At 36.6% G+C, this 230686-nt stretch carries 245 protein-coding genes, 1 tRNA gene, 9 pseudogenes, 2 riboswitches and 4 other annotated features (2 of these 261 running past the window's edge); of the genes and pseudogenes, 202 read left to right on the forward strand and 53 right to left on the reverse strand.

What is annotated here, in order from left to right; translation table 11 throughout:
• Window positions 1-39 carry the end of a DUF421 domain-containing protein gene (locus MHH45_RS21735; RefSeq protein ID WP_016116452.1) on the forward strand. It extends 618 nt beyond the left edge of the window, so 39 of the gene's 657 nt are visible here — the last part of the coding sequence; its start codon lies off the left edge, out of view; it ends in the stop codon at window positions 37-39.
• Window positions 40-126: 87 nt separating this feature from the next.
• On the opposite strand, the gene spoVB is transcribed toward MHH45_RS21735, so the two are convergent.
• Window positions 127-1686 (reverse strand): stage V sporulation protein B, encoded by a 1560-nt coding sequence (gene spoVB / locus MHH45_RS21740; protein WP_016116451.1) that lies wholly within the window; start codon window positions 1684-1686, stop codon window positions 127-129.
• Between the two features lie 218 nt (window positions 1687-1904).
• On the opposite strand from spoVB, the gene MHH45_RS21745 reads away from it, so the two are divergent.
• The 11 genes from MHH45_RS21745 to MHH45_RS21795 all read left to right on the forward strand — a co-directional run bounded on the left by MHH45_RS21745 (window position 1905) and on the right by MHH45_RS21795 (window position 16739).
• Window positions 1905-2189 (forward strand): post-transcriptional regulator, encoded by a 285-nt coding sequence (locus MHH45_RS21745; RefSeq protein WP_016116450.1) that lies wholly within the window; start codon window positions 1905-1907, stop codon window positions 2187-2189.
• Window positions 2190-2535: 346 nt separating this feature from the next.
• Window positions 2536-4800 (forward strand): protein translocase subunit SecDF, encoded by a 2265-nt coding sequence (gene secDF / locus MHH45_RS21750; RefSeq protein ID WP_088094360.1) that lies wholly within the window; start codon window positions 2536-2538, stop codon window positions 4798-4800.
• Between the two features lie 206 nt (window positions 4801-5006).
• A complete protein-coding gene (locus MHH45_RS21755) occupies window positions 5007-5900 on the forward strand; it encodes a cation diffusion facilitator family transporter (protein WP_088094359.1) in 894 nt (297 codons plus the stop codon).
• A 119-nt stretch (window positions 5901-6019) separates the two neighbouring features.
• Entirely contained in the window at window positions 6020-8359 is a 2340-nt protein-coding gene (gene recJ / locus MHH45_RS21760) for a single-stranded-DNA-specific exonuclease RecJ (protein ID WP_088094358.1), read from the forward strand.
• Between the two features lie 47 nt (window positions 8360-8406).
• Window positions 8407-8919, forward strand: a complete 513-nt coding sequence (locus tag MHH45_RS21765; RefSeq protein ID WP_016116446.1) for an adenine phosphoribosyltransferase — start codon at window positions 8407-8409, stop codon at window positions 8917-8919.
• A gap of 213 nt (window positions 8920-9132) precedes the next feature.
• Window positions 9133-11319, forward strand: coding sequence for a GTP diphosphokinase (relA, locus tag MHH45_RS21770; RefSeq protein ID WP_016116445.1), 2187 nt, complete (start codon window positions 9133-9135; stop codon window positions 11317-11319).
• Window positions 11320-11336: 17 nt separating this feature from the next.
• Complete coding sequence (dtd, locus tag MHH45_RS21775) at window positions 11337-11777, forward strand: D-aminoacyl-tRNA deacylase (RefSeq protein WP_088094357.1); 441 nt, start codon at window positions 11337-11339, stop codon at window positions 11775-11777.
• Window positions 11778-11968: 191 nt separating this feature from the next.
• Window positions 11969-12145: a hypothetical protein gene (locus MHH45_RS21780; RefSeq protein ID WP_003200475.1), complete on the forward strand. Its 177-nt coding sequence runs from the start codon at window positions 11969-11971 to the stop codon at window positions 12143-12145.
• Window positions 12146-12199: 54 nt separating this feature from the next.
• Window positions 12200-12431: a binding site (T-box leader), on the forward strand.
• Between the two features lie 69 nt (window positions 12432-12500).
• The gene (hisS, locus tag MHH45_RS21785) at window positions 12501-13772 is read left to right on the forward strand and encodes a histidine--tRNA ligase (RefSeq protein ID WP_088094356.1); all 1272 of its coding nucleotides are present in this window, start codon (window positions 12501-12503) and stop codon (window positions 13770-13772) included.
• Between the two features lie 12 nt (window positions 13773-13784).
• Complete coding sequence (aspS, locus tag MHH45_RS21790; protein ID WP_088094355.1) at window positions 13785-15560, forward strand: aspartate--tRNA ligase; 1776 nt, start codon at window positions 13785-13787, stop codon at window positions 15558-15560.
• Window positions 15561-15971: 411 nt separating this feature from the next.
• Window positions 15972-16739, forward strand: coding sequence for a tRNA threonylcarbamoyladenosine dehydratase (locus MHH45_RS21795; RefSeq protein ID WP_088094353.1), 768 nt, complete (start codon window positions 15972-15974; stop codon window positions 16737-16739).
• A gap of 398 nt (window positions 16740-17137) precedes the next feature.
• Here MHH45_RS21795 and MHH45_RS21800 read toward each other — a convergent pair whose 3' ends face one another.
• Window positions 17138-17788, reverse strand: coding sequence for an RsfA family transcriptional regulator (locus MHH45_RS21800; RefSeq protein WP_088094352.1), 651 nt, complete (start codon window positions 17786-17788; stop codon window positions 17138-17140).
• A gap of 49 nt (window positions 17789-17837) precedes the next feature.
• Window positions 17838-19112, reverse strand: a complete 1275-nt coding sequence (locus MHH45_RS21805; RefSeq protein ID WP_088094351.1) for a replication-associated recombination protein A — start codon at window positions 19110-19112, stop codon at window positions 17838-17840.
• A gap of 300 nt (window positions 19113-19412) precedes the next feature.
• Here MHH45_RS21805 and cymR point away from each other — a divergent pair, with 300 nt between their 5' ends.
• The 7 genes from cymR to MHH45_RS21840 all read left to right on the forward strand — a co-directional run bounded on the left by cymR (window position 19413) and on the right by MHH45_RS21840 (window position 25832).
• On the forward strand, window positions 19413-19829 hold the full coding sequence (gene cymR / locus MHH45_RS21810; RefSeq protein WP_000704116.1) for a cysteine metabolism transcriptional regulator CymR: 417 nt from the start codon (window positions 19413-19415) through the stop codon (window positions 19827-19829).
• Between the two features lie 35 nt (window positions 19830-19864).
• Window positions 19865-21010: a cysteine desulfurase family protein gene (locus tag MHH45_RS21815; protein ID WP_088094350.1), complete on the forward strand. Its 1146-nt coding sequence runs from the start codon at window positions 19865-19867 to the stop codon at window positions 21008-21010.
• 16 nt (window positions 21011-21026) lie between these two features.
• Window positions 21027-22142 (forward strand): tRNA 2-thiouridine(34) synthase MnmA, encoded by a 1116-nt coding sequence (gene mnmA / locus MHH45_RS21820; protein WP_016116437.1) that lies wholly within the window; start codon window positions 21027-21029, stop codon window positions 22140-22142.
• Between the two features lie 113 nt (window positions 22143-22255).
• Window positions 22256-22915, forward strand: coding sequence for a tetratricopeptide repeat protein (locus MHH45_RS21825; RefSeq protein ID WP_016116436.1), 660 nt, complete (start codon window positions 22256-22258; stop codon window positions 22913-22915).
• Window positions 22916-23017: 102 nt separating this feature from the next.
• Window positions 23018-25354 carry an SF1B family DNA helicase RecD2 gene (gene recD2, locus MHH45_RS21830; protein WP_016116435.1) on the forward strand — a complete coding sequence of 779 codons (2337 nt, stop codon included), beginning with the start codon at window positions 23018-23020 and terminating at the stop codon, window positions 25352-25354.
• 141 nt (window positions 25355-25495) lie between these two features.
• On the forward strand, window positions 25496-25684 hold the full coding sequence (locus tag MHH45_RS21835; protein WP_000490499.1) for a hypothetical protein: 189 nt from the start codon (window positions 25496-25498) through the stop codon (window positions 25682-25684).
• 19 nt (window positions 25685-25703) lie between these two features.
• Complete coding sequence (locus tag MHH45_RS21840) at window positions 25704-25832, forward strand: YrzQ family protein (RefSeq protein WP_088094349.1); 129 nt, start codon at window positions 25704-25706, stop codon at window positions 25830-25832.
• A 46-nt stretch (window positions 25833-25878) separates the two neighbouring features.
• Here the strand turns inward: MHH45_RS21840 and MHH45_RS21845 are convergent, their stop codons facing one another.
• Complete coding sequence (locus tag MHH45_RS21845) at window positions 25879-26091, reverse strand: hypothetical protein (RefSeq protein ID WP_016116433.1); 213 nt, start codon at window positions 26089-26091, stop codon at window positions 25879-25881.
• A 165-nt stretch (window positions 26092-26256) separates the two neighbouring features.
• Between MHH45_RS21845 and MHH45_RS21850 the strand changes: the two genes are divergently transcribed.
• The 11 genes from MHH45_RS21850 (at window position 26257) to greA (ending at window position 37147) form a co-directional block, all read left to right on the forward strand.
• Window positions 26257-27333, forward strand: a complete 1077-nt coding sequence (locus MHH45_RS21850; protein ID WP_170927957.1) for an AI-2E family transporter — start codon at window positions 26257-26259, stop codon at window positions 27331-27333.
• 45 nt (window positions 27334-27378) lie between these two features.
• Window positions 27379-27596, forward strand: a binding site (T-box leader).
• A 53-nt stretch (window positions 27597-27649) separates the two neighbouring features.
• Entirely contained in the window at window positions 27650-30292 is a 2643-nt protein-coding gene (gene alaS / locus MHH45_RS21855) for an alanine--tRNA ligase (protein WP_016132063.1), read from the forward strand.
• A gap of 78 nt (window positions 30293-30370) precedes the next feature.
• Entirely contained in the window at window positions 30371-30637 is a 267-nt protein-coding gene (locus MHH45_RS21860; protein WP_000348590.1) for an IreB family regulatory phosphoprotein, read from the forward strand.
• Between the two features lie 3 nt (window positions 30638-30640).
• Window positions 30641-31054: a Holliday junction resolvase RuvX gene (gene ruvX, locus MHH45_RS21865; RefSeq protein WP_016116430.1), complete on the forward strand. Its 414-nt coding sequence runs from the start codon at window positions 30641-30643 to the stop codon at window positions 31052-31054.
• A gap of 12 nt (window positions 31055-31066) precedes the next feature.
• Window positions 31067-31348, forward strand: coding sequence for a DUF1292 domain-containing protein (locus tag MHH45_RS21870; RefSeq protein ID WP_016116429.1), 282 nt, complete (start codon window positions 31067-31069; stop codon window positions 31346-31348).
• 222 nt (window positions 31349-31570) lie between these two features.
• The gene (gene mltG, locus MHH45_RS21875; protein ID WP_016116428.1) at window positions 31571-32641 is read left to right on the forward strand and encodes an endolytic transglycosylase MltG; all 1071 of its coding nucleotides are present in this window, start codon (window positions 31571-31573) and stop codon (window positions 32639-32641) included.
• A 215-nt stretch (window positions 32642-32856) separates the two neighbouring features.
• Window positions 32857-33498: an O-methyltransferase gene (locus tag MHH45_RS21880; protein WP_016116427.1), complete on the forward strand. Its 642-nt coding sequence runs from the start codon at window positions 32857-32859 to the stop codon at window positions 33496-33498.
• Between the two features lie 7 nt (window positions 33499-33505).
• Window positions 33506-34435 (forward strand): peptidase U32 family protein, encoded by a 930-nt coding sequence (locus tag MHH45_RS21885; protein WP_088094348.1) that lies wholly within the window; start codon window positions 33506-33508, stop codon window positions 34433-34435.
• A gap of 18 nt (window positions 34436-34453) precedes the next feature.
• Entirely contained in the window at window positions 34454-35734 is a 1281-nt protein-coding gene (locus MHH45_RS21890; protein ID WP_016116425.1) for a peptidase U32 family protein, read from the forward strand.
• A 17-nt stretch (window positions 35735-35751) separates the two neighbouring features.
• On the forward strand, window positions 35752-36390 hold the full coding sequence (udk, locus tag MHH45_RS21895; protein ID WP_003200515.1) for a uridine kinase: 639 nt from the start codon (window positions 35752-35754) through the stop codon (window positions 36388-36390).
• A 280-nt stretch (window positions 36391-36670) separates the two neighbouring features.
• Window positions 36671-37147: a transcription elongation factor GreA gene (greA, locus tag MHH45_RS21900; RefSeq protein ID WP_016116423.1), complete on the forward strand. Its 477-nt coding sequence runs from the start codon at window positions 36671-36673 to the stop codon at window positions 37145-37147.
• A 58-nt stretch (window positions 37148-37205) separates the two neighbouring features.
• Here the strand turns inward: greA and MHH45_RS21905 are convergent.
• A protein-coding gene (locus tag MHH45_RS21905; protein ID WP_340862339.1) for an IS3 family transposase occupies window positions 37206-38539 on the reverse strand; the annotation gives its coding sequence in 2 pieces (ribosomal slippage) (window positions 37206-38152 and window positions 38152-38539; 1335 coding nt in all).
• Window positions 38540-38848: 309 nt separating this feature from the next.
• Here MHH45_RS21905 and MHH45_RS21910 point away from each other — a divergent pair.
• Together MHH45_RS21910 and MHH45_RS21915 are read left to right on the forward strand one after the other, a co-directional pair.
• Window positions 38849-40603, forward strand: coding sequence for a peptidoglycan D,D-transpeptidase FtsI family protein (locus MHH45_RS21910; RefSeq protein WP_088093675.1), 1755 nt, complete (start codon window positions 38849-38851; stop codon window positions 40601-40603).
• Window positions 40604-40719: 116 nt separating this feature from the next.
• Window positions 40720-41346, forward strand: a complete 627-nt coding sequence (locus MHH45_RS21915) for a YrrS family protein (protein WP_016116421.1) — start codon at window positions 40720-40722, stop codon at window positions 41344-41346.
• 38 nt (window positions 41347-41384) lie between these two features.
• Here MHH45_RS21915 and MHH45_RS21920 read toward each other — a convergent pair whose 3' ends face one another.
• Window positions 41385-41600 (reverse strand): YrzA family protein, encoded by a 216-nt coding sequence (locus tag MHH45_RS21920; protein WP_000010988.1) that lies wholly within the window; start codon window positions 41598-41600, stop codon window positions 41385-41387.
• Window positions 41601-41736: 136 nt separating this feature from the next.
• Here MHH45_RS21920 and MHH45_RS21925 point away from each other — a divergent pair, with 136 nt between their 5' ends.
• The 7 genes from MHH45_RS21925 to MHH45_RS21955 all read left to right on the forward strand — a co-directional run bounded on the left by MHH45_RS21925 (window position 41737) and on the right by MHH45_RS21955 (window position 49445).
• Window positions 41737-42375, forward strand: a complete 639-nt coding sequence (locus tag MHH45_RS21925; RefSeq protein ID WP_016116420.1) for a class I SAM-dependent methyltransferase — start codon at window positions 41737-41739, stop codon at window positions 42373-42375.
• 14 nt (window positions 42376-42389) lie between these two features.
• Window positions 42390-43085: a 5'-methylthioadenosine/S-adenosylhomocysteine nucleosidase gene (mtnN, locus tag MHH45_RS21930; RefSeq protein ID WP_016116419.1), complete on the forward strand. Its 696-nt coding sequence runs from the start codon at window positions 42390-42392 to the stop codon at window positions 43083-43085.
• 82 nt (window positions 43086-43167) lie between these two features.
• Window positions 43168-44091 carry an O-acetylserine dependent cystathionine beta-synthase gene (locus MHH45_RS21935; RefSeq protein WP_016116418.1) on the forward strand — a complete coding sequence of 308 codons (924 nt, stop codon included), beginning with the start codon at window positions 43168-43170 and terminating at the stop codon, window positions 44089-44091.
• Between the two features lie 2 nt (window positions 44092-44093).
• On the forward strand, window positions 44094-45227 hold the full coding sequence (locus MHH45_RS21940; RefSeq protein WP_016116417.1) for a bifunctional cystathionine gamma-lyase/homocysteine desulfhydrase: 1134 nt from the start codon (window positions 44094-44096) through the stop codon (window positions 45225-45227).
• 256 nt (window positions 45228-45483) lie between these two features.
• On the forward strand, window positions 45484-48087 hold the full coding sequence (gene adhE, locus MHH45_RS21945; RefSeq protein WP_016116416.1) for a bifunctional acetaldehyde-CoA/alcohol dehydrogenase: 2604 nt from the start codon (window positions 45484-45486) through the stop codon (window positions 48085-48087).
• Between the two features lie 126 nt (window positions 48088-48213).
• Window positions 48214-48441, forward strand: a complete 228-nt coding sequence (locus MHH45_RS21950; protein ID WP_016116415.1) for a YrhC family protein — start codon at window positions 48214-48216, stop codon at window positions 48439-48441.
• Window positions 48442-48938: 497 nt separating this feature from the next.
• A complete protein-coding gene (locus tag MHH45_RS21955; RefSeq protein WP_016116414.1) occupies window positions 48939-49445 on the forward strand; it encodes a GNAT family N-acetyltransferase in 507 nt (168 codons plus the stop codon).
• Window positions 49446-49456: 11 nt separating this feature from the next.
• Here MHH45_RS21955 and MHH45_RS21960 read toward each other — a convergent pair whose 3' ends face one another.
• The gene (locus MHH45_RS21960; protein ID WP_052331349.1) at window positions 49457-49810 is read right to left on the reverse strand and encodes a CPBP family intramembrane glutamic endopeptidase; all 354 of its coding nucleotides are present in this window, start codon (window positions 49808-49810) and stop codon (window positions 49457-49459) included.
• A 149-nt stretch (window positions 49811-49959) separates the two neighbouring features.
• Here MHH45_RS21960 and MHH45_RS21965 point away from each other — a divergent pair, with 149 nt between their 5' ends.
• On the forward strand, window positions 49960-50418 hold the full coding sequence (locus MHH45_RS21965; RefSeq protein WP_016116412.1) for a GNAT family N-acetyltransferase: 459 nt from the start codon (window positions 49960-49962) through the stop codon (window positions 50416-50418).
• Window positions 50419-50840: 422 nt separating this feature from the next.
• Window positions 50841-51218, forward strand: a complete 378-nt coding sequence (locus MHH45_RS21970; RefSeq protein ID WP_016116410.1) for a MaoC/PaaZ C-terminal domain-containing protein — start codon at window positions 50841-50843, stop codon at window positions 51216-51218.
• A gap of 50 nt (window positions 51219-51268) precedes the next feature.
• On the opposite strand, the gene MHH45_RS21975 is transcribed toward MHH45_RS21970, so the two are convergent.
• Entirely contained in the window at window positions 51269-51814 is a 546-nt protein-coding gene (locus MHH45_RS21975; RefSeq protein ID WP_003200551.1) for a helix-turn-helix domain-containing protein, read from the reverse strand.
• Window positions 51815-51972: 158 nt separating this feature from the next.
• Between MHH45_RS21975 and MHH45_RS21980 the strand changes: the two genes are divergently transcribed.
• Window positions 51973-52377 carry a DoxX family protein gene (locus MHH45_RS21980; protein ID WP_003200553.1) on the forward strand — a complete coding sequence of 135 codons (405 nt, stop codon included), beginning with the start codon at window positions 51973-51975 and terminating at the stop codon, window positions 52375-52377.
• Between the two features lie 21 nt (window positions 52378-52398).
• On the forward strand, window positions 52399-53256 hold the full coding sequence (locus tag MHH45_RS21985) for a VOC family protein (RefSeq protein WP_088093674.1): 858 nt from the start codon (window positions 52399-52401) through the stop codon (window positions 53254-53256).
• Between the two features lie 18 nt (window positions 53257-53274).
• Here the strand turns inward: MHH45_RS21985 and MHH45_RS21990 are convergent, their stop codons facing one another.
• Window positions 53275-53586, reverse strand: a complete 312-nt coding sequence (locus MHH45_RS21990; protein WP_016116408.1) for a 4a-hydroxytetrahydrobiopterin dehydratase — start codon at window positions 53584-53586, stop codon at window positions 53275-53277.
• The gene (locus MHH45_RS21995; RefSeq protein WP_016116407.1) at window positions 53567-55324 is read right to left on the reverse strand and encodes an aromatic amino acid hydroxylase; all 1758 of its coding nucleotides are present in this window, start codon (window positions 55322-55324) and stop codon (window positions 53567-53569) included. Before MHH45_RS21995 ends, MHH45_RS21990 begins: the two co-directional genes overlap by 20 nt.
• A gap of 161 nt (window positions 55325-55485) precedes the next feature.
• Window positions 55486-55713: a binding site (T-box leader), on the reverse strand.
• A 52-nt stretch (window positions 55714-55765) separates the two neighbouring features.
• Window positions 55766-55993 (reverse strand) — a binding site (T-box leader).
• Between the two features lie 131 nt (window positions 55994-56124).
• On the opposite strand from MHH45_RS21995, the gene MHH45_RS22000 reads away from it, so the two are divergent.
• A complete protein-coding gene (locus MHH45_RS22000; protein ID WP_088093673.1) occupies window positions 56125-57363 on the forward strand; it encodes a TolB family protein in 1239 nt (412 codons plus the stop codon).
• A 41-nt stretch (window positions 57364-57404) separates the two neighbouring features.
• Here the strand turns inward: MHH45_RS22000 and MHH45_RS22005 are convergent, their stop codons facing one another.
• A complete protein-coding gene (locus MHH45_RS22005) occupies window positions 57405-57527 on the reverse strand; it encodes a DUF4023 domain-containing protein (RefSeq protein ID WP_003200562.1) in 123 nt (40 codons plus the stop codon).
• 162 nt (window positions 57528-57689) lie between these two features.
• On the opposite strand from MHH45_RS22005, the pseudogene MHH45_RS22010 reads away from it, so the two are divergent.
• From MHH45_RS22010 to MHH45_RS22020, 3 genes and pseudogenes are all read left to right on the forward strand, one after another.
• Window positions 57690-57920 (forward strand): annotated as a pseudogene (locus MHH45_RS22010) (histidine phosphatase family protein); the annotation flags it as partial.
• Window positions 57917-58469 (forward strand): annotated as a pseudogene (locus tag MHH45_RS22015) (delta-aminolevulinic acid dehydratase). The pseudogenes MHH45_RS22010 and MHH45_RS22015, both read left to right, overlap by 4 nt.
• 259 nt (window positions 58470-58728) lie before the next feature.
• Window positions 58729-59229: a DoxX family protein gene (locus MHH45_RS22020; RefSeq protein ID WP_016116403.1), complete on the forward strand. Its 501-nt coding sequence runs from the start codon at window positions 58729-58731 to the stop codon at window positions 59227-59229.
• 41 nt (window positions 59230-59270) lie between these two features.
• Here the strand turns inward: MHH45_RS22020 and MHH45_RS22025 are convergent, their stop codons facing one another.
• Both MHH45_RS22025 and MHH45_RS22030 read right to left on the reverse strand, forming a co-directional pair.
• On the reverse strand, window positions 59271-60143 hold the full coding sequence (locus tag MHH45_RS22025) for an alpha/beta fold hydrolase (RefSeq protein ID WP_414848128.1): 873 nt from the start codon (window positions 60141-60143) through the stop codon (window positions 59271-59273).
• Between the two features lie 24 nt (window positions 60144-60167).
• Window positions 60168-60413: pseudogene (locus tag MHH45_RS22030) on the reverse strand (GNAT family N-acetyltransferase); the annotation flags it as partial.
• A gap of 94 nt (window positions 60414-60507) precedes the next feature.
• Here MHH45_RS22030 and MHH45_RS22035 point away from each other — a divergent pair.
• Window positions 60508-61944: an IS4 family transposase gene (locus MHH45_RS22035; RefSeq protein WP_088093672.1), complete on the forward strand. Its 1437-nt coding sequence runs from the start codon at window positions 60508-60510 to the stop codon at window positions 61942-61944.
• A 127-nt stretch (window positions 61945-62071) separates the two neighbouring features.
• Here the strand turns inward: MHH45_RS22035 and MHH45_RS22040 are convergent.
• A pseudogene (locus MHH45_RS22040) lies at window positions 62072-62680 on the reverse strand (GNAT family N-acetyltransferase); the annotation flags it as partial.
• Window positions 62681-62973: 293 nt separating this feature from the next.
• Here MHH45_RS22040 and MHH45_RS22045 point away from each other — a divergent pair.
• Together MHH45_RS22045 and MHH45_RS22050 are read left to right on the forward strand one after the other, a co-directional pair.
• Complete coding sequence (locus MHH45_RS22045) at window positions 62974-64359, forward strand: alkaline phosphatase (protein WP_016132053.1); 1386 nt, start codon at window positions 62974-62976, stop codon at window positions 64357-64359.
• A gap of 56 nt (window positions 64360-64415) precedes the next feature.
• Window positions 64416-64895: a hypothetical protein gene (locus tag MHH45_RS22050; protein ID WP_016116399.1), complete on the forward strand. Its 480-nt coding sequence runs from the start codon at window positions 64416-64418 to the stop codon at window positions 64893-64895.
• Between the two features lie 27 nt (window positions 64896-64922).
• Here the strand turns inward: MHH45_RS22050 and MHH45_RS22055 are convergent, their stop codons facing one another.
• Window positions 64923-65573 (reverse strand): GTP pyrophosphokinase, encoded by a 651-nt coding sequence (locus MHH45_RS22055; RefSeq protein ID WP_016116396.1) that lies wholly within the window; start codon window positions 65571-65573, stop codon window positions 64923-64925.
• 358 nt (window positions 65574-65931) lie between these two features.
• On the opposite strand from MHH45_RS22055, the gene rpmG (MHH45_RS22060) reads away from it, so the two are divergent.
• The 3 genes from rpmG (MHH45_RS22060) (at window position 65932) to MHH45_RS22070 (ending at window position 68008) form a co-directional block, all read left to right on the forward strand.
• Window positions 65932-66081, forward strand: coding sequence for a 50S ribosomal protein L33 (gene rpmG / locus MHH45_RS22060; protein WP_001265619.1), 150 nt, complete (start codon window positions 65932-65934; stop codon window positions 66079-66081).
• A gap of 121 nt (window positions 66082-66202) precedes the next feature.
• Window positions 66203-66916, forward strand: coding sequence for an RNA polymerase sporulation sigma factor SigK (gene sigK, locus MHH45_RS22065; RefSeq protein WP_016116395.1), 714 nt, complete (start codon window positions 66203-66205; stop codon window positions 66914-66916).
• Window positions 66917-67210: 294 nt separating this feature from the next.
• Window positions 67211-68008, forward strand: coding sequence for a phosphatidylserine decarboxylase (locus tag MHH45_RS22070; protein ID WP_016116394.1), 798 nt, complete (start codon window positions 67211-67213; stop codon window positions 68006-68008).
• A gap of 148 nt (window positions 68009-68156) precedes the next feature.
• On the opposite strand, the gene MHH45_RS22075 is transcribed toward MHH45_RS22070, so the two are convergent.
• Window positions 68157-68312: a sporulation histidine kinase inhibitor Sda gene (locus MHH45_RS22075; RefSeq protein WP_000850094.1), complete on the reverse strand. Its 156-nt coding sequence runs from the start codon at window positions 68310-68312 to the stop codon at window positions 68157-68159.
• Between the two features lie 243 nt (window positions 68313-68555).
• Here MHH45_RS22075 and MHH45_RS22080 point away from each other — a divergent pair, with 243 nt between their 5' ends.
• The 8 genes from MHH45_RS22080 (at window position 68556) to MHH45_RS22115 (ending at window position 73725) form a co-directional block, all read left to right on the forward strand.
• Entirely contained in the window at window positions 68556-69068 is a 513-nt protein-coding gene (locus MHH45_RS22080) for a YqeG family HAD IIIA-type phosphatase (RefSeq protein WP_016116393.1), read from the forward strand.
• A gap of 3 nt (window positions 69069-69071) precedes the next feature.
• Window positions 69072-70178, forward strand: coding sequence for a ribosome biogenesis GTPase YqeH (yqeH, locus tag MHH45_RS22085; protein WP_003200588.1), 1107 nt, complete (start codon window positions 69072-69074; stop codon window positions 70176-70178).
• A 15-nt stretch (window positions 70179-70193) separates the two neighbouring features.
• Window positions 70194-71027: a shikimate dehydrogenase gene (aroE, locus tag MHH45_RS22090; RefSeq protein WP_016116392.1), complete on the forward strand. Its 834-nt coding sequence runs from the start codon at window positions 70194-70196 to the stop codon at window positions 71025-71027.
• Window positions 71028-71031: 4 nt separating this feature from the next.
• Entirely contained in the window at window positions 71032-71322 is a 291-nt protein-coding gene (gene yhbY / locus MHH45_RS22095) for a ribosome assembly RNA-binding protein YhbY (protein WP_003200592.1), read from the forward strand.
• A 175-nt stretch (window positions 71323-71497) separates the two neighbouring features.
• Window positions 71498-72067, forward strand: a complete 570-nt coding sequence (locus MHH45_RS22100) for a nicotinate-nucleotide adenylyltransferase (RefSeq protein WP_016116391.1) — start codon at window positions 71498-71500, stop codon at window positions 72065-72067.
• Window positions 72057-72626, forward strand: a complete 570-nt coding sequence (gene yqeK, locus MHH45_RS22105; protein ID WP_016116390.1) for a bis(5'-nucleosyl)-tetraphosphatase (symmetrical) YqeK — start codon at window positions 72057-72059, stop codon at window positions 72624-72626. Before MHH45_RS22100 ends, yqeK begins: the two co-directional genes overlap by 11 nt.
• Complete coding sequence (gene rsfS, locus MHH45_RS22110; RefSeq protein ID WP_016116389.1) at window positions 72623-72979, forward strand: ribosome silencing factor; 357 nt, start codon at window positions 72623-72625, stop codon at window positions 72977-72979. Before yqeK ends, rsfS begins: the two co-directional genes overlap by 4 nt.
• The gene (locus tag MHH45_RS22115; protein ID WP_016132052.1) at window positions 72976-73725 is read left to right on the forward strand and encodes a class I SAM-dependent DNA methyltransferase; all 750 of its coding nucleotides are present in this window, start codon (window positions 72976-72978) and stop codon (window positions 73723-73725) included. The genes rsfS and MHH45_RS22115 overlap by 4 nt, the downstream gene beginning before the upstream one ends.
• Before the next feature lie 172 nt (window positions 73726-73897).
• Here the strand turns inward: MHH45_RS22115 and comER are convergent, their stop codons facing one another.
• Complete coding sequence (gene comER / locus MHH45_RS22120; RefSeq protein ID WP_016116387.1) at window positions 73898-74725, reverse strand: late competence protein ComER; 828 nt, start codon at window positions 74723-74725, stop codon at window positions 73898-73900.
• Window positions 74726-74807: 82 nt separating this feature from the next.
• Here comER and MHH45_RS22125 point away from each other — a divergent pair, with 82 nt between their 5' ends.
• The 3 genes from MHH45_RS22125 (at window position 74808) to MHH45_RS22135 (ending at window position 78528) form a co-directional block, all read left to right on the forward strand.
• A complete protein-coding gene (locus MHH45_RS22125) occupies window positions 74808-75407 on the forward strand; it encodes a helix-hairpin-helix domain-containing protein (RefSeq protein WP_016116386.1) in 600 nt (199 codons plus the stop codon).
• Between the two features lie 64 nt (window positions 75408-75471).
• Entirely contained in the window at window positions 75472-76029 is a 558-nt protein-coding gene (locus MHH45_RS22130) for a ComE operon protein 2 (protein ID WP_016116385.1), read from the forward strand.
• A 174-nt stretch (window positions 76030-76203) separates the two neighbouring features.
• Window positions 76204-78528, forward strand: a complete 2325-nt coding sequence (locus tag MHH45_RS22135; protein WP_016116384.1) for a DNA internalization-related competence protein ComEC/Rec2 — start codon at window positions 76204-76206, stop codon at window positions 78526-78528.
• A gap of 33 nt (window positions 78529-78561) precedes the next feature.
• On the opposite strand, the gene MHH45_RS22140 is transcribed toward MHH45_RS22135, so the two are convergent.
• Window positions 78562-78696: a YqzM family protein gene (locus MHH45_RS22140; protein WP_001001652.1), complete on the reverse strand. Its 135-nt coding sequence runs from the start codon at window positions 78694-78696 to the stop codon at window positions 78562-78564.
• Between the two features lie 510 nt (window positions 78697-79206).
• On the opposite strand from MHH45_RS22140, the gene holA reads away from it, so the two are divergent.
• Window positions 79207-80220 carry a DNA polymerase III subunit delta gene (holA, locus tag MHH45_RS22145; protein ID WP_016116383.1) on the forward strand — a complete coding sequence of 338 codons (1014 nt, stop codon included), beginning with the start codon at window positions 79207-79209 and terminating at the stop codon, window positions 80218-80220.
• Window positions 80221-80422: 202 nt separating this feature from the next.
• Here the strand turns inward: holA and rpsT are convergent, their stop codons facing one another.
• On the reverse strand, window positions 80423-80680 hold the full coding sequence (rpsT, locus tag MHH45_RS22150) for a 30S ribosomal protein S20 (RefSeq protein WP_001274011.1): 258 nt from the start codon (window positions 80678-80680) through the stop codon (window positions 80423-80425).
• A gap of 181 nt (window positions 80681-80861) precedes the next feature.
• On the opposite strand from rpsT, the gene gpr reads away from it, so the two are divergent.
• From gpr to MHH45_RS22315, 33 genes and pseudogenes are all read left to right on the forward strand, one after another.
• Window positions 80862-81965 carry a GPR endopeptidase gene (gene gpr / locus MHH45_RS22155; protein WP_016116382.1) on the forward strand — a complete coding sequence of 368 codons (1104 nt, stop codon included), beginning with the start codon at window positions 80862-80864 and terminating at the stop codon, window positions 81963-81965.
• A 19-nt stretch (window positions 81966-81984) separates the two neighbouring features.
• Window positions 81985-82338 carry a DUF3679 domain-containing protein gene (locus MHH45_RS22160; RefSeq protein WP_016116381.1) on the forward strand — a complete coding sequence of 118 codons (354 nt, stop codon included), beginning with the start codon at window positions 81985-81987 and terminating at the stop codon, window positions 82336-82338.
• 200 nt (window positions 82339-82538) lie between these two features.
• A complete protein-coding gene (gene lepA, locus MHH45_RS22165) occupies window positions 82539-84362 on the forward strand; it encodes an elongation factor 4 (RefSeq protein WP_016116380.1) in 1824 nt (607 codons plus the stop codon).
• A gap of 138 nt (window positions 84363-84500) precedes the next feature.
• Window positions 84501-84875: pseudogene (locus MHH45_RS22170) on the forward strand (winged helix-turn-helix transcriptional regulator).
• 54 nt (window positions 84876-84929) lie between these two features.
• Window positions 84930-86066 (forward strand): radical SAM family heme chaperone HemW, encoded by a 1137-nt coding sequence (gene hemW / locus MHH45_RS22175; protein ID WP_016133260.1) that lies wholly within the window; start codon window positions 84930-84932, stop codon window positions 86064-86066.
• 133 nt (window positions 86067-86199) lie between these two features.
• Window positions 86200-87231 (forward strand): heat-inducible transcriptional repressor HrcA, encoded by a 1032-nt coding sequence (gene hrcA, locus MHH45_RS22180; RefSeq protein WP_016116376.1) that lies wholly within the window; start codon window positions 86200-86202, stop codon window positions 87229-87231.
• 110 nt (window positions 87232-87341) lie between these two features.
• Window positions 87342-87911 (forward strand): nucleotide exchange factor GrpE, encoded by a 570-nt coding sequence (gene grpE / locus MHH45_RS22185; RefSeq protein ID WP_016116375.1) that lies wholly within the window; start codon window positions 87342-87344, stop codon window positions 87909-87911.
• 26 nt (window positions 87912-87937) lie between these two features.
• Window positions 87938-89773: a chaperone protein DnaK gene (gene dnaK, locus MHH45_RS22190; RefSeq protein WP_016116374.1), complete on the forward strand. Its 1836-nt coding sequence runs from the start codon at window positions 87938-87940 to the stop codon at window positions 89771-89773.
• 224 nt (window positions 89774-89997) lie between these two features.
• Complete coding sequence (dnaJ, locus tag MHH45_RS22195) at window positions 89998-91110, forward strand: chaperone protein DnaJ (protein WP_016116373.1); 1113 nt, start codon at window positions 89998-90000, stop codon at window positions 91108-91110.
• A 28-nt stretch (window positions 91111-91138) separates the two neighbouring features.
• Window positions 91139-92077: a 50S ribosomal protein L11 methyltransferase gene (gene prmA, locus MHH45_RS22200; protein ID WP_016132050.1), complete on the forward strand. Its 939-nt coding sequence runs from the start codon at window positions 91139-91141 to the stop codon at window positions 92075-92077.
• A 146-nt stretch (window positions 92078-92223) separates the two neighbouring features.
• Window positions 92224-92973: a 16S rRNA (uracil(1498)-N(3))-methyltransferase gene (locus MHH45_RS22205; protein ID WP_088093671.1), complete on the forward strand. Its 750-nt coding sequence runs from the start codon at window positions 92224-92226 to the stop codon at window positions 92971-92973.
• 6 nt (window positions 92974-92979) lie between these two features.
• Window positions 92980-94332 carry a tRNA (N(6)-L-threonylcarbamoyladenosine(37)-C(2))-methylthiotransferase MtaB gene (gene mtaB, locus MHH45_RS22210; protein WP_003200635.1) on the forward strand — a complete coding sequence of 451 codons (1353 nt, stop codon included), beginning with the start codon at window positions 92980-92982 and terminating at the stop codon, window positions 94330-94332.
• 144 nt (window positions 94333-94476) lie between these two features.
• A complete protein-coding gene (deoC, locus tag MHH45_RS22215; protein WP_016116369.1) occupies window positions 94477-95142 on the forward strand; it encodes a deoxyribose-phosphate aldolase in 666 nt (221 codons plus the stop codon).
• Window positions 95143-95461: 319 nt separating this feature from the next.
• Window positions 95462-95635, forward strand: a complete 174-nt coding sequence (gene rpsU / locus MHH45_RS22220) for a 30S ribosomal protein S21 (protein ID WP_000048061.1) — start codon at window positions 95462-95464, stop codon at window positions 95633-95635.
• 15 nt (window positions 95636-95650) lie between these two features.
• Window positions 95651-96094, forward strand: coding sequence for a GatB/YqeY domain-containing protein (locus MHH45_RS22225; protein ID WP_016116368.1), 444 nt, complete (start codon window positions 95651-95653; stop codon window positions 96092-96094).
• 107 nt (window positions 96095-96201) lie between these two features.
• Window positions 96202-96498: a sporulation protein YqfC gene (gene yqfC / locus MHH45_RS22230; protein ID WP_003200641.1), complete on the forward strand. Its 297-nt coding sequence runs from the start codon at window positions 96202-96204 to the stop codon at window positions 96496-96498.
• 133 nt (window positions 96499-96631) lie between these two features.
• Complete coding sequence (yqfD, locus tag MHH45_RS22235) at window positions 96632-97831, forward strand: sporulation protein YqfD (protein ID WP_016116367.1); 1200 nt, start codon at window positions 96632-96634, stop codon at window positions 97829-97831.
• A gap of 3 nt (window positions 97832-97834) precedes the next feature.
• Window positions 97835-98794 carry a PhoH family protein gene (locus MHH45_RS22240; RefSeq protein WP_003208528.1) on the forward strand — a complete coding sequence of 320 codons (960 nt, stop codon included), beginning with the start codon at window positions 97835-97837 and terminating at the stop codon, window positions 98792-98794.
• 244 nt (window positions 98795-99038) lie between these two features.
• Window positions 99039-101183 (forward strand): HD family phosphohydrolase, encoded by a 2145-nt coding sequence (locus MHH45_RS22245; RefSeq protein ID WP_088093677.1) that lies wholly within the window; start codon window positions 99039-99041, stop codon window positions 101181-101183.
• Complete coding sequence (ybeY, locus tag MHH45_RS22250; RefSeq protein ID WP_016116365.1) at window positions 101180-101650, forward strand: rRNA maturation RNase YbeY; 471 nt, start codon at window positions 101180-101182, stop codon at window positions 101648-101650. The genes MHH45_RS22245 and ybeY overlap by 4 nt, the downstream gene beginning before the upstream one ends.
• On the forward strand, window positions 101647-102000 hold the full coding sequence (locus MHH45_RS22255; protein WP_016116364.1) for a diacylglycerol kinase family protein: 354 nt from the start codon (window positions 101647-101649) through the stop codon (window positions 101998-102000). Before ybeY ends, MHH45_RS22255 begins: the two co-directional genes overlap by 4 nt.
• A gap of 103 nt (window positions 102001-102103) precedes the next feature.
• Complete coding sequence (locus MHH45_RS22260) at window positions 102104-102502, forward strand: cytidine deaminase (RefSeq protein WP_003200655.1); 399 nt, start codon at window positions 102104-102106, stop codon at window positions 102500-102502.
• Window positions 102495-103400, forward strand: a complete 906-nt coding sequence (gene era / locus MHH45_RS22265; RefSeq protein ID WP_016116363.1) for a GTPase Era — start codon at window positions 102495-102497, stop codon at window positions 103398-103400. The genes MHH45_RS22260 and era overlap by 8 nt, the downstream gene beginning before the upstream one ends.
• A 109-nt stretch (window positions 103401-103509) precedes the next feature.
• Window positions 103510-103653: a YqzL family protein gene (locus tag MHH45_RS22270; RefSeq protein ID WP_000883924.1), complete on the forward strand. Its 144-nt coding sequence runs from the start codon at window positions 103510-103512 to the stop codon at window positions 103651-103653.
• Window positions 103654-103686: 33 nt separating this feature from the next.
• Entirely contained in the window at window positions 103687-104433 is a 747-nt protein-coding gene (recO, locus tag MHH45_RS22275; protein ID WP_016116361.1) for a DNA repair protein RecO, read from the forward strand.
• A gap of 107 nt (window positions 104434-104540) precedes the next feature.
• Window positions 104541-105173 carry a helix-turn-helix transcriptional regulator gene (locus tag MHH45_RS22280; protein WP_026008574.1) on the forward strand — a complete coding sequence of 211 codons (633 nt, stop codon included), beginning with the start codon at window positions 104541-104543 and terminating at the stop codon, window positions 105171-105173.
• A 29-nt stretch (window positions 105174-105202) separates the two neighbouring features.
• The gene (locus tag MHH45_RS22285; RefSeq protein WP_016116360.1) at window positions 105203-106015 is read left to right on the forward strand and encodes a pyruvate, water dikinase regulatory protein; all 813 of its coding nucleotides are present in this window, start codon (window positions 105203-105205) and stop codon (window positions 106013-106015) included.
• A 390-nt stretch (window positions 106016-106405) separates the two neighbouring features.
• Entirely contained in the window at window positions 106406-106864 is a 459-nt protein-coding gene (locus MHH45_RS22290; RefSeq protein WP_088093670.1) for a YaiI/YqxD family protein, read from the forward strand.
• Between the two features lie 38 nt (window positions 106865-106902).
• Window positions 106903-108699 (forward strand): DNA primase, encoded by a 1797-nt coding sequence (gene dnaG / locus MHH45_RS22295; RefSeq protein ID WP_088093669.1) that lies wholly within the window; start codon window positions 106903-106905, stop codon window positions 108697-108699.
• 59 nt (window positions 108700-108758) lie between these two features.
• Window positions 108759-109880 (forward strand): RNA polymerase sigma factor RpoD, encoded by a 1122-nt coding sequence (gene rpoD, locus MHH45_RS22300; RefSeq protein ID WP_003200669.1) that lies wholly within the window; start codon window positions 108759-108761, stop codon window positions 109878-109880.
• Between the two features lie 385 nt (window positions 109881-110265).
• Window positions 110266-110622 carry a cytochrome c550 gene (cccA, locus tag MHH45_RS22305; protein WP_003200671.1) on the forward strand — a complete coding sequence of 119 codons (357 nt, stop codon included), beginning with the start codon at window positions 110266-110268 and terminating at the stop codon, window positions 110620-110622.
• A gap of 212 nt (window positions 110623-110834) precedes the next feature.
• On the forward strand, window positions 110835-111542 hold the full coding sequence (locus MHH45_RS22310; protein ID WP_016116357.1) for a tRNA (adenine(22)-N(1))-methyltransferase: 708 nt from the start codon (window positions 110835-110837) through the stop codon (window positions 111540-111542).
• A complete protein-coding gene (locus tag MHH45_RS22315; protein ID WP_088093668.1) occupies window positions 111539-112660 on the forward strand; it encodes a Nif3-like dinuclear metal center hexameric protein in 1122 nt (373 codons plus the stop codon). Before MHH45_RS22310 ends, MHH45_RS22315 begins: the two co-directional genes overlap by 4 nt.
• A 231-nt stretch (window positions 112661-112891) precedes the next feature.
• Here MHH45_RS22315 and MHH45_RS22320 read toward each other — a convergent pair whose 3' ends face one another.
• Window positions 112892-113842: a 4-hydroxy-3-methylbut-2-enyl diphosphate reductase gene (locus MHH45_RS22320; RefSeq protein ID WP_016116355.1), complete on the reverse strand. Its 951-nt coding sequence runs from the start codon at window positions 113840-113842 to the stop codon at window positions 112892-112894.
• Window positions 113843-113932: 90 nt separating this feature from the next.
• Entirely contained in the window at window positions 113933-114574 is a 642-nt protein-coding gene (gene vrrA, locus MHH45_RS22325; protein WP_088093667.1) for a VrrA/YqfQ family protein, read from the reverse strand.
• Between the two features lie 181 nt (window positions 114575-114755).
• Between vrrA and MHH45_RS22330 the strand changes: the two genes are divergently transcribed.
• Window positions 114756-116066 carry a DEAD/DEAH box helicase gene (locus MHH45_RS22330; RefSeq protein ID WP_016116353.1) on the forward strand — a complete coding sequence of 437 codons (1311 nt, stop codon included), beginning with the start codon at window positions 114756-114758 and terminating at the stop codon, window positions 116064-116066.
• A gap of 280 nt (window positions 116067-116346) precedes the next feature.
• Window positions 116347-117243: a deoxyribonuclease IV gene (locus MHH45_RS22335; RefSeq protein ID WP_016116352.1), complete on the forward strand. Its 897-nt coding sequence runs from the start codon at window positions 116347-116349 to the stop codon at window positions 117241-117243.
• Between the two features lie 20 nt (window positions 117244-117263).
• Here MHH45_RS22335 and MHH45_RS22340 read toward each other — a convergent pair whose 3' ends face one another.
• Window positions 117264-117518: a DUF2624 domain-containing protein gene (locus MHH45_RS22340; RefSeq protein WP_003200331.1), complete on the reverse strand. Its 255-nt coding sequence runs from the start codon at window positions 117516-117518 to the stop codon at window positions 117264-117266.
• A 151-nt stretch (window positions 117519-117669) separates the two neighbouring features.
• Here MHH45_RS22340 and MHH45_RS22345 point away from each other — a divergent pair, with 151 nt between their 5' ends.
• The 4 genes from MHH45_RS22345 to MHH45_RS22360 all read left to right on the forward strand — a co-directional run bounded on the left by MHH45_RS22345 (window position 117670) and on the right by MHH45_RS22360 (window position 120836).
• Complete coding sequence (locus MHH45_RS22345) at window positions 117670-118548, forward strand: YitT family protein (protein WP_016116351.1); 879 nt, start codon at window positions 117670-117672, stop codon at window positions 118546-118548.
• Between the two features lie 257 nt (window positions 118549-118805).
• Complete coding sequence (locus MHH45_RS22350) at window positions 118806-119576, forward strand: metal ABC transporter ATP-binding protein (protein ID WP_003200336.1); 771 nt, start codon at window positions 118806-118808, stop codon at window positions 119574-119576.
• Window positions 119576-120409, forward strand: a complete 834-nt coding sequence (locus tag MHH45_RS22355) for a metal ABC transporter permease (RefSeq protein ID WP_016116350.1) — start codon at window positions 119576-119578, stop codon at window positions 120407-120409. Before MHH45_RS22350 ends, MHH45_RS22355 begins: the two co-directional genes overlap by 1 nt.
• Before the next feature lie 13 nt (window positions 120410-120422).
• Window positions 120423-120836, forward strand: coding sequence for a Fur family transcriptional regulator (locus MHH45_RS22360; protein ID WP_016116349.1), 414 nt, complete (start codon window positions 120423-120425; stop codon window positions 120834-120836).
• Between the two features lie 81 nt (window positions 120837-120917).
• Here the strand turns inward: MHH45_RS22360 and ispG are convergent, their stop codons facing one another.
• The 3 genes from ispG to MHH45_RS22375 all read right to left on the reverse strand — a co-directional run bounded on the left by ispG (window position 120918) and on the right by MHH45_RS22375 (window position 123084).
• Entirely contained in the window at window positions 120918-122015 is a 1098-nt protein-coding gene (ispG, locus tag MHH45_RS22365; protein WP_170927917.1) for a flavodoxin-dependent (E)-4-hydroxy-3-methylbut-2-enyl-diphosphate synthase, read from the reverse strand.
• Between the two features lie 165 nt (window positions 122016-122180).
• Window positions 122181-122528, reverse strand: a complete 348-nt coding sequence (locus tag MHH45_RS22370; RefSeq protein ID WP_016116347.1) for a hypothetical protein — start codon at window positions 122526-122528, stop codon at window positions 122181-122183.
• A 64-nt stretch (window positions 122529-122592) separates the two neighbouring features.
• Window positions 122593-123084, reverse strand: a complete 492-nt coding sequence (locus MHH45_RS22375) for a DUF1189 family protein (protein WP_016116346.1) — start codon at window positions 123082-123084, stop codon at window positions 122593-122595.
• Between the two features lie 652 nt (window positions 123085-123736).
• Between MHH45_RS22375 and MHH45_RS22380 the strand changes: the two genes are divergently transcribed.
• The 14 genes from MHH45_RS22380 to glcK all read left to right on the forward strand — a co-directional run bounded on the left by MHH45_RS22380 (window position 123737) and on the right by glcK (window position 138148).
• Window positions 123737-123810, forward strand: a tRNA-Ile gene (locus MHH45_RS22380).
• Window positions 123811-124034: 224 nt separating this feature from the next.
• Window positions 124035-124646, forward strand: a complete 612-nt coding sequence (gene sodA / locus MHH45_RS22385; RefSeq protein ID WP_016116345.1) for a superoxide dismutase [Mn] — start codon at window positions 124035-124037, stop codon at window positions 124644-124646.
• 137 nt (window positions 124647-124783) lie between these two features.
• Window positions 124784-126061: an MFS transporter gene (locus MHH45_RS22390; protein ID WP_016132035.1), complete on the forward strand. Its 1278-nt coding sequence runs from the start codon at window positions 124784-124786 to the stop codon at window positions 126059-126061.
• Window positions 126062-126170: 109 nt separating this feature from the next.
• Entirely contained in the window at window positions 126171-128282 is a 2112-nt protein-coding gene (locus MHH45_RS22395; RefSeq protein ID WP_016116343.1) for a peptidoglycan D,D-transpeptidase FtsI family protein, read from the forward strand.
• A 317-nt stretch (window positions 128283-128599) separates the two neighbouring features.
• Window positions 128600-129517 (forward strand): PstS family phosphate ABC transporter substrate-binding protein, encoded by a 918-nt coding sequence (locus MHH45_RS22400; protein WP_016116342.1) that lies wholly within the window; start codon window positions 128600-128602, stop codon window positions 129515-129517.
• 27 nt (window positions 129518-129544) lie between these two features.
• Window positions 129545-130495: a phosphate ABC transporter permease subunit PstC gene (gene pstC / locus MHH45_RS22405; protein ID WP_016116341.1), complete on the forward strand. Its 951-nt coding sequence runs from the start codon at window positions 129545-129547 to the stop codon at window positions 130493-130495.
• Between the two features lies 1 nt (window position 130496).
• Complete coding sequence (pstA, locus tag MHH45_RS22410) at window positions 130497-131363, forward strand: phosphate ABC transporter permease PstA (RefSeq protein WP_016116340.1); 867 nt, start codon at window positions 130497-130499, stop codon at window positions 131361-131363.
• Between the two features lie 21 nt (window positions 131364-131384).
• Window positions 131385-132200, forward strand: a complete 816-nt coding sequence (gene pstB / locus MHH45_RS22415; protein ID WP_016116339.1) for a phosphate ABC transporter ATP-binding protein — start codon at window positions 131385-131387, stop codon at window positions 132198-132200.
• Window positions 132201-132524: 324 nt separating this feature from the next.
• Window positions 132525-133181: a phosphate signaling complex protein PhoU gene (gene phoU / locus MHH45_RS22420; protein ID WP_016116338.1), complete on the forward strand. Its 657-nt coding sequence runs from the start codon at window positions 132525-132527 to the stop codon at window positions 133179-133181.
• Window positions 133182-133524: 343 nt separating this feature from the next.
• The gene (locus MHH45_RS22425; protein ID WP_016116337.1) at window positions 133525-135879 is read left to right on the forward strand and encodes a sugar phosphate nucleotidyltransferase; all 2355 of its coding nucleotides are present in this window, start codon (window positions 133525-133527) and stop codon (window positions 135877-135879) included.
• A gap of 70 nt (window positions 135880-135949) precedes the next feature.
• The gene (gene rpmG, locus MHH45_RS22430; RefSeq protein ID WP_001265618.1) at window positions 135950-136099 is read left to right on the forward strand and encodes a 50S ribosomal protein L33; all 150 of its coding nucleotides are present in this window, start codon (window positions 135950-135952) and stop codon (window positions 136097-136099) included.
• 167 nt (window positions 136100-136266) lie between these two features.
• Window positions 136267-136845 (forward strand): 5-formyltetrahydrofolate cyclo-ligase, encoded by a 579-nt coding sequence (locus MHH45_RS22435; protein WP_016116336.1) that lies wholly within the window; start codon window positions 136267-136269, stop codon window positions 136843-136845.
• A gap of 101 nt (window positions 136846-136946) precedes the next feature.
• The gene (locus MHH45_RS22440) at window positions 136947-137147 is read left to right on the forward strand and encodes a YqgQ family protein (RefSeq protein WP_016116335.1); all 201 of its coding nucleotides are present in this window, start codon (window positions 136947-136949) and stop codon (window positions 137145-137147) included.
• Window positions 137148-137167: 20 nt separating this feature from the next.
• Window positions 137168-138148 carry a glucokinase gene (gene glcK / locus MHH45_RS22445; protein ID WP_016116334.1) on the forward strand — a complete coding sequence of 327 codons (981 nt, stop codon included), beginning with the start codon at window positions 137168-137170 and terminating at the stop codon, window positions 138146-138148.
• Between the two features lie 136 nt (window positions 138149-138284).
• On the opposite strand, the gene MHH45_RS22450 is transcribed toward glcK, so the two are convergent.
• Window positions 138285-138458, reverse strand: a complete 174-nt coding sequence (locus MHH45_RS22450; RefSeq protein ID WP_016116333.1) for a DUF2759 domain-containing protein — start codon at window positions 138456-138458, stop codon at window positions 138285-138287.
• A 169-nt stretch (window positions 138459-138627) separates the two neighbouring features.
• On the opposite strand from MHH45_RS22450, the gene MHH45_RS22455 reads away from it, so the two are divergent.
• Together MHH45_RS22455 and MHH45_RS22460 are read left to right on the forward strand one after the other, a co-directional pair.
• Complete coding sequence (locus MHH45_RS22455) at window positions 138628-139257, forward strand: MBL fold metallo-hydrolase (RefSeq protein WP_016116332.1); 630 nt, start codon at window positions 138628-138630, stop codon at window positions 139255-139257.
• An 8-nt stretch (window positions 139258-139265) separates the two neighbouring features.
• Complete coding sequence (locus MHH45_RS22460; protein ID WP_088093666.1) at window positions 139266-140381, forward strand: class I SAM-dependent methyltransferase; 1116 nt, start codon at window positions 139266-139268, stop codon at window positions 140379-140381.
• A gap of 148 nt (window positions 140382-140529) precedes the next feature.
• On the opposite strand, the gene MHH45_RS22465 is transcribed toward MHH45_RS22460, so the two are convergent.
• The 3 genes from MHH45_RS22465 to MHH45_RS22475 form a co-directional block, all read right to left on the reverse strand.
• Window positions 140530-140820, reverse strand: coding sequence for an ArsR/SmtB family transcription factor (locus MHH45_RS22465; RefSeq protein WP_000894376.1), 291 nt, complete (start codon window positions 140818-140820; stop codon window positions 140530-140532).
• Window positions 140821-141366: 546 nt separating this feature from the next.
• Window positions 141367-142530: a cystathionine beta-lyase gene (gene metC, locus MHH45_RS22470; RefSeq protein WP_016133256.1), complete on the reverse strand. Its 1164-nt coding sequence runs from the start codon at window positions 142528-142530 to the stop codon at window positions 141367-141369.
• A complete protein-coding gene (locus MHH45_RS22475; protein ID WP_016116329.1) occupies window positions 142527-143639 on the reverse strand; it encodes a methionine biosynthesis PLP-dependent protein in 1113 nt (370 codons plus the stop codon). Before MHH45_RS22475 ends, metC begins: the two co-directional genes overlap by 4 nt.
• 70 nt (window positions 143640-143709) lie before the next feature.
• Window positions 143710-143822, reverse strand: a riboswitch (SAM riboswitch).
• A 202-nt stretch (window positions 143823-144024) separates the two neighbouring features.
• A riboswitch (SAM riboswitch) is annotated at window positions 144025-144135 on the forward strand.
• 70 nt (window positions 144136-144205) lie between these two features.
• On the opposite strand from MHH45_RS22475, the gene MHH45_RS22480 reads away from it, so the two are divergent.
• From MHH45_RS22480 to MHH45_RS22505, 6 genes are all read left to right on the forward strand, one after another.
• A complete protein-coding gene (locus MHH45_RS22480; protein ID WP_016116328.1) occupies window positions 144206-146038 on the forward strand; it encodes a bifunctional homocysteine S-methyltransferase/methylenetetrahydrofolate reductase in 1833 nt (610 codons plus the stop codon).
• The gene (gene metH, locus MHH45_RS22485) at window positions 146038-149436 is read left to right on the forward strand and encodes a methionine synthase (protein WP_088093665.1); all 3399 of its coding nucleotides are present in this window, start codon (window positions 146038-146040) and stop codon (window positions 149434-149436) included. The genes MHH45_RS22480 and metH overlap by 1 nt, the downstream gene beginning before the upstream one ends.
• Before the next feature lie 18 nt (window positions 149437-149454).
• A complete protein-coding gene (locus MHH45_RS22490; protein ID WP_016116326.1) occupies window positions 149455-150513 on the forward strand; it encodes an undecaprenyldiphospho-muramoylpentapeptide beta-N-acetylglucosaminyltransferase in 1059 nt (352 codons plus the stop codon).
• 80 nt (window positions 150514-150593) lie between these two features.
• Window positions 150594-150866, forward strand: a complete 273-nt coding sequence (locus tag MHH45_RS22495; RefSeq protein WP_033671461.1) for a DUF3966 domain-containing protein — start codon at window positions 150594-150596, stop codon at window positions 150864-150866.
• Between the two features lie 140 nt (window positions 150867-151006).
• Window positions 151007-151564 (forward strand): hypothetical protein, encoded by a 558-nt coding sequence (locus MHH45_RS22500; protein WP_016116324.1) that lies wholly within the window; start codon window positions 151007-151009, stop codon window positions 151562-151564.
• Between the two features lie 13 nt (window positions 151565-151577).
• Window positions 151578-152069 (forward strand): hypothetical protein, encoded by a 492-nt coding sequence (locus MHH45_RS22505; RefSeq protein ID WP_016116323.1) that lies wholly within the window; start codon window positions 151578-151580, stop codon window positions 152067-152069.
• Window positions 152070-152107: 38 nt separating this feature from the next.
• Here MHH45_RS22505 and MHH45_RS22510 read toward each other — a convergent pair whose 3' ends face one another.
• Window positions 152108-152419 (reverse strand): hypothetical protein, encoded by a 312-nt coding sequence (locus tag MHH45_RS22510; RefSeq protein WP_003200402.1) that lies wholly within the window; start codon window positions 152417-152419, stop codon window positions 152108-152110.
• Window positions 152420-152654: 235 nt separating this feature from the next.
• Here MHH45_RS22510 and MHH45_RS22515 point away from each other — a divergent pair, with 235 nt between their 5' ends.
• The 3 genes from MHH45_RS22515 (at window position 152655) to MHH45_RS22525 (ending at window position 154496) form a co-directional block, all read left to right on the forward strand.
• Window positions 152655-152870, forward strand: a complete 216-nt coding sequence (locus MHH45_RS22515) for a DUF3912 family protein (protein ID WP_016116321.1) — start codon at window positions 152655-152657, stop codon at window positions 152868-152870.
• 278 nt (window positions 152871-153148) lie between these two features.
• Window positions 153149-153973 carry a DUF4037 domain-containing protein gene (locus MHH45_RS22520; protein WP_088093663.1) on the forward strand — a complete coding sequence of 275 codons (825 nt, stop codon included), beginning with the start codon at window positions 153149-153151 and terminating at the stop codon, window positions 153971-153973.
• Window positions 153974-154001: 28 nt separating this feature from the next.
• The gene (locus tag MHH45_RS22525) at window positions 154002-154496 is read left to right on the forward strand and encodes a hypothetical protein (protein WP_088093662.1); all 495 of its coding nucleotides are present in this window, start codon (window positions 154002-154004) and stop codon (window positions 154494-154496) included.
• A 59-nt stretch (window positions 154497-154555) separates the two neighbouring features.
• On the opposite strand, the gene MHH45_RS22530 is transcribed toward MHH45_RS22525, so the two are convergent.
• The 3 genes from MHH45_RS22530 to MHH45_RS22540 form a co-directional block, all read right to left on the reverse strand.
• Window positions 154556-155971, reverse strand: coding sequence for an L-cystine transporter (locus MHH45_RS22530; RefSeq protein ID WP_275857152.1), 1416 nt, complete (start codon window positions 155969-155971; stop codon window positions 154556-154558).
• Window positions 155972-156058: 87 nt separating this feature from the next.
• Window positions 156059-156301 carry a DUF2626 domain-containing protein gene (locus MHH45_RS22535; RefSeq protein ID WP_006096019.1) on the reverse strand — a complete coding sequence of 81 codons (243 nt, stop codon included), beginning with the start codon at window positions 156299-156301 and terminating at the stop codon, window positions 156059-156061.
• A gap of 139 nt (window positions 156302-156440) precedes the next feature.
• Complete coding sequence (locus MHH45_RS22540; RefSeq protein ID WP_016116317.1) at window positions 156441-157136, reverse strand: helix-turn-helix transcriptional regulator; 696 nt, start codon at window positions 157134-157136, stop codon at window positions 156441-156443.
• Window positions 157137-157341: 205 nt separating this feature from the next.
• Here MHH45_RS22540 and comGA point away from each other — a divergent pair, with 205 nt between their 5' ends.
• The 9 genes and pseudogenes from comGA to MHH45_RS22585 all read left to right on the forward strand — a co-directional run bounded on the left by comGA (window position 157342) and on the right by MHH45_RS22585 (window position 162174).
• Window positions 157342-158385, forward strand: coding sequence for a competence type IV pilus ATPase ComGA (gene comGA, locus MHH45_RS22545; protein ID WP_016116316.1), 1044 nt, complete (start codon window positions 157342-157344; stop codon window positions 158383-158385).
• Entirely contained in the window at window positions 158372-159412 is a 1041-nt protein-coding gene (gene comGB / locus MHH45_RS22550; RefSeq protein ID WP_033671459.1) for a competence type IV pilus assembly protein ComGB, read from the forward strand. Before comGA ends, comGB begins: the two co-directional genes overlap by 14 nt.
• 12 nt (window positions 159413-159424) lie before the next feature.
• Window positions 159425-159727: a competence type IV pilus major pilin ComGC gene (comGC, locus tag MHH45_RS22555; protein WP_003200417.1), complete on the forward strand. Its 303-nt coding sequence runs from the start codon at window positions 159425-159427 to the stop codon at window positions 159725-159727.
• Window positions 159724-160167 (forward strand): annotated as a pseudogene (gene comGD / locus MHH45_RS22560) (competence type IV pilus minor pilin ComGD); the annotation flags it as partial. The gene comGC and the pseudogene comGD, both read left to right, overlap by 4 nt.
• A complete protein-coding gene (gene comGE / locus MHH45_RS22565) occupies window positions 160148-160465 on the forward strand; it encodes a competence type IV pilus minor pilin ComGE (RefSeq protein ID WP_229161846.1) in 318 nt (105 codons plus the stop codon). The pseudogene comGD and the gene comGE, both read left to right, overlap by 20 nt.
• Complete coding sequence (comGF, locus tag MHH45_RS22570; protein WP_016116313.1) at window positions 160362-160913, forward strand: competence type IV pilus minor pilin ComGF; 552 nt, start codon at window positions 160362-160364, stop codon at window positions 160911-160913. The genes comGE and comGF overlap by 104 nt, the downstream gene beginning before the upstream one ends.
• Window positions 160910-161284 carry a competence type IV pilus minor pilin ComGG gene (gene comGG, locus MHH45_RS22575; RefSeq protein ID WP_016116312.1) on the forward strand — a complete coding sequence of 125 codons (375 nt, stop codon included), beginning with the start codon at window positions 160910-160912 and terminating at the stop codon, window positions 161282-161284. Before comGF ends, comGG begins: the two co-directional genes overlap by 4 nt.
• A gap of 156 nt (window positions 161285-161440) precedes the next feature.
• Window positions 161441-161938, forward strand: coding sequence for a shikimate kinase (locus MHH45_RS22580; protein WP_003200427.1), 498 nt, complete (start codon window positions 161441-161443; stop codon window positions 161936-161938).
• Between the two features lie 35 nt (window positions 161939-161973).
• A complete protein-coding gene (locus MHH45_RS22585; RefSeq protein WP_016116311.1) occupies window positions 161974-162174 on the forward strand; it encodes a YqzE family protein in 201 nt (66 codons plus the stop codon).
• Between the two features lie 164 nt (window positions 162175-162338).
• On the opposite strand, the gene MHH45_RS22590 is transcribed toward MHH45_RS22585, so the two are convergent.
• Window positions 162339-162971 carry a VC0807 family protein gene (locus MHH45_RS22590; RefSeq protein WP_016116310.1) on the reverse strand — a complete coding sequence of 211 codons (633 nt, stop codon included), beginning with the start codon at window positions 162969-162971 and terminating at the stop codon, window positions 162339-162341.
• Between the two features lie 197 nt (window positions 162972-163168).
• On the opposite strand from MHH45_RS22590, the gene MHH45_RS22595 reads away from it, so the two are divergent.
• From MHH45_RS22595 to MHH45_RS22615, 4 genes are all read left to right on the forward strand, one after another.
• On the forward strand, window positions 163169-163711 hold the full coding sequence (locus tag MHH45_RS22595; protein ID WP_016116309.1) for a peroxiredoxin: 543 nt from the start codon (window positions 163169-163171) through the stop codon (window positions 163709-163711).
• Window positions 163712-163739: 28 nt separating this feature from the next.
• Complete coding sequence (locus MHH45_RS22600) at window positions 163740-164192, forward strand: TlpA disulfide reductase family protein (protein ID WP_016116308.1); 453 nt, start codon at window positions 163740-163742, stop codon at window positions 164190-164192.
• 243 nt (window positions 164193-164435) lie between these two features.
• Window positions 164436-164663 carry a hypothetical protein gene (locus MHH45_RS22610; RefSeq protein WP_016116307.1) on the forward strand — a complete coding sequence of 76 codons (228 nt, stop codon included), beginning with the start codon at window positions 164436-164438 and terminating at the stop codon, window positions 164661-164663.
• 92 nt (window positions 164664-164755) lie between these two features.
• Window positions 164756-164902 carry a hypothetical protein gene (locus MHH45_RS22615; RefSeq protein ID WP_016116306.1) on the forward strand — a complete coding sequence of 49 codons (147 nt, stop codon included), beginning with the start codon at window positions 164756-164758 and terminating at the stop codon, window positions 164900-164902.
• A 32-nt stretch (window positions 164903-164934) separates the two neighbouring features.
• Here the strand turns inward: MHH45_RS22615 and MHH45_RS22620 are convergent, their stop codons facing one another.
• Entirely contained in the window at window positions 164935-165729 is a 795-nt protein-coding gene (locus tag MHH45_RS22620; RefSeq protein WP_016116305.1) for a YqhG family protein, read from the reverse strand.
• Complete coding sequence (locus MHH45_RS22625; protein WP_016116304.1) at window positions 165716-167398, reverse strand: DEAD/DEAH box helicase; 1683 nt, start codon at window positions 167396-167398, stop codon at window positions 165716-165718. Before MHH45_RS22625 ends, MHH45_RS22620 begins: the two co-directional genes overlap by 14 nt.
• Before the next feature lie 350 nt (window positions 167399-167748).
• Here MHH45_RS22625 and gcvT point away from each other — a divergent pair, with 350 nt between their 5' ends.
• The 10 genes and pseudogenes from gcvT (at window position 167749) to MHH45_RS22675 (ending at window position 175652) form a co-directional block, all read left to right on the forward strand.
• Entirely contained in the window at window positions 167749-168849 is a 1101-nt protein-coding gene (gcvT, locus tag MHH45_RS22630; RefSeq protein ID WP_016116303.1) for a glycine cleavage system aminomethyltransferase GcvT, read from the forward strand.
• A 20-nt stretch (window positions 168850-168869) separates the two neighbouring features.
• Window positions 168870-170213: an aminomethyl-transferring glycine dehydrogenase subunit 1 gene (gene gcvPA, locus MHH45_RS22635; protein WP_016116302.1), complete on the forward strand. Its 1344-nt coding sequence runs from the start codon at window positions 168870-168872 to the stop codon at window positions 170211-170213.
• Window positions 170210-171685 (forward strand): aminomethyl-transferring glycine dehydrogenase subunit 2, encoded by a 1476-nt coding sequence (gene gcvPB, locus MHH45_RS22640; RefSeq protein WP_016116301.1) that lies wholly within the window; start codon window positions 170210-170212, stop codon window positions 171683-171685. The genes gcvPA and gcvPB overlap by 4 nt, the downstream gene beginning before the upstream one ends.
• Window positions 171686-171951: 266 nt before the next feature.
• On the forward strand, window positions 171952-172176 hold the full coding sequence (locus tag MHH45_RS22645; RefSeq protein WP_033671500.1) for a DUF3929 family protein: 225 nt from the start codon (window positions 171952-171954) through the stop codon (window positions 172174-172176).
• A 98-nt stretch (window positions 172177-172274) separates the two neighbouring features.
• On the forward strand, window positions 172275-172466 hold the full coding sequence (locus MHH45_RS22650; RefSeq protein WP_016116299.1) for a hypothetical protein: 192 nt from the start codon (window positions 172275-172277) through the stop codon (window positions 172464-172466).
• 116 nt (window positions 172467-172582) lie between these two features.
• Window positions 172583-172957, forward strand: coding sequence for a GntR family transcriptional regulator (locus MHH45_RS22655; protein ID WP_016116298.1), 375 nt, complete (start codon window positions 172583-172585; stop codon window positions 172955-172957).
• A gap of 5 nt (window positions 172958-172962) precedes the next feature.
• Window positions 172963-173839 (forward strand): annotated as a pseudogene (locus MHH45_RS22660) (ABC transporter ATP-binding protein).
• Window positions 173840-173916: 77 nt separating this feature from the next.
• The gene (locus tag MHH45_RS22665; RefSeq protein WP_016116295.1) at window positions 173917-174549 is read left to right on the forward strand and encodes an ABC-2 transporter permease; all 633 of its coding nucleotides are present in this window, start codon (window positions 173917-173919) and stop codon (window positions 174547-174549) included.
• Window positions 174550-174584: 35 nt separating this feature from the next.
• Window positions 174585-175178 (forward strand): ABC-2 transporter permease, encoded by a 594-nt coding sequence (locus tag MHH45_RS22670; protein WP_016116294.1) that lies wholly within the window; start codon window positions 174585-174587, stop codon window positions 175176-175178.
• A 264-nt stretch (window positions 175179-175442) separates the two neighbouring features.
• Entirely contained in the window at window positions 175443-175652 is a 210-nt protein-coding gene (locus MHH45_RS22675; RefSeq protein WP_016116293.1) for a hypothetical protein, read from the forward strand.
• Window positions 175653-175667: 15 nt separating this feature from the next.
• Here the strand turns inward: MHH45_RS22675 and MHH45_RS22680 are convergent, their stop codons facing one another.
• The 5 genes from MHH45_RS22680 to MHH45_RS22700 form a co-directional block, all read right to left on the reverse strand.
• Window positions 175668-175925, reverse strand: a complete 258-nt coding sequence (locus MHH45_RS22680) for a DUF3975 family protein (protein WP_003200291.1) — start codon at window positions 175923-175925, stop codon at window positions 175668-175670.
• Between the two features lie 15 nt (window positions 175926-175940).
• Complete coding sequence (locus tag MHH45_RS22685) at window positions 175941-176255, reverse strand: DMT family transporter (RefSeq protein ID WP_016116292.1); 315 nt, start codon at window positions 176253-176255, stop codon at window positions 175941-175943.
• 1 nt (window position 176256) lies between these two features.
• Window positions 176257-176589, reverse strand: coding sequence for a DMT family transporter (locus MHH45_RS22690; protein ID WP_016116291.1), 333 nt, complete (start codon window positions 176587-176589; stop codon window positions 176257-176259).
• A gap of 70 nt (window positions 176590-176659) precedes the next feature.
• The gene (locus MHH45_RS22695; protein WP_088093661.1) at window positions 176660-177235 is read right to left on the reverse strand and encodes a TetR/AcrR family transcriptional regulator; all 576 of its coding nucleotides are present in this window, start codon (window positions 177233-177235) and stop codon (window positions 176660-176662) included.
• Window positions 177236-177339: 104 nt separating this feature from the next.
• Window positions 177340-178317, reverse strand: coding sequence for a LacI family DNA-binding transcriptional regulator (locus MHH45_RS22700; protein WP_016116289.1), 978 nt, complete (start codon window positions 178315-178317; stop codon window positions 177340-177342).
• A 283-nt stretch (window positions 178318-178600) separates the two neighbouring features.
• Here MHH45_RS22700 and MHH45_RS22705 point away from each other — a divergent pair, with 283 nt between their 5' ends.
• Window positions 178601-179188 (forward strand): hypothetical protein, encoded by a 588-nt coding sequence (locus tag MHH45_RS22705; RefSeq protein WP_016133251.1) that lies wholly within the window; start codon window positions 178601-178603, stop codon window positions 179186-179188.
• Between the two features lie 29 nt (window positions 179189-179217).
• Here the strand turns inward: MHH45_RS22705 and MHH45_RS22710 are convergent, their stop codons facing one another.
• Complete coding sequence (locus MHH45_RS22710) at window positions 179218-179601, reverse strand: rhodanese-like domain-containing protein (RefSeq protein ID WP_016116287.1); 384 nt, start codon at window positions 179599-179601, stop codon at window positions 179218-179220.
• A gap of 170 nt (window positions 179602-179771) precedes the next feature.
• Here MHH45_RS22710 and MHH45_RS22715 point away from each other — a divergent pair, with 170 nt between their 5' ends.
• The gene (locus tag MHH45_RS22715) at window positions 179772-180608 is read left to right on the forward strand and encodes a lipoate--protein ligase family protein (RefSeq protein WP_016116286.1); all 837 of its coding nucleotides are present in this window, start codon (window positions 179772-179774) and stop codon (window positions 180606-180608) included.
• 31 nt (window positions 180609-180639) lie between these two features.
• Here the strand turns inward: MHH45_RS22715 and MHH45_RS22720 are convergent, their stop codons facing one another.
• The 4 genes from MHH45_RS22720 to MHH45_RS22735 form a co-directional block, all read right to left on the reverse strand.
• Window positions 180640-181485, reverse strand: a complete 846-nt coding sequence (locus MHH45_RS22720; RefSeq protein ID WP_016116285.1) for a hypothetical protein — start codon at window positions 181483-181485, stop codon at window positions 180640-180642.
• Window positions 181486-181685: 200 nt separating this feature from the next.
• Entirely contained in the window at window positions 181686-182345 is a 660-nt protein-coding gene (locus MHH45_RS22725) for a hypothetical protein (protein ID WP_016116284.1), read from the reverse strand.
• A 20-nt stretch (window positions 182346-182365) separates the two neighbouring features.
• Window positions 182366-183037, reverse strand: coding sequence for a DUF1129 family protein (locus MHH45_RS22730; RefSeq protein WP_016116283.1), 672 nt, complete (start codon window positions 183035-183037; stop codon window positions 182366-182368).
• A 5-nt stretch (window positions 183038-183042) separates the two neighbouring features.
• A complete protein-coding gene (locus MHH45_RS22735) occupies window positions 183043-183360 on the reverse strand; it encodes a PadR family transcriptional regulator (protein ID WP_016116282.1) in 318 nt (105 codons plus the stop codon).
• Window positions 183361-183514: 154 nt separating this feature from the next.
• Here MHH45_RS22735 and MHH45_RS22740 point away from each other — a divergent pair.
• The 3 genes and pseudogenes from MHH45_RS22740 to MHH45_RS22750 all read left to right on the forward strand — a co-directional run bounded on the left by MHH45_RS22740 (window position 183515) and on the right by MHH45_RS22750 (window position 185348).
• A pseudogene (locus MHH45_RS22740) lies at window positions 183515-184013 on the forward strand (spore photoproduct lyase family protein).
• A gap of 145 nt (window positions 184014-184158) precedes the next feature.
• Window positions 184159-184587: a transcriptional regulator MntR gene (mntR, locus tag MHH45_RS22745; protein WP_016116280.1), complete on the forward strand. Its 429-nt coding sequence runs from the start codon at window positions 184159-184161 to the stop codon at window positions 184585-184587.
• 104 nt (window positions 184588-184691) lie between these two features.
• Window positions 184692-185348 (forward strand): HAD family hydrolase, encoded by a 657-nt coding sequence (locus MHH45_RS22750; RefSeq protein ID WP_016132002.1) that lies wholly within the window; start codon window positions 184692-184694, stop codon window positions 185346-185348.
• Window positions 185349-185365: 17 nt separating this feature from the next.
• On the opposite strand, the gene MHH45_RS22755 is transcribed toward MHH45_RS22750, so the two are convergent.
• Entirely contained in the window at window positions 185366-185767 is a 402-nt protein-coding gene (locus tag MHH45_RS22755) for an SA1362 family protein (RefSeq protein WP_016116278.1), read from the reverse strand.
• Between the two features lie 83 nt (window positions 185768-185850).
• Window positions 185851-186771: a DUF1385 domain-containing protein gene (locus MHH45_RS22760; protein WP_016132001.1), complete on the reverse strand. Its 921-nt coding sequence runs from the start codon at window positions 186769-186771 to the stop codon at window positions 185851-185853.
• 243 nt (window positions 186772-187014) lie between these two features.
• On the opposite strand from MHH45_RS22760, the gene MHH45_RS22765 reads away from it, so the two are divergent.
• The 4 genes from MHH45_RS22765 to efp all read left to right on the forward strand — a co-directional run bounded on the left by MHH45_RS22765 (window position 187015) and on the right by efp (window position 189640).
• Entirely contained in the window at window positions 187015-187479 is a 465-nt protein-coding gene (locus MHH45_RS22765; protein ID WP_016116276.1) for a YqhR family membrane protein, read from the forward strand.
• Between the two features lie 75 nt (window positions 187480-187554).
• Window positions 187555-187995, forward strand: a complete 441-nt coding sequence (gene aroQ, locus MHH45_RS22770; RefSeq protein ID WP_016116275.1) for a type II 3-dehydroquinate dehydratase — start codon at window positions 187555-187557, stop codon at window positions 187993-187995.
• Between the two features lie 4 nt (window positions 187996-187999).
• Window positions 188000-189061, forward strand: coding sequence for a Xaa-Pro dipeptidase (gene pepQ, locus MHH45_RS22775; protein ID WP_016116274.1), 1062 nt, complete (start codon window positions 188000-188002; stop codon window positions 189059-189061).
• Between the two features lie 21 nt (window positions 189062-189082).
• On the forward strand, window positions 189083-189640 hold the full coding sequence (gene efp / locus MHH45_RS22780; RefSeq protein ID WP_016116273.1) for an elongation factor P: 558 nt from the start codon (window positions 189083-189085) through the stop codon (window positions 189638-189640).
• 34 nt (window positions 189641-189674) lie between these two features.
• Here efp and MHH45_RS22785 read toward each other — a convergent pair whose 3' ends face one another.
• Both MHH45_RS22785 and MHH45_RS22790 read right to left on the reverse strand, forming a co-directional pair.
• The gene (locus MHH45_RS22785) at window positions 189675-189995 is read right to left on the reverse strand and encodes a hypothetical protein (protein WP_016116272.1); all 321 of its coding nucleotides are present in this window, start codon (window positions 189993-189995) and stop codon (window positions 189675-189677) included.
• Window positions 189976-190554: a GNAT family N-acetyltransferase gene (locus MHH45_RS22790; protein WP_016116271.1), complete on the reverse strand. Its 579-nt coding sequence runs from the start codon at window positions 190552-190554 to the stop codon at window positions 189976-189978. Before MHH45_RS22790 ends, MHH45_RS22785 begins: the two co-directional genes overlap by 20 nt.
• A 196-nt stretch (window positions 190555-190750) precedes the next feature.
• On the opposite strand from MHH45_RS22790, the gene MHH45_RS22795 reads away from it, so the two are divergent.
• The 9 genes and pseudogenes from MHH45_RS22795 to MHH45_RS22835 all read left to right on the forward strand — a co-directional run bounded on the left by MHH45_RS22795 (window position 190751) and on the right by MHH45_RS22835 (window position 196268).
• A complete protein-coding gene (locus MHH45_RS22795) occupies window positions 190751-191032 on the forward strand; it encodes a YqhV family protein (RefSeq protein ID WP_003200251.1) in 282 nt (93 codons plus the stop codon).
• Between the two features lie 27 nt (window positions 191033-191059).
• On the forward strand, window positions 191060-191986 hold the full coding sequence (gene spoIIIAA, locus MHH45_RS22800) for a stage III sporulation protein AA (protein ID WP_016116270.1): 927 nt from the start codon (window positions 191060-191062) through the stop codon (window positions 191984-191986).
• Entirely contained in the window at window positions 191980-192495 is a 516-nt protein-coding gene (gene spoIIIAB / locus MHH45_RS22805) for a stage III sporulation protein SpoIIIAB (protein WP_016131997.1), read from the forward strand. The genes spoIIIAA and spoIIIAB overlap by 7 nt, the downstream gene beginning before the upstream one ends.
• A 14-nt stretch (window positions 192496-192509) precedes the next feature.
• Window positions 192510-192713, forward strand: coding sequence for a stage III sporulation protein AC (spoIIIAC, locus tag MHH45_RS22810; protein WP_000020914.1), 204 nt, complete (start codon window positions 192510-192512; stop codon window positions 192711-192713).
• Between the two features lie 20 nt (window positions 192714-192733).
• Window positions 192734-193120 (forward strand): stage III sporulation protein AD, encoded by a 387-nt coding sequence (gene spoIIIAD, locus MHH45_RS22815; protein WP_077293892.1) that lies wholly within the window; start codon window positions 192734-192736, stop codon window positions 193118-193120.
• Between the two features lie 10 nt (window positions 193121-193130).
• A complete protein-coding gene (spoIIIAE, locus tag MHH45_RS22820) occupies window positions 193131-194303 on the forward strand; it encodes a stage III sporulation protein AE (protein WP_016131996.1) in 1173 nt (390 codons plus the stop codon).
• 12 nt (window positions 194304-194315) lie between these two features.
• A pseudogene (gene spoIIIAF / locus MHH45_RS22825) lies at window positions 194316-194947 on the forward strand (stage III sporulation protein AF).
• The gene (gene spoIIIAG, locus MHH45_RS22830) at window positions 194937-195602 is read left to right on the forward strand and encodes a stage III sporulation protein AG (protein WP_016116265.1); all 666 of its coding nucleotides are present in this window, start codon (window positions 194937-194939) and stop codon (window positions 195600-195602) included. Before spoIIIAF ends, spoIIIAG begins: the two are co-directional and overlap by 11 nt.
• 12 nt (window positions 195603-195614) lie before the next feature.
• Window positions 195615-196268, forward strand: coding sequence for a SpoIIIAH-like family protein (locus MHH45_RS22835; protein ID WP_016116264.1), 654 nt, complete (start codon window positions 195615-195617; stop codon window positions 196266-196268).
• A gap of 70 nt (window positions 196269-196338) precedes the next feature.
• Here MHH45_RS22835 and MHH45_RS22840 read toward each other — a convergent pair whose 3' ends face one another.
• Complete coding sequence (locus MHH45_RS22840; RefSeq protein ID WP_016116263.1) at window positions 196339-196536, reverse strand: hypothetical protein; 198 nt, start codon at window positions 196534-196536, stop codon at window positions 196339-196341.
• Window positions 196537-197021: 485 nt separating this feature from the next.
• Here MHH45_RS22840 and accB point away from each other — a divergent pair, with 485 nt between their 5' ends.
• The 14 genes from accB to spo0A all read left to right on the forward strand — a co-directional run bounded on the left by accB (window position 197022) and on the right by spo0A (window position 211599).
• A complete protein-coding gene (gene accB, locus MHH45_RS22845; protein ID WP_016116262.1) occupies window positions 197022-197510 on the forward strand; it encodes an acetyl-CoA carboxylase biotin carboxyl carrier protein in 489 nt (162 codons plus the stop codon).
• Between the two features lie 16 nt (window positions 197511-197526).
• A complete protein-coding gene (accC, locus tag MHH45_RS22850) occupies window positions 197527-198879 on the forward strand; it encodes an acetyl-CoA carboxylase biotin carboxylase subunit (protein WP_088093660.1) in 1353 nt (450 codons plus the stop codon).
• 23 nt (window positions 198880-198902) lie between these two features.
• Window positions 198903-199295, forward strand: a complete 393-nt coding sequence (locus MHH45_RS22855; RefSeq protein ID WP_003208459.1) for an Asp23/Gls24 family envelope stress response protein — start codon at window positions 198903-198905, stop codon at window positions 199293-199295.
• A 346-nt stretch (window positions 199296-199641) separates the two neighbouring features.
• Complete coding sequence (nusB, locus tag MHH45_RS22860) at window positions 199642-200034, forward strand: N utilization substance protein NusB (RefSeq protein ID WP_016116260.1); 393 nt, start codon at window positions 199642-199644, stop codon at window positions 200032-200034.
• A 22-nt stretch (window positions 200035-200056) separates the two neighbouring features.
• Complete coding sequence (gene folD, locus MHH45_RS22865) at window positions 200057-200917, forward strand: bifunctional methylenetetrahydrofolate dehydrogenase/methenyltetrahydrofolate cyclohydrolase FolD (RefSeq protein ID WP_016116259.1); 861 nt, start codon at window positions 200057-200059, stop codon at window positions 200915-200917.
• Between the two features lie 26 nt (window positions 200918-200943).
• Complete coding sequence (gene xseA, locus MHH45_RS22870) at window positions 200944-202302, forward strand: exodeoxyribonuclease VII large subunit (RefSeq protein WP_016116258.1); 1359 nt, start codon at window positions 200944-200946, stop codon at window positions 202300-202302.
• Window positions 202292-202522 carry an exodeoxyribonuclease VII small subunit gene (gene xseB / locus MHH45_RS22875; RefSeq protein ID WP_016116257.1) on the forward strand — a complete coding sequence of 77 codons (231 nt, stop codon included), beginning with the start codon at window positions 202292-202294 and terminating at the stop codon, window positions 202520-202522. Before xseA ends, xseB begins: the two co-directional genes overlap by 11 nt.
• Window positions 202522-203415: a polyprenyl synthetase family protein gene (locus tag MHH45_RS22880; protein ID WP_003200224.1), complete on the forward strand. Its 894-nt coding sequence runs from the start codon at window positions 202522-202524 to the stop codon at window positions 203413-203415. Before xseB ends, MHH45_RS22880 begins: the two co-directional genes overlap by 1 nt.
• A 343-nt stretch (window positions 203416-203758) precedes the next feature.
• The gene (dxs, locus tag MHH45_RS22885; protein WP_006095948.1) at window positions 203759-205651 is read left to right on the forward strand and encodes a 1-deoxy-D-xylulose-5-phosphate synthase; all 1893 of its coding nucleotides are present in this window, start codon (window positions 203759-203761) and stop codon (window positions 205649-205651) included.
• Window positions 205652-205654: 3 nt separating this feature from the next.
• Window positions 205655-206494, forward strand: coding sequence for a TlyA family RNA methyltransferase (locus MHH45_RS22890; protein WP_016116256.1), 840 nt, complete (start codon window positions 205655-205657; stop codon window positions 206492-206494).
• A 142-nt stretch (window positions 206495-206636) separates the two neighbouring features.
• A complete protein-coding gene (gene argR, locus MHH45_RS22895; protein WP_016116255.1) occupies window positions 206637-207086 on the forward strand; it encodes an arginine repressor ArgR in 450 nt (149 codons plus the stop codon).
• A gap of 272 nt (window positions 207087-207358) precedes the next feature.
• On the forward strand, window positions 207359-209098 hold the full coding sequence (gene recN, locus MHH45_RS22900) for a DNA repair protein RecN (protein ID WP_016116254.1): 1740 nt from the start codon (window positions 207359-207361) through the stop codon (window positions 209096-209098).
• A gap of 118 nt (window positions 209099-209216) precedes the next feature.
• On the forward strand, window positions 209217-210518 hold the full coding sequence (gene spoIVB / locus MHH45_RS22905; protein WP_016116253.1) for a SpoIVB peptidase: 1302 nt from the start codon (window positions 209217-209219) through the stop codon (window positions 210516-210518).
• Between the two features lie 286 nt (window positions 210519-210804).
• Entirely contained in the window at window positions 210805-211599 is a 795-nt protein-coding gene (spo0A, locus tag MHH45_RS22910) for a sporulation transcription factor Spo0A (protein WP_016116252.1), read from the forward strand.
• A 315-nt stretch (window positions 211600-211914) separates the two neighbouring features.
• On the opposite strand, the gene MHH45_RS22915 is transcribed toward spo0A, so the two are convergent.
• Window positions 211915-212061, reverse strand: coding sequence for a YycC family protein (locus MHH45_RS22915; RefSeq protein ID WP_003200201.1), 147 nt, complete (start codon window positions 212059-212061; stop codon window positions 211915-211917).
• A gap of 50 nt (window positions 212062-212111) precedes the next feature.
• Between MHH45_RS22915 and MHH45_RS22920 the strand changes: the two genes are divergently transcribed.
• Complete coding sequence (locus MHH45_RS22920; protein WP_016116251.1) at window positions 212112-212840, forward strand: glycerophosphodiester phosphodiesterase; 729 nt, start codon at window positions 212112-212114, stop codon at window positions 212838-212840.
• A gap of 36 nt (window positions 212841-212876) precedes the next feature.
• Here MHH45_RS22920 and MHH45_RS22925 read toward each other — a convergent pair whose 3' ends face one another.
• Complete coding sequence (locus tag MHH45_RS22925; RefSeq protein WP_003200204.1) at window positions 212877-213110, reverse strand: DUF2627 domain-containing protein; 234 nt, start codon at window positions 213108-213110, stop codon at window positions 212877-212879.
• A 138-nt stretch (window positions 213111-213248) separates the two neighbouring features.
• Between MHH45_RS22925 and MHH45_RS22930 the strand changes: the two genes are divergently transcribed.
• From MHH45_RS22930 to MHH45_RS23010, 17 genes are all read left to right on the forward strand, one after another.
• Complete coding sequence (locus MHH45_RS22930; protein WP_077293889.1) at window positions 213249-215321, forward strand: sigma-54 interaction domain-containing protein; 2073 nt, start codon at window positions 213249-213251, stop codon at window positions 215319-215321.
• A 195-nt stretch (window positions 215322-215516) separates the two neighbouring features.
• Window positions 215517-216416: a phosphate butyryltransferase gene (gene yqiS / locus MHH45_RS22935; RefSeq protein ID WP_016116249.1), complete on the forward strand. Its 900-nt coding sequence runs from the start codon at window positions 215517-215519 to the stop codon at window positions 216414-216416.
• A 34-nt stretch (window positions 216417-216450) separates the two neighbouring features.
• On the forward strand, window positions 216451-217551 hold the full coding sequence (locus MHH45_RS22940) for a leucine dehydrogenase (protein ID WP_016116248.1): 1101 nt from the start codon (window positions 216451-216453) through the stop codon (window positions 217549-217551).
• Between the two features lie 87 nt (window positions 217552-217638).
• Window positions 217639-218742 carry a butyrate kinase gene (gene buk / locus MHH45_RS22945; RefSeq protein ID WP_016116247.1) on the forward strand — a complete coding sequence of 368 codons (1104 nt, stop codon included), beginning with the start codon at window positions 217639-217641 and terminating at the stop codon, window positions 218740-218742.
• A gap of 4 nt (window positions 218743-218746) precedes the next feature.
• Window positions 218747-220168: a dihydrolipoyl dehydrogenase gene (gene lpdA / locus MHH45_RS22950; protein ID WP_016116246.1), complete on the forward strand. Its 1422-nt coding sequence runs from the start codon at window positions 218747-218749 to the stop codon at window positions 220166-220168.
• A 26-nt stretch (window positions 220169-220194) separates the two neighbouring features.
• Window positions 220195-221196: a 3-methyl-2-oxobutanoate dehydrogenase subunit alpha gene (gene bfmBAA, locus MHH45_RS22955; protein ID WP_016116245.1), complete on the forward strand. Its 1002-nt coding sequence runs from the start codon at window positions 220195-220197 to the stop codon at window positions 221194-221196.
• Between the two features lie 13 nt (window positions 221197-221209).
• Complete coding sequence (gene bfmBAB / locus MHH45_RS22960) at window positions 221210-222193, forward strand: 3-methyl-2-oxobutanoate dehydrogenase subunit beta (protein WP_003200187.1); 984 nt, start codon at window positions 221210-221212, stop codon at window positions 222191-222193.
• A gap of 15 nt (window positions 222194-222208) precedes the next feature.
• A complete protein-coding gene (locus MHH45_RS22965; RefSeq protein WP_088093659.1) occupies window positions 222209-223525 on the forward strand; it encodes a dihydrolipoamide acetyltransferase family protein in 1317 nt (438 codons plus the stop codon).
• A gap of 345 nt (window positions 223526-223870) precedes the next feature.
• On the forward strand, window positions 223871-225049 hold the full coding sequence (locus MHH45_RS22970) for an FtsW/RodA/SpoVE family cell cycle protein (protein ID WP_016116242.1): 1179 nt from the start codon (window positions 223871-223873) through the stop codon (window positions 225047-225049).
• A gap of 117 nt (window positions 225050-225166) precedes the next feature.
• On the forward strand, window positions 225167-225871 hold the full coding sequence (locus MHH45_RS22975; RefSeq protein ID WP_088093658.1) for a DUF421 domain-containing protein: 705 nt from the start codon (window positions 225167-225169) through the stop codon (window positions 225869-225871).
• Between the two features lie 79 nt (window positions 225872-225950).
• Window positions 225951-226424, forward strand: a complete 474-nt coding sequence (locus MHH45_RS22980) for an NUDIX hydrolase (protein ID WP_016131986.1) — start codon at window positions 225951-225953, stop codon at window positions 226422-226424.
• A 121-nt stretch (window positions 226425-226545) separates the two neighbouring features.
• Window positions 226546-226953 carry a YjdF family protein gene (locus tag MHH45_RS22985; protein WP_016116239.1) on the forward strand — a complete coding sequence of 136 codons (408 nt, stop codon included), beginning with the start codon at window positions 226546-226548 and terminating at the stop codon, window positions 226951-226953.
• A gap of 154 nt (window positions 226954-227107) precedes the next feature.
• On the forward strand, window positions 227108-227521 hold the full coding sequence (locus MHH45_RS22990) for a BrxA/BrxB family bacilliredoxin (protein WP_170927916.1): 414 nt from the start codon (window positions 227108-227110) through the stop codon (window positions 227519-227521).
• A gap of 460 nt (window positions 227522-227981) precedes the next feature.
• Entirely contained in the window at window positions 227982-228767 is a 786-nt protein-coding gene (locus tag MHH45_RS22995; RefSeq protein WP_016116237.1) for a transporter substrate-binding domain-containing protein, read from the forward strand.
• Window positions 228768-228804: 37 nt separating this feature from the next.
• A complete protein-coding gene (locus tag MHH45_RS23000; protein ID WP_016116236.1) occupies window positions 228805-229464 on the forward strand; it encodes an amino acid ABC transporter permease in 660 nt (219 codons plus the stop codon).
• A complete protein-coding gene (locus MHH45_RS23005) occupies window positions 229457-230179 on the forward strand; it encodes an amino acid ABC transporter ATP-binding protein (RefSeq protein WP_016116235.1) in 723 nt (240 codons plus the stop codon). The genes MHH45_RS23000 and MHH45_RS23005 overlap by 8 nt, the downstream gene beginning before the upstream one ends.
• Before the next feature lie 100 nt (window positions 230180-230279).
• Window positions 230280-230686, forward strand: partial view of an aromatic acid exporter family protein gene (locus MHH45_RS23010; RefSeq protein WP_016116233.1) — the 5' portion only. It continues 562 nt past the right edge of the window; 407 of the gene's 969 nt are visible here — the first part of the coding sequence; it begins with the start codon at window positions 230280-230282; its stop codon lies beyond the right edge, outside the window.

Below are 230686 nucleotides of genomic sequence, written 5' to 3' on the forward strand. Positions count from 1 at the left end.
CAAAATGGACAGTTTTTTGTCGATGTGAAAGAGAAGTAAAGGCTTGCCAGACTAGAGGCAAGCCTATTTACCCAGCTATTTGCGGATAGTGGGGATGGAGAACCCTCTACTGAGTAAAGTTTCACTTTATTTTGAAATCAAAAGTTTACGAACAATAGGAATACGTCGTAATTCTTCTTTACGAATCAGTTTGAAAATAAGAAGAAGCAGAATATAAAGGATAGTGGTTAGTGTAATTTCCCATAATGTTTGTATGCCAAGTGAATGTGAAAAAACAATATATTTATGAAGATAGAATCCGAAAGCTCCTGCAATGGCAATCGTAATTCCCCCGAAAATATAATCTCTCATGTGAATTGTAAATGTAATTTTCTTTAAGACGGTAGCGTAGTGAAGGAATGTTACCGTCACAATGTTAGCGGCAATTGCAAGTGCGACCCCCATCATTTGAAATTCTGGACGTGAAGCGAGTAAGAAAATAACGAGCAGTTTTACAATGGCTCCGATAAACGTGTTCATCATCGCGGCGCGTGCTAAGTTTAAAGCTTGCAAAACAGATGTAAGGGGGCTTTGAAAATAGTGAAATAAAAAGCATGGTGCAAGTAATTGAATGAATGCAGTTGCGCTATCTGAACCGTACATGAGAGTTAAAACAGGTGAAGCAAATACATAAAGAATAACGACTGACCACCCTCCAGTAATTAAAGAAATACGGAGCGCTTGTTGCAGACGGTGTTCTACTAATCGATGTTGTTTTTTTGCCATTGCTTCACTAATGGATGGTACGAGTGCTGTAGAAAGCGCATATGTAATAAAGGCTGGCAATGATAAGAGAGGAAATGCATAGCCGTTTAATATGCCGTATTGCTGTGTAGCAACTGAAGCCGCAACACCAGCTAGCGCTAAGCTTTGCATAACGATAATTGGTTCGAAAAAATAAGAGACCGATCCAATTAAGCGACTTCCTGTAGTTGGAAGTGCAATTTCCATAAGTGAATGAAAAGTATGTTTACTTTCTTTGACAGTGTTTAGAAAACCAGTTCGTATAGAAAGATGTTTTTCACGCTGAAATAAAGTGAGTAAGAATAATAAAGAAGCAACTTCCCCAAGAACAGCTGATAACATTGCACCTGCAGCGGCGTATTCAACACCGTAAGGTAAAAATAACCGAATACATACGGCAATAATGGTAATACGGACAACCTGTTCTAACACTTGTGCATATGCGCTTGGTTTCATATTTTGTTTTCCTTGGAAATAGCCGCGCAAAACAGAGGAAACCGCAATAACAGGAACGACAGGTAAAATTGCCATTAGTGGATAGTACGTTCTTTTATCCGTTAATAAAGTTTCAGCTAAGATGGGCGTTAGAAGCATGATGCCGATTGTTAAGATAATACTAATAACGGATGTAACAGCTAATGATACTGTTAATATTCTCTTTACTTTTTGTTTGTCATTTACTGCTTCCGCCTCTGCAACGAATTTTGCAATGGCAACAGGAAGTCCGATTTGTGTTAATGTAATTGCTAAAATAAAGGTGGGGACAGCCATCATGTAAAGACCGACGCCTTCTTCTCCTAAAATACGCGCCATTACAATTCGGTTTATGAACCCGAGAATTTTTGTAATAAAACCAGCTAGCATTAAAATAAATGCACCTCGTAAAAAGCTTTGTCTCGTCATGATCTTCTCCTACCTTCTCAAAATCAATGGAATGATTTACAATAATTTATATGCACGTATGAGACAAGAATGACAAGCATTTAAGAGGATGCGCTGATAAAGTAAGACTTTCATGGGAAAGAGCAGAGCGATGAAACCCTTAAAGACAGTTATTGCTGTCCATTAGAGCGGGATGAAAAGCGACTTTTCGTGCTGAAATCAAAAGGAGATGTGATGGTATGATTGAAAAAGAAGATTTGGTAGAAGCTTACCGCGGACAGTTACAAGTCGTTTTAGAGAGCAAAGTAGAAGAATTCCAAATGTTTGGCTATGATCGAGTAACTGTTAATGATATTTGGAAATGTTTAAAAAGTAAAAAGTGGAAAAAAGTAGATAGTGAAGTTAGATTGTATGGGCTTGTGAATGATGTGCTAACATTAACAGCAAATGAGTACATGACATATTTAACAGTAGAAGCGTATCAAGCGCCACTTTGGTCATTTGAAAAATATGAAAATAAATAACCGACTGTAATTGGTTTGTTCTTCCTTTTGCAGTATAATGATAGGTATTGATAAATAGGAATGTATATGTCAGAGATTTTAAGTAAAGGAGGTAGGAAGCAGAAGTCATAAAAATTTGTAGTAAGATATAGGTTGCAGCCCAGCGTCTAAAATGTAGAACTGAGGTTTTGCCTATATGGCTAGTATGAAAGTTGAAAATTCACAGAAAGGAAGCCTACTAAGTAGACAAATGCAGAAGTGTAAAGGAATGCCTGTGAATAAACAGAAATGGTTGTTACAGGAAATTGTCTAGCGTAAATGAATGATATGATTTGTTTATGGTTTTAGTAGCAGAAAGAAGGTACATATGGCAAAGCGCGGTACTAGAATCGTCGCCTTTTTTCTCATCGTTTTATTAATCGGTGGAATTATTGGCGCGACAGGAAAAAACATAACAAAAGGAATTAGTCTTGGACTAGACCTTCGTGGTGGCTTTGAAATCTTGTATGAAGTAAAGCCAGCGAAAAAGGGAGATAAAATCGATCATGATGCACTTGTAAGTACAGTGGGTGCCCTTAATAATCGTGTCAATGTTCTTGGTGTAAGTGAACCGAACATTCAAATCGAAGGAAAAGATCGAATTCGTGTTCAGCTTGCTGGCGTGAAAGATCAGCAAAAAGCACGTGAAATTTTATCTACACAAGCAAAATTAACATTCCGTGATGTGAATGATAACCTTCTCATGGACGGAACGGATTTAAAGGGCGGCGGAGCGAAGCAAACGTTTGATGAACAAGGTCGACCAAGTGTAGGGCTTACATTGAAAAGCGCTGATAAATTCCGCGAAGTGACTGAAAAAATATCTAAAATGCCTCCACCAACAAACTTAATGGTGATTTGGCTTGATTTTGAAGAAGGTAAAGATTCGTATAAAGCAGAAGCTGCAAAACCAAATCCGAAATTCTTATCAGCAGCAACAGTAAACCAAGTGTTTAATCAAGCTGAAGTTTCAATCGTAGGTGGAAACTTTACAGTTGAAAGTGCAAAACAACTTTCATCTTTATTAAATGCGGGTGCACTTCCTGTTGATTTAAAAGAAATGTATTCAACATCTGTTGGAGCAAAATTTGGTCAACAAGCATTGCAAGAAACGATTTTTGCTAGTGCAATCGGGATTGCTCTTATCTTCTTATTCATGCTTGTATTCTATCGTTTACCAGGGCTTGTAGCGGTCATTATGTTAGGTTTATACATTTTCGTTACATTGCTCGTCTTTAACTGGATGCATGCAGTTCTTACCTTACCAGGCATTGCGGCATTGGTGCTCGGGGTTGGTATAGCGGTTGACGCGAATATCATTACATACGAACGACTGAAGGAAGAATTACGAATTGGTAAGTCAATGATGTCAGCATATCGTGCTGGTAACCATCGTTCGTTAGCAACAATTTTAGATGCGAACATTACAACACTTGCTGCAGCTGGTGTATTATTTGTATGTGGTACAAGCTCTGTACAAGGGTTCGCAACAAGTTTAATTGTAAGTATTTTAGTTGGTTTCATTACGAACGTATTCGGTACTCGTTTCCTACTTGGATTGCTTGTGAAAAGCCGTTACTTCGATAAGAAAATCTCTTATTTTGGTGTGAAACAGAAAGAAATTATTCCGTTGTCAAAAGGGGTAGAACATGCACCAACGAAATTTGATCGCATTAACTTTGTAAATATTGGTCACAAATTCTTCTTATTCTCAATTGTCGTTGTGATTGCTGGAGCAATTATACTACCAATTTTCAAAATGAACCTTGGTATTGACTTTGCAAGTGGTACACGTATGGACTTGCAATCAAAACAAGTGATTAGTGTGTCTCAAGTACAAAAAGACTTGCATGAACTGAAGATTGATGTGAAAAAAGAAGATATTGTACCAACAGGCGATGACAATAAAGGATTTGCTGTTCGTACAATTGGTGTTTTATCGAAAGATGAAATTGCAAAAGCAAAAACATTCTTCCACGATAAATATGGTACAGAGCCGAATATAAGTACGGTTTCTCCAACAATCGGGAAAGAAATCGCGCGAAGCGCATTTATTGCAGTTATAATTGCCTCAGCGGTTATCATTTTATATGTGAGTATTCGTTTCCGTTTCACATATGCGGTATCTGCTGTAATTGCATTGTTACATGATGCTTTTGTTATGATTACTGTGTTCAGTATCTTTAGGTTGGAAGTAGATTTAACGTTTATCGCTGCGGTATTAACAATCATTGGTTATTCCATCAATGACTCGATTGTTACATTTGACCGAAACCGTGAGTTATACAAACAGAAAAAACGAATTCGCGACGTGAAAGATTTAGAAGAAATCGTAAACTCAAGTATTCGTCAAACAATTGGTCGTTCCATTAATACAGTTTTAACGGTACTTCTTCCTGTTATTGCACTGCTGATCTTCGGTAGTGAATCACTGCGAAACTTCTCACTTGCATTAATGATTGGACTAGTTGTAGGTACGTACTCTTCTGTTTTCGTAGCTTCTCAAATCTGGCTAATGCTTGAAAATCGCCGATTGAAAAAAGGAAAAGGCAAGAAAAAAGTAGAAACTGAAGTATCTGAACCACAAGTATAAAGGTTAGAACAGAACATATAAAAAGATGATGCCTCTTTACATTAGAGGCATCTCTTTTTTCGTTTGCGGATACACTAAAGTGACACTTCCTTTAGCGGTTTTTGCGAAAGGTTAGTGGAACCAATCGGGGTGTTAGGGACAGTGACACTTCCTTTATTTTTTGTAACAATAAAAAAGGTAGTTTGAGAAAAGAAGGGATTTCAGTTATGGAAAAAGATGAGCGTTTTAAACAGGCCGAGTTTGGTGCCATTGTTGGAATCGTTGGTAATATTGTCTTAGCGATTGTAAAAGCAGTAATTGGTTATATTGGGAATAGTAAGGCGCTTTTAGCGGACGCGGTTCATTCAGCGTCTGATGTAGTTGGCTCGCTGGCTGTATTTTTCGGTTTACGTGCGGCAAAGCAACCACCTGATGAAGATCATCCTTACGGTCATGGAAAAGCGGAATCGATTTCAGCTATTATTGTTGCGGTTTTATTATTTATTGTAGGGATTGAGATTGCTATCTCTTCTGTAAAGGCTTTCTCGCAGGAACTGGAACCACCAAAGGGAATTACAATTTTTGCGGTTATCCTTTCTATCGTGGTGAAAGAAGGAATGTTTCAGTATAAGTATCGATTAGGGAAACGAGTTAACAGTGATGCAATTATTGCAAATGCATATGAGCACCGTTCGGATGTGTTTTCCTCAATTGCAGCTTTAATCGGGATTTGTGCAGCTATCATTGGGAATAAAATAGGTTTAGATTGGCTTGTATATGCTGATCCTGTTGCAGGATTATTTGTCTCTCTTCTTGTCGTGAAGATGGCGTGGAGTATTGGCGGAGAGGCAATCCATACAACACTTGATCATGTTCTTCACGAAGAAGATGTTATTCCACTCAGAGAAGCAGTCCTTCAAGTGGAAGGTGTGAAAAAAATTGGTTCTCTGTATGCAAGAGAGCACGGTCATTATGTCATTGTTGATATTAAAGTGTCTGTAGATCCCTATATCACAGTGGAAGAGGGGCATCGCATCGGGAAACATGTAAAAGAGGTATTGATGAAACAAGATAATGTACAAAATGTTTTTGTGCATATTAATCCGTATTCTCCTGATTGATACGAAACAAGTAAATATTTATCTGTTTATGGAGATATTCAATCGTAGCTAATAGAGCTTGTATTATATTGTCACCCCTTAATCTGTCTTGTATAATGGACAGGTTAAGGGGTGATTCCGTGTTACAACCGAAGACGCGTTGGAAAGAAAAGTCATTTAATGAGGAGCTGGTGAATGAATTAGCAAGTAAAATGCAATTATCACCGCTTGTTACTTCGTTATTCCTCAGTAGAGGTTTAGATACAGAAGATAAGATTATGGATTTTTTAAATACAGGACAGCAAGAGTTTCACGATCCATTTTTACTTGAAGGAATGGATCGTACAGTAGAACGTGTAGGGAAAGCTATTCAAAATGGAGAGCAAATTTTAATATTTGGCGATTATGATGCAGATGGTGTAAGTAGTACGACTGTGTTATTCCTTGCTCTTCAAGAACTAGGTGCGGATGTTGAGTTCTATATTCCAAACCGATTTACTGAAGGGTATGGACCGAATGAAGAGGCATTTCGCTGGGCACACCGTGCAGGATTTTCTCTTATCATTACTGTTGATACAGGTATCGCAGCAGTCCATGAGGCTAAGATCGCAAAAGAGCTTGGTATAGATCTTATTATTACAGATCATCATGAGCCGCCGCCAGAACTGCCAGAAGCACTTGCGATTATTCATCCGAAGCTAAAGGGTGGTGTGTACCCGTTTCATTATTTAGCGGGCGTTGGTGTTGCGTTTAAAGTAGCGCATGCACTACTTGGGCGTGTACCGGAGCATTTATTAGAAATTGCAGTGATTGGTACGGTAGCCGATTTAGTATCACTTCATGGTGAAAATAGATTGCTTGTGCAGCGTGGATTGAAACAAATGCGAATGACAAAAAATATTGGTTTAAAAGCATTATTCAAAGTAGCAAATGTTTCACAAAGTGAGATTACGGAAGAGAGCATTGGTTTCTCAATTGCACCGCGTATTAATGCAATTGGTCGTTTAGAAGATGCGGCTCCGGCAGTTCACCTCCTTTTATCAGAAGATCCAGAAGAAGCGAAAGAGCTTGCTGAAGAAATTGATGAACTGAACAAGCTTCGAAAAGATATTGTAAAGCAAATTACAGAAGAGGCGATTGCAGAGGTAGAAAACAATTATCCGCCAGAGGACAATAAAGTGTTAGTGCTCGCGAAAGAAGGATGGAATCCAGGAGTAATAGGGATTGTTTCTTCTAAATTAGTAGAACGCTTTTATCGTCCGACAATCGTGTTATGTATTGATCCTGAAAAGCAAACAGCGAAAGGGTCTGCTCGTAGTATTGCAGGATTTGATTTATTTGCAAACTTATCAGATTGTAGGGAATTGTTACCTCACTTTGGTGGTCATCCAATGGCAGCGGGAATGACGCTTCATATGAATGATGTGGATGAACTGCGCCGCCGCTTAAATGAACAAGCAGATGCGATTTTAACGTCTGAAGATTTTACTCCGATTACAACAGTTGATGCGATTTGCAAAGTGGAGGATGTGACGCTTTCGGCAATTGAAGAAATGCAAAAGCTAGCACCGTTTGGTGTTGGAAATCCGAAGCCGCGTATTGCAATTAGAGATGCGGAGTTAGAAAGTATTCGTGCCATTGGATCTGATGGTTCTCATTTGAAAATGGCACTTCGCGGGGGACAGGCGACGTTAGACACGATTGGATTTGGTTTTGGAGCCTATGCGAAAGAAATTTCTCCAGTTGCTCACGTTTCTGTCGTTGGTGAGGCATCTATTAATGAATGGAACAATTTCAAAAAACCACAACTTATGATTCAAGATATTGCGGTAGATGCGTGGCAACTATTTGATTGGCGTAGCATGCGTAATGTGGAATCGAATTTAGCGGAACTTTCGCGAGAAAAAATAACAATGGTGTATTTTTCTGAAGAGGTATTAAATAAATTTTCTTTAGAAGAATATAAAGAACAACTTATGCATGCTTCAGAAGTGACTGAGCTAGATAGTCGTTACATTGTTTTGCTAGATTTACCAAAGTCAACAGATGAATTGCGTGGTTTATTTAAGGCAGGCTTCCCAGCGCGAATTTATACGCTGTTTTATCAGGAGAATAATCATTTATTTAGTACAGTTCCAACAAGAGAACACTTTAAATGGTACTATTCCTTTTTACACCAAAAAGCACCGTTTTCTTTAAGACAACATGGGGAACAACTATGTCGTCATAAAGGTTGGTCAAAAGATACAGTAAATTTCATGACACAGGTGTTTTTTGAGTTAGAATTTGTTACAATAAAAGACGGTGTCATTTTTATGGCAGATGAAATGAAAAAGCGTGATTTAATTGAATCGAACACATATCGTGAGAAAATGAACCACCTTCAATTAGAAAAAGAGTTGGTTTATAGCACATATCAACAACTATATACATGGTTTGAAGCGATTCGTAATCATAAAGAAGTAGAACAGTTAGGGTAAAGGCCTTGTATTTACAGACCTTTTATATCTGAGGAGGATTCAGAAATATGGATTTCAAGCAACATATCGCAATTGTACCGGATTATCCAAAAGAAGGAATCGTATTTAAAGACATCACACCTTTAATGAACGATGGGAAAGCATACAAAGCAGCAACAGATGAAATCGTTGCTTATGCGGAAAAAAGAGACATCGACCTTGTAGTAGGGCCAGAAGCACGTGGCTTTATTATCGGTTGCCCAGTTTCTTACGCGCTAGAAGTAGGGTTTGCACCAGTTCGTAAATTAGGGAAATTACCTCGTGAAGTAATTACAGTTGACTACGGTAAAGAGTATGGAAAAGATGTTTTAACAATCCATAAAGATGCAATTAAACCAGGTCAACGCGTATTAATTACAGATGACCTATTAGCTACAGGTGGAACAATCGAAGCGACAATTAAGCTAGTTGAAGAGCTTGGCGGAATTGTAGCAGGGATTGCATTCTTAGTAGAACTTACTTACTTAGATGGCCGTAAAATGTTAGACGGTTATGATGTATTAGTGTTAGAAAAATACTAATTATTATATAGATAAAACTACGGCGATAGAAAAAAGTACCCGTGAATCTCTTGGAGAGGAGCGGGTACTTTTGTATAATTGTACAAAAAAGTATGGTGAAATATCAGTAAAATCTTTTCCTTTTCACAATTCACAATCATTAGGTTATAATGATAGAATAAAATTTATTCTAATGAGTAAGTGAAAAGTCAATTTTCAATAAAAGGTGATTCGATGGCAAATGAGCAAGTACTAACAGCTGAACAGGTACTCGAGAAGGCAAGTCAATATTTAGCGGACGATGATATTGAGCTGGTGGCACGTGCCTATGAATATGCACGTAATGCACATAGCGAACAGTATAGAAAGTCGGGCGAACCATATATTATTCACCCGATTCAAGTTGCAGGTATTTTAGTCGATTTACACATGGATCCATCTACAGTGTCGGCAGGTTTTTTGCATGATGTAGTAGAAGATACCGAGGTTACACTAGAAGATATTGAACGGGAATTTAATAAAGAAATTGCCATGCTTGTTGATGGTGTTACAAAGCTTGGGAAAATTAAATACAAATCTCATGAACAACAGCAAGCAGAGAACCATCGCAAAATGTTTATTGCGATGGCCCAAGATATTCGTGTTATTTTAATCAAATTAGCTGACCGTCTTCATAACATGCGTACGCTTAAGCATTTGCCTCAAGAAAAGCAGCGTCGCATCGCAAATGAAACGTTAGAAATTTTTGCACCTTTAGCCCATAGACTCGGAATTAATACAATTAAATGGGAGCTAGAGGATACATCGCTTCGCTATTTGAATCCGCAGCAATACTATCGCATTGTTAACTTAATGAAGCGGAAACGTGCAGAGCGTGAAGAATATTTAGATGAAGTCATGACGGGTATTCGTGACAAACTGAAAGAAGTAGCGATTCAACCTGATATTTCAGGTCGTCCAAAGCATATTTATAGTATTTATCGTAAAATGGCACTTCAAAATAAACAATTTAATGAAATTTATGATTTGCTAGCTGTGCGCGTTGTTGTAAATAGTATTAAAGATTGCTATGCAGTGTTAGGGATTATTCATACGTGCTGGAAACCGATGCCAGGTCGTTTTAAAGATTATATTGCAATGCCAAAAGCAAATCTATATCAATCGCTGCATACGACTGTAATCGGACCAAAAGGTGACCCACTTGAAGTGCAGATTCGTACGAAAGAAATGCACGAAATCGCAGAATTCGGGATTGCAGCGCACTGGGCTTATAAAGAAGGAAAAGCAGCAGAAACAACAGGCACATTAGAGAAGAAATTAACGTGGTTCCGTCAAATATTAGAATGGCAAAATGAAGCTTCTAATGCAGAAGAGTTTATGGAGTCATTAAAAATTGATTTATTTTCTGATATGGTATTCGTCTTTACACCAAAAGGAGACGTCATGGAATTACCACTAGGTTCTGTTCCAATTGATTTTGCTTACCGTGTCCATTCAGAAATAGGGAATAAAACAATTGGTGCAAAAGTAAACGGAAAAATGGTAACACTTGATTATAAATTAAAAACAGGTGATATCATTGAAATTTTAACATCTAAACATTCATATGGACCAAGTCAGGACTGGGTAAAACTTGCGCAAACATCTCATGCGAAAAATAAAATCCGCCAATTCTTCAAAAAGCAGCGCCGAGATGAGAACATCGAAAAAGGTCGCGAGCTTGTTGAAAAAGAAGTGCGTAGCTTAGAGTATGAAATGAAAGAAATATTAGCACCTGACAATTTAAAGCGAGTGGCTGAGAAATACAACTTTGCAAATGAAGAAGATATGTTTGCGGCAGTTGGGTATAACGGCATTACGGCTGCACAAATTGCAACGCGTCTAACGGACAAGTTCCGCAAACAGCGTGACGAAGAACAAGATATTGTGGAAGTAAAAGAAGTTCGTAAACCGATGAAAATCAGAAAATGGGATTCAGGTGTAAAAGTAAGTGGAGCTGACAATTTATTAATTCGCTTATCGAAATGCTGTAACCCAGTTCCAGGTGACGATATTGTCGGATACATTACGAAAGGACGAGGTGTCTCTATTCACCGTCGTGATTGCGTCAATGTGCATACAGAAGAAGCTAAGGAGCGTTTACTAGAAGTAGAGTGGGAAGGTAGTCCAGAAAAAGAGATTGAGTATAACGTTGATATTGAAATTTCTGGTTATGATCGCCGCGGCTTACTAAATGAAGTTCTGCAAGCTGTAACAGAGACGAAAACATATATTTCAGCTGTTTCAGGTAGAAGCGACCGCAATAAAATGGCAACGATCAATATGTCCATTTCTATTCGTAATTTACATCATTTGAAAAAGGTAGTAGAGCGTATTAAAAGAGTTCCAGAAATTTATGCAGTACGCCGCATGATGCATTAATAGGGAGTGTATAAAATATGAGAGTTGTCTTGCAACGATCAAAAGAAGCGTCTGTTACAGTAGATGATGAGATTGTAGGGCAAATTCCGTTCGGTTTAACATTGCTAGTTGGCATTACACATGAAGATACAGAAAAAGATGCAACATATATTGCCGAAAAAGTTGCGAATTTACGTATTTTTGAGGATAAGAATGGGAAGATGAACCATTCTGTCCTTGATATGGAGGGACAAGTTCTATCCATTTCACAATTTACATTGTACGGAGATTGCCGTAAAGGAAGACGCCCAAATTTTATGGATGCTGCGAAACCAGACTACGCAGAGCGTTTGTATGATTTCTTCAATGAAGAGCTTCGCAAACAAGGACTGCACGTAGAAACGGGCAGGTTCGGAGCAATGATGGACGTTTCTTTAATTAATGATGGTCCGGTGACCTTAATTTTAGAAAGTAAATAATGATGCTGAAAGAGAGGGTTTTGTAATCCTCTCTTTTTTATGTATAAGCTTTATAGTTCGTGTTATGTTTTTCTAATTTATAATAAAAGCCTGTTGATGAAATAAGCGTTAGTCATTTATGAGTATAACCGGACAGTCAATATGGAACAATAAAAGTAAAAACATCCATATTGATTGTGAGGGATACATGTATGCGTATGAACGAAAAAGGGCACTCTGTTACAAACGGTGCAAACCAATTATTTAACGTGAATTTTCATGAGTTTATTGCAAGAGAACAGAATAATACCTCTATGGAGCTTGCATCTGAATTTGGTATTTCATTGCAAGATGTAAAACGGTTAAAGAAGCAGATTGAACGCTCCTAGTGCACTTGACAATCGCCCTGAACAAACGTATAGTAATTTTATATTTACATATGAAGAGAACCGATGATAGAGAAGAGTAGATGAGATACACATGAAAAGAGAGGAAATGTCCTAGGCTGAAAACATTTCTACATGATGACTAATCGAATGACACTCTGTAGGTTTCAACTTGAACGGCACAAATGCTTAGTAGGGGTTGAACGCAAGTTTAAGCGTTATTAAAAAAGTGGAAGCATACGTGCTTCAATTAGGGTGGCACCACGGGTATAATACTCTCGTCCCTACTGGATAATCAGTAGAGGCGGGAGTTTTTTTATTTTTAATAAGATTAAAACAATTTGAGGAGGAACTGAATATGTCTATTCAAATCCCACGCGGAACGCAAGATATTCTTCCAGGAACAGTTGAGTTATGGCAGTATATCGAAGGGCAAGCACGTGAAATTTGCCGTCGTTACAACTATAAAGAGATTCGTACACCAATTTTTGAGCATACAGAATTATTTTTACGCGGTGTTGGTGATACAACAGATATCGTACAAAAAGAAATGTACTCATTCCAAGATCGTGGCGAACGTAGCTTAACATTACGTCCAGAAGGAACTGCACCTGTTGTACGTTCTTATGTTGAAAATAAAATGTATGGTGATGCAACACAGCCAACGAAATTATATTACATCGGTCAAATGTTCCGTTATGAAAGACCACAAGCGGGTCGCTATCGTCAATTCGTACAATTTGGTATCGAGGCAATCGGTAGTAATGATCCAGCAATTGATGCAGAAGTGATTGCACTTGCTGTAGAATTCTACAGCGGCATGGGATTAAAAAACATTAAAGTTGTCCTAAATAGCTTAGGTGATGCAGCGAGCCGTCAAGCGCACCGTGAGGCGTTAATCGCTCACTTTGAGCCTCGCATCGGCGAATTCTGTTCAGATTGCCAATCTCGTTTAGAGAAAAATCCACTTCGTATTTTAGACTGTAAAAAGGACCGTGATCATGAATTAATGAGCACAGCACCGTCTATTACAGAATACTTAAACGAAGAATCAACAACGTACTATGAAAAAGTGCAAGAGTTATTAACAATGATGGGTGTTCCATTTGAAAAAGATCCAAATCTAGTACGTGGTTTAGATTACTATCAGCACACTGTGTTTGAGATTATGAGTGAAGCAGACGGTTTCGGTGCAATCACGACATTAAGTGGCGGTGGTCGCTATAACGGTCTTGTACAAGAAATCGGTGGTCCAGAAATGCCTGGTATCGGTTTTGCGATGAGTATTGAACGTTTAATTATGGCGCTGAAAGCTGAAAATATTGAATTACCAATTGAACATAACATTGATTGCTACGTTGTAGCACTTGGAGATAAAGCGAAAGATCATGCTGCAAAAATTGCATTTGATCTTCGTAAAGCTGGATTATCAGTTGAAAAAGATTATTTAGATCGTAAAATGAAAGCGCAATTTAAATCAGCAGATCGTCTAAATGCGAAATATGTAGCTGTATTAGGAGAAGATGAGCTAGATAAAGGCATCATCAACTTAAAAGATATGGCAACAGGTGGACAAGAAGAAGTAGCTTTAGATGTATTTGCTTCATATGTAGCAGAAAAATTAATATAGGGGGAACGAACAATGGCTGAAAGAACACATGCATGTGGAAAAGTAACAGTAGAAGCAGTTGGACAAACCGTTCAATTAAAAGGTTGGGTACAAAAACGCCGTGACTTAGGCGGACTCATTTTCATCGACTTACGTGACCGTACAGGTATCGTACAAGTTGTATTTAATCCAGAAACGTCAAAAGAAGCACTAGAAGTAGCAGAAACAATTCGTAGCGAATACGTATTACACGTAGAAGGAACAGTTGTTGAACGTGGTCAAGGTGCGATTAATGAAAATATGGCAACTGGACGCATTGAAGTACAAGCAACGAAAGTAAATGTATTAAATGCAGCGAAAACGACGCCAATTATTATCGCAGATGATACAGATGCATCAGAAGATGTTCGTTTAAAATATCGTTATTTAGATTTACGTCGCCCTGTTATGTACAACACATTCAAAATGCGTCACGACGTGACAAAAACAATTCGTAACTTCTTAGATTCAGAAGAGTTTTTAGAAGTTGAAACACCAATCTTAACAAAGAGTACGCCAGAAGGAGCGCGTGACTATTTAGTACCAAGCCGTGTGCATGAAGGTGAATTTTATGCATTACCTCAATCTCCGCAGCTATTTAAACAGCTTCTTATGGTCGGCGGATTTGAACGTTATTACCAAGTAGCACGTTGTTTCCGTGATGAAGATTTACGTGCGGATCGTCAACCAGAATTCACACAAATTGACATCGAGGCATCATTCTTAACACAAGATGAAATTCTAGAAATGATGGAACGCATGATGACGAAAGTTATGAAAGATGCGAAAGGTATAGAAATTAACACACCATTCCCTCGTATGACATACGCTGATGCAATGGCTCGCTACGGTTCTGATAAACCAGATACACGCTTTGCAATGGAACTTACTGATTTATCTGAGTTTGCAGCAGATTGCGGCTTCAAAGTGTTCACAAGTGCTGTAGAAAGCGGGGGGCAAGTAAAAGCAATTAATGCAAAAGGTGCAGCAGGTAAATATTCTCGTAAAGACATTGATGCATTAACTGAATTCGTAAAAGTATATGGAGCAAAAGGTTTAGCTTGGTTAAAAGTTGAAGAGGATGGCTTAAAAGGACCAATTGCGAAATTCTTCGGTGAAGAAGATGCGAACGTACTAATGAGCACATTAGATGGGGCTGCTGGTGACTTATTATTATTCGTTGCTGATAAGAAGAGCGTTGTTGCAGATAGCTTAGGTGCACTTCGTTTACGCTTAGGTAAAGAACTTGAGTTAATTGACGAAAGCAAATTTAACTTCCTATGGGTAACAGATTGGCCGCTTCTTGAGTATGATGAAGATGCTGATCGCTACTTCGCAGCGCATCATCCATTCACAATGCCATTCCGTGAAGATGTTGAGTTATTAGAAACAGCACCAGAAAAAGCGCGTGCACAAGCATATGACCTTGTATTAAACGGTTATGAGCTTGGTGGTGGGTCACTTCGTATTTATGAGCGTGATGTACAAGAAAAAATGTTCAAAGCTCTTGGATTCTCTCAAGAAGAAGCGCAAGAACAATTCGGATTCTTATTAGAAGCGTTCGAATATGGTACACCACCACATGGCGGAATCGCATTAGGTTTAGACCGTCTTGTTATGTTACTTGCAGGTCGTACAAACCTTCGCGATACAATCGCATTCCCGAAAACAGCAAGTGCAAGCTGCTTATTAACGGATGCGCCAAGCCCAGTTGCAGAAGCGCAGCTTGAAGAGCTATACTTACAATTAAACGTAAAAGAAGAGAAGTAAGAGCGGAGCCTAGATGGTTATACTAAACCTATCTAGGCTTTTTTTAGACAGGAAGTTAAAAAAGTCCGGTTCAGATAGCGGTCGCATTTCTTCGTTGCGTCGCCAGTCCGGTGCTCGTGTAAGTAATCCTACACTCCGCTCCTCCTGGCGTCAGCGCCTCGAATTGCTCGGCTCTCTGGATCCTCCTTTTTAAAACGTGGATGGGAAGAGGAAGTTAAAAAAGTCCGGTTCAGATAGCTGGCACATTTTTTATATTCCCTAGATTTGTTTAGGACTGGAACAATTCAATTTCCTGTAATTTTTTTTGAATATGTATTTTTAGGAATTCTATAACTTTTTCTATACAAATAGTCGGAAAAACGCTAGAATACATCATGGTAGACCATTTTTGTAATAGGAGTGTAGAGCTGAATGTTACATCAATTTTCGCGTAATGAATTAGCCTTCGGAAAAGAAGGTCTTGAAATATTAAAAAATAGTACAGTTGGAATTTTAGGAATTGGCGGCGTAGGTTCCTTTGCAGCAGAAGCGTTAGCACGTTCTGGTGTAGGACGTCTTGTATTAGTTGATAAAGACGTTGTTGATATTACAAACGTTAACCGCCAAATCCATGCATTACTTTCTACTGTAGGTCGTTCAAAAGTAGAATTAATGAAAGAGCGTATTGCTGATATTAATCCAGACTGTGAAGTAATTGGATTAGAAATGTTCTATACAGATGAAACATACGAAGAGTTCTTTAAACATGGTTTAGATTTCGTAGTGGATGCATCTGATACAATTACGTTCAAAATTCATTTAATTAAACAATGCTTGCGATGCAAAATTAAAATCATCTCAAGTATGGGTGCAGCAAATAAAATGGACCCAACTCGTTTCCGTATTGCGGATATTTCAAAAACACATACAGATCCAATTGCGAAAGTAATTCGTACGAAGCTTCGTAAAGAAGGGATTAAAAAAGGTGTAAAAGTTGTATTCTCTGATGAAAACCCAATCGTGATTCGTGAAGAGGTTCGTAAAGAAATCGTTCCAGACGAAAACGCAAAAATTCGTAAAGCGAAATTACCACCTTCCTCAAACGCATTCGTACCATCTGTTGCCGGTTTAATTATGGCGAGTCATGTGGTGCGTGAACGTATAAAGAATGTAGAAGTAAAGCGTGTAGGACAAGAATAAGGGATAGAAAAAGTGTATACCTCTAATGAGGTATACACTTTTTTAGTAAAATCTCTCAATAGGTAATACAATTAACTCAAGTGCAACTAAATATCATAAAATAACTATCATATTGATTGTATATATCCATTTTGATTTTCTAACATAAGTCGCCGCTATGAAGAACAAAAGGTGATATATTGAAATGTACAATTCTTTTTGTAAAAATTAAATTTATTTTTATTTGAGCTAGCATCATTCGTTTTTTAAAGTGCAAAAGCGGCATGTTTTGGTAGAATTATAGAAAAGGATGGCTATGAGGATGAAAGAACTTGGCAGTATCAATATCTACTAGGCTTGTCTAAGTAGTCAAAAAATAAAAATGGAGACGAGAGCAGGTTTTTACTCTCGTCTCTATTTCAATTCTCAGCCGTATAAATAATATCTAAATTCCCGTTTTGATCCGTTTTAAAAATAGGTGCAATTTGATCTTGCTGTTCATCTACTAACACAAGCTTCCGGGCACGGTCCATAATTCTAACAAGCATCGCATAATCTTCTTCGATTGCTTGTTGTTTTTTCGTTAAAGATGCTAGTTTGACTTCTAGTTCATCGTTTGTTTTTTGTAAGGAGGCAAGCTTTGTATGCAAGTCTTCATTTTCAATTTGTATCTTTTCTAAGTGAAGATTATTATGCCCTAGGTTTTGCAAGAATGAGATTACATCTTGCATTGTAAGAGAATGTTTATTAGAAACGATTGCTTCGGAAAATTCAGCATCAATTACGACTTTTTGTTTTGGTTTTAGCTTTAATAGTTGCTCTTTTTCTACATTTGCTTCCGAACGCTTTAACTCTTTTCTTTGCTTCTTAGCGAGCTGTACAGCATCCTCATAATTTTGTCTGACTTCAGCATTCCAGCGAAAACCACAAGCAGCTGAAGTACGGTTTAATTTGTCTCCAACTTCATCGAACGCTTTCAGCTGAGTACTTCCACTGCGAATATGTCGTAAAACGGTTTCTGCTAAAAGGAGATCGTCTTCTCTTGTCCATGCATCTTGGCGCGTTTTCATAAGCGAAACCTCCATTATCATGTCGTTTTCGCTTAGATTACCCTTTTGGTTAGCTTTTATGCGGATTTTGCAATCTTTCATATACGCCTGAAAGTGCTTGTTCGAATTTTCCCGTTGTTTTCGGCTTATAATATTGCTTGTTTTTTATTTTATCTGGTAAGTATTGCTGCTGTACCCATCCATTTGGATAATCATGTGGATATAAGTATCCAATACCTCTACCTAATGATTCAGCACCTTTATAGTGACTATCTTTTAAATGACTTGGGATATCGCCAGTTTGTCCGTTTCGCAAGTCGTGAAGTGCTGCATCAAGTGCCTTGTATGCTGAATTTGATTTTGGAGAAAGACAAAGTTCGATAACTGCATTGGCAAGCGGAATGCGAGCTTCTGGAAAACCAACACGTTCTGCCGACTCAATCGCAGCAAGTGTACGGGGACCTGCTTGCGGGCTAGCCAGTCCAATGTCTTCATATGCCATAATAAGAAGACGTCTCCCGATACTTTGTAAGTCACCAGCTTCAATAAGGCGCGCTAAATAATGAAGTGCAGCATTCACATCGCTTCCGCGAACTGATTTTTGAAAGGCAGATAGGACATCATAATGAGCATCTCCGCCTTTGTCGTGAACAAAACTCTTTTTCTGCAAACATTCTTCAGCAATTTCTAATGTGATTTCGGTTGATTGATCGTCTGTTGTAAAGCTAGATAAAACAGCAAGTTCAAGTGCGTTATAAGCCGAGCGCATATCTCCGCCAGAGGCATTTGCAAAGTGACGCATTGCTTCATCTGTAATAGTTACATGATATTCACCTAAACCTTTTTCTTTATCTTCAAGCGCTCGTTTTAAGCCGATTAAAATATCATTTTCTGTTAGTGCGTGCAGTTCAAAGATTTGACATCGGCTACGAATGGCAGAGTTAATCGCATGGAATGGATTACTTGTTGTTGCGCCAATTAAGGTCAGAAGCCCGCTTTCTAAGTGAGGTAATAAGAAGTCTTGTTTTGCTTTATCTAAGCGGTGAACTTCATCTAAAATTAAAACAAGGTGGCGGTGCATCTTTGCTTCTTGCACGACAACTTCCATGTCTTTTTTATTATGAGTAACAGCATTTAATAGGCGAAAGGGCGTCCCTGTACTGCCGGCAATTGCACTAGCAATCGATGTTTTTCCAGTTCCGGGTGGCCCGTATAAAATCATCGATTGGAAATGGTTTGCCTGAACCATTCGCCATAAAATTTTCCCTTCACCAACTAAATGCTCTTGACCAATTATTTCTTTAATATTTGTCGGACGCATTCGGTGTGCGAGTGGTTGTTTCATTATGACCGTCTCCCTTAATATGTAATCTCATTCTATGGTATCATCTTTTTTATGGAAAATTGAAATATGCTACTGTATTTATAAGTAATTCCGCTTAATTTTTTCATTCTTCCCTTTATTGTAATAATTGCCGAGTTTTTCAATGTGATTTTATGTTATTATTTTGATACATAAGTTGAAATTTCTTATAATACTATATTATGCTATAATTTCATAGGATTTTGATTTTAAAATTGTGTTCTTCTTACGAATAAAGATTTAATTAATAGAAGTGAAATTTTGAAAAGAGGTGCGAAATAGATGAAAATTTCAACGAAAGGCCGTTACGGCTTAACAATTATGATTGATCTTGCGAAGAAGTTTGGTGAGGGTCCAATTTCTTTAAAATCAATTGCGCAAGCGCATGACCTATCTGAACATTACTTAGAACAATTAATCTCTCCACTTCGTAACGCTCGTCTTGTAAAAAGTACGCGTGGTGCATATGGTGGTTATGTATTATCTGACCAACCAGCTAATATTACGGCTGGCGATGTAATTCGTGTTTTAGAAGGCCCAATTAGCGTTGTTGAAATGATAGAAGAGGAAGAACCAGCGCAGCGCCAGTTGTGGATGCGTGTTCGTGATGCAGTACAAGAAGTATTAGATAGTACAACTCTAGAAGATTTAGTACGTTATGAGGAAGAGAATCATGGGGGTTATATGTTTTACATTTAATTCCTTGTGAAACGATTTGGAAAGAAGGAGATCTGATGGAACGCATTTACTTAGATCATGCTGCGACATCTCCGGCTCACCCAGAAGTAGTCGAAAAGATGATTCCATATATGACAGAAATATTTGGTAATCCGTCTAGTATTCATTTCTATGGACGCCAAACGCGCCATGCGGTAGATGAAGCAAGACGCGTTTGTGCACGTAGCATTCATGCAAATCCAAATGAAATTATTTTTACAGGCGGTGGTACGGAGGCTGATAATTTAGCACTTTTAGGTGTGGCACGTGCAAACCGCAATAAAGGAAATCATATTATTACGACGCAGATTGAACATCACGCTATTTTGCATACATGTGAAGCGTTAGAGCGAGAAGGCTTTGAGGTGACGTATTTACCGGTTGATGAAACAGGTCGTGTTCAAGTTTCTGATGTAAAAGAGGCGTTAACAGATGAAACGATTCTCGTATCTGTTATGTTTGGAAATAATGAAGTTGGAACGGTTCAACCGATTGCAGAAATTGGAGAACTGTTAAAAGAACATCACGCTTATTTTCACACGGATGCTGTACAAGCCTACGGTTTAACAGCAATTGATGTGAAAGAGTTAGGCATTGATTTATTATCAATCTCAGCTCATAAAATTAATGGTCCAAAAGGTGTAGGTTTTTTATATGCTAGCGCGCAAGTGAAGTTTGAACCGTTATTAACGGGCGGGGAGCAAGAGCGAAAACGTCGTGCAGGTACTGAGAATGTACCTAGCATCGTTGGGCTAGAGCAAGCTGTTAAGTTGGCAGAATCAACGCGTGAGCAAAAAATTGCCCAATATGAAGGATTTAAAGATATAATGGTATCTGTCTTTCAAAAAGAAGACATTACTTTCGAGGTAAACGGAAACTTAGACTATCGCTTACCACATGTGTTTAATGTAAGTTTCACAGGAATGGATATTGAGCCGTTTCTTGTAAACTTAGACTTAGCAGGTATTGCAGTATCAAGTGGTTCTGCATGTACAGCTGGTTCTATTGATCCATCGCATGTGTTAGTGGCGATGTTTGGAAAAGATTCCGATCAAATACGTTCATCCGTACGTTTTAGCTTTGGTCTTGGTAATACGAAAGAACAAGTGGAAAAAGCAGCGTACGAAACAGTGAAAATCGTGAAGCGGTTAACACAAAAATAGCATGGGAGGTGACATGATGAACAAACTACCTCACGAAACGCGCGTTGTCATTGGGATGTCTGGTGGTGTCGATTCATCTGTAGCAGCTCTTTTATTAAAAGAGCAAGGTTATGATGTAATCGGGATTTTTATGAAAAACTGGGATGATACAGACGAGAATGGTGTCTGTACAGCAACGGAAGATTACAATGATGTAATCGAAGTGTGCAATCAAATCGGTATCCCCTATTATGCAGTAAACTTTGAAAAACAATATTGGGATAAAGTATTTACGTACTTTTTAGATGAGTACCGAGCTGGTCGTACGCCAAACCCAGATGTAATGTGTAACAAAGAAATTAAATTTAAAGCCTTTTTAGAGCATGCGATTGCGCTTGGTGCCGATTATGTAGCGACAGGTCATTATGCACGTGTTGCTTATATCGATGGCGAATATAAAATGCTACGCGGCGTTGATGATAATAAGGATCAAACATACTTCTTAAATCAATTAAGCCAAGAGCAATTATCAAAAACGATGTTCCCACTTGGTGAGTTAAAGAAACCGCAAATTCGTGAAATGGCAAAAGAAGCTGGTTTAGCAACAGCGACGAAAAAAGATAGCACAGGTATCTGCTTTATTGGTGAGCGTAACTTTAAAGATTTCTTAAGTAACTACTTACCAGCTCAGCCAGGTGTAATGCAAACATTATCTGGCGAAGTGAAAGGGAAACATGACGGTTTGATGTACTATACAATTGGACAACGTCATGGTCTTGGTATTGGTGGTAATGGTGATCCTTGGTTCGCTGTTGGGAAAAACTTGAAAGAAAATATTTTATATGTTGATCAAGGATTCCACAATGAGCTTTTATATGGTGATGAAGTCATTGCTACGAATATAGGTTGGGTAAGCAACAGAGCGAAAGAAAAGGAATTTAAGTGCACAGCGAAATTCCGTTATCGTCAAGAGGATAACAAGGTAACGGTTCAAATCGTTGATGATAATACAGTTCGTATTCTTTGCGATGAACCAATTCGTGCGATTACGCCAGGACAAGCAGTTGTTTTCTATGATGGAGATGAATGCTTAGGCGGTGCTACAATTGATGAAGTATACCGTAGTGGTAAGAAACTAGACTATTTAGGATGAAAAAAGAGAAGCCTCTGCCGATTAGCGGTTAGAGGTTTCTTTTTCATAACAGCGAATTTTTGTTCGCTTGGAAAATAGATTATTTGTTATAATTTGTTGTAGAGGTGAAGAACATGTCAAATAAGCTTGAAGCAGGCATTCAATATATGCAAGAAGGAAACTGGGAAGAAGCAGCTAAAAATTTTACAGAGGCAATTGAAGAAAATCCGAAAGATGCACTTGGATACATTAACTTTGCGAATTTATTAGATGTGCTAGGAGATAGCGAACGTGCGATTTTATTTTATAAACGCGCATTAGAATTAGATGAAAAATCAGCTACTGCCTATTATGGGATTGGAAGCATATATTATGGACAAGAGCAATTTACAGAAGCAAAAGCTGCATTTGAGCAAGCGATGCAAGCTGGATTACAATCAGCTGATGTGACATTTATGCTAGGGATTACGTATGTACAGCTTGGAAATGATCGTCTTGCACTGCCATTTTTACAAAGAGCAACTGAATTAGATAGGGCGGATGTAGAAGCGGTATTCCAATGCGGATTATGCTTTGCACGACTAGAACATATTCAGGAAGCGAAACCTTATTTTGAAAAGGTTTTACAAATGGATGCAGAACATGCAGATGCGTACTATAATTTAGGTGTTGCGTACGTGTTTGAGGAAAATAATGAGAAAGCACTTGCTTTATTTAAGAAGGCGACTGAAATTCAACCAGATCACTTTTTAGCAGGGAATGGCATTCGTTTATTAGAGCAAGAAGCCGAATAGAAATCGTACCTTAACGCGCAGTTACCCCTCATCTAATGATAAGTAGAGAGGTGGGGGCTTTACTGCTCGTTAGATTGAGAGAAATCGGAAAGGAGAGGAAACATGGGAAATCAACATGCAATGGATTTGTTTGAGGAAGAGCAAAAATTTATAAAAGCACAAGTTCTTCATACCATTTTCCACAACGAAGAAAACCTCTATTCCGTTGTCAGTATGAAAATCATTGAAACAAATGAAACATACGACGAAAAAAAAGTGATGATCAACGGTCACTTTCCCCGTATGCATGAAGATGAAGTATTTACATTGACGGGTCACTTTAAAGACCACCCAAAGTACGGAAAGCAATACTTAGTTGAAACATTTAAAAAAGAATTACCTCAAACAAAAACAGGTATGGTGCAATATTTAGCGAGTGATTTATTTAAAGGAATTGGGAAGCGAACAGCAGAAAAGATTGTTGATCATCTCGGAGAACATGCGATTTCTAAAATTATGGACGACCCTGCTGCATTAGAAGGTGTTGTAAACAAGCAGAAAGCGCAAGAAATTTATGACACAATTATTGAACACCAAGGGCTTGAAAAGGTCATGAGCTTTTTAAATGGTTATGGTTTTGGGACGAAGCTCTCGATTAAGATTTATCAGCAGTATAAAGAAATGACGCTTGAAGTGATTCGAAATAATCCATATCAGTTGATTGAAGAAGTCGATGGCATCGGTTTTGGAAGAGCTGACGATATAGGACGAGCGCTAGGGATATCTGGTAACCATAATGATCGTGTGAGAGCAGGATGTTTCTATACGTTAGAAAATGTTTCGCTCCAAGAAGGTCATGTGTTTATGGAAAAAGGTCAACTAGTTCGAGAAACCGTATCGCTTTTAAATAATCAAGAGGGTAATGTGACGGAAGAAGATATTTTGCAATGCGTTGAAATGATGCAAGGTGAAGGGAAAATCATTATAGAAGAAGACCGCATTTATTTAGCTTCGTTATTCTATTCCGAAAAAGGCGTTGTCAAATCAATCCGCCGTCTCATGAACCAAGAAGAGACGCCTTCATTTCCTGAAGCGGAAGTATTATTAACGTTAGGGAAAATTGAAGAGCAGCTAAAAGTACAGTATGCGCCGCTTCAACAAGAGGCAATTCAAACTGCGCTTCATAAGCCGATGATGTTATTAACCGGCGGACCTGGTACAGGGAAGACGACCGTTATTAAAGGAATTGTCGAAATGTATGCTTCCTTGCATGGTTTATCATTAAGCCCGAAAGATTACAGTGATGATAATCCGTTTCCGATTCTGTTAACAGCTCCGACAGGCCGCGCTGCGAAGCGGATGAGTGAGTCAACAGGGCTTCCTGCTTGTACGATTCATCGTTTACTTGGTTGGACGCCAGAAGGATCTTTCCAGCGTAATGAAACGGACCCTGTACAAGGAAAGTTACTTATTATTGATGAGTTTTCAATGGTTGATATTTGGCTCGCAAATCAATTGTTTAAATCATTACCAACAAGCATTCAAGTAATTGTTGTAGGTGATGAAGATCAATTACCTTCTGTAGGGCCTGGACAAGTTTTGAAAGATTTATTAGATGCTGGTGCAATTCCGACAGTGAAGTTAACAGAGATTTACCGTCAAGCAGAAGGGTCATCCGTTATTCGGCTTGCCCATGCGATAAAAAATGGTACGCTGCCACCAGACTTAGCACAAAATAAAAAAGATCGTTCGTTTATTGGTTGCTCAGGTGCTCAAATTGTTGAGGTTGTAAAACAAGTATGTGAAAACGCGAAGACGAAAGGGTTTAATGCAAGAGATGTCCAAGTGTTAGCGCCTATGTATCGCGGTCCGGCAGGTATTAATGTGCTAAATGAAGCACTCCAAGAAGTATTTAATCCGAAGAAAGAAAAGAGTAGAGAAATTGCCTACGGTGATGTTGTGTATCGAACGGGTGATAAAGTATTGCAGCTCGTAAATCAACCAGAAAGCCAAGTGTTTAATGGTGACATTGGAGAAATTGTTTCTGTATTTTATGCAAAGGAAAATGTGGAGAAACAAGATATGGTTGTTGTTTCGTTCGATGGGATTGAAGTAACGTATATAAAGCCAGATTTAAATCAAATTACACATGCGTATTGTTGTTCAATTCATAAGTCACAAGGAAGTGAATTTCCAATTGTAATTATGCCGATTGTAAAGAGCTATTACCGCATGTTACGCCGTAATTTAATTTATACAGGTATTACGAGAAGTAAAAAGTTTCTAATTATTTGCGGAGAAGAATCAGCCTTTCAATCTGGTGTGAATCGTCTTGATGATTCACTGCGGCAAACAACGTTAGCTGGTCGCTTGCAGGAATCAAAAGGGGAAGTGCAAATGGTTACGATTGATGGCCAGGAGATGGATGTGGAAAACATTTCACCGTATGATTTTATGTAGCAAGGTGAAATTATATAGTGAAACTTTCAATATAGAGAACGTTATTTTGAAAGTGTAAGGCAGTTCTAGTATGTATAAATGAGTGCAGTTTGGACATAATGGCGAATAGAATCTGGGAGACTGTAAGGAGATGAAAGCCATATGTTCAGTTGTCCAAATTGCAAAGGGAAAGACATTGGAAAAATAGGTGTCAACCAATTTTATTGCTGGAATTGTTATATTGAATTATCGGTTTCAAAGGGGAAAATCCATACGCATCAAGTAGAAGAAGATGGATCGCTTAGTTCTCTTGATGATTTATTTGATGAGAATGAACGAACCATCGGATAGTCAAAAAGGGGGATTTACTTTGAACGTACGCAATTCATTAATCGCATTAGGTATTGGAGCTGCGGTATATCAATATGCACGTAAACAAGATGTGTTTTCCAAACGTAATATGAAAAGAGCACGCAAAATGATTAAGTCTTATTTATAATCATTTCTATAAAGTGAAAAACTCCCTTAATTCTCAGGGAGTTTTTTCATGTGCTCGTATAGAAATAAAAAAGTCCAATTTCAGAAAAAAGATAAGAAAGTCCGTAACATCCAATACCAAGAACTCCGTAATACCACAGCTGTTTCGCACGTTCTTTTCGTGTTGAACGCGTGAAGAGTCCCTTCCAAATACCAAAGCCAATACAGATCCATTCTAGTATCATGAAAAGTGTTGAAAGAATTAACATAAGCCAAACCATTTTATTCCTCCTCACATATTTGCGAGCTGACCTAAGTGCTTGTCCGTATGATGTTAAATATATGTAAGTTTTTTTAAAACAGTATGGTCTGTATGGAAATATTTTAGTCCAGTAATTTTTTAAAAGTTTTACACATAACCTTCTCTATTTCTTTTCAAAATAAGGATGGAGGAGGTTTTTCGCTTGAAGAATCTTAAAATTATTTGGATCTATCGATTAGGGTTATTGTTATTAGTGTTTTTATGTTTGCTCGTCTTTTTAAAAATTAAACCACTATGGGCGCCAATCATATTCGTGTTTAAAGTAGCAATTACACCATTTTTAATTGCTTGTTTCATCGCGTATTTACTGCATCCTTTAATTGAAAAATTATATAAAGAGGGAATGCCACGTACACTTGCGATTTTGCTTATTTATATTCTCTTTTTTGGTGGTCTCGGTTATGGAATTTATAAAGGGACACCGGTTGTGATTGCGCAGCTACAAGAAATCAATAAGCAATTCCCGCAGTTTATGAAAATGTATGATTCTTGGATGGACGGTGTGACAGAACAGACAGACAATTTCCCATCGTTTATTCATGAGAAAGTAACGCAAGTTTTTATTGGAATTGAAATGAAGATACAAGCGTTATTAAATAAAGTGATGAGTACAGCACATGGTGTATTGGATTCATTGCTTATCATCTTTTTAATTCCATTCATTGTATTCTACATATTAAAAGATTATGGAGAATTTTATCATGTTTTTTGGAAGATGGTTCCGAGTAAATGGCGTAGTACAGGACAAGTGTTAGCGAAGGAGATCGATAAGTCACTTGGAAGTTATATTCGAGGGCAATTATTTGTGTGTTTAGTTTTAGGAGGCGTGTCTGCTCTTTCGTTTTGGTTTATTGGTATGAAGTATCCACTATTACTAGGTATCATTGTTGGAGTTACTGATATAATCCCGTACTTTGGTCCTATTTTAGGAGCGATTCCGACATTAATGATTGCCGCAACGATATCCACAAATCTTTTTATTAAAGCAGGTATCGCACTTGCCATTTTACAATTTGTTGAAAGTAACATTTTATCTCCGTATATTGTTGGGAAATCGTTACGTATGCATCCTGTTATTATTATGCTTGCTCTTCTAATTGGGGGAGAAATAGGTGGAATTGTAGGTCTTTTAATATCGGTTCCTATTTTAGCGGTGATTCGAACCGTTATTGTTCATATAAAGCCACTCTGGAAACATTGACAAATGGAAACGGATTCGCTACAATTTTGGCATATAGCATATGATTTTAAATTGATGACGGAACGAGTATGTCACAGTCCATTTTTAGAGAGAAACTTCCATTGGCTGAAAGAAGTTTTAAATGAAGGGTGACAGAACGCTAATCCTGAGAGCAGCTAATCCCTGCCGTCTTGCCACGTTACGGCACCATGAGGTGATGAATCGAGAATGTATAAATCGGTTCATAATTAGGGTGGTATCGCGAGTTAACTCTCGTCCCTTTTATAGGGACGGGAGTTTTTTGTTTTTATGAAATTTCTTAAGGGAGGAAATATAGATGAAACAGTTAACAGGAGCACAAATTCGTCAAATGTTTTTAGACTTTTTCGAGGAAAAAGGGCATGCAATTGAACCAAGTGCATCATTAGTTCCACATGAGGATCCATCTCTTTTATGGATTAACAGTGGTGTAGCGACATTAAAGAAATACTTTGATGGCCGTGTAATTCCGCAAAATCCACGTATTACAAATGCACAAAAATCAATTCGTACAAACGATATTGAAAACGTTGGGAAAACAGCTCGTCACCATACATTCTTTGAAATGTTAGGAAACTTCTCAATTGGTGACTACTTTAAAGAAGAAGCAATTACATGGGCTTGGGAATTTTTAACGAGCGACAAATGGATTGGATTCGATAAAGAGTTACTATCTGTAACAATCCATCCAGAAGATGAAGAAGCATTTATAATTTGGAATGAGAAAATGGGTGTTCCGAAAGAGCGCATCATTCGTTTAGAAGAAAACTTCTGGGATATTGGTGAAGGACCAAGTGGACCGAACACAGAGATTTTCTATGACCGCGGTGAAGCTTACGGTAACGATTTTAGCGATCCTGAGTTGTATCCAGGTGGAGAAAACGAACGTTACTTAGAAGTATGGAACCTTGTATTCTCTCAATTTAACCATAATCCGGATGGCTCATATACGCCACTTCCAAAGAAAAACATCGATACAGGGATGGGTCTAGAGCGTATGACATCTATCGTTCAAGATGTACCTACAAACTTTGATACAGACCTATTTATGCCAATGATTGGTGCAACAGAATCAATTTCTGGTGAGAAGTATCGCGGTGGCGATGTAGAAAAAGATATGGCGTTTAAAGTAATTGCTGACCATATTCGTACAGTAACATTCGCTGTAGGCGATGGAGCTCTTCCTTCTAACGAAGGCCGTGGTTATGTATTACGTCGTTTATTACGCCGTGCTGTACGTTATGCGAAGAAATTAAACATTAACCGTCCATTCATGTTTGAATTAGTACCGGTTGTTGGCGAAGTAATGAAAGACTTCTATCCAGAAGTTCTTGAAAAGAAAGACTTTATTGCAAAAGTTGTGAAGAATGAAGAAGAGCGTTTCCATGAAACACTTCATGATGGCGAAGCAATTTTAGCTGAAGTAATTGCAAAAGCGAAAGAAGAAAAAACAACTGTTATTTCTGGCGTAGATGCGTTCCGTCTATACGACACGTACGGTTTCCCAATTGAATTAACAGAAGAATATGCAGAAGAAGCTGGTATGACAGTTGATCAAGCAGGCTTTGAAAATGAAATGGAAAAACAACGTGAGCGTGCACGTGCTGCTCGTCAAGACGTTGATTCTATGCAAGTTCAAGGCGGTGTACTTGGTGAAGTTAAAGTAGCGAGCGAATTCGTTGGTTACGGTACAGTTGCAACAGAAAGTAACGTTGTTGCACTTGTGAAAAATGGTGAGTACACAGATAGCCTACAAGCAGGTGAAGAAGGACAATTAATGCTTGATGTAACGCCATTCTACGCTGAGAGTGGTGGGCAAATTGCAGACCGTGGTTATCTTCTTGCTGACGGCGTAAAAGTTCTTGTAAAAGACGTACAAAAAGCACCAAATGGTCAAAACTTACACAAAATAGTGGTGGAAGAAGGAACGTTAACAAAAGAAGCAGCTGTAAAAGCTATTATTGATACGAAGAACCGTAGCAGTGTTGTGAAAAACCATACAGCAACGCATATTTTACACCAAGCATTAAAAGATGTACTTGGAACACATGTTAACCAAGCCGGTTCTCTTGTAACATCAGAACGCCTACGCTTTGACTTCTCTCACTTCGGTCAAGTACAAGCTGACGAATTAGAAAAAATTGAGCGTATTGTAAACGAAAAAATTTGGGAAAGTATTGATGTTGCGATTTCTCAAAAAGCAATCGAAGAAGCAAAAGAAATGGGCGCAATGGCATTATTCGGTGAAAAATACGGCGATGTTGTACGTGTTGTACAAGTAGGCGATTACAGCTTAGAGCTTTGCGGTGGTTGTCACGTTGATAACACAGCTTCTATCGGTATTTTCAAAATCGTTGCTGAGTCTGGTATCGGTGCAGGAACACGTCGTATTGAGGCGGTAACTGGTAAATCTGCATACGAATTAATGAACGATCAAGTAGGTTTATTAAAAGAAGCAGCAGGAAAAATGAAAACAAATCCGAAAGATATTTTAACAAGAGTTGATGGTTTATTTGCTGAAGTAAAACAACTTCAAAAAGAAAACGAATCTCTTGCTGCGAAATTAAGCAATATCGAAGCTGGAAACCTAACTGATTCAGTAATGACAGTTGATGGCGTGAACGTATTAGCGGCGAAAGTAAATGTTGCAGATATGAACAACTTACGTACAATGATGGATGACCTTAAAAATAAATTAGAGTCTGCAGTTGTTGTATTAGTGTCTGTAAATGACGATAAAGTAAATATTTTAGCGGGTGTAACGAAAGATTTAATTAGTCAAGGTTACCATGCAGGTAAACTTGTGAAAGAAGTAGCTTCTCGTTGTGGCGGTGGCGGTGGCGGCCGTCCTGACATGGCTCAAGCAGGCGGTAAAAATCCAGCACAAGTAGAGGAAGCTTTAGCATTTGTACAAGAGTACGTTAAATCTGTTTCAAAATAAAGAGATAGTAGTGTACAATGGTAGGGAGAGGAGAAGTTCTTCTCCCTATACTTACTACTTACAAGTGAGGTGCTTGAAATGGACGGTTTTGATAAAACAATGAAGTTTAGCATTCAAGATGAAAAACAGAGTGTCCATGTAAATGATGTACTTTTAACTGTGTATGATGCACTTCAAGAAAAAGGTTATAATCCGATTAACCAAATCGTCGGTTATTTATTAAGTGGAGACCCAGCATACATACCTCGCCATAAAGATGCACGAAGCATCATTCGCAAGCTTGAACGTGATGAATTAATTGAAGAGCTTGTGAAGTCTTACTTGAAACATCATCGTGAGGAGTAGTTTATGCGGATATTAGGTTTAGATGTTGGTACCAAAACAGTCGGTGTTGCAATGAGCGATGAAATGGGCTGGACAGCACAAGGACTGGAAACAATCAGGATTAACGAAGAACGAGGCCAATTTGGTTTTGATCGTATTTCTGAGTTAGTAAAACAGTACAATGTGGACAAGATAGTAGTAGGTTTACCAAAGAATATGAATGGTACAATTGGCCCACGTGGTGAAGCTTGCCAGCAATTTGCAGAAAACCTACGGAATCTGTTACAATTAGAAGTTGTAATGTGGGACGAGCGTTTGTCGACGATGGCAGCGGAACGTCTGCTCATTTCAGCTGATGTGAGCCGTAAGAAGCGAAAACAGGTAATCGATAAGATGGCTGCAGTCGTGATCTTACAAGGATTTTTAGATAGTAAATAAGAGGTGACCAAAATGGAAGAAAATCAAATTACAATTGTAGACGAAAAAGGAAACGAACATTTATGTGAAATTATTTTCACTTTTGATGCTGAAAAATTCGGTAAAAAATCATACGTAGTCTTCTCTCCGATCGGTGAAGTAGACGAAGATGGAGACCAAATCTTCGATGCAATGGCATACGAGCAAAATGAAGAAGAGGGTGGAACATTACTTTCAATCGAATCTGAAGAAGAGTGGGAAATGGTACAAGAAATGTTTAACACTCTTGCTGAAGAAGAAGAGGGCGAAGCGTAATTCAGGTGAAGAAGATGGGCTGTACATGCAGTCCATCTTTTTTTGTATTCTCGTGCAAAATGACAGATTTTTTGTCGAAACTACATAATTGTTTATAGTATAATGAGACGGATTGTATAAAATAAAAAAACTATCTGCAAATGAATGAGTTTTGCTTTGGGTTTGTAGGGCATTGTATAGAGGATGTACATATGGTCTACAATGGAATAAGGAGGAAGAATTTTGATAGAGAATCAAGTGAAGAAGAAGCATAGGCGCACACTTTTAATAGTGGTTATTACACTACTTGTGGTCTGCGTGTCAGTCTATGCGTATATTTCATCTGCGTTAAAACCAGTTGATAGCGGGAATAAAAAAGAAATTGAAGTAGAGATTCCAAAAGGTTCATCTACAAGTAAAATCGGAGAGATTTTAGAAGAAAAAGGCGCTATTAAAAACGGTACAGTATTTAGCTTCTATGCAAAAGCTAAATCTAAAAATTTGCAGGCAGGTACATATTTGTTAAATTCATCAATGAATGTAGATGATGTAATGGAACAAATGTCATCGGGTAATGTCCATCGTCCAGTTGCTTATAAATTGACGATTAAAGAAGGTGCACAAGTTGTTGAAATTGCAGATATAATTGCGAAGGAACTGAAATGGAATAAAGATGATGTTGTGCGCCAATTAAACGATAAGGCTTTTATCCAAAAAATGCAGCAAAAATATCCGATATTATTAACAAATAAAATTTTTGATGCCAATATTAAATATCCGTTAGAAGGCTACTTATACCCAGCGACATATTCTTTCTATAAAAAAGATACAACATTGGAAGAAATTGTGACGTCGATGCTTGAAAAAACGAATGCATTAATTGTTCAAAATGAGGCGAAAATGAAAGAAAAGCAGCTGGACGTTCACCAGCTTTTAACATTATCTTCTTTAATTGAGGAAGAGGCGACAGGGGTTACAGATCGTCAAAAGATCTCTAGCGTCTTTTATAATCGTTTAGCAAAAGGGATGCCGTTACAAACAGATCCGACAGTATTATATGCGCTTGGAAAGCATAAAGAACGTGTATTATATGAGGATTTAAAAGTAAATTCACCGTATAATACGTATGTTGTAAAAGGATTACCTGTTGGACCAATTGCGAATTCTGGCAAGCATTCAGTACAAGCAGCGTTAGAACCTGCGCAAACAGATTATTATTACTTCTTAGCAGCACCAAGTGGTGAAGTGTATTATGCAAAAACGTTAGAAGAACATAATGCATTAAAACAAAAATATATTACACAAAAGAAATGAAAATAGGAGGGAGAGCGAAAAGGGTCGCATATCCCTCTTTTTTGTGGTAAAATATATCGGGTTAAAAACTGGCAGAAGAATCGTTTTTAATATCAAAACGGGACGTACAAGCTAAGGGTGAAGCTGGCTTGTATTTTTATTGCATTCTATGTGTGAAAAGATAGAAACTGACACGTCATAGAGGCACTTCTCCATGTAAATAAGGAGGACTATTTATGGAGGATGCAGTTAACGAGTACCTATTATCATTTATTGATCCAAAAGATAAGCTTATTCTTGAAATGGAACAGTACGCAAGTGAACATCATGTGCCAATTATGGATCGTCTTGGAATGGAGTTTATGTTGCAATTTTTACGTTTAATTGGACCGACAAGCATATTAGAGCTCGGAACAGCAATTGGTTACTCCAGTATTCGTATGATGCAAGCTATCCCCAATTCTCGCATTGTGACAGTAGAACGAAATAGCGATCGATATGAAAAAGCACTTGAATATATAGAGTGTTCTTCTGTAAAAGAGCGTATTTCCGTTATTTATGGTGATGCATTAGAAACAGGTGAACAAGTGAAAGAACATGGAACATTTGATGTTATTTTTATTGATGCCGCAAAAGGACAATATCGTCGCTTTTTTGACTTATATGAACCGTTATTAAATCCGGGGGGTGTCATTATTTCAGATAATGTTATGTACCATGGACTTGTAACGACAAAAGAAAAAATTGAAAATAGACGTACGCGTGGTTTGATTCGTCGTATTAAGACGTACAATGAATGGCTAATGAACCATGAAGGATATGATACAACTATTTTTCCGATTGGTGATGGAGTAGCCGTGAGTAAAAAGAGAGGGTGACAACAGTATGAAAAAACCTGAATTGTTAGTAACGCCAAGAGCGGTGGCGGACATTGAACCTCTTGCAAAAGCAGGGGCAAGTGCAGTAATGATCGGTGAGCAAAAGTTTGGCTTACGTTTAGCAGGGGAGTTCACGCGTGATGATGTGAAACAAGCTGTAAGCATTGCACATGAAAATGGTATGAAAGTATACGTAGCGATGAACGCTATGTTCCATAATGACAAAGTAGAAGAATTAAAAGACTACGTTGCATTCCTGCAAGAAGTACAGGTAGATGCAATCGTCTTTGGAGATCCTGCAGTATTAATGACTGTGCGTGAAGTAGCACCAAACATGCAAATGCACTGGAATACAGAAACGACAGCAACGAACTGGTTCACATGTAACTATTGGGGCCGTAAAGGTGCAAAACGTGCTGTGCTTGCACGTGAATTGAGCTTAGATGAAATTGTTGAATTAAAAGAAAACGCTGAAGTTGAAGTAGAAGTGCAAATTCACGGTATGACATGCATGTTCCAATCAAAGCGTTCATTAGTTGGAAACTATTTTGAATATCAAGATCGTAATCTAGAGATTGAAAAGAAAAAGTATGAAGAGAATATGTTTTTACATGATCCAGAGCGTAATAACAAGTATCCGATTTATGAGGACGAAAATGGTACTCATATTATGAGTCCGAATGATATTTGTTTCATTGATGAGTTAGATGAACTCATCGATGCTGAAATCGATAGCTTGAAAATTGATGGGGTGTTAAAAAGCTCTGAATACATTATCGAAGTGACAAAGAAATATCGTAAAGCTATTGATTTATGTGTAGAAGATCGCGATGCGTATTATGACATGAAAGACGATTTATATAAAGAGATAGAAGAAATTCAACCAGTAAATCGTCCGTTAGATACAGGATTCTTCTTTAAAGAAACGGTTTACTAAACGAGGAGGGTGTAGGAAATGACTGTACAAGAAATTTCACGAGTAGTCGATGGAAAACGCGTTATTGTGAAAAAACCTGAATTGTTAATCCCTGCAGGTAATTTAGAGAAATTAAAAGTAGCTATTCATTACGGTGCAGATGCTGTATATTTAGGTGGACAAGAATTTGGTCTTCGTTCAAATGCAGGGAACTTTACGCTAGAAGAAATGGCAGAAGGCGTAGAGTTTGCAAAGAAATATGGCGCAAAAATATATGTAACAACAAATATCTTTGCACATAATGAAAATATGGATGGATTGGAAGATTATTTAAGAGGGATTGAAAAAGCTGGTGTAACAGGAATTATTGTTGCAGATCCGCTTATTATTGAGACGTGTAAACGTGTAGCTCCTTCTGTTGAAGTGCATTTAAGTACACAACAGTCTCTATCCAACTGGAAAGCAGCGCAGTATTGGAAAGAAGAAGGCTTGCATCGTCTTGTATTAGCTCGTGAAGTCGGCTATGAAGAAATGAAGGAAATTAAAGAAAACGTTGATATTGAAATTGAAGCGTTCGTCCATGGGGCAATGTGCATTGCATACTCTGGAAGATGTACATTAAGTAACCATATGACAGCACGTGACTCGAACCGTGGCGGTTGTTGTCAGTCATGTCGTTGGGATTATGACCTAGTTCAAGCAGTATCACAACATAAAGAAGCAGAAGAACTTCCTTTATTCCAAGAAGGCGATGCACACTTTGCAATGAGTCCAAAAGACTTAAACTTGATCCTTTCAATTCCGAAAATGATTGAAATTGGAATTGACAGCTTGAAGATTGAAGGACGCATGAAATCTATTCACTACGTAGCAACAGTAGCAACTGTGTACCGCAAAGTAATTGATGCATATTGCGCGGATCCTGATAACTTTGAGTTTAAACAAGAATGGTTAGATGAGCTCGATAAATGTGCAAATCGTGATACAGCGCCTGCATTCTTTGAAGGAGTTCCAGGATACCAAGAACAAATGTATGGAAATCATAGTAAGAAAACAACGTATGATTTTGCTGGTTTAGTGTTAGATTATAATGAAGAAACAGGCATTGTCACAATCGAACAACGTAACTACTTCAAACCAGGGTATGAGGTTGAGTTCTTTGGGCCAGAAATAGAAAACTTTACACAAACGGTGGAGAAAATTTGGGATGAGGATGGAAACGAATTAGATGCAGCGAGACATCCGTTGCAAATCGTGAAATTCAAAGTGGATCAACCAGTGTATGTGAATAATATGATGCGAAAAAGCATACATCAATAAGAAAGAGTGGTAGTTGAATGGGGACGAATAAGCCGGTTGTAATTGGAATTGCTGGTGGTTCAGGATCAGGTAAAACAAGTGTAACAAAAGCAATTTTTGATCAATTTCAAGGTCATTCCATTTTAATTTTGGAGCAAGATTATTATTACAAAGACCAAAGTCATCTGCCAATGGAAGAGCGTTTAAAAACAAATTACGATCATCCATTAGCGTTTGATAATGACTTATTAATTGAGCACTTACATCAGTTGCTTGCATATAAGCCGGTTGAGAAACCCGTATATGATTATACATTGCATACACGCTCAGAAGAAATTATTCCAGTAGAACCGAAAGATGTAATTATTTTAGAAGGGATTCTCATCTTAGAAGACCCGCGTCTTTGTGATTTAATGGATATTAAGGTGTTTGTTGATACGGATGCTGACCTTCGTATTTTACGTCGTATGCAGCGCGATATTAAAGAGCGCGGTCGTACAATGGACTCTGTTGTTGAGCAGTATGTAAATGTTGTACGTCCAATGCACAACCAATTTATTGAGCCTTCTAAGAAATTTGCGGATATAATTATTCCAGAAGGCGGACAAAATCATGTTGCAATTGATATTATGGTCACAAAAATTGCAACAATTCTTGAACAAAAAGTGAATTTGTAATAGCATAGTAAAAGATATACGATAGGAAGGGATTTTTTCCCTTCTTATCGAATACAATGAAACATGCCAACCTCATCTATCTATAGGTGAGGGCATATTTATATGAACTTTCCATACATATCTTCTTTATATGAGGAAGAATTGGAAAATACGGGGTTGTATGTGACAACTCCGCTAGTGCATGTGTACTAGAAACCTCCGCTATAGGATAAAGCGGAGGAGTTTTCATATTGAACTCCTCTTTTTTTCGGGGGATTGATATATAAAAGGAGTGGAAAACATGGCAATAGAAAAAACATACCCTATGACGCAAGAGGGTAAACAAAAATTAGAAAACGAGCTTGAGCAATTAAAAACAGTAAGACGTAAAGAAGTTGTAGAGCGTATTAAAATCGCACGTAGTTTCGGTGATCTTTCTGAGAACTCGGAGTACGATGCAGCGAAAGATGAGCAAGCATTCGTAGAAGGACGTATTACACAACTAGAAAATATGATTCGTAACGCAGTTATCATTGAAGATAATGGCGAAGAGTCTACAGTTGTAACATTAGGTAAAACTGTAACATTCAAAGAATTACCAGATGGAGATGAAGAAGCTTACACAATCGTTGGTAGTGCAGAAGCAGATCCATTTGAAGGAAGAATTTCTAACGATTCTCCAATCGCAAAAAGCTTACTAGGTAAGCAAATTGGTGAAAAAGTAGCAATTCAAACGCCAGGTGGAGAAATGCAAGTTGAGATCATCTCTGTAAAATAATAAAAAAAGGTTCACTCATGTAATCTGTACCCTTTGTAAAGGACATTTTTAAAAAAAGTTATGCAACATCAAGAAGATGATTTCTGTATTCAACAGGAGTCATCTTTTTTAAATTCCATTGATATCTATAATGATTGTAATACGTCATGTAGTTCTTAATTTCATTTTTTAATTGTGCAAAAGACTCACAAGGTTTTATATATGCTTCATCTTTAAAATGACCAAAAAATGATTCTTGTGGGGCGTTATCCCAACAGTTTCCTCTTCTTGACATGGATTGTCCTAATCCATATTTCTTGACCAACTTTTGATAAATAGGACTTGTATAGTGAGAGCCTTGATCAGAATGAATAAATGCTCCTTCGGCTAACTTTACCTTTCTATTCTTCTTTAGCTTTACAAGTGTATCTATGGCTAAATCTAACGTAATTCGACTAGAAACGTGGTAAGCCAAAATTTCATTGGTTGATCCATCCTTAATAGTCGATAAATACGCTTTCTTTCCTTTTCCGTAAAATAAATAAGTGATATCGGTAAGTAATACTTTTCCCGGGATGTTTTGTTTGAATTCTCGCTTTAATAAGTTTGGGACCACTCTATGTTCTTGCGTCGCTTTCATCATTTTTTTATAAGGATTCGCTTTCCGAATCTGGCAAACAATCTTGTATTTTTTCATAATTCTTCGTATACGCTTCAAATTGTAAACAATATGAAATTGCCCCTCCAATGTCATTTTTATTTGACGGGCTCCTTTTTGACGTCCTTTAAAATGAAAAGCTTTTAATATGATTCTCTTCACTTTCTCGTCTTTTTTATCCATTTGTTTTCGTTGTTCTCTAGCTTTCAAAGAGAAATAGTTATAATATCCAGAACGTGAAACGCCAGCTATCTTACATAAGTGACTCACCATATTTCTTAGGTTATATTTTACGATAACAGAACGAATCAAGATATATTTTTTACTAGGTAGTAACGTTATTTCCTTTTCATCCTCCCTTCCATAAGTTTGATCTTTTTTAACAGCTCATTTTCAGCTTTTAGTAAGTTCCGTTCAGCTTCTAAACGCGCATACTTTTCCTCTAAAGTAAGTTCTCTCTCTAAAGATCTCCCTAGGTTTTCTTTACGTGTATCACGTAATCCTAATACACCATTTTTTCTATAAGCGGCACACCATCTATCTCTTGCCGACGTAACACGCTTCATTCCGATCATATCTATATCAAAACCATATTTTTCAAAAATGTCTCGTGGTAACTTTCCTTTTCTATTTTCTTCAATAAATATGCGCTTAAAGTCGTCTGTATAAGTAATTCCTTTCTCACTCATAGATTTTACGTATGGATTCTTTGATAGCGTTTGAACCTCTTTTTCTGTAAATAGCTTTTTCGTCATTGTGAAATTTCTCCGATTCTAATTTTTCTCCTATTATACAAGAAATACCCTATAGAATAGACTTTTTTTTAAGTGTCTATTCTATAGGGTACATTTTATGCGAGTGGACCTTTTTTATTTGTTTCTCTCTTGCTTATCCCTTTGCTCTTAAAGTTTTAAATGTGGAAACTTATAAATCAGTTTTTGAAAAATATGCAAAACAACCAGTCAGTCAATAAAAAATAATTACATAATATACGCTTTTGTAATATTTCGTTCTGTATAAAAGGAATGGCACCTCGTCTAAACTGAAAAGACGAGGTGTTTTTTATGAAAATCAAACGGAGAATTATCATCACCTTATTATGCTTTACATGCATCATGTTGCTATTGCTTGGAAGATTGGTACAAATACAGCTTATATATACTGAATCATTTACAGATAAACATATAAATTTAATTGAAAAGAGTGTTACCCAGCGTACACAAGCAGTTACAGTGGATGATGGTAGGGGACGTTTTATTGATCGAAATGGAGTAGAACTTGGTGAAGAAAAGTATCCAGTGTTAATTATTTTTCCATTTCTACAAATAAAAAATGACATGTTAGAGAAAATTGCGCATATCATTAGTGTGCCGGGACAAGACATAAATCTGCAAATGAAAGACAAACGAAAACCATTTATATTTCAAAGAGGTGATAAACCGTTTCAATTAACGAAAGAACAGGTGGAAAAGATTAATCGTGCGGATATGTTAGGCATGGTTGCAACTGAAGTAAGGGTGAAACAAATACCAGAAGCAGAACATTTAATTGGTGCAGTAGGAGAAAACGAGAATGAATTTCAAAAGCGATACGGGGAAATGAAGAAGTTACCTATTCAAACACCGATTGGTATTTCAGGACTTCAACAATCATTTGATGAATTTTTAATGACTGATGGTGAAACGAAAGTGTTGTATCCCGTAGACAGACAGGGCGAACCGATTTTTGGGAAACGTGCAAAATATACATCTCCTGGAAATCCTTTTTATCCAGTTACGATTCAAACAACGATAGAAAAGTCTTTGCAACAAAAAGCAGAAGAGCTTGTGCAAATGCATGGAATAAAAAACGGTGGATTAGTACTACTTGATGTGAAGAAGAGTGAAATTTTAGCAATGGTGAGTAAACCATCTTTACAGACGAATGATAAGCGTGCGTATCAAAAAACGATGGAAAACCAAATGCTAATTCCTCATTTTCCTGGTTCTGTTTTTAAAACAGTTATAGCGGCCGCGGCAATTGATAATGATATAATTCAATCTCATCGTATGTTTAACTGTGATACAGATCCGTATGGCGAAAATACTCCGCAGGTTATGATGGGGAAATTAAGCTTCACCGAGAGCTTTGCTAGGAGTTGTAACAGGACATTTGCGGTGCTTAGTGATGAATTGATGCAAAAGGATAAACATGTAATGGAAACGTATTTAGAAGCGCTAGGAGCGGGTGAGACGGTAGGATGGAAAGGGCAAGTGTTTCATACACCTGGATTTAAACAGTTGATAGAAGAGAAAAAAGCAACTGTTTGGAATGGTGAAGAAAATAAGGTGAGTCACAAAGCAATTGCTCAAACAGCAATTGGACAAAAAGATGTAAGAATATCTCCTTTAGCTGTTGCAAATATGATGGCGACGATTGCAAGAAATGGAGAGAAGAAAGAAGTAAAAGCTGTAAAAGAAATACGGTACAAAAATGGCACAAGATTTTTTCATTTTGAAGATCATAAATTGGAGGGGCGGCAACTCTCTTATCATACAGTGAAACAAGTGCAATCACTATTAAGAAAAGCAGTAACGATGGAGAAAGGAACAGGTACTACTTTTCAGTCATTACCGCTATCTGTTGCCGGAAAATCTGGGACGGCACAAACAGGAAAAGGAAATCGTGTAAATCGTTGGTTTGCGGGTTACTTCCCGTATGAAAACCCAAGATATGCGCTAGTAGTTGTTGACTTAGAAACGAATAATGAACAAAATACTGTAACACCGATTTTTAAAGAATTTGTAGAAGAGATTGCTCACTTGGAAAGTAGAAGGTAATCTTGCAATTTATTATCAAATGTTTTCATTTCGTGAAAAAATTACTGTAGTTGTTCAACCTTTTAAGATTTAGTGTTACAATAGCAAGTAGGAAAAACTGCATGGAGGTTTGAAGAATGGCAGGAGGATCTAGATTCCAACAGAAACAACAAAAACGTCGTCAAAACGGTGTTTTAAATATTGCAATTGCTATTGTGCTATTAACAGTACTTGTTGTAGCGTACCAAGTATTCTTTACTTCTGATACAACAGAGCAAGCATCTTCTCCAGACAAGAAAGTATCTCAGCAAACAACGAAAGATAATAAAACTGAGAAAACGAAAGAGAAAGAAGAAGCTAAGAAACAGGAGCAAGCAGCAGCGAAGAAAAAAGAGGACGAAGAGAAACAAAAAGCTGAGGAAGAAGCAAAAGCAAATGAAAAGGTCCCAGCTGAAAAAACACAGCCTAAAGCAACAGATGCTTATACGAAACCTTCTTGGAAGCCAGCTGGTACAACGCAAGGTGCAACACCGGCAATGACATTTCAACAAGGATCAGCAGATTGGAATGAGATGAAACAAGCAATTTCCGCTGCAATCGAAGTTCCAGTGGAACAATTGGTTATTCACCGCATTGGGAATAACGGTAAGCAAAAAGCGTACGGTAATGTTCAAGATAAACAAACTGGTAAAAGGTACTATGTAAATATTGATTGGGTAGAAAATGAGGGTTGGAAACCAGCACTTGTTCAAACGCTAAACTAAAAAAGAGAGAGGTTCTTAGAACCTCTCTCTTTTTTAGTTTAGCGTAATTTTTTTAATTTAAAATGAACAACTGCGCTGTAATAAGGTCTTTTGCTCTCGGGATCCATAACCATTTGATGAGAAATATGATGAACTTCCAGCATAAGTGCTTTGTTATTGTCAATTTGTTCGTTAATTTTCTTTTCTAAGGAAACTAAGTTTGGTGCTTCAAAAAATTCTACTTTATCTTCCAGCATTTCAAACGTAAATGACACAAAAAACGCTCCTCTCCATATAATCATGTTAAGTGTAACAAAGAAAAGAAGGAAATACCATTTCCGTTTCAATTGACATTTTCGTAAAGAAAGCATATCATACTGATAAAACCGATAAGAAAAAGGGGAATTTTATATGGGTATAGAATTTAACGGTTTATTTGATGAGTGGGCTCATACGTACGATTCATTCGTACAAGGCGAAGATATACAATATAAAGAAGTTTTCGCTCGTTATGAGGAGATTTTAGAGGATGTAGTAAATAAATCATTTGGAAATGTATTAGAATTTGGTGTTGGTACTGGCAATTTAACAAATAAATTATTACTTGCCGGCCATACTGTTTACGGCATAGAGCCGTCACGTGAAATGCGTACAATCGCAAAGCAAAAGCTACCAGAAGGATTTTCAATTACAGAGGGAGATTTTCTTTCTTTTGATGTTCCCGATTCTATTGATACAATTGTAAGCACTTATGCGTTTCATCATCTAACAGATGAAGAAAAAGATGTAGCAATTGCGAAGTATAGTCAATTGCTTCATAAAGGTGGTAAAATAGTGTTTGCTGATACGATATTTGCAGATCAAGAAGCGTATGATAAAACTGTTGAAACTGCAAAACAAAGAGGTTTTCATCAGTTAGCAAACGATTTGCAAACAGAATACTATACACGTATTCCGATCATGCAATCTATTTTTGAAAACAATGGCTTCCATGTAACATTTACGAGATTAAATCATTTCGTTTGGGTAATGGAGGCAACTAAGCAATAGAAAGAGGGATTAGATTGAGAATTGCTGTAATTGGAGCAATGGAAGAAGAAGTACGTATTTTACGTGACAAATTAGAACAAGCAGAAACAGAAACCGTTGCAGGTTGTGAATTTACGAAAGGGACATTAGCAGGACATGAAGTAATCTTGTTAAAGTCTGGTATTGGTAAAGTAAATGCAGCTATGTCGACGACAATTTTATTAGAGAGATACCAACCTGAAAAAGTAATTAATACAGGCTCAGCTGGTGGATTCCATCAATCTTTAAATGTTGGGGATGTTGTCATCTCAACAGAAGTTCGCCATCATGACGTGGATGTAACTGCATTTGATTACGAATATGGTCAAGTGCCAGGGATGCCACCAGGATTTAAAGCGGATGAAGCACTAATAGCATTAGCTGAGAAATGTATGAAATCCGAAGAGAACATTCAAGTTGTGAAAGGAATGATTGCAACAGGGGATTCATTTATGAGTGATCCAAACCGAGTTGCAGCAATCCGTGATAAATTTGAAAATCTTTACGCAGTAGAAATGGAAGCAGCAGCGGTTGCACAAGTATGTCATCAATACAAAGTACCATTTGTAATTATTCGTGCACTTTCTGATATTGCTGGTAAAGAATCAAACGTTTCATTTGATCAATTTTTAGATCAAGCAGCTCTTCATTCTACAAACTTTATTATAAAAGTGTTAGAAGAGTTAAAGTAATGTAACAAAAAGGCAACTGTCTCATATAAAGAAGATACATACAGTTGCCTTTTCTTTATTGGCAAATAAGGAGGAGAACACGATGAAGGTGTATCGTGGAGTTCATGAATTAATCGGTCATACACCGATTGTAGAAATTACTCGTTTTTCACTTTCAGAGGGCGTTCGTTTATTTGCAAAGCTTGAATTTTATAATCCAGGTGGAAGCGTGAAAGATCGCTTAGGAAGAGAATTGATTGAAGATGCACTAGTAAAAGGACTTGTAAAGCCAGGGGGAACAATTATTGAACCGACGGCAGGGAATACTGGCATTGGACTGGCACTTGCAGCACTAGAGCATGATTTACATGTAATTGTTTGTGTTCCAGAAAAATTCAGTATTGAAAAGCAAGAGCTGATGAAAGCACTTGGTGCAACAGTTGTGCATACGCCAACTGAACAAGGGATGACTGGTGCGATTGTAAAGGCGAAAGAATTAGTAAAAGAAACGCCCAATTCATACTCTCCAAGCCAATTTGCAAATGACGCAAATCCACGTGCCTATTTCAAAACATTAGGACCAGAGCTGTGGGAAGCGCTAGATGGAGAGATTAACATATTCGTAGCAGGTGCAGGTACTGGTGGTACATTTATGGGAACTGCCTCCTATTTAAAAGAACAAAATCGTGAAATTAAAACGGTGATTGTAGAACCAGAAGGATCTATTTTAAATGGTGGTGAAGCAGGTCCACATGAAACAGAAGGAATCGGTCTTGAATTTATTCCGCCATTTTTAAAATCATCATATTTCGATGAAATTCATACCATTTCTGATCGAAATGCATTCAGACGTGTGAAAGAATTAGCGCAGAAAGAAGGCCTTCTTGTTGGTAGTTCTTCAGGAGCAGCATTTCATGCAAGTTTATTAGAAGCTGAAAGGGCAAAACCAGGTACAAATATTGTAACGATTTTTCCAGATAGCAGTGAGCGTTATTTAAGTAAAGATATATACAAAGGGTGGGAATAAAAATGAGAGCAAAAACAAAGTTAATTCATGGTATTCGCATAGGAGAACCTTCAACTGGATCTGTAAACGTACCGATTTATCAAACAAGTACGTACAAACAAGAAGCAGTTGGTAAACATCAAGGATACGAATATTCACGTACAGGTAATCCAACGCGTGCAGCATTAGAAGAAATGATTGCCGTATTAGAAAACGGTCACGCAGGGTTTGCATTCGGATCAGGGATGGCTGCGATTACAGCAACGATTATGTTATTCTCCAAAGGAGATCATGTCATTTTAACAGATGACGTATATGGCGGAACATATCGTGTGATTACAAAAGTATTGAATCGATTCGGTATTGAACATACATTTGTAGATACAACAAATTTAAATGAAGTAGCAGAAGCAGTTCATCCGAATACGAAAGCAATCTATGTAGAAACACCAACAAACCCATTATTAAAAATTACAGATATTAAGCAAATTTCCGCGTTTGCAAAAGAAAAAGGTTTACTAACAATTATTGATAACACATTCATGACGCCATACTGGCAGTCACCAATTTCTTTAGGAGCAGATATTGTACTTCACAGTGCAACGAAATATTTAGGTGGACATAGCGATGTTGTTGCCGGATTAGTTGTTGTAAATAGCCCACAATTAGCAGAAGACCTTCATTTCGTTCAAAACTCAACAGGTGGTATTCTCGGACCACAAGATAGCTTCTTGTTACTTCGTGGTTTAAAAACATTAGGAATTCGTATGGAAGAACATGAAATAAATTCACGCGCGATTGCTGAGTTTTTAAATAATCATCCAAAAGTTAATAAAGTATACTATCCAGGCCTTGAATCACATCCGAATCATGCATTAGCAACTGAACAAGCGAATGGATACGGTGCAATTATTTCATTCGATGTAGACAGTGAAGAAACGCTAAATAAAGTACTTGAGAAACTGCAGTATTTTACGCTTGCTGAAAGTTTAGGAGCAGTAGAAAGCTTAATTTCTATTCCAGCTCAAATGACACATGCATCTATTCCAGCAGATCGTCGTAAAGAGCTAGGAATTACAGATACATTAATTCGTATTTCTGTCGGTATTGAAGATGGCGAAGATTTAATTGAAGATTTAGCACAAGCGTTAGCATAATGAAAAAGCACTGCTAAGAGGGCGGTGCTTTTTTAAATTCTTATTGTGAATGTTTTCACAAATTAGACACACACAAATGAAAATATTTCGTGTATATTGAAATCATGAAATAATACTTCACACATAAATATGTGAAACATTTCACAAAAGATAGGATTCATGTAGGAAAAGTAACTCTATTTTTTTACGCTAATAGGGACGTATTAAGACCCTTAGGGGCTATTTAAGTCCATATAGCAGAATAGGAGGAAATTACATGGTAGTCAAAGAGAAAGTTGTAAATGAAACGCAAGAAGTGGTAGAAATGATTGAGACGTTAGTAAAGAATGGTAAAAAAGCTTTACAAGCATTAGAAGGTTTTACACAGGAACAAATTGATAAAATTGTACATGAAATGGCACTTGCGGGCGTGGATCAACATATGCCGCTTGCAAAAATGGCTGTTGAAGAAACGGGACGCGGTGTGTATGAGGATAAATGTATTAAAAATATTTTTGCAACTGAATATATTTGGAATAGCATAAAAAATGACAAAACAGTGGGGATTATTCGTGAGGATCCACATGAGGAAGTAATAGAAATTGCAGAGCCGGTCGGTGTGGTTGCTGGGGTAACGCCAGTAACAAATCCAACGTCAACAACGATGTTTAAAGCAATCATTGCGATAAAAACGAGAAACCCAATTATTTTTGCATTCCACCCTTCAGCGCAGCAATGTTCTATCGCAGCTGCAAAAACAGTGCGCGATGCTGCAGTGAAAGCTGGTGCACCAGAGAACTGTATTCAATGGATTGAAAAGCCTTCTGTTGAGGCAACAAAACAATTAATGAATCATGAAGGTGTAGCGCTTGTTTTAGCAACTGGAGGAGCAGGAATGGTGAAATCAGCATATTCTACTGGTAAACCAGCCCTAGGGGTAGGACCAGGTAACGTTCCATGCTACATGGAAAAATCAGCGAACGTGAAACGTGCTGTAAATGATGTGATTTTATCGAAAACGTTTGATAATGGTATGATTTGTGCTTCTGAGCAAGCAATCATTGTAGATAAAGAAATCTATGACGCTGTGAAAAAAGAAATGATAGCAAACAATTGTTACTTTGTAACAGAAGAAGAACGAAAAAAATTAGAGAAGCTTGTTATTAATGAGAATACATGTGCAGTAAATAGTGATATCGTTGGGAAATCCGCACATTATATTGCAGCCTTAGCTGGGATTACAGTACCTGAAGACACAAAGATACTTGTAGCTGAAATTAAAGGAGTCGGCGCAGCCCACCCGTTATCTCGTGAAAAATTAAGTCCAGTATTAGCTTGTATAAAAGCAAATTCATTAGAAGAAGGATTGCAGCATTGTGAAAACATGTTAGAACTTGGCGGTTTAGGACATTCCGCAGTTATTCACTCTACAAATACAGAAGTACAAAAACAGTTTGGTTTACGTATGAAAGCATGTCGTCTTATCGTAAATGCTCCGTCAGCACAGGGCGGAATTGGTGATGTATATAATGCTTTCATTCCGTCTCTTACACTCGGATGTGGATCATACGGAAAGAACTCTGTATCTCAAAACGTAACGGCAACACATTTAATGAACGTAAAGAGACTTGCAAATAGAAAAAAGAATATGCAGTGGTTCAAGTTACCACCAAAAATTTATTTTGAAAAACACGCTACGCAATATTTAGCAAGTATGCCGAACATTTCACGCGCATTCATTGTAACAGATCCTGGAATGGTACAGTATGGATATATTGATGTAGTAACGCATTATTTAGCTCAACATAGAAATGATGTGAAAGTAGAAATATTCTCTGAAGTAGAACCAGATCCGTCAGATGAAACTGTATTTAAAGGTGCAGAAATGATGAGAAGCTTCAAACCGGACGTTATTATTGCTCTTGGCGGCGGATCAGCGATGGATGCAGCAAAAGGAATGTGGCTATTTTATGAGCACCCAGAAACAGAATTCTTTGGTATAAAACAAAAGTTTTTAGATATTAGAAAACGTACATGTAAATATCCAAAACTAGGAAATAAGGCGCAGTTTGTTGCAATTCCGACAACATCTGGAACAGGGTCAGAAGTGACACCATTTGCGGTTATTACAGATAAAAAGAACAATATCAAATATCCGCTCGCTGATTATGAATTAACACCAGATGTTGCCATTGTGGATCCGCAGTTTGTTATGACAGTACCACCGCATATCACTGCTGACACAGGAATGGACGTTTTAACACATGCAATTGAAGCGTACGTATCAATTATGGCAAATGATTATACAGATGGATTAGCCTTAAAAGCAATGGACCTTGTCTTTAAATATTTACCACGTGCATATAAAGATGGCAATGATGAAGAGGCTCGTGAAAAAATGCATAATGCATCAGCAATGGCTGGTATGGCATTTGCAAATGCATTTCTTGGAATTAACCATAGCTTAGCGCATAAACTTGGACCGGAATTCCATATTCCGCATGGCCGTGCAAATGCTATTTTAATGCCACATGTTATTCGCTATAATGCAATCAAACCAAGAAAACATGCACTATTCCCAAAATACGAGTACTTTGTTGCAGATGAGCGCTATGCACATATTGCAAGAATGCTTGGACTTCCAGCGCGTACAGTGGAAGAAGGCGTAGAATCATTAGTACAAGCTATTATTGCCCTTGGAAAAGAATTAAATATTAATATGAGCATCGCTGGCCAAGGTGTTGAAAAAGAAGCATTTGAAGCAGTTGTTGGCACGTTAGCGGAAAGAGCTTTTGAAGATCAGTGCACAACAGCAAATCCGAAATTACCGCTTATTTCAGAGCTGAAAGAAGTGTATACGCAAGCTTATAAAGGTGTATAGAAAATTTGAAAGAGCCGTTTAGCAGCGGCTCTTTTTCTGTTGGAAAACTTCTCCCTCATTGGCTGTATTTACTTGCCTCAGAAATGATTAGAATATGATAGAGTGAGAGGGAGGAGTGGTAGAAGTATGAAAGAATTACAACAGAAAATAGCAGATTATATTCGCTTCGGTCAAGTTCTTCTTGCGCTAGCCACATTTTTAATGATTGGTTTATTAATCCCAAATGGAGGAGGAGAAACTATACAATCCTTTGCGATGATGGGTGTTATTGTTTTATTTTTAGGGATGTCATTTTTCTTCTTCAAACGTGTTAAAGTATTGCGTGACAGGTTAGAGGAGAACCAGTATGAATAAGATTGATAGATGAAACGTTACGAAAAGATAGTATCTTTTTGTAGCGTTTTTTATTATAAGTAAAATTTTGTAGAAAATTTATGTGTTTTATACTGACAATAATAATCTTTATCAATTAAAATGAAATAGAACTAAGTTCTAATCCAATGTCATTTGTGAACGGGAAGTTCTTGTCTGTTGTTAGAACAAGATAAATATCTAGTATATAAGTGAAAAACCTCCCCCCTCAATTGTAGTTTTCGTTGTACTAGTTATAATATGGATGCAGTAGACAAGTCTTTGTCTACTGTCTTTTTTATTAAAAACATCTTATAAAATTCCGGTTCGTGCGGATTGATTAAAGTTACATCCTTATCTAAGGAAACAGCTTTTACTCTAATAAATCCCTTGAATTTTGAATTTTCCCCTTATTTCATATTACCTCGTTTATAATAGATGTAAAAGTTACCATACATTGTACATTCTGAAATGTATTCAGGCAAAGGGGGGAGGATGATATGTTCCATACGGATCGTTTGCAATTTCGCAAATATACAATGGCTGATTTAGAGTTTTATGCTTCTTTATGGGGAAATGAGAAAGTGATGCGTTACATTGGGAACGGAACTCCGAAAACATATATGCAGTGTAAAAAAAGTCTTGAAAGCTGGGTTCTTCCTAGTTATAAAAACGGTTTAGGATTATTTCTAATGATTGAAAAGGAAACAGATACACCAATTGGTCACGCAGGACTCGTTAGGCAACAAGTAGATGGAAGAGAAGAAATTGAAATTGGGTACTGGTTACTTCCAGAGTATTGGGGAAAGGGATATGCAAAGGAAGCAGCAACAGCTTTTCGAGATTATGGTTTTCAAGTGTTAAGTTTGAATAAGCTCATTTCTCTTATTAATCCAGATCATCCTGCTTCTATCTTTGTTGCTCGAAAAACAGGAATGAGTTATGAGAAGACAGCATCATTTCATGGAATAGATGTTCTTGTATATGCAATTAAAAGAACAGGATAAATCCTGCACTTTTAAAGAATGAGACCACTAAATACCATTAATATGTTTAAAATTATATGCCATATAATAGCTGGAATGATGCTATTTGACTTCACAACTATTCCTCCATAAAATATACCAGCTATAATAAAAGCGGTGGAAACACTCCAAGAAAAACCTAAGGAGTAATGCTGCAAACCAAAACCAATGCTTGTAAGCAAAATAGCCCATTTTTCATCAAACTGATTTGTAAACTGATGTAGTAAGATTCCCCGCCAAATACATTCTTCTAATACGCCATTGATAATAGAAAATAATACGGGAACATGATATGTTGTATATAAGATATTTCTTTTTGTAGTAGAAGTAGTAATGTAAGGATCCATAAACAAAAGAATGCTATATTAGTAGTTTGTACAGTAATGACAAGAAGTGTAAAAGAAAATAATAATAATTTCCCCATCTTTTTCTCCTTTTAAAAAGGTAATATTCAACTTTTAAAGAATAGTATATAACAATAAAAGGGGGAGTGGGATTGTATATTTATCATAACGGACTCATTATTCGAGAAGGAACGACAGGTGTACCAGCTTATGCGATTAAAAGTTTATTTGAGGATGCAGGCTGGAGTAACAATAGCATTCCATCTTGGCAAATTGAAAAATTTACGATAGCATTTGAAAATTCTACGTGGGCTTTTACGATTTGGGATGAGGAAGAAATGATTGCGATGGTTCGTGTTATTTCTGATCAGATAATGGCTGCCAATATTATGGATTTAGTTGTGAAGTATGAATATAGAGGAAAAGGATTAGGAAAGAAGCTCGTTTCCCTTTGTATGCAGAAACTCCCTCATGGAGATTGGTTTGCTCATACTTATGCGAATAATTTTGATTTTTATCGTAGTTGTGGTTTTGAGGTACGGGATTTATCTCAAAATGGGACGTGTGCTTATTATGGTTATAATGAAGCGAAAAAACAGGGACATAGATAGCCCCATTAGATAATAGAAAGAATGTAGAAAAAGATTGCTAGGCGATAGCAATCTTTTTTCGTTTATACAGATACAATATTTTACTGTACAAAAAAGAAATAGTGGACTGCGAATGAGAGAGTAAACAAGGGGAGTAGGAATATCATTTTCTTTTTTAAATCTTTAAAGAAGGAGTTATTATTGGGAGCAAGCCAAACTTCTAATGTGGAATAGAAGAGTAATGAAACTGCCAATAATATGCTACTAACTAATTCAAATGTCATTATTAAGGCCTCCAATTTCATCAAAGATAATTAAATAATAACATGCAAATGTTAATTATTAACAGTTTGTAACAGCACCTTTAGTGATTAAAATGAAGGAATATTCATTTTGTGGTAAAATAATAAAGAAAATTCGGAATTTTAAAAAGGGGGATGAAATTGAATATTAAAGTAGGAGATACGTTTCGGTATGAAAGAACATTTACAGAAGAAGAGGTTTTGGAATTTGCTCATCTTACAGGTGATAAAGGGAGACATCATATGGAACATGATGAGCAGGGACGTTTAATGGTGCATGGTTTATTAACTGCAAGTATTGGAACGAAAATTGGTGGAGAGGTACATTACATAGCACGGGAATTAGTAAGTGAATTCATCAGGCCTGTTTTTACTGGAGATACAATTACTTGTGATGTAAATCTTACAAGTGTGGAACAAATGGAAGGGTACAAAAAGGTATCGATAGAGTCGATTTATCGTAATCAAAAAGGGAAAGAAGTATTAGTAGGATCAAGCTATGGAATTATACGAGAATAATGCAAAAAGCCTGTTTTTCATTTTTGAAAACAGGCTTTTTGTATTGCATTTTAATATACACGTTTTCGATTTTCAGCATGGCTCGAGATGAGTAATAATGCGGAGTCTTCGCCAATATTACGCACAATATGTGGCACACATGCACTCCAGGAGAAAGAATCTCCTTCTTCCACAATCGCGATATCTTCTCCGTGCTGTACTTCTAATTTACCGCGCAAAACAAGATGGCATTCTTCACCTTCATGAGCATTTGGTATATTTTCTTTTGGGAATCCAGCTGGGATTTCTACTAAAGATAAACGAAGGCCTCCTTGCTCAGCGACATGCTCAATCCTTTGTTCATCTTTTCCATACACACTGTATTTTCGTTCTTCCTTTTTTACAATTTTCATGTGATCTTTTTGCTCAAGCAATAAATAAGGGAGAGGAACGTTCAAAAATTTGGAAATTGTTTCTAAAGTTGAGATAGATGGAGAAGTTTTATTATTCTCGACCTGGCTCATAAAACCTTTAGAAAGTCCTGTTCCTTCACAAATTTGGGCGATAGTGACGCCTCTGCGCTGACGAATTTCACGTATTGCAGAACCGATATTCATAATAATCAAGCTCCTTTTTTGTAGACAACTATTTGTATCATAGCAAAAAAAAACATTTTTTTCTCAAGAAAAATAAATTGACGAATAAAAAAAATTATTGTATGTTTTGTAATGTAAACAAAAGTTTTATATTATAAAACATAAAAGGAGATAACAAAATGAATCAACATATTGGTAATTTAATTATTCGTATCGTATTAGGAGTAACGTTTTTTATGCATGGTTTGGCAAAGTTCCAATCAGGCATTGATAATATTGCAGGATGGTTTACAAGTATCGGTTTACCAGGTGCTCTTGCATACGGCGTAGCGACAGTAGAATTAGTTGGTGGTCTGTTATTGATTATCGGTTTAGGTGTACGTTATATTGGATTATTATTTGCACTTATTTTAGTTGGAGCAATTGTAAAAGTAAAATGGTCTGCTGGTTTATTAGGAGATGGAAAGAATCCAGGATACGAATTAGACCTTGCATTGTTAGCAATGGGTCTTTACTTATTCGTTGTTAAAGCTGAAGGTTTTGTAGATAACTTCTTAAAAGCGACTGTATTCAAAAAAGACTAATCGAAATGGGGGCATAACAATATGGACTTTCGACTTCATCCCAGTACAACACTCGGTACAGTTCATTTATATGTATCGAACTTACAACAGTCTCTAGCATTTTATACAGATGTGTTACGATTGAAAGTGGTAAGAGAAGAGGAGCATATCGTTACACTTGGTAATGAAAGTAATGAACCGCTTCTTATAGTAGAAGAGAAAGAAAATACTCTTCCAAAACAAAGAAATCGCACTGGTTTATATCACTTTGCAATCTTACTACCAAGTAGACAAGATTTAGCAAATATTCTTCTTCATCTTGTGCAGAAAGTGCATCCGTTACATGGCGGGGCAGATCATTACTTTAGCGAAGCAATTTATTTAGCTGACCCAGATGGAAATGGAATCGAAATTTATCATGATCGTCAAAGAGAAGTATGGCGTGATGAAAAGGGAGAGCTTCCGTTTGTTAGCAACCCATTAGATGGAGAAGGATTATTACAACAAGGAAATGAGTGGAATGGATTTCCAAGCGGAACAGTAATGGGACATATCCATTTACATGTTGCTGATTTAGAAGAAGCAAAACGTTTTTATGTAGATGGGCTTGGATTTGAAGTGACGATTCCAGTCCGAAACGGTGCATTATTTGTTTCAGCAGGTGGCTATCATCACCATGTTGGTTTAAATACATGGCAAGGTGAAGGTGTGCCGCCGCAGATGCTAAATTCCGTTGGCTTGAAATATTTCACAATTGTACTAGTAGATGAAAAAGAAAAAGAGCAAGTGTGTGAAAGCTTAAAATATATTGGCGCGATTGCTACGTATAAAGATGGAATAATGCAAGTAGAAGATCCGTTTGGTCACTGTATTCAATTGATTGTAAAAGGAGAAGCCTAAATAAAGGCTTCTCCTTTTTTACTTTCTTATAATTGCTTTTTCATTTTGTAAAAAGAGTTCATTAAACTGTCTTGCTAGCTCGAAATCAAGTTTTGTTAAACCTTTTGCATTCCAGGATGACAAAGTAATAATGACTGCTTTATACTGGATAAGGATAAATGGATGGTGATTGTGTTCTTCTGATAGTTTGGCGGCTTCAGAGACAAATTCGACACCTTTTAAGTAGTCGGAAAACATATATTTTCTTTCAATCCATTTTTCATCTTTCACTATCCATTTATCTAGCTTTGCTAATTCCTCTTGTACTTCTTCATCTGTTAGTCGTTGCATTGTTGTTCACATCCTTTATTGGGAGTAGGGCAAGACCATTGCTAATCAAACGCTTTACAGATTCATTTTCTGTAAAAGTGGAAAGTTGTTGTAATAGAGCATCAGATGCTTCGTTTCCTTTGTTATGCTCTAAAAGTAATTCTAAAATTTCAAGGCGAAGTAACCATTCTTTCGTATAGAACTTATTTAGTACCTCTTGAATTGCTACTAATTGTTCCACATATGAATCTTGTAACACACCTTCATTTCGAATATCACGAACGGTTTGATACATACGATCCAGCTCAGTTAATGTAAGTGGTTCTGGTGTTTCTTCTACTTCTTCATTCACTCCGAAGAATGCGGCTGCATCGGCTGCGCCTGGGAATACAGAAGTGATTTTTGAACCAACTGCCATGTCAAAAGCTCCCCATGAAGCATCAAATAATAGACGATCTTTGTAAACCACTGTGCAATCTGTAAATGAAATAAGAGTGATTTTTTCATCGTTTTTCACAATATCGGTTACTGTTCCTTTTACATGAACACCGCTTGCAAAGGATAGTTCCGTACGATTACCGATGATAATGCCTAATGCTTGTAACTCCTCATCTGTGCAATCTTCGAGTGAAACATTGCCTTCTAATAAACCAACTGGTGTACCAAAGCCATCTTGATGTACAGCTGTAGAATGACTCGGTAGTTGTTTATTGTTTAGTGCTAATGCAGTCGGTGTATTTGTTTTCATGTAAATCACTCTACCCGCATCATTTTGAATCTTTTCTGCAAATGTACCTGTAATTTGTAACCCGCTACTTAATTGAGCAGTTGCATTGTTTTCAGAACGAATTGCTTTTTCTAATCCTTCTGCGCCACCTGTTTTAAAAGCCATTGTTTCAGAGAAGTTCTCAAGTGCCTCTGTTAATTCTTCAAATGACTTGCATACAAATAGCTGTGGCTGCATTTTCGTAACATCATATGTCGTTTGTATGCAAGCTTCAATTGAGAATGGAACTTTTTCTACAGCGTTTGTTAAGCAATGTTTACTTTCGCCAACAGAAGAAAGTAAGCCAGCACCGTAAATTTTCGGGTTATTTATATCTCCAATTAAGCCATACTCGACTGTCCACCAGAAAAGACGAGAAATTTGTTCTGCTTCTGATAAGCCAGAAACAAGCTTTTGCTTTTCGGCAACTTCTTTTTCCGCTGCTACAACTTCTTCTGGTGTAGAAGTTGGGCTTTCTTTCACAATTGTTAAAGTACGCACAGCTTCAAAAGCATCGTGTTCTTCTTTAGTTGAAAATGCTTTTGCTCCAATTTGGCCAAATTGTTTTACATATTTTGCATATGTAGAATCAAGTAAAATCGGTGCATGTCCAGCTGCTTCATGAACGATATCAGGAGCTGGAGTATATTCAATGTTTTCCACTTTACGAATATCTGTCGCGATTGGTAATAAACCATGTCCTTGGAAATCAAAGAACGCTACGCCGGGAATAAGGCCGTCAATCGTTACTGCACCCCAACCACTTGGTGCTAAGCATTCATTCATTTCTTCAACCTTTGGAATTGCATCTATATTAATACCAGATGATTGTAGTCCGTTAACATAGGCTGGATGAGCAACATCTTTTAAAAAGTTATGGTTTTGTCTCATAATGTAACGCCACACAGCGTGATTAACCGGTGTGTACTGATCGTAATGCTGCGTGGATACAAATGGTTTTAAATGTGATGGAATTTCTGTTTTCTTTGTCATTAATACATCCTCCTTTTTATCTGTAAAAACTGCTGTGATTACTTTGGGGTATATCACCCCCTTTTATTTTTTGTAAGCGCTTATAAAATTTTATCATAATATTCGGAATTATTTAACATTTGTTTTTGTGAGAAATAGAAAAAGCCCCTATCGGAAAATCCGATAGGGGCGAAGAAATCGCGGTACCACCCTATTTGTAAGTGAAAATTCACCTACTTCTCAGTTACTGATAACGGAAAAATCCGTCTTTTCCTTCATGCAAAAATAGCACTACGAAAAAGAAACTCCAGAATTGTAATTCGCACTTGTATATGTACTGATTCGCACCAAACATCAGCTCTCTGAAACAGGGATATAAGTTACTACTGCGATTCTTTCAACGCGTAATATATGAAATTGTTTAAAAGGGGAAGACGCAAAAAAGCCCCTATCGGAAAATCCGATAGGGACGATAGAAATCGCGGTACCACCCTACTTGTAAACAAAAAATTGTTTACCACTTACTTTAAGATAACGGAAAGATCCGTCTTTCTCTTCATGCATAATCGCACTACGGGAAAGAAGCTCCAGAATTGTAATTCACGCTTGTATATGTACTGATTTGCACCAACCATCAGTTCTCTGAGTCAGGGATATAAGTCGCTACTAAGTTTCCTTCAAAGCCGATATATAATTCGTTCAACTAAACTATGTTTTGTATTATAAAACTGCATTTGAAGAGTTGTCAACAATAATTTTATTTAAATATAGTAGATAAGGGGAACGATAAGTGGGAATTATCTATAGGAGGATAGGAAAAGATGTGGAAAAAAATAACTGTTTTGATTGTCTGTATTTGCTGCTTATATGAAGCTGTGCCTACTGTTCAAGCTGAAACAAAAAATATACAAGTAGCTTTTATTCGTAACCATAATCTCTGGATAAAAATCGATGGGAACGAAAAACAAATAACAAAAGGAGAGTACATAACAAAGCCAAAATGGTCACATGATGGAAAATGGATCGCATACGCAAAGGGAGAGGAACAAAATCAGCTTGAATTGTACCGTGTTGCGGATGGAAAAAAAGTTGTTCCGTCTCAGACAGAAGCAACGAATTATCAATGGTCACCGGCAGAGAATATAATTGCATTTGAATTTACAAGCACGTTAAATACATTTGATGCAGAGAAGAAGAATGCAACGTTTGAAAATGTATCATCGGGTGTAGGAGACTATGCATGGTATCCAGACGGAAAGAAATTTCTTGTTTCGACTGAGGCTCAGTTGCTTCCAACAGGTTGGACAGGAGCGCAGTTATATGAAGTACAAAAGGATGCAGGAATGAATCCAAATAAAATGAAACACCTATATACATTACCGAGTATGCAGGAAGATTTCTTAGCTTATATTGCAAGTGATTTCAAGTGGTCTCCAAATCAAAAGTGGATTGCTTTTTTAGCTGTACCAACTGCTTCGTGGTCAGCTGATAGTAATACACTTTGTCTTTTGAAAGCGGACGGAAGTTATTTTGAAAAAGTAGATCAAATGTTATTAAACAGCCAATGGATACAATGGGCTCCATCGAAAAATATATTAGCTTATATTGAAGGAAGTGGAAGATTTGCGTTAGAGAATAAACATTTAAAAGTAAAGGAATTACCCGCTCTCCAGCAAGAAAAATTCACTCCAAAAGGATATGTTGATTGGGATTTTACATGGCAGGATAATGAACTTATTACTCTTTCAAGAGCGAAGGAAATGGAATGGTCAAACGAAGAAGAAAAAAGATCATTGCCTTCTTTATACCAAGTAAATATTCAATCAAATCGACAACGTCAAATTACAACTCCTTCAAAAAAATATGGAGATTACAATCCACTTTATATAAAAAGTGGAAATCAGCTGACATGGATGCGCTCTGACCGTAAAAAGGCAGATATGTTGTTGGCGAATGGAGATGGATCGAAAGCGAAGAAATGGATTGAAAATATTGATGTCCCCCAGTGGTATTATGAAAAATGGAATTGGGAGGAAGTTATTTCTGTAAAAGAAGGTTAAAAAAGGCTGCCTAGAATATTTTTTAGGCAGCTTTTTTATAGTTATTTGTGCGTTTTATTCGGCTTCTTTTTCCCAGGATTTCCATTCCCTTGGCGTTTTCTATTTTGCTCGTCTTTCGCTTGTTTTTCGTGTATTGTGTCTAAAAAATCATTTGAGTTACTCATTGATATATCCTCCTCAGAATTTCGTTTTATCTCTGTTACTATAACCATTTGAGAGGAGAATCATGAATTGGTATTCGGATTAAAAAATGTATAACTCTGTATAGATTTTTCAGCTTTCAAACATTTGTGAATCCCTCCCTAAATATATAAGAATTATAAAGTGAAAGCGTAAACAGTGTGTTATGGGACGAGGGGATAAATACGATTTCCGAGAAGGAATTTGGGGCTAGAGCAGATGAATTTATCAACTGGTGTTATACATTAAAGACAGAAAGAATCTGTATTGTGTCACATGATGGAACGATTACCGCATATAGACAGTATTTACAAAAGCAGGAGTTAACTAGAGAGGACTTTTTAGAAGAGACAGGTATATATAAAATGAACTTATGAATGAAGGTTTTCATTTGAATATTGGGTTAGTAGTTGGTGACAATTCAGATTTAGAAGCACAATCGCTTCGAGCGACTCTTGAGTATTTTGGAGCAAAAGTCGTGACATATTGGATTGATTGGCCACGTGATTTGATGGATGTTCTTTCAGGAAAAAGTTTGTATGAAGATATAGATTATATTGTTTTTTGTTTTCATGGTGAAGAAGGTGGATTTGTAATGGGAGAATTAGGAGAAGCTGTGTATGAAGAAGATGAGCCGAGAGAGAATTCTGGTGTAGATGAAATTAAACAATATGCAAAATTGCATAATATATATTATTAATAGCTCGTGTACTTTAGGAAATCCAAAACTTGTGAAAGCATTTTTAAATAGTGGTGTACAAACCTATATAGGTTCAACAGATTATGTGGATGGAACTGCAGCATTTATGTTTACAATCCGCTTATTTTACGGGATTATCAACCATCAAAAAACAATAGATGGTGCATTTCAAGTTGCAAAATCATTAGATAACGAGACTCTTACATTTGAATTATATAAAGAATAAAACGTATTCATCCGAATATAGGATAAGTACGTTTCACATTTATCACATAATTTTTTTACAAAAAATAATGAAAATCATTATCAATTATGGTATGATATTTTCAAGTTTTTTGCAAGGAAATAAAAGCAACTATATAAATGTTAGTTTTTAACATTCTATGTAATTGTCACAATTTATTCATAATTAACATTTGAAAAGTAAGTAACTAATGTTAAGATATTACCTGTAACTAACTTAATTACATCTTTAGGAGGAAGATATGGTTATTCAATTTTTAAGAGAAAACAAAGCAGTTTCTTTTGTGTTAGCGATTATCCGTGTTTATCTGGGGTACACATGGTTGATGGCTGGAATCGGAAAGTTACAAGGAAAGGGATTTGATGCGACAGGTTATTTGCAGGGGGCTATTGAAAAGTCAAAAGGAGCACAACCAGCTGTTCAATCTTGGTGGGCATCATTCTTACAAGACTTTGCAATTCCGAATGTTGATCTATTTAACACGCTTGTAACATGGGGAGAAATTCTAGTTGGAATAGGTTTAATTGTAGGTTGTTTAACGAAAACAGCTGTCTTTTTTGGTCTTGTAATGAACTTTTCCTATATGTTTAGTGGGTCTCTAGGTGTGAATCCACAAATGGTTATTTTATCTATGTTTGTTTTAGTTGCTGGCATGAATGCTGGAAAACTTGGAATTGATGGTTGGATTGTACCTAAATTACTAGGTTCAAAAACGCAAAAAAGACAGAGGCAAGCTGCTTAATATATGAAACGGGTATCTCAAAAGTGAGATACCCGTTTTTATTACTTTGTCGTTTCGGTTGGATTCTTTTCAAAGAATTCTTTTACATAGCCCATAAATTCTTTCGGTTCTTGGCGGAATGGGGCATGATAACCTTTTTCAATAATATGAAAGGCGCTGTTTTTTAAAAACTGATGATAAGATTCGCCTTCTTTCCATGATACACTACTATCATTTCTGCCCCAAATAATTAAAGTCGGAAGCTTGATTTCACTAGCATTAATCTTAAGACGTCTAGGCCACATTTTCATTTGGTTATAATGTTCTGTATCATCGCGTTTAAATTTCACTTTGCTTTCATCATAATCTGTAATAGAAGAAACAGTATGTAAATCATTCGATAACTGTGGCTTAGGTGAAGCATTTCTATTTGTTAATGATACAGCCCCTGTAGCATCTGTTAAAATGAGATGGGTAACTGCACTTGGATATAAGTATGTTAAATTAAGAGAAATTTCTCCACCCATAGAGTGACCAAGCACTGCAAATGTATCATATCCTAATTTTTTCATTAACTTATAATAAAGATTGGCATGGTTAGGGAAAGAATATGGAAAATCCATCGGCTTGGAAGAATGGCCAAATCCTAAAACATCAACGGAGATAATCGTATGATCTTTTGCTAAGTCTGCATAAATATCGCTAAATCCGTTGGATGATCCACCAAATCCATGAAGCATAAGTAATGGTGGTTTCTTTTTTCCAATTTGTTTAAAGTAAATAGTTTGTCCATCTATTTCGACCATTTTTTCATCTGTTGTTAACTTTGTTTCAATTGTATTTTTTACTTGTTTTACTGTTTCTACTGGTTTTTCTGCCGCATTACAACCCACTAATAATGTAAGAGTAAAACAGCTTACTATATAAGATTTCATTCGTTTCAAGCATTTGACCCCTTTCTAACATAACGCTGCATCCATCATAGCAAATAAATGGTCACGATTTCCAGATAGGTGACTTCCATTTTTTATCATAAGGGGTGAAAGAAGTGTTTCTTGAAATCCTTTCGATTCCAAGTGTGCTCGAAATGTACATTGTGAGTGTGGAACATCTATACGTACAGTTCCATTCCAACCTTTGCAAATGGATTGTAATAATTGGATTGCATCTCCCTCATTTTTTGCGATAAGAGGGGTAATGCACACATGCCCATCAACTTAAGAGATTTTAATACCCCTAATTACAAAAAAAACGTTATTCTTTCTAAACAAGCTAGATTAGAAAGGATGACGTTTTTTTATGAATCTTTTGATTAAAGATGAACTACAATCATTTGTGGAAGAATTACAGCGATATGTTACACCTGTATTTTTAGAAGAACTGGCAAGAGAAATTGGCTTTATAAAGCGAAAACGCAAGTTTTCTGGTTCAGACTTAGCTACCATTTGTATTTGGATCAGTCAAAGAGTGGCAAGCGATCCTTTAGTCCGATTATGCAGTAGACTTCATGCAACCGCAGGCACTTTACTCAGCCCTGAGGGCTTAAACAAACGGCTAAATCGAAAAGCAGTTTTGTTTTTACAGCATATTTTCTCTTTACTGTTACAACAAAAAATATGTGAACAAACACAAATCTCTAACCAACTTTTCTCGTATTTTGAGCGAATTCGTATCCTAGATGCCACTGTATTTCAAGTACCAAATGTTTTAGAGAATGTATATCCAGGCTCTGGAGGCTGCGCCCAAAAAGCTGGAATCAAAATTCAATTAGAATATGATTTACATAGTGGGCAATTTCTTAATTTCCAAGTGGGACCCGGAAAAAATAATGATAAAACATTTGGTACGGAGTGTTTAGATACCTTACGACCAGGAGATTTATGTATTCGTGATTTGGGTTATTTTTCATTGGAGGACTTAGATCAAATGGATCAACGAGGTACATACTATATTTCTCGTTTAAAACTAAATACGAATGTATATGTGAAAAATCCAAACCCCGAATACTTTAAAAACGGTGCAATAAAGAAACAATCGGAATACATACAAATCGATGTGAAACAGATTTTGAAACAACTACAGCCTGGAGAAACATTTGAATTAAAACATGTGTATATTGGCGATAAACAACAACTGTTTGCACGCGTTATTTTTAATCGATTAACAGATAGGCAACTTCAAAAACGACGAGCGAAGATCGCGGAAAAAGAAAAATCTAAAAATAGAACGTACTCAGAGAAAAGTAAAATGATAGCGGGATTAAACGTGTACGTGACGAATATACCTTGGGAATGGGTTCCGATGGAACAGGTACATGAGTTATATACTTTACGTTGGCAAATAGAGATTGTCTTTAAAACATGGAAATCACTCTTCAAAATAGACCATTATCGTAATGTAAAACAAGAGCGATTAGAGTGCCAACTATATGGAAAGCTAATCGCTATTTTCCTATGTTCCTCTACAATGTTTAAAATGCGTCAACTTCTTTTACAAAAGAAGAAAAAAGAGTTAAGTGAATATAAAGCGATTGGTATGATTCAGGATCATCTATCTCTTTTGTATCAAGCCATACAGAGAAACACCCACGAAATAACAAAGGTCCTAATCCGCCTGTTCCACCTCCTACAGAAGAATGGGCGCAAATCTCACAGATATGAGAAGAAGACTGTCTTTGATATCATGGGTGTTGTCTATGAGTATAATGAATTGAAAAAACAAAAGAAAGTTGCATAATTTAAAAAATGAAGCCCGTTAGGGTTTATTTGTGATGCGTATTTTTAAGAGTATGCTTTTATTTTAGGAATGTTTTGATCCGATGAGCCGAAAGCTCAGGTTGTGCTCACTCTTAAGTTGATGGGCATGGGGTAATGCACAGTACATCCCCTTTTTGGATACATAATGCAAAAGACTCTATCCTATGGTTTCTTTCAATTTTAAATGTGAGTGCTGCTCTAGCTAGTAATATCGAATAATGGTTTGGACGATGCGTACCTGTTGCGGTTTTATCAAGCTTAATGAGAGAACTAAGATCATCTTGTATAATTTGCTTGAAATGAGAGAGATTCGTAGATGTATTTGTAACAAATTTTTCAAAGCGATGGATTGTTGTAATTGTCGTAAAGCCGTATTTTTGGTACAAGAGCACACCAGCATCTGTTGCGATGAGTATAACAGGGAGAGAAGTAGGCGCTTGGTGCACACAAAAATCGAGTAGAGAATGGCCAAGTCCTTGTTTTTGAAAGTTGGGGTGAACCATTAACATACCGATAGAAGAAAATCCAGATTCGGAAGGGAATACCCCACCAGTAGCAATCAGTTTTTCGTTCTGTGTATAGCCAAATAGACTTCCGATTGACAGGTACATTTCAAATTGCTTTCGCATAAATAATTGAGGCTGTAACCATCCAACAGCTTCGCAAAGAGAAATGAGCTGTGAAATACTAGAATTATTTAGTTTTTGTATTTGCATATTGAATCACCACATTTCTAATCTAGTAGAAATATTTTACCATGAAAAAAATAAATACATAGTCATAAACAGAGAGAATGTAAAGCAGTAATTTTTAATTTTGAAAAATCCACACTAGTTTCTTTTCATTTTGTAAAGGTGATAAAGCTTAATGATATAAGACAAAGATATACAAATTATAACTGAAATTTACATTACTTAACAAAATATTTACATATAACTAACTTTTCCTTAATAGTCTTCCTTTAAATTGGGTATTGGGAACTTAATAACGTATTAGGGGGACAAAAAAAGTGAAAAAGTTTATGAAGAAAGCATGGCCATTTGCAGTTGTCACATCGTTAGCACTTACTTCTGTAGTAACGTGGGGCGTAACACGTTCAGATGTAATTAAAGCGGATGGAAAAGCAAGTGATCCAAAAATTAAGAATGTAATTGTTTTAATTGGGGATGGCATGGGACCTTCGTATATGACTGCTCATCGTTATATGAAAGACAATCCAAAGACGTTTGAAATGGAATCGACAGAATTTGATAATCATCTTGTAGGAACACAAAAGACATATCCAGAAGATGAGCATCAAAATATTACGGATTCTGCATCAGCGGCAACAGCGATGTCAGCAGGTGTGAAAACATACAATGCAGCAATCGCGGTTGATAATGATCAGGCAGAAGTGAAAACAGTACTTGAACAAGCAAAAGAGCAAGGAAAATCAACAGGTTTAGTTGCAACTTCTGAAATTACACATGCAACGCCAGCTGCTTTTGGAGCGCATGATATAAGCCGTAAAAATATGGATGCAATTGCAAATGATTACTTTGATGAGAAAATTAATGGGAAACATAAAGTAGATGTTCTTCTTGGTGGTGGCGTGAATAACTTTGTAAGAAAAGATCGAAATCTTACAGAAGAATTTAAGAAGTCTGGTTATAGCTATGTAACAGATCGTGAACAATTATTAAATGATAAAAGTGATCAAATTCTTGGTTTATTTGCACCAGGTGGCTTAGATAAAATGATCGATCGTAATGAAAAAACACCTTCGTTAGAAGAAATGACAAATGCAGCAATCAATCGTTTAAATAAAAACGATAAAGGTTTCTTCTTAATGGTAGAAGGTAGTCAAATTGACTGGGCTGGCCATGATAATGATGTAGTTGGTGCGATGAGTGAAATGGAAGACTTTGAGAAAGCATTTAAAGCAGCAATTGAATTTGCGAAAAAAGATAAACATACATTAGTGATTGCAACAGCTGACCATTCTACTGGTGGATTCTCTCTTGGTGTAAACGGTGAATATAACTTTAATGCAAATGCAATTAAAGCTGCGAAACGTACACCAGACTTTATGGCAAATGAAATTGTAAAAGGTGCAAATGTAGAAGAAACGTTGAAAAAATACATTGATTTACAATTAACACCAGAAGAAATTAAATCCGTGAATGACATTGCTCCATCAAAAGACGTAACGAAAATTGATAATGCGATTGAAGAAATCTTCAATAAACGTTCATTTACAGGCTGGACAACAGGTGGACATACTGGTGAAGATGTGAACGTATATGCATTTGGACCAGGTAAATATCTATTCTCTGGCGTTCAAGAAAATACAAATTTAGCAAAACGCGTCTTCGATATTGTTGGTGGCGGTGACCCTAATAAAGGTAGACGTTAATTGTGAAGGAAAGCGAGGCATTTCGCCTCGTTTTTTCTTTTTTGGAGGAATAAAGGATGCAAAATTTTGTTAAGAAAATAGGGGCTTCTGCTATAGCTGGGTTATTATTAATGGGTTGTCAATTTCAGCAAGAAACGAAGCAAAAAGATATAGAAAAGAAAGAGGTAACGGTAAAACAAGAAACGAAGGTACATGTAACACCAGAAGAAGAGAAAGAAATTCGGAATGTAATAGAGACGTTTGTACAGACGACAAACGAAAAAAATTTCGATCAACATATGGCTTTGTTTTCGAGCAAAATTGTTGGCGCCGAAGACTTACGGACACAAAAGAAAGCTGCATTTCAAAGAGAAAATAAGAGAATTGAGTTGAATCGTGTTCAAGTGAAAAGTTCAAAAGGCGATTTTGTCATTGTTGAAACAGAAGAAAAAGAAATAGATGGTGGAAGCTCTCTTCAGAAAAAGATCCGGTATGCGCTAGGAAAAGAAGATGAGCATTGGAAAATTGAAGAAGTCCGGACGGTAGAAAAGAAATAAAAAGGTTCTCTTATTAGGAGAACCTTTTTATAATGGTAGTAAAATTTGATTTGAACATGCTTCAATATCATCAATATCTTGGCGGATGGTTGCCATTTTATTATCAAGCTCTTCAGCTTTCATGGCAGCATCGTGGAGTTCATCTTTTAAATAATCGGGGATATTCCCCTCATATTTATAGTAGAGTTTATGCTCTAAACTTGCCCAGAAGTCCATAGCGAGTGTACGTAATTGAATTTCTGCAAAAACTTCTTTTGTACCAGAATTTAGCGCTAGTGGATACTTAATAATCATATGCAAACTTTTGTAGCCGTTTTGCTTTGGATTAGCAATGTAATCTTTTACTTCTACAATTTCCATGTCTTCACGATTTTCAATGACTTGTTTTAAGTGATAAATGTCTTCCACAAAGCAACATGTAATCCGAATGCCGATAATATCTTGCAAATGTGTTTGCGCATTTGCAATCGTTGGTGCTAAATTTTTGCGTTCGAGTTTTTTTACGATACTTTCAGGCTGTTTCAATCTTGTTTTTATATGTTCAAACGGGTTGTAGTCCTCTAAGAATTGAGCTTCCCGGTTCATAATTTCGAATTTTGTTTTTAACTCTTCTAAAGCGAATGTATAAGGTAATACAAATGCTTTCCAATAGTTAACAGTTGATTGATTATATTTCATTTATATACACACCTTTTCATATTTGCAAATAAGGTTGCCTATTATACTAAATACCAAATCATATAAGCGCATGCTGCAAATGATGAGATTATAAAACGGTATTTTGCTTTCATTTGTTTTTAACTCCTTTCTAATTAGCTTTCATATATCAATAAATTGGATTGTTAGTAAATTGATTATGTACAATTCTAATAGTAATGGATTGATGTGAATTTCGTATGAACTAATTGTTTCAGTTTTTTGTCTTTTTAGAATGATTGTTAAAAGGATGAATTGACAAAAAGAATAATAGCATTTATTATATAAATCGTAATCATTACGTTTTAGGTGGGATCTTTGGAGAAAAGGAGGTCTACATATGCGTGTAAACATTACATTAGCTTGTACAGAATGCGGTGATCGTAATTATATTACGAAGAAGAATAAGCGAAATAATCCGGAGCGTATTGAACTGAAAAAATATTGTCCACGATTAAAGCGAGTAACATTGCATCGTGAAACGAAGTAAAACAGCTAGAGAAATCTAGCTGTTTTTTTATGCATTTCTATTCTTAAATAGGTACAGACACAAACACCCCACCACCCACATACACATAGTAAAGACCACTATTTTGGCGGAGGTGAAGGGTTTGAGTCTATTCGCCGCAATTGGATACATGATTCGCGAAGTGTTTGTATTTGTTTCTTATGTTAAAAACAATGCGTTTCCACAGCCATTGTCACCAGATGATGAAAAGAAGTACTTAGAGCTGATGGAGCAAGGTGATGCTCATGCGAGAAATCTTTTAATTGAACATAATTTACGGCTTGTGGCTCATATTGTTAAGAAATTTGAAAACACAGGTGAGGATTCGGAAGATTTAATTTCTATCGGAACGATTGGGCTCATTAAGGCAATTGAGAGTTATTCAGCGGGGAAAGGAACGAAGCTGGCGACATATGCAGCTCGTTGTATTGAAAATGAAATTTTAATGCATTTGCGTGTACTGAAGAAAACAAAAAAAGATGTTTCACTTCATGACCCGATTGGACAGGACAAGGAAGGAAATGAAATATCACTTATCGACATTTTAAAATCCGAATCCGAAGATGTAATTGATATGATTCAGCTTAGCATGGAATTAGAAAAAATTAAGGAATATATCGATATTTTAGATGAACGAGAGAAAGAAGTGATTGTAAAAAGGTTTGGACTTGGTCTTGATAAAGAAAAAACGCAGCGAGAAATTGCGAAAGCGCTAGGCATTTCAAGAAGTTACGTGTCCCGGATTGAGAAGCGAGCACTGATGAAAATGTTTCATGAATTTGTTCGTGCGGAGAAGGAAAAGAAGGGAAAAGCGTAAAGGTGTGTGGTACGGTTGCAGCTCAAGTGCAGCCGTTTTTTCTTTTGATGAAAAGGGAATAAAACAAGAAACTCTAAGAAGAAATATACGTTCACTGTTGAAAATGACGGGTTCTATCTGTAATATTAGAAGGTGCTAACGAATTTAAGAATGAAATAGTACTTGCTTTTTCTTTTTATATGACTGGCTCGATGTATGATAAGTGAATATAAAAACCACTTTCTGATATAGAAAGAAAAGAAGGGAAAGCTAAACTTAATTGTTACATTAAGACTTATTAGGAGGTTTCGCGGTTTGCGACGTACATTATATCGACTCATGATCGAACTTACAAACGGGCGTTTTACTTCTTATATATTACGTAAATTTGCACAGTCTCGCTTAAGTTCCATTATTATTTCGTCTTATGCAAAAGCATTTCAATTGAATCAGGATGAGATGGAGAAGGATTTAAAGGAATACCAGACGCTGCATGAATTATTTACACGTAAGTTGAAAGAAGGAAAACGAGAAATAGATGCAGAGGCATCAAGTATTGTTAGTCCTGTTGATGGGGTATCTGCTGATCATGGCCCTATTGAAGAAACGAAAACATTTGATATTAAGGGCAAGCGGTATTCGCTTGTGGATATGCTAGGTAATGAAGAGCGAGCAAGACGCTATGCCGGCGGTACATATATGGTTATTTATTTAAGTCCAAGTCATTATCATCGCATTCATAGCCCGCTCTCAGGTGCTGTGACAGAGAGATTTGTACTTGGGAGAAAATCATATCCAGTAAACGCAGCAGGAATGAAATATGGAAAAGAGCCATTGTCAAAGAATTATCGTTCTGTCACAGAGGTCGATAGTGAAGGGCAACATATGGCGCTTGTAAAAGTAGGAGCTATGTTTGTAAATAGTATTGAGCTTCTTCATGAAAGAAACACTGTTCAAAAAGGTGAAGAGATGGCATACTTTACATTTGGTTCAACGGTCGTTTTACTGTTTGAAAAAGGAATGGTTGAAGTTGTTTCAACATTAACGAGTGGCCAAGAACTTCGCGTTGGTGAAAAAATCGCAACGCGCTTATCTAATGGTAACGGGCAGTAAAAGTTTTATCACAAACTTGTGAGGGCACCAAGAAGTTAGATGGGCTTATGGGATGAGTGAAAAGTTCCCACGGATGGAAGTTTCATTTTATAAAAGAGCCATCTTGAGGATGGCTCTTTTTACAGGCGAAGCAGTAATCTATATGTACTCAAGACGATTTGACAAGCTTGTCCTCTAATGATCGCCGGATGATTTCTTGTTTTATAAGTAAAATGAAGTCAGGATTTAATTTTAGTTCTTTTGCTTTATAATAAGACTCAGTGAGTAACTCAGTAGATAACTGTTCCATATGTTTCGTTTTCAAGGTGAGTCACCTCCGATAATAAGGATAGGTTCTTTGTTGCATCTACTGTATCAAAAAATTATGATAGTCACAAACGACTAGTTATCCACATATCACCGTGGATAAGGTGTGTATGAATTGTTGATAAATTTCGAATTAACTGAAATATTAGTGTGGAAAATGTGTACAATGTTATCCACAAGCTCGCTATCGAAAAATGTTGTCGAAAAATTTTAAGAAAACTCCTCAAAGAGGTGAAAGAAATTGAAATTATTTTTACCTAATGAATACGTAAAAAACGTATATCATGTTCAACCGGAAGATTTAAAAAAGCGCGGGATCAAAGGTATTATTACTGATTTAGATAATACTTTAATTGAATGGGATCGCCCGAATGCAACGCCTAAGCTTGAGCAATGGTTTTTAAACATGAAAGAGCAAGGCATTCAAGTAACGGTCGTTTCAAATAATAATGAGCAACGTGTAAAGGATTTTGCAGATCCACTTGGCATTCCTTTTATCCATAGTGCACGTAAACCATTTGTTCGTGCTTTTAAACGTGCGATACAAGAAATGAATTTAAAAGCGGATGAAGTAGTTGTTATTGGGGACCAATTGTTAACGGATGTATTAGGCGGGAATCGCGTTGGTTTATATACAATTTTAGTCGTGCCAGTGGCACAAACAGATGGACTAGTAACGCGCTTTAATCGAAAAATTGAACGAAGAATTATGAGCAATATGAAGAAAAAAGGTTTAATTAACTGGGAGGAATAAAGTTTGACTGAAACAATTAAATGTATTGGTTGCGGTGTAGAAATTCAAACAGAAAATAAAAATGGAGTTGGATATGCACCAACTTCATCTTTAGAAAAAGAACAAGTGATTTGTCAACGTTGTTTCCGTTTAAAGAACTATAATGAAATTCAAGATGTGTCTTTAACAGATGATGATTTCTTGCGTATTTTAAATGGAATTGGACAATCAGATGCACTTGTTGTCAAAATTGTAGATATTTTTGACTTCAATGGTAGTTGGTTACCAGGCTTACATCGTTTTGTAGGGAACAACAAAGTATTGCTTGTTGGAAACAAATCGGATTTAATTCCAAAGTCAGTAAAGCATGATAAAGTAAAACATTGGATGCGTTATAGTGCAAAGCAACTGGGCCTAAAACCAGAAGATGTCTTTTTAATTAGTGCAGCAAAAGGACAAGGTATTCGCGAGCTTGCTGAGGCGATTGAACAGTACCGCGGTGGTAAGGATGTATACGTTGTAGGGTGTACAAATGTTGGGAAATCTACATTTATTAATCGCATGATTAAAGAATTTAGTGAAGAAACTGAGAATGTGATTACAACGTCTCATTTTCCAGGAACAACACTTGATTTAATTGACATTCCGTTAGATGAAACATCTTCTTTATATGATACACCAGGTATTATTAATCACCACCAAATGGCACATTACGTTGGAAAGCAAAGCTTAAAGCTTATTACACCAACGAAGGAAATTAAGCCAATGGTATTCCAATTAAACGAAGAACAAACATTATTCTTCGGGGGATTAGCACGTTTTGATTATATTAGTGGTGGTCGTCGTGCGTTCACTTGTCATTTATCAAATCGTCTACCAATTCATCGTACAAAACTTGAAAAAGCAGATGAATTGTATGAAAAACATGCTGGGGAGTTATTAAATCCACCAACTCCAGAAGAACTAGAAAATATGCCTGGGCTTGTGAAATATGAATTTAATATTCGTGAGCCAAAAACAGATGTTGTATTCTCTGGATTAGGATGGGTGACTGTAAATGAGCCAGGTGCAAAAATCGTTGCTCATGTACCAAAAGGAGTTAGTGTTTCATTACGTAAATCTTTAATTTAATATGGAGAGGGATTTATGAAACAATTATATGGTGTAATCGGGAATCCAATTGGACATTCATTGTCACCGCTCATGCATAACGATGCATTTGAACACTTGAATATAGATGCTCATTATCATGCGTTTCTTGTAGAAGAAGAAACATTAGGGGAAGCAGTGAAAGGGTTAAAGGCGTTAGGAGTTTCAGGATTTAATGTCACGACTCCACATAAAGTTTCAATTATGAAATACTTGGATGAAATTGATCCGTTAGCAAAGCAAATTGGTGCTGTGAATACGGTAGTTCATAGAGATGGAAAACTAATTGGTTATAATACAGATGGAATTGGTTATGTTCGTTCATTACAATCGATTAGTAAAGAGCCGCTTTATCAAAAGCGTATTTTATTACTCGGTGCAGGTGGAGCGTGCCGTGCTATCTATTTTTCGCTTGCAGACGCAGGTGTAAAGGAAATTGATATTGCCAATCGAACAGTGGAAAAGGCAAATCATCTTCTCTCTGGATGCCAAGCAAAGATTACATCGCAAGCTCTTTCATTAGAGCAAGCAACTGAAGAACAAGGGAATTATGATATTATCATTCATACAACAACGATAGGAATGCATCCGCATATCCAAAATACACCGTTGCAAATTCGATCTTTGAAACAAGGGACGATTGTCTCGGATATTATTTATAATCCATTTGAGACAAAGCTTCTGCAAGATGCAAAAGCTAAAGGAGCAATCGTGCAGAATGGAATAGATATGTTTGTTTATCAAGGAGCACTTGCATTTGAAATGTGGACAGGACGTATGCCGAATATCGAAAAAATGAAACAATTAGTAATGAGAAAGCTTGGAGGCTAACTATATGTTAACAGGAAAACAAAAAAGATTTTTACGTGCAAAAGCACATCACTTAACACCGATTTTTCAAGTTGGAAAAGGTGGCGTAAATGAAAATATGGTAAAACAAATTGCAGAGGCGTTAGAAGCTCGTGAGTTATTCAAAGTGAGCGTACTACAAAACTGTGAATTTGATCGTCGTGAAGTTGCAGAAGAGTTGGCTAAAGGTGCGAGAGCTGAAATTGTCCAAGTAATTGGAAGCACAATTGTTTTATATAAAGAATCAAGAGAAAATAAACAAATCAAACTTCCATAATAGCAAGTTTACTGTGCTCAGGATGTGTATAGGTCGTTTCCATAGCATATGCTTGCTATGTTCGAGATTCGTTCTTGCTAATAGGGTTTAGACCAATTGAGCTTTTACAGGCAGTAATCTCTCCGCATGTTGTTTCGGAAAGATTACTGCTTGTGAATTAAAGGGGGCGTTTCATTTGAAAAAAATCGGAATCATTGGCGGCACGTTTGATCCGCCTCATTATGGACATTTGCTGATTGCAAATGAGGTATATGATGCACTCGCGCTTGATGAAATATGGTTTTTGCCGAATCAAATTCCACCTCATAAACAAGATCGTAGTATTACAAGTGTAGAAAATCGATTGAACATGTTAGAGTTAGCAATTGGGCAAGAGGAGTATTTCTCGGTTTGTTTAGAAGAGTTAAGAAGAGAAGGTCCATCCTATACATATGACACTATGTTACAATTAACTAAGAAGCATCCGGACGCGCAGTTTCATTTTATTATTGGCGGAGATATGGTGGAGTATTTACCAAAATGGTATAACATCGAGAAATTACTTCAACTTGTAACTTTTGTTGGAGTTGCAAGACCGGGGTATACATTAAATACACCTTATGCAATCGTCACAGTAGAAATTCCGGAATTTGCTGTTTCGTCTTCCTTGTTACGTGAGAGATATAAAGAGAAGAAAACGTGCAAATATTTGCTTCCAGAACAAGTACAGGTATATATCGAGAGGAATGGGTTGTATGAATCGTGAGAAAGCACTTGAGATTGTAAAACAACAAATGCATGAAAAACGTTATATACATACAATTGGTGTAATGGAAACGGCAATTGAACTTGCTAAGCTATATGGCGTGGATGAGAAAAAAGCAGAAATGGCTGCTATATTTCATGATTATGCAAAATGTAGATCGATTCAAGAGATGGAAGACATTATTAAGCAGGAAGAGTTGCCAAAAGATTTACTTCACTACAACAAAGAGTTATGGCATGCACCAGTTGGGGCATACTTAGTAGAAAAAGAAGTCGGCATTACGGACTCTGAAATTCTGCAAGCTATTACATATCACACAAGCGGTCATGAAGAGATGACAATGCTTGATAAAGTTATTTATGTGGCAGATTATATTGAACCTGGACGCAAATTTCCAGGTGTGGAAGAAGCACGGAAATTAGCACAGGAAGATATAAATAAAGCTTTATTATTTGCATTAAAACGTACGATTCAATTTTTAATGGAAAAGGATCAAACGATCTATCCGTTAACATTTCAAACATACAATGCGGTCCTGAAGGAGGAAATTACTGAATGAAAGATAAAGAGTTATTAGTATTAGCAGCAAAAGCAGCTGATGATAAAAGAGCAGAAGATATGGTTGTACTAAACATGCAAGGAATTTCACCAATTGCAGATTATTTTATTATTTGTCATGGGAATTCTGATAAGCAAGTACAAGCAATTGCACGTGAAATTAAAGCGAAGGCACATGAATTCCAAATCGACGTACAACGTATGGAAGGCTTCGATGAAGCGCGTTGGGTTTTAGTGGACCTTGGTGATGTAGTTGCGCATGTATTCCATAAAGATGAGCGTGATCATTATAATTTAGAGCGTCTATGGGGCGATGTGCCACGTGAAGATATTACAGAAGAGTTAAGCCAATGAGATATGAGCAATTTGCATTGTTGTATGATGAACTCATGAATGATGTCCCATATGATAAATGGGTAGAATTCACAGAGGAAAGCTTACAGCAGGCAGGCATGAAAGAGGCGAAGATTCTTGATGTAGCGTGCGGGACTGGGAATGTAACACTTCCGCTTGTGCGAAAAGGTTATGACATGATTGGTGTCGATCTTTCAGAAGAAATGCTAACAGTTGCCCAGCAAAAGCTAGGGGGAGAAGGGTATTTTATTCCTTTTTATCAACAGGATATGAGAGAACTGGATGTTCCTGGTGAATTTGATTGTGTGACAATCTTTTGTGATTCATTAAATTATGTATTGCAAGAAGAGGGGATACAAGAAACATTCAGACGAGTATTTCACCATCTGCGTCAAGAAGGTCTGTTCTTATTTGATGTACACTCTTTATATAAAATTTATCATGTCTTTCAAAATGAAACGTACACAGTCAATGGGGAAGAGATAGCTCTCATTTGGAACTGCTTCCCTGGCGAAGAATCAGATAGTGTAGAACATGACTTGTCATTCTTTGTACAGGATCCAGAGGAAGGTGTATATCACCGCTTTGATGAATGTCATATGCAACGTGCCTATTCAGTTGAATTGTTAACAAAATGGCTTGAAGAATCTGGATTTACAGTGCTTCGTGTAACGGGTGATTTTGAACGAATGGAAGTAACTGAACAAACGGAACGTATCTTTTTTATGGCGAAAAAAAATGGATAAAAACAAAAGCAACCGATTAGGTTGCTTTTGTTTTGTTTAGAATACAATGTTTTATTTATAGAAAAGTAGAAAAGTAATACCTATAAAATCTAAAAATAAGTGTTTGATAAAAAATAGGATGAGAAAAAGAGAAGGATTTTTAAGAGGATTCTGTATCATTGTGGCGTATTATTTACGTGTGCTTATTAAATTGTTGTTCAACGCCTTCTAAATCTTCATCGTATTTTTCATGTGTCCGCTCGAATAATTTATGGAACATATCTCCGACGTGATCCTCTAAAATACGAATGCCTTCTCCTGTAACACCGCCTTTTACACATACTTTCTCTTGTAGAGTTGGTAATGTGAAAATTTCTTTTTCTAGTAATTTCCCCATCCCGATAATCATTTCACTTGCTAAAGTAGTTGCTTCTTCATGAGTAATATTTGTTTTATCCACAGCAGCATCAATGAAACATTGTAGTAAGTAGCTGAAGAATGCAGGTCCGCAGCTTGCAATGTCAGATGAAACTCGTGTAATATTTTCTCCAATCACAATAGGTGTAGAAATATTTTTAAACAAACGAAGTAACTTTTGTTCCCATTCTTTCGAACAGTTTTTCCCGAATGTGAATAGTGAGGCGCCAGAGAATGCGCGGTTTGTAATGCTCGGAATAATACGTGCAACGTGACAAGATACAACCTGTTCTAATTGAGCTGCTGATATGGGGCTTGTAATAGAAATTAAACATTTTTCATCAGTAAAGTGGGCAGTGTGTTTTTTTAAAATTGGATAGATGTCTAAAGGTTTAACGCAAATAAAAATAAGCTCTGAACGTTCAATTACCTCTTGCACTGTCTTTGCTATATGAACAGAAGGATACTTCTCTTTTATATGATATGCTTTGGCAGGCGTACGATTAATAATAGTAAGGCACGAAGGTTTGACAGCACGGGTTTCTAAAAATGCATCGATTAGTATATTCCCCATGTTTCCTGTCCCTATAATTCCTATGTTCAATGTTTCATCCCTCCTTCGTAACATCTTTCTCCTAAACAATATGAACCATGTTGTGAATTTATGAATTGGAGGTATTAAAATTATGCAGAATTTTCAAAAGAGGTGGCTCGCTTTATTAGGGACTGTTGCCGTCGTATTTATACTGTTTATGTGGCAGACGAAGCAACAAGCTGTGCAACCGACCGTGAAACTTGATACAAATGTGAAGAGTGAAGAGAGAAAAGGTAAATTGAAAGTAGCAGAATCAAATGAACGGAAAAAAACAATTATGATTGATATAAAAGGTGCTGTGCATCGCGAAGGTGTATATGAGGTAGGAGCGGGTGCACGCGTGAAAGACGGGATTGAAAAAGCGGGTGGTTTTTTACCTGAAGCGGATATGGGAAAAGTGAACTTAGCGCAGCTTATGCAAGATCAAATGTTACTCTATGTTCCGAAAAAAGGAGAGCAAGTTCAAGGAGCTAATATACCTTCAGGGCGGCAGGAGGAGAAAATTCAAATTAATGTTGCTTCAAAAGAGCAACTCGAAAAAATAACGGGAATTGGGCCTCGGAAAGCAGAAAATATTTTGAAATATCGAGAAGAACACGGGCCGTTTCAAAAAATGGAAGATTTATTGGAGGTAGATGGCATTGGAGAGAAATCGCTTGAAAAAATAAAAGATAAAATAATTATTCCATAAAGGATTGACGAACTTTTTCTTTTTTCGCTACACTACAAGTAGATGAAAAAGTAGGTGAAAAGATATGGAACGAATTTCTTGGGATCAATATTTTATGACGCAAAGTCACTTATTATCACTACGTAGTACGTGTACAAGGCTTGCAGTAGGAGCGACAATTGTCCGCGATAAGCGAATTATTGCGGGTGGATATAACGGTTCAATCACAGGTGGTGTGCATTGTATAGATGATGGGTGTTATATCATTGATAATCATTGTGTTCGTACAATTCATGCTGAAATGAATGCACTGTTGCAATGTGCAAAATTTGGTGCGAAAACAGAAGGTGCGGAGATTTATGTTACACACTTTCCTTGTTTACAATGTTGTAAAGCCATTATTCAAAGTGGTATTACAGCTGTTTATTACGCACAAGACTATAAAAATCACCCGTATGCTGTGGAACTATTCGAACAAGCAAATGTCACTGTGAAACATGTTCCGTTAGAATATGATATTACATCGTTAGAGCAACAAGAACGTCATTTGCAATTAAAAGAACTGTTTTCATCTTTAGAAAAAGATGATTTAACAATGAATGAATTACAACAAGTATTCGCTAGAGCAAAAGAGATACTGTAAGTGCGTGTTCAAAAAGGAGGATAAAGAGAGCCGGGCATTTCGAGGCGCGGAAGTCAGGAGAGTGCGGAGTGTAGATGGAACTACATGAGTGCCGGATTGGCGAAGCAGACGAAGAAATGTGAAAGATATCTTTCCTGGATTTTTTGAACATACGCCATAAGGGGTGAGTATAAGTTGCGTGGACAATGTGGCTATATTGCAATCTCGTTTGTTATTGGGATTGCGATTGCCTGTTCCTCCTTTAAATTGTTGTATATTGGTTTATTTTGTTGTTATATTCTATTTTGTATATATCGTACTTCACGTCGAATCCTCTTTTTTTGCATACTGGCATGTGCTGGTAGCTTCCTCTATACCTCATATGTTGAATGGAAAAATCAGCATTCAAAAGGGTTAGACTTTGAAATAACAGAAGGTGTGATTCAAACTACACCCCTTATAAATGGTGATCGACTCTCTTTTCAAATGGAGGTCAATGATAGAGATACGTTGCAATTGATGTACAAAATTCAATCAGTTAAACAAAAAGAACAGTTGCAGAAATTACATGCTGGTATGAGTTGTACATTTCAAGGAGAAATGAAAGTGCCGTCAGAAGCACGGAATTTTCACGAGTTCGACTATCGTGACTACTTACATAAGCAAAAGATTCACTTTTTATTTGAAGCAAAAGAGATTTCAAATTGCATCCAAAAATCTTTGACGTTTACACAGTGGGTCTTTTTATTACGTCAAAATGCGGTGTCGATAGTCGCAGAAATGTTTCCCGGGCAATCCGGAGCGTTTATGAATGCGTTGTTGTTTGGAGATCGGCAACTGATGACATTTGAGGTAGAAGAACAATACCAACAGTTTGGTCTTATCCATCTATTGGCAATTTCAGGCTCGCATATTGTGCTGTTAATGGCGATTGGCTACTTTGTTCTGCTTAGGGCTGGGATAACCAGGGAAATGACAACAATATGTCTCGTTGTTTGTATTCCAATTTATATGTTTTTGGCTGGGGCATCTCCATCTGTCATGAGAGCTTCCGTAACGGGTGTTATGTTGTTGCTAGCACTAATGCATTCTATCCGTGTTTCGAGCTTAGATGCGCTTAGTATGACGGCTATATTGATGCTTTTATATGACCCTTATATGGCTTTTGATATTGGATTTCAATTTTCGTTTGTTGGTAGTTTTGCGTTATTACTGTCAGCAAGTCGACTATTACAGCATGATAATGGTCTGATTCAAAACACAATCTATCTTTCTGTTATTTCACAACTTGCTAGTACTCCTATTTTGTTATATCATTTTGGTTATTTTTCTCCATATAGTATTTTCCTCAACCTTCTATATGTCCCGCTTCTATCTTTTGTTGTGTTACCGTGTAGTATTGTAATTTTTGCGTGTATACTATTTGTACCTTTCGTAGCGAAATGGCTCGCACAAATGTTATCAGTATGTTTAACAATTTCTAATGATATCCTTCAGTACTGTGAAAATCTCCCGTTTCTTCGCTTTACCTTTGGCCAAACGCCTTTATTTCTTATAGTTTTATATTGTTTTAGTATCGTTAGTATATTTATTGTGTGGGAAAGAGTGGTTAGAAAAAAGTTTTTATTCCTGACTGTTGGGTTTTTCCTGTTTATGTGTATTTGTCAGTATGTTTCGCCCTATTTCCGTACTAGCGGAAGTGTGACTTTTATTGATGTTGGACAAGGAGATGCGATCTTGATTCGCCTTCCGTATGAAAAGGGGGTCTATCTCATTGATACAGGAGGAACGATTTCTGTGAAAAAAGAAGCATGGCAAAAGAAAAAACATGAATTTTCTGTTGGATACGATATTCTCCTTCCATTTTTGCAAAAAGAGGGTATTCGGAAAATTGATAAGTTGATTGTGACGCATGGAGATACAGATCATATGGGGGCAGCTAAAGAATTGTTATCCTCTATTACTGTAGGGGAAATCGTATTTGGGAAGAAGCGAGAAGATGCTGTGCTCGAAAAAGAATTGAAACAAATTGCAAAGGAAAAAAATATAAGGATAAACATTGTAGGAGAAGGGGACAGATGGCAAGTAGATGAAGCGATATTTACTGTACTATCACCAGATGGAGGAGAGAAAGGGGATAACGATTCGTCTATTGTGTTATGGGCAAAGTTAGGTGGAGTTACATGGCTGTTTACTGGAGATCTAGAAGAGAAAGGTGAGCGGCGAATTGTAGAGCAGTACCCAGAGTTACGAGCGGATATTTTAAAGGCTGGGCACCATGGTAGTAAGACTTCGTCCTCATATGCCTTTTTACAGCTGATTCAGCCCCAAAAGGCAATTATTTCAGCTGGAGAGCATAATCGATACGGTCATCCACATCAGCAAGTGCTAGCGCGTTTGTTAGAACTTGACATTGAAATATGGCGAACAGACAAGCAAGGAGCTATTTCCTATGTTTTTGAAGGTGAAAGAGGAACGTTTCAAAGTAAACTAACATATGATGAAGCACAGAAAAGGTGAAGTGGAAAAAAAGAAGGCCGCAAGCAGCAGCCTTTAAGAACCAATAAATTTAATGATTGTTGCAATAATGAAAAGTGTTGCGAAAAAACCAAATGAGACGATAAAACCTACCCCTGAATCAATAGCGTCATTGCGTTTACTTTGAACGTTTTGCTCAAATTCATTCATTTAGAATCCCTCCCCAACATTCCATTTTAGTATAAAATATTGTCAGAAAAAAATCTACAATTTCCATATGAAGATAAAGTGGAAGTTTAATCAGTGGGTTTTCTCTTCCACTGATGATTAGCCCCCACCAATCGAGTTTTTACGGGCCATTGATCCCATACCTGACTTTTTTGTTTTCGCTGAATTTTGAGATGAGGGTCTTACTGCACGTAAGTAGCGGAGGAGATAGAGAATATGTGTGTAGAAGTAGGCGATAAATCTTATGTGAAAAGAAGATGGAAATTTGATTTCCATGCATGTTAACAGTTAACAATTATACTTATCCGGCAGTTGCGAATAATAACAGTAAAGTGGTTACCGCACACCAATAAGAATCCCGGGACTTATTGCGTGGCGTTTTATATAGATAAAGGGACGGGTTAGTTTAAACCTGTTCCTTTGTACTTGTAAAACAAAAGATACCGCATTAGTATAGAGATATATTGCCAAATTAGGGAGTAGGAAAAAAGCATGAGTGATATACATAAGAAGATTAAAAAAAAACAGTTTGTACCACTTTATTTAATATATGGAACGGAAGCTTATTTTATAAATGAAACAATAAAGCTTATAACAACTGAAGCGCTAGCTGAAGAAGATCGTGAGTTTAATGTTGTAACGTATGACTTAGAAGAAGCGTATTTAGAAGATGTAATAGAAGATGCACGGACGCTTCCTTTTTTTGGAGAACGTAAAATATTACTCGTTAAATCCCCATTGTTTTTAACATCACAAAAAGAAAAACTAGAACAAAATATAAAGGTTTTAGAGGATTATGTTGCAGAGCCATCTCCATTTTCGATTGTTGTATTTGTAGCACCTTATGAAAAACTAGATGAGCGGAAAAAAATCACAAAATTATTAAAGAAAACAGCAGATGTAGTAGAAGCCAATGCGATGCAAGTACAGGACGTTCGTAAATGGATTGTGGCCCGTGCAGATGAAGTGCATGTGCATATTGAGGAAGTAGCTGTTAATTTGCTATTAGAGCTTGTAGGAAGCAATGTAACGATGTTAGCAAAGGAAATGGACAAGTTGACCCTTTATGTTGGTATGGGTGGAGAAATTACAACAGGGCTTGTAGCGGAACTGGTACCAAAATCGGTTGAACAAAATGTGTTTGCGTTAACAGAAAAGGTAGTGAAAAAAGATATCGCTGGGGCTATGCTAATTCTAGATGGACTATTTACGCAACAAGAGGAACCAATTAAATTATTGGCGTTATTAGTGAGTCAATTTCGTTTGCTGCATCAAGTGAAGGAATTACAGCAACGTGGATATGGCCAAAATCAAATTGCTTCGCATATTGGTGTTCACCCGTACCGAGTAAAGTTGGCGATGAATCAAACGAAATTTTTCTCGTTTGAAGAATTGAAAAAAGTTATTTTAGAGTTAGCTGAAGCTGATTATAGTATGAAAACGGGGAAAATGGATAAGAAGCTTGTCTTAGAGTTTTTCTTAATGCGTTTAAATCATATTGGATAAAATAAAAGTGGAGGCAGTTCGCTCAGAATCACAGGTTATTGGAGCCCCCCGCCGAGAAGTGTTTTTGGCTTCAATCGAGAGGGTGAAATGGCCGGAGATTCTAGTTGCTATAGCTGGATAAAATAAAAAAGTTCATGTCATTTGCTGCATGAACTTTTTTGTATATAAAAAAACGATCCAAATGGATCGTTTTTTAAACGCCTTACGCGTTTACTTGTTTCGCTAAGCGAGATTTTTGACGAGCTGCAGCGTTTTGGTGGATAAGACCTTTACGAGCTGCTTTGTCAAGTTTTTTAGAAGCAGTTTTGAAAGCTTCTTTAGCATTTTCAAGATCGTTATTAGTAACTAAAGCTTCTACAGTTTTAACAGCTGAACGCATGTCAGACTTGATAGAAGCGTTATGTGCACGACGCTCTTCGCTAAGTTTAGCGCGTTTGATAGCAGATTTAATGTTTGCCATACTTTTCACCTCCCTGGTGCGATCGAGTGACTCGATACTTACATAGAACAAGTGATATTTTATCAAACGGAGAAGAGAATTGCAATAGCGAGATCAATGAAATTTCATGTAAGGGAAAGAATGACCTTATATAATTTTGGGAAATCTAACGATATTTACTATTAAATGCGGAGGAGATACGATGAAAGAACCATTAGATTTAAGTAAATATAGCGTTAGGACAGACCTTGCAGTAGAAGCGCATCAAATGTTACAAGAACGTCAGCAAAAACAAACGGGAATCGAAGGTGTTGTTGTAAAAGAGCGTGAAGAAGAAGGGATTACGATTACGAAAGTGATAATCGATGAAAGTGCTTCTGAATCGATGGGTAAAAAAGCAGGGAATTATTTAACGCTTGAAGTGCAAGGGATCCGTCAGCAAGATACGGAACTTCAGCAAAAAGTGGAACGTATTTTTGCAAAAGAATTCTCGTACTTACTAGGAGAAATTGGAATAACCAAAGAAGCAAGCTGTTTAATTGTAGGACTAGGGAATTGGAATGTCACACCAGATGCACTTGGTCCGATTGTTGTAGAGAATGTGCTTGTGACACGTCATCTTTTTAAATTACAACCTGAAAGTGTAGAGGAAGGGTATCGCCCAGTTAGTGCAATTCGTCCAGGTGTAATGGGGATTACAGGGATTGAAACAAGTGACGTCATTTACGGTATTATTGAAAAAACAAGGCCGGATTTTGTTATCGCTATCGATGCGCTTGCTGCAAGGTCTATTGAACGAGTAAACAGTACGATACAGATTTCAGATACGGGAATTCATCCTGGATCTGGTGTAGGAAATAAACGAAAAGAACTAAGTAAAGAAACGCTAGGAATTCCTGTGATTGCTATCGGTGTTCCGACGGTTGTAGATGCTGTTTCCATTACGAGCGATACAATTGATTTTATCCTAAAACATTTTGGACGTGAAATGAGAGAAGGAGATAAGCCGTCTCGATCTTTATTGCCAGCAGGTTTTACATTTGGAGAAAAGAAGAAACTAACAGAGGAAGATATGCCGGATGAAAAAAGCCGTAATATGTTTTTAGGGGCAGTGGGCACATTGGAAGATGAAGAAAAACGAAAATTAATTTACGAAGTATTAGCTCCTCTTGGTCATAATTTAATGGTGACGCCGAAAGAAGTAGATGCATTTATTGAAGATATGGCAAATGTAATAGCGAGCGGTTTAAATGCTGCACTTCATCATCAAATTGATCAAGATAATACAGGTGCATATACGCATTGATGAGAAGAGGCGAAAGTAGTTGAGGAGATTTACGCTTCAATGTGTGTGCTGCGTTATTCTGTTTTTGTTTGTGATGCTAATCGGAATTGGAATCGTTAATCATGGCTTAAAAAGCATGAAAGGCTATCGGCAGCCAACATATGAACAAGTTGCACGAATGACGGGAACTGGAAGTGAAAATGTTAATTTGGAAATTTTAGGAGATACATTTTCAGCAAGTGAAAAACAAAAACAGTTAGAAAGTCTCAGAAGTTTTAATGTTGTAGAAGGACTGGGAATGGGAATCGCAGAATTTGCTCGAAGTATCGCTAAGTTTAGTACAGATATAGTAATTGGGAAAATAAAAGATATTTTTAGCCAATTGGGAGAATAAAAAGAGGTTGTCTTATCATTTTGTAAGACAGCCATTTTTTTTGTTATAAAAAGGTTTGTCTCGTTTGATCTGCTCGCATAAGATAAAGAGAGGAAGATTTGTCTTATAAGCAGCACGAGTTTTCATTGAATCTTTGCTGCTCTATTGATATAATCAGTGCTAGTGTATATTGGCGAGACTATTAGGAGTTGAGAACATAGATGAATAAAGAAGAAAGAGCAAAGAGGCAGTCTAACATTCGTAACTTTTCCATCATTGCTCACATTGATCACGGAAAATCAACGTTAGCAGACCGTATTTTGGAGAAAACAAACGCGTTAACACAGCGCGAAATGAAAGCTCAATTACTTGACTCTATGGATTTAGAGCGTGAGCGTGGTATTACAATTAAATTAAATGCAGTACAATTAATGTATACAGCAAAAAACGGTGAAGAATATACTCTTCACTTAATCGATACACCGGGACATGTCGACTTTACGTACGAAGTATCTCGTAGTTTAGCGGCTTGTGAAGGTGCTATCCTTGTTGTTGATGCAGCGCAAGGCATTGAAGCGCAAACGTTAGCAAACGTATATTTAGCACTTGATAATAATTTAGAAATTTTACCGGTTATTAATAAAATCGATTTGCCAAGTGCTGACCCAGAGCGCGTTCGTCAAGAGGTAGAAGATGTAATTGGTTTAGATGCGTCAGAAGCTGTACTTGCTTCCGCAAAGGCTGGCATTGGGATTGAAGATATTTTAGAACAAATCGTTGAAAAAGTACCAGCTCCAGAAGGTGACCCAGAAGGGCCGCTTCAATGTATGATTTTTGACTCTTTATATGACCCATATCGCGGTGTAATTGCGTATATCCGTGTTGTGAGCGGTACAGTGAAAGTTGGCGATAAAGTACGTATGATGGCAACTGGTAAAGAATTTGAGGTAACAGAAGTAGGTGTATTCACACCGAAAACAACACAGCGTGAAGAGTTAGCAGTAGGTGATGTAGGATTCTTAGCGGCATCTATTAAAAATGTAGGAGACACACGCGTTGGTGATACAATCACACATGCGAAACGTCCAGCAGCAGAACCATTACCAGGTTATCGTAAATTAAACCCAATGGTATTCTGTGGTTTATATCCAATCGATTCTGCACGTTATAACGATTTACGTGATGCATTAGAAAAACTTGAATTGAATGATTCTGCTCTTGAATTTGAGCCAGAAACATCTCAAGCATTAGGATTCGGTTTCCGCTGTGGATTCTTAGGTTTACTTCACATGGAAATTATTCAAGAACGTATTGAACGCGAATTCAAGATTGACTTAATTACAACGGCGCCAAGCGTTATTTACAAAGTGTATTTAACGAATGGGGAAGATTTGATTGTTGATAATCCATCTAACATGCCAGATCCTCAAACGATCGATCGTGTGGAGGAACCGTTTGTAAAAGCAACGATTATGGTTCCGAATGATTACGTTGGGGCTGTAATGGAAATTTGCCAAGGGAAACGTGGTGCATTCCTTGATATGCAATACTTAGATGAAACACGTGTTACGTTAACATATGAGATCCCACTTTCTGAAATCGTATACGACTTCTTTGATCAATTGAAGTCTAATACGAAAGGGTATGCGTCATTTGATTACGAGTTAATCGGTTACAAACCGTCTAGACTTGTGAAGATGGATATTTTATTAAATAATGAACAAGTTGATGCTTTATCATTCATTGTACATCGCGATTCAGCTTATGATCGTGGTAAAGTAATTGTAGAAAAATTAAAAGAATTAATTCCAAGACAACAGTTTGAAGTACCAATTCAAGCGACAATTGGGAATAAAGTTGTAGCGCGTTCTACAATTAAAGCGATGCGTAAAAACGTACTTGCAAAATGTTATGGTGGTGACATTTCTCGTAAACGTAAACTTCTTGATAAACAAAAAGAAGGTAAAAAACGTATGAAGTCTGTTGGTTCTGTAGAAGTGCCACAAGAAGCATTCATGGCTGTATTGAAAATGGACGATAACTAATAAAAAAGAAGCCGTTTGTGCGGCTTCTTTTTGTACGTAGGATTACTTTTTTAGACATCTTTTCATCTCTCCTTTACAATGGTGAGGATGCTTTTTATTGTAAGAAACAATAGTGGATATAGAGTTAGGAGACTATTGATGTCTGAAAATATTCGAAAAGATATTCAAGAAAAAATACAAAACGGTGATTTTAATTGTGAAAAAGAATTGACGCTTTCTATTATTAGCGGAAAGTGAAAAGTTGTAATCTTGTGGCATCTAGGTGTAGAAGGGTCGCATCGCTTTAGTGAGTTACAACGACTATGCCCAAACATTTCTCATAAGGTTTTATCTAATCAATTAAAAGAATTAATGGAAGATGAAATCATTGATCGGACAGTATATCCAGAAGTACCTCCGCGGATAGAGTACTTTATGACTGATTTAGGTATGACGCTTTTACCAATCGTCGAAATGATGTATGATTGGGGGAAAATGCGAATGGAACAAATTCGTAACACGTTACAGAAGTAAAGGAGCCTCCGAAGTGCGGAGGTTTTCTTTTTAGAAAGGTAGGAGTCTAGTTTAATGCAAGCTGCATATATTCATATTCCGTTTTGTCAGCATATTTGTCACTATTGTGATTTTAATAAAGTATTTATTGAACGTCAGCCTGTTGATCAATATTTAGAGTATTTAGAGAAAGAAATTATAAATACGGTTCAAAAGGTGCCGTTTGAAAATATGAAAACGATTTTTGTTGGGGGCGGGACACCAACGGCATTAAATATGGAGCAGACAAAAAAGCTGTTAGATATTATTAATCGCCGTTTACGTCCGTTCGCTCCAAACTGTGAATTGACGTTTGAAGCAAATCCTGGAGATTTGCCAAAAGAAAAGTTGAACCTTCTATTAGATGGTGGTGTCAATCGAATTAGCTTTGGTGTGCAAACATTTCGAGATGAATTACTTCAGAAAATTGGACGTAAGCATACGAGGGAAGATGCATTTGTAGCGATTAGTGAAGCGCAGGAAGTGGGCTTTACGAATATTAATGTGGATTTAATTTATGCATTACCAGGGCAAACGATAGAAGATGTGAAAGAAACATTGGACATTGCTTTTACGTTAGGAGTTCAGCATTTTTCTGCATATTCCTTAATTGTTGAACCGAAAACGGTTTTTTATAATTTAATGAACAAAGGAAAATTAAGACTTCCAGGGGAAGAGCATGAAGCAAGAATGTATGAAATGGTAATGGATGAGATGGAAAAGCATGGCTATAAACAGTATGAAATCAGTAATTTTTCAAAAGAAGGCTATGAAAGTAGACATAATCTCACATACTGGAATAATGAACAGTATTATGGTTTTGGAGCTGGTGCTCACAGTTATGTAAACGGCGAGCGAATTCAAAATGTTGGCCCGTTAAAGCAATATTTCTCTAAAATTGATGAGACAGGCTTCCCTTATTTAGACGTCCACGAAGTAACAAGAAAAGAAAGAATGGAAGAAGAACTATTTTTAGGGCTCCGGAAAACAAAGGGTGTTTCTAAGCTTACATTCCAAAAGAAATTTGGTGTCGAAATGGATGAGATTTTTGCAAAGCAGTTATTATCCAACAAGGAACATGGATTGCTTCAGGATAAAGGTAACCATGTTTGTTTGACGAGACAAGGTAAGTTATTAGGGAATGAAGTATTTCAGTCATTTTTAATTGATTAATTAAATGTTCAGTAGATATGAAAAAGTTTCTCTATTTTGTGACGTTTCCGTTGACAATTGAATGTCAATTTTGGTAAGTTATTAATAGATTTAGCACTCGAAGACAAAGAGTGCTAACAGAGGTGATGATGAGATGCTTACGGAACGTCAGCTCTTGATTTTACAAACAATTATTGATGACTTTATTGGATCAGCGCAACCTGTTGGGTCAAGAACGTTGGCTAAAAAAGATGAAATTACATTTAGTTCAGCTACGATTCGAAATGAAATGGCTGATTTAGAAGAACTAGGATTTATCGAAAAGACACACAGTTCTTCTGGACGTGTTCCTTCAGAAAAAGGGTATCGATTTTATGTAGACCATCTTTTAGCACCACAACATTTATCGAATGAGGATGTTGTACAGATTAAGGATTTATTTGCTGAAAGAATTTTTGAAGCGGAAAAAATTGCACAGCAATCCGCTCAAATTTTATCAGAACTCACAAATTATACGGCAATTGTTCTTGGACCGAAAGTGAGTGCAAATAAATTAAAGAATGTACAAATTATTCCGCTGGATCCTCAAACAGCAGTCGCCATTATTGTAACAGATACAGGTCATGTACAAAGCAAAACGATTACCGTTCCGGAATCTGTTGATTTATCAGATTTAGAAAAAATGGTTAATATTTTAAACGAAAAGCTATCTGGTGTGCCGATGGCGGAGCTGCATAATAAAATTTTAAAAGAGATTGTGACGGTTCTACGTGGGTATGTCCACAACTATGATAGTGCAATAAAAATGTTAGATGGTACATTTCAAGTTCCTTTGTCGGAAAAGATATACTTTGGGGGGAAAGCGAATATGCTTTCGCAGCCGGAGTTTCATGACATTCAAAAGGTACGCTCCTTGCTGACTATGATTGATAATGAAGCTGAATTTTACGATATTTTGCGTAATAAACAAGTCGGGATTCAAGTGAAAATCGGTCGAGAAAATTCTTCGACGGCTATGGAAGATTGTAGTTTAATTTCTGCAACTTATTCCATTGGAGAAGAACAGATTGGAACAATCGCGATCCTAGGTCCAACGAGAATGCAGTATTCTCGCGTGATTAGTCTGTTACAATTGTTTTCAAGACAATTTACAGATGGGTTAAATGGATTGTATAAATCAAAATAATAAATTCGCTCGAGCGATGAACATTGTCATTGCTTGTGTGTAACATAAAAACTATGCTTGGACGCTCATGTTAAGCATGAGCTCTGGTGCCTTTTAAGGAGGTGAAAGTTGTGGAAGAGCGTAACGAACAAGTAGTTGAAGAAGCGAAAGAAACGCAAACTGAGGAATCTATTACAGCAGAAAACAGTGAAGAAACTGTAGTAGAAGAAAAAAGTGAAGCGGCTCTTTTACAAGAAAAAGTAGATGAATTGCAAGCGAAATTGACGGAAACGGAAGGTCGCACACTACGTCTACAAGCTGATTTTGAAAACTATAAGCGCCGCGTTCAACTGGATAAGCAAGCGGCTGAAAAATATAGATCGCAAAGTCTTGTGTCAGACATTTTGCCAGCTCTTGATAACTTTGAAAGAGCGATGCAAGTGGAAGCAAGCGACGAGCAGATGAAGTCCTTATTACAAGGGATGGAAATGGTATATCGTCAATTGCTAGAAGCGCTGACTAAAGAAGGTGTTGAAGCGATTGAAGCTGTTGGTAAACAGTTTGATCCGCATGAACATCAAGCTGTTATGCAAGTAGAAGACAGCGAGTTTGAATCAAACGCGGTTGTGGAAGAATTCCAAAAAGGTTATAAACTGAAAGACCGTGTGATTCGCCCATCAATGGTAAAAGTAAATCAATAATTTACATAAATGTAGGAGGTTTCGCCATGAGTAAAATTATCGGTATTGACTTAGGTACAACAAACTCTTGTGTAGCTGTTATGGAAGGTGGAGAACCAAAGGTTATTCCAAATCCAGAAGGGAACCGTACAACACCTTCTGTTGTAGCTTTCAAAAATGAAGAGCGTCAAGTTGGGGAAGTAGCGAAGCGTCAAGCGATTACAAACCCAAATACAATCATGTCTGTTAAACGTCATATGGGTACAGACTACAAAGTAGAAGTTGAAGGTAAAAACTACACACCTCAAGAAATTTCTGCAATCATTTTACAAAACTTAAAAGCTTCTGCTGAAGCGTACTTAGGTGAAACAGTAACGAAAGCTGTTATCACAGTACCAGCATACTTCAACGATGCAGAACGCCAAGCAACAAAAGACGCTGGCCGTATTGCTGGTTTAGAAGTAGAACGTATTATTAATGAACCAACAGCAGCTGCGCTTGCTTACGGTTTAGAAAAACAAGACGAAGAACAAAAAGTTCTAGTATATGACTTAGGTGGCGGTACATTCGACGTATCTATTCTTGAGTTAGCAGATGGAACATTTGAAGTTATTTCAACTGCGGGTGACAACCGTCTTGGTGGTGACGACTTTGACCAAGTTATCATCGATCATTTAGTAGCTGAATTCAAAAAAGAAAATAACATTGATTTAAGCCAAGATAAAATGGCACTTCAACGTTTGAAAGATGCAGCTGAAAAAGCGAAAAAAGATCTTTCAGGTGTAACACAAACACAAATTTCATTACCATTTATTAGTGCTGGGGCTGCTGGTCCATTACACTTAGAATTAAACTTAACAAGAGCGAAATTCGAAGAACTTTCAGCTAACCTTGTTGAAAGAACATTAGAGCCAACTCGTCGTGCATTAAAAGATGCTGGTCTTTCTCCAAGTGAATTAGATAAAGTTATTCTTGTTGGTGGTTCTACTCGTATTCCAGCTGTACAAGAAGCGATTAAACGTGAAACTGGTAAAGAACCATATAAAGGCGTTAACCCTGATGAAGTTGTAGCATTAGGTGCTGCAGTTCAGGGCGGTGTACTTACTGGTGATGTAAAAGGCGTTCTATTATTAGACGTAACTCCACTTTCTTTAGGTATTGAAACTATGGGTGGCGTATTCACGAAGTTAATCGAGCGTAACACAACAATTCCAACAAGTAAGTCACAAGTGTTCTCAACTGCTGCTGATAACCAGCCTGCAGTAGACATTCACGTATTGCAAGGTGAGCGTCCAATGTCAGCTGACAACAAAACACTAGGTCGCTTCCAATTAACAGATATCCCACCAGCACCACGTGGTATTCCGCAAATCGAAGTAACATTCGATATTGATGCGAACGGTATCGTAAATGTACGTGCGAAAGACTTAGGGACAAGTAAAGAACAAACAATTACAATCCAATCTTCTTCAGGTCTTTCTGATGAAGAAGTAGATCGTATGGTAAAAGAAGCTGAAACAAATGCTGATGCTGACCAAAAGCGTAAGGAAGAAGTTGAACTTCGTAATGAAGCTGACCAACTTGTATTCCAAACAGATAAAGTTGTAAAAGATTTAGAAGGTAAAGTAGATGCAGCTGAGGTAGCGAAAGCAACAGAAGCAAAAGAAGCATTACAAGCGTCAATCGAGAAAAATGATCTTGATGAAATTCGTGCGAAAAAAGATGCACTTCAAGAAATCGTACAACAACTTACTGTAAAATTATATGAACAAGCTCAAGCAGCTGCTGGTGCTCAGCAAGCAGAAGGTACACAAGGTAACGCTAGTGCAAAAAATGACAACGTAGTTGACGCTGAGTTTGAAGAAGTAAAAGAAGATAAGTAATAAAGTAAAAAAACATAAGTAAGATGACAAAAAGTCAAAGTCAAGCGTGCCTTGGCTTTGGCTTTTTTCATGAATGAAGAAAGTGCTTCGGGCAGGTTAGCTCTTTCATATGGGAGTCTTAAGTTTTTCTTTTTGCATACTGTAAGTGAGGAAACTTTGTTGCAAAGCACTTTCTTTCGGTGTTAAAATTACGTTTATGTGAAAGATTCGGGGGTTACAAATTTATGAATAAAAGAGATTATTATGAGGTGCTCGGCCTTAGCAAGGGCGCTTCAAAAGATGAAATCAAAAAAGCATACCGTCGTTTGGCTAAAAAATATCATCCAGACGTAAGCAAAGAAGAAAATGCAATTGAAAAGTTTAAAGAAGTACAAGAAGCATATGAAGTTTTAAGTGACGATCAGAAACGTGCGCAGTACGATCAATTTGGTCATGCTGATCCAAATCAAGGTTTTGGCGGCTTCGGCGGTGGAGACTTTGGTGGTGGATTCGGATTTGAAGACATTTTCAGCTCATTCTTTGGCGGAGGTGGCGGCAGACGCCGTGATCCAAATGCACCGCGTCAAGGCGCTGACTTGCAATATCAAGTTACTTTAAGCTTTGAAGAAGCGATTTTTGGTAAGGAATTAAATGTTGAAATTCCAGTTGAAGACCCATGTGACACATGTCATGGCAATGGGGCGAAACCAGGAACTTCAAAAGAAACATGTAAACACTGTTCAGGAACAGGTCAAGTGAGCGTAGAACAAAATACACCATTTGGTCGTATTGTAAATCGTCAAGCGTGTAAACATTGTTCAGGAACAGGCCAAATGATTAAAGAGAAATGTACAACATGTCATGGCTCTGGAAAAGTACGTAAACGTAAAAAAATTAACGTTAAAATTCCAGCGGGTATTGATAATGGTCAACAAATCCGTGTGTCTGGTAAAGGTGAAGCGGGTGTAAACGGTGGGCCGGCTGGTGATTTATATGTTGTTGTTCATGTAAGAGACCATGAGTTCTTTGAGCGTGATGGCGATCATATTATTTGTGAAATGCCATTAACATTCACACAAGTAGCGCTTGGTGCTGAAGTGGAAGTTCCAACTGTTCATGGAAAAGTGAAATTGAAAATTCCAGCAGGAACGCAAACAGGAACGGAATTCCGCCTAAAAGGAAAAGGCGCTCCAAATGTACGTGGATATGGCCAAGGTGATCAATATGTAGTTGTTCGTGTTGTTGTACCAACGAAATTAACATCACATCAAAAAGAATTATTGCGTGAATTTGCAGGACAAGAAGATCAGGATGATAGCCTATTTGGAAAGCTTAAACGAGCTTTTAAAGGGGAATAATGGAAATAAAAAATGGAGTTGGTAAATTGTGAAATGGTCAGAAATTAGTATTCATACAACAGAGGAAGCAGTAGAAGCTGTTTCTCATATTTTACACGAAGCAGGTGCTAGCGGTGTAGCGATTGAAGACCCGGCAGAGTTAACAAAAGAGCGTGAGCAACAGTATGGTGAAATTTATGCGCTCAATCCATCTGAATATCCAGAAGATGGTGTGTTAATAAAAGCATATTTCCCACAAACGGATTCTTTACATGAAACAGTTGCGAGTGTAAAATCATCTATTGATGTACTTCCATCTTTCGACATCGAAATTGGTACAGGAAATATTACGATTAATGAAGTCGATGAGGAAGACTGGGCTACTGCTTGGAAAAAATATTACCATCCAGTTCAAATTTCTGATACATTCACAATTGTGCCAACTTGGGAAGAATATACACCTTCTTCTCCAGATGAAAAAATTATTGAATTAGATCCAGGGATGGCATTTGGTACAGGGACACATCCAACAACAACGATGTGTATTCGTGCGTTAGAGAAAACAGTGCAGCCAGGTAATACCGTAATTGATGTTGGAACAGGTTCTGGTGTATTAAGTATTGCTGCAGCAAAATTAGGTGCAGCATCTGTTCAAGCGTATGATTTAGATCCAGTTGCAGTTGAAAGTGCGGAGATGAATGTTCGTTTAAATAAAACGGACGGTATCGTATCTGTCGGACAAAATAGTTTATTAGAAGGTATTGAAGGACCAGTAGATTTGATTGTAGCAAATTTACTTGCAGAAATTATTCTTCTATTCCCTGAAGACGCAGCGAGAGTTGTAAAACAGGGTGGACTATTTATTACATCTGGTATTATTGCAGCAAAAGAAAAAGTAATCTCTGAGGCGTTAGAAAAAGCTGGATTTACAATTGAAGAAGTGTTAAGAATGGAAGATTGGGTAGCAATCATTGCACGAAATGCGTAATATATAATTTATGTTAATAATGAACGAAAGAGTCTCTCGCTATATGAAGTGAGAGACTTGCCGTTTGTTATATTAAAATGATAACGTTTCGTTCTTTTCGTAAGGGAGGACTTACGAAAGGAACGAAACTTTACTAAGGTGATGAGATGCAACGTTATTTTGTAGAAGAGAAGTATGTAAATGATGCAAGTATTCGTATTGTAGGTGATGATGTACATCATATCGTAAGAGTGATGCGCATGTCAGCTGGTGATCACATTTATTGCTGTGTAAAAGGTAAAACAGCAATGTGTACAATTGCTGAAATTACCAGTGAATTTGTGGATAGTGCTATTGTAGAATGGGTAGAGGCGTCAAGTGAACTGCCAGTGTTCGTGACGATTGCAAGTGGACTGCCAAAAGGAGATAAGCTAGAGTTAATTTTTCAAAAAGGAACTGAGCTTGGGGCGGCCGCATTTTTACCATTTCAAGCATCTCGTTCTATTGTAAAATGGGATGCAAAAAAAGCAGATAAAAAAGTTGAGCGCTTGAAAAAAATTGTGAAAGAAGCTGCAGAGCAATCGCATAGAAGTGAAATTCCAGCTGTACATGCTCCGGCATCATTTAAACAATTGCTTGCGATGAGCAGTGATTATGATGTTTGTCTTGTTGCGTATGAAGAGGAAGCAAAGCAAGGCGAAAAAGCTAATTTTGCGAAGGCTTTAACGGCACTTAAACGTGGTCAAAAACTGTTGATTGTATTTGGCCCCGAAGGTGGTTTATCTGAGGAAGAAATTTCTGCGCTTCGTGAACATAAATTTATACCATGTAGTTTAGGGCCGAGGATTTTACGAACAGAAACGGCGCCGCTTTACGCGTTAAGTGCCGCTTCTTATCATTTTGAATTGATGGGGTGATGATCAATGGCAACTGTTGCGTTTCACACGTTAGGTTGTAAAGTAAACCACTATGAAACAGAAGCAATTTGGCAATTGTTTAAACAAGGTGGTTATGAAAGAACTGAATATGAAAAGAAAGCTGATGTGTATGTAATCAATACATGTACAGTAACAAATACTGGAGACAAAAAAAGCCGTCAAGTTATTCGACGTGCTGTACGTCAAAATCCAGACGCTGTTATTTGTGTAACAGGATGTTACGCACAAACATCTCCAGCGGAAATTATGGCGATTCCAGGCGTAGATATCGTTGTTGGTACGCAAGATCGTGAGAAAATGCTAGGGTATATTGAAGAGTTTCGTAAAGAACGTCAACCAATCAATGCTGTCCGTAACATTATGAAAACACGTGTATATGAAGAGCTTGATGTACCGTATTTCACTGACCGTACACGTGCATCTTTAAAAATACAAGAAGGTTGTAATAATTTCTGTACGTTCTGTATTATTCCTTGGGCACGTGGTTTAATGCGTTCTCGTGATGGAAAAGAAGTTATTCACCAAGCGCAGCAATTAGTGGATGCAGGTTATAAAGAAATCGTCTTAACTGGTATTCACACAGGTGGATATGGGGAAGACATGAAAAACTACAATTTAGCTGGATTGCTTCGCGATATGGAAGCAGAGGTAAATGGCTTGAAACGTCTTCGTATTTCTTCAATTGAAGCGAGTCAAATTTCAGATGAAGTAATTGAAGTATTAGATAAATCTGAAGTAGTTGTCCGTCATTTGCACATTCCACTACAATCAGGTTCTAACACTGTACTAAAACGTATGCGCCGTAAGTATACGATGGAATTTTTCCAAGAGCGTTTAGATCGCTTGAAAGAAGCGTTACCAGGCCTTGCGATTACATCCGATGTAATTGTTGGTTTCCCTGGTGAAACGGAAGAAGAATTTATGGAAACATACAATTTCATTAAAGAAAACCGTTTCTCTGAATTGCACGTGTTCCCTTATTCAAAACGTACAGGAACACCTGCGGCTCGTATGGATGACCAAATTCCTGAAGAAGTAAAAAATGATCGTGTTCACCGTTTAATTGAATTATCGAATCAGTTAGCGAAAGAATACGCATCTCAATTTGAAGGTGAAGTTCTTGAGATTATTCCAGAAGAGCCTTTCAAAGACGGTGATCGTGAAGGATTGTATGTAGGTTATACAGATAACTATTTAAAAGTTGTGTTTGAAGGATCTGAAGAATTAATCGGCAAACTAGTAAAAGTGAAGATCACAAAAGCTGGTTATCCATATAACGAAGCGCAATTTGTTCGTGTTCTTGAAGATGATGTAAAAAAAGAATCAGCAAGTGCGTAAGAGAAAAGCATGCAAACGAAAAGGGTTTGCATGCTTTTTTCTTTGCTGGAGAAGTTAAGATATGAAGTTGTAATATTTCATGCTATAATGCTAACCGTTATGGTTGTCAGACAACCGTGTAGTGAAGAAAGGGGCATATAAAAAATGAACTATGCAAAGTTAATTGACCACACATTATTAAAACCGGATACAAAAAAAGCAGCGATTGTTACATTATGTGAGGAAGCAAAGAAACATGACTTCGCGTCTGTATGTGTAAATCCTACTTGGGTTGAAACTGCAGCAGAATTGTTAAAAGGTACAGATGTAAAAGTTTGTACAGTAATCGGTTTCCCTCTTGGAGCAAATACACCAGAAACAAAAGCGTTTGAAACGCAAGATGCAATTGCAAAAGGTGCAACAGAAGTTGATATGGTAATTAATATTGGTGCATTAAAAGATAAAAATGATGAATTAGTAGAGCGCGACGTTCGTGCGGTTGTAGAAGCTGCAAAAGGAAAAGCGCTTGTGAAAATCATTATTGAAACATGCTTATTAACAGAAGAAGAAAAAGTTCGTGCTTGTGAATTATCTGTAAAAGCAGGTGTAGATTTTGTAAAAACATCGACTGGCTTCTCAACAGGCGGGGCGACAGTAGAAGATGTAGCACTAATGAGAAAAACAGTTGGGCCAGAAATCGGTGTGAAAGCTTCTGGTGGTGTTCGTAACGGAGAAGATATGGACGCGATGGTAGAAGCGGGAGCAACACGTATTGGTACAAGTGCTGGTGTTGCACTAGTAAGCGGGAAAACAGCAACAACGGATTATTAATTTAAAAGCGGAGCCGACTGTTTAGTCCTCTCTGATAAGCTTGTTATCTTCTTGTATGGAAGGTAAAAGAAACGAATCCATCTAGCTATTATAGCTAGATGGATTGAATTGTTCAAAAAATAAAATATACATTAGCTGTAATGCATGATTTGAACAAATTTAGATAGAAGAAGGGCATCTACTCTTCTTTTATTCTGTCAAATAGTTGACCTGAAGTAACAAAATGTATTATAATCGTAAAAGACATGCTGAAGAAGTGTTTCTTTTTGCATGCTGAAGTTAGTATGTAAGTGTGATGTTTCGGAGGGAGGGAAAGAGAATGTCAAAAACAGTCGTTCGTAAAAACGAGTCTTTGGAGGATGCACTTCGCCGTTTTAAAAGATCGGTTTCTAAAACTGGTACACTTGCTGAAGCAAGAAAGCGCGAGTTTTATGAAAAACCAAGTGTAAAACGTAAGAAGAAATCTGAAGCGGCAAGAAAGCGTAAATTCTAAGAGAGGGTGTAAGTTATGAGTCTTCTCGGTCGTTTAAACGATGATATGAAACAAGCGATGAAGAATAAACAAAAAGAAAAATTAACCGTTATTCGTATGGTTAAGGCTGCTTTGCAAAATGAAGGAATTAAACTGCAACATACTCTTACTGAAGAAGAGGAATTAACAGTTTTAACTCGTGAAGTAAAACAGCATAAGGACTCCCTCCTTGAATTTAAAAAAGCGGGTCGTGATGACCTTGTTGATAAACTGCAAAATGAAATTCAGATTTTAAATACGTATTTACCTGAACAACTAACAGAAGAAGAGCTAGCGAATGTAGTTAAGCAAGTTATTTCTGAAGTTGGTGCTGCTTCTAAAGCAGATATGGGTAAAGTGATGAGTGCTGTTATGCCGAAAGTAAAAGGTAAAGCAGACGGATCACAAGTGAATAAGCTGGTTGCACAGCTATTAGCATAAAAAAGCGTCTCATGAGAAATGAGACGTTTTTTTATGCTTTTTTCTTTTTGGACGTGATATTACAAGCTCTTTTTTCATACATATGGGATGAGAGGGGGGTCTTGGAGATGAAGAAATTAGTGCAAATGAAAAATTGGCTAACGAAGCAAATAGACCTACCAGTGGATGTACTAATGGATCTACCTCGTATTACCCTTGTCGGGCAAGTACATATTTATATAGAAAATCATCGAGGGTTATTAGTATTTACAGATAAAGAGGTGCGGTTGTTATTAAAACATGGTCAACTATTAATAAAAGGGCAATCGTTTGTTATTAAAACAATTCTTCCAGAAGAGCTTTTGCTTGAAGGGATTATTGAACAAGTAACGTTTTTAGAAAATGAGAAGAAAGATAAATTATAATGAAACTTCCATTAGTGAAGTTTTTCTTCTTATTTCGTTTCGTACGAGCTATTTGAATGTTAAAAGCTGAAGAAAGCACTACGAAAATAGTGGCGTAACATTTGTGCTTTTGAGAAAGGTAGTGGGACGGACGATGAAAAATCAATGGTTCACACGATGGCTTGGGTATGTGAAAGTTCGAATTGAAGGTAGAGGAGCGGAGCGTTTTATTAATGAATGTGTGCGCAGAAATTTAGTTGTATGGGATGTAAAGAAGATTGCAGAAGATACATTAGTATTTTGTATGTTGCTTCGTGATGTGAAGCGACTGAGACCGATCTATCGAAAAAATGAATGTAAGCTATACTTTATTGGACGTTTCGGTTTTCCGTTTTTGAATAAGCGTTTGCTTAAGAATAGTGGTTTTTTAATCGGTTTTCTTATCTTTTTTTTCGGTATGATTGCTTTATCAAATATGGTCTGGAAAATCGAGATTACAGGGGCAAAACCGGAAACGGAATATATTCTTATAAAAGAATTGGATAAAATGGGCATTAAAAAAGGAAGACTGCAATTTCAAATGCCGAATGTAGAAGATGTTCAGCGTCATTTGACAGATAATATTAATGCGATTACATGGGCTGGCCTAGAGATAAAGGGGACAACATATCATTTTAAAATTGTTGAAAAAAATGAGCCGGAGAAGGAGAAAGAGCAAAAACCACAAAATTTAGTTGCCAAAAAAGAGGCGATCATTACAAAAACATTTGTGGAAACTGGAAAACCAGTTGTAATGAAAAATGATTATGTGCAAAAGGGACAACTTCTTGTATCAGGGATGTTTGGAAAAGAGGATAATCCAACGATTGTTTCTGCTAAAGGAATTGTATATGGAGAAACGTGGTATGAATCTGAAGTGACAGTTCCTTTAAAAACAACATTTCAAGTGTATACAGGAAATTCATATAATGAGCATTATCTTCGTCTTGGAAGTGTTAAAATAAAAATATGGGGATTTCAGCATGATAAGTATAAGCGGTCTCGTACTGAAAATGTCAAACATGATGTGAAACTGTTTGGTTTTATATTGCCTATTTCTTATGAAAGGGAAATTGTGCGTGAAGAGGAAGAAGCGAATCGTGAATATACAGAAAAACAAGCAATGCGAGTAGCGAAAGAAATGGCTGAAAAAGAACTAAAGAAAAAATTGGATGAACATGCTATGATTGTAAGTGATAAGATTTTGCACAACGAGGTTGAGGCGAATCATCTAAGAGTAACATTACATTATACAGTGATTGAAAATATTGCAGAGCCACAACCGATATCTGAATCCGATATTCAAGGAGACTGAGTAATGGCAGAACAATTAATAGAAATGAATCAACAAGTGGAAAATCCTAATGAAGCAATTGCTCTATTTGGGGTGAATGATGCACATTTAAAAGTAATTGAACGAGAACTTGCTGTATCTATCGTAACGCGAGGTGAATCTGTTCGTGTATCTGGAACAGATGAAACCGTGGCGCTTGTTGAAAAAATTTTACAGCAATTACTTGCTGTTATTCGTAAAGGTGTATCAATCTCTGAACGAGATGTTGCATATGCAATTCAGCTTGGCCGTCAAGGGAAAATAACTCATTTTGAAGAGCTATATGAAGAGGAGATCTTTAAAACAGCAAAAGGTAAATCCATCCGTGTGAAAACAATGGGTCAAAGACAGTACATTCATGCGATGAAGAAGAATGATATTGTATTTGGAATAGGGCCTGCTGGTACAGGGAAGACATATTTAGCTGTGGTAATGGCTGTACGAGCATTAAAGCAAGGGTATGTAAAAAAGATTATTTTAACAAGACCAGCTGTAGAAGCAGGGGAAAGCTTAGGTTTTTTACCAGGTGATTTAAAAGAAAAGGTAGACCCTTATTTACGTCCTTTATACGATGCGCTTCATGATATTCTTGGGCAAGAATATACACAGCGTATGCTAGAGAGAGGAACGATTGAAATTGCACCTCTTGCATATATGAGGGGACGTACGCTGGATGATTCTTTCGTTATTTTAGATGAAGCTCAAAATACAACTGGTGCTCAAATTAAAATGTTTTTAACTCGCCTAGGTTTTAGTTCGAAAATGGTTGTTACTGGCGATCCGTCGCAGGTTGATTTACCGAAGGGGGTAAAGTCGGGGCTTTCAATTGCTGCGAATGTTCTATCAGGTGTATCAGGGATTTCATTTGTTAAATTAGAGCAATCGGACGTTGTAAGACATCCCCTTGTGCAGCGGATTATCGAGGCATATGATAAAATGGAATGATCCTATTTGTAAGGATCATTTCTTTTTGTATGGTAGAGATAGATGAAAGGGTTGGCGAATAGCCTATTTTTTACTATCATTAAAGGATGGACAAGTAGATTCATTTACTTGTGAATGTGCAGTGCAATTTAGAAGCCTGCTTATAAAAAGCCCGATTGGTGAGGGTTAATCATTAGTGGGGATAAAAAAACTCCCGTTGATTAAAGATTCACTTTATGTCTGGAGAGGAGAAGGTATTGAAATCATGTCAAGATCTCAAGAAATTTCTAGGTGGTTTCGTAATATACAACATTCGAAAAAATTAAGCTGGATTTCTTATATTTTATTAGGAGCGGTACTGTTTTTTGCACTTATGAACAATGTAAAACCAGAACAACTAGATGTTAAAATGCTATCTATTTCTAAACAAACAATCCACTCTCCTATCAAAATTGAAGATAAAGTAACGACGGATAAAAAGAAGAGGGAAGCCACTCAAAAGGTTGAAGATCAATATACATATCGAAGCGAATACAAGCAGAATAAAGTGGAGATTGTAAATTCTGTCTTTTTAGCGATAAATGAAGTGAAGGATGAGACGAAATCTGCCAGTCCTGATGAACAGAAAAAGGTTTCTGCTGCGGAACAATTAGAAAAGCTAAAAAAGAAATTGCCTACTGACTTAACAAAAAGCTTATCTGATTCTGTGCTGTTACAGTTTGTAAATGCCGAGCCAGATCAATTGTCATTGGCAAGAGATGCTGTGGTAACAGCGATTAATAATATAATGAGCGAGCATATTAAAATGAACGAGGAAGACAATGCGAGAGAGCGATTTGTCAATGAAATACGCAATGTTAATGTAAATAGCGATTTAAAAGACGCGCTTAACGCACTTGGGAAATATGCAATTGGAGCAAATTATTTCTATGATTCAACCGCTACAAAAGACCGAAAAAAGGTAACAGAAGACGCAGTCGCGCCAGTTTATATTCTTCAAGGTCAAATTCTTGTGAAGGAAGGCGACACGATTACAAGAGAAGTATACGATCAATTGAAATTAGTGGGACTTCTTGAACAAGGAAATACATTTCAACCATTTGTGGGATTAGCAATCATTATTGGTGTGCTCTTATTCTTTATGCATAAACAATTTGAATCGTTTTTAAAATTGAAAAGAGAAGAAAAGCCATATATTTTAGCATATACAACAATTGTAGCGATTACAGTTGTTTTGATGAAAATTATTAGTTTGTTTCAAAAGCTGGAATACGCAGGTATCGCATATGTTGTTCCGGTCGCGATGGGAACAATACTGGTAAAATTAATGATTGGTGATCGTTTTGTTTTTATAACAAGTATGATTTTCTCGGTATGTGGGAGTATCATGTTTAATGAAGGTGTAACGAGTACACTGAATTATAGTGTAGGTATTTATGTTTTACTAAGTTCGTTATCTGTTAGCATCTTTTTGAGAGAGAAAAACAAACGTACGATGATTTTGCAGGCAGGTATACTTGTTTCTGTTTTAAATGTAGTTGTATTAGCTGCACTGTTACTCTTACGCAATGGTAATTTTTCACCGCTTGAAATTGGTTCACAATTATTAATGGCTGCAGCTTCTGGTATTATCTCGTCCATTTTAGCTATGGGGATTTTACCGTATTTAGAAAGTGGTCTTGGTATTGTATCAAGTATGAAGCTTATGGAGCTTTCAAGCCCGAATCATCCACTCCTTCGTAAAATTTTACTAGAAGCACCGGGAACATATCATCATAGCGTTATGGTTGCTAACCTTTCTGAGGCAGCTTGTGAGGCTGTTGGGGCAAATGGAGTTTTAGCACGTGTTGGTGCGTATTATCACGATATTGGGAAAACAGTGCAGCCTCATTTCTTTATAGAAAACCAAATGGGGATTGAAAACCCACATGATAAATTAGATCCTGAAACGAGCAGAGATATTATTATTGCTCATGTGACAAATGGAGTGGAAATGTTAGAAGAACACCATATTCCGCAAGAAATTATTGATATTGCAGGACAGCACCATGGAACGACGTTACTTAAATATTTTTACTACAAAGCAATTAAAGAAGATAAAGAGAAATATACAGAGGGAATGTTCCGTTATCCAGGAGCAAAAGCAACGTCAAAAGAGTCTGCAATTGTTGGGATTGCGGATAGTGTCGAAGCGGCAGTGCGTTCTATGAACCATCCAACACCAGAACAAATAAACAATTTAGTACAAAGTATTATAAAAGATCGTTTGCAGGATGGACAATTTAGTGAATGTAATTTGACGTTTAAAGAATTACAAATTGTTGGGAAAACTTTATGTGAAACGTTAAATGGTATTTTTCATTCTCGTATTAAATATCCGGAACCGCCGGAAGAAAAGGGGACAGAATGAGTTTATTAATAGATTTTTTTGATGAAACAGAAGAAGTGAAAGAAGAATATGTGAATATGATTCACGATTTGCTAGAGCAAGCTGCACGAATGGAGAACGTAGAAGATGGAACAGAGCTTTCTGTTACATTTGTTGATAATGAACGTATTCAAGAAATTAATCGTGATTATCGCGACAAAGATCAACCGACAGACGTTATTTCTTTTGCAATGGAGGATATGGGAGAAGGAGAGATGGAGATCGTTGGCGGGGAAATGCCGCGTATGCTAGGAGATCTTATTATTTCTATTCCAAGAGCGAAAGAACAGGCTGAAGAATATGGGCATTCCTTTGATCGTGAATTAGGATTTTTAGCTTTGCATGGATTCTTGCATTTACTTGGTTATGATCATATGACAGATGAAGACGAAAAAGAAATGTTTGGAAAGCAAAAAGAAATTTTAGAGGCGTTCGGATTAGGTAGATGAAAAAAGGAAAACTTATAAATAGTTTTGGATATGCTATAGCTGGTATATACTTTTGTCTTCGTCACGAACGAAATATGAAAATTCATTTTTGGGCCGCAGTTATTGTTATATGCTGCGGCTTTTATTTCCGTGTAACGAGAACGGAATGGCTCATATTACTCATTACAATTGGAATTGTCATGGGTTTGGAAATGGTCAATACGGCAGTTGAAAAAACAGTTGATTTAGTCACAGCGGATTTTAAACCATTTGCGAAAATTGCAAAGGATGTTGCTGCTGGTGCAGTGCTATTATTTACTGTTATAGCTGTTATAATTGGTGCTATTATCTTTTTACCTTATATGGTATAGTTGCATTCCAAAGCTTTTGTTATGCTTTGGTAGCGTTAAGAACGCCGTTAATGAAAGTTTCATTTTATCTTTTCACAATTGTGAATGGAAAGGATGCGAGAGCATGAACAGCAAAGAATTAATTCAAGAAGCAATCGAAGCGCGTAAACAAGCGTATGTACCATATTCTAAGTTTCAAGTAGGTGCAGCATTATTAACGGAAGATGGAAAAGTATACCGAGGATGTAATGTTGAAAATGCATCATATGGATTATGTAATTGTGCAGAAAGAACAGCTTTATTCAAAGCAGTTTCTGAAGGAGATAAAGCATTTGTAGCCATTGCGGTAGTAGCGGATACAAAGCGTCCAGTACCTCCTTGTGGAGCGTGCCGTCAAGTTATGATAGAATTATGTAAACAGGATACGAAAGTATACTTATCAAATTTACATGGTGACGTTCAGGAGACAACAGTTGGAGAATTGTTACCAGGAGCATTTTTAGCGGAGGATTTACATGAATAGAAAAGGTTATAAATCAGGTTTTGTCTCTATAATTGGAAGACCGAATGTTGGAAAGTCTACATTTTTAAATCGAATTATCGGTCAAAAAATTGCAATTATGAGCGACAAACCACAAACAACTCGTAATAAAATTCAAGGTGTATACACAGAAAATGATTCACAAGTTATCTTTATTGATACGCCAGGAATACATAAGCCGAAGCATAAATTAGGCGATTTTATGGTGAAAATGGCACAAACGACATTAAAAGAAGTTGACATTGTATTATTTATGGTCAATGCTGCTGAAGGTTTTGGTCGTGGTGAAGAGTTTATTATCGAAAAATTACAAGAAACAAAGCAACCGGTATTTCTAGTAATCAATAAAATTGACCAAGTTCATCCGGAACAATTGCTGGAATTAATTGATCAATATCGTAAGTTACATGAATTTGCAGAAATTGTTCCGATTTCTGCATTAGATGGTAATAATATTGAGGCGTTAATCGGTGCGATTAAAAAATATTTACCTGAAGGACCACAATACTATCCAGACAACCAAGTAACGGATCATCCGGAGCGATTTATTATTGCTGAGCTTATTCGTGAAAAGGTACTTCATTTAACACGTGAGGAAGTACCACATTCGGTAGCGGTTGTGATTGATGCGATTCAAAAGCGTGAAGGTGGAGCGGTCTATGTGAATGCGACAATTATTGTAGAGCGTCCATCGCAAAAAGGAATTATTATCGGAAAACAAGGGAAAATGCTGAAAGAAGTTGGAAAGCGAGCTCGCTTTGATATTGAAGCACTTCTTGGTTCAAAAGTATTCTTAGAAGTGTGGGTAAAAGTACAAAAAGATTGGCGTAATAAAATGTCACAACTTCGCGATCTTGGTTTCCGTGAAGATGAGTATTAATAGAAATTAGGAAAATTTTTCTCACATGAAAATGGACAAAATGGGTCATTTTAATAACAACAAAAGAAATTGGTTTATATGCTACGCTTACTGAGAAAGGTGGATTCTTATGCTAGATTTTACCTGGAAGTTTTTCTCCAAGACAGGAAGCATTGAAACGTATTTGCTTTTGAAGGAAATGGAAAAAGACGTAAACGATGAGATGGATCAACATGAAGAGGAGCTAGCGCATCTAGATTCTCCAATTTCTTGACCCGTTTTGTTCAAACCTTGGATGGTGACAAACATGTTTCAAAAAGTTGAGGGAATTGTCATCCGGACAACAGATTACGGAGAAACGAATAAAATTGTTACGATATTCTCCCGTGAGCTTGGAAAGGTAAGTGCAATGGCAAGAGGGGCGAAAAAACCGAAAAGTAGGTTAGCATCTATTTCGCAACTTATGATGCATGGTCACTTTCTGATTCAAATGGGGTCTGGACTTGGGACTTTGCAACAAGGTGAAATAATTTCATCTATGAAAGAAATTCGTGAAGATATATTTTTAACTGCTTATGCATCATTTATCGTGGAATTGACCGATAAAGCAACTGAAGATAAGAAACATAATCCGTATTTATTTGAAATGTTACATCAAACGTTGCACTATATGTGTGAGGGTGTTGATGCTGAAGTATTGTCTTTAATTTATCAAACGAAAATGCTCCCAGTACTAGGGATGCATCCATACTTTGATACATGTGCAATTTGTCACCAAGAAGCAGATTTTGTCGCCTTCTCTGTCCGAGAAGGCGGTTTTCTGTGCTCGCGTCATGCGCAGCAAGATCCATACCGTATTCCGGTGGGAGAGGCTGTTCATAAATTGCTACGCCTCTTTTATCATTTTGATTTAGCTCGCCTTGGTAATGTATCTGTTAAGGATGGAACGAAGCGGCAAATACGTACAGTATTAAATACATATTATGATGAATATTGCGGAATCTATTTGAAATCAAGGCGTTTTCTTGAACAACTTGATAAATTTCAAATATAATGAGGACCATATATAGGTCCTTTTTACATACTTTCTTTTTCAAAAAGCATATTTAGTATATAATATTTAAGAGATAGTATAACTTTTTTCGTTTTGCATTGAAGGTGGTGATTATCATAGAACTGAATAAACGGCAAGAACATATCATTCAGATTGTAAAAGATCACGGTCCTATTACAGGGGAATCAATTGCGGCACAATTAAATTTAACACGTGCAACATTAAGACCTGACTTAGCAATTTTAACGATGGCAGGTTATTTAGAAGCACGTCCACGTGTCGGTTATTTTTATACAGGAAAAACTGGGGGACAGTTATTATCAGAAGCTGTTAAGAAAGTTAAGGTACAAGATTATCAATCTAGACCGGTTGTAATTGATAAAAATATTTCCGTATACGATGCGATTTGTACCATGTTTTTAGAAGATGTTGGTACTTTATTTGTTGTAGATCAAGCGACGCTTCTAGTTGGGGTAGTTTCTCGTAAAGATTTATTACGTGCAAGCTTAGGAAAGCAGGATTTAACATCGCTTCCGGTTAATATTATCATGACAAGGATGCCAAACATCGCAATGTGCCGTAGAGAGGATTCTCTATATGATGTTGCGATGGAATTAATAGAAAGACAGATTGATGCTGTACCAGTTGTAAAAGACACGAAACAAGGGTTAGAAGTTGTTGGTCGAATTACAAAAACAAATATTACGCGTGCGTTTGTAAATTTAGTAAACAATGAATAAGTGTAATTTGTTTAAAGTGAGGTAATGTAATGGATAATAAAATCGTATATGTCGTATCTGACTCTGTTGGAGAGACGGCTGATTTAGTTGTTCGAGCTGCAATGGGACAGTTCCCATTTGCTCCTGATATTAGACGTGTACCGTATGTGGAAGATACAGGGACATTAAAAGAGGTAATTTCAATTGCGAAAAGTAATCGAGCACTTATTTGCTTTACGTTAGTAAAACCAGAAATGCGTCAGTATTTGCTAGCAGAAGCGGCAAAAGAGGGTGTAGAGGCATATGACATTATCGGGCCTCTTATCGATCAAATCGAAGAGATTACAGGACAAGTTCCAAGGTATGAACCTGGTGTTGTTCGTAGATTAGATGAAGAATATTTTAAAAAGATTGAAGCAATTGAGTTTGCTGTTAAATATGATGATGGTAGAGATGCACGTGGGATTTTAAAAGCTGATATCGTTTTAATTGGGATATCACGTACATCAAAGACGCCACTTTCACAATATTTAGCTCATAATAAACGATTGAAGGTTGCGAACGTACCACTTGTACCAGAAGTGGATCCGCCTGAAGAATTATATCAAGTTGCAAAAGAGAAATGTTTCGGTTTGAAAATTACACCGGATAAGTTAAATCACATTCGAAAAGAACGATTAAAATCACTTGGGCTAAATGATGGAGCAACATATGCGAACATCAATCGTATTAAAGAAGAAATTGATCATTTTGAGAAGGTAGTAAGTAAAATAAACTGTCAAGTTATTGATGTGTCAAATAAGGCAATTGAGGAGACAGCGAATATTATTGTGAATGCAGTGCAAAACCAAAAAATGTTTTAGCACATTTACCAAGGGTGAATGTGCTTTTTTCGCTCAAGATAAAGAAAAACTTTAATCAGTGGAGTTCTTCATCCTTTACTATTTGGGCTTTTACGGGTAGGTTGTCCCTCACTTAACCTTTTACTTTAATCTGAATTTTGAAATGGGAGTATTACTGCCCGTGAATAGCTAGATAAAATTTAAAAGGATATGTAGCGAAGTTAGAGAAAATATATTATAATAAAAAATTGTGATAAAAAGGTACATTTTACGTTTAGACTTTAATTTTTCAGAATAAACTAGGGATAGGATTTACGGAAAAGGTATGCATTTACGTAAAATCGACAAAAATCTGGACAAGAAAACGCACATTATGGAAGGATTCACAGAAGGGATGTAGAATACAGAAATATGCAAAACATCAGTAAGATTCTAGTTGATGCAGATGCATGTCCTGTGAAGGATGAAATTGTGCAAGTTGGAATAAAATCCCATGACGAAATTTTGTTTGTCGCATCCTACGCCCATCGTTCGAAAAAACAGCAAGGGAATTGGATATATGTGGATTCTGAGCAAGATGAGGTGGATTTTTATATCTATAAACACGCCAAAGCTTCAGATCTCATAATCACACAGGATATGGGACTTGCTGGTCTTCTTGTAAAAAAGGGAGTATATGTATTATCTCCACGAGGTACATTTGTGACTGATGAGCAAATGGATACAATTTTATATAGTAGGTATGTATCTGCGAAGTTATGCAGACAAGGGACCTACACAAAAGGTCCAAAAGCATTTTCAGCCCATGATCGACAATGCTTTTTAACAAATTTAGAAAAAATATTGTCGAATTATAAAGGAATCCTTTAATTTGTATCGAATACAAAATACGACACGGAGATGGAGTTATGGGGAACAGAATTCCCGAAGAAGTTGTTGAACAGATTCGGACATCATCTGATATTGTAGAAGTGATTGGTGAGTATGTTCAGCTCAGAAAGCAAGGGCGCAATTATTTTGGGCTTTGTCCATTCCACGGTGAGAATTCACCTTCATTTTCTGTTTCATTAGACAAGCAAATTTTTCATTGCTTTGGATGTGGAGAGGGAGGAAATGTTTTTTCATTTCTCATGAAGATGGAAGGGCTCTCTTTCATAGAAGCTGTGCAAAAGCTAGGAGAAAGAAATAATATTTCGGTTGTAGATTATACATCAGGACAAGATCAACAAGAGAACATATCTGATGACAGTGTCATTATGTTACAGGCTCACGAACTTTTGAAAAAATACTATCACCATCTTTTAGTAAATACTGAAGAGGGAAATGAAGCTCTTTCTTATTTACTAAATCGAGGTATTACAAAAGAGATGATTGCAAAGTTTGAAATTGGTTATGCATCTCCAGGTTGGGATGCAGCAACAAAAATATTACAAAAAAGAGGTTTTTCGTTATCGACCATGGAACAAGCTGGCTTGCTTGTGCGGAGTGAAAGGGATGGCAGTCATCATGACCGTTTTCGCGGAAGGGTTATGTTTCCCATTCACACACTACAAGGAAAAGTCGCAGCGTTTAGTGGAAGGGCGTTGGGGGATGATACTCCCAAATACTTAAACAGCCCAGAAACACCTATTTTTTACAAAAGTAAATTGCTGTATAACTTCCATCAAGCAAGACCGTTTATCAGAAAACGAGGGCAAGTTGTTCTATTTGAAGGATATGCTGATGTATTAGCTGCTGTAAAAAGCGGGATTGAAGAATCAGTTGCGACGATGGGAACAGCTTTAACAGAAGAACAGGCAAAACTTCTGCGGCGTAATGTTGAAACTGTTGTTCTTTGCTATGATGGTGATAAAGCAGGACGAGAAGCGACGATGAAAGCAGGACAATTGTTATCGCAAGTTGGTTGTCATGTGAAGGTTACTTCATTGCCAGATAAGCTTGATCCTGATGAATATGTGCAACAATATGGAACAGCGGCGTTTGAAAATCTTGTAAAGGCTAGTATAAGTTTTGTTGGATTCAAAATAAATTACTTGCGTTTAGGGAAAAATTTGCAAGATGAGTCTGGTAAAGAAGAATATGTGAAAAGTGTTTTAAAAGAGCTAGCATTATTGCAAGATGCAATGCAAGCGGAGTCGTATTTAAAATCATTATCGCAAGAATTTTCTTACTCAATGGAAACACTTTTAGGTCAATTGCACCAATATCGCAAAGAACAAAAGATACAGCAAAAACAAACGAAACAAATTTCTAAGCCGCCTCAAATTGTTCAGGCAAAACCGAAATTTTCAGGTTTTGAAAGGGCAGAAAGAGAGCTCATTTACCATATGTTACAAAGTGCCGAAGTTGCTTTCCGTATTGAACCTCATATAGAAGATTTTCATACGGAAGAACATAAAGGGATTTTATATGAACTATATGCATATTATGAAAAGGGAAATGAACCTTCAGTCGGGAATTTCTTGAGCTGGCTCTCTGATGAGAAATTGAAAAATATTATCACCAATATTTCAACGGATGAATTCATTAATCCAGAATACAGTGATGAAATATTGCAAGGTCACTTAGAGGCGCTAAGCCGCCATAAGCAAAAGCTTAAAAAGATGGAAACCATTTTTGCATTAAAGCAAATGGAAAAAACAGATCCAGTAGAAGCTGCAAAATTTTATGTAGCATATTTACAAAATCAGAAAGCAAGAAGATAGCTTTTTGTATAAAATTTTATTATAATGAATGTTTGTATCTCGCGTAAGGAGGGGAACAGATGGCTGATAAACCAGCTCGTTCTAAACAAATTGAAACTGATATGACTCTTGAGCAAGTGAAAGAACAACTCACTGAGCTTGGAAAAAAACGTGGCGTTCTTACATATGAAGAGATTGCAGAACGCATGAATGGATTTGAAATTGAATCCGATCAAATGGATGAATATTATGAATATTTAGGTGAACAAGGAATTGATTTAGTTGGCGACAACGATGAAGGTCCGAATAATCACCAAATCACAAAGACAGAAGAAGAATTCGATTTAAATGATTTAAGTGTGCCACCAGGTGTAAAAATCAATGACCCTGTTCGCATGTATTTAAAAGAAATCGGCCGTGTGGATCTACTATCTGCTGAAGAAGAAATTCGACTTGCAACCCGCATTGAAGAAGGTGATGAAGAAGCGAAGCGCCGTCTTGCGGAAGCGAATTTACGTCTTGTTGTAAGTATTGCAAAACGATATGTAGGCCGTGGTATGCTCTTCTTAGACTTAATCCAAGAAGGAAACATGGGTTTAATTAAAGCTGTTGAAAAGTTCGATTATCGTAAAGGTTTTAAATTCAGTACGTATGCAACTTGGTGGATTCGTCAAGCGATTACACGTGCCATTGCAGACCAAGCGAGAACAATTCGTATTCCCGTTCATATGGTTGAAACAATTAATAAATTAATCCGTGTACAGCGTCAATTATTACAAGATTTAGGACGTGAACCATCTCCAGAAGAAATTGGAGAAGAAATGGATCTTGCTCCAGAAAAAGTACGCGAAATCTTAAAGATTGCACAGGAGCCAGTTTCTCTTGAAACACCAATTGGTGAAGAGGATGACTCACATTTAGGCGATTTTATTGAAGACCAAGAAGCAACATCACCTGCGGACCATGCAGCGTATGAATTGCTAAAAGAACAATTAGAAGATGTGTTAGATACACTAACAGATCGTGAAGAAAATGTTCTACGTCTTCGTTTCGGTTTAGATGATGGACGAACTCGTACGCTTGAAGAAGTTGGGAAAGTATTCGGCGTAACGAGAGAGCGTATTCGTCAAATTGAAGCAAAAGCGCTTCGTAAATTAAGACATCCAAGCCGTAGCAAACGTTTAAAAGATTTCTTAGAATAGGGTTCTTTTTAAGTTTACTTCACATTTGTGAAGTAAACTTTTTTATTTTGTTAATTTTTGTTAAAATTTAGCTGTCAGTAACGATTACAATTCTTGTAATTTATTTTACAGAATTGTCTTTTGATTTGCAAATGATCATTTTTCGATTTTTCGATTAATTTCGTTTATTCTATACAAAAATATATGTAGAAAAACAAAAAATATGATGAGAAGCGTTGATATTTATCAAAATAATATGGGATAAAAGGAAGAGAATCAATAAACTGAATTTATGGAATATTTTTAACAACTGATAGTTTTGTCTTTTCTGATAGAACGTTTTCAAGTACAATAGAAGTGACTGAATCATCTAACTATTTGGGGGTGTAGAGGGGGGAGAAGAAATATGAAACGTAATCCGTTGATTCCATTCGCTCTTATTGCAGCACTGGGCATTATCATTATGTTTGTATTTTCGTTTCAGGGGTTACATAAATCTAAAGAGCTTGCTGATGCAAAAAATGGTGGGAAACCAGCGCAAACGGCATCGAAACCAGAAGATATTGTGAAACAAAGTTGTACGAGCTGCCATGGTGATCAGTTGCAAGGTGCAGTAGGGCCTAACTTACAAAAAGTTGGTGGGAAACTTTCCAAAGATGAAATTAAGGAAGTGCTTACAAAAGGGAAAGGAAATATGCCAGCGAATATAATTCCAGCAGATCAGGCTTCTAAAGTAGCTGATTGGTTATCAAAGAAAAAATAAAGTGAACCTTTCATCCGTGAGAATTGTAGGATTCGCATGTAGTGGAATACGACCGATAAAACAAGTTCTTTGCTTATGGCAGGGAGCTTGTTTTTCCTTTTATTCTAAAATACGATGAAATAAATGAATTGTTTTGTTTCTTTACTTGCAACAACTACTGTAAATTCATTATCATGGAGACAGACTGACAAGAGAAGGAGTAATGGAAATAAATGAATGAAGTGAAGCTTTCAAAAAGATTAGAAGAAGTAGTGCGGGAGATTCCAGTAGGATCTACAGTTGCAGATATTGGTTCCGACCATGCGTATTTACCGTGCTATACAATCATAAATAATATTGCTACAAAGGCAGTAGCGGGAGAAGTGGTAGATGGGCCATTCCGTTCTGCACAGGCTACAGTGGCTGAGAGTGGCCTGCAAGAAAAGGTAGATGTTCGTAAAGGAAATGGCTTAGCTGTTATTACACCAGGAGAAGTCGATGTTATTACAATTGCTGGTATGGGTGGAGCACTAATTCGTGATATTTTAGAGAATGGAAAAGAAAAGCTAAATGGTGTAACACGTTTAATTTTACAGCCTAATATTGCTGCACATCATATTCGTGAATGGTTTATTGAAAATGGTTGGGAGCTTATTCATGAAAAAATTATAAAAGAAGACGGAAAGATTTATGAGATTTTAGTTGGGGAAAAAGGAGAACCGCTAACTCCTTATCATGAAAACAAGCAAGCAGAGTTATTTATTGGACCATTTTTGATGAAGGAAAAAAGTGATGCGTTTGTAGAGAAATGGGAAAATGAACTGAAAAACTTTCAAAATATCCTGAAGCAAATAGAGCGTGCGACAGAATCAGAAGATACAAAGGCAAAACGAATTGAAGTAGTCGAGAAAATGAAAATGATAGAGGAGGTTTTATCATGAGTAAAATTCCAAATGGGCATGAAGTGATTTCTTTATTTGAAAGTATGTATCCGAAGCATTTAGCGATGGAAGGCGATAAAATTGGTTTGCAGATTGGTGCACTCAATAAGCAAGTTCAGCATGTATTGATTGCACTAGATGTTACAAAAGCGGTTGTAGAAGAAGCGATTCAAATAGGTGCGAATGTAATTATTGCTCATCACCCGCTTATTTTTAGTCCGCTAAAAGCAATCCATACAGATAAGGCGTATGGTCGAATTATTGAAATGTGTATCAAAAACGATATCGCTGTTTATGCAGCGCATACAAATGTCGATGTAGCAAAAGGCGGAGTGAACGACTTGCTTGCTGAGGCGCTGGGATTACAAAATACAGAAGTGCTTGCTCCAACATACTCGGAAGAAATGAAAAAGATTGTTGTATGTGTGCCTGCAACGCATGCTGAAGAAGTTCGCAAAGCTCTTGGGGGTGCTGGAGCTGGTTATATCGGTAACTATAGCCATTGTACGTTTAATAGTGAAGGAATAGGTACATTTATGCCTGGGGAGGGGACAACCCCTTATATAGGCGGAACTGGGCAGTTAGAGCGTGTAGAAGAGGTGAAGATTGAAACGATTATCCCAGCCCCACTAGAGCGAAAAGTAGTAAAAGCAATGTTAACAGCACATCCATATGAAGAAGTTGCCTACGATGTATACCCCCTTGATAATAAGGGAGAAACGTTAGGACTTGGTAAAATTGGATATTTGCAAGAAGAAATGACATTAGGCCAGTTTGCTGAACATGTGAAATCGGCATTAGATGTAAAAGGTGCGCGAGTTGTTGGGGATTTAGACGATAAAGTGCGGAAAGTAGCAGTGCTTGGCGGTGATGGGAATAAATATATTACGCAAGCGGAATTTAAAGGGGCAGATGTGTATGTGACGGGCGATATGTATTATCATGTTGCACATGATGCGATGATGCTCGGATTAAATATTGTGGATCCAGGACATAATGTTGAAAAAGTGATGAAACAAGGTGTGCAAAAGCAATTACAGCAAAAAGTAGATGAGAAAAAATTTGCTGTGCAAATTCATGCTTCTCAGTTACATACAGATCCGTTTACTTTTGTATAAGCTCTAAAAAGAAAAATTATAAAATCTTTCTTTTTAGATGGAAGAGAGCATCCGGCTATGCATAGAAGCGGTCAGAGCCTTTTTTTGCCCCATGCCAGGTGAAAACAAAGAGAAAAAAGAGTATAGGTAATTTTTTTGTTCTTCGTAGCAGCGACTTATATGTGAAAAAATCAAAATAGATTTATATTGAATAAAAAAATCCGCTGCTAGTGAGTTAGCAACGGATTTTTTTTATTGTTGTTTTTTTACTTTTACACGTGGCAAGATTTTTTGAAGTGGTACGTTTCGTTTACGTTCCCAAGTTGCTGGGTTCATTGGGTCGTACTGTTCTAAAAAGGCGATTACTTCTTTTGTAATTGGCGTTGGTGTAGAGGCCCCTGCAGTAACAGCGACATTTTCGATCCCTTGCAGCCACTCTAATTGAATTTCGCTTACATCTGCAACGCGGTATGCTTTTGTACCAGCAATCTCTTGTGATACTTGGGCTAAACGGTTTGAGTTATTACTTTTTGGATCACCGACAACAATCGTTAAATCAGCTACATCTGCTTGCTTAGCAACTGCTTCTTGACGTACTTGTGTTGCTAAACAAATTTCTTTGTGAAATTCAGCTGTTGGGAATTTTTTCTGAATGTCTTCCATCAGGTGCTGAACGTCCCATTGACTCATTGTTGTTTGATTTGTTACTAAAATTTTCTCTGTTGGGATTTCTAGTGTCTCCAAATCATTTGCCTTTTCAATAAGATGAACGATGTCAGGTGCAATACCAACGGCACCTTCTGGTTCTGGATGTCCCTTTTTACCAATGTAAATCACATGGTATCCTTCCGCTTTTTTTGTTTCGATAAGGTCGTGTGTTTTCGTAACATCTGGACATGTTGCATCGATTGTCGTTAACCCTTTTTCTTTTGCACGTTGTTTAACTTCTGGAGAAACACCGTGTGCTGTGAAAATAACAGTACCAGAATCAATTTTGTCTAAAATCTCTAATCGACTTGGACCATCTAATGTAATAATGCCATCTTCTTCGAAAGCATCGGTTACATGTTTATTGTGAACAATCATACCTAAAATATAAATCGGTCTCGGTAATGTTTTATCTAGTGCAGCATTGCGTGCAATGACCATTGCATCAACAACACCGTAGCAATAACCACGAGGGGAAATTTTAACAATTTTCATGTGAGTAATCCTCTCCTTCTAAACAAGGAATCCTTTTTGTACATAGTCTTTTCCATTATAAAGGAGGAGCGGACAGAAAACAAAGGATTGTTAGACATATAGTTTTGGTTTTGGTGCCATACGCGGGATATCCTCTTTCGGTAAGGCTCTTTCAATAACTGGTTCTAAAATTATTTTCTTCTTTTTTTTCTTTTTTGAAGGTGGTGGAGGTGTAGTAATTACTTCCACCTCTTCTGCTGATTCTTCAGCAGCACCTTTTCCAGAAGTGAGAATTTTTACGATGCTTGGTATGCTGCGCACAATGGGTCCATACTGCTCGACGACAGGTCCAACAGATTGAGCGACTTGAGCAACTTTTTCAATGTTATTTAACATACCTGTTGGATTGGAGATTAAGTTGGAAAAAAAGCTGCCAATGCCACCGCCACCGCTAGCGCTAGGTATAATCGGTGCTGAGCCACGGATTTCATTCGGATTGTTCATTTGAGGTGGCATCATTTGTTGTGACTGCTGCATATAGGGCTGCTGATGTTGATGCATCATCGGTTGTCCCTCCATTTGTCGATAGGGAGGAACCATTTGCATAAAAGGCTGAGTCGGATCGTGTTTTTTGAATAGCTTCGAGAGAAATCCTTTCTTTTTTTGCATCATAGGAGGTAAATTAGGTATAGGATACGGGGTGTACGGTTGCTGTCCTGTATACATTTGGCCCATAGGAGAGTTCGGATACATAAGAGAACTCCTCCTTTCTTCAGTTAGGTATATACACATACAATATGCAATGAAAAGAAAGAAGGTTAGTTTTTTGAGTGAAAACCTAAACTAAAGATGGATTTTATTATTAGATTTCGATATAATGTAGACTTGACTGATTTGTGCGCGCAGTAGAAATTTTAGAAAGAAGGTGTAACTTATGACACTACCAACATTTACACAATATAATTTTCAACCGTTTTTAATAGATGCAGTTCGTGAACTACGCTTTTCAGAGCCGACAGAAATTCAAAAGAAAATTTTTCCTGTTGTGAAAAAAGGTGTGAGTGTAATTGGACAGTCCCAAACGGGTTCTGGTAAAACACACGCATATTTACTTCCAACATTAAACCGAATTGATGCGAAACGAGAAGAGGTCCAACTTGTCATTACAGCGCCTACTCGTGAGTTAGCACAACAAATTTATCAAGAGATTGTAAAGTTAACAAAGTTTTGTGAAGAAGATCAAATGATTACAGCACGCTGCTTAATCGGAGGAACAGATAAGCAAAGATCCATTGAAAAATTGAAAAAACAACCTCATGTTGTTATTGGGACACCCGGGCGTATTAAAGATCTAGTAGAAGAAAAAGCGCTATTCGTTCATAAAGCTACTACGATTATTGTTGATGAAGCAGACTTGATGCTTGATATGGGATTCATTCAAGATGTAGATAAAATTGCAGCGCGTATGCCTAAAAACTTGCAAATGCTTGTTTTCTCTGCAACGATTCCTCAAAAATTAAAACCGTTTATGAAGAAGTATATGGAGAATCCAGAGCATATTCATATTAATCCAAAACAAGTTGCAGCAGGGAATATTGAGCATTATTTAGTTCCTTCTAGACATCGTAATAAAATTGAATTAGTGAAAAATATGTTACTTCAATTTAAGCCGTATTTAGCAATCGTTTTTACAAATACAAAGAAAAAAGCGGATGAAGTTGCGGACGGATTAGCAGAGCGTGGATTAAAAGTAGGAAGAATTCATGGTGATTTATCACCACGTGATCGTAAAAAAATGATGAAACAAGTTCGTGACTTAGAGTTTCAATACATTGTCGCTACAGATTTAGCCGCACGTGGTATTGATATTGAAGGGATTAGCCATGTTATTAACTATGAACTTCCATCTGATTTAGATTTCTTTGTTCACCGCGTAGGAAGAACAGCTCGTGCTGGATATTCAGGAATTGCAGTGACAATTTATGATCCAGCAAATGAAGAAGCGTTAGATAGCTTAGAAAAACAACGTAATATCATATTTAATCATGTAGACTTACGTGGAGATGAATGGGCTGATTTAGGTGACCGCCGTCGTCGTAAAAGTCGTAAAAAGCCAAATGATGAACTTGATATTATGGCAACGAAAGTTGTCAAGAAGCCGAAAAAAGTAAAACCTAATTATAAGAGAAAACTGGCAACAGAACGTGCAAAAGTGAAGAATAAATACAGTAATAAAAAAAGATAAGGGGAGATCCCTTATCTTTTTTTATCCTTTTATTTACGAATGTGAATCTTTCCTGTAGCAAAAATAAAGGTGTTAGGTGAGGACTAATAACCAGCAGGAATTAAGAAAAACTCCACTAATCTTGATATACTAAGAAGAGTTCCATGCTTTAGAAGCGTGGGAGCGTAACTTGTGAATCTGTTTTAGCAGTATGTTTATTGTTTTGTGAACAAACAATTCACTACATATTTCTACAAATTATGCTATCATTATAGCTATTGTATATTGAAGAGGTGATTATATGTTAAAGATTGGGTCTCATGTTTCTATGAGTGGTAAGAAAATGTTATTAGCAGCAAGTGAAGAGGCTGTTTCATACGGTGCGACAACCTTTATGATCTATACAGGTGCACCGCAAAATACGAGAAGAAAACCAATTGAAGAGTTAAATATAGAAGCAGGGCGTAAACATATGGAGCTCAATGGTATTGAAGAAATTATTGTCCATGCACCTTATATTATTAATGTTGGTAATACGACAAAACCGGAAACGTTTCAATTAGGTGTTGATTTCCTTCGCATGGAAATTGAAAGAACGTCAGCGTTAGGTGTAGCGAAGCAAATCGTACTTCATCCAGGGGCTCATGTTGGCGCGGGAGCTGAAGCTGGTATTCAGCAAATCATTAAAGGCCTAAATGAGGTATTGACGCCAGAACAGACAGTGAATATTGCACTAGAGACGATGGCTGGAAAAGGAACAGAGTGCGGACGCAGCTTTGACGAAATTGCAAAAATTATTGATGGTGTAAAATATAACGAAAAGTTATCTGTATGTTTCGATACGTGCCACACGCATGATGCAGGTTATGACATTGTGAATGACTTTGACGGTGTATTAAATGAATTTGATAAAATTGTTGGGATTAATCGTTTGCAAGTATTGCATATTAACGATAGTAAAAATATACGTGGAGCTGGAAAAGACCGTCATGAAAATATCGGTTTCGGTCATATTGGTTATAAAGCGTTACACCACATCGTACACCATCCACAATTACAGCATGTACCAAAAATTCTTGAAACACCGTATGTAGGTGAGGATAAGAAAGATAAAAAACCACCATATAAGTTTGAAATTGAAATGTTGAAGAGTGGCTCATTTGATGAAGGTCTTCTTGAGAAGATTAAAGAACAATAAGGAGGGGGATTTCCACCTCCTTATTTTAATAGTTTCTGAAATAACGTATTTATTTGTTGAGCGGTAGATGGGGAAGTGACTTTTGCAATCTTTTTTAAAAGTTCTAGTCTTTCTCCTGTATCATAAATGTTGATGTTTTTCCCTTTTATTAAAGGGACAATTTGCTCAGCCTGTTCAGTTGTGATGGGAACTTCATATTCTTTACTATATTTCAATAATTCTTTTGTTGTCATATGATTTAATTTTTTGTTTACAATGTGCTTGATGAGGTTCATGATGTAGTCCTCCTTCAGTTGTTCTTATATCGAAATATATGTGCGGGATGCTTGTATATATTCGCATAGTAGATGCTTTTTTCTATAAGTAAAAGAAGACTATGTTATAATAAAAGAACAAAACTATATAAAAAGTATATAAGGAGGGTTTATGGAAAAAAAACAACATAGAAAAGAAAGTATTATTCACCTATTGTATCGTTTAGTTATGATTGTCTTTGGTGCAACGTGTGCGGCGGTTGCTATTGAACTGTTTTTAATGCCAAATAAAATCATTGATGGTGGTATTATCGGTATTTCCCTCATACTAGATTATCTTACTCCAAACATTTGGTGGTTAAGTTTCTCTACTTTAGTTGTCATCCTCAATTTACCGTTTATGTATTCCGGGTATAAACAAATCGGGAAAACTTTTATGTTATCTTCTGCTTTTGCAATCGTCGCTTTAGCATTTATTGAGTCAACATTACATTCTTTCAAGCCTTTTACGACGGAACCGATTTTGGCAACCGTTTTTGGTGGTCTTATTTTAGGGATTGGTGTAGGGATTGTTATTAGGCATGGTGGTTCATTAGATGGAACGGAAATTATGGGGATTTTATTAACGAAAAAATTACCGTTTTCTGTTGGTGAATTTGTTATGTTTGTGAACTTATTTATTTTTGCTTGGGCAGCATTTGTGTTTGGTGTCGAACAGGCAATGTATTCTGTTATGACATACTATATCGCATTTAAAACAATTGATACGGTTATTCAAGGGTTGGATGAGACAAAGGCAGTACTGATTGTATCAGATCAGTATGAAGAAGTATCAAATGCCATCTTACACCGCCTTGGTCGTGGAACAACGAAACTCGTTGCTAAAGGTGGTTATACAGATAAAGAGAAAGAAGTAATTTATGCAGTTGTTACACGTCTTGAGGTAACAAAATTAAAATCAATTGTTCATGAAATTGATGAAAATGCCTTTATTACAATTATGAGTACGCAAGAGACAAATGGTGGTAAATTTAAATCCGCTATTCATTAAAAGTACGTGTTCAAAAAAGAAGATAAAGAAAGCCAATCAGTTCCAAAGTATGAAGAAATGTGAAAGCAATCTTTGCCGTAATTTTTGAATATCCTTAAAAAGCAGAGAGATTTTCTCTGCTTTTTTGTTATAATAATAAGGTTGTCCGAAATAAAGAATATATTTTTGGGCAGATTGGTTTACAACTATAATAAGTTATACTATAATTCAAATAGAGGTAAATCGGAATCATTCTGAATTAAAATAGGTGAGATGCTATGAAGAATATGTTGGAAATAGAAGGACTAACATTTCGGTATGAAGATCGAAATGTATTAGAAGATATTAATTTGCAAGTTCCTAAGGGAGCTTTTTTAGGTTTGGTTGGACCGAATGGATCTGGTAAATCGACCCTATTAAAGTGTATATTAGGTGTTTTGAAGCCGAAGAAAGGGAGTATTCGGTTATTTGGTATTGATAGCAAGAAGTTTAAAGAGTGGAATAAAATTGGCTATGTTTCACAAAAGGCTAACAGCTTTAACTCTGGTTTTCCAGCAACTGTCTTTGAAGTTGTTTCAATGGGGCTTGTTTCAAAAAAAGGCCTATTTCGTTTCTTGAAGAAAGAAGATAAAGAAAAGGTTACAAAGGCAATCGCAGATGTAGGAATGAGTGAATTTCAAAATCGTAACATCGGAGAGCTTTCCGGTGGACAACAGCAACGTGTGTTTATTGCACGCGCGCTTGTAAGTAATCCAGAATTACTAATTTTGGACGAGCCTACAGTGGGGATTGATGTAAAGAGTGTAGAGAGCTTTTATGAGATACTAGAAGATTTAAATAAAAAACTAGGTATCACATTGATTCTGGTTACACACGATATGGGAGCTGTAACAGAGAAGGTGACGCATGTTGCATGTTTAAATCAGCATTTGCATTTCCATGGAAATGTTGAGAAATTCCGAGAGTTAGAAGATGCAGAAATGTCGATTTTATATGGACATCATGTTCATCGTTTAGAACATGATCATGAGCATCACGGGAGGATATAATGATACAGGATTTTTTACAATATGATTTTTTACGCAATTCTTTATACGCTGGTATTTTAATAGGGCTTGTTGCCCCGTTAATCGGTGTATTTGTTGTCATTCGTCGCATGTCACTGATTGCAGATGCTTTAAGTCATGTGACATTATCAGGGATTGCCGCAAGTTTGTTACTAGAAAAAACGATTTTTACAGGTGGTTTTTTAAATCCGTTATATATGGGAATGATTTTTTCGATAGGTGGAGCACTATTAATTGAAAAATTACGTACTGTATATAAGCATTACCAAGAATTAGCGATTCCGATTATTCTTTCAGCAGGGATGGGAATCGGAGTTGTTTTTATTTCACTTGCGAATGGATTTAATACGGATTTATTTAGTTACTTATTTGGTAGCGTGAGTGCTGTAACAAGCACGGATTTAATTCTTATTGGTATTGTAGCAATCGTAGTTATTGCAATAATTGTTTTATTATATAAAGAGTTATTTTTATTATCATTTGACGAGGAATATGCTGTATCAACAGGTCTTCGTACTAAATGGATTCACTTTATTTTTATTATTTTAGTTGCGCTTGTCATTGCAGTATCAATGCGTGTTGTTGGGGTTCTTCTCGTATCATCCCTAATGACGTTACCAGTTGCCGCAAGTATCCGCATCGCAAAAGGATTTAAACAAACAATTTTCTTTTCCATTTTATTTGGTGAAATTTCCGTGATAGGTGGGCTGTTTGCTTCTTATCAACTTGATTTAGCTCCAGGTGGTACAATTGTTATGCTAGCGGTTCTTATTTTAATCGGTGCAATCTTATGGAAGAAGAAAAAAACTGCATAAAGTAGGGATAGTTATGAATCTGACTGAAGCTTTACGTCTTATGAAAGAAAAAGGCTATAAACACACTGGAAAAAGGGAAGAAATGTTACGTTTATTTGCGGTTCATAATCGTTATTTAACCGCAAAAGACGTTTTAGAGCATATGAAGGATGATTACCCAGGACTAAGTTTTGATACAATCTATCGTAATTTAACGGTATTTGCTGAAATTGGTGTTTTGGAGCAAACAGAATTAAATGGAGAAAAGCATTTTCGTTTTACATGTTCAATTATGGAACATCATCATCACTTCATTTGCTTGGATTGTGGTGGTACGAAAGAAATTACTTCCTGTCCAATGGATTTTATGAATAAAGATTTTAAAGGATACGAAGTAACAGGGCATAAGTTTGAAATATATGGGCGTTGCCCGAAGTGTGCAAAGTAAAAGCTTGTCAGCGTAAAGACTGACAAGCTTTTATTTGTAGTTATAAAACGGCTGCTGGTGACATCCAGGCAGCCGTTTTTATTATTGCTCTTGTTTTTCTTTTTCTTGATTTGCAGCCATTTCAGCAGCAATTACATCAATTTCTTTTTTGAGTTCTTCTACCATTGTTTCTTCTGGTACTTTGCGAACGACTTTTCCTTTACGGAATAATAAACCTTCTCCACGTGCACCGGCAATACCGATATCAGCTTCACGAGCTTCACCGGGTCCGTTTACAGCACATCCAAGTACAGCAACTTTGATTGGTACTTTCAGCGTAGAAATATATTCTTCTACTTCATTTGCAATACTGATAAGGTCAATTTCAATACGACCGCAAGTTGGACAAGAAATAAGTGTTGCAGCATTCGATGCAAGACCGAATGATTTTAAAAGTTCACGAGCAACTTTTACTTCTTCAACAGGATCAGCACTTAATGAAATACGAAGTGTATTTCCGAGACCTTTACTTAAGATTGCTCCAAGACCAGCAGCACTTTTTACCGTTCCAGCAAATAGTGTTCCAGATTCTGTAATGCCTAAATGTAATGGATAATCAAAGGCACGAGCTGCTTTCTCATAAGCTTCGATTGCTAAGTTAACATCAGAGGCTTTCATGGATACGATGATATCGTGGAAATCTAAATCCTCTAAAATTTTAATATGATGCAGTGCGCTTTCAACCATACCATCTGCAGTAGGATAGCCGTACTTTTCTAAAATATGGCGCTCTAATGAACCAGCATTTACACCAATACGAATTGGAATACCGCGTTCTTTTGCAGCAGTTACAACAGCTTCTACTTTATGGCGACGCCCAATGTTTCCTGGATTGATACGTACTTTATCAATGCCGCCTTCAATTGCTTTTAAAGCAAGACGATAATCAAAGTGAATATCAGCAACAAGTGGGATGTTAATTTGTTTTTTAATATCAGCAATAGCATTTGCTGCGCGTTCGTCTGGAACAGCAACGCGGACAATTTGACAACCCGCTTCTTCTAAACGTTTAATTTCAGCAACTGTAGCTTCTACATCATGCGTTTTTGTTGTTGTCATACTTTGTATAATTAATTCATTATTACCGCCAATTGTTAAATTACCGACTTTAACAGGACGTGTTTTTGTACGATGAGTCATTTCATTCACGAATAGATCGCTCTCCTTATAAAAGAAGTTTCTTATTTTGTTGCCTCATATCAAATATAGTATATGTGATATGGAGCGATAGAAACCTATATGCTCGGTTTCACTTTTACTATTGTATCAGCGCCTTTATGTAATTGACAAGGATTAAGTGATGGTTCATTGATATAGCGGAAATTTGTAAGATTTTCCAATCTGAATTTTTGTAGAAGATGTATTTTTATTTAATTGTTTAAAATCATCGATTACTTTTTCAATAGAAGGAACTTTTTTCTTGTTAATCGCTTCTGTAATGGATAAAACAGTATCTCCTGTTTTTACTTCAATCGCTTTATATTGTGCATCCGTTTCTTTTTTGGATTTTGTATCAACATTTTCTTTTTTTACAGTTTGGGCAGCTGATGGTTTTTTGTATGAACTTAACATTGGCAAAGTACCAATTTTTATATCGTAATAAAACACGTAACCGAGAACAAGCACAAGTAAGAGTGTACCAAGTCTTTTCATATTCCTCACTCCTTTGTTAGGAAATATATGCTTGTCCAAAAAAAAAATGCCAAAATGGCATTTTTTATAGTTCGTGTTTTTCTTTAGGTTTTGGTATTTCTTTAATGGTTAAGTACAGAACAATTAAAATGATTGCAGTGTATAAAAGGAATGACCATGGTACATTTATTTTTAATAAATCCATAATCATAAATAAAATTGTTGGAATTGTATAGCTGTAAGCTGTTAATGTCCAAATTTGTGTGTAAGATAACTTCCGCTGATCGCTCATTGCAGAACCAATAAAGGCTAAAATTGTTACCCCTAGGAATGAAATGAATAATTGGAACAAGTAAATGCCTATTCCTACAACAAGCATGAGAATAGGATAAATGCTATCAATGGCTGATATAATATCTTTAATATCTTTTTTCTCAAATGTAAAAGTTTTTGGGATTGTTGCAATTAAACACAATAACGTGATATACAGAATCGTTTTCCCGATTTTTTGAAAACGAAAAAGTGCCATGTCTTTTGGCGAATATAAACTTTTTACTAGCTGCATAAATACGGACATCTATTCACTTCCTTTGCTATATGTATGATAGATTGATGCATAAAATTATTGTAACGTACGAATCTAGAGAACCACAAGTTATATCGTGTGAAGTAAGATTGATACCCCAGTAAGTGGGAGCTATAAAGGAATTTTTGCTATATCAATATAAATTGAAACCTTGACATAAAACCTTTCTTTTAGGTAGGAGAGGGCAACTGGCTATGCATAGAAGCGATCAGATCCTTTTTCCTGTCCCGTCCGATGGTAAAACAAAGAGAGAAAACAAGTGCAGGTCACTTTTTGTTTTGCGTAGTGGGGGATTATTATATATCGAAAAAACAAAATGGATTTATATAATTATTCGCTTGCAGTAAGGTATTTTTTAAGATTTGAAAATAAAAAAGATAGACTTCAGTAAATGTAAAATAGACGAGAGCTCACCATCATTGAGAAATGAGGAAAAGTTTACTGATGGAAGTTTGACTTTAAGAAAAGTAAAAATACAATTGACACTTTTCTTTTTTATATGGTAAATTTATCTTACATTTCTTAATCGATATATCTCGCAGTGACTCAACCATGTAATCATACAGTTTTCAGCTTGTATGAAAGTTCTGTGGAGACTTGGTGGTGTGATTTAAATTTCAGCCACCGATATATACATAATTCTGGACCCTTAGCTCAGCTGGTTAGAGCAGACGGCTCATAACCGTCCGGTCGTAGGTTCGAGTCCTACAGGGTCCATATCCATTTCACATGTTCATCATGTAGACGGGAAGCTTCCTTGTAGAAGGAAGCTTTTTTTACGAAATATATGAGCATTTTATTTGAAAAGAAATGGGAATTTTGCTACGTTAATGATAGCAAGACAATGTGATTTAATTTGTTTTCACCCTATGGCAATTAGGGTAAAATGAAGTTGTATGCCAAGTCATTTTGGCAATACATAAACTGGGAGGAATGTAACAATGGCAAAACATGAATTACCAAATTTACCTTATGCGTATGATGCTTTAGAACCTCACTTTGATAAAGAAACAATGAACATCCATCATACAAAACACCACAACACTTACGTAACAAATTTAAACGCTGCGCTAGAAGGTCATGCAGAACTAGCTGACAAAAGTGTTGAAGAATTAGTTGCAAACTTAAATGAAGTACCAGAAGCAATTCGTACTGCAGTACGCAACAACGGTGGCGGACATGCGAACCATACTTTCTTCTGGACAATTCTATCTCCAAATGGTGGTGGACAACCAGTAGGTGAACTTGCAGCTGCAATTGAAGCGAAATTCGGTAGCTTTGATGCATTCAAAACAGAGTTCGCAAAAGCTGGTGCAACTCGCTTCGGTTCTGGTTGGGCTTGGTTAGTAGTAAACAATGGTGAGCTAGAAGTAACAAGCACTCCAAACCAAGATTCACCTTTAACAGAAGGTAAAACTCCAGTTATCGGTTTAGATGTTTGGGAGCATGCTTACTACTTACATTACCAAAACCGTCGTCCTGACTACATCGGTGCATTCTGGAACGTTGTAGACTGGAACGCAGCTGAAAAACGTTACCAAGAAGCTAAATAATATCGCTTGTTCCGTTTTAGGTAAGTCGATATTGAAGAAGCTAGGGGGATATTCTCCTAGCTTTTTTTGTATGCTTTCTTTTACATAATTGTGCTCGTCTTTGGAAGACTAGAACATGAAGTAAAGGAGAGTTATGTATGAAGTGGAAACATGTAATTGGCGATGTCGAGGTGAATCGTGATTTAATATTGTTACTTGTTATGGGGGGGTTATACACGCTCGCAATTTCTTTATCCAACACGTTTGTTAACATTTATTTATGGAAACAAACACAAAACTATGTGAATCTTGGTTTGTATAATTTAGCAAGCGTTGTATTGCAGCCACTAACATTTCTTTTTGCAGGAAAATTGGCAAAACGGATAGATCGTGCTATTTTACTGCGAATCGGTGTGGGAACATTAGCTGCTTTTTTTATTGTTGTTTTACTCGCAGGAACGCATGCTTCACATTACATTTTATTACTTGGTGGTCTTCTTGGAATTGGATACGGTTTTTATTGGCTTGCATTTAATCTGTTGACATTTGAGATTACGGAACCGGAAACACGTGATTTTTTTAACGGTTTTCTTGGTCTTCTAACATCCTTTTCTGGAATGATTGGGCCAATAGCAGCGGGATATACGATTTCACGTATGGAGAAATGGAGCGGTTATACAGTTATCTTTTTTCTTTCATTAACTTTATTTGCAATTGCTGTTGTCATAAGCTTCTTTTTATCGAAAAGAGAATGTGAGGGGCGCTATGAAATTGTTCAAGTTTTGAAAGAACGTAAGGTTGATAAAAACTGGGGAAGGATTACACGCGCACACTTTTTTCAAGGATTAAGGGAAGGGACGTTTATTTTTGTTATTTCTGTATATGTCTATTTGGCATCAGGGAGCGAATTTGCACTAGGGAAGTATAGTTTAGTCAATTCCGCTGTTTCATTTGTATGCTATTACTTGGTTGCGCGTATGTTAAAAAAGGAGTGGAGAAAAAAGGCGATTTTACTTGGTGGAATTATTTTGTATGTCGTTGTATTTTTAGTTATTTTTCATGTTACATATGTAAAATTACTCATTTATGCAGCATGTATTGCAATAGCTTATCCGATTTTACTTGTTCCGTACGGATCGATGACATACGATGTAATCGGAAGAGCAAAGCAGGCGAGAGAATGGCGGGTCGAGTATATTGTTGTTCGAGAATTATGGTTAAACAGCGGAAGAATTTGTTCGATTTTAAGTTTTTTATGTGCAGTATCATTTTTCCAGCCAGAAAAAAGCTTACCTGTTCTATTATGTATTCTTGGAGCTGGACATTTACTTATTTATTTTGCTGTTAGAAATGTCAAATACGGGGAAGGGAATCCAAATAAACCAAGGATTCCAGCACCTGAAACAACACAAAATCATACCGAACGAGAAGGTTAACTTCTTCTGGATTTTATGCTAGAATAAAAAGACATGTAAAACAGCAGTGAGGACACCTGTAATAAGGTGTCCCTTTCCTATTACATAGCTGTTGGTAGAGGGGGTTCGTATGAGTAAAAAGAAGAAAAAAAAGAAAACCCACGTTCCGTTTCGGCTTAACGTGTTGTTTTTTTGTGTGTTTTTAATGTTTTCAGCGATCATTGTAAAGCTTGGAATGGTACAAATTGTACATGGTGAGGACTATAAAAATGAAGTTGAAAAAAAGGAAAACTCAACAGTAAGTAATCCAGTTCCACGCGGAAAGATCTTTGATAGATATGGTCGTGCGGTTGTGGATAATAACCCAGTTCGTACCATTACGTTTACAAGACTGAAGGGTTCAACTTCGGAAGAGCGTTTAGAAACAGCGAAAAAACTGGCGAAGCTAATTGAAGTATCACCAGATAAATTAACAGAACGTGATAAAAAAGATTATTGGCTTTCTTTACATGAAAAAGAGGCAAAGGAAAAGATTACAAAAAAAGACCAAGCTGAATTTAAAGCAAAGAAAATTGATGATAAAGAAATGGCAGAGCGTCAGCGTAATCGCGTGACAGAGGCAGAAATAAATCAATTAACACCCGAAGATTTAGAAATACTTGCAATTAAGAGTAAAATGGATGGCGGATATGCAATGACACCGCAAATCATAAAAAAAGATGTAACACCAGAAGAATATGCAATCATTAGTGAAAATTTAGCATTGTTGCCAGGTGTAGATACGACAGTTGATTGGGATCGTAAATACACTTATGATGATATGTTCCGTAGTGTACTTGGTGGTGTAACAAGCTCAGATGAAGGGTTGCCAAGAGAACGACTAGATTATTTTCTTGTTCGAGATTATAACCGTAACGACCGCGTTGGTAAAAGTTATATTGAACAACAGTACGAGGATACGCTTCATGGTACAAAAGCAGAAGTGAGAAATATTACAGATAAAGACGGGAATATTTTAGAAACAATAAACGTTTCTAAAGGACAACGAGGAAACGATTTGAATTTAACAATTGATATGGAACTGCAAAAACGTGTAGAAGATATTCTCACGAAGAATTTAAAGCAATATAAAGGTGCAGAACCACTTTTAGATCGTGCGTTTGTTGTGATGATGAATCCGAAAAATGGTGAAGTTTTATCTATGGCTGGAAAACAGCTTGTAGAAGAAAATGGAACAACAGAGGTAAAAGACTATGCATTAGGAACAATGACAAGTGCGTATCCTATGGGCTCAACTGTAAAAGGGGCTACGGTGTTAACAGGATATCAAACAGGAGCAATTACGCCTGGAACAGTACTAGTGGATGAACCAATTCAACTAAAAGGTACACCAGTAAAAGCTTCTTGGAAAACGATGGGCAGCATTAACGACCTTACCGCTTTGAAAATGTCTTCTAACGTATATATGTTTAAAACAGCTATGAATATTGCTGGAGTGCCATATGTTAGAGGTGGTACATTAGATATTAAGAAAAAGGCATTCGATGATATGCGTTATTATTTTGGACAGTTTGGGCTTGGCGTGAAAACAGGAATTGACTTACCAAACGAAATATCTGGTCAGAGAGGTTCAGGTCTTCAACCAGGTTTCTTATTAGACTTAGCAATCGGACAGTATGATACGTATACACCGCTTCAACTTGTACAGTATGTTTCTACAATTGCAAATGGCGGCTATCGTATGCAACCGCAAATCGTAAAAGAAATTCGTCAACCAACATCTAAGCCAGATGAAGTTGGGAAAGTGATTCAATCGATGGAACCAAAAGTATTAAATCGCATTGATATGCCTGAAGATCAAATCCAGCGAGTGCAAGAAGGATTTAGACAAGTGTTTAATGATTCAGGTGGTACAGGTACAAAATACTTTACAGGTGCAAAATATACAGCTGCCGGAAAAACAGGAACAGCACAAACGTTTTATGGTGGCAATAAAGATATTGGAAGAAATGCAAAAGGTGAACCGGTACCAACTTATAACTTAACGTTAGTAGGATATGCGCCGCTTGATAATCCAGAAGTTGCATTCTCTGTTGTTGTTCCATGGGTACACGATGATAAGTCTGGAATTAACGGAAATATCGGTCGTGAAATTATGGATGCTTACTTTGACTTGAAAAAACAAGAAGTAACAGGTGAAGCACCAAAAGATGAAAAAGGTAAAAAAGGAAAAGAAGAATAAAAATATGTGAATTTGGCACACTATCTTAAAAGATAGTGTGCTTTTTTTTGTATTTTATGCATAGGTTTTAGTAATTGTGGACGAGCATATCCCATACGCGAAATAGGGGGTTGAAAAAGTGAACTCTCTCATAGTATGACCGGTCATATATTTACTTTTGAGAAAAGAAGTGAAAATGAGAAAGAAGTATCGTATTCCTCCACATTATGTTGAACTTTACAAAACTTTTACAAATTATTAAAACCGAATTAATAGTTGGGTATTATTCTTATATCTGTAATCCTGTTACTCCGGGATACTTCTAGGAGGAGCTACACGTGAAATGGACAAAAAAATCTATCAAGATTTTAGCAATATCGACATGTTTCATTTTTTTATATGTGTCTACTCCATCCGCTGCTAATGATGTGAGGGAAGTGAGAATTGATGGATCCTCAACCGTTTTTCCAATTATGGAAGCTATAGCGGAAGAGTACACAAAAAAAGAACCACGTGTGAAAATTTCTATTAGTATATCTGGGACAGGAGGAGGGTTTCATCGTTTTGGCAAAGGCGAAGTAGATATTAATAATGCATCGCGCCAGGTGAAACAAGTAGAAGAAAATTTTATGAAGGAAAATTCCATCCAGTTTACACCATTTGAAATTGCTTATGATGGCCTCACAATCATTGTGAATCGTCAAAATACATGGGCTGATAATATGACAATAGAAGAATTACGTCTATTATGGAGCGAAGATGGGAGAACGAAACGATGGTCACATATTCATCCGAAATGGCCGCACGAAAAGGTGCAATTTTATGCGCCAGGTGTTGATTCCGGTACGTATGATTATTTTCAAAGTGTTGTCTTGCGAAACAATCGTCTTGCAAAAACAGTTGCTTTATCTGAAGATGATCAAGTCATTATGCAAGGGGTAATGAATGATAAAAATGCAATTGCATTTGTGGGATATGCGTACTATATGGCGAATCGGGATAAGGTAAAAGCCGTAAAAATAAATGGTGTACCACCAACGAAAGCAAACATTCAATCTGGTATTTATAAGCCATTGTCTAGGCCGCTATTTGCTTATGTAAACCATGCTTCGATTCGAAATAAAAGCAGTGTGGCAGAGTATGTGGTGTTTATGATGCAACATGCGGGCGGACTTGCTGAAGAAGTCGGATATGTTAAATTACCACAAAAGAAATATAGTGAACAGCTGCGAATGTTAACAGAAATAAAAAGATAATGTCAGGATGGGAAGGGGTTTTCATCTTTGGCTCGAAATGACAAAAGTCAATTTACATTTTCTGTGCAACATTTGATTGAAAGAAATACAATCAAAAGAAAAAAAACGCAGCGAATCAATCGAATGGTTCCGTTACTATTAAAGGCAATTGCTAGCGTATCTATTATAACAACAATCGGTATTGTTATTACGCTAGCGAATGAAACAATTATGTTTTTTCGTGAAATATCAATGTATTCTTTTTTTACTGAAAAAGAATGGTTACCATTTTTTGAAGAGCCTAAGTTTGGGATACTTCCTCTTATATGTGGGACCTTACTTGTAACAACAATCGCTATGATAGTAGCTATTCCAATTGGATTAGGATGTGCCGTATTTTTAAATGAATATGCTTCACACTTTGTTAGAAAAGTGTTAAAGCCCATTTTAGAACTACTAGCAGGTATTCCTACAATTGTATATGGATTTTTTGCTTTAACGATTGTCACACCGGCCTTGCAGCGTGTCATTCCGGATTTACAGTTCTTTAATGCAATCAGTCCAGGCATTGTTATAGGAATTATGATGGTTCCAACAATCGCTTCTCTTTCTGAAGATGCAATGGGAGCTGTATCTAAAGGAATAAAAGAGGCTTCACTTGGGCTAGGTGCAACGCGTTTTGAAACTGTACGAAAGGTTGTGTTTCCAGCTGCATTTACCGGTATTATGGCTGCAATCCTATTAGCGGCTTCACGTGCGATTGGTGAAACGATGATTGTTGTCATTGCAGGAGGTTCAACGCCCAATGTATCTATAGATCCGACGCACTCCATTCAAACGTTAACGGCTTATATTGTGCAAGTAAGCTTAGGTGATGCCCCCCATGGAACGATCGCATACTATAGCATGTACGCTGTAGGCGCGACGTTACTTATGTTTACATTCATGATGAATATGATTTCGCAGCAGATTATGTACCGTTTTAGAAAGGCGATATAAGATGCGAATGCTGAATCATAAGAGAATAAAAGAAAATATGGCATCTCGTTTTTGGAAGGATCAAATATATAAGTCTATTTCCTATATGGCAATGCTATTTTCTATTTGTATACTAATTTTATTACTTTATCAAATTTTTGAAAAAGGTGTAGGTTATCTTTCAATAGATTTTTTTATGAACTTTGCTTCACGTAATCCAAAGCAAGCTGGTATTGTCGCTGCATTGTCAGGAACAATTTTATTTATGAGTATAGTAGTGCCAGTTTCCTTTGTATTTGGAGTAGGTACAGCTCTTTATTTAGAACATTATGCAAAGCACTCTGTATTCACAAGGATCATAGAATTAAATATTCAAACATTAGCGGGTGTGCCATCTGTTGTGTTTGGATTGCTTGGTTTAACAATTTTTGTATACGGTCTTCATTTAGGGGAGAGTATAGCAACAGCAGCGTTTACGATGAGTCTTCTTGTATTACCAACAGTTGTTGTATCGAGTCAAGAAGCGATTCGTATGGTGCCGGCTTCTCTGTTAGAAGCTTCGTATGGCATTGGTGCTACAAAATGGCAAACAATGTATCAGATTGTATTGCCAACTGCCTTGCCAGGAATTTTAACGGGATGTGTTTTGGCTTTATCGAGGGCAATCGGGGAAGCGGCACCATTATTAGTCATTGGGGCACTTGCTTTTGCTAATTATATTCCACTTAACATGTTTGATAGATTCACAGTTTTACCGATTCAAATTTTTAATTGGATGAGTAGACCGCAAGAGGAATTTCAGCATGTAGCAGCAGCCGGTATGATCGTTTTATTAGGATTGTTGCTCATTATAAATGTGGTTGTCTTATGGTTAAGAAATCGTAAGTAGTGGATGAAAGGGGAATTCAAAATGGTAGCAACAGTAGTAAATGTACAGGTGAAAAATGAAGAGAAAATTGAGTCAGCAACGAAGAAGGTTGTATTCGATACAAAAAATTTAAACTTATGGTATGGAGAAGATCATGCATTAAAAGATGTTAATTTAAGTATTCATGAGAATGAAGTAACAGCAATTATTGGACCGAGTGGTTGCGGAAAATCAACATATTTAAAAACGTTAAACCGTATGGTAGAGCTAGTACCTATCGTTCGCACAACGGGAGTAATTGAATATCGAGATCGAAATATTTTTGATAAGTCATATCCTGTTGAGGAATTACGTACGCATGTTGGAATGGTGTTCCAAAAGCCAAATCCATTTCCGAAATCTATCTATGAGAATGTTGCTTATGGTCCAAAGATTCATGGTATTCGTGATAAGAAGACACTTGATGCAATTGTTGAAAAAAGTTTACGTGGTGCAGCGATTTGGGATGAATTAAAAGATCGATTACACGATAATGCATATGGTTTATCTGGTGGACAACAACAGCGTTTATGTATCGCGCGTTGTTTAGCGATTGAACCGGATGTAATCTTAATGGATGAACCGACATCAGCATTGGATCCGATTTCTACATTGAAAGTTGAAGAGTTGATTCAAGAGCTAAAGAAAGATTTTAGTATTGTAATTGTGACGCATAATATGCAACAAGCGGCACGTATCTCTGATAAAACAGCGTTCTTCCTAAGCGGTGAAGTTGTTGAATATACAGATACAAACAAATTATTCACTACTCCTACAGATAAACGAACAGAAGATTATATCACGGGACGATTTGGTTAATGTTTTTGGGAGTAAAAGCCCCTTTATAAGGGGTTTTTATCACTTTATCAAAAATCAAGTAAGAAAACTCCCCACTCAAGGACTATGCTCAGCACAGTCCTTGAGTGGGGAGCTGGATTGCTAGTAACCGCATTCTTGAACGCTTTGTACAATATATTAAAAAGGTGGTTCCAAAGGCGTTTGCCAATGAAATAGAGGGGCATCAGGTCTCCACTCGTGTTACGCATCTGTTAGAGGAGACACATGAGAAACCCCCACTTCAAGATCCAAAGGAGCTAAGTGGTGGGAGTTTTCATATATGTAACAGCTAAAGGGGGAAACAACATGGTAAGGGAGCAATTTCATTATGATTTACACACATTGCAGCAAAAGGTAATTGAACTTGGAGAATTGGCAAGAGAAGCCCTTTCTTGTTCTATGGAAGGGCTTCAGAAGAAAGATGTAGAAAAAGCGCTAGAAGTCATTGATGGTGATTACCGTATGGATAATTTAGAAGAAGAAATTAATGACCTTGCACTTATGCTAATTACAAAACAGCAACCTGTTGCAAGCGATCTGCGAAGAATTTTTGTTTCGATTAAGACAGCAACAGATTTAGAACGTATTGCAGATCATGCCGTAAATATTGCTAAATCAACAATTCGGCTCGGAGAAAAAGATGTATCTGTTAGCTTGCATAGTCTAGAACAAATGTTTACGATTGCCATGGATATGTTAAATTTATCGTTAGAAGCATATCAAGAAGAAAATTTAACTTCTGCAAAACAAATTGCGGAAATGGATGATTCTGTTGACGAAATATATGGGAGAGCGATTCGTGAATTTATTTCCTCTATCCCTGAACATCCTGAAGCAATTACGCAAATTACACAATTATCTTTTATTGCACGTTACATTGAGCGTGTAGCAGATCACATTACGAATATTGCCGAGAATGTTTTTTACTTGGTGAAAGGAAAACATTATTTATTAAATGAATAGGAAAAAATGTTAGCAAGTGATGGAATATCACTTGCTTTTTTAGTCAAAACATGACAAAAAAAGCTCGTTGTCTTGTCCTCTCTATGATGATAAGATGTATCATAATATGATATGGAATAATATAGGAAGCGATTGTTTATCCTGTAAAAAACTCGATTGGTGAAGGTGAACACTCAGTGAAGGACAAGGAAAAACGCCACTGATTAAAATTTCATTTTATTAAGCTATAAAGTAAGCGCTTACTGATGTGATTCAGTGAAGTGAAAAGGTTAATTTCTACATAAGTGACATACATATGATATACAAGGTCGTTCAACATTATAAACGTGGAGGATGAATGTATATGAAGGGGGTTATTTTAGCTGGAGGAAAAGGAAGGCGTCTTAGACCGTTAACATGTAATCTTCCAAAGCCAATGTTACCATTACTTGAAAAACCAGTTATAGAATATAATATTGAGTTACTAAGGCAGCATGGTATTCATGAGATTGCAATTACAGTTCAATATATGAGTACGGCAATTAGGCGATATTTTGGTGATGGAAGTAAATGGGGAGTGAAGTTGCAATATTTCGAAGATTCACCACCGCTTGGTACGGCAGGAAGCATTAAACAAGCAGAAGCGTTTTTAGATGAGCCATTTGTTGTAATTAGTGGAGATGCATTGACGGATTTTAATTTATCAAAAGGAATTGAATTCCATCAATGCAGGAATAGACTGGTCACAATGTTTGTGAAGGAAGTGGAAAACCCACTATCATTTGGTTCAGTCGTTATGAATAGAGAGCATGAAATTATACGTTACATGGAAAAACCGAGTTGGAACGAAGTGATTTCAAATATTGTAAATACAGGCATTTATATTATGGACCCCGAAATTTTTTCTTATATTTCATCAGCGCAGTTTTTTGATTTTAGTCACCATGTCTTTCCTTTGCTGGAAAATAAAAAAGCACTCTTTGGATATGTAGCGCAAGGATACTGGTTAGATATTGGCACATTAGATCAATATCGGCAGGCTCATTTTGACTTACTTACAAAGAAAGTACAGGTACCCATTTCTTATACGGAAGTACTACCGATGGTTTGGATGGGAGAAGGGGTAACGATTGAAAAGGGAACAAAAATTCACGGTCCATCTTTTATCGGAGAAGGAGCGTTCATCGGAGCAGGGGTAATAATTGAGCCATATTCAATTATCGGTAAGTGCAGCACAATATTAGATCATACGCATGTTCAAAAAAGTATTGTTCTTGCCCATACGTATGTAGGAAAACGCTGTGAGCTATTAGAAGCGACCGTTGGAGAAAATGCGATGATTAAAGATGATGTAACTTTATTTGAGAAAAGTGTGGTAGCAGACCGTTGCCAGATTGGAAAAAATACAGTGATACAACACAATGGGAAAATATGGCCTAATAAAGTTGTTGATAGTCATTCTATTATTGCCTCGTCAGGAATTACTGAAAATGAAAAAAACTCAGGTTGGCTGCAAAAAAGCCGGGTAGTAGGTAGGGGCAATATAGAAATGACACCTCAAGTTGTTGTAAAAATAGCAATGGCATATGGCTCTCTTTTTTCAAAAGGGGAGCGTATATTGATAGGGGGATATGATGATGTAAAACTTGATATTTTTAAAAAGCTATTTCTACATGCAATTCATAGTGTTGGCTTGTATACGATGGAATGTCAAGAAATGAACGATTCGGCCTTTCGGTATGCGATCAATGAACTCGAATGTGCAGGGGGCATTTTTATTCGCTTTGAACAAGAAGAAGGAATTGTCATTCAACTATATGGTAAGGAAGGCATAAGGTTATCGTATAAACAGCAAAAAGAAATGGAACACTTGTATATGTCAGAAGCATTTCATTATGTATATGATAAAGACATAGGACGAAATGAAACGGTACATGTTTGTTTAGAGAAATATGTTGAATCTTTATTAGCGTATTTGGATATCGAAACGATACAAAAGCAAACATTTCACCTTCTTATTAATAAAAGAGATGAAATGTTTCAGTTCCTACTCATATCCTTCTTGCGAAAACTAGGTTGCACAATTACATGGGTTTATGCTAATGAGCAAAAAGAACATGTTAAATTGTTAATGAAATCAAGTAGAGCTCATATGGCTCTTATGTTTTATGAACAAGGAAATGAATTTGAATTATATGATAATCATGGTGGGATTTACCAAAGTGCAAATTGTGAAGAAATCGATGTTCCTGATTTATTACTTGAGACGACAGAGAGTGTTTATCCATTATCGTTAAAATTAGGAGAGTGCTATCTTCTTTTTTATATGTATGGTGAACAAAGTAAGTTTCAGATGAGATGGCAGCAAGATATTTTATATCGGATTGGAAAATTATTTGAACTAATTGCTCGGCAAGGAAATACTTTGTCGACGATGTTAGAGCAATCACCACCCCTTTACTTATTATGTGATGAAGTTGTTTGCTCGTGGAAAGAGAAAGGGAAAGTAATGGGAATGTTATTGCAGGATATGGAAAAAAGAGAAGTCGAAGTATTAGAGGGAATCCAATTTAAATATACAGAAAAAGAGTGGTCTTATATTGTTTCTGATGCAAAACATCCTAAATTTCTTGTATATTCACACGCGAGAAACCCAGTAATAGCAAAGGAAAATATGAAAACTCTTATAGAAAAAATTAGACAATATCAAAAGGTGTAGAATTTTTATTTTAAAAGTGGTATTATAGTATAGTCTGATTTAAGTTATTAGTGACTGGAGGGAAATAAGAATGCGTGTGAATATTACTCTAGCATGTACAGAATGCGGAGATCGTAACTATATCTCAAAGAAAAATAAACGTAACAACACGGAGCGCCTTGAGCTTAAAAAGTATTGCAAGCGTGACAAGAAGTCTACGTTACACCGTGAAACAAAGTAAGCAGTAGGAAATTTCCTACTGTTTCTTTTTTTTTACTATGGTTATAACCCTTATTGAAAAGTGATGATACATGAAAAAAATGATAGACTGTTTACAAGAACGTAATTCATTTTTGCGATTAATAATTATAAAGTAAGTAAAGGATCACTTTATAGGGGGAAAAGCGTGTGAAAGAGGAGAAGGTACGTTTACGTAAGAAAATAGTAGAGCAAATGAATTTTTTATCGAAAGAACAGCACAAAACTTTATCAGAACAAATTGTATTTTCTTTATATGAACAAAAAGAGTGGAGAGAAGCGAAAACAATCGGAATTACTCTTTCGATGGAACATGAAGTGAATACATATGTAATTATTGAACAAGCATGGCGAGAAGGAAAAAAAGTTGTTGTACCAAAGTGTAATAGAGAGACAAGAACAATGATCTTTCGTCAAATTACAAATTTTGATCAATTAGAAACAGTATATATGAGCTTGCGTGAACCAATTCCTGCGCTAACAGTAGAAACAGAGGCAAATGAAATTGATCTTCTGTTTGTACCCGGAGTTGCGTATACAAGACGAGGGGAACGTATTGGGTACGGCGGTGGTTATTATGATCGTTATCTGCTGCAGTATGAAGGGAAAACGTTATCATTAGCTTTTGATTTTCAAATTGTAAGTTATATTCCAATAGAGTCGTTTGATCAAAATGTACAAAAAATTATTACAGAAAAAGAAACAATTCTTCAAAATGGACTTGTATAGACAAATAAAAATTGACGAGACTTTTTCTTGTTGATTATAATAAAATATGTGAACGTTTTCTTATTATATTTCCATAATAAGTGGACATAGAGGGTGATGAAATGATATCAATTTATGATATTCAGCAATTGCTAAAAAAATTTGGAACAATCATTTATACAGGTGATCGAATCGCTGATTTACAATTAATGCAAGATGAATTGCGTGAATTAAATCAATCACAGTTGATTGAGCCAAAAGACTATCAAACAGCTTTATTTTTATTGAAACAAGAGATTCAAAAAGAGATGAGCAAGAATTAGATAAAGGTAGGTTAGCAAAAATGGAAGAAAAGTGGTTAGTTGGTGTTGACCTTGGCGGGACAACGATTAAATTAGCATTTATTAATGTATATGGTGAAATTTTACATAAGTGGGAAATCCCAACGAATGCAAGTGAGCAAGGCAAACATATTACATTAGATGTAGCGAAAGCAATTGATAAAAAGTTAGAAGAACTAGGAGAATTAAAGAGCAAGCTAATTGGTATTGGTATGGGCGCTCCTGGACCTGTGCATGTCGCTTCTGGTATGATTTATGAAGCTGTTAATTTAGGGTGGGAAAACTATCCATTAAAAGATTTATTAGAAGTAGAAACAGGCTTACCTGTTGTGGTTGATAATGATGCAAACTTAGCTGCGCTTGGTGAAATGTGGAAAGGTGCTGGTGAAGGAGCAAAAGATCTAGTTTGTATGACGCTTGGAACTGGTGTTGGCGGCGGTGTAATTGCAAATGGTGAGATTGTGCACGGTGTAAGTGGTGCTGCTGGTGAAATCGGACATATTACAGTCGTAACAGAAAATGGATTTCCTTGTAACTGCGGGAAATCTGGCTGTCTAGAAACAGTAGCTTCAGCAACGGGTATTGTACGTGTTGCTATGCAAAAATTACAAGATACAGATGAACCAAGCATACTTCACTCTATGTTAGAAGAAGAGGGACGTATTACATCTAAAGATGTATTTGAAGCGCTTGAACAAGGTGACGCTTTAGCGGAACAAGTTGTAGAAAAAGTAGCTTCTTATTTAGGGTTAGCTGTAGCAAATCTTTCTAGTACGTTAAATCCAGAAAAGATTGTAATTGGCGGTGGTGTATCTAAAGCTGGCGATGCATTGTTACAACCAATTCAGCGCTATTTTGCACAATATGCATTTTCTCGTGCTGTTAAGAGCACGAAGCTAGCAATTGCAACGCTTGGGAATGATGCTGGTGTAATTGGTGGAGCTTGGCTTGTGAAGAAGCATAAATATGAAGTTATGAAGTAAAAAGAATAGAATCAGTCAGGGCGAATCGGAATTAAGGTGAGACTACTGGTATTTGTAAAATAATGAAAAGAGGAAGGGAGATCCCTTCCTCTTTTCATTATGAAAAATCTTGATGGGAAATAGAACTGTAAGTGAATTAATGAGTTGGTGGGTACCCGCTATAAAGGACAGTCATGACTGTAAACCAACCAAAAACAAGTACAGTTGCAACAGCAAAACCGCCTGCTAGTAAATTTTTTTCACGTAACGTTCTAAGGGTTGCGAATACAGCTAACAGAGTGACTAGCGCAAAAATGATAACAAGACCCATATATAATCCCCCTCTGCTCTCTCATTCTTTCGTTTGAGTTTTTGCAATATTTCTTCTTTTTTATTGTACATGTTTTAGAAATGATTGTCGAGATAGCATCGTTTCTTTTCCTAAGGGGAAGAAATGTTGTATCATAAAAGTAAGTTCAATAACTGGAGGAGATTTAAAAATGGAATGGATACAAATGCCATTAGGACCATTACAAACAAATGCATATATTTTAAGTAATGATCAAAAAGAATGTATTATTTTTGATCCAGGTAGTGAAGGAGAGAAGCTTGTAACGTATTTACAAGAAGAACAATTAAAGCCGCTGGCTGTTTTATTAACACATGCTCATTTCGATCATATTGGTGCAGTTGATGCTGTGAGAGATGCTTTTCATATCCCAGTATATGTACATAAAGAAGAAGTGGATTGGTTAGGAGATGCGACTGTAAATGGTTCGCAAATTTTTATGATGAATCGAAGCATTACAGCGAAACCCGCTGATCAAATTATTGAAGGCGAAGGAATGTTAACGATTGGATCCTTTACATTTGAAATGTTTGAGACGCCAGGGCATTCTCCAGGCAGTATTTCATATTATTGCAAAGAGGCAAATGCTGTATTTTCAGGAGATGTATTATTCCAAATGAGTATTGGTCGAACAGATTTACCAGGTGGAAGTTTTGCAGAATTAATTGGAAGCATTGAAGAAAAATTATTTGTACTGCCAGATGACACAGCAGTATTATGTGGACATGGTCCAGAAACAAATATTGGTTCCGAAAAAGAAAATAATCCGTTTTTACAATAAGGAGCTATATGGGGATGGAGCTCGTTTTAAGAAAATGGATGGAAAAAGAAAAGGATTATTCGATTTCATATAGTACATATATGAACCTTGCACTGTATGATGAGGAGTACGGATATTATATGAAAGAACGTGAAAAAATCGGAAGAAATGGTGACTTTTTTACGAGTAGTAATATTTCTTCGGTATTTGCAAGGACGTTCGCTCGTTTTTTTATTCGACTTGTCCAAAATGGAGAGATCCCCCCGAATGTTTGTGAAATTGGAGGGGGAACAGGGAGATTTGCTTATGATGTTTTACAGGAATGGAAACAGTTATCTCCAGTAACCTATGCAGAGTTACGATATTCTATTATTGAAGTGAGTCCTTTTCATAGAAGGTTGCAAAAACGTCAACTTGGTTCATTTCAAAATATTTCGCAGTACAAGTCCTATAAGGAATTAGGGGAGTCTTTTACAGGAATCGTTTTTTCAAACGAATTGTTTGATGCATTTCCTGTTGAAGTGATAGAGAAGCGAGCTGGTATTTTGTATGAAGTTCGTATTACGTATACGGAGCAGCGGGAACTTACAGAAGTATTGCGGCCGTTAGAACAAGAAGTAATACGATGCTATTTACGAAGACATAAGATTGAGCTTTATGAAGGACAGCGCTTTGAAGTACCAATAGCAATGGAAACCTATTTACAAGAGATTATAGGATGGCTCAAGGAAGGCTTATTCATCACGGTTGATTATGGGTATACAAGAGCGGAGTGGATGCATCCTGCGCATCATGAAGGGAGTCTAAGGGGGTATTATGACCATAGGCTCATTCAGAATCCTCTGAAGTATCCAGGTGAAATGGATATTACAGCGCATATTCATTGGGATGAATTGAAGAAAATAGGAGAAGAAAGCAGTCTTCATACAGTGTGGCATACAAAACAAAGGGGGTTTTTACTTGCGGCAGGTATATTAGAACAACTTGCTAGTCATCAAGATTCCGATCCTTTTTCTGAGAAACAGAAACAAAATCGAGCGGTTCGTTCCATGATTTTACATGGGGGAATAAGCGATGCTTTTGATGTTGTTATGCAAAAAAAAGGAATGCCACATTTTGATTTAAAGCATTATTTACATATATAGAAAAAAACAAGACACAGAATGATTCTGCGTCTTGTTTTTTGATACGACTTTAGGATATGTAGTATTGTATATTTTCTCTCATGATATATATTTATATTAAAGATATGAGATAGAAAATATAGAATACGCCCTTTTTGTTTGGTTACCCCTAACCTAGTAATACACGAACAAGTTGGATAATTGTTTCATTTTCTACTTTGTAGTAAATTTCCAATCCTTTTCTTTCACTAGAAACGATTTTAGCGCTTTTTAATTTCGCTAAATGTTGCGAAATTGTGGATTGTGGCATATTTAATCCTGTGTACATTGTCGAAACATTGCTTGGACCGCGTTCGATCAATCCCTTTACAATACATAAACGAACAGGGTGAGCAAGAACTTTCAGTAATTCTGCATTATTTTCGTATAGTTCTAATTCCTTTTGAAAGGTTTCTAACATGTTTTTTCCACCTCCATGCGAGCTGTTATACCCATACTATACATACCAAAAATCTAAAGAAAAGAAAATAGTTGTTGCAGAAAAAATGTTCTAAAGTAAAGAAATTGTAAGAAAAGAGAACATGATGTAAATAACTTTGCAAAATTTGTACGTTTGTAACACAGTATTTTTTGTTAAGAATCGTGAATATACAGATACATTTGTAACACAATTTTATCATGATTTTTTTATTCTTTCAATTAATATACGAAATTTTAAAAATAATAAGAAAAAAGGATTTTATATGTTTCTATAGAATATAATCTTGGATGAAAAGAAGGTAGACAACGGAAGTAAATTAAATATGAAGATGGTTCTTATGGAGAGGATATATTAATGGCTTATTATCTTCAATAGAGGGACTTTGCCTAAGTGCATATGATGAGTTTATGGTGGTAAATCCTGAGTACCGTAATAAAAAAGGATAGACCAAGCGAATGTAATTTGCTTGGTCTATCCTTTTTTATTATGTGAAACATTTTATTTCTGTATCAGATGGGAATTTTCTCATGCATTCACAGGTTCCTCTACAAAAGAAAGCGCATTTTCAAAATCGGTAATTAAATCATCTACATTTTCAAGGCCAACTGATAAACGGAGCAATGAATTAGAAATACCTCTTTCATCGCGTGCTTTTTGTGATAATGCTGCATGTGACATTTTTGCAGGATAGGAGAGGATGGATTCCACAGCTCCTAAACTTACTGCAAATACAGGAAGTTTGACTTGTGATAAAAATTTTCGCAAAGCATCTTCAGATTGTAACGTGAAAGATAAAACAGCACCGGCAGATTGTGCTTGTGAGTGTTGTATGTCATAGCCAAGGTGTGATTCTAATCCAGGGTAATACACATTCTGAATTTTCGAGTGTTTTTGTAAATAAAGAGCAATTTTATTCGCGTTTGTTGCTGAGTGTTCGAGACGTACGTGTAATGTTTTCAGACCGCGAAGAACGAGAGAGCAATCTTGTGGGCCTAATATAGCGCCAAATGCATTTTGCAGGAAGCCGAGTTTTTTAGCAAGTTCCTCATCTTTTACAACTGCTAATCCAGCTGTAACATCACTATGACCAGCAATAAACTTTGTCGCACTATGGAGAACCACATCTGCTCCAAGTTCGAGTGGTTTTTGGAATAGTGGTGTTAAAAATGTGTTATCAACAAAAGTAAGAGCTCCAGTAGATTTCGCTAATTCGCAAACAGTACGAATGTCGGTTACTTTTAATAATGGATTGGAGGGTGTTTCAATGTAAAAGACTTTTGTATTCGGTCTAATGTTTTGTTTTACTGCCTCTACATTTGTCATATCAACAAATGTATGTGAAACACCGTAACGAGACAGAACCTCTGTTACAATGCGATATGTTCCCCCGTATACATCTTCTGAAATGAGAACATGATCGCCTTGTGAGAGAAGGAGGAAGGCAGTAGAAATCGCTGCAATTCCAGATGCGAAGGCAAATCCTTTTGTTCCCCCTTCTAATAAAGCGATTATGTCTTCAAGTGCTTCACGTGTTGGATTCCCAGAGCGACTGTAGTCGTATTTTCCAAAGGCATCTACATCAAATTGATGAAATGTTGATGTATTATAAATGGGAACGTTAACAGCTCCTGTTTGTGAATCATGTTTATATTGGTTATGAAGTAAGAGTGTATCTAACGAATAACTCATATTCTTACACCTTCTTTTATATGTTTAATAGCTTGCTTTAAGTCTTGAATTAAATCATCCCCGTTTTCAATGCCAACGGAAAAACGGAGAAGACGATTACATACCCCGCGTGCTGTACGCACTGCTTCCGGGATATCTGCATGTGTTTGTGTTGCTGGATATGTCATTAAACTTTCAACCCCGCCAAGACTTTCTGCAAATGTAATTAACGATAAAGATTGTAAGAAAGGATTTACCCATTTTTCATCGCGAAGACGAAACGAAATCATGCCGCCCCTTCCTGGATAAAAAACATCGGTTACACCATTCTCCTCATTTAAATAAGAAACGATTTTCTTTGCGTTTTCTTCATGTTGATTCATACGAAGAGCCAATGTTTTCATACCACGAATTAATAACCACGAATCAAATGGACTTAATACAGCACCAGAAGCGTTATGATAGTGGGCAAGTGCTTCGCAAAGTGTCTGACCTTTTGCAACGACAAGGCCGCTTAGTACATCGTTATGTCCACCTAAATACTTTGTTGCGCTGTGAAGGACAATATCTGCGCCTTCTGTTAATGGTTGTTGTATATAAGGAGTGTAGAAAGTATTATCGACAATTAGAAGTAGGCCGTGCCGTTTTGCGACAGTTGCGACAGCTGCAATATCAGTGACTTGCATTAATGGATTGGTCGGTGTTTCGATAAAAATAGCCTTTGTTTGAGAAGTGACAGCTTGTTCTATTTGTTTAATAGATTGTGTATCTACGTATCTACATCGAATATTCCACTTTTCCTCATGTTCCGAAAATAAGCGGTAGGTCCCTCCGTATAAATCTTCTGATACGATAAGTTCATCTCCAGAACGGAATAAGGAAAGAATAAGAAGAACAGCTGCCATTCCAGAACTACAGGCATAGCCTTGTTCACCTTCTTCTAAATCAGCAATTGCGCGTTCTAAAAGACCACGTGTTGGATTTCCTGTTCGTGAATAATCAAAGCCTGTTGATTTTCCAATTCCTTCATGACGATAAGCTGTTGAAAAGTAAACAGGGGGATTAACTGTTCCTGTTGTAGTTTCGCTTCGATTTCCGATTTGTGCTAGTTTTGTTTCGATTGTTGACATGTGAAATTCCTCCTTTATAAAAATAAAAAAAGCCTTCTAAGAAGAAGGCTTTCATGCGAATATAGTCTTCTTCTTATCTGTCAAATCTTTTCACAATTTGCTGGAATTAGCACCTTATTAACGAACATGTTAATGGTTGCTGAGGTGTCATAGGGCCAGTCCCTCTACCTCTCTAGATAAGAATATTTTGTATGAAATTTTATTATGCTTTTAACTTTACAACAAAAGATAATTGAATTGCAACTTTATTTTAAACAATTTTCATTCTTCTGATAATTCAATTGACTTTTAGTCTATCCCATGCTAAATTTATGAGAAAATTAACAAAGATTGTTAAAAGGTACACGTATTTCCTTTTAAAACATAGATGAATAATAAAGAAAAACTCTTATTGAGAGCGGTGGAGGGAAAGGCCCTGTGAAACCCGGCAACCTTCAAACGAAATGTTTGAAACGGTGCTAATACCTGCAAAACAATTTGTTTTGCATGATAAGAGGAGGATTGATGATGTCCCCCTCTTCAAGATGAAGAGGGGGTTTTTATATTGATAGAAAAGAGGGAGACAAGTGAAAATTCTAGATTTAGTATCAAAAGGAATTGTTATCGGTGATGGCGCAATTGGTACGTTATTACATTCTCATGGTTTGCAAAGTAGTTTTGAAGAATTAAACTTATCTGATCCAGATCTTATTATATCTATTCATAAACAATATGTAGCTGCTGGGGCAGATATTATTCAAACAAATACATATGGTGCAAATGAAGCGAAATTGCGCATGTATGGTTTGGAAAACCAGGTCACCCAAATTAATAAAGCAGCGGTTAAACTTGCAAAAGCAGCTGTAACAGATAAGAACGCCATTTTAGGGACCATCGGTGGGATGAAGCATATCGGAGCCGTTACAACGACTGATATGGAACGAGAGTTTATGCTACTTGAGCAAGCGGGAGCATTATTAGAAGAAAAGGTTGACGGATTATTATTAGAAACATTTTATGATGAGTTCGAATTGTTACATGCAGTGAAAGTATTGCGAAAACAAACAGATATTCCAATTATTGCACAGCTAGCGCTTCATGAAGCAGGCACAACGCAAAATGGAAATGATGTAAATGGAATATTAACGCAGCTTTTAGATTACGGTGCAAATATAGTCGGTTTAAACTGTCAGTTAGGACCGCTTCATATGACGGAAGCTTTCAAAATGATATCGATTCCTAAAAATGGTTATTTGTCGGCTTATCCAAATGCAGGCCTTCCAAACTATGTAGAAGGATGTTACGTATATGAAGGAAGCCCTGCTTATTTTGAAGAGATGACACCGAAATTTATTGAGCAAGGTATTCGTTTGTTAGGGGGCTGTTGTGGTACAACGCCAGCACATATTGAAGGGATGAAGCGTGTAATTGCGAATGTAACGCCTGTTACAGAAAAACAAATTGTTCAAAGACAACAAGTAGTTCATATCCAAACAAAACGTGCTAGCACTCATGTTACCCTTGCAGAAAAAGCGAGGAAGCAAACAACGGTGGTTGTTGAACTAGATCCCCCCAAAACATTAGATACGCAGCGTTTTTTTGAAGGGGCAAGGGCATTGAAAAGAGCGGGAGCAGATGCCATTACGTTAGCAGATAATTCGTTAGCATCCCCGCGCATTTCAAATATGGCAATGGGGGCATTATTAACGAAGCATGATATTCCAGTACTGACGCATTTAACGTGCCGTGATCATAATGTCATTGGTTTGCAATCTCATTTACTTGGTTTATCAGCTTTAGGAATGGAAGAAGTGTTAGCTTTAACAGGTGATCCAGCGCGAGTGGGGGATTTTCCTGGAGCGACTTCTGTATATGATTTGTCTTCTATTGAATTAATTAAAATGATTAAAGAAATGAATGATGGTCGATCTATTTTAGGAAAATCCATTGGTTCAGCGACAAGGTTTTCTGTTGGAGGAGCTTTTAATCCGCACGTGAGACATTTAAAAGCAGCGGTGAAGCGGATGGAGAGGAAAATTGCAGCTGGTGCAGAGTATTTCTTAACACAGCCAATTTACGATGTAGCCTTAATTGAAGAAATATACGAGGCGACAAAACATTTAGAAAAACCAATTTTTATTGGAATTATGCCTTTAGTAAGTAAACGTAATGCTGATTTTCTTCATTTTGAGGTGCCAGGCATTACATTGCCTGAGGAAGTAAGACAGAGAATGGATGGGCATGAAACGCAGGAGTCTGCAATTGAAGAAGGAATTCGTATTTCTCAAGAATTAATTAATGCCGCAATGAAATACTTTAACGGTATTTATCTCATTACGCCATTTTTGAAATATGAAATTACAGAAAATCTCGTTAAGTATGTGAAAGAAAAGCAAGAAGTGAAAGAGGGAATCAACTGATGAGACCGATAGAAGAGAGATTACAACATGATATTTTAATATTAGATGGCGCGATGGGAACGATGATTCAGCAGGCAAATTTAACTGCAGAAGATTTTGGAGGCGAAGAATACGAAGGTTGTAATGAATACTTAGTAAAAACAAGGCCAGATGTTATTTTAGGTATCCATAAAGCTTACATTGAAGCGGGTGCGGATATTATCGAAACAAATACGTTTGGTGCTACGAATATCGTATTGCATGATTATGAGCTATCTCATTTAGATGAAGAGTTAAATGAAAGAGCGGCGTTTTTAGCAAAGCAAGCGGTAAAGGAGAGTGGTAAAGAAGTATATGTAGCAGGTGCGATGGGGCCAACAACAAAAGCAATTAGTGTAACAGGCGGTGTAACATTTGAAGAACTAATTGAAGCTTATACGAGACAAGCTCGGGGCTTATTACGAGGTGGCGTTGACGTATTGCTTGTAGAGACAAGCCAAGATATGCGTAACGTGAAAGCGGCGTATTTAGGGATTCAGGAAGCGTTTACGGAAGCAAATCATACGGTTCCGCTTATGATTTCAGGAACCATTGAACCGATGGGAACAACGTTAGCGGGGCAAACAATCGAGGCATTTTATTTATCAATTGAGCATATGAAACCATTATCTGTCGGATTAAACTGTGCTACAGGACCAGAATTTATGCGCGAACACATTCGTTCTCTTTCTGACTTATCAGAGTGTTATATTTCTTGTTATCCAAATGCCGGTCTTCCAGACGAGAATGGACATTATCATGAGTCACCGACTTCACTTGCAGAAAAGGTGAAACAATTTGCTGAAGAAGGGTGGATCAATATTATCGGTGGTTGTTGCGGGACAACGCCTGATCATATACGAGCGATAAAAGCTTCACTTGAGTCCCTTAAACCACGTGAGAATCATGAACGAGAAGGCCACGGTATTAGTGGTTTAGAAGCGTTGCAATATGATGATTCTATGAGGCCATTATTTGTTGGAGAGAGAACAAATGTTATTGGATCAAGAAAATTGAAGCGATTAGTAGCTGAAGGGAATTTTGAAGAAGCTGCTGAAATTGCGAGAGCGCAAGTGAAGAAAAATGCCCATATTATTGATATTTGTATGGCGGATCCAGATCGTGATGAAGTGGAAGATATGGAGAACTTTTTGGCAGAAGTAACGAAAGTATTAAAAGTTCCGATTATGATAGATTCAACGGATGATAATGTTATGGAAAAAGCTCTCACGTATATACAAGGAAAAGGGGTTATTAACTCTATTAATTTAGAAAATGGAGAAGAGCGTTTTGAGAAAGTAACACCCCTTCTTCATAAATATGGTGCGGCAATTGTAGTAGGAACGATTGATGAAGCGGGCATGGCAGTTAGTGCAGAAAGAAAGTTAGAAATTGCAAAGAGAAGTTACGAGTTATTAACGAAGAAATATGGTATACGTCCATCCGATATTATTTTTGATGCACTCGTTTTCCCGGTAGGAACTGGTGATGAAGAATATATTGGTTCGGCAGCAGCGACGATAGAAGGGATTCGTCTTATTAAAGAATCACTGCCAGAATGTTTAACAATTTTAGGAGTAAGTAATATATCGTTTGGTTTACCGCCAGCTGGTCGCGAAGTGCTAAACTCGGTCTTTTTATATCATGCAACAAAGGCTGGGCTTGACTACGCAATTGTGAATACTGAAAAGCTAGAGCGCTATGCATCCATTCCAGAAGGGGAAAAGGAACTCGCAGATGCACTATTATTCGAAACAACGAAAGAAACACTGGAAGAATTTACGAACTTTTACCGGGTTGCTAAGAAAAAAGAAGCAGTCATACAAGAAACATTAACACTTGATGAAAGGTTAGCAAATTATATTGTAGAAGGAACGAAGCAGGGTTTACATGAAGATTTAAGTCTCGCACTAACAGAAGGAAGAAAGCCCCTTGATATTATTAACGGTCCGCTTATGATGGGGATGGACGAAGTGGGTCGTTTGTTTAATAACAATGAGCTTATCGTTGCTGAAGTATTGCAAAGTGCAGAAAGTATGAAAGCTGCTGTTGCGTATTTGGAGCCTTATATGGAATCTAGCGATAGTGCGAAAAGAGGAAAAGTATTATTAGCAACTGTAAAAGGTGATGTACATGATATTGGCAAAAACCTTGTAGAGATTATTTTATCAAATAACGGCTATGATATTGTCAATTTAGGAATTAATGTACGCTCTGATCGCATTGTGCAAGAGGTAAAAGAAAAGAAACCAGACATTATCGGACTTTCTGGATTATTAGTAAAATCGGCGCAGCAAATGGTAGCAACTGCCGAAGATTTACAAGCGGCAAATATTGATATTCCCATTGTTGTAGGTGGTGCAGCATTGACAAGAAAGTTTACAGATAACCGTATTTCACCTTCCTATAATGGACTTGTATTATATGCAAGTGATGCGATGACAGGACTCGATCTTATCAATCGATTGCAAAAAGAAGAAGAACGAGAAAAAATGAAGCAGGATAAAAAAAATCGCCACATTCATATCGTGAAACAAGAGGAGAAAAAAGTGGAGATACCAGCTGTCATTGAACCGTTGCCGAAAGCAAAAGTTATGGTGCCGGACTCAACAAAACGGGTTGTACTTCGTGATATTCCAGTTTCACATCTTGCACCATTTTTAAACAGGCAAATGCTAATTGGTCATCACCTTGGTTTAAAAGGAAATGTGAAGAAATTATTAAAAGAAGGTGATAAGAGAGCGCATGAGTTAAACAATTTAATTGATGAACTATTACAAGAAGGACAATCTTGGCTACGTCCAAAAGCAGTTTATCAATTTTTTCCTGCCCAAAGTGATGGACAAACTATTATTATTTATGATCCAGAAGATCGTACACGTGTGCTAGAGCGTTTTTCATTCCCAAGACAAGGGAAAGCTCCGTACCGTACATTAGGGGATTACTTACGTCCTGTCGGTGATGAAATGGATTATGTCGCCTTTTTATCTGTTACAGTGGGGCAAGGTGTTCGTGATATTGCGGAAGAATGGAAAGAGAAAGGGGATTATTTACGCAGCCATGCGATTCAATCGTTAGCGCTAGAGCTAGCAGAGGGACTCGCTGAAAAAACACATATGTTGATTCGTGATCGTTTTGGAATTCCGGATTTACCGGAGATGACGATGGAAGAGCGATTCCGTACAAAATATCAGGGAATTCGTGTTTCTTTTGGTTATCCAGCTTGCCCAGAACTTGCTGATCAAGAAAAACTATTTCGCTTAATTCAGCCAGAGGAGATTGGAATCTCACTAACAGAAGGATTTATGATGGAGCCAGAAGCATCTGTAACGGCAATGGTATTTGCTCACCCTGAAGCACGATATTTTAGTGTACTATAGTGTAGAAGGGGGAGAGGTATGAAAAGAATAGTCTTTACAGGCGGTGGTTCGGCTGGACATGTGACACCTAATTTAGCAATTATTCCACATTTGCAAAAAAAGGGCTGGGATATTTCTTATATAGGTTCTCATCAAGGGATTGAAAAAACGATTATAGAGAACGAAGGAATTCCATACTATGGTATAGCGAGCGGAAAGTTACGCCGTTATTTTGATTTAAAAAATATAAAAGATCCTTTTCTCGTTATGAAGGGTGTTATGGATGCTTATGTACGAATAAGAAAATTAAAACCTGATGTTATTTTTTCAAAGGGTGGTTTTGTATCTGTACCAGTAGTAATTGGCGGATGGTTAAATCGTGTTCCAGTCTTGTTACATGAATCGGATATGACACCAGGGCTAGCGAATAAAATTGCACTCCGTTTTGCTTCAAAAATATTTGTTACGTTTGAAGAAGCTGCACAACATTTGCCAACAGAAAAGGTGGTTTATACAGGTTCGCCTGTGAGGGAAGAAGTGCTACGTGGAAATCGTGAAAAAGGATTACACTTTCTTCGGTTCCATACTAGAAAAGCAGTTATCACGGTTATGGGAGGAAGTCTAGGGGCAAAGAAAATCAATGAAACAGTACGAGAAGCATTGCCACAGCTCCTTAAAAATTATCAAGTTGTTCACCTATGCGGAAAAGGAAATCTAGATGAGACGTTACAAGGTATAGAAGGGTATAGGCAATTTGAATATGTGCACGGAGAATTGCCAGATGTGTTAGGGGCAACTGATTTTGTCATCTCACGAGCTGGATCGAATGCGATTTTTGAATTTTTAACATTGCAAAAACCGATGCTTTTAATTCCATTACCGAAAGCTTCAAGCCGCGGAGATCAAATTTTAAATGCACAATCGTTTGAAAGACAAGGGTATGCAGCGGTTTTATATGAAGAAACTGTAACAGTGACATCCCTTATGAAGCATATAGAAGAGTTAAATCATAATTGTGAGAAGTATAAAAAAGAATTAAAAAAGTATAGTGGAAAAGAAGCAGCACAGACCATTATGAAATATATTACGGAGGCATGATTTCTAAAAAATCATGTCTTTTTTAGTAGAATGAAAGGTTCGAAGAATTACTTTATTTATGTTACAATAACAGAGATTTAATAGGGGAATTCCAGTTCTTTAAGCGTGAAAATACGAATGGATTAGGAGTGACTGTGTTGGAGCTGAGTCTTTATGAAAATACTGCTCTGATTATATGTTTTGTGCTATACGTTGGTAGTGTTATTATTTACATTTCAAGAAAATTTTCACAAGAACGAAACTTAGAAAAATCGGAAATAACAGCTGAGTTAGAAATGTTAGCCGATGAAAGTGATAAAAAGCAAAAAATAAGAGAAGAGCATGAGGCGCCCCACCACTTAAACGCAAAATAAGTTTTGAAGGTGGGGATTCCTTTTGGCGAAATCCTTCTCTATTATTATTATTATTATTATTAACGATAAAAAAGGAGTTTCCCTTTAGTTTTTATAAATATGGGTATGATTCTAAAATGCTTCAAAACTGGGAATAATGGATGCTGTTGGAACAACCACTACCAGCTCTATGCGCAGATCGTATAGATTATACAATTCGCGATTTATATACATATGGAATGATTTCAAAACAAGAAGTTCTTACATTTTTAAATCAATTAATTGTCCATGAAAAACAAATCTGTCTTAGTACGCTAGAGGCGGCAGAGTGGTTTACAACAGTCTATTACAAAGAAACAATTGATTTCTTTCTACATCCATTAGGCTCATATAGTTATCATGTATTAACAAAAGTTTTGCAACTAGCGTTAGAAAAGCATGTGATACATACTGAAGATTTCTTGTGCGATGATGAGGCAGTGCTTCAAAAATTGAAATGTTGTCGTGATGAAGAGATAACGAGTGTATTGGCTACTTTACATCCAAATGTAATAGTAGAAGAGAATAATCAAGAGTATGATATTTGTTACTCGGGTGGGAAGGAACGCTTAATTGATCCACATGTCTATATGAATGGTAAAATATATAAAGCGTCTCGTTTATCTGAACATGTAAGGTTATGCAATCAAAATATATATTTAAAAATAAAGAAAGCATAAAGGAGTTATAAATATGAACTTAGAACAAGGATGGGAAACAAGCTTCTTAGAAGTTATACAAAAAAGTGAATTCAAAAAAGGTGCACTGCGTAGTCAGCTACTTTGTGCAGACGGGGAAGAAGTAGAAGAACTTGCAGACGATTATGGATATGATGAAATTGTAAATCGTGAACATGATGAAGAACTCGCAGAAATTTTAGGTGAAGAACTCTTTAGTGAAATGGAACGTTATGTATTTCTATCTTCACAACCTGAAGAAAAACTTATTTCATTTGTAAATGGTTTAGGATTTCATATCTTAGATTGGATCGTTCTTCTTGAAACAGAATTTGGTATAGATAGTGCAGCGTTTACATCAGATGCAGTGAAAATGCTCGAAAAACGTTTTAGACAGTTTCCATACATAGAGGATAAGACAATTTTTGATATGACAATTGGAGAAGCAATGGATGCATTAGAGATTGTGACGAGTTTACAATTGAAAGAGAAGATGAATATACAATAATGAAAATGAAAAAGAACGTGAGATAATCACGTTCTTTTTTACATAATAATAATTTTGTCAGTTAATTTTTTTTGTCCTGTAAGAAGTGCATTTAAATACTCGACTTTTCGTATACAAGATTGAATGTGTTTTTCAACTTCTTGTAACTCTGCTTGATGATGGGTTTCAATCGGATGAATTTGCACGTTAAACTTTTCAAATTGGCTGCTGTATGTTATTTCTGCATAGCCGCTCATAATATCGGTTTGGTTATGAAATAAGAATTGTTTTGTTTCCTCACAGTATGTTACATCTTGAAATCCATATGATTTTAATGCTTCGATTACTTTTGTAATAATTGTTATATCCATTTTTCTCCCTCTTTACGCAGTTCTGCTTTTCCATTATAACATGAAATAAATTTAAGAAAGCGTTTCCAAGTGCAGTTTTTCCTAATTTTCACGTATAATTTATAAAAATGAAACAAAGAAAAAATAATTGTAATAAAGGAAGGACTCTTTTACTGTTTCATCATATATATACAGAAATAGGTGTAATAAAAGGAAACGTATTTTCAAGTTGAGCGTAGTAAAAGAGGTGAGAATCTTGGATTTTGATATTACAGGGCAAAAAGCATATGTAAAAGATGGGCCGTACCGGAATCGGATTGGAATTGTAAAACAGAAGGAACAGCAAGCAGAACCAAATTTTATCATTGTAATTGACGACCAAAACATCGATGTAGAGTTAAAAGATATTGTTTTAGTAGGGGTAGATGTGCGGCAATTTCATGAATGGTGCGAACACAATGGCTATTTGTAAAAGGGACGGGCTGTGAAGAGGAACTTTTATTTTTACTATGTGCTTGAAAAGGTTATATCAATAGATAATGATGATGGGGATATTATGCTCAATATAGGAGCATATATCCTTTTTCTGTTTATACACTTGGTAACGAAGAAAGTTTTTATCTGTAATATTCAGAAATAAAAGAAAATTACTTGATGTAGTAATAAATTTCCATTAAGCTATAAATAGAAACAGTGTAATAACGCTACAATAAAATGTTCAAATGGGTAATCAACCGTGGGGGAAATCAAATGAACTTAATGCAAAAAGCAATAGACATGGCAGAAATCTATAAACAAAATCCAAAAGTAGAAGCAATTCTTTTGGCAGGATCCGTATCAAGAAACTGGCAAGATGAAAATTCAGATATAGAGTTACATATTTTATGGTCAGCACCGCCAGAAGATGAAGATCGCGGAGGTCCTATTAAAAATATTGGTGGGACCATTTTGTCATATCATCCGTATGAAGAGGAAGAGTGGTCTGAATCCTATTTAACGGGAGATGGAGTTAAGTTAGAAATAAGTAACTTTTTAACTGTAACGGTTAAAAAGTTTATTTCAGATGTAGTCGATAAGTACGAAACGGACTATGAGAAACAATGTATTGTGGCTTCCGTTCAGGATGGTGTGAGCTTGCATGGAGAAGAAATAATTAGAAAGCTAAAAGATAGAATTGCAGAATATCCTTTAGAACTTTCCAAACAGATGATTGAAGAGAATCTGTTGCTAAGTAATCGTTGGAATAACCGCGAAGCACTTTTAAGGCGAAAAGATTGGCTGATGCTATATGATGTGATTTGTGAAGTACAGAAGAATGTATTCGGTGTTTTGTTCGGCCTTAATAAAATGTATGTGAATCACCCTGCATTTAAATGGATGGCTTTTAATATCGAACGAATGATAATAAAACCTGAAAATCTTTATGAGAAAATGACGAATATCCTGATGGGAAATCCAGAAAACAGCGTAAAGGAATTGGAATTATTAATCAAAGAAACATTAATTTTGGCAGAGAAACAAATTCCAGAATTGGATCTTCGGGAGCAAAAGAAACAGATTAGTTATGTGAAGTAATGATGATAGAGTGGTGGTGTTAAATATTATGTTTCATAAAGGGGTGAAGGAAATTAGAAAAAATATGTATTTGTTTATTTTAGTTATAGTGTTTTTGAACTTAATTGGATGTTCTAATATCACAAGTTCTTCAAAATCTTCTTCATCAGCTAAACAAAAGGAGATAAAAGAAACATTAATGGTATTTGAGAAAAAAGAAATAAAAGAAATCACATTAATAAATATAAACGAAGATGATATTTCTAAAGCAGGAACGGATAATGAAGATCTAGTAAATCAAATTGTTACAGCAATCAAAGCTGGTACATCTAAAAAAATATCTTTAGATAAAAAAGCAAGGGATGCTGTACATGCTAATATGGAAGTTATTTTTAAGGATGATTCTAAGGAAAGTTTGTTAGTCTGGGTAGATGATAAAAATAACATTATAATCGCAAAAGATGTAGATAAAGGTTCTGTTCAAGGAATTCAAATAGATGGGGATGTTCCTAAAATAGTATTAAATTTTTTAAAACAGGTATAGGGAATAAAAAAAGGAATGCTATATCAATTAGCATTCCTTTTTATGAGAATTCTTCCTTCTTACGAAGCAACTTCCTTACTTTTTACATCCTCTTGATTATACGTCTCATGATCTAATTCACCAAGCCATTTACTAGAAATAAGACCTGCTGTCATTGATCCGCTTACGTTAAGAGCTGTACGACCCATATCGATTAATGGCTCAACAGAGATAAGAAGAGCAACAATCCCGATTGGTAAGTTCATTGTTGAAAGTACGATTAATGCTGCGAATGTTGCTCCGCCGCCTACACCAGCAACACCGAATGAGCTAATAGCGACAACTGCGATTAAAGTTAAAATAAATTGTGGTTGTAATGGATCAATTCCTACAGTTGGAGCGACCATCATCGCCAGCATAGCTGGATAAATACCTGCGCAACCATTTTGACCGATAGATACCCCGAAGGAAGCAGCAAAGTTTGCAATTCCTTCTGAAACACCAAGTTTTTCTTTTTGTGCTTCAATATTTAGTGGCATTGTACCTGCACTAGAACGAGAAGTGAAGGCGAATGTTAATACTGGGAATACCTTTTTCAAATATTGAATTGGATTTAAACCAGAAAGAGCAATTAATAATAAGTGAATAACAAACATAACGATAAGTGCTACGTAAGATGCTAAAACAAAGTTACCGAGTTTTAAAATGGCACTTACATCACTACCAGCGACTGTTTTTGTCATAAGAGCTAATACGCCATATGGAGTAAGGCGTAAAATTAATGTTACCATACGCATTACAATTGCATAGACAGCATCAAGCATTTTCTTAAATAACTCTGCTTGTTCTGGATATTTTCTTTTCACACCGATAAAGGCGATTCCGATGAACGCTGCAAAGATTACAACAGAAATTGTCGAAGTTGGACGTGCACCAGTTAAATCAAGAAATGGATTTGTAGGTAATAATTCCAATAATTTTTGTGGAACGGGTGTTTGTTCAATTGAACTGAATTTTTCTTCCACTAATTTTAAGCGAGCCGTTTCTGCATCACCTTGTTGTAAGCCAGTTGCTTGAACGTCAAACCCTGCGCTTGCTGCGATACCAACAGCTGCAGCGATTCCAGTTGTAAGAATTAAAATTCCAATAATAAGTCCGCTAATTTTACCAAGATTACTTGTTAATTTTAACTTTGTAAATGCTGAGATAATAGAAACTAGAATAAGTGGCATAACGATCATTTGTAGTAATTTCACGTAACCACTACCAATTAAGCTAAACCAGTTATTCGAATCCACGATGATTTTAGAAGTAGGTTCATAGATAAATTGTAAGATAAGGCCAAATACAATTCCGATCCCTAAAGCAGTAAATACGCGTTTATTAAATGATACATGCTTGCGCTGCATATAATACAATATGCCAACTAATACGAGCATGACCGCTATGTTAATACCGACTAGCAGTGTATGCATGATGATTCCCCCTAATTCCAATCTGTTATATAGAATATATTTCAATAAAACCTATAAGTCAACTAGGTAATTAGAGAAAATAAAAAAAGATGGCAATTTGCCATCTTTTTAATGCCCAGCGCCAGGGACAAGTAGAAATGTTGTATAGTATGTAAACCCAATGAAGAAAACAGTTAAATATGCCCCGAATACGTATATATACATACGCTCTGTTAATTTTAAATAGCTTAAAAGTACGAAGAATCCTGTTTGTCCTAAAAATAATAGTGCAGTTGCGTGCATATCCCCTAAGTAAAACATAACCGAGAAAATTCCAGTCCAAAAGCCGAGAACGCGAAACATGCGCTCCATGCAATCTCCCTCCTTTTCTAAAAAAGTAAACCTCTCTTCATTATAGTTTATTTTTCTTACTATTGTAAATATTTGCGAAAAAAGAAAAGAAGCCAAATCAAATTGACTTCTTTTTGACACAATTTCATATGAAAACAAGTTATAGCTGAACTTTGTAGTTACAAGATTTACATCCGTCTAATAAAGTATCATGTCGTGTTAATTCCATGCTCGGGAATAGGATTCCAAAAATCCCCTTCATCATATCGCTATGCATATGGCAAACTTCTTCAGGATGATGGACAGCAACTTCTTTGAATGGGCAATTGTACACGTCATAGAAAATTTGTGTACCATCTGTGCTTAATTCAAATGAAGGGGATAGGCCAGCAGTTGATAATGCTTCTTTTGCAATTTGTACTTTATGTTCTAATGTTAATGAATCTTCATTGACATTTAAACGCTGCATATGTTGTTCCATTAATTCTTTACCAAATTGTTTGCCTGTTTCGTATAGTACCTTTTCACCGGCCACGCCAAGGCTAAGTAATGAATTGAAAGCGATTTTCGCTAATAATTGATAATCGCGAAATGGGAATTGCAGCTGAATTAAGTCTTCAGATAATACATAGAATCTGCTTGGTCTGCCGCCTTTTCCCGTTTTCTTTGTTTCAGATCGCAACATATTGACATCTTCTAATTTTGATAAATGTAGACGTGCTACGTTTGGATGGATATTAAATTCATCTGCGATTTCTTGTACAGTTACGTGACTATGTTTTTGAGAAATATATTTATAAATATAATAACGAGTTGGATCAGATAGTACACCTGTAATTTTTAAAGCTTGTTCCATGAGGATCTCCACCTTTATCACTTTATCCAAGATAATAACATTATAATACAGATAAAGTTGCTTATAGTTAATTTTAGGCAATAATTCAGAAATTGTTCATAATTTCACAAACATGTTTTCCCCTTTTTCTCTGTTGAAAATACGAAAGTCGCTATTTTTCTTTTATATTTCCGCATGATATATACATAGTGAGGAGGAGATCATTATGAATGGTGTTGAACATTTTGCCAATACAATTATGAAGGAAGCATGTGCATTACAGGCATCCGATTTACATATCGTGCCGCGACAAGCAGATGCAGTCATACAATTGCGCATTGGAAAAGATTTAGTAACGAAGCATTGTATTGGAAAAGAATTTGGAGAAAGACTTGTTTCGCATTTTAAATTTTTAGCATCTATGGATATAGGGGAGAGACGTAAGCCACAAAATGGATCATTGTATTTACAAATTGATGGGCAAGAAGTGCACTTGCGTCTTTCTACACTACCAACTGTGTATTTAGAAAGTCTCGTCATTCGTTTACACTTGCAAGCGTCGGTTCAACCACTTTCCCATCTCTCTTTATTTCCAAGCTCGGCAAAAACACTTCTCTCTTTTGTACATCATTCTCATGGATTACTCGTGTTTACTGGGCCGACAGGATCTGGGAAAACAACGACAATGTATGCTTTGTTAGAGGTAGCCAAAAAGGGACAAACACGTCGTATTGTTACACTTGAGGATCCGATCGAAAAGAGAAAGGATGGCTTGTTACAAATTCAGATTAATGAAAAAGCAGGTATCACGTATACAACTGGTTTAAAAGCGATTTTGCGCCATGATCCTGATATTATTTTAGTTGGTGAAATTCGTGATGAAGAAACAGCAAAAGTAGCTGTGCGTGCGAGTTTAACAGGCCATTTAGTAATGACAACACTGCATACAAACGATGCAAAAGGAGCTGTGTTACGTTTGATGGACTATGGGATTACGCGGCAAGAAATTGAGCAATCATTGCTTGCTGTGGCAGCACAGCGTCTTGTTGAATTGAAGTGTCCATTTTGCAAAGGGAAATGTTCGCCGTTATGTAAAGCAATGAGGCAAGTGCGGCAAGCAAGCGTTTATGAGTTGTTATATGGCCATGAATTGAAAAAAGCTATTCGTGAAGCGAATGGAGAGCGTGTAACCTATCATTATGAAACGTTGCAATCATGTATAAGAAAAGGATATGCCTTAGGCTTTTTAGAAGAGGATGTTTATGTTTGAACGAAAAGGGTGGCGATTACATGAACAAGTCTTGTTATTAAGAAGACTTGGGGAATTGTTAGAAAAGGGCTATTCACTTTTGCAAGCATTAGAGTTTCTGCAGTTTCAGTTATCTTCTCAAAAACAAATTCAATTGCAACATATTGCAGAAGAATTAAAAAATGGTCAAAGCATTCATGATGCTTTTCACCAACTTATGTTTCATCCAGACATATTAAGTTATTTATTCTATGCACAGCGGCATGGGGATATTTCTTTTGCGTTGCAACAAGGAAGTGTACTACTGCATAGAAAAGATAAACATCAAAAAGATATGATGAAAGTGCTTCGTTACCCGATATTTTTATCTTTTTTTCTATTAGGGATACTTGCTGTATTCAATTTCGTTTTGCTTCCACAATTTGAAACATTATATAGTTCCTTGCGGGCTTCTTCTGTTTCATTTACCGATCATATTATGCTCCTTATTCGAATGCTCCCGTACATGATTGGAGGATTTTTTCTCTGCCTCGTTTTAGGAACATGTATATATGTATTTTATATACAAAAACTTCCCCCAGTTCAAAGAATGAATATTATGATTCGTATTCCTCTTATAAAAACATTTCTTATTTTAACAAATTCTCATTATTTCTCTGTTCAATTAAGCGGCTTATTACAAGGAGGACTATCGGTACTAGAAGCCTTAACGTTAATGGTTGAACAAAAACATCACCCGTTTTTTCAATGTGAAGCCACTCGAATTGAAGAATTATTAATCGCGGGAGAACAGTTGGATTCTATTATTATGAAGAGCGGTTATTACGAGAGGGAACTGTCTTACGTGATTGCGCATGGACAAGCAAACGGAAACTTAGCGACAGAATTAGGAGACTATAGCGAATTAACGATTGAAAAAATGGAAGGAAAGGTTCAACGTATTTTAGTCATTATTCAACCACTTTTGTTTACATGTATTGGCATAATTGTTGTTCTTATGTATTTAGCGATGATTATGCCGATGTTTCAAATGATGAATTCTATTTAGGAGGTAGTTTAAATGAAAAATGAAAAAGGATTTACTCTTTTAGAAATGTTATTAGTGATGGTCGTTATTTCGGTATTACTTTTATTAATTATTCCAAATGTAATTAAACAGCGCTCTTCCGTACAAGGAAAAGGTTGCGATGCATACGTGAAATCTGTCGAAGCGCAAGTGCAAGCTTATCAATTAGAAAAGAATAAGATACCAACAGTAGATGAATTAGTGAAAGAAAAGTACATTACTTCTACAACGTGTCCAAAAGGGGAACCGATTAGTATTTCAAGTGAGGACGGCACAGTATCTGTTGGTAAATCGTGAAACAAAAAGGATTTACATTTTTAGAGATGCTTCTTGTCTTATTCATCATTTCTATATTAAGCGTCGTCACTTACTTTAATGTTGCTCCGTTATATGAAAAGCAAAAGGTAGAGCAGTTTTTGAAGCAATTTTCACAAGATATTTTGTATATGCAGCAGTTAGCTATAAACCGCCGGAATCTTCATATGTTGCGATGGAGTCCTGAGAAACATATGTACAGTATTTGGAAGTCTGGGGATGAGCGTTCCCTTTTTATCCGGGAATATGAACGAGATATAAAAATTGATTTGAATACTTTTCCAAATCCAATGACCTATAATGCAAATGGAAATATAAACAAAGCTGGTACAATTCTACTTTCTTATCGCTCGCGCACCTATGAAATTGTATTTCAACTTGGGAGAGGAAGATTTACGTATCGTGAAGTGTCAAAAAGGGTCGGTTATGCTGGAAATGCTTGTATCGTTAAGTTTATTAATGATGGCTGTGTCGCTATTACTTCCGCAAACACTCCTAATCATGCAAGAAAGAAAAAATATTCAATTTCGGTATAAAGCACATTCATTGTTGAAGAGGGAAGCAGCACTATATATGTATCAAAATCAGCTAAAGCAGCAAAAAGAGGAGGTGATAGATGGCGTTGTGTACTGGATACATTGGCGGGGAGAAGAAGTTTGTACAATTTGGAAAGATACCAAACAAAGAAGGATGGAACAATGTCGTCATGTCAAAAAGTAAAGAGGTAGAAGCAGGATTTACGTTATTAGAAATGATGTTATGTTTATTGTTTTTATCTATTTTCTTTCTTCTTGTGCCGCGCCTCCATAGTTTATTTATCGAGAAACCATATTCAAAGCAAATAAACAGTTGGGAATGGAATGTGTTCCTGGAACAAGTACAATTAGAGTTTCGAGAGAGTAAAGCCGGGAAAGGTGTCGAGTTAGAGAATAAAGAAGCTCTAATACTTTTTCAAATGAGTAACGGTGCGAATGTAACATATGAAATGTTAGGAAATAATATCGTGAGAAAAGTAAATACGTTAGGAATGGAAATTATATTACAAAAGGTAAATTCGGTTTCTTATGACTTAACACCTCATATGTTAATTATACATGTGCAAGATATAAGCGGTAAAATGTATCACGGTGTAGCAACGCGCTACACACCCATTGAGCTGAAGACATGAGAAAACAAGATGGTTTTGCGATGCCAGGAACGTTAATTCTTCTCTTCTTACTATTCTCATTCTTTATATATGAAATAAATATGTTGAAATCTGATCAAAGATTTTATAAGGAGGCGCAGCAAGAATTTTTGTTAGAAGAGATTGCTGATCAAGCAGTCTCCTCTATAAAGGATGATTTGCAGGAAAAAGAACAAAATGCTGTATTTTCGTTTCGATACGAAAATGGTGAAGCGAGCGGGAATTACGTATTTGAAAATGAAATTATATTTGTCGCATTGCAGTGTATGACGAAACAAAATCGCTCTTATAAAGTGAACTTTCAGTACGATAAAATAAATAAAAGAGTTATGAATTGGGTGGAAGAGAGATGAGGGAGAAGTTACATTACCATTACGTTTTGTTCTTGATAACAAATTAAGAACAAAACGTTTTTTATTAATTTGTGCAAGTAGTATATAAAATAAACCACGTTAGCTTATCTTTCGTTATAATACAAATAATTAAACAGACAGAAAAGAGGTAACAAAATGAAATCCATTTACATAACAGGCTTTATGGGAGCCGGAAAAACAACAATTGGGAGGATGCTAAGTGAGCAACTCCATATTCCAGTTGTAGATACAGATCAAAAAATTGAAGAGAAGCAAAGGAAGGAAATTCGCGATATTTTTGCAGAAGAAGGGGAAAATGCATTTCGTCAATATGAAAGTGAAATGCTGCGTTCGTTATTAACGAGTAATGTAATTATTACAACGGGTGGTGGCATCGTGGAACGCGCAGAGAATCGTCAGTGGATGAAAGAGAATGGAACCGTCGTGTATTTATATTGTGATCCATATGTTATTGCAGAGCGCCTTCGTGAAGATACGACACGTCCATTATTTCAAAAAGAAAATATTGAGGCGTTTGTGGAGAAGTTTGAGAACCGCCGGGCATATTATGAAGAAGCGGATATATATATTGATACGACAAATAAAAGTGTGGAAGAGATTATGGGGGAGCTACTGCGTAAGATTAATGCGTAAAAAAGTGGACATACTAATCAAGTAGAGGTGATGATATGTCTACTAATGATTATGTGCGTTTTATGACGCAACAATTTGTATCGTATATGGATGCTCCAAAAGAGGATCGAAAGCAAAAGAAAGAGCAGCGCCGTGCTGAAAAAGCGCCGTTTTTAAATAGATGGTTCGGTATGATGCCGCTTAGCGCTGCTTTGTTCTATCAAAACGTTAAGAAGAAACGAAAAAAATCAAGTTAATAAAAATTGGAATGATTTACCGCTAGTAATGATGCTAGGCGGTATAGTACAATTTTTGCGATGAGTGTATACTTGTCATCGATTCGACAGATAAACCTATAAAAATCCCCCTGTACACATATTGTACAGGGGGATTTTTATTATTTCTTGTGATAGTTTTTAACTTATTGTGTAGATTCTTTCTGTTCAGTTACTGAGTGTATTTTATTATTAACCCATACAAATCCTATCCCAATACATATGGAAATTCCCCAGCCAACAGCGGTCATGATTGCTCTCATTTCACCATATCCTTCTACACCAAAAACAGAAATGAAATAGATTTTTAAAAAGCTTTTTAAAATGAATTGGAGACCAAAAAATAGTGTTAAATATTGCAAGGCTGGATATATGCGTTTGTCACGGTAAAGAGCGCGGCTCTTATCTCGGTCATGTCCTTGCAAGGCTGCGATATCAGCTGCGAAATATAACATGAGTGGTTTTTTAATAAAGATTGTACAGATGACAATGCATCCGAGTACGATATGATAATATGCGTCATTCCATAGCATTCTCTCAGCAGAACCAGATAGTAAGTCTACTGTCGTGTTAGCAATAAGGGTAATAAGAATAAAGAACCCTGTAACGTTGAACTGCTTTTCTTTCTTAAAGCAGTACAGTGTATAAAGAATTCCCGGTACTGAGGAAATAAGCATTGCATAATAAGGATCAATATGTGTTTTTGCAAATTTCCAAATGAGAAAAGGGAAGACGAGATAAAATACAATATCGAATATAGCTTTCTTATTTTGATTCATTTTGTGCCTCCTTAGTTATAGATATATTTTACAATACAATTTCTGAATATTGTACAAGATTAATTGATAATTGTAATCAAATTAAAATTATTTTAATTTAGTGTTGACTTTAATTTGATAACTTGTATATAATAAAAATTATAATCATTACAAATTAGAAATTAATCTCAATTAGCTTCGGGAGGATGAATATAGATATGACAAAACGTTTAGTAGGGAAACAAGCACCACGTTTCGAAATGAGTGCAGTAATGCCAAATAAAGAATTTAAAAATGTTAGTTTAGAAGAAAACATGAAAAATGATAAATGGACAGTATTATATTTCTATCCAATGGACTTCACTTTCGTTTGTCCAACAGAAATCATTGCACTATCTGATCGCTACGATGAGTTCGAAGATTTAGATGCGGAAGTAATCGGTGTTTCTACAGATACAGTACACACACATTTAGCATGGATTAACACAGATCGTACAAAGAATGGTTTAGGCGACTTACGTTACCCATTAGCAGCTGATACAAACCATGTTGTATCAAGCGAATACGGCGTGTTATTAGAAGATGAAGGAATCGCACTACGTGGATTATTCATCATTAGTCCAGAAGGCGAATTAATGTACCAAGTTGTACACCATAACAATATTGGACGTGAAGTAGACGAAGTATTACGTGTATTACAAGCATTGCAAACAGGCGGCCTTTGCCCAGCAAATTGGAAACCAGGACAAGAAACTTTATAATTTATAAGTCGTAGGAGGAATAGATAAAATGAAATTACGTGAACAAATGCCATCATTAGAAGGTGCAACAGAAATTTTAAACGACGCAGTAACGCGTGAAGATTTAATTGGAGATAAGCCGACATTAATTCACTTTTGGTCTGTAAGCTGTTACTTATGTAAAGAAGCGATGCCAGAAGTAAATGAATTACGTGATGAGTATGATGATCACTTAAACGTTGTAGCAGTTCATATGCCTCGCTCAGAAGAAGATTTAGACTTAGCAGTAATTGAAAAAATGGCAGAAAGCCACGATATCATTCAACCAATTTTAGTTGATAGTAAACATGCGATTACAGATGCATTTGAAAATAAATATGTTCCTGCTTACTACGTATTTGATAAAGAAGGAAAACTTCGTCATTTCCAAGCAGGCGGCAGCGGTATGCCAATGCTTCGCAAACGTCTTGAGCGTGTACTAAACGAAGCAAACGAAGCGTAAGTTATAGTTTAGTAGAAATAAAAAAGATTGCCTCTAGCATGGTAATCTTTTTTATTATATAATAATTAAAACGCTTTCATTTTTAAGAATTTGTTCACAAAATTGACGAAAAAATACATTATTCCTATCGTCATGTTGTTTTATAATGAAACTAATCATCTATACATGCATACAATATTGTGAAATAAATAACATAAATAATCTATATAAATGTAAACGTTATCAAAGAGAGAGGTGGAGACAATGAGTAAATTTTTCTTCAATCATAATCCAGCAACATTAGAGGACGGAAGGCTTGTAGAATATGCTGAAATTATTTATGGGGAAGGCGGCCGTTCTGTATTAGAAAATTTAATGGTGAAAGCATCTATCAGGTTGCGTGATCGTTATCCACATAAATCTGACGAACAGATCTCTCATCTCGTAAATCAAGGCTTACACGATATGTTTCAGAAATATGTGAAGGAATAAGAGGAGCGAAAAGCTTCTCTTATTTTATTGAATAAGGAATGCTTCTATAGCTGAAAATAAGGGGGAATTTAAAAGAGCAAGGAGTGAAAAAGATGAGTAATGGTGTAGGGCGTTCGAAGAAAAATCTTCCAACAGATGCAAACCATGTGAGTGCAAAAGATAGAGAATATCAAAAGCGAATGACAGAAAAGAAACAACAAGAACATAACGATGGTCGAAAGTATAATGGAAAAATATAAGAAAAGCTCCTTCTCATATGAAGGGGCTTTTCTTATGAAAAAAAATGATTAGCGGTTACATAAAAGAGCCCACCATTTATAATTTGCATTGTAATACGCGGTTCATATTGCTCTTGTAATGCTTGTTTTTCTATTTCGTAGCTTTCGGGGAGTTCCTCACTTTCTTCGTAAAATCGATTTAGAAGCGCTAAATCATGATTCCAGCGTACACGTGCTTCTTCAGCCCATGTATGATCATCAGCTGCAATGAGATTTTTTAATGCATCTTCTATCCGCTGTAATCCACTTTGCGGCTTAATAATGGGAGTAAGTGTAAAACTAAAATCTGGTATTTTTGGCGTGAGTCGAATTTTTGCTAGTGTTTCATGAAAATTTGTAATCATTGTTCCAGAAATAAGATGAATCCCAATGGAATGAAGCATATCTTTCTTTCGATCACATTGATAACATACTTTTACATTGACGCCAAGCCATGGATGAAGTGGTATATGAGTTGTACCACTTGAATTTACTTCTTCGAATAAACGTATGTAGGATCCCAGTTCTTTTGTTGTTTGGAAGATTTGATGCAGACGAGGAGAGCCATAGTGAATAGGCTCACCTTCTTCTTCATCATTCTCTGGATCCGTAATGAGAGTAAGTCGCATCGGATTTGGGATGCCACCCGTTTTCTCAAGGTAGTGCCAGTAAAAAGGGCGATTCATCAATAGTTTATCCATTTCAATTGTTAATTGTACATCTAGTAGATGCGGGGAACGCCCCAAAATTTCACAGTCATTTGCTTGGAAAAAATTCCATAAGTAATTATGAATTTCATGTTGCTGCATAGCCTTGCACCTCAGCTTCGTTTCTCTTCGCAAAGTCGATGATAGATGTTAAATTTTCCATCTTAATTCGAATCTCTCCTTCGCTCTTTGATCCTGCGAAAATCTCTTGAATATGTGCATCGATATTTTTCATATTAATTCTTGTTAAAATCTCATCAAGTTCACCGATGACTCGCTCAAATAAATTGATTTTTTCATATAGAAGTTTCAAAATATGTTCTTCAACTGTATGTTTCGTTGCTAAGTTATAAATATGAACATCATTTTTTTGGCCAAGCCTATGGATACGTCCAATTCGCTGTTCAAGCCGCATTGGATTCCAAGGTAAATCATAGTTAATCATATGGCTACAAAATTGTAAGTTAATCCCTTCACCGCCAGCTTCGGTTGCAATTAACACTTGCGCATGATTTTGGAAGAGCTCTTTCATCCAATCTTTTTTCCCTCGTTTAAACCCACCACGAAAAGGGACTGATGAAATACCGTGCTGTTTTAAAAACCATTGTAAATACATTTGTGTGGCTCTATATTCTGTAAAGATGACGACTTTATCATCAATTTCTTTTATAAGCTCCAGTGCTTGGTTTGCTTTTGTATTAAAAGGAATATGATTGATTTTATCCATTAAAACATCGATATATGGGTCTGGTATATAATTCTCATTTTCTTTTTGTCTTTTTTCTACATGCTTTTTGAGTGAATAATAAACTGCTTCACGGCTGCTACATACTTCTCGTTTCAAAGTTAATGATGAAAAGGCAGAGGTAAAAGCGTCTTGTCCTTTCCAATTTTCAATCGCATTGTATAGAGCCTGCTCTTCCTCATTAAAATCAACAAATATTGTCCGAACGTGCCTTTTCGGCCATTCGATACCTGTACCATTTCGCCGATTTCTTACCATCACTTTATTAATGAGTGCTTTTAAATCTTCATCTGACTCTGCTGAGCGATTTTTCGATGCATAATATTCTTCGAAGTTAGATTGATTGCCTAGATGTCCTGGTTTTAATAAGGAAACGAGATTAAAGATTTCATCAATTTTGTTTTGGACAGGTGTTGCGGTTAGTAATAAACAAAACTTCTTTTTAAGACGTTGTGCAAATTCATAGTTTTTTGTTTTATTATTTTTAAGTTTGTGTGCCTCATCAATAATGATGAGATCGTATTCCAAGTTTAAAACGATGTCACGATGCGGTGAACGCTTCGCTGTATCAATGGATGAAACGATAACGTCAGCTTGTTCCCACGAGTAGCTTTTTCTTTGGGCAACAGCAGAAATAAAAAACTTTGTGTTCAGTTCATATGCCCACTGTGAAACGAGGGAGGCTGGAACGAGTATAAGTACTTTTTTTACAAGACCGCGCACCATGTACTCTTTTAAAATAAGACCTGCTTCAATGGTTTTTCCAAGTCCAACTTCATCTGCTAGTATCGCTTTTCCATTCATTTGTTCAATAACAGTTTGTGCTACTTCTAATTGATGAGGAAGCGGTGTGAAATGCGATAAATGTTTAGGGGCTTGCAAACCATCAAATGTAGGGACAAGCAATGATTTTTCTGTTTTATAGGCTAAATCATATAGTTCCCAATTTGTCCAAGGGCCATCTTCATCAATTCGTTTTAAGAAATTATTTTGCCATGTCCGATCTACGGAAATATCGACATTCATTGAAACTCTCCCACCTTCTGTAAACTAAAACGCTTATTGTTACATCCCTCACCAAAAATCCTGATTTCTAACATTTTAAGGTGAAGTTGTTTTTGCAAGTATAAGGATGAAAAATTCTAAATTATTTTTTATGCTAGAATATTGATGAAATAGATCGAAAAATGTTAGGATAATGGTGTGAAATGTGTGGAATCTTTCGTATTTTATCCAAGAAAGTACTTTTTTATTTACGCTTTCATAAAAAAATACATTGAGATTCCGTATATCCCATCTTTTCTGAATGAAAAATGTTTAGATACGGGAAGCCAACTTTTATTGATTTGTCATAGACAGCATAAGGGGGAAAGAACATGATTACATTACAACGTACACCGCTATTTGATGTATACGCGAAGTATGGTGGAAAAACAATCGACTTTGGTGGTTGGGAATTACCAGTTCAATTTTCAAGCATTAAAGAAGAACATGAAGCTGTTCGTACAGCTGCAGGCCTGTTTGATGTGTCTCACATGGGGGAAGTAGAAGTAACAGGTACAGATAGTTTGGCATTTTTACAACGTGTTGTTACAAATGACGTTTCTACCTTAAAGGTAGGAGGCGCACAATATACAGCAATGTGTTACGAAAATGGTGGTACAGTAGATGATTTATTAATCTACAAACGTGGTGAAGAAGACTACTTATTAGTAATCAACGCATCGAATATCGAAAAAGATTACGAGTGGTTAGCAAGTCATGTCATTGGCAATACGAAAGTAGTCAATGTTTCTAGTGAAATTGCACAACTTGCAATTCAAGGTCCAAAAGCAGAAGGCATTTTACAAAAAGTTGTGTCAGAAGATTTAAAAGAAATTAAGTTCTTTAAATTTAAAAATGATGTTCTTGTAGATGGAACTCCTGCACTTGTATCTCGTACAGGTTACACAGGTGAAGACGGATTTGAAATTTACTGCAAGAGTGAAGATGCTCCAAAACTTTGGGAGAAACTTCTTGAAGTTGGAGCAGAAGACGGCTTAAAACCATGTGGTTTGGGAGCACGTGACACACTTCGTTTTGAAGCGACACTTCCACTTTATGGTCAAGAACTATCAAAAGATATTACACCAATTGAAGCTGGAATTGGTTTTGCAGTAAAAACAAATAAAGAGGCAGATTTCTTTGGAAAAGAAACATTAAAAGAATACAAAGAAAACGGTGCACCTCGTAAATTAGTCGGCATCGAAGTAATTGAACGCGGTATTCCTCGTACGCATTATCCTGTATATGTAGGCGAAGAAAAAATCGGGGAAGTTACAAGTGGTACACAATCTCCAACGTTAAAGAAAAGCATTGGTTTAGCATTAGTTGATGTAAAATACGCAGCAGTTGATACAGAAATAGAAATTGAGATTCGTAATAAACGCGTTAAAGCAGTAGTCGTTCCAACACCATTTTACAAACGTTCAAAGTAACGGGGAGAGGGGTAGATTTCATGTTGCATCGTTATCTTCCAATGACAGAAGAAGACAAAAAAGAAATGTTACAAACGATCGGCGTTCAAACGATCGATGAATTATTTTCTGATATTCCAGAAAGTGTTCGTTTCAAAGGGGATTTAAAGATTAAACAAGCAAAGTCAGAACCAGAGCTTTTAAAAGAACTGTCTGATATGGCTCGTAAAAATGCTAACTTAAAAGAATACGCTTCTTTCTTAGGAGCAGGTGTATACGATCATCACGCTCCAGTAATTGTTGATCATGTTATTTCTCGTTCAGAATTTTATACAGCTTATACGCCATACCAACCAGAAATTTCACAAGGGGAATTACAAGCGATTTTTGAATTCCAAACAATGATTTGTGAATTAACTGGAATGGATGTAGCAAACTCCTCTATGTATGACGGAGGTACAGCGTTAGCAGAAGCGGCAATGTTAGCAGCTGGTCATACGCGCAAAAAGAAAATTCTTGTTTCTAAAGCAGTTCATCCAGAATCAAGAGCAGTACTTGAAACATATGCAAAAGGTCAACATCTTGAAGTTGTTGAAATTGATCATAAAGATGGTGTAACAGATTTAGACGTATTACAAAGTGAAGTAGATGATACAGTCGCTTGCGTAATCGTTCAATATCCAAACTTCTTTGGACAGGTAGAAAGATTAGCTGATATTGAGAAAATTGCTCATCAGCAAAAATCATTATTTATCGTTTCTTCAAACCCATTATCATTAGGCGCTTTAACACCACCAGGTAAATTTGGTGCTGATATTGTAATTGGTGATGCACAACCATTTGGTATCCCAACACAGTTTGGTGGACCACACTGCGGTTATTTTGCAACAACGAAAGCATTTATGCGTAAAATCCCAGGACGTCTTGTCGGACAAACTGTGGATTCAGACGGCAAACGTGGCTTCGTATTAACATTGCAAGCTCGTGAACAACATATTCGTCGTGACAAAGCGACATCTAACATTTGTTCAAACCAAGCGTTAAATGCATTAGCAGCGTCTGTTGCAATGACAGCACTTGGAAGACAAGGTGTGAAAGAAATGGCACGTCAAAATATTTCTAAAGCGCAATATGCAAAACGCCAATTTGAGGGAAAAGGATTTATAGTAACATTTGCTGGACCATTCTTCAATGAATTTGTTGTAGATTGCAAACGTCCAGTACAAGAAGTAAATGATGCATTAGTACAAATGAATATTATCGGTGGTTACGACTTAGGCCGTGATTATAAAGAATTAACAAATCATATGCTTCTAGCAGTAACAGAACTTCGTACAAAAGAAGAAATTGACACACTTGTAAACGAAATGGGGGCTATCCAATGAAGAACCAAGATCAAGCACTTATTTTTGAAATGAGTAGAGAAGGACGCGTAGGATATAGCTTACCCCAATTAGATGTAGAAGAAGTGAAATTAGAAGATGTGTTTGAGAGCGATTATATCCGTACTGAAGATGCAGAGCTTCCAGAAGTATCTGAACTTGATATTATGCGCCATTACACAGCACTTTCAAACCGTAACCACGGCGTTGATTCTGGATTTTATCCATTAGGATCTTGTACGATGAAGTACAATCCAAAAATCAATGAAAACGTGGCTCGTTTCTCAGGCTTTGCACACATTCATCCGCTTCAAGATGAAAAAACAGTGCAAGGTGCAATGGAATTAATGTACGACTTACAAGAACATTTAATCGAAATTACAGGTATGGATACTGTTACACTTCAACCAGCAGCTGGTGCGCATGGGGAATGGACAGGATTAATGTTAATCCGTGCATATCATGAAGCAAACGGTGATTATAACCGTACAAAAGTTATCGTTCCTGACTCTGCGCACGGAACAAACCCAGCATCTGCAACAGTAGCAGGTTTTGAAACAATTACAGTAAAATCAAATGAACACGGTCTTGTTGACTTAGAAGATTTAAAACGTGTTGTGAACGAAGAAACAGCAGCACTTATGTTAACAAATCCAAATACACTTGGTTTATTTGAAGAGAATATTTTAGAGATGGCAGAAATCGTTCATAATGCAGGCGGTAAATTGTATTATGATGGTGCAAACTTAAATGCGGTATTAAGCCAAGCACGTCCTGGAGATATGGGATTTGACGTTGTGCATTTAAATCTTCATAAAACATTTACAGGTCCGCATGGCGGCGGTGGCCCAGGTTCTGGTCCAGTAGGTGTAAAAGCTGATTTAATTCCATTTTTACCAAAACCAATTTTAGAGAAAACAGAAAATGGTTATCACTTTAACTACGATCGTCCACAAGCAATTGGACGCGTGAAACCATTCTATGGAAACTTTGGTATCAACGTTCGTGCTTATACGTATATTCGTTCTATGGGTCCAGATGGACTACGTGCAGTAACAGAATATGCTGTATTAAATGCAAACTATATGATGAGAAGATTAGCGCCGTTCTATGATCTTCCATTTGATAGACATTGTAAGCATGAATTTGTATTATCAGGTCGTCGTCAAAAGAAACTTGGTGTACGTACACTAGACATCGCAAAACGTCTGCTTGATTTTGGTTACCATCCACCAACAATTTACTTCCCATTAAATGTGGAAGAATGTATTATGATTGAACCAACAGAAACAGAGTCAAAAGAAACATTAGACGGTTTCATCGATAAGATGATTCAAATCGCAAAAGAAGCAGAAGAAAATCCAGAAGTTGTACAAGAAGCACCACATACGACGGTAATTAAACGTCTAGACGAAACAATGGCTGCACGTAAACCGATTTTACGTTATCAAAAGCCAGCTCCTGTACAAGTTTGAGTAAATGTAAAATGAAAAGAACTCGCTATATGCGGGTTCTTTTTTTGTGGAGAAATTGTGCAGAGATTATGAAAATAATGTGAAGAATTTTTGTATTTCATGTAACAGTGTGGAAGAAAGTTGTTTTTTAAGCTTTTTTGTTGAAAAAGTAGGTTTGATAAAATTGTGTATTTTTGTTAGAATTTTATTGAAATTAAGAAGGTGTAATGAGGAGAATAACTCATTTTTACGTATATGTGAAAAAACGAACAATTTGGGGTGAAGGAATGGGCTATAAGTGTTATAGGATGGTGTATCATTTAGAAAACGGTAAACAAATTAAAGATATAAAGGAATTTTGTTATCGAGATTATGGAAAAATGTTAGAGTGTGTAGCACATCGGGTAATGGATAACGAAGAAGTGACAGCGATTGATAAACAAGGAACAATTATTTCAATAGCTTGTGATGACATTGTAAAGGTAGAACTTGATTACATAAAAGAAAGTTAGCCTTGAGTCATATCGAATTATTCGATAAAATATACTGTTGAATGGTGAAGTGAGAAGAGAGAAGTGAGAAGAGAGAAGTGAGAAGAGAGGAGTTTATCATGGGTAGTACAAGACACTTTTATATGTTTATTTTGGCATTTGTACTTGTTGTAGCATTAACGGTATATTTAATTGTTGATAGCAGCTGGTACAATGCAGTGCATCCAGCATTTCTTATTTTCATGTATGTAGGAATCGCGGTTGTTAGTTTTGGGATGAGAGATGAAATGCTAGATCGCTTTGAGAAGTGATACATATATGGAAGACCAACAGGGAAATGTTGGTCTTTTTTTCTTGCCAAAAATAGGACGATGTGTATATACTGTGTATATAAGGTATATACAGTATATATACAGTGGAGGAAAACATGAATATTATTATTTCAAATTCTTCCCCAGACCCTATTTATGAACAAATTAGTAAGCAATTGAGGCAGCTTATTTTAAATGGAGGTCTTAAGGGTGGAGATCGATTGCCGTCTATCCGTAGCTTAGCGAAAGAACTACAGATTAGTGTGATTACGACGAAACGTGCGTATGAAGAGCTTGAAAAAGAAGGGTATATTGAAACCATTGCTGGAAAAGGGACATATGTTTCCATGCAAAATAACGAGCTCTTGCGAGAACAACGATTGCGCTTGTTAGAAAGTAAAGCGGAAGAAATTGTGAATGAAAGTAAGTTTTTGCAGCTTTCACTTGAAGAGTTGCAAAAAATGATTGCGTTTTTATATAAGGGGGAATAAGTGACATGTTAGAGTTAAAAAACGTTTGTAAAAATTATAAAGATTTTTCAGTGAAAAATCTTTATAATTTTTACATTGCCACGTGGGTATATTATGGGGTTTGTTGGGCCAAATGGTGCTGGGAAAAGTACGACCATAAAAATGATCATGAACTTAGTAAGACGAAATAGCGGTGATATTACCATTTTTGGCAAGGATAATAAAAAAGCTGAAAAAGAAATTAAGCAAAACATTGGATTTGTATATGACGAAAATCATTACTATGAAGAGTTAACGTGTGAACAAATGAAACGAATTATCGCACCGTTATATAAAAAATGGGATGAAGAAAAATATCAATGGTATATGGACCGATTACAAGTACCAAAAAATAAGAGGATTAAGCAGTTATCGAAAGGAATGAAAATGAAATTTGCGATTACGATGGCTTTATCGCATCATGCAGAGCTCATTATTATGGATGAACCGACATCAGGTTTAGATCCAGTTGTCCGTAGTGAACTGCTCGATATGTTGCAAGAAATTGTGATGGAAGAAGAAGTAGCGGTATTATTCTCGACACATATTACAACGGACTTAGAGCGTATTGCTGATTATATTACATTTATTCACGAAGGTGAGATTGTTTTTACGGGAGAAAAAGACGCAATATTAGAAAAATATGTACTGGTAAAAGGTAGTAATGACTTATTAGATCCTGAAGGAAAAGAACTCTTTATCGGATTACGCAAAAATAAATTTGGTTTTGAAGGATTGGTGAAAGATAAGCAAGCAATTGAAGATTGGTTTGGAAACGAAGTTGTATTAGAAAAACCGACTTTAGATGACATCGTTGTGTATACGGCGAAGGGGAGGAGTGTTTATGCGTCAACTCGTATATAAGGATTTGCTCTTTTTTACAAAATGTGTATTACCGTTAAACTTTATGAAAAACGTGATCTATAAAAAGGAGAATCTATATGCAGCAGTTAATTTGGAAAGAATTTTTCTTACAGAGAAAGATATGGCCATTGTATAGTTTAATTCCTATTTATTCCTTATTGAGGAATCCTACCGAACCATTAGGAATTGCAATAGGTTGTTTTTTTACATGCGGTATGATTCTATTCATTTCTTTATATTTTGAAGATAAAAGCAAGGTAGAAAAGGTGCTAGCGAGTTTACCGGTGACGAGAAGGGACATCGTTATAGCCAAATACATATCAAACGTGTTTTTTATTATACTGGGGTTGGCTCTAACATATATGATAGCGATATTAGTAAATAGTCTTTTGAATCAGAATGTGCATATCCCGGGATATGTAATATTTTCAGCTGGGATAACGGCGATTATTTATAGTCTAGTAGCACTCCCTATCCAATATATGGGTGATTATTCGGCTGTTAGTATATTGAATATTATTATCATATTTCCGCTTGTCGGAATTATTGGTTTTATGTGTAATGTTCTCGGTGATAAAGCGATTATGCTAAAAGTTTTTCATTCTGAGAATCTTATAGTAGTTATGGGGACAATTGGTATTGGGGTGTTAGTGATATATATGGTATCTGTAGTTTTTTCAATCCAAATGTTTCGAGAAAAAGAGTTATAAGAGCAGTGGTTTGTGCGCTAGGAGGGGGGAGAAGTATGCAACAACTAATCATGAAAGATTTTATTGTGCAAAGGAAAATGCTCATTTGGTATATAATCTATCCTTTTTTATTCTATATGGCGACGCGAGATAACCATAGTACATTCACACTTACGACAGTTATTATTCCTGTTATATTGATGATGAGAACTTTTTATAGTGATGAAAAAAATCAAAGCGAAAAGATGTTTAATAGTTTACCGATATCTAGAAAACAAATGATATTGGCAAAGTATATGTTTGCGCTGATTATTTTAATGACCAGTGTTATCATTGCTTACTTTACAGTAGGTATTCAGTTAAGAAATGAGACAGTGGATTTTATAGAAACGACGGTTGTAACTAGTATGAGCCTCAGTTTTATTGTTTTTAGTTTGATTTTACCAATTTACTTTCTGTTAGGCTATCAGAAAACGTTTATGATAGCTTGTTTTCTATTAATCGCACCTATATTTATTTTAGAAGTTTTCTTTAAAGTAAATATAGAGCAATTGAATTTACATAGTGGGTTCTTATGCATGGGGGCAACTTGCATGTTGGTTTTCTCAATGTTGGCTTGTGTGAAATTATATGAGCGAATGGACATATAGCAGGAAAAAAGGTGTCTCATCACAAGACACCTTTTTCAATAGGGAAAATAACACAGGAGTAACTTATAAACAGAAACGGTGCTCGGCATCTCTTTTGGTGCATGTAATATAAGGCTGAAACATATAACAAAGAAAAGAAATAAGAAAAATAACAATAGGATATGTTTATGTATGGAATTTTGCATATAATCAGCTCCTTGTTGATATTATGTCCGGTTGGATTGGAAATATTATTAGATTTTAAAGAAATTAGGGGGAGATGTAATGATGAGAAAACGGACGCCAATAGGAAGAATATTAATTGGAATTGGATTGATTTTGTTTTCTTTAGGTCTTATGATGCTGAATTTTTACTCGGATATTAACTTATTTAAAAGCTCGAATAAGGGTATTGGGACTGGCGTTTTTATTCTTGGAATACTATGTCTTATTGCATCCAATTTCTTTAGGTTGCCAAGCAACGCGAATCATTAAGTATAAAAAAGACAGTTACTTCTTTTCAGAAGAACTGTCTTTTTTGGTTATTTTATTCCAAAGTTTAGCGATACTCCAAATGATAATAATCATGATGGAAGCGATAATTGACCAAACAATGGATACAACTTCAAGTGCCATGTTGGGAAGGAATGTAAGAATAGAAATTCCTTTATGGAATAACCATTCGATAAAATGAAAGCTCATTTGTAGTAGGAGCACAATTCCAATTATAATTCCAGTTACAATTTGTTTCCCTTTTTCTTTCCACATGACATTCACCTCACGTTAGCTCATTAATTTTAAGCCAACTGCACCGCATAAAATGCAGCTTAAAAAGGCAAGGCGACGCCAATCAGCTGATTCACGGAAGATAAGAATACCTAGAAGCGCACTTCCAGCAGTTCCAATTCCAGTCCAAATCGCGTAAGCTGTTCCCATCGGTAATGAGTCCATTGCAAGTGATAAGAAGAAGAAGCTTACGGCAAAGTTAGCGATTAAAATAAGCTTAGGTGCCCAGCCTTTCTTTTCGGTGGCTACTTTCATAAACAGTACACCAACAATTTCACAAATACCAGCAATAATTAAAAATACCCATGCCATTTTATGCGACCTCCTTCTCTTCTTGTTCACCCGTTACTCGTTTTAATCCAATAACGCCAAAGAAGATTAAACCAATAAATAAGATTTTTACAATTGAAAATGGTTCTCCGAAAATAAAGATTTCTGTAAGAACGATTCCGCCAGCTCCGATTCCTGTAAACACAGCATATACAGTTCCTACAGGCAAATCTTTATAAGCTTTAAATAATAGGACGAAACTAATTGCGATTAAGAGAGCAACACCAACCCATTCAAGTGGAGTAGTTGCGTGCTTTAGTCCAATCACCCAAAAAATTTCAATGATGCCAGCTAAAATTACATAAATCCATGCCATATATTATTTCTCCTTCCTACCAGTCGTTAGGTGAAGGGCTGAAAAACGACGCATTGCTATTTGCAATCCGTCATTGTGAAAGCCCTCGCCAAAACACTTTCCAAGAAGCACTTAAACGGGTCTCAAAGCGATTTAAGCCTGCGTACAATAGTTCAACCATCAGACCGTCAAGTAAGCATAAATAAGCCTCTAAAGCGTCTTGTATTTCAAGGTTATGCAGTTGACCTTGTTCATTTGCTCGTTTGAATACAGGAAATAAAAGTTCTCTGATGTTTTCAATGTGAGCATTTGATTTTTTAATAATTTGTTCGCGAAATGCATCAGGCGGAAAATAGGAAGTGCGTAACCAAAACATCGATTCTTCACTTTCACCAAATCGTTTTGCGTAACCTTTTAACAAGTTTACAAGTAATGCTTCAGTAGATGACTTTGAAAATTTTTTTATATCGTCTGTAAAGCATTGTAAATCTTTTTGAAGTGCAGCTTCTAAGCAGATGAAGTATAATTCTTCTTTTCCCTTAAAGTGTGCGTAAATCGATGGTTTTTTAATCCCGACTTCCTGTGCAATATTTGCTAACGAAGTCCCTTCGTAGCTATAGCGTGCGAAATGAGAAAGTGCTACAGCTTTAATGCGGTTTGCTGTCATTTACATCCCCTACCTACCGTTCGTTAGGGTAATTGTAATAAATAATCAAAATAAAGTCAATAAGTCAGATGTTGAAAAGGAGTGCCAAATTCAGCAGGCACTCTTTACACAGTTTTTCGTTCGACTAAACGGAAAGGGAGTTCTTTGGAGTTCCCGATGATTTGTTCACCAAGTATTTGCTTATGAAATAAAGAAAAAGCAAGAGCTCCCATTGTTAATCCGGGGTGCTCAATCGTTGTAATTTCTAATGCCTCCGAAATCTCATGGTTATCAAAACCGAGAATCGCTAAATCTTCTGGAACGCGTATGCCGTTTTTTCTTGCTTCTGTTAATAAACCAGCGGCTACTTGGTCATTAGCAGTAAAAATAGCAGTTGGACGCTCTTTCATGTTTAACATGCTGTGTAAAGCTTTTGCACCATCTTGCATCGTGTAGCATTGGTAAAACATCCAATCTGGTTGAAGTCTTTTTTTGGCAGTATGGAGAGCATCAGAGAAGGCCTTTTCACGCTGCTTTGTATTTACACTTTTTTGTCTTGCTAAACAAACGCCAATTCGCTCATGTCCTTTGCTTAGTAAATATTCCGTACCAATGCGAAACCCTTCATAATGATCAACATAGACGGAGGAAATAAGGGGATGCTTCATTTTTTCGCATGAGGTGATAGGAGCAAATTTTGCGAATGGTTCAATATGCTCCCAAGAGCTTGTTCGGGAGCATATAATCATGCCATCAAATTGTTTCATCTTCATCATTTCAAGAACTCGAATTTCTTCGATACTATCGTAATTCGTTTGACATAAATTAATGTGATATCCAGCGGCTAGGGCTTCGTTTCCGATTCCCTCAAGAATCGTGCTGAAGTAAGGTAAGTTGATAAAAGGAAGCATGACACCGATTGTAAATGTTTTTCCTTTTATTAAATGAACTGCATTTATGTTTTTTGCATAATTTAATTCTTCAATAGCATTTAAAACGCGTTTTCGTTTTTCATCGCTTACATATGGATGATCGTTTAATACGCGTGAAACGGTCGTTATGGATACTCCCGCAATTTTCGCAATTTGTTTTATATTTGCCATATGTTTCACCTCTCATTTCATTATAAGTGGAAATGGACAGGAATGGAACATTACTAAAAAACGCTTGACCTGAAAAGCTTTTCATAATCTATTTTATAAACAAAGCTTTTCACTATTCGCGTAACCTTGCGTTAGGGCGTAAGGGTAGTGAAAAGTTTTTTTGTCTAAAAAGATACGACATGTCAAAATGTGAGAGATAAACGAGGAAAGTTTTCAAAGGGAGAGTGAACAAGTGAAGCGAATATGAACAACATATTAACGCTTTGTCAGTAAAGAGAGCGGTATGAAGGGCGGAAACAAAGTGAAAAAAAGAATCATTTGTTTCGTGTTTTCTAGTATTTTGCTTAGCTCATGTTCATTCCAACAGACAGTGAAAGAAGAAAAACAATTTGTAGGAAATGCGGATGGAGCTGTAGATCGTGTATCTGGTCCTGTTTCGTTAAAGAATGCAAAAAAATATTTTCCGGAATCATTTAAAGCTCCGACGTATTTACCGTACGATGTTATGAACGATGTAAAGGGAGAAGTAAGAACAATTGGGACGAAGAACGCTGTCTTGACGATAAAATATAGACAACAAGAAAAAGGAAGAAAAGATTATGTAGAATTAACTGTTGCTAATTTTTCCTACAGTTTTCCTTATATTGTGGAACGAAATCGATTTCATGAAAAAATGAAATTGGATAATGGCTCAGCTGCCTATTTTAAAAATAGGGATGAGGGTGAACAGGGGGAAGAATTTGCGACGCTCATATGGAAAGAGAAGGGGTTAGAGTACCAATTGCTATATCGCAATGTAGAATCAAGAAATGAAAAAGTAGTAAAACAAAACTTATTGTATATTGCGAACAATATGGAAGAAAAGAACTAGCCGATGAGTCATGCTAGTTCTTTTCAATATTATTTCTTTTTAATTTTTCCTGTCCAAGATTTAAATCCGCCTTGTAGTTGGTAGAAATCTTTGTAACCTTGTTTTTTTAGATATTGAGCTGCACGTCCTGTACGGAATCCACTTTGGCAGTATAAATAAACAGGTTGGTCTTTACGTAGTTCTTTGTAACGCATACGGATTTGTGATAATGGAATGTTACGAGCACCTAAAATATGACCAGCGTTAAATTCATCTGCTTCACGAATATCGATAAGCTGTGCCTTACGGTAGCCAGCGCGAAATTCTTCTTCTGAAAGTGTTTTAATTAGTCTCTTCTGATAGAAAAACATCCATACAGAGTAGCCGATGAATGCTAGAACTGCGGCTAGTATAATAATTAAGTTTGTTGACACGATTCTATCGCTCCCTTTTTTCTTATCCTACTTTCAATATTATAATGCCCATATGTATTTATGCAACAGGTTCGTTTGGTAAGAAGAAGAAATTTCGTATTCTTTCACAAATTTTGTCGAATTTGTTAGACTAGAGATTGTGAAAAATAATTGGTTATATGAGGTGCAGGATGGGAAAAGAAAAATGGTGTTATATTAACTCTGGTCAATGTTCACCAGCATTTAATATGGCGTTAGATGAATGTTTATTAAATTGGCAAAGCGAAAAGAAAATGCCGCCAACGATTCGTTTTTATGAATGGGAAGTGCCAACATTAACAGTGGGGTATTTTCAACGTGTAGAAAAAGATATTAATATGGATGTAGTAAATGAAAAGAAATATGGTTTTGTTCGCCGTCAAACAGGTGGTAGGGGTGTATTGCATGATAAGGAATTAACGTACAGTGTTATCGTTTCTGAGGATCATCCGAATATGCCGAAAACAGTTACGGAAGCATACCGAGTAATTTCGCAAGGGTTATTAGACGGGTTTAAGGCGTTAGGATTAGAAGCTTACTATGCGGTTCCAAAAACGGAAGCAGACCGTGAGAATTTAAAAAATCCACGCTCAGGCGTATGTTTCGATGCTCCATCTTGGTATGAAATTGTTGTAGAAGGCCGAAAAATTGCTGGAAGTGCACAAACACGTCAAAAAGGTGTTATCCTGCAGCATGGATCTATTCCGCTAGAAATCGATTTAGATGAGCTGTATGATTTATTCTTATTCCCAAATGAGCGAGTGAAAGAGCGTATGAAGAGCATGTTTTCTTCTAAAGCGGTCGCAATCAATGAATTAACAGATCGTACGTTTACAATTGAACAGTTGATTGAAGCGTTCCAAGTTGGATTTGAAAAAGGGTTAGATGTGGAGCTAGTTCCGTATGAACTAACAGAAGAACAGCTTCAGGAAGTGCAAACATTAGCGAAAGAAAAGTACGAAAGTGATGAGTGGAATTATAAAAAATAAGGAGATGGCATTTGCCATCTCCTTATTTTCTTTATAATAAATTAAGTACTTTTTCTACTTTAATTCCTTTGTCTTGTAAAGAACGAAGACGATTTACAACATCCATAATTTCTTTATCAAAAGTCACGCTAATACCTTGGCTTTGTAATTCTTCTTTTAAGTTCTCAATAGAATCATCTATGTCGATGCCAAGCTCGTAATCTTGACATACTTCGATTGTCTTTTTCACAAGCTTCACATAATTCTCTTGTAGTTTAGAATTTGCTTCAGTTGAAGCCACTTGTTTTGGTTTGGTAGGCATAGCCGTAACCGTTTCTTGCTTTGTAACTGGAGTGGGTACTGCTTTTTTTACAGGAGCTGGAGTAGGTGCCGCTACAACTGTCTCTGAACGTACTGGCTTTGGCGCTGGTGCCGAAGTAGGTTTAGGGGTTACAACCGGTTCTTCAACACGTGTAACAGGTTTTGGAGCCGCTGTGACTACTTTAGGTGCCTTTTCTGCCACTACTTCTTTTGGGGGAGCAGTTTCTACAGGTGTTACCTCCTGTTCAGCAGCTTCTTTATTTTCTTTACTCCACATAACGCGTTCAATTTCTAGGGAAACATTGTTTTTGTTCATTGCTGTTAATGTAACTTTACCAACTTCAGCGTTACCTGTGAAATCGACAATCTTATAAATCACACTTTTGTTCCAATCTACGTTTCCGCTCAAAAATAATTCTTCGTTACATTTTGGCGTTAAGCCCTCGATTTTAATTTCTGCGTTTACACCGTTTTCACTATATACCATAATTAGCGAAGCATTTACATCTTCATCTGCTAACATTAGTTCACGTACCATTTTGCCGGTGCGTACTTGCGTTTTCTTCTTAAGTGACATCAAATTTCCCCTCTCAAAAATTCAGTAATAATAAAAAAATCGTATAACGAAAAATAATTGCTCACGAAGAAATATGATACCGATAATAAAAGCATCACGTCAACAATTAACTTTAATTATTTTGCATTTTTCTTATTTTCTTTATGAAATTTTTCAATTTGTAAAATTAGACAGAAGAAAAACAGCCTTTTGGGAGGCTGTTAAAATCTAGAGGTTTTATGTAAAATTTTGTATAAAATGTAAAAGGAAATTGTAATAAGAGCACCTTGCCAAACTGTTAAGTTATAGGATAAATAAGGTTTTGTTTCAAAATAAATGTTTGAAACAAATGATAATCCAAGTGGTATACAAGCTGATAATATGAGTATAATTTTTTGCTTCCAAGACGCTAATATTGTGAAAGAATATCGTCTTAATACGGAAAAAGTTAAAAAAGTACCAGTGGTTAAAATAATAGCTGACAATATTGTGCCTAGGATACTAAATGGAATCCCTGGTTTATTTGCATGATTAAAAAATACATGCGTAAATGTATCATATCCAAATTGGATAGCTAACAATAAACTAACTACAAAGCCAATAACTGCACCTTTTTCGAAAGTAGTTTGGTGCTCAGAGGAATTAATTAATTCATCGCAATACGCTTTTAAATCTTCTCCGAAAATATCGTAAGCATTTTTTCCATCTTTTTGAGCGTCTAAAAGGTGGTCTAATATTTCTAATAATAGATCTTCCATTTGTTTTTGTGGAGTGCTCGTAAACCGTAAATATATAAGCATATCGCCATAAATATTTTCGTTTTCGGGGGTTAGAAGCCTGCGTTTTTTATTGTTTAGCTCAACCATGTCTTTTGCGTTCAATTTTCTCACTCCCTGTATAATTAAAAGTTTACGCGTCTATAAAAAAACTTATAAAAAAGATACAAAATGATGGCAAGGAATGCCCCAATCCAAGGGGAAAGTTGATACTTTATAAATGGACGGTCTATAAAAAATAAAGAAATGACAATGAGTATGAACCATAGACTTTGTTGGAAAATGAATCTCGTTATGCGCTTCCAATTACCCATATGGTTATTGAATAAATCCCCTTTGATAAAGTCAAATACAAAACGGATAGCAAGGTGTATAGCGATAATGATTACAAATACATATATGAAATTTATCTGTACAAATTGAAAGCGTTTGTTGTCAGAGAAAAAGGGTAAAATAATAGCCGCAAGAGAATTAATAGCGAAAAATATAGCGAGTAAATAACTACTCATAAAGGCTGGTGTGGCTATTTTCTGCCATATATTTTGTTTTGGAAGTGCAGTGATTATTTCATCACAGTAAGCTTGTAAGTCATTTCCGAAAATATCATAAGCATTTTTCTTTTCTTCTTGTGCATCAAGCAAGTGATCTAAAATCTCTAATAGCAGTTCTTCTACTTGCTGTTCTGGGATATTAGCTAATCGAATGTAAACGAGCATATCCCCGTAAGTCGCTTTATTTTCCTCTGTCAATAATTTGCGTTTTTTATTATTCAGCTCAATTAAATCTTTCGCTTTCATCGATCTCACTCTCCCTGCAATAAATTATTTACCGTTGTCGAAACTATCCCCCAGCTCTTCTTAAACTCTTCTAGCTGTTCGAACCCTTTATCGGTTACATGATAATATTTTCGCTTTGGTCCAAGGCTAGAAGCTTTTAATGTGCCAGCAATGAGTTTTTCTTTTTGCATTCGTAGCAAAAGAGGATAGATACTACCTTCACTTACGAATGTAAAGCCATGTTGGTTTAATTTCGTACTCAGTTCATATCCATACACTTCTTCTTGCGAAATGATATATAGAATACATCCTTCGAGCACACCTTTTAACATTTGACTATGCAATTGCGTCACCGCCTTCAAGTAACTTGTTGTGCAAGGTAGTTGTTATCTGAATTATAACATTCGGTAACTTGCAACACAAGTTACTGGAGTGGAAAACTTTAAATAGTGTTGTTATCGTTCGTCTGCTCATACTAGAAGCAGGGAGGGAATTCGTATGAAGCCATTTATGCCAAAGCTTGTTTATTTTGAACCAGGGGCAATCCAATATCCACTTGGAAAAAAGTTGCATGAGAAGTTTGCAAAGATGGGTCTAGAAATTCGAGAAACAACATCACATAATCAAATTCGCGATTTACCTGGAGATAATGATTTGCAGAAATATCGTAATGCGAAAACGACACTTGTTGTTGGTGTGAGACGGGTATCGTGAATTATTTGAACGACTTTCTGATGCGTTAAAAGATTTAGCCCTACTAAATTTATCATTCGAATTGATTCAACATCGCTTTACTAGGCCGGCGAAAAAGGTAATACAACAACGTTATCCCAATACGAAACTCGAAATGGATGAGGAGAAACGAAAATATAAATGGGGACGATATGGCATCGGAAAATATGTATATCAGAAAGATGATGCAGTGAGGTTAGAGGAAACGATAAGAAGATATATTGCCGAATATTTTCCGAATACTGAAATTCAATATTTCACATAAAAGAATCTGTATATACATACAGATTCTTTTTATGTTTCATAGCTTTTGGTCTGTTTCCGCCCTTGTCATGATACCCTTTCTGGTGTATCATTTTATTGATTGCTTAGTGCGGAAAACACAAAATGAAATTGGATGGAGGAAACCGATGCCTACCCCTAGTATGGAAGATTATATTGAACAAATTTATTTGTTAATTGATGAAAAGGGATATGCCCGCGTATCTGATATTGCTGAAGCGCTTAGTGTACATCCATCCTCTGTAACGAAAATGGTACAAAAGTTAGATAAAGATGAGTATCTAATTTATGAAAAATATAGAGGGCTTGTATTAACATCAAAAGGGAAAAAAATCGGGGAGCGTCTTGTATATCGTCATGAGTTACTAGAACAATTTATGCGTATCATCGGTGTGGATGAAAGTAAGATCTATAATGATGTAGAGGGAATTGAGCATCATTTAAGTTGGGAAGCTATTGACCGCATTGGTGATTTAGTGCAATATTTTGAGCAAGATGAACTTCGAATTGAAACACTTCGCGGTGTTCAAAAAGCAAATGAAGAGCAGGGGAAGTAAAGGGAACGAGAGGCGTTTCCTTTTTTGTTTAGAAGAGGAATTTACTTTATTTAAGTTGAATGTATAGAGATGTGAAAAATTGTTTTGTAAAAGGCGGGATCGGAATGAAAGCAATTATTTTTGACTTTGATGGATTAATTGTAGATACAGAAACAATTTGGTTCCAAGCTTTTCAGGAAGTAATTCGCGAATATGGTGGAGATTTGTCTCTAGAAGAGTTTGCAAAATGTATTGGAACAACAGATGAAGTGCTTTATACATATATTGAACAACAATTGAAAGAGCAATTTAATAAGAACTTGCTAAAAGAAAAAGTTTCGGCTTTACATCAAGAGAAAATGAAAATACCAGTAGCCCGTGATGGTGTGAAAGAATACTTAGAAGAAGCAAAAGGTCTTGGAGTAAAAATTGGTTTAGCTTCTAGTTCTTCAAGAGAATGGGTTGTTGGGTTTTTAGAAGATTTAGGGATTCGGGAGTATTTTGAAGTTATTAAAACGAAAGAAGATGTGGAGAAAGTAAAACCAGATCCAGCACTGTATAAAGCGGCTATTGAAGAACTGAAAATTGATTCTTCAGAAGCTGTTGTGTTTGAGGATTCAGTAAATGGATTGAAAGCAGCGATTGCGGCAGGATTAAAATGTGTCGTTGTTCCAAATGAAGTTACAAAGGCTTTGCAGTTTGAAAATCACCATCTTCGCTTAGGAAGTATGAAAGAAAAAAGCTTAACAGAAGTACTTCAATATGTGAGGGAGCATAAATAAAAGAAAGACCGCATTTCCTAAAAAGAAGCGCGGTCTTTCTTTTTATTTTTTTTACCTTCAATCACGGTTAAATGAGATTGTTTTCGTTTCCTTTTTAACAATGATGAATTGCCTTTCTTAACTTTGTCATCAGAAGCATTTCGTTTTAATAAAGAATTGCTTAGGGGTGCTACGTTTTGTTTTCCGTATTTTCGGTTCGATTGTTTCGCAGCACGCTTATAAGAGTTTTGCGAATTGGCGGAACCGCTGGAACTTGTAAACATTTTATATAATAAATAAAAGACACCAACAACAAGTAACATGATGACAATGTTTTTTACCATTCCGTATGGATTCGTAATTGCAGATGATACGAGACCGAATATTGCTAACCCAATAATAAGCATGAATAAAGCGAACGTAAACGAACGACCGTTCATAGGGAACACCTCCTAAATAACATATATTAAAATTAGTATATTAGCGACAAGGGAAGGAGTTGAGTACCATTTTAAAAAAATTATTAGTGTTTTTCTTCTAAACGTAATAATTCTTCAAAGGATGCAATTGCAACTTCAACTTGATCATCTTCTGGTTCTTTTGTTGTTAATAGTTGAAGCCATAACCCTGGGTATCCCAATGCGCGCAAAATCGGAATATCTCGTAATCGATTTGTAAACTGCAAGACTTCAAAAGAAATCCCTAGAACAACTGGAATTAATAAAATTCGATTTACCACTCTGACCCAAAGGGGATCAGTTGGAACAAGAAAGTAGACAAACATTCCGATAATGACTGTAAATATAATAAAACTACTACCGCAACGATAATGGAGACGAGTTTGTTTTTGTACATTTGCTACTGTCAGCGGAAGATTGTTTTCGTAAGCATTGATGACCTTATGTTCCGCACCGTGATATTGAAACACACGCTTAATGAGCGGAGTTAGTGACACAATATATATATAGCTCAGTAAAAGGATGAGCTTAATGATGCTTTCGACAATAATTTGCCCAGTGTGAGATGGGAAAATCGGTCGTGTCAATTCCGCTAAAAGTGCGGGAACTGCTGTGAAAATGACTTTGCCGAATATGAACGATAAGACTCCGACTGCGGCTACTCCTAATACCATCGTTAATTTTGATTGCTCTTCTTTCTTGTGTGCGAGCTGTTCATCGTCTGCAGGATGAACGTCAAATCGTTCCGAAGCAAAGTTTAAATGTTTTGCTCCATTGGCACTTGCGTCAACGATAGCGGCGATACCACGTAGAAATGGAACTTTCTTTAGCATAGATAATACTTTATTCCGCACGCGTGGTAATCGATAAAATTCGATTGATTTATCTTTACGACGAACCGCTGTAACAGTATATTCTCTACCACCAAACATAACTCCTTCTATGACCGCTTGCCCACCGTATATTTGTTTTGTCTCCTCTGCCATGTTAACACCAACCTGTATTTGTTTCTCTCTTATGTAGAAAAGAGGCAATTGTCACACTTGGTTCTGTCATTGTGAGATTTGACAATCACCGAGTTTCCTTTATTTTATCGACAAACACAAGCTGCTGACAAGGAAAAATGTTACGGAAGCCAGACATTTCTTATTCTTTTTATAGACAAATTTCGCATGATTTAAACATGCTTCAAAATAGTTTCGGACATACTAGTAAGCGGAGGTGTCGATGTGAAGCAAGAACAATCAATAACAAAAAACATTGTACAGATTGGTTTATTTGGTGGTGTTTTTTGGGGATGCATATGGTATTTTCTTCATATTTTTTCATTTACAGAAGCCGGACCAAACTATTTGCTTTTACCATTTGCGTTTGGATCGTGGAAAGAAGGAGTTTGGGGAAATGTATTGGGTATTGTTTGTATAGGGCTTCTTTCTATTTTAGTGGCATTTCTCTATAGGGCTCTTTTCAAAAGATTTGAAGGGGTACTACCGGGAATACTCTATGGACTGTTTTGGTGGGGCATTTTATTTTTCGGACTGGGTTCTATTGCACCTGTTATCAAAAATGCACTTCATTTACCGAAAGAAACAATTGTCACAACAATATGTATTTTTATTTTATACGGTGTGTTTATCACATATTCTGTTTCATTTGAAGCGAACAATGCGAATCAAGGGGAAGGGCTGGAGTAGACAAACTATTCAAATAAGTGACTCCTGTGTTAGAATGTTGTACAGACATTTTTTATATTAAGGAGTTTAAAGTATATGAAAAAAGTACTCCTCGTTAACGGTCCTAACTTAAATCGTCTCGGTGTTCGAGAGGTAAATGTATACGGAAAAGGAACGTTAGCGACGCTTGAAACAGATATGAAACAAGAAGCAGAGAAAATGGGAGTGGAGTTAGAATGTTTTCAATCGAATCATGAAGGAGCAATTATTGATATTATTCATGAGGCGGATGACATATATGAAGGAATCATTCTAAATCCGGGTGCATTTACGCATTATAGCTACGCGATTCGAGATGCTATCGCAAGTGTTTCGATTCCAGTTATTGAAGTACATATTTCTAACATCCATCAACGTGAGTCGTTTCGTCATGAATCTGTGACAGCGGCTGTTTGTGCGGGACAAATTGTTGGATTTGGTTTTTATGGCTATAAGCTAGCGCTATTTGCATTAATGGAGAAATTGAGGGAGGTATAAAGTAATGGAAAAGATCGAGAGATTAAGAAGTGCGTTTGATGAGGCTGGTATTGACGGTATCGTATTAACGAATGAACATAGCCGTAGATATATGGCGAATTTCACAGGAACAGCTGGTGTTGTATTAATTTCAAAAGAGCGTGCTCTATTTATTACAGATTTCCGTTATGTAGAGCAAGCTAGTAAGCAAGCGGTTGGATATGAAATAGTACAGCATTCAGGATTAATTCTTGATGAGGTTGCGAAACAAGTTAAAGAACTTGGAATTCAAAAGCTAGGCTTTGAGCAAGATACTCTTACATATAGCTCTTACGTAACGCATAATGAAGCGATCGAAGCTGAATTCATCCCAACTTCTGGGCTTGTAGAAAAGTTACGCTTGATAAAGACTGATTCAGAGATTAAGATATTAAAGGAAGCTGCACAGATTGCAGATGCTGCCTTTGAGCATATTCTATCATTCATTCGCCCAGGCGTATCTGAAATTGAAGTGTCAAATGAACTTGAATTTTTCATGAGAAAACAAGGAGCAACATCTTCTTCGTTTGATATTATCGTTGCTTCAGGTCTTCGTTCGGCATTACCACACGGCGTGGCATCTGAAAAAGTGATAGAAAAAGGAGATTTCGTTACATTAGACTTCGGCGCTTATTACAAAGGATATTGCTCTGATATTACTCGTACGATTGCAGTCGGTGAACCATCTGATAAATTAAAAGAAATTTATACTATCGTTTTAGAAGCACAACTACGTGGTGTGAACGGTATTAAAGCTGGTTTAACAGGTCGCGAGGCTGATGCATTAACGCGTGATTACATAACGGAAAAAGGATATGGTGAATACTTCGGACACTCTACTGGTCATGGAATCGGTCTTGAAATCCATGAAGCACCAGGTTTAGCGTTCCGTTCTGATACAGTACTTGAACCAGGTATGGCTGTAACAGTAGAACCAGGTATTTATATTCCAGGTGTTGGCGGGGTACGTATTGAAGATGATATCATTGTAACGAGTGAAGGTAATGAAGTAATTACGAAATCACCAAAAGAACTTATTATTTTGTAATACACAGGAGGATTTTTTTACATGATTTCAGTAAACGATTTTCGTACAGGTTTAACAATTTCAGTGGACAATGCCCTTTGGCAAGTACTTGATTTCCAACACGTAAAGCCAGGTAAAGGTGCTGCGTTCGTTCGCTCTAAACTACGTAACCTTCGCACAGGATCTGTTCAAGAGAAAACATTCCGTGCAGGTGAAAAAGTAGAAAAAGCACATATCGAAAACCGTCGTATGCAATACTTATACGCGAGCGGTGAGTCTCACGTATTTATGGATAACGGAACTTATGAGCAAATCGAACTTGGCGAAAACCAAATCGAGCGCGAACTTAAATTCCTAAAAGAAAACATGGAAGTAGCAATTATGACATACCAAGGCGAAGTACTTGGTGTTGAACTTCCAAACACAGTTGAGTTAAAAGTTGTAGAAACAGAGCCTGGTATTAAAGGTGACACAGCTTCTAACGTAACAAAACCAGCTACATTAGAAACTGGTCTTGTTGTACAAGTACCGATCTTCATTAACGAAGGCGAAATGCTTATCATCAACACTGGTGAAGGTAAATACGTTTCTCGTGCATAGTAGAAAAGCACTCGTGATTACACGAGTGCTTTTTTTATAGGAAGTAGGGAAGATAGTAAATTGCGGTTATAACAAAACTAACTGTGACGAGTGAAAGGGTACCTGCAATATATGGAGTGAACACGATTTGAAACGGGCGTATTTCACCAGTTTCAACACCGGTAAAAGTTTTATTCGTTGCATGATCCATATTGTTATTTCTAAAGTTACTCATAATAATTAACCATGTAATTGCAAATATAGCTAAACTGCCAAGGAAAAAGCTCTCCATAAATGACCAACCGACCATTTTTGAAAAAAGATAAATAATAGCTAATTCTACTACAATTGTTAAACTAATTTTCAATACCTTCATATTTTCCCCCCTCATTTTGTGCTTCCAACCAATTTGAAAATTTCTCACGTGATACAACATGCAGTACGCAAGGTGACTTTACTTCTTTCTCCAATGCAGCATGTTCGTCTGGAAATTGTTTTTCCACATGTAATGAAATGTAAGGTAGTTTTTCTTGTGCTTTTAACGAACGAATGTTAGTCGTTTTAGCACCGGCAAATACGTATGTAAGTTGCAAGTCTAAAAAAGCGATTTTAAAGATCTCTTTTTTAGCAGCTTCGTTATATCCTCTTCCCCAATATTGATAGCCGAGCCAACTTCCAATATGTGAGTACTTTTGTTCGTAATTAATGTGTTTAAGTGTAGTGAGGCCAATTATTTCATTTTCTTCATTTACAACCACTCTTGATACGGAGTGTTTTTTTCGTTCCTCTCCAATTGCAAAAAGAATGAATGTTTTTGTATCTTCCACTGATTCTACTTTTAGCCCTAATGCATTTTTTACATGTGGATTGCTTGATAGTTCAAAAATCACATTTGCATATCGTAAATCGAGTGGTAATAAAGTAACTTGCTTCATCGTCTATGCTCTTTTTCTATTAAATATACCATAAAACAATATGAATATTCAGATTTAAATAAAATCGATAGAGAAAAATTATGTTTTTACTTCTGAAATAGACAACCTCTGCATATGGTTGTACAAATATATTCTTTTTGGAATAAGGGTTTTGTTAGTGAACTGAAAAGTAATTGGTAGGAGAGAAGGTGGGAGAATGAAACAATGGCTGGCGGCAATGGAAACATCTGTGCTTGTCATGGGATTGCTTCGGTTGTTTTCAGGTAGTGCGGAGATATTCGCCGCTTTGCTTATGCTCTATGTGAATGATGCGAAAAAAGCATTGTTCATAAATGGTATGTTGGCATTTGTTGGACCGACTGTATTAATTTTAACGATGTCGATTGGCATTGCGAGCGTTGCAAATGAAATTTCTTTTTTGAAGCTCTTTTTTCTAACTCTCGGAATTGGCTGTATTTTTATTGCAGTGTTGAAATAGTAAGTCAAGTATGGTGGGGAGAAGCAGATGAAAGAAGTATTAGAGGTTTTACCAAAAGCGATGAAACAGTTTATTGAAGGCTGTGAACAATATAGCGCGTTAGAAGAAATTAGGGTTCGGATAGGAAGGCCACTTGAATGTATTGCTCGTGGAGAAGTGTTCTTTTATGACTATGTCGTTACAGCAGAGGATGCAATCTACTTATTAAATAAGCTTAGTCAATATTCTATTTATACGATGGAAGAAGAGTTAAAGCGTGGGTATGTTACTTTGCGCGGTGGTCACAGGATTGGCTTAGCTGGAAAAGTAATTACAGAGAAAAGTGCAGTGAAGATGATTCGAGATGTGTCATCATTTAATATTCGAGTTGCCCGTCAAAAAATTGGGATAGCTGAGCCACTCTTATCTTATTTGTACGACTCACGTTGGTTAAACACAATGGTAATTGGTCCGCCGCAAACAGGAAAAACAACACTTCTCAGGGATGTGGCACGTTGTATGAGTCAAGGAGTTCGTTCTTATAAAATTCCTTCTTGCAAAGTGGGGATTGTTGATGAGCGCTCAGAAATTGCCGGGTGTGTAAAAGGGATTCCGCAATATGAGTTTGGTCCACGTGTTGATGTGCTGGATGCGTGTCCAAAAGCAGAAGGAATGATGATGATGATTCGTTCTATGAGTCCGGATATATTAATAGTGGATGAAATTGGGCGTATGGAAGATAGCGAAGCAATTATGGAGGCAGTCCATGCAGGTGTTCAGCTTTTTATAAGCGCTCACGGATTTTCTTTTGATGATGTAATGAAACGACCATCTTTAAAGGCTGTGATGGAGCTTGGCGTGTTTGATCGCTTTATTGAACTATCAAAAGCGAAGGGACCTGGAACTATTGTTCAAGTCAAGGATGGAGATGGAAAGCCTGTTCAAAGGCGAGGAAAGGTTCAAAGCGTATGGTGAAAATATTTGGTGCGGTGTTAATTGTAGCGGTGAGCACTTTCTTTGGTTTTTCGTATGCCAAAAGATATAGTGAACGCCCGCGTCAACTTAGGCTTTTAAAAGCAGCGCTGCAATCGTTAGAAGCTGAAATCATGTATGGGCATACGCCCTTATCAGAAGCAGCAGAGCGCTTAGTAAAACAAATGCCAAAGCCTTTAAACTGGATATTTCAAAGTTTTTCAAAGCGACTAGAAAGCGGCGAACAAACAGTTAGAGAGGCTTGGCTTGAAAGTTTACAAGAAAATTGGAAACTCACTGCATTTAAACAAACTGAATATGAGATTTTGCAGCAATTTGGTGAAACGTTAGGGCAGCATGACCGTGAATCGCAGCAAAAGCATATTCGCTTATGTATTACGCACCTAGAAAGAGAAGAGGGTGAAGCGAAAGCACTTCAACTTCAATATGAAAAGATGATAAAGAGTTTGGGTGTACTAGCAGGACTACTTATCGTAATTTTACTGCTATAGGGGGGAGAAAGACGATGTCCATCGATGTTGGATTAATATTTCAAATCGCCGGAATCGGCATTGTTTTAGCTTTCATTCATACAGTACTAAAAGAGTTAAAGCGGGAGGATATTGCAAATTGGGTGATTCTTGTCGGTTTTGTCGTTATTTTATTTCATGTTGCATTTTTGATTAATACTTTGTTTGACAAGATTAAAAGTGTCTTTCTCTTCCAGTAAAGGAGGCGGTTCGAATCGAGATTTTACAAATTGTCGGATTGGGCCTCGTCGCGACATTTTTAGCAGCTGTGCTAAATCAACATAAATCTAGTATCACTTCTTTGTTTATTGTGTTCATCGCGAGTGTCATGTTTCTGCTGCTAATCGATCAAATTCATTCTATTTTAAGAATGATTGAGCGAGTTGCAAGTGAGGCGAAAGTAAGCAATGTCTATGTAGAGACACTGCTGAAAATTATTGGAATTGCTTACATTGCTGAGTTTGGGGCACAAATTACAAAAGATGCTGGTCAAGGTGCAATTGCTTCAAAAATTGAATTAGCAGGGAAAATTTTAATTCTTGTTATGGCTATTCCTATTTTAACGGTTGTAATTGAAACAATTCTTGGTTTTTTACCTACGGGATAAGGGGGAGTGAATGTTGCAAAGGTTTGGAGCTAAGCTGCTGTTTGCTTGCTTCCTTTTCTTTTCTTTACCAATTGTCGTACAAGCTTCTCCTGTAGAAAAAACCGTCGTAGATCAACAATTGGATAAACTCGGAATCGAAGATGTGAAGCAGTTTTGGGACGGGCTTGTCACAAAATATGGAGGTTATTTACCAGAGAGTCAAAAGGGAAGTTTTATGGAATTTGTAAAGGGCGAAAAGGAATTTTCTATAAAAGAATGGATGATAGGGCTATTAAAATATTTATTTCATGAGCTTGTTGCAAATGGAAAGCTACTTGGAACGCTCATTATGCTCACAATTTTCAGTGCATTATTACAATCATTACAATCTGCCTTTTCGAAGAGTAGCATAAGTAAAATTGCAGATGCCGTTGTATACATGGTGCTAATTATTTTTGCTTTAAATAGTTTTTATGTAGTAATGACGTATGCAAGAGAAACGATTCAAACGATGGTAGATTTCATATTAGCTTTACTTCCTATTCTCCTAGCACTCATAGCGACCGGAGGCGGGGTTGTATCAGTATCCTTCTTCCATCCGATTATCATTTTTTTAATGAATACAAGTGGGCTGCTTATGAACTATATTGTTCTTCCGCTCTTATTACTTGCGACCATCTTAAGCATTGTAAGTACAATGAGTGATCAATATAAAGTTACGAAATTGTCCAAGCTCCTGCAAAATGTAAGTGTTGGGATTATTGGTATCTTTCTAACAGTATTTCTAGGCGTATTATCTGTGCAAGGGACAGCGACAGCAGTTGCTGATGGTATAGCTGTTAAAACAGCGAAGTTTGTAACGGGGAATTTTATTCCTGTGGTAGGGCGGATGTTTACAGAAGCGGCGGATACTGTTATTAGCGCCTCTGGGTTATTAAAGAATACGGTCGGGATTATCGGGCTTGTTATCTTATGTTTAATCGTTGCTTTTCCAGCGATTCAAATCTTTTGTATCGCGTTTATTTATAAATTCGCAGCGGCAGTACTACAGCCAGTTGGCGGAGGAGCTATTATTAAATGTTTAGATATTATAGGAAGAAGTATCATTTATGTATTTGCCTGCTTAGCTATCGTATCCTTTATGTTCTTTTTAAGCATTACTATTATTATTGCCGCGGGGAACATTACCCTCATGATGCGATAGGAGGTGACGAGTATGCAATTTGTTACAGAGTGGATTAGAAATATTATCGTCTTTTTGCTCTTAGCGACGATGCTGCATCTTATCCTTCCTAATTCAAATTTACAAAAGTATGTCAAATTTGTTGTGAGCTTATTGTTAGTCGTTTTAATCTTGACACCGCTATTTAAGTTATTACAAACGGATGTAAATGAAGTGATTGCGAATTTTAATCAAGAAAAATACGTAGCGGACGGATCGATAAAAAATTCAATTGATACAAAGAAAAAAGAAATACAAGCCCTAACACGTGCATATAGTTTAGAAGAGATGGCTGTCAAAATGAAAAAAGAAGTTGGAAAAGAATTTGAGAAAAAGTATGGCGTGACAGTGTCTGAAATAAAAATAATTGCAGCAGAAACTAAGGGAGAAGTAAAAGCGGCAAAAGATATTCAATCTGTTATTGTGACGCTAAAAGAAGCTGAAGTGAAGAAAAACGATGCAATTGAAACAGTAAAGCCAGTTGAAATTAATACGAGAGCGCCTCGGAAAACTTCGAAAGAAACAAATGTGGAAATGAAACAGTTCTTTTCAAGCAGGTGGCAGCTAGAGGATAAACAAATCCAAGTTCAAATGGAGGGGGGACAGGTAGAGTAAATGGACAATAAAGATAAAAACTCGAAATTCTCATTTTTTCGCAACTTATTGAAAGGGGACGAAAAAGATGATAAGGAGAAAGGGAAAAAAGTAACACCTAAGTTTTTGCTTGTCCTACTCATACTTGGAATGTTGCTTATGTTTTTTAGTAATTTCTTTCAACCGAAAAAAGAAGAAGTGCCTGTGTTTAAAGAAAAGACAAGTCAAGATTCAGAAAAAGAAGTGCCGACTTTTGGACAAAAAAAGAGCGAGAACATGTCAGCTGTAGAAAAATACGAAAAAGCATATGAACAAGAATTGAAAGCGGCATTAGAAGATATAACAGGGGTTAAAGATGTGTCTATTGAAGTGAATTTGGACTCATCAGAAGAAAAAATACTTGAAAAAAATATTGTGAAACGATCGCAAACAACAGGTGAAACAGATAAAACTGGAGGGAAAAGACAAGTTGAAGATGAATCAACTGATGAAAAAACGGTGATTATACGCGAAGGTGATAAAGAAACCCCGATTGTATTGCGAACAGAGAAACCAAAAGTGAGAGGTGTCCTTGTCGTAGCAAAAGGGGTGGATAATATACAAGTAAAAGCAATGGTAAAGGAAGCGGTGACACGTATGCTTGATGTACCATCACACCGCGTAGCAGTACTACCAAAAAAGGGTTAGGGAGGAAATGAAGTGTTGAAAAAACAAACAGTTTGGTTACTAACAATGCTAAGTTTAGTTGTTGTGTTATCTGTTTATTATGTAACAACGCCTGACAAAATGAATACTGCAACACCAACAGCGGGTGAAAAGGTTGGACAAGAAAAGCAAGGTGTTGAAAAAGAAGTGACAAAAGAAACGACAAAAGAAACATCTAATAAAGAAGCTACTCCAAAAGAAACAACGAAAGAAACATCGGGCAAAGAAACAGAGAAAAAAGATGATAGTAAAAAAGAGACAAGCAAAAAAGAAGGCAATGTAACAGTTCAATCAAGTGATGAAAACTTTACAGCACTTCGTTTGAAAATGGAAGATCAACGCAGTGCAGAGAAAGAAAAATTACAAGATGTTATGAAATCAACGAAATCTTCCGCTGAAGAAATAAGTAAAGCGAAAGATGAATTAAACGCAATCGATCAGATGGAAACAAAGGAAGGGTTGCTTGAAACAGTTATTAAATCACAAGGTGGCTATAAAGATGCGCTTGTAAGGGCTGATGGAACTGATATTAAAGTAACAGTAAAAGCTACGAAGCATTCTCAAAAAGAAGCAAATAAAATTATCCAACTTGTTCGTGCTGAGGCAGGATCCAAGGATGTAGGCGTCAAGTTTGATCCAGTAAAATAAAATTTAAATATGTATTACGAGCTATGATAAGCTGGAGGATTACTACTCGCGAACAGCCGGATAGAAAAAGCTATCGTTTTCGATAGCTTTTTTCTATTTCATCTTTTTGTGCTATTTCAATGTTTTCTCCTCGGAAAGGAGAAATGCGCTGAGAGTAAAAAATTAAAGGTTCGTGGTAATGGTGGTTGCTTTTTCCGTATTTTATATGAGTGAAGACAACGATGAGCCAGATTAATACAGCTGGTAAGAACAAGATGAGCCATATCATGTTTCTGCACCTCACTATTAAGATATTTTACTTTACTTTGAACATACTATTCGTATGTGAAGGAAGGATGAACGGCTTGTAAATAAAAAAATAATATTTTGTAAAATATGTTGTTGTACATAGTTAAAATGAGATGAGAATAATAAGTCAGGAGCTCTATATTTTAAATGGAAAAAGAGAAAAAACATGTTTTTTATGAAGTGGTCTTGCCAATTTTGAGTGAAACTTGGTATTATTACTAGGTAATAAATTATTTAGTGGAATAATATTTTTTACAGGAGTTTCGATTTATCGTAAAGAAATATAAATTGGAATGTTGAAAATATTTATCGTAAGATGAGAGTAGCAAAAGTTTCTATTAGTAAATGTTATAGGAATGATTTCTCTAGTAGAATGAATCGTATCTTTACAGACAACATAGTTTGCTTTTATATGTTCAGTATCTGTAAGAACGGGACAAACAAGTGTATGGGAGTGGATTTTATATGTTTAAAATTCAAGAAGTTCGTGAATTAATTAAGTTAATTGATAGCTCTAACATTGATGAATTTGAATACAAAAAAGATGGTACGACAATTAAAATGAAAAAGCGTGGGAATGAAGTTGTGTCTGTACAGACAACACCAGTAGTGAAACAAGCATTACAAACGCAAGCGGTAGAAATGGAAACAGCCGTAGCAGCGGCGCAGGTAGAAGCACCGAAGCAGGAAGAGAAGAAAGCTGTTCAAGATGAGAATTTACATACAATCACATCACCGATGGTTGGAACATTCTATGCCTCTTCTTCACCAGATACGCCTGCATATGTAAGTGTTGGGGATCGCGTTTCAGAAGGTACAGTCGTTTGCATCGTTGAAGCGATGAAGCTTTTTAATGAAATTGAAGCAGAAGTAAATGGAGAAATTGTTGAAATTCTTGTGAACAACGGACAACTTGTTGAGTATGGACAACCGCTATTTCTTGTAAAAGCGTAATAAGGGAGTCTTTGTGATGATAAAAAAAGTATTGATAGCCAATCGTGGGGAAATTGCTGTGCGAATTATTCGTGCTTGCAAAGAGATGAATATTGAAACAGTAGCTATTTATTCAGAAGCGGATAAACAATCACTTCATGTGAAAATCGCAGATGAAGCGTATTGCGTTGGGCCAACAATGTCGAAAGAAAGCTATTTAAATTTGACGAATATTATAAGCGTTGCAAAATTAACGGGTTGTGATGCAATTCACCCTGGTTATGGATTTTTAGCCGAAAATGCTGATTTTGCAGAACTATGTCGTGAATGTAACTTGATTTTTATCGGACCTAGCCCAGAAGCAATTTCAAAAATGGGTACAAAAGACGTTGCGCGTGATACAATGAAAGAAGCAGGGGTTCCAATTGTACCAGGTTCACAAGGGATTATAAAAAACACAGAAGAAGCGATGGAACTTGCAAATCAAATTGGATATCCCGTTATTATTAAAGCAACTGCAGGCGGCGGCGGAAAAGGTATTCGTGTTGCACGTCATGAAGAGGAGCTTATAAAGGGAATTCAAATTACACAGCAAGAAGCTAGTACCGCTTTTGGAAACCCTGGTGTATACTTAGAAAAGTACGTTGAAGATTTCCGCCATGTTGAGATTCAGATAATGGCAGATGCACATGGCAATGCGATTCATTTAGGAGAGCGTGATTGTACAATTCAGCGCCGTTTGCAAAAACTATTAGAAGAAAGTCCTTCTCCTGTTCTTGATGCAAATATTCGTGAGAAAATGGGTGAAGCGGCAGTAAAAGCAGCGGTAGCGGTTGATTATACAGGTGCTGGCACGGTTGAGTTTATTTATGAATATAAAACGAAAAGCTTTTACTTTATGGAAATGAACACGCGAATTCAAGTAGAACATCCAGTTACAGAGATGGTAACAGGGATGGACTTAATTAAAGAGCAAATTCGTGTTGCTTCAGGAGAAAAGTTATCGCTACAGCAAGAAGAAGTACAATTTAAAGGTTGGGCAATCGAATGTCGAATTAATGCGGAAAACCCTGCCAAAAACTTTATGCCATCTCCAGGGAAAGTGGAAATGTACTTACCACCAGGAGGATTTGGTATTCGCGTCGATTCAGCTGTTTATCCTGGTTATTCAATTCCACCTTTTTATGATTCGATGATTGCGAAATTAATTGTTCACGGAAAAACACGTGAAGAAGCAATTGCAAAAATGAAGCGAGCACTTAGTGAATTTGTCATTGAAGGCGTACATACGACAATCCCGTTCCATTTACAATTGCTAGATCATCCTGATTTTATAAAAGGGGAATTTAATACTAAATTTTTGGAAGAGCATGAACTTGTGACGCAGTGATACATTTAAAGGAGGTTTTTTTCATGGCTGAACATATGTTAGATATGGGTCAAGATACAACCCTTGGAAAAGTAGAAATTGCACCAGAAGTAATTGAGGTAATTGCAGGTATCGCAACTGCTGAAGTAGATGGCGTAGCGGCAATGCGCGGCAACTTTGCTACAGATGTTGTTGAGAAGTTAGGAAAGAAAAATCACGGTAAAGGCGTGAAGGTTGAATTAGTAAACGACGATATTATCGTTGACGTTTATGTTGTCATGTATTTTGGTGTAGCAATACCAGTTGTTGCACAAAAAATTCAAGATAATATTCGCCAAGCACTCTTTACAATGACGGGTCTTGAGCCGAAAGAAGTAAATATTCACATCGTTGGCGTAACATTCGAAACGCAAAAAACAGAAATCGAGCCAGTATAAGAATGAGAAGGTGCCTTGTCAAATGGGCACCTTTTTTCTCGTTTTATCTCTTCTTACACAAAACCTTCGAATTATTATACTATTTTAAAAAATGAGAAATATAAAAAGGGAATGATGCGTTTTTTCAAAAAACGTACATTGTGATAGGATATGGAACTTGAAGTTAATCTTTTTATTATTTTTCAGCCTTGTAACTCGTGTATGAAATGATAAATTGTGTTATTATCATTGTATTATAAGGTTGAAAAATCAATGAAAACTGTAAGAGTAAGTAAATTGACGGCTTATAAATTATAACAATATAACAAAACATAAGGAAAGACTTGAAGTATAAAGGAGAGTTACAATGAAACGTAGGACGGCTAGAGAAAGAGCCATGCAAGCATTATATCAAATGGATATTACTGGAGAATTAGAGCCGAAAGTAGCGGTGGAAAATACGCTAGAAGAAGGCGAAGAAACAAATGAGTTTTTAGAATCACTTGTTGTTGGTTTTGTAGAACATAAAGAAGCAATTGATGAAGCAATTCGTCAAAATTTAAAAAAGTGGAAATTAGAACGTATTAGTATTGTGGATCGTAGTATTTTACGTTTAGCTGTGTATGAAATGAAGTACATGGAAGAAGTTCCACATAACGTAACAATTAACGAGGCAATTGAAATTGCCAAAACATTTGGGGATGAGGAATCTCGTCGTTTTATCAACGGCGTTTTATCTAATATAAAAGATACACTGTAATTTCTTTAAGGGGGAATCTTAAATGGTAGCAGTAATCATCAAAGGAAATGAAGTTGCGGAGAAAAAACGAGCACAATTAAAAGAAGAAGTTGTGAAGTTGAAAGAGCAAGGGATTGTACCAGGATTAGCGGTTATTTTAGTTGGAGAAGATCCAGCATCTCGTTCTTATGTAAAAGGAAAAGAAAAAGGCTGTGAACAAGTTGGGATCTATTCAGAGTTAATTGAGTTTCCAGATACAATTACAGAAGAGCGTTTGTTAGCTGAAATCGATCGCTTAAATGAGGATGACCGTATTGATGGAATATTAGTACAATTACCTTTACCGAAACATATTGAAGAGAAAGCTATCATTGAAAGAATTTCACCTAAAAAGGATGTAGATGGATTCCATCCAATCAGCGTTGGCCGTATGATGACGGGGCAAGATACATTTCTTCCATGTACACCACATGGCATTGTGGAGTTAGTAAAAGAAACAAATCTTGATATTTCAGGAAAACACGTTGTTGTAATTGGAAGAAGTAACATTGTTGGAAAACCAGTAGGACAGTTATTTTTAAATGAAAATGCGACTGTAACATACTGTCACTCCAAAACGAAAAATATAAAAGAATTATCAAAGCTAGCTGATATTCTAATTGTCGCTGTTGGAAGAGCGAAGATGGTAACAGCTGACTATATAAAAGAAGGCGCAGTTGTAATTGATGTTGGTGTCAATCGTCTAGAGACAGGGAAATTATGCGGTGATGTTGATTTTGAGAATGTATTAGATATTGCTGGCTATATTACACCGGTACCAAAAGGAGTCGGTCCAATGACAATTACAATGCTCCTTCATAATACAGTAGAATCTGCAAAACGCGCAGGAGTTGTTTGTAAATAATTTGAATCGGCTATGAGGAGAGAAAGATGGAAAAGCAATATTTAACCGTTACAGCATTAACACGCTATATAAAAACAAAAATAGAGTATGACCCGCATTTGCAGTCTGTTTGGTTAAAAGGAGAAATTTCAAACTTTAAATGTCATAGCCGTGGCCATATGTATTTCACATTAAAGGATGAAAATGCAAGAATAGCAGCGGTTATGTTTGCGGGTCATAATCGCAATATAAAATTCAGACCAGAAGATGGGATGAAAGTACTTGTAAAAGGGAAAATCTCTGTCTATGAAGCAAGTGGTTCATACCAAATTTATGTTCATGATATGCAGCCTGATGGAATTGGTAATCTTCACTTAGCTTATGAGCAATTAAAGGTTAGGCTAGAGGAGGAAGGGTTGTTTTCTCAAGTGTATAAACAGCCAATTCCTGCATATGCAACAACAATTGGTGTCATTACATCACCAACGGGAGCGGCGATTCGTGATATTATAACGACGATTAAACGCCGTTATCCAATTGGGAATGTGATTGTATTTCCGGTACTTGTACAAGGGGAGTCTGCGGCTCCCTCAATTGTACAAGCGATTCAAACAGCGAATGAGATGAAGGATATAGATGCTTTAATTGTCGGTCGTGGGGGCGGTTCCATTGAAGAGTTATGGGCCTTTAATGAAGAAATAGTTGCACGGGCGATTTTTGCAAGTGAAATTCCAATCATCTCGGCAGTTGGACATGAAACAGACTTTACAATTGCTGATTTTGTAGCAGATTTACGTGCACCAACCCCAACGGCAGCAGCAGAACTTGCAGCACCAAATATAATTGAATTACAAGAGAAAGTGTTACAACGAACCCTTCGCCTGCAAAGGGCAATGCGAGAGATGTTACATAAAAAGCAAGAACAACTGCAAACACTTCAAAAATCGTATGCGTTTCGTTATCCAAAGCAAGTGTATGAGCAAAAAGAAGAACAGTTAGATCGTACTCTTGAACAGCTTATTTTAGTGAAAGAACGCTATGTAGAGAAAAAGGTAAATCAGTTAAAACAGCTCTCATTTTATTTGGAGAAGCATCATCCCTCTCAAAAGATTGTACAAACAAAAACAAGGGTAGAAACGTTGCAAAAGCAATTGCAACGTGAAATGCAAACATTACTGCAAACGAAAGAGTTTGCGTTTATGAGGGCGGCTCAAAAATTAGAGGCACTAAGTCCACTTAAAGTAATGATGAGAGGATATGGGCTCGTATATAGTGAAAAAAAGCAAGTGTTAAAAAGTGTGAAAGATGTCGACCTTGGTGATGTTGTTTCAGTACAATTACAAGATGGAGTGTTAGATTGTAACGTATCGGGCATAGAGGAGCGTGAATTGAACAATGGAAAATAAATTAAGCTTTGAAGAAGCAATTTCTCAGCTTGAACATCTTGTTTCTAAGCTCGAACAAGGCGATGTTCCTTTAGAAGAGGCGATTTCATATTTTAAAGAAGGTATGGAGTTGTCTAAGCTATGTGATGAGAAATTGAAAGATGTACAAGAACAAATGGCAGTTATCCTTGGAGAAGATGGAGAACTTAAACCATTTACTGCTGTAGGAGATGAAGCATAGTGGCATATGTAGCTTTTGATGCTTTTGTGAAAGAAAGTAAAACTTTCGTCGAGGAGCAACTTGCACGCTATGCAAATCAATTACAATGTCCAAATGTACTTCGCGAAGCGATGACATATTCATTGGAAGCAGGCGGAAAGCGTCTTCGTCCGTTACTTTTATTTGCAACGTTGCAAGCGTTTGAAAAGGAAAGAGAACTGGGCATAGGAGCAGCTTGTGCTCTTGAAATGATTCATACCTATTCGTTAATTCATGATGATTTACCATGTATGGATGACGATGATTTAAGACGGGGAAAACCAACAAACCATAAAGTGTTTGGTGAAGCGATGGCCGTTTTAGCGGGAGATGGCTTGTTAACACATGCTTTCCAAGTAGTGACAGCGTATCATCATCAAGACATTTCTACAGAAACAAAGCTAAGACTTGCGCTTGAACTTGCAAAAGCAGCTGGACCAGAAGGAATGGTTGCTGGACAGGTAGCGGATATGGAAGCGGAAGGCAAGCGTCTTGAGCTTAGTGAATTAGAATATATTCATAAGCATAAAACAGGGCGGTTATTAGAATATGCCGTGCTTGCAGGAGCGGTACTTGCAGGAGCAACACCAGAACAAGAGAAGAAACTACTTGCATTTGCAAAATATATTGGTCTGGCTTTCCAGATTCGAGATGATATTTTAGATGTAGAAGGTACGGAAGAAGAAATTGGAAAACCAATTGGTAGTGATGCTTCCAATGAAAAAAGTACATATACGACGTTATTTACTATAGATGAGGCAAAATGTATCTTAGAAGAAACAATTGTTAAAGCGAAAGATGCGATAGCATCTTTACAATTACAAGATGAGTATTTATTATCTATTTGTGATTTGATCGCAAAGCGTAATAACTAATGTAAGAACGTTTTCATTTGTTGAGTCATTTATTATTTTGTGGTATAAATGTAGAAAAAGGTTTTTCTTTTCTTGTTATTGGCAAAAATATATCTAGATTACGTTGCCGTTATCACTTTGTGTTAGCGGCTCTTTTTTCATCGGATAGAGGAGCTATGATTCATGTAGGCTTCTTACTTGAAAGGGATACTTCGTTTTCTAAGAACGTAGAGAAAGATGACGAATTGTCTGTTCAAGCAGGATAGAAAATAGGAATGATATTGAAGAATTTCTTGTGTTGTGCAAATATTTTTTGTGATATTTGACATATTGACAGATTATGAAACGAAAGTGAGTGATCCATGTGGATCTAACGCAAATTCAAAACCCTAGTTTTTTGAAAGATATGTCTATCAGCGAACTAGAGGCATTGAGTGAGGATATTCGGAAGTTTTTAATTGAAGAGCTCTCTCAAACAGGTGGACATATTGCTCCTAACTTAGGTGTAGTAGAACTCACAATTGCTCTGCATAAATTATTTGATAGTCCAAAAGATAAATTTTTATGGGATGTAGGACATCAATCCTATGTGCATAAGATTTTAACAGGGCGTGCAAAAGAGTTTGGCACATTAAGACAATATAAAGGTCTATGTGGTTTCCCAAAACGTTGCGAGAGTGAGCATGATGTATGGGAAACAGGTCATAGTTCGACTTCATTATCTGCTGCAATGGGAATGGCTTTAGCACGGGATTTAAAGAAAACGAAAGAGTGTATTATACCAATTATTGGGGATGGTGCTTTGACTGGTGGAATGGCTTTAGAAGCATTAAACCATATCGGGCATGAAAAAACAGATATGATTGTTATCTTAAATGATAATGAAATGTCAATTGCTCCGAATGTTGGAGCTCTTCATAACGTTCTTGGTCGCCTGCGTACAGCTGGAAAATATCAATGGGTGAAGGATGAACTAGAGTATTTACTCAAGAAAATTCCAGCAGTTGGCGGGAAAGTTGCAGCAACCGCAGAAAAAGTAAAAGATAGCTTAAAATATTTACTTGTATCAGGTGTCTTCTTTGAAGAGTTAGGGTTTACATATTTAGGTCCTGTTGATGGGCATAGTTATGAAAACTTATTTGAAACGCTTCAATATGCAAAGAAAACAAAAGGCCCGGTACTTGTTCATGTGATTACGAAAAAAGGAAAAGGCTATAAACCAGCAGAGAGCGATGTGATTGGAACTTGGCATGGAACAGGACCATATAAAATCGAATCTGGTGATTTTGTAAAGCCAAAAGAAGTTGCACCGGCGTGGAGTGCGGTTGTAAGTGAGACAGTTCGGAAGCTTGCAAGAACTGATGAGCGTATCGTTGCGATTACACCAGCAATGCCAGTTGGTTCTAAGCTTGAAAAGTTTCATCAAGAATTTCCAGATCGTATGATTGATGTGGGAATTGCTGAGCAACATGCCACAACGATGGCCGCTGGGATGGCAACGCAAGGAATGAAGCCGTTTTTAGCGATTTATTCAACATTCTTACAACGTGCATATGACCAAGTTGTTCATGATATATGCCGTCAAAATTTAAATGTCTTCATTGGAATTGACCGTGCTGGATTGGTCGGAGCAGATGGTGAAACGCATCAAGGTGTATTTGATATCGCGTTTTTACGCCACTTGCCAAATATGGTGCTCATGATGCCAAAAGATGAAAATGAAGGGCAGCATTTAGTATATACGGCAATGCAATATGAAGATGGTCCAATTGCCCTGCGTTATGCGCGCGGAAATGGACTTGGAGTTAAAATGGATGAAGAACTCAAAGCTATTCCAATTGGTACATGGGAAACCTTAAAAGAAGGTACGCAAGCAGCAATCTTGACATTTGGTACAACGATTCCGATGGCGCTGGAAGCGGCGGAGCGTCTCGAAAAAGCTGGAGTTTCAGTGAAAGTCGTGAATGCTCGTTTTATTAAGCCGATGGATGAATCATATTTACATGAACTCCTAGGCAAGAATATGCCGATTTTAACAATTGAAGAAGCTTGTTTAATCGGTGGATTTGGTACAGGTGTAGTAGAATTTGCTACTGAGCATGGGTATCATAGTGCTTTAATCGAACGAATGGGAATTCCAGATCATTTCATTGAACACGGTAGTGTTACAAAGTTGTTAGAAGAAATTGGTTTAACGACAGATGCTGTTGTGGACCGTATTCATACAATGATTCCATCAAAACAAAAAAGGGCGTAACAAATGAGTGTAAAAAAAGAAAGAGTAGATGTACTATTAGTAGAACGAGGACTTATAGAAACGCGTGAAAAGGCAAAACGCGCTGTTATGGCGGGTCTTGTATATGCAAATGAAATGAGACTCGATAAACCAGGGGAAAAAATCCCGCAAGATACACCGATTACGGTAAAAGGACAAGTTATGCCATATGTGAGCCGTGGCGGTTATAAGTTAGAGAAGGCATTAGAGACTTTTCATCTTGATTTACAAGATAAAATTATGTTAGATATTGGCTCATCAACTGGTGGCTTTACAGATTGTGCGCTGCAAAATGGTGCGAAGTTATCTTACGCTTTAGATGTAGGGTACAATCAACTTGCTTGGAAGCTTCGTCAAGATGAGCGCGTTGTTGTTATGGAACGGACGAATTTTCGTTATGTAACACCGGCTGATTTAGAGCGTGGCTTGCCGCAGTTTGCTAGCATTGATGTTTCGTTTATATCGTTAAAATTAATTCTTCCAGTCTTAAAAACGATATTGACTCCAAATGGTGATGTTGCGGCTTTAATTAAACCACAATTTGAAGCTGGAAGAGAGCAGGTCGGGAAGAAGGGCATCGTTCGTGATCGTAAAGTTCATGAAGCTGTCGTAGAAATGATTGTTGATTTCGCAATAAAAGAAGGGTATGATGTTGAAAACTTAACATTTTCTCCAATTACAGGTGGGGACGGAAATATTGAGTTTTTAATTCATTTAAAGTGGCATGGTGAACGTGAGATTGGCGAAAAACATTCTCTGGTTTCTGTAGAGCAAGTTGTAACAGAAGCTCATGAGGTCTTAAAACAAAAAGGGAAAGAGGAATAACGGTTGTTGTTCCTCTTTTTGCTGGAATTGTATAATGATTGTAAAAACAATTATGTACAAGTAAACGATTATAAGTTAACATAAATAAGTGAAGTATACCAATATTTAAACTATGGTAAGAGATAGTGTGAGGTGCAAATGTATGAATAAAGGTCAGCGCCATATTAAAATCAGAGAAATTATCGCGAATAAAGAAATTGAAACGCAAGATGAACTAGTTGATATTTTGCGTAATGAAGGCTTTAATGTAACGCAAGCAACTGTATCACGTGACATTAAAGAGTTGCACTTAGTAAAAGTGCCATTGCATGATGGTCGCTATAAATATAGCTTACCAGCAGATCAACGATTTAACCCGTTGCAAAAATTAAAACGTAATCTAGTCGATTCGTTTATAAAGTTAGACACAGCAGGACATATGCTTGTGTTAAAAACATTACCTGGTAACGCGCACGCGCTCGGAGCACTTATTGATCATTTAGAATGGGATGAGATTATTGGAACCATTTGTGGTGATGATACTTGCTTAATTATTTGCCGTACGCCTGAGGATACAGGTGTTGTATCAGATCGTTTCTTAAATATGTTGTAACAAAAGAATCTTGTTTACTCCTTTGCTAAAAGCAGAAAGTAAACAAGATATTTTTTATTATAGGAAAAATAGATGAATGTGAAGTGAAATATGGTGTTTTTCTAGAATGAAGTTAGGAAATCGATGGATTGACCCGTAAAACAAATGTTTGGTACAATGGAGCGGGCTAGAAGAGTAATTTATACATACAATATATATGATAAACGCAGAGTGAAAAGCGCTTAGCGAAAGCCCTTTTTAGGGGATTAGTTTATAACGAGGTGAATGGGGCATTGTTATCGGAATTATCGATTAGAAACTTTGCTATTATTGAGTCATTAAATATTTCTTTTCAAAAAGGTTTAACAGTTTTAAGTGGTGAAACAGGTGCCGGAAAATCAATTATTATTGATGCAATCAGCTTACTTGTTGGTGGCCGGGGTTCAGCAGAATTTGTTAGATATGGAACAGAAAAAGCTGAAATTGAAGGTTTATTTTATATAGAGGATGATAAACATCCATGTATTACGAAAGCTGAAGAGCTGGACATTGAAATTGAAGATGGGATGATCATTTTAAAACGTGACATCGCTGCGAATGGAAAAAGTGTATGTCGTGTAAATGGTAAACTTGTTACATTGAGTATATTGAAAGAAATTGGGAAAACACTTGTTGATATTCATGGACAACATGAAACGCAAGATTTGATGAATGAGGAACGCCATTTGTTTATGCTCGATCATTTCGACGGAAATCGTATCGTGAACCAATTAGAAATATATCAAGATGTATATGGTGAATATGAGCAGTTAAAAAAGCAACTCAAATCTTTAACAGAGAATGAACAGCAGATGGCACATCGCTTAGATTTAATTCAATTCCAGCACGAAGAAATTTGTAAAGCGGATTTGAAAGTCGATGAAGAAAATGAATTGACAGAAGAGAGATTAAAAATTTCCAATTTCGAAAAGATTTATAAAGCGCTTGGTGATGCATACCGTTCATTAAGCGAAGATGGTAGTGGACTTGATCATGTACGAAATGCGATGGGACAAATGGAGAGTATTACACACCTAGATGAGGCGTATCAAGAGAACCATGATTCGATTGCAAATAGCTACTACTTATTAGAAGAGGTTGCCTATCAGCTCCGTGAAAAGTTAGATATGATGGAGTATGATCCGAATCGTTTAGACGAAATTGAAACACGTTTGAATGAAATTCGTATGCTAAAGAGAAAGTATGGAAATACTGTAGAAGAGATTTTAGCGTATGCTGATAAAATAGAGCAAGAAATTTTTACAATTGAAAATAAAGATGTACATATTGAAACGACGAAAAAGAAATTAAAAGAATTAGAAAGCGTAATTTTGAAGGAAGCAACGATACTGAGTGATATGCGTCATCAACTTGCAGACCATCTTACAAGCGCAATCCACCAAGAATTAAAAGAACTGTATATGGAAAAAACGAAATTTGAAGTGAGGATTAAGAAAAAAGAAGGAAGCAATGATGATCCACTTGTAGAAGGGGCACCAGTGAAACTTACGGCAGATGGATACAATCATGTGGAATTTTATATTTCAACAAATCCAGGTGAACCATTAAAGCAACTTTCAAAAGTAGCTTCTGGTGGAGAATTATCCCGTATTATTTTAGCTCTGAAAAGTATCTTTTCTAAACATCAAGGTGTTGCATCTGTCATTTTTGATGAAGTAGATACGGGAGTGAGTGGACGAGTGGCACAAGCGATTGCGGAAAAAATTTATCGTGTATCTGTAAACTCGCAAGTACTTTGTATTACGCACTTACCTCAAGTAGCATCGATGGCGGATTCACATTTATTTATTCGTAAACAAGTTGCAAATGATCGGACGATTACATCAGTTACTGTATTAAGTACAGAGGATAAGGTGACGGAGATTGCTCGAATGATTTCTGGCGTGGAAATTACCGATTTAACGACGGAACATGCGAAAGAGTTACTTACGCAAGCACATCGTTTTAAACAGACAGCAGAGGCTATCCAATAATGGATAGCTTTTTTGCTCAAATGACGATTTCTTGATTCTTCCGGTTATAAACAAAGCGTTACAAGGAGAAATTAAAAGATGAAGTCGTTAGGCTGAATGTGGGGTAGGAGCGAGGAGAGTGAACGAATTGAAATTAGAGCAATTCCGAAAAATAATAGGTCTTTGCCTCCTTGTTTCATTAATTTTTATGGGATGTTTTAAACCGCTTCGTACGTTTATTTCATCCCCGAAGCAACTCGTTATTTTTGAGGGTCAACAATCCGAAATAGCATCATTTCCAGTTTTCCAGGCTTCATCGACAAATCATCATGTTTTTACAGTGAGTTCAAATAAAGAACAGAAATCTGAACTTGTAGTAAATTCGCATCAAAATGGTGAAGCGGATATGGTTTTTCAACTTGCTGGATTTCCAGTAAAAAAGGTAAATGTGAAAGTATTAAAAGATTTTAAAGTGATTCCAGGTGGGCAATCAATTGGAGTGAAATTGAATACAAAAGGTGTACTTGTTGTTGGACATCATTTAATTCAAACAGAGAGAGGGAAAGTATCGCCTGGGGAAATGGCTGGTGTACAAGTTGGGGATATGATTACCGAAATTAATGGAAAAACAATTGAAAGAATGAGCGATGTGGCACCTTTTATTCATGATAGCGGAAAAACAGGTGAACCGCTTAACCTCGTCTTATTACGAGATGGTAAGTATATTCGTACGAAACTAACACCAGAAAAAGATAATGGTGAATCGTCTTATCGGATTGGCTTATATATTCGTGATTCAGCTGCTGGTATTGGAACGATGACTTTTGTTCATCCGGATTCGATGAAATATGGAGCGCTTGGTCATGTTATTTCTGATAATGATACGAAGAAACCAATTCAAGTAGAAGATGGACAGATTGTTCGTTCGACAGTTACTTCTATTGAACGCGGTAGTCATGGAAATCCAGGAGAAAAATTAGCAAGATTTTCACCGGATCGTGAAGTGATTGGTAATATTACAACAAATAGTCCTTTTGGTATTTTTGGTAAATTAAATACAGGTATAAAAAATGGCATAATGGATGAAGCGATGCCGATTGCATTGTCTCATCAAGTGAAAGAAGGGCCAGCGAAAATATTAACAGTTATCGATCAAGATAAAGTAGAGGCATTTGATATTGAAATCGTAAGCACGGTACCACAAAAGTTCCCAGCTACAAAAGGAATGGTTGTAAAAGTTACAGACAAACGTTTGTTGGCTAAAACAGGTGGTATTGTTCAAGGGATGAGTGGTAGTCCGATTGTTCAAAATGGAAAAATGATTGGTGCTGTTACACATGTATTTGTGAATGACCCAACTTCAGGGTATGGTGTCCATATTGAATGGATGTTACATGAAGCTGGAATTAATATTTATGAGCAAGAGAAAAAAGCAAGCTGATGTTAGTCAGCTTGCTTTTTTCTTGAGAAATTCGTTGAAATTTTGTAAAAGTTCCGCAAGAGCTGTTTTTTGTTGTAAAATAAAAGAAAAGAGTGAACGTTTCGTTGTAAACCTATGATGGAATGTGTAAAGAAAGAAAATAAATGAACGATAAACATATTTTTTTGTGATTTTATCGGAAATTAAGAAACTTTAAAAGGGAAATTTCACACAATTGTCGAACAATTCATGTAGCCTAGAAGCTTACACATGTCGGGAGAATCGATTCGGTAAGGGAGGAAAAGCTGTGGAGAAAATTAAAGTGTGTCTTGTGGATGATAATAAGGAACTAGTATCAATGCTAGAAAGTTATGTTGCTGCTCAAGATGATATGGAAGTAATCGGAATTGCTTATAATGGTCAAGAGTGTTTGAATTTACTGAGGGAGAAACAACCTGATGTACTTGTTTTAGATATTATTATGCCACATTTAGATGGTTTAGCGGTGCTGGAAAAAATGCGTCATATTGAAAGACTAAGACAGCCGAATGTGATTATGTTAACGGCATTTGGACAAGAAGATGTTACGAAAAAAGCAGTTGATTTAGGCGCTTCTTATTTCATCTTAAAGCCATTTGATATGGAAAATTTAACGGGTCATATTCGTCAAGTAAGCGGTAAAACGAATACTACAATTAAACGTCCACTACCATCTTTCCGATCTGCAACAACAGTAGATGGAAAACCGAAGAATCTAGATGCGAGTATTACAAGCATTATTCACGAAATTGGTGTACCAGCTCATATTAAAGGATATATGTATTTGCGAGAGGCGATTTCTATGGTATATAACGATATCGAGCTTCTTGGCTCTATTACGAAAGTCTTATACCCGGATATTGCGAAAAAATATAATACGACAGCAAGCCGTGTGGAACGCGCAATCCGTCATGCGATTGAAGTAGCGTGGAGTCGTGGGAATATTGATTCAATCTCGTCCTTATTTGGTTATACTGTATCGATGTCAAAAGCAAAACCTACGAATAGCGAATTCATCGCAATGGTTGCAGATAAGTTAAGGCTTGAACATAAGGCTTCATAAACGTTATTGTATTGAGAGTTTCGTAATGTAAAGTTATCAACAAGTAAAGTTAATATATTTCGATCAACACCGTCTTTCATTCGTTTGTAAATCAAACGAATGAAAAACGGTGTTTTTGTTTTGAATGAGTTTTACAGATAGGATAAAAAGAAAAAAATTTAGTGTTGTCGTTAAATTAAAGTATGTCGTTGGACAGTATATTTCAATCTGGGAATTTTAGGAGTTTATGTAAGAATCCGCTTATGATATTATGATATATATGGGCGGAAATATGGTGAATAGAGAAAATAAACAGTCCTGCAAAACAGGACTGGATTATTCTTCATCTTTATTTTGTTTTTCTAGCTCAACTAACTTTTGAACTAAAATGTGCTGCGGCATATGCATAATTTGCTCAAGTGGAACACCTAGAGCTTTTGATAAACGAATTGCAGTATCCGGAGAAATTTGTAATGGTTTCATAGAAGTACCTCCTTTTTCGTATAGTATAGCATAAGATTGGGGGAGTGAGGATGACTCTTATATTCGCGCACCGCGGTGCGGCGGGGGCGTATCCAGAAAATACAATGATTTCATTTAAAGCTGCGGAATCGTTTCAGGCAGACGGGATAGAATTAGATGTTCAATTTACGAAGGATAAAAAAGTTGTTGTGATTCATGATGAAACTGTCAATCGTACAACGAATGGAAAAGGTGCCGTTCGTAATTACTTATATGAAGATTTGCGAAAATTGGATGCGAGTCACCAGTTTTCGGAAAAGGTAGGTTTTTGCAAAATTCCTTTATTAGAAGAAGTGCTAGAATGGCTAAAATCGAATTGTTTGTTGCTCAATATTGAATTTAAAAATAATAAAATTCCATATTGTGGTTTAGAAGAAGAAGTTATAACACTTATACGTAAGTTTGGCCTAGAAGATCGAGTTATTTTTTCTTCTTTTAATCATTACAGTATGAAAAGATGTCATATGATGGCTCCGGATATTCAAACGGCTATTTTGTATCGAGAAGGTTTACATAGCCCGTGGGCGTATGCGCAAAAAATGGGGGCTACTGCGATTCATCCGAACTATCGTTATCTTCAGGATGCAATAGCTGAATTAACAATGGAGAGCGGAGTTGAAGTGCGGCCTTATACAATTAATGATGAAACGGTTATGCGTAAGTATTTTGATATGAACATATCGGCGATTATTACTGATTATCCAGAAACAGCGAGAGTGTTATTACAAGTGGAAAAATGAGACCTTACATTAGAAAGGTCTCATTTTTATGTTCTTTTATCTTCTGAAACGAGCTTGTACTTTGTTTCGTTTACGATCACGATGTACAACAAAGCCTCCAAAGATATAAAAACCGATTGCAAAGCAGAATACACCTATTAAAAATTGTAACCATAATACAGGGATTGGAGATAAAAGAATACCAAATACAGTATCTCTCATCAATTTTATACCTAGCACTGCTAATGAGATAGGGATGAGTGCTAATAGAAGAGCAAGGTAACGCTGCATAGATAACGCTCCTTTTCAGATAATTTTGTATATATTAAATGATGTTATATTGAAAGGGGATTTGTCAAGTGATTGCTGAACGAGTAAGATAAAGGTGTGAAAAATTTTGCAGAGATACTTCGAGAGGAAGTGGGATGTGTGAAACAAAAAGTATTAATTATTGGAGCGGGCGAAGGTGGAAGTACGATTCTTGGTTTGCTGCAAAATTCGAATATATTTAAAGTCGTTGGCGTTATCGATATAAATCCGAATGCAAAAGGATTACAGATTGCGCAAGAACAAGGTATTGCAGTTGGAGAAGATTTAGATTCTTTTCTTACAGTGGATGTGGATGTAATTTTTGATATGAGTGGTGATTACCATTTACATAAGGTTCTATTCGCAAAAAAACAAGAAAATACACTCCTTATACCAGGGGATGTTGCGAAAATCGTTACGAAGTTGGCACATGAGAAAGAGAATTTAATTGAAAAACTGAAAGGCCAAACGCAGCAAGGAAATTTGATTTTAAATTCTACTCATGATGGAATGATTGTCATTGATTCAGAAGGTTATGTGAAATTATTTAACAAAAGTGCAGAACGTATAACGGGTTATAAAGCGAAAGAAGCGACTGGGAAATATATTTTAGAAGTAATTCCGACTAGTAAGTTACTTCGTACTATACGAACGAAACAAATAGAAGTGAATCATGAGTTGACATTAGGGAATGAAAAGAAGATTATTACAACGCGGATTCCAATTTTAAAAGAAGATGGAGAGGTGCAAGGGGCATTTGCAATTTTTAAAGATATTACAGAAGTTGTAGATCTAGCAGAAGAAGTTACGGATTTAAAAGAAATTCAAACCTTATTGGAAGCGATTATTCATTCATCTGAGGAAGCGATTTCTGTTGTAGATGAGAAAGGAAGAGGTCTTGTCATCAACCCTGCTTATACAAAGTTAACAGGCCTTACAGAGGATGACATAATTGGAAAACCTGCAACGACTGATATTGTAGAGGGGGAAAGTATGCATATGAAAGTACTTCGGACGCGTAGGGCGGTACGAGGGATTCATATGAAAATTGGTCAGAAAAAACGAGATGTCATTGTAAATGTCGCGCCGGTTATTGTTGATGGAATATTGAAAGGTAGCGTTGGTGTTATTCGTGACGTATCCGAAATTCAAAAATTAACGCATGAATTAAACCGGGCAAGACAAATTATTCGGACGCTAGAAGCGAAATATTCTTTTGAGGATATTGTAGGAACGTCTGATGAAACGATGGCTGCAATAGAGCAAGCAAAGCTTGGAGCAAATACACCAGCAACCGTATTACTTCGCGGGGAGTCAGGGACTGGTAAAGAGTTATTTGCGCACGCTATTCATAACGGGAGTAATCGGAAATACAATAAGTTTGTTCGTGTAAACTGTGCTGCTATCTCGGAAACTTTATTGGAAAGTGAATTATTTGGTTACGAAGAAGGAGCCTTTTCTGGTGCGAAAAGAGGCGGTAAAAGAGGTTTCTTTGAAGAAGCAAATAATGGGAGTGTTTTTTTAGATGAGATTGGGGAACTGTCTGCGAATACGCAAGCGAAATTATTGCGCGTTTTGCAGGAAAAAGAAATTGTAAAAGTTGGAGGAACGAAACCAATTCCTATTAATGTTCGGGTGATTGCGGCGACGCATGTAAATTTAGAAAAAGCAATTTTGGAAGGTGAATTCAGAGAAGATTTATATTATCGCCTAAATAAAATTCCAATTCAAATTCCGTCTCTTCGTCAGCGAAAGGAAGATATTCCGGTTATATCAGAACGATTGATTCAAAAAATTAATCAAGATTATGGTCGGAATGTAGAAGGATTAACGGAATCGGCTATTGAATATTTGCGATCGTATGATTGGCCAGGGAATGTTAGAGAGCTTGAGAATATTTTGGGACGGGCGATTATTTTTATGAACTATAATGAGATGTATATTGATGTACATCATTTGCCTTCTTTGCATAAGGAGGACCAAGTGGAATTAAAAGGAAATAATTTGTTGCCGGAATTAGAAGAAAAGCCCCTTGAACATTTGGTTACGGAGTTTGAAGGGAACATCATACATGAATATTTAGAGAAGTTTGGTGGGAATAAAACAAAGACAGCGAAAGTGTTAGGAATCTCAGTTCGAAATTTATATTACAAGTTAGAAAAGTATGACCGTGCAAAAAATAGCATGCAATAAATTGCGTACCGTGCAATTTATTGCATGATACGTAAAAAACAACAAATCAAGACAGAATATTATGTAATTTTCTAAAGTACTGATTTCACTGTATTTTGTATGCGTTTTCATAATTGGTATGACCAATTTGAAAAGTTGGCACGATATTTGCTTATTAAATAGACGAGGGACGACGGAAAGGGTTGATTACAAGATATGAAGTTAAAACACTTAATTGATCAAGCAGCAGGGCAGCCTAAAAAAACTGTGGCTGTAGCAGTGGCTGAAGATCATGAAGTAATTGAAGCAGTAGCTAAGGCAATTCAATTACAGTTAGCTCAATTTCGTCTATATGGAAATCAAGAAAAAATTATTGGTATGCTACAAGAGCATGACTTACAAGTTTCAGAACACGTTCAAGTGATTGCGACATCATCAAGTGCTGAGGCCGCGGAACTTTCTGTTAAAGCTGTAAGAAATGGTGAAGCAGACGTACTTATGAAGGGGAACATCCCAACAGCAAGTATTTTAAAAGCAGTATTAAATAAAGAGTGGGGACTTCGCAAAGGTAGTGTGTTATCACATGTTGCAGCGTTTGAAGTTCCAAATTACGATCGCTTTATCTTTGTCACAGATGCAGCGATGAACATTGCACCTGATGTAGGGCAAAAAGCTGCTATTATACAAAATACTGTTGAAGTTGCCCGGGCAATAGGAATCGAATTGCCAAAAGTGGCTCCGATTGCAGCGGTGGAAGTTATTAATCAAGCAATGCAGGCGACAATCGATGCAGCGATGTTAACCCAAATGAATCGTCGTGGACAAATTAAAGATTGTATCGTTGATGGACCGCTTGCTTTAGATAATGCTGTATCACAAATTGCAGCAGAGCACAAAGGCATAGTAAGTGATGTGGCAGGTAAGGCAGATATTTTACTCGTCCCAACGATTGAAGCTGGAAACGTGCTATATAAATCGCTTGTCTATTTTGCAAATGCAAATGTAGGAGCGATGATTGCTGGCGCAAAAGCACCGATTGTTTTAACATCTCGTGCAGATTCAGCAGAAACAAAAGTATATTCATTAGCTTTAGCAGTTGCGACTGCTTCTAAATAAACCAAAAGGGTAAAACAATTAGGGGGAAATGACAATGACATTAGAAATCTTCGAATACTTAGAAAAATATGATTATGAGCAAGTAGTATTTTGTCAAGATAAAGAATCTGGATTAAAAGCAATCATTGCAATTCATGATACAACACTTGGACCAGCCCTTGGTGGAACAAGAATGTGGACATATGATTCTGAAGAAGCGGCGATTGAAGATGCATTGCGTCTTGCAAAAGGGATGACATATAAAAACGCAGCAGCTGGTTTAAACCTAGGTGGTGCAAAAACAGTTATCATCGGCGATCCACGTAAAGATAAAAGTGAAGCAATGTTCCGTGCATTAGGACGTTACATCCAAGGTTTAAACGGGCGTTATATTACTGCAGAAGATGTTGGTACAACTGTTGATGATATGGATATTATCCACGAAGAAACTGATTTTGTAACAGGTATTTCACCTTCATTCGGTTCTTCTGGTAACCCATCTCCAGTAACTGCTTATGGTGTTTACCGCGGTATGAAAGCAGCGGCGAAAGAGGCATTTGGTACAGACAGCCTAGAAGGTAAAGTAATTGCTGTTCAAGGTGTTGGTAACGTAGCATATCACTTATGCAAGCATTTACACGCTGAAGGTGCACAACTAATCGTTACAGATATTAATAAAGAAGCGGTACAACGTGCAGTAGAAGAATTTGGTGCAACAGCAGTTGAACCAAATGAAATTTACGGTGTAGAATGTGACATTTATGCACCATGCGCATTAGGTGCAACAGTAAATGACGAAACAATTCCACAACTTAAAGCAAAAGTAATTGCAGGTTCTGCAAATAACCAATTAAAAGAAGATCGTCACGGTGACGCAATCCATGAAATGGGAATTGTATATGCACCAGACTATGTAATTAATGCAGGCGGTGTAATTAACGTAGCAGATGAATTATATGGATACAATAGAGAACGTGCATTAAAACGTGTAGAGTCTATTTATGACACAATTGCAAAAGTAATTGAGATTTCAAAACGTGATGGTGTACCAACTTATGTTGCAGCAGATCGTCTAGCTGAAGAGCGTATTGCAAGCTTGAAAAATACTCGTAGCACGTTCTTACGCAACGGCCATAACATTATTAGCCGTCGCTAATCTATCATATACAACTTCTACAAAAGCTGTGGTTACCTCTTACGAGGTTTCCACTGCCTTTTGAATTTATAGGTGGAGGTAGCAACATTGTCCTTAAATCGAATCCTTGTTATTAATCCGGGTAGTACATCCACAAAAATAGGTGTTTTTGATAATGAAAGACCCGTTTTAGAAGAAACCATTCGTCATGATGTGGATAAAATCGGTAAATATAAACGAATTATTGATCAATATGAATTTCGAAAAGAAACAATTTTAGAAGTTTTACATTCTCACGGCATTAATATTTCGAAATTAAACGCTGTTTGCGGTCGCGGGGGATTACTTCGTCCCATTGAAGGTGGTACGTATACAGTGAACGAAGCAATGTTAGAAGATTTGAAAAATGGATATAGCGGTCATCACGCTTCAAATCTTGGAGGTATTTTGGCGTATGAAATCGCTTCAGGATTAAATATTCCAGCATTCATTGTCGATCCAGTTGTTGTTGATGAAATGGATTCAATTGCTCGTATTAGTGGTATTTCTGGCATGGAGCGAAAAAGTATTTTTCATGCGTTAAACCAAAAAGCTGTGGCGCGTAAAGTTGCAGAGGAACTTGGTCGTAAATATGAAGATTTAAACCTATTAATTGCGCACATGGGTGGCGGGATAACGGTTGGTGCTCATAAGCAAGGAAAAGTTATTGATGTAAATAATGGTTTGAATGGTGAAGGTCCATTTAGTCCAGAACGTTCTGGAACAGTGCCGGTTGGACAGTTAATAGAAATGTGTTTCTCAGGTGAGTATTACCGCGATGAAATGATGAAAAAGATTGTTGGACAAGGCGGATTAGTAAGCCTTATTGGTACAAACGATGCAATTAAAGTTGAAAACATGGTTGAGAAAGGTGATCCTGAGGCAACACTTATTTACAAAGCAATGGCATATCAAGTTGCGAAAGAAATCGGCGGAGCTAGCACGGTTCTTCATGGGAAAATAGATGCAATCGTTTTAACAGGAGGACTCGCATATAGCAAAATTCTTGTTGATGAAATCAAGGAGCGCGTTCATTGGATTGCTGATGTGATTGTGCATCCAGGTGAAGATGAATTACAAGCATTAGCAGAAGGGGCACTTCGTGTATTACGTGAGGAAGAAGCTTCAAAAGAGTATGTTGTACGAGAAAAAGAAACGGTAGCTAGGGGTTGAGATAATGGCAAAAGAATATGATTTAGTCATCGTTGGCGGCGGTACTGGCGGATATGTTGCTGCTATTCGTGCATCACAATTAGGGCTAAAAACAGCGCTTGTTGAAAAAGATAATCTTGGTGGCACTTGTTTACACAAAGGTTGTATTCCTAGTAAAGCATTGCTGCGTAGTGCTGAAGTATATGCAACGGCAAAAAAGAGTGAAGAGTTTGGCGTTGTAACGAGCAATGTAGAATTGAACTTTGCTAAAGTGCAAGAGCGTAAAGAAAAGATTGTAACGCAGCTTCATAAAGGCGTTCAGCATTTAATGAAGCAAGGTAAAATTGATGTGTTTGAAGGTATCGGCCGCATTCTTGGACCTTCTATCTTCTCTCCAATGCCGGGAACAATTTCGGTTGAATTGGCAAATGGAGAAGAGAATGAAATGTTGATTCCTAAAAATGTGCTTATTGCAACAGGTTCTCGTCCAAACTCTTTACCAGGGTTAGAACTAGATGGAGAATACGTAATGTCATCGGATCATGCCCTGAAAATGGAAACGCTTCCCAAATCAATTATCATTGTTGGTGGTGGTGTAATTGGAATTGAATGGGCATCTATGCTTGCTGATTTCGGTGTTGAAGTTACCGTATTAGAATATGCAAAACATGTCTTACCGCTTGAAGATCAAGATGTTTCGAAAGAAATGCAACGTCTCTTGAAGAAAAAGGGAATTAAAGTGGTAACAGGTGCAAAAGTATTACCAGAAACATTGGTAAAAGATAATGGAGTAGCAATTCAAGCCGAACACAATGGTGAAAGTAAAGAATTCAAGGCAGAAAAAATGCTTGTATCTGTAGGAAGACAAGCCAATACGCAAAATATCGGCTTAGAGAATACAGATATCATTGTGGAAAAAGGATACATTCAAACAAATGAGTTTTATCAAACGAAAGAATCACATATTTATGCAATTGGTGATGTAATTGGTGGTTTACAACTTGCACACGTTGCTTCTCATGAAGGTATTGTTGCTGTAGAACATATTGTTGGTAAAGAAGTTATGCCAATCGATTACTCTATGGTATCGAAATGTGTATACAGTAGTCCAGAAGTAGCTTCTGTTGGTTTAACAGAACAGGAAGCAAAAGAAAAAGGCTATAAGTTAAAAGTAGGCAAGTTCTCATTCCGTGCAATCGGAAAAGCACTTGTATATGGAGAATCAGATGGCTTTGTGAAACTTGTAGTTGATGAAGAAACAAATGATATTCTCGGTGTTCATATGATTGGCCCACATGTAACGGATATGATTTCTGAAGCGGGTCTTGCAAGAGTACTTGATGCAACACCTTGGGAAGTTGCACATACAATTCATCCGCATCCATCATTATCAGAAGCAATTGGTGAAGCTGCATTAGCAGTAGATGGAAAAGCGTTACACGCATAAAAATGTGGATTTAGGAGGTTATGAAAATGGCAGAAGTAAAAGAAAAGCGCCATGAAGAGCTTGGCTTAAGTGATGAGCAAGTAGTAGAAATGTATCGTACGATGTTGCTTGCACGTAAAATTGACGAACGTATGTGGTTGTTAAACCGTGCAGGGAAAATTCCATTCGTAATTTCTTGTCAAGGACAGGAAGCTGCACAAGTAGGCGCAGCATTTGCACTTGATCGTAAAAAAGATTATGCATTACCATATTACCGTGATATGGGTGTAGTACTAGCGTTTGGTATGACAGCAAAAGAGCTTATGTTGTCTGGCTTTGCAAAAGCAGGAGATCCAAACTCTGGTGGCCGTCAAATGCCTGGTCACTTCGGTCAGAAGAAAAACCGTATTGTGACAGGTTCATCACCAGTTACAACACAAGTGCCTCATGCAGTAGGAATTGCACTAGCAGGGAAGATGGAAAAGAAAGATTTAGTAACGTTTGTTACCTTCGGTGAAGGTTCTTCTAACCAAGGTGACTTCCACGAAGGTGCTAACTTTGCTGGCGTACACAAATTGCCTGTTATTTTCATGTGTGAGAATAACAAATATGCAATTTCTATCCCTGTTGAAAAGCAATTAGCATGTAAAAATGTATCAGATCGTGCAATTGGTTACGGTATGCCAGGATACACAGTGGACGGAAATGATCCACTTGCAGTATATAAAGCTGTAAAAGAAGCAGCGGATCGTGGCCGCCGCGGCGAAGGTCCAACTTTAATTGAAACAGTATCATATCGTTTAACAGCACACTCTAGTGATGACGATGATCTTGTATATCGTGATAAAGAAGAAGTAGAAGAAGCGAAGAAAAAAGATTCCATCTTTACATTTGCTGCTTACTTAAAAGAGGTTGGCGTGTTAACGGAGGAATCTGAAAAACAAATGTTAGATGAAATTATGCATATCGTAAACGAAGCAACAGAATATGCAGAAAATGCTCCGTATGCAGCACCTGAAGATGCATTGAAGCACGTATACGCAGAATAGGGGGGAACGTTTCATGGCTGTAATGTCTTATATTGACGCGATTACATTAGCAATGCGCGAAGAAATGGAACGCGATGAGAAAGTATTTGTATTAGGAGAAGACGTTGGTAAAAAAGGTGGCGTATTTAAAGCGACAAATGGATTATATGATCAATTTGGTGAAGATCGTGCGCTTGATACACCGCTTGCAGAATCTGCAATTGCAGGGGTAGCAATCGGGGCAGCGATGTACGGAATGCGTCCAATTGCTGAAATGCAATTTGCTGATTTTATTATGCCAGCAGTAAACCAAATTGTTTCTGAGGCAGCAAAAATTCGTTACCGTTCTAATAATGACTGGACTTGTCCGATCACTGTGCGTGCACCGTTTGGTGGCGGCGTTCACGGTGCATTGTATCACTCACAGTCTGTAGAAGCAATGTTTGCAAACCAACCAGGTTTAAAAATTGTTATTCCTTCTACACCATATGATGCAAAAGGATTATTAAAAGCGGCAATTCGTGATGAAGATCCAGTACTATTCTTTGAACATAAACGTGCATATCGTTTAATTAAAGGCGAAGTACCAGAAGATGATTATGTATTGCCAATCGGAAAAGCAGATGTAAAACGTGAAGGTGATGATATTACTGTTATCACATATGGATTATGTGTTCACTTTGCTCTTCAAGCTGCTGAAAAATTAGCGAAAGATGGCATTTCTGCTCACATTCTTGATTTACGTACTGTATATCCATTAGATAAAGAAGCGATTATTGAAGCAGCTTCTAAAACAGGTAAAGTTCTTCTTGTAACGGAAGATAACAAAGAAGGAAGCATTATAAGTGAAGTAGCAGCAATTATTGCAGAAAATTGCTTATTTGACCTTGATGCACCAATTGCACGTCTTGCAGGTCCAGACGTTCCAGCAATGCCATATGCACCAACAATGGAAAAATTCTTTATGGTAAATCCAGATAAGGTTGAAAAAGCAATGCGTGAACTTGCGGAATTTTAATCGGGGGGACTATACATGGCTGTAGAAAATATCACAATGCCTCAGCTTGGGGAAAGTGTAACGGAAGGTACAATTAGTAAATGGCTCGTAAATGTTGGCGATCACGTAAATAAATATGATCCGCTTGCAGAAGTAATGACAGATAAAGTAAACGCAGAAGTACCATCTTCTTTCACAGGAATTGTGAAGGAGTTAGTCGCTGCTGAAGGTGATACACTTGCTGTAGGTGAAGTCGTTTGTGTGATCCAAGTAGAGGGCGCAGATGAGGTAGCTGCGACAGCTGTAGAAGAGAAAACAAAAGAGGAACCAAAAACAGAAGTGGCTTTAGCTGAAAAAGCACCAAAAGTGAAGCAACCAACTGATGGCAAACCTCGTTTCTCACCAGCGGTATTAAAACTTGCAGGTGAGCATAATATTGATTTAGATGCAGTAGAAGGTACGGGCGCAAATGGTCGTATTACACGTAAAGATATTCTGAAGCTTGTGGAATCTGGAAACATTCCGGTAGTTGGTGCGAAGAAAGAAGAAGCACCTGTATCTGTGCAGGCATCACAAGAAGCACCAAAAGTGGCTGCACCATCAGCTCCAAAAACAGAAGCGGCAAAACCTGTATCTGTACCGACAGTGCCTGGCGATATTGAAATTCCGGTAACAGGTGTGCGTAAAGCAATTGCTGCGAACATGCTGCGTAGTAAACACGAAGCACCTCACGCTTGGATGATGATTGAAGTAGATGTAACAAATCTTGTATCATACCGTAATTCAATTAAAGGCGAATTTAAAAAGCGTGAAGGCTTCAACTTAACATTCTTTGCATTCTTCGTTAAAGCAGTTGCACAAGCATTGAAAGAATACCCACAAATTAACTCAATGTGGGCTGGTGACAAAATTGTTCAAAAGAAAGATATTAACCTTTCTATCGCTGTTGCAACAGAAGATGAATTATTTGTACCAGTTATTAAACAAGCAGATGAGAAAACAATTAAAGGTATTGCTCGTGAAATTACTGAACTTGCAGGAAAAGTTCGTACAAAATCATTGAAAGCAGACGAAATGCAAGGCGGTACATTTACAATTAATAACACAGGATCATTTGGTTCTGTTCAATCTATGGGTATTATTAACCATCCACAAGCTGCTATTTTACAAGTAGAATCTATTGTAAAACGTCCAGTTATTATGGATAATGGTATGTTCGGTGCACGCGACATGGTTAACCTATGTTTATCCCTTGATCATCGTGTACTGGATGGCTTAATTTGTGGTAAATTCTTAGGACGTGTAAAAGAAATTCTTGAAAATGTATCAGAGAATAATACGTCTGTATATTAATAAAAAGCTCGCGTCTGCGAGCTTTTTACTTTAGAAAAGATATATTTCTTCACTTTTTATCCCACAATAAAAAATGCCTTCCATTAATCTGACAATGAATAATAATGTATTATGAATTTACGAAAATACATTGCTGATATCCAGTATATAGATATACAATAAGAAAAGAATATTTTTTTGGAAAATCTTACTGATGAAACTGTAGTATAATGTATTGTATTGTTTAAAAAAGAAAGTTATTCTATATAAGTATTTTATAGATTAATATGCAATCAGTCGTCAAGATATAAAGAATGTTGACTCCTGGTTTTTTATTTTGCCTTAACAATGTTTCAGGAGGATGTCATGAAGAGAAGTACCGAATTTCTAAAAAGTTTAGATGTAAAATTAATTTTAATTTTGTTTATATTATGTGTCACGAGTATAGCTGCCATATATAGCAGTCAACAAACAGGACAATATGGAAATTCAAATTTTGCAATGAAACAAGGGATTAACTATGTAATCGGTATTGTTTTATTACTACTTGTTGCAAGTATTGATTTAGATCAACTGCAAAAATTAGCGTGGCCATTTTATATTGTTGGGTTTGCTTCGATTATTATACTTAAGATTTCACCATTTAAAGCTTTAACACCTGAAATATTAGGGGCAAAAAGATGGTTTAAAGTCCCAGTTCTTGGGGCGATCCAGCCATCAGAGTTTTTCAAAATTGCGTTGCTTCTTTTAGTTGCTAGTTTAGCAGTCAAGCATAATGAAAAATATATGGTACGGACTTTTCAAACGGATTTAAGATTAATAGGTAAAATTATTTTAGTATCGATTCCACCTGCTCTACTTGTATATAGTCAGCCTGATACAGGGATGGTTTTCCTATATGCTGCAGGGATTGCATGTATTTTGTTTATGTCAGGTATTCAAAAGAAATTAATTGCAATATGTACAGTTATTCCACTGACCATATTGTCCACGTTAATATTTATATTTTTGAAATACCCAGACATTTTTTTCAACAAATTGGTTACTTTACTAAAGCCGCATCAACAGTCACGAATTTTGGGCTGGTTAGACCCATTTGAGCACGTGGATCAAGGTTATCAAACACAACAATCGATTTTAGCGGTTGGTAGTGGGGGAATGGATGGAAAAGGATTTGGATATGGAAGTGTATATATTCCTGAAAAGCATACCGATTTCATTTTTGCTACAATTGCTGAAGAGGGTGGATTTTTAATTGCAGCTTTCGTCGTATTTATGTTTCTGTTACTTCTTTATCGTACAATTATAATTGGGTATTCAGCAGATAATCTGTTTGGTACATTATTATGTGCAGGAGTAATTGGTGTTTTAACATTACAAATCTTCCAAAACGTTGGTATGATTGTTGGATTAATGCCGGTAAAAGGAATTGCGCTTCCGTTTTTATCATATGGAGGAAGTTCCTTGTTTTCGAATATGATGATGATGGGGCTCGTTCTATCGGTACGGAAAACTTATAAAAAGTATATGTTTTCGGTTAGTTGATTTTTATATAAAAAGCTGATTCGTTCACACACGGATCAGCTTTTTTGCATAGAGGATTGTAATCATCACAAACTAAAGGGAGTGTGGAAATTTGTGATGATTAAGGAGTGCAGATTCATGCATATGCATATTTTTGAGGGGGCACATCATCTTTCTTATATAGAATGGATGATTCGAGCTATAACAGCGTATGTTTTTTTAATTTTTGTTGCTAAAGCAATGGGACAACGCTCCATTGCACAGCTTCGTTTTTTAGATGTCGTATTAGTGCTATTGTTGGAAGGAAATCTCTCTAACGCACTATCTGATGAAAGAGTCGGTTTACTGGGATCAATGATTACAACATGTGTGCTCATTGTTCTTCATATTGTAAGTTCGGTTTTAACGTTGAAATGGGATCGATGGAGACGTTTTTTAGAACCATCGCCTATTATACTTATACATAATGGGTCAATTGATTTTAGTAATTTGAAAAAAGCAAGAATTACAGTAGAGTATTTATTCTCTGAACTACGCTTACAAAATGTCAGTGATATTAAAACGATAAGATTAGCATTATGGGAAGCAAGTGGTACCGTCTCGGTGTTTCAATATCCAGAACATGAAACTGTTTCACGGCTTGATATGAAAGTAGCAGGTAGAAAATCACCTATTTCATTTATTCTTGTGAAGAATGGAAATATACAGAAGGATGTCCTTGCTTTATTAGGAAAAACGGAAACATGGGCGCAGGAAGAATTATCAAAAAAAATATCAGTTGAATTGGTACAATTAGCAACTATAGATGAAAATAAACAAATTAATATTTTATTAAAAAAATGAAAAATATAAGCATTTTACCATTTCTTACATATGATACAATAGTGTGGACAACGAAATAAAAAAAGAAGGGTTTGTTTCGATGGGATATGTAGAGGAGTTACGAAAAGTAGTTGGTCATCGCCCTTTAATTTTAGTTGGTGCTGTTGTTCTCGTATTGAATGAAGATGGACATGTTTTATTACAACAACGAACAGAACCGTATGGAAAATGGGGATTGCTTGGTGGTTTAATGGAGCTTGGAGAATCCCCAGAAGAGACAGCTTGCCGTGAAGTATATGAAGAAGCAGGAATTTATGTGAAAAATTTAAGACTCATTAATGTGTTCTCTGGAGCTAATTATTTTATAAAATTAGCGAATGGTGATGAATTTCAATCCGTAACGACTGCCTATTATACAAATGAATATGAAGGTTTGCTAGCTGTCAATAAAGAGGAAGCGGTTCAGCTTAAATTCTTTCCCGTTACAGAATTGCCTGCGTATATTGTAGGATCACATAAAAAAATGATTGAAGCATATGAGAAGATAGAAAAAGAAAGTAGAAATAATATATAATAGCTATAGAAATACAAAAACACAGTTCTGGTTGGTAGTCCAGGCACATACTAGTATGTCAGTAACCTTCCCCTCCGGGATGTCCAGTATTTCTAATTTTTTTTCTAAGGAGGGGCTGTCGATGAAATTGACAGTATATCATGATGGTCAGTTTTTTGTAGGAATGATTGAGGACACACATAAAGGGATTTTGTATGCAGCGAGGTATATTTTTGGTGCTGATCCATCAGACGAAGAGATACTTGTATTTGTAAATAATACGATGCTAACGTATTTTAATCACTTTTCCAAATGTGGTGTTAAAGTGGAAGAGAAAAAGCGTTCGAAAAGTATAAAACGTATCATAAGAGAAGCTGCAAAAGAAATGCATACAAAAAGCTTTACGAAGGCACAAGAGGCAATTAGTTTATCTTATGAATTGCATAAGCAAGAAAAGCGAGTGCAATCTAAGGAACAGCGTGAAGCAGAAAAGCAGAAAAAACGCCTTATCAAAGTGCAAAAAGCAAAACAAAAGCATCGCGGACATTAAGAAAAAACGTCTTAGGACACTTGTTCTAGGACGTTTTTTCTATACATGTAAGAAGAATACAAGTAAGTTTACTTGTATTTCTAAAACGGTAACTGGTAAGATACAGAGAGATAGATCTAGAGGAGGGAAAACATTGATTAACTTTAACTTTTTTATGAATGATGTTGTCCGTCAAGCGCGTGAAGAAATTGTTTCCGCTGGATATACAGAATTAACAACACCATCCGCAGTTGATGAGGCATTTAAGCAAAAAGGTACGACACTTGTAATGGTAAACTCAGTATGCGGTTGTGCAGGTGGTATTGCTCGCCCTGCTGCTGCGCATTCCGTACATTATGATAAACGTCCAGATCACCTTGTAACAGTATTTGCGGGGCAGGACAAAGAGGCAACAGCACGTGCACGTGAATATTTTGAAGGATATCCACCATCTTCTCCGTCTTTCGCATTATTAAAAGATGGAAAGATTGTAACGATGGTTGAACGCCATGAAATCGAAGGCCATGAGCCAATGCAAGTCATTGTAAAATTACAATCATACTTTGAAGAGAATTGTAAAGAGGTTTAATAGAAAATAAAAAAGCGGTACATACACTTATAAGTGTATGTACCGCTTTTTTATTTTGTTCCATTTATTAGGCTATTTGTGGGCAGTAAAATCCTCACAACAAACTTTGGTGAAAGCAAAGAAGTTAGGAGGGGGATTAACAGCTCGTAAAATCCTAATTGGTGAGGACTAATAATCAATAGAAGTTGAAGAAAATCCCCCTCTGATTAAAGTTTCACTTTATTAGGAGGTATAATTAATAACATTTGTTTATAATCATTTGTAATGAGAGGGAATATACATGAAATGCATAGTTTATACAATAATTTATACATTGATTAACCTAGAAAAACCGTTTTAATAGAATTTGTAATTTATTTTTATTTTAATTGTTGCATAAAAATAAAATCACTGCTACAATACAAACATCAAATAAAAATTCTATAAAACTTTTAAATATACATTATTAGGGGGAAGAAACATGAAGAAGTTATTATCAATTTCATTTGCACTTATTTTAATAATAAGTATGTTTAGTGCTTGTAGTAAGGGAGAAACAAAGGAATCGAATACGAAGAAAGATAAGAAAGTACTCGTTATGGGTACTTCAGCAGACTATAAACCTTATGAATATGTGGAAGCTTCAAAAAGTGATGAAATTATCGGTTTTGATGTTGATATTGCAAAGTATATTGGGAAAGAACTTGGTTATGAAGTGAAAGTGAAAGATATGGATTTTGGAGGATTGTTAGCATCGCTTAGCTCGGGAAAAGTTGATTTCGTTATGGCGGGAATGACGCCAAATCCAAAACGTAAGGAAAATGCGGATTTTACAGATATTTATTTTGTTGCTAAAAACATGATCGTTTCGAAAAAGGATTCTGGTATTAAATCATTACAAGATTTAAAAGATAAAAAAGTAGGAGTACAAACAGGTTCTATTCAAGAAGAAAAAGCAGACGACTTCAAAAAACAAGTAAACTTCCAGGCGGAGGGGCGTGACCGTATACCAGAAATCGTACAAGAAATTCAGGCTGGACGTTTTGATGCTGCTATTTTAGAAGATACAGTTGCTAAAAATTATTTAGATAAAATGAAAGATTTACAAGGAATTGAAATTCAGGAAGCTCCAGAAGAAGTAGGAGCAGCAATTGCCCTTCCGAAAAATAGTGACAAAACAGCGGAATTTAATAAAGTGATTAAGAAGATGCAAGAAAATGGTGAAATGGACAAATTAGTGAAGAAATGGTTTGGCAGCAAAAAATAAGCTGCCTTTCTCTTTTCTGTGAGAGGAATGACAAAAGATGAACTTAGATTTTTCGGCAATTACTCCGTCGATACCATATATATTAAAGGGACTAGAAGTTACACTGAAAATTGTAGCAGTATCTGCTTTAGTTGGTTTTATACTTGGAACGCTATTAGCACTTTGTAAAATTGCTAGAGTAAGAGTGTTAAATATCGCTGCTGATTTATATACATCGATATTTCGTGGTACACCACTTGTCTTGCAATTAATGATTATTTATTTCGGTGTTCCGCAAATGATTGGATATGATATACCAGCATTTTTAGCAGCAGTACTTGCATTTAGTTTAAATTCGGGTGCATATATGTCAGAGGTAATTCGTGCAGGAATTCAGGCTGTTGATAAAGGACAGACAGAAGCTGCGATGGCACTCGGTGTTCCATATGGAAAAATGATGAAAAATATTATTTTACCACAAGCATTAAAAAATATATTACCAGCGCTTGTGAACGAATTTGCAACACTTACGAAAGAGTCGGCAGTAGTGACAGTAATTGGTGCGACTGATTTAATGCGCCGTGCATATATTGTAGGCGGTGAAACGTTTAAATATCTTGAACCGTTACTATTTGTCGGACTTGTTTACTATATTCTAGTAATTATTCTTACATTAGTCGGGAAAGCAATTGAAGGGAGAATGAAGAAAAGTGATTAAAATTGAAAACCTTCATAAATCATTTGGACAAAATGAAGTACTAAAAGGAATTACGACAACAATCGAAAAGGGCGAAATTGTTGCGATTGTTGGACCGTCTGGGTCAGGAAAATCAACATTTTTACGTTGTATGAACGTACTAGAAACACCTACAAATGGTCACATTTGGATTGGGAATGAAGAAGTGACCAATCCAAAAACAAATATTATGAGTGTTCGTGAAAATGTGGGAATGGTGTTTCAACATTTTCACTTATTCCCTCATATGACAGTATTAGAAAATATTACGTACGCACCAGTAAATGTAAAAGGTGTGGCAAAACCAGAAGCAGAGAAAAAGGCGAAGGAACTTCTTGAAAAGGTAGGATTGCTCGATAAAAAGGATGCATATCCAAACCGTCTTTCAGGTGGACAAAAGCAGCGTGTAGCCATTGCTAGAGCATTGGCAATGGAACCGGAAGTTATGCTTTTTGATGAACCAACATCGGCACTAGATCCTGAAATGGTAAAAGAAGTATTAGAAGTAATGAAATCTTTAGTGACTACAGGAATGACGATGGCAATTGTGACACATGAGATGGGATTTGCAAAAGAAGTAGCTGATCGTGTGCTCTTTTTAGATAGCGGAAAGCTTGTTGAAGATACAAGCCCGGAGCAGTTTTTTACAGAACCAAAAAGTAAACGCGCACAAGAATTTTTACAAAAAATATTGTAATATGTAAAAGTTACGTGAATAATAAGGAGAAAAGGATGACAGCTTGTCATCCTTTTTTTATACTTATCGTAACTACGTTTATACATATAGGAGCAATGATATGTTTAGAATTGGATATCGTACAGTGAAAACAGCAGTTGGAACAGGTGCGGCAGTTTTTATTGCGCAGCTATTCGGCTTGGAATTTTATAGTTCTGCGGGCATTTTGGTTATTTTGTGTGTGCAAAATACGAAACGAAAATCACTTCAAGTCTCTTTGCACCGATTTTTAGCCTGTTTATTATCAATGGTATTCTCGTTTTGTATTTTTGAAACAATTGGTTATACACCGCTTTCTATTAGTTTGTTACTTCTTACTTTTATCCCAACAGCTGTTATGTTTAAAATTCAAGAAGGCATCGTTACAAGTTCCGTTATTGTTATGCATTTATATTCATTGAAACATATTACATGGTTAGCGATTGGAAATGAAATTGCAGTTTTAACAGTTGGAATTAGCGTGGCTTT

This window comes from Bacillus sp. FSL K6-0042 (assembly GCF_038006685.1).
Lineage (GTDB): Bacteria > Bacillota > Bacilli > Bacillales > Bacillaceae_G > Bacillus_A > Bacillus_A pseudomycoides.

Bases quoted from the DNA above. Each gene is read 5' to 3' on its own strand.
- spoVB (WP_016116451.1), bottom strand. From the start codon at position 1,686: ATGACGAGACAAAGCTTTTTACGAGGTGCATTTATTTTAATGCTAGCT.
- MHH45_RS21745 (WP_016116450.1), top strand. From the start codon at position 1,905: ATGATTGAAAAAGAAGATTTGGTAGAAGCTTACCGCGGACAGTTACAA.
- secDF (WP_088094360.1), top strand. From the start codon at position 2,536: ATGGCAAAGCGCGGTACTAGAATCGTCGCCTTTTTTCTCATCGTTTTA.
- MHH45_RS21755 (WP_088094359.1), top strand. From the start codon at position 5,007: ATGGAAAAAGATGAGCGTTTTAAACAGGCCGAGTTTGGTGCCATTGTT.
- MHH45_RS21765 (WP_016116446.1), top strand. From the start codon at position 8,407: ATGGATTTCAAGCAACATATCGCAATTGTACCGGATTATCCAAAAGAA.
- relA (WP_016116445.1), top strand. From the start codon at position 9,133: ATGGCAAATGAGCAAGTACTAACAGCTGAACAGGTACTCGAGAAGGCA.
- dtd (WP_088094357.1), top strand. From the start codon at position 11,337: ATGAGAGTTGTCTTGCAACGATCAAAAGAAGCGTCTGTTACAGTAGAT.
- MHH45_RS21780 (WP_003200475.1), top strand. From the start codon at position 11,969: ATGCGTATGAACGAAAAAGGGCACTCTGTTACAAACGGTGCAAACCAA.
- hisS (WP_088094356.1), top strand. From the start codon at position 12,501: ATGTCTATTCAAATCCCACGCGGAACGCAAGATATTCTTCCAGGAACA.
- aspS (WP_088094355.1), top strand. From the start codon at position 13,785: ATGGCTGAAAGAACACATGCATGTGGAAAAGTAACAGTAGAAGCAGTT.
- MHH45_RS21795 (WP_088094353.1), top strand. From the start codon at position 15,972: ATGTTACATCAATTTTCGCGTAATGAATTAGCCTTCGGAAAAGAAGGT.
- MHH45_RS21800 (WP_088094352.1), bottom strand. From the start codon at position 17,788: ATGAAAACGCGCCAAGATGCATGGACAAGAGAAGACGATCTCCTTTTA.
- MHH45_RS21805 (WP_088094351.1), bottom strand. From the start codon at position 19,112: ATGAAACAACCACTCGCACACCGAATGCGTCCGACAAATATTAAAGAA.
- cymR (WP_000704116.1), top strand. From the start codon at position 19,413: ATGAAAATTTCAACGAAAGGCCGTTACGGCTTAACAATTATGATTGAT.
- MHH45_RS21815 (WP_088094350.1), top strand. From the start codon at position 19,865: ATGGAACGCATTTACTTAGATCATGCTGCGACATCTCCGGCTCACCCA.
- mnmA (WP_016116437.1), top strand. From the start codon at position 21,027: ATGAACAAACTACCTCACGAAACGCGCGTTGTCATTGGGATGTCTGGT.
- MHH45_RS21825 (WP_016116436.1), top strand. From the start codon at position 22,256: ATGTCAAATAAGCTTGAAGCAGGCATTCAATATATGCAAGAAGGAAAC.
- recD2 (WP_016116435.1), top strand. From the start codon at position 23,018: ATGGGAAATCAACATGCAATGGATTTGTTTGAGGAAGAGCAAAAATTT.
- MHH45_RS21835 (WP_000490499.1), top strand. From the start codon at position 25,496: ATGTTCAGTTGTCCAAATTGCAAAGGGAAAGACATTGGAAAAATAGGT.
- MHH45_RS21845 (WP_016116433.1), bottom strand. From the start codon at position 26,091: ATGGTTTGGCTTATGTTAATTCTTTCAACACTTTTCATGATACTAGAA.
- MHH45_RS21850 (WP_170927957.1), top strand. From the start codon at position 26,257: ATGGAGGAGGTTTTTCGCTTGAAGAATCTTAAAATTATTTGGATCTAT.
- alaS (WP_016132063.1), top strand. From the start codon at position 27,650: ATGAAACAGTTAACAGGAGCACAAATTCGTCAAATGTTTTTAGACTTT.
- MHH45_RS21860 (WP_000348590.1), top strand. From the start codon at position 30,371: ATGGACGGTTTTGATAAAACAATGAAGTTTAGCATTCAAGATGAAAAA.
- ruvX (WP_016116430.1), top strand. From the start codon at position 30,641: ATGCGGATATTAGGTTTAGATGTTGGTACCAAAACAGTCGGTGTTGCA.
- MHH45_RS21870 (WP_016116429.1), top strand. From the start codon at position 31,067: ATGGAAGAAAATCAAATTACAATTGTAGACGAAAAAGGAAACGAACAT.
- MHH45_RS21880 (WP_016116427.1), top strand. From the start codon at position 32,857: ATGGAGGATGCAGTTAACGAGTACCTATTATCATTTATTGATCCAAAA.
- MHH45_RS21885 (WP_088094348.1), top strand. From the start codon at position 33,506: ATGAAAAAACCTGAATTGTTAGTAACGCCAAGAGCGGTGGCGGACATT.
- MHH45_RS21890 (WP_016116425.1), top strand. From the start codon at position 34,454: ATGACTGTACAAGAAATTTCACGAGTAGTCGATGGAAAACGCGTTATT.
- udk (WP_003200515.1), top strand. From the start codon at position 35,752: ATGGGGACGAATAAGCCGGTTGTAATTGGAATTGCTGGTGGTTCAGGA.
- greA (WP_016116423.1), top strand. From the start codon at position 36,671: ATGGCAATAGAAAAAACATACCCTATGACGCAAGAGGGTAAACAAAAA.
- MHH45_RS21910 (WP_088093675.1), top strand. From the start codon at position 38,849: ATGAAAATCAAACGGAGAATTATCATCACCTTATTATGCTTTACATGC.
- MHH45_RS21915 (WP_016116421.1), top strand. From the start codon at position 40,720: ATGGCAGGAGGATCTAGATTCCAACAGAAACAACAAAAACGTCGTCAA.
- MHH45_RS21925 (WP_016116420.1), top strand. From the start codon at position 41,737: ATGGGTATAGAATTTAACGGTTTATTTGATGAGTGGGCTCATACGTAC.
- MHH45_RS21935 (WP_016116418.1), top strand. From the start codon at position 43,168: ATGAAGGTGTATCGTGGAGTTCATGAATTAATCGGTCATACACCGATT.
- MHH45_RS21940 (WP_016116417.1), top strand. From the start codon at position 44,094: ATGAGAGCAAAAACAAAGTTAATTCATGGTATTCGCATAGGAGAACCT.
- adhE (WP_016116416.1), top strand. From the start codon at position 45,484: ATGGTAGTCAAAGAGAAAGTTGTAAATGAAACGCAAGAAGTGGTAGAA.
- MHH45_RS21950 (WP_016116415.1), top strand. From the start codon at position 48,214: ATGAAAGAATTACAACAGAAAATAGCAGATTATATTCGCTTCGGTCAA.
- MHH45_RS21955 (WP_016116414.1), top strand. From the start codon at position 48,939: ATGTTCCATACGGATCGTTTGCAATTTCGCAAATATACAATGGCTGAT.
- MHH45_RS21960 (WP_052331349.1), bottom strand. From the start codon at position 49,810: ATGGATCCTTACATTACTACTTCTACTACAAAAAGAAATATCTTATAT.
- MHH45_RS21975 (WP_003200551.1), bottom strand. From the start codon at position 51,814: ATGAATATCGGTTCTGCAATACGTGAAATTCGTCAGCGCAGAGGCGTC.
- MHH45_RS21980 (WP_003200553.1), top strand. From the start codon at position 51,973: ATGAATCAACATATTGGTAATTTAATTATTCGTATCGTATTAGGAGTA.
- MHH45_RS21985 (WP_088093674.1), top strand. From the start codon at position 52,399: ATGGACTTTCGACTTCATCCCAGTACAACACTCGGTACAGTTCATTTA.
- MHH45_RS21990 (WP_016116408.1), bottom strand. From the start codon at position 53,586: ATGCAACGACTAACAGATGAAGAAGTACAAGAGGAATTAGCAAAGCTA.
- MHH45_RS21995 (WP_016116407.1), bottom strand. From the start codon at position 55,324: ATGACAAAGAAAACAGAAATTCCATCACATTTAAAACCATTTGTATCC.
- MHH45_RS22000 (WP_088093673.1), top strand. From the start codon at position 56,125: ATGTGGAAAAAAATAACTGTTTTGATTGTCTGTATTTGCTGCTTATAT.
- MHH45_RS22005 (WP_003200562.1), bottom strand. From the start codon at position 57,527: ATGAGTAACTCAAATGATTTTTTAGACACAATACACGAAAAACAAGCG.
- MHH45_RS22020 (WP_016116403.1), top strand. From the start codon at position 58,729: ATGGTTATTCAATTTTTAAGAGAAAACAAAGCAGTTTCTTTTGTGTTA.
- MHH45_RS22025 (WP_414848128.1), bottom strand. From the start codon at position 60,143: ATGAAATCTTATATAGTAAGCTGTTTTACTCTTACATTATTAGTGGGT.
- MHH45_RS22035 (WP_088093672.1), top strand. From the start codon at position 60,508: ATGAATCTTTTGATTAAAGATGAACTACAATCATTTGTGGAAGAATTA.
- MHH45_RS22050 (WP_016116399.1), top strand. From the start codon at position 64,416: ATGCAAAATTTTGTTAAGAAAATAGGGGCTTCTGCTATAGCTGGGTTA.
- MHH45_RS22055 (WP_016116396.1), bottom strand. From the start codon at position 65,573: ATGAAATATAATCAATCAACTGTTAACTATTGGAAAGCATTTGTATTA.
- rpmG (WP_001265619.1), top strand. From the start codon at position 65,932: ATGCGTGTAAACATTACATTAGCTTGTACAGAATGCGGTGATCGTAAT.
- aroE (WP_016116392.1), top strand. From the start codon at position 70,194: ATGAAACAATTATATGGTGTAATCGGGAATCCAATTGGACATTCATTG.
- yhbY (WP_003200592.1), top strand. From the start codon at position 71,032: ATGTTAACAGGAAAACAAAAAAGATTTTTACGTGCAAAAGCACATCAC.
- yqeK (WP_016116390.1), top strand. From the start codon at position 72,057: ATGAATCGTGAGAAAGCACTTGAGATTGTAAAACAACAAATGCATGAA.
- rsfS (WP_016116389.1), top strand. From the start codon at position 72,623: ATGAAAGATAAAGAGTTATTAGTATTAGCAGCAAAAGCAGCTGATGAT.
- MHH45_RS22115 (WP_016132052.1), top strand. From the start codon at position 72,976: ATGAGATATGAGCAATTTGCATTGTTGTATGATGAACTCATGAATGAT.
- MHH45_RS22125 (WP_016116386.1), top strand. From the start codon at position 74,808: ATGCAGAATTTTCAAAAGAGGTGGCTCGCTTTATTAGGGACTGTTGCC.
- MHH45_RS22130 (WP_016116385.1), top strand. From the start codon at position 75,472: ATGGAACGAATTTCTTGGGATCAATATTTTATGACGCAAAGTCACTTA.
- MHH45_RS22140 (WP_001001652.1), bottom strand. From the start codon at position 78,696: ATGAATGAATTTGAGCAAAACGTTCAAAGTAAACGCAATGACGCTATT.
- holA (WP_016116383.1), top strand. From the start codon at position 79,207: ATGAGTGATATACATAAGAAGATTAAAAAAAAACAGTTTGTACCACTT.
- rpsT (WP_001274011.1), bottom strand. From the start codon at position 80,680: ATGGCAAACATTAAATCTGCTATCAAACGCGCTAAACTTAGCGAAGAG.
- gpr (WP_016116382.1), top strand. From the start codon at position 80,862: ATGAAAGAACCATTAGATTTAAGTAAATATAGCGTTAGGACAGACCTT.
- lepA (WP_016116380.1), top strand. From the start codon at position 82,539: ATGAATAAAGAAGAAAGAGCAAAGAGGCAGTCTAACATTCGTAACTTT.
- hemW (WP_016133260.1), top strand. From the start codon at position 84,930: ATGCAAGCTGCATATATTCATATTCCGTTTTGTCAGCATATTTGTCAC.
- hrcA (WP_016116376.1), top strand. From the start codon at position 86,200: ATGCTTACGGAACGTCAGCTCTTGATTTTACAAACAATTATTGATGAC.
- dnaK (WP_016116374.1), top strand. From the start codon at position 87,938: ATGAGTAAAATTATCGGTATTGACTTAGGTACAACAAACTCTTGTGTA.
- dnaJ (WP_016116373.1), top strand. From the start codon at position 89,998: ATGAATAAAAGAGATTATTATGAGGTGCTCGGCCTTAGCAAGGGCGCT.
- MHH45_RS22205 (WP_088093671.1), top strand. From the start codon at position 92,224: ATGCAACGTTATTTTGTAGAAGAGAAGTATGTAAATGATGCAAGTATT.
- mtaB (WP_003200635.1), top strand. From the start codon at position 92,980: ATGGCAACTGTTGCGTTTCACACGTTAGGTTGTAAAGTAAACCACTAT.
- deoC (WP_016116369.1), top strand. From the start codon at position 94,477: ATGAACTATGCAAAGTTAATTGACCACACATTATTAAAACCGGATACA.
- rpsU (WP_000048061.1), top strand. From the start codon at position 95,462: ATGTCAAAAACAGTCGTTCGTAAAAACGAGTCTTTGGAGGATGCACTT.
- MHH45_RS22225 (WP_016116368.1), top strand. From the start codon at position 95,651: ATGAGTCTTCTCGGTCGTTTAAACGATGATATGAAACAAGCGATGAAG.
- yqfC (WP_003200641.1), top strand. From the start codon at position 96,202: ATGAAGAAATTAGTGCAAATGAAAAATTGGCTAACGAAGCAAATAGAC.
- yqfD (WP_016116367.1), top strand. From the start codon at position 96,632: ATGAAAAATCAATGGTTCACACGATGGCTTGGGTATGTGAAAGTTCGA.
- MHH45_RS22240 (WP_003208528.1), top strand. From the start codon at position 97,835: ATGGCAGAACAATTAATAGAAATGAATCAACAAGTGGAAAATCCTAAT.
- MHH45_RS22245 (WP_088093677.1), top strand. From the start codon at position 99,039: ATGTCAAGATCTCAAGAAATTTCTAGGTGGTTTCGTAATATACAACAT.
- ybeY (WP_016116365.1), top strand. From the start codon at position 101,180: ATGAGTTTATTAATAGATTTTTTTGATGAAACAGAAGAAGTGAAAGAA.
- MHH45_RS22255 (WP_016116364.1), top strand. From the start codon at position 101,647: ATGAAAAAAGGAAAACTTATAAATAGTTTTGGATATGCTATAGCTGGT.
- MHH45_RS22260 (WP_003200655.1), top strand. From the start codon at position 102,104: ATGAACAGCAAAGAATTAATTCAAGAAGCAATCGAAGCGCGTAAACAA.
- era (WP_016116363.1), top strand. From the start codon at position 102,495: ATGAATAGAAAAGGTTATAAATCAGGTTTTGTCTCTATAATTGGAAGA.
- MHH45_RS22270 (WP_000883924.1), top strand. From the start codon at position 103,510: ATGCTAGATTTTACCTGGAAGTTTTTCTCCAAGACAGGAAGCATTGAA.
- recO (WP_016116361.1), top strand. From the start codon at position 103,687: ATGTTTCAAAAAGTTGAGGGAATTGTCATCCGGACAACAGATTACGGA.
- MHH45_RS22285 (WP_016116360.1), top strand. From the start codon at position 105,203: ATGGATAATAAAATCGTATATGTCGTATCTGACTCTGTTGGAGAGACG.
- MHH45_RS22290 (WP_088093670.1), top strand. From the start codon at position 106,406: ATGCAAAACATCAGTAAGATTCTAGTTGATGCAGATGCATGTCCTGTG.
- dnaG (WP_088093669.1), top strand. From the start codon at position 106,903: ATGGGGAACAGAATTCCCGAAGAAGTTGTTGAACAGATTCGGACATCA.
- rpoD (WP_003200669.1), top strand. From the start codon at position 108,759: ATGGCTGATAAACCAGCTCGTTCTAAACAAATTGAAACTGATATGACT.
- cccA (WP_003200671.1), top strand. From the start codon at position 110,266: ATGAAACGTAATCCGTTGATTCCATTCGCTCTTATTGCAGCACTGGGC.
- MHH45_RS22310 (WP_016116357.1), top strand. From the start codon at position 110,835: ATGAATGAAGTGAAGCTTTCAAAAAGATTAGAAGAAGTAGTGCGGGAG.
- MHH45_RS22315 (WP_088093668.1), top strand. From the start codon at position 111,539: ATGAGTAAAATTCCAAATGGGCATGAAGTGATTTCTTTATTTGAAAGT.
- MHH45_RS22320 (WP_016116355.1), bottom strand. From the start codon at position 113,842: ATGAAAATTGTTAAAATTTCCCCTCGTGGTTATTGCTACGGTGTTGTT.
- vrrA (WP_088093667.1), bottom strand. From the start codon at position 114,574: ATGTATCCGAACTCTCCTATGGGCCAAATGTATACAGGACAGCAACCG.
- MHH45_RS22330 (WP_016116353.1), top strand. From the start codon at position 114,756: ATGACACTACCAACATTTACACAATATAATTTTCAACCGTTTTTAATA.
- MHH45_RS22335 (WP_016116352.1), top strand. From the start codon at position 116,347: ATGTTAAAGATTGGGTCTCATGTTTCTATGAGTGGTAAGAAAATGTTA.
- MHH45_RS22340 (WP_003200331.1), bottom strand. From the start codon at position 117,518: ATGAACCTCATCAAGCACATTGTAAACAAAAAATTAAATCATATGACA.
- MHH45_RS22345 (WP_016116351.1), top strand. From the start codon at position 117,670: ATGGAAAAAAAACAACATAGAAAAGAAAGTATTATTCACCTATTGTAT.
- MHH45_RS22350 (WP_003200336.1), top strand. From the start codon at position 118,806: ATGAAGAATATGTTGGAAATAGAAGGACTAACATTTCGGTATGAAGAT.
- MHH45_RS22355 (WP_016116350.1), top strand. From the start codon at position 119,576: ATGATACAGGATTTTTTACAATATGATTTTTTACGCAATTCTTTATAC.
- MHH45_RS22360 (WP_016116349.1), top strand. From the start codon at position 120,423: ATGAATCTGACTGAAGCTTTACGTCTTATGAAAGAAAAAGGCTATAAA.
- ispG (WP_170927917.1), bottom strand. From the start codon at position 122,015: ATGACTCATCGTACAAAAACACGTCCTGTTAAAGTCGGTAATTTAACA.
- MHH45_RS22370 (WP_016116347.1), bottom strand. From the start codon at position 122,528: ATGAAAAGACTTGGTACACTCTTACTTGTGCTTGTTCTCGGTTACGTG.
- MHH45_RS22375 (WP_016116346.1), bottom strand. From the start codon at position 123,084: ATGTCCGTATTTATGCAGCTAGTAAAAAGTTTATATTCGCCAAAAGAC.
- sodA (WP_016116345.1), top strand. From the start codon at position 124,035: ATGGCAAAACATGAATTACCAAATTTACCTTATGCGTATGATGCTTTA.
- MHH45_RS22390 (WP_016132035.1), top strand. From the start codon at position 124,784: ATGAAGTGGAAACATGTAATTGGCGATGTCGAGGTGAATCGTGATTTA.
- MHH45_RS22395 (WP_016116343.1), top strand. From the start codon at position 126,171: ATGAGTAAAAAGAAGAAAAAAAAGAAAACCCACGTTCCGTTTCGGCTT.
- pstA (WP_016116340.1), top strand. From the start codon at position 130,497: ATGCGAATGCTGAATCATAAGAGAATAAAAGAAAATATGGCATCTCGT.
- pstB (WP_016116339.1), top strand. From the start codon at position 131,385: ATGGTAGCAACAGTAGTAAATGTACAGGTGAAAAATGAAGAGAAAATT.
- phoU (WP_016116338.1), top strand. From the start codon at position 132,525: ATGGTAAGGGAGCAATTTCATTATGATTTACACACATTGCAGCAAAAG.
- MHH45_RS22425 (WP_016116337.1), top strand. From the start codon at position 133,525: ATGAAGGGGGTTATTTTAGCTGGAGGAAAAGGAAGGCGTCTTAGACCG.
- rpmG (WP_001265618.1), top strand. From the start codon at position 135,950: ATGCGTGTGAATATTACTCTAGCATGTACAGAATGCGGAGATCGTAAC.
- MHH45_RS22440 (WP_016116335.1), top strand. From the start codon at position 136,947: ATGATATCAATTTATGATATTCAGCAATTGCTAAAAAAATTTGGAACA.
- glcK (WP_016116334.1), top strand. From the start codon at position 137,168: ATGGAAGAAAAGTGGTTAGTTGGTGTTGACCTTGGCGGGACAACGATT.
- MHH45_RS22450 (WP_016116333.1), bottom strand. From the start codon at position 138,458: ATGGGTCTTGTTATCATTTTTGCGCTAGTCACTCTGTTAGCTGTATTC.
- MHH45_RS22455 (WP_016116332.1), top strand. From the start codon at position 138,628: ATGGAATGGATACAAATGCCATTAGGACCATTACAAACAAATGCATAT.
- MHH45_RS22460 (WP_088093666.1), top strand. From the start codon at position 139,266: ATGGGGATGGAGCTCGTTTTAAGAAAATGGATGGAAAAAGAAAAGGAT.
- MHH45_RS22465 (WP_000894376.1), bottom strand. From the start codon at position 140,820: ATGTTAGAAACCTTTCAAAAGGAATTAGAACTATACGAAAATAATGCA.
- metC (WP_016133256.1), bottom strand. From the start codon at position 142,530: ATGAGTTATTCGTTAGATACACTCTTACTTCATAACCAATATAAACAT.
- MHH45_RS22475 (WP_016116329.1), bottom strand. From the start codon at position 143,639: ATGTCAACAATCGAAACAAAACTAGCACAAATCGGAAATCGAAGCGAA.
- metH (WP_088093665.1), top strand. From the start codon at position 146,038: ATGAGACCGATAGAAGAGAGATTACAACATGATATTTTAATATTAGAT.
- MHH45_RS22490 (WP_016116326.1), top strand. From the start codon at position 149,455: ATGAAAAGAATAGTCTTTACAGGCGGTGGTTCGGCTGGACATGTGACA.
- MHH45_RS22500 (WP_016116324.1), top strand. From the start codon at position 151,007: ATGCTGTTGGAACAACCACTACCAGCTCTATGCGCAGATCGTATAGAT.
- MHH45_RS22505 (WP_016116323.1), top strand. From the start codon at position 151,578: ATGAACTTAGAACAAGGATGGGAAACAAGCTTCTTAGAAGTTATACAA.
- MHH45_RS22510 (WP_003200402.1), bottom strand. From the start codon at position 152,419: ATGGATATAACAATTATTACAAAAGTAATCGAAGCATTAAAATCATAT.
- MHH45_RS22520 (WP_088093663.1), top strand. From the start codon at position 153,149: ATGAACTTAATGCAAAAAGCAATAGACATGGCAGAAATCTATAAACAA.
- MHH45_RS22525 (WP_088093662.1), top strand. From the start codon at position 154,002: ATGTTTCATAAAGGGGTGAAGGAAATTAGAAAAAATATGTATTTGTTT.
- MHH45_RS22535 (WP_006096019.1), bottom strand. From the start codon at position 156,301: ATGGAGCGCATGTTTCGCGTTCTCGGCTTTTGGACTGGAATTTTCTCG.
- MHH45_RS22540 (WP_016116317.1), bottom strand. From the start codon at position 157,136: ATGGAACAAGCTTTAAAAATTACAGGTGTACTATCTGATCCAACTCGT.
- comGA (WP_016116316.1), top strand. From the start codon at position 157,342: ATGAATGGTGTTGAACATTTTGCCAATACAATTATGAAGGAAGCATGT.
- comGB (WP_033671459.1), top strand. From the start codon at position 158,372: ATGTTTATGTTTGAACGAAAAGGGTGGCGATTACATGAACAAGTCTTG.
- comGC (WP_003200417.1), top strand. From the start codon at position 159,425: ATGAAAAATGAAAAAGGATTTACTCTTTTAGAAATGTTATTAGTGATG.
- comGF (WP_016116313.1), top strand. From the start codon at position 160,362: ATGGCGTTGTGTACTGGATACATTGGCGGGGAGAAGAAGTTTGTACAA.
- comGG (WP_016116312.1), top strand. From the start codon at position 160,910: ATGAGAAAACAAGATGGTTTTGCGATGCCAGGAACGTTAATTCTTCTC.
- MHH45_RS22580 (WP_003200427.1), top strand. From the start codon at position 161,441: ATGAAATCCATTTACATAACAGGCTTTATGGGAGCCGGAAAAACAACA.
- MHH45_RS22585 (WP_016116311.1), top strand. From the start codon at position 161,974: ATGTCTACTAATGATTATGTGCGTTTTATGACGCAACAATTTGTATCG.
- MHH45_RS22590 (WP_016116310.1), bottom strand. From the start codon at position 162,971: ATGAATCAAAATAAGAAAGCTATATTCGATATTGTATTTTATCTCGTC.
- MHH45_RS22595 (WP_016116309.1), top strand. From the start codon at position 163,169: ATGACAAAACGTTTAGTAGGGAAACAAGCACCACGTTTCGAAATGAGT.
- MHH45_RS22600 (WP_016116308.1), top strand. From the start codon at position 163,740: ATGAAATTACGTGAACAAATGCCATCATTAGAAGGTGCAACAGAAATT.
- MHH45_RS22610 (WP_016116307.1), top strand. From the start codon at position 164,436: ATGAGTAAATTTTTCTTCAATCATAATCCAGCAACATTAGAGGACGGA.
- MHH45_RS22615 (WP_016116306.1), top strand. From the start codon at position 164,756: ATGAGTAATGGTGTAGGGCGTTCGAAGAAAAATCTTCCAACAGATGCA.
- MHH45_RS22620 (WP_016116305.1), bottom strand. From the start codon at position 165,729: ATGCAGCAACATGAAATTCATAATTACTTATGGAATTTTTTCCAAGCA.
- MHH45_RS22625 (WP_016116304.1), bottom strand. From the start codon at position 167,398: ATGAATGTCGATATTTCCGTAGATCGGACATGGCAAAATAATTTCTTA.
- gcvT (WP_016116303.1), top strand. From the start codon at position 167,749: ATGATTACATTACAACGTACACCGCTATTTGATGTATACGCGAAGTAT.
- gcvPA (WP_016116302.1), top strand. From the start codon at position 168,870: ATGTTGCATCGTTATCTTCCAATGACAGAAGAAGACAAAAAAGAAATG.
- gcvPB (WP_016116301.1), top strand. From the start codon at position 170,210: ATGAAGAACCAAGATCAAGCACTTATTTTTGAAATGAGTAGAGAAGGA.
- MHH45_RS22645 (WP_033671500.1), top strand. From the start codon at position 171,952: ATGGGCTATAAGTGTTATAGGATGGTGTATCATTTAGAAAACGGTAAA.
- MHH45_RS22650 (WP_016116299.1), top strand. From the start codon at position 172,275: ATGGGTAGTACAAGACACTTTTATATGTTTATTTTGGCATTTGTACTT.
- MHH45_RS22655 (WP_016116298.1), top strand. From the start codon at position 172,583: ATGAATATTATTATTTCAAATTCTTCCCCAGACCCTATTTATGAACAA.
- MHH45_RS22665 (WP_016116295.1), top strand. From the start codon at position 173,917: ATGCAGCAGTTAATTTGGAAAGAATTTTTCTTACAGAGAAAGATATGG.
- MHH45_RS22670 (WP_016116294.1), top strand. From the start codon at position 174,585: ATGCAACAACTAATCATGAAAGATTTTATTGTGCAAAGGAAAATGCTC.
- MHH45_RS22675 (WP_016116293.1), top strand. From the start codon at position 175,443: ATGATGAGAAAACGGACGCCAATAGGAAGAATATTAATTGGAATTGGA.
- MHH45_RS22680 (WP_003200291.1), bottom strand. From the start codon at position 175,925: ATGTGGAAAGAAAAAGGGAAACAAATTGTAACTGGAATTATAATTGGA.
- MHH45_RS22685 (WP_016116292.1), bottom strand. From the start codon at position 176,255: ATGGCATGGGTATTTTTAATTATTGCTGGTATTTGTGAAATTGTTGGT.
- MHH45_RS22690 (WP_016116291.1), bottom strand. From the start codon at position 176,589: ATGGCATGGATTTATGTAATTTTAGCTGGCATCATTGAAATTTTTTGG.
- MHH45_RS22695 (WP_088093661.1), bottom strand. From the start codon at position 177,235: ATGACAGCAAACCGCATTAAAGCTGTAGCACTTTCTCATTTCGCACGC.
- MHH45_RS22700 (WP_016116289.1), bottom strand. From the start codon at position 178,317: ATGGCAAATATAAAACAAATTGCGAAAATTGCGGGAGTATCCATAACG.
- MHH45_RS22705 (WP_016133251.1), top strand. From the start codon at position 178,601: ATGAAGGGCGGAAACAAAGTGAAAAAAAGAATCATTTGTTTCGTGTTT.
- MHH45_RS22715 (WP_016116286.1), top strand. From the start codon at position 179,772: ATGGGAAAAGAAAAATGGTGTTATATTAACTCTGGTCAATGTTCACCA.
- MHH45_RS22720 (WP_016116285.1), bottom strand. From the start codon at position 181,485: ATGTCACTTAAGAAGAAAACGCAAGTACGCACCGGCAAAATGGTACGT.
- MHH45_RS22730 (WP_016116283.1), bottom strand. From the start codon at position 183,037: ATGAAAGCGAAAGATTTAATTGAGCTGAATAATAAAAAACGCAAATTA.
- mntR (WP_016116280.1), top strand. From the start codon at position 184,159: ATGCCTACCCCTAGTATGGAAGATTATATTGAACAAATTTATTTGTTA.
- MHH45_RS22750 (WP_016132002.1), top strand. From the start codon at position 184,692: ATGAAAGCAATTATTTTTGACTTTGATGGATTAATTGTAGATACAGAA.
- MHH45_RS22755 (WP_016116278.1), bottom strand. From the start codon at position 185,767: ATGAACGGTCGTTCGTTTACGTTCGCTTTATTCATGCTTATTATTGGG.
- MHH45_RS22760 (WP_016132001.1), bottom strand. From the start codon at position 186,771: ATGGCAGAGGAGACAAAACAAATATACGGTGGGCAAGCGGTCATAGAA.
- aroQ (WP_016116275.1), top strand. From the start codon at position 187,555: ATGAAAAAAGTACTCCTCGTTAACGGTCCTAACTTAAATCGTCTCGGT.
- pepQ (WP_016116274.1), top strand. From the start codon at position 188,000: ATGGAAAAGATCGAGAGATTAAGAAGTGCGTTTGATGAGGCTGGTATT.
- efp (WP_016116273.1), top strand. From the start codon at position 189,083: ATGATTTCAGTAAACGATTTTCGTACAGGTTTAACAATTTCAGTGGAC.
- MHH45_RS22785 (WP_016116272.1), bottom strand. From the start codon at position 189,995: ATGAAGGTATTGAAAATTAGTTTAACAATTGTAGTAGAATTAGCTATT.
- MHH45_RS22790 (WP_016116271.1), bottom strand. From the start codon at position 190,554: ATGAAGCAAGTTACTTTATTACCACTCGATTTACGATATGCAAATGTG.
- MHH45_RS22795 (WP_003200251.1), top strand. From the start codon at position 190,751: ATGAAACAATGGCTGGCGGCAATGGAAACATCTGTGCTTGTCATGGGA.
- spoIIIAA (WP_016116270.1), top strand. From the start codon at position 191,060: ATGAAAGAAGTATTAGAGGTTTTACCAAAAGCGATGAAACAGTTTATT.
- spoIIIAB (WP_016131997.1), top strand. From the start codon at position 191,980: ATGGTGAAAATATTTGGTGCGGTGTTAATTGTAGCGGTGAGCACTTTC.
- spoIIIAC (WP_000020914.1), top strand. From the start codon at position 192,510: ATGTCCATCGATGTTGGATTAATATTTCAAATCGCCGGAATCGGCATT.
- spoIIIAE (WP_016131996.1), top strand. From the start codon at position 193,131: ATGTTGCAAAGGTTTGGAGCTAAGCTGCTGTTTGCTTGCTTCCTTTTC.
- spoIIIAG (WP_016116265.1), top strand. From the start codon at position 194,937: ATGGACAATAAAGATAAAAACTCGAAATTCTCATTTTTTCGCAACTTA.
- MHH45_RS22840 (WP_016116263.1), bottom strand. From the start codon at position 196,536: ATGATATGGCTCATCTTGTTCTTACCAGCTGTATTAATCTGGCTCATC.
- accB (WP_016116262.1), top strand. From the start codon at position 197,022: ATGTTTAAAATTCAAGAAGTTCGTGAATTAATTAAGTTAATTGATAGC.
- accC (WP_088093660.1), top strand. From the start codon at position 197,527: ATGATAAAAAAAGTATTGATAGCCAATCGTGGGGAAATTGCTGTGCGA.
- MHH45_RS22855 (WP_003208459.1), top strand. From the start codon at position 198,903: ATGGCTGAACATATGTTAGATATGGGTCAAGATACAACCCTTGGAAAA.
- nusB (WP_016116260.1), top strand. From the start codon at position 199,642: ATGAAACGTAGGACGGCTAGAGAAAGAGCCATGCAAGCATTATATCAA.
- folD (WP_016116259.1), top strand. From the start codon at position 200,057: ATGGTAGCAGTAATCATCAAAGGAAATGAAGTTGCGGAGAAAAAACGA.
- xseA (WP_016116258.1), top strand. From the start codon at position 200,944: ATGGAAAAGCAATATTTAACCGTTACAGCATTAACACGCTATATAAAA.
- xseB (WP_016116257.1), top strand. From the start codon at position 202,292: ATGGAAAATAAATTAAGCTTTGAAGAAGCAATTTCTCAGCTTGAACAT.
- MHH45_RS22890 (WP_016116256.1), top strand. From the start codon at position 205,655: ATGAGTGTAAAAAAAGAAAGAGTAGATGTACTATTAGTAGAACGAGGA.
- argR (WP_016116255.1), top strand. From the start codon at position 206,637: ATGAATAAAGGTCAGCGCCATATTAAAATCAGAGAAATTATCGCGAAT.
- MHH45_RS22915 (WP_003200201.1), bottom strand. From the start codon at position 212,061: ATGAAACCATTACAAATTTCTCCGGATACTGCAATTCGTTTATCAAAA.
- MHH45_RS22920 (WP_016116251.1), top strand. From the start codon at position 212,112: ATGACTCTTATATTCGCGCACCGCGGTGCGGCGGGGGCGTATCCAGAA.
- MHH45_RS22925 (WP_003200204.1), bottom strand. From the start codon at position 213,110: ATGCAGCGTTACCTTGCTCTTCTATTAGCACTCATCCCTATCTCATTA.
- yqiS (WP_016116249.1), top strand. From the start codon at position 215,517: ATGAAGTTAAAACACTTAATTGATCAAGCAGCAGGGCAGCCTAAAAAA.
- MHH45_RS22940 (WP_016116248.1), top strand. From the start codon at position 216,451: ATGACATTAGAAATCTTCGAATACTTAGAAAAATATGATTATGAGCAA.
- lpdA (WP_016116246.1), top strand. From the start codon at position 218,747: ATGGCAAAAGAATATGATTTAGTCATCGTTGGCGGCGGTACTGGCGGA.
- bfmBAA (WP_016116245.1), top strand. From the start codon at position 220,195: ATGGCAGAAGTAAAAGAAAAGCGCCATGAAGAGCTTGGCTTAAGTGAT.
- bfmBAB (WP_003200187.1), top strand. From the start codon at position 221,210: ATGGCTGTAATGTCTTATATTGACGCGATTACATTAGCAATGCGCGAA.
- MHH45_RS22965 (WP_088093659.1), top strand. From the start codon at position 222,209: ATGGCTGTAGAAAATATCACAATGCCTCAGCTTGGGGAAAGTGTAACG.
- MHH45_RS22970 (WP_016116242.1), top strand. From the start codon at position 223,871: ATGAAGAGAAGTACCGAATTTCTAAAAAGTTTAGATGTAAAATTAATT.
- MHH45_RS22975 (WP_088093658.1), top strand. From the start codon at position 225,167: ATGCATATGCATATTTTTGAGGGGGCACATCATCTTTCTTATATAGAA.
- MHH45_RS22980 (WP_016131986.1), top strand. From the start codon at position 225,951: ATGGGATATGTAGAGGAGTTACGAAAAGTAGTTGGTCATCGCCCTTTA.
- MHH45_RS22985 (WP_016116239.1), top strand. From the start codon at position 226,546: ATGAAATTGACAGTATATCATGATGGTCAGTTTTTTGTAGGAATGATT.
- MHH45_RS22990 (WP_170927916.1), top strand. From the start codon at position 227,108: ATGAATGATGTTGTCCGTCAAGCGCGTGAAGAAATTGTTTCCGCTGGA.
- MHH45_RS22995 (WP_016116237.1), top strand. From the start codon at position 227,982: ATGAAGAAGTTATTATCAATTTCATTTGCACTTATTTTAATAATAAGT.
- MHH45_RS23000 (WP_016116236.1), top strand. From the start codon at position 228,805: ATGAACTTAGATTTTTCGGCAATTACTCCGTCGATACCATATATATTA.